At 72.2% G+C, this 227,686-nt stretch carries 207 protein-coding genes and 2 pseudogenes (1 of these 209 running past the window's edge); 81 read left to right on the forward strand and 128 right to left on the reverse strand.

Features of this window, described 5'->3' with window-relative positions; all coding sequences use genetic code 11:
* The 10 genes from ACIHEI_RS04125 to ACIHEI_RS04170 form a co-directional block, all read right to left on the reverse strand.
* Positions 1–501, reverse strand: a 501-nt coding sequence (locus ACIHEI_RS04125) for a hypothetical protein (RefSeq protein ID WP_396605505.1), incomplete at its 3' end; no start/stop codon positions are given.
* Between the two features lie 53 nt (positions 502–554).
* A complete protein-coding gene (locus tag ACIHEI_RS04130; RefSeq protein WP_396605506.1) occupies positions 555–2,498 on the reverse strand; it encodes a hypothetical protein in 1,944 nt (647 codons plus the stop codon).
* Positions 2,499–2,578: 80 nt separating this feature from the next.
* Positions 2,579–3,136 carry a WXG100 family type VII secretion target gene (locus ACIHEI_RS04135; RefSeq protein WP_396605507.1) on the reverse strand — a complete coding sequence of 186 codons (558 nt, stop codon included), beginning with the start codon at positions 3,134–3,136 and terminating at the stop codon, positions 2,579–2,581.
* A 244-nt stretch (positions 3,137–3,380) separates the two neighbouring features.
* A complete protein-coding gene (locus ACIHEI_RS04140; RefSeq protein WP_396605508.1) occupies positions 3,381–6,161 on the reverse strand; it encodes an AfsR/SARP family transcriptional regulator in 2,781 nt (926 codons plus the stop codon).
* Between the two features lie 95 nt (positions 6,162–6,256).
* Positions 6,257–8,407, reverse strand: coding sequence for a PQQ-binding-like beta-propeller repeat protein (locus ACIHEI_RS04145; protein WP_396605509.1), 2,151 nt, complete (start codon positions 8,405–8,407; stop codon positions 6,257–6,259).
* A 52-nt stretch (positions 8,408–8,459) separates the two neighbouring features.
* Complete coding sequence (locus tag ACIHEI_RS04150) at positions 8,460–9,023, reverse strand: GNAT family N-acetyltransferase (protein ID WP_387859276.1); 564 nt, start codon at positions 9,021–9,023, stop codon at positions 8,460–8,462.
* A 246-nt stretch (positions 9,024–9,269) separates the two neighbouring features.
* The gene (locus ACIHEI_RS04155) at positions 9,270–10,163 is read right to left on the reverse strand and encodes a LysR family transcriptional regulator (RefSeq protein WP_396605510.1); all 894 of its coding nucleotides are present in this window, start codon (positions 10,161–10,163) and stop codon (positions 9,270–9,272) included.
* A 17-nt stretch (positions 10,164–10,180) separates the two neighbouring features.
* Positions 10,181–10,828 carry a hypothetical protein gene (locus tag ACIHEI_RS04160; RefSeq protein WP_396605511.1) on the reverse strand — a complete coding sequence of 216 codons (648 nt, stop codon included), beginning with the start codon at positions 10,826–10,828 and terminating at the stop codon, positions 10,181–10,183.
* Positions 10,829–10,980: 152 nt separating this feature from the next.
* A complete protein-coding gene (locus ACIHEI_RS04165; RefSeq protein WP_396605512.1) occupies positions 10,981–11,700 on the reverse strand; it encodes a hypothetical protein in 720 nt (239 codons plus the stop codon).
* Positions 11,697–12,215 carry a sigma-70 family RNA polymerase sigma factor gene (locus tag ACIHEI_RS04170; protein ID WP_396605513.1) on the reverse strand — a complete coding sequence of 173 codons (519 nt, stop codon included), beginning with the start codon at positions 12,213–12,215 and terminating at the stop codon, positions 11,697–11,699. The genes ACIHEI_RS04165 and ACIHEI_RS04170 overlap by 4 nt, the downstream gene beginning before the upstream one ends.
* A 185-nt stretch (positions 12,216–12,400) precedes the next feature.
* Here ACIHEI_RS04170 and ACIHEI_RS04175 point away from each other — a divergent pair, with 185 nt between their 5' ends.
* Positions 12,401–13,408, forward strand: a complete 1,008-nt coding sequence (locus tag ACIHEI_RS04175) for an NADP-dependent oxidoreductase (RefSeq protein ID WP_396605514.1) — start codon at positions 12,401–12,403, stop codon at positions 13,406–13,408.
* 3 nt (positions 13,409–13,411) lie between these two features.
* On the opposite strand, the gene ACIHEI_RS04180 is transcribed toward ACIHEI_RS04175, so the two are convergent.
* The 10 genes from ACIHEI_RS04180 to ACIHEI_RS04225 all read right to left on the reverse strand — a co-directional run bounded on the left by ACIHEI_RS04180 (position 13,412) and on the right by ACIHEI_RS04225 (position 23,542).
* Positions 13,412–15,562 (reverse strand): DEAD/DEAH box helicase, encoded by a 2,151-nt coding sequence (locus ACIHEI_RS04180; protein ID WP_396605865.1) that lies wholly within the window; start codon positions 15,560–15,562, stop codon positions 13,412–13,414.
* A 94-nt stretch (positions 15,563–15,656) separates the two neighbouring features.
* Positions 15,657–15,878 (reverse strand): hypothetical protein, encoded by a 222-nt coding sequence (locus tag ACIHEI_RS04185; protein WP_387635611.1) that lies wholly within the window; start codon positions 15,876–15,878, stop codon positions 15,657–15,659.
* 237 nt (positions 15,879–16,115) lie between these two features.
* Positions 16,116–16,259 (reverse strand): hypothetical protein, encoded by a 144-nt coding sequence (locus tag ACIHEI_RS04190; protein ID WP_392945114.1) that lies wholly within the window; start codon positions 16,257–16,259, stop codon positions 16,116–16,118.
* 53 nt (positions 16,260–16,312) lie between these two features.
* Positions 16,313–18,409 (reverse strand): NAD-dependent DNA ligase LigA, encoded by a 2,097-nt coding sequence (gene ligA / locus ACIHEI_RS04195; RefSeq protein WP_396605515.1) that lies wholly within the window; start codon positions 18,407–18,409, stop codon positions 16,313–16,315.
* A 53-nt stretch (positions 18,410–18,462) separates the two neighbouring features.
* A complete protein-coding gene (locus ACIHEI_RS04200) occupies positions 18,463–19,860 on the reverse strand; it encodes a D-arabinono-1,4-lactone oxidase (protein WP_396605516.1) in 1,398 nt (465 codons plus the stop codon).
* 189 nt (positions 19,861–20,049) lie between these two features.
* Positions 20,050–20,997 carry a hypothetical protein gene (locus ACIHEI_RS04205; RefSeq protein WP_396605517.1) on the reverse strand — a complete coding sequence of 316 codons (948 nt, stop codon included), beginning with the start codon at positions 20,995–20,997 and terminating at the stop codon, positions 20,050–20,052.
* Positions 20,994–21,821, reverse strand: coding sequence for a phytanoyl-CoA dioxygenase family protein (locus ACIHEI_RS04210; RefSeq protein ID WP_396605518.1), 828 nt, complete (start codon positions 21,819–21,821; stop codon positions 20,994–20,996). The genes ACIHEI_RS04205 and ACIHEI_RS04210 overlap by 4 nt, the downstream gene beginning before the upstream one ends.
* Before the next feature lie 2 nt (positions 21,822–21,823).
* Positions 21,824–22,306, reverse strand: a complete 483-nt coding sequence (locus ACIHEI_RS04215; RefSeq protein ID WP_387635624.1) for an HIT family protein — start codon at positions 22,304–22,306, stop codon at positions 21,824–21,826.
* 226 nt (positions 22,307–22,532) lie between these two features.
* The gene (locus tag ACIHEI_RS04220) at positions 22,533–23,024 is read right to left on the reverse strand and encodes an ATP-binding protein (RefSeq protein ID WP_396605519.1); all 492 of its coding nucleotides are present in this window, start codon (positions 23,022–23,024) and stop codon (positions 22,533–22,535) included.
* Positions 23,021–23,542 (reverse strand): hypothetical protein, encoded by a 522-nt coding sequence (locus tag ACIHEI_RS04225; RefSeq protein ID WP_396605520.1) that lies wholly within the window; start codon positions 23,540–23,542, stop codon positions 23,021–23,023. Before ACIHEI_RS04225 ends, ACIHEI_RS04220 begins: the two co-directional genes overlap by 4 nt.
* A 162-nt stretch (positions 23,543–23,704) precedes the next feature.
* On the opposite strand from ACIHEI_RS04225, the gene ACIHEI_RS04230 reads away from it, so the two are divergent.
* From ACIHEI_RS04230 to ACIHEI_RS04240, 3 genes are read left to right on the forward strand one after another with little or no spacing between them, the layout of a single operon-like run.
* Entirely contained in the window at positions 23,705–24,820 is a 1,116-nt protein-coding gene (locus tag ACIHEI_RS04230) for a hypothetical protein (protein ID WP_396605521.1), read from the forward strand.
* On the forward strand, positions 24,817–25,485 hold the full coding sequence (locus ACIHEI_RS04235) for a YdcF family protein (protein ID WP_396605522.1): 669 nt from the start codon (positions 24,817–24,819) through the stop codon (positions 25,483–25,485). Before ACIHEI_RS04230 ends, ACIHEI_RS04235 begins: the two co-directional genes overlap by 4 nt.
* Positions 25,430–26,251: a WbqC family protein gene (locus ACIHEI_RS04240; RefSeq protein WP_396605523.1), complete on the forward strand. Its 822-nt coding sequence runs from the start codon at positions 25,430–25,432 to the stop codon at positions 26,249–26,251. The genes ACIHEI_RS04235 and ACIHEI_RS04240 overlap by 56 nt, the downstream gene beginning before the upstream one ends.
* Positions 26,252–26,438: 187 nt before the next feature.
* Here the strand turns inward: ACIHEI_RS04240 and ACIHEI_RS04245 are convergent, their stop codons facing one another.
* Both ACIHEI_RS04245 and ACIHEI_RS04250 read right to left on the reverse strand, forming a co-directional pair.
* Positions 26,439–26,951: a DinB family protein gene (locus tag ACIHEI_RS04245; RefSeq protein WP_396605524.1), complete on the reverse strand. Its 513-nt coding sequence runs from the start codon at positions 26,949–26,951 to the stop codon at positions 26,439–26,441.
* A gap of 7 nt (positions 26,952–26,958) precedes the next feature.
* Entirely contained in the window at positions 26,959–27,714 is a 756-nt protein-coding gene (locus ACIHEI_RS04250; protein ID WP_396605525.1) for an MBL fold metallo-hydrolase, read from the reverse strand.
* Positions 27,715–27,842: 128 nt separating this feature from the next.
* Between ACIHEI_RS04250 and ACIHEI_RS04255 the strand changes: the two genes are divergently transcribed.
* Positions 27,843–28,442, forward strand: a complete 600-nt coding sequence (locus ACIHEI_RS04255) for a CGNR zinc finger domain-containing protein (RefSeq protein WP_396605526.1) — start codon at positions 27,843–27,845, stop codon at positions 28,440–28,442.
* 75 nt (positions 28,443–28,517) lie between these two features.
* On the opposite strand, the gene ACIHEI_RS04260 is transcribed toward ACIHEI_RS04255, so the two are convergent.
* The gene (locus tag ACIHEI_RS04260; protein ID WP_387635645.1) at positions 28,518–29,954 is read right to left on the reverse strand and encodes a glyceraldehyde-3-phosphate dehydrogenase; all 1,437 of its coding nucleotides are present in this window, start codon (positions 29,952–29,954) and stop codon (positions 28,518–28,520) included.
* Positions 29,955–30,350: 396 nt separating this feature from the next.
* Here ACIHEI_RS04260 and ACIHEI_RS04265 point away from each other — a divergent pair, with 396 nt between their 5' ends.
* The 4 genes from ACIHEI_RS04265 to ACIHEI_RS04280 are packed head-to-tail and all read left to right on the forward strand — an operon-like array spanning position 30,351 to position 33,573.
* Positions 30,351–30,881 (forward strand): EF-hand domain-containing protein, encoded by a 531-nt coding sequence (locus tag ACIHEI_RS04265; protein ID WP_396605527.1) that lies wholly within the window; start codon positions 30,351–30,353, stop codon positions 30,879–30,881.
* A gap of 30 nt (positions 30,882–30,911) precedes the next feature.
* The gene (locus tag ACIHEI_RS04270) at positions 30,912–32,039 is read left to right on the forward strand and encodes an isocitrate/isopropylmalate family dehydrogenase (RefSeq protein ID WP_387635650.1); all 1,128 of its coding nucleotides are present in this window, start codon (positions 30,912–30,914) and stop codon (positions 32,037–32,039) included.
* Positions 32,036–32,683 carry a cysteine hydrolase family protein gene (locus tag ACIHEI_RS04275; protein ID WP_396605528.1) on the forward strand — a complete coding sequence of 216 codons (648 nt, stop codon included), beginning with the start codon at positions 32,036–32,038 and terminating at the stop codon, positions 32,681–32,683. Before ACIHEI_RS04270 ends, ACIHEI_RS04275 begins: the two co-directional genes overlap by 4 nt.
* Positions 32,684–32,685: 2 nt before the next feature.
* Entirely contained in the window at positions 32,686–33,573 is an 888-nt protein-coding gene (locus ACIHEI_RS04280) for an SAM-dependent methyltransferase (RefSeq protein WP_396605529.1), read from the forward strand.
* A 55-nt stretch (positions 33,574–33,628) separates the two neighbouring features.
* Here ACIHEI_RS04280 and ACIHEI_RS04285 read toward each other — a convergent pair whose 3' ends face one another.
* The 6 genes from ACIHEI_RS04285 to ACIHEI_RS04310 form a co-directional block, all read right to left on the reverse strand.
* Positions 33,629–34,762: an FAD-dependent monooxygenase gene (locus tag ACIHEI_RS04285; RefSeq protein ID WP_396605530.1), complete on the reverse strand. Its 1,134-nt coding sequence runs from the start codon at positions 34,760–34,762 to the stop codon at positions 33,629–33,631.
* Positions 34,763–34,825: 63 nt separating this feature from the next.
* Entirely contained in the window at positions 34,826–35,389 is a 564-nt protein-coding gene (locus tag ACIHEI_RS04290; protein ID WP_387635658.1) for an ATP/GTP-binding protein, read from the reverse strand.
* A 1-nt stretch (position 35,390) separates the two neighbouring features.
* Positions 35,391–35,747, reverse strand: coding sequence for a DUF742 domain-containing protein (locus ACIHEI_RS04295; protein WP_387636844.1), 357 nt, complete (start codon positions 35,745–35,747; stop codon positions 35,391–35,393).
* A 44-nt stretch (positions 35,748–35,791) separates the two neighbouring features.
* Complete coding sequence (locus ACIHEI_RS04300; RefSeq protein WP_387635661.1) at positions 35,792–36,229, reverse strand: roadblock/LC7 domain-containing protein; 438 nt, start codon at positions 36,227–36,229, stop codon at positions 35,792–35,794.
* Positions 36,226–38,946 carry a nitrate- and nitrite sensing domain-containing protein gene (locus ACIHEI_RS04305; protein ID WP_396605531.1) on the reverse strand — a complete coding sequence of 907 codons (2,721 nt, stop codon included), beginning with the start codon at positions 38,944–38,946 and terminating at the stop codon, positions 36,226–36,228. Before ACIHEI_RS04305 ends, ACIHEI_RS04300 begins: the two co-directional genes overlap by 4 nt.
* A 649-nt stretch (positions 38,947–39,595) precedes the next feature.
* Positions 39,596–40,585, reverse strand: coding sequence for a hypothetical protein (locus ACIHEI_RS04310; RefSeq protein WP_396605532.1), 990 nt, complete (start codon positions 40,583–40,585; stop codon positions 39,596–39,598).
* A 63-nt stretch (positions 40,586–40,648) separates the two neighbouring features.
* On the opposite strand from ACIHEI_RS04310, the gene ACIHEI_RS04315 reads away from it, so the two are divergent.
* The 4 genes from ACIHEI_RS04315 (at position 40,649) to ACIHEI_RS04330 (ending at position 42,824) form a co-directional block, all read left to right on the forward strand.
* Complete coding sequence (locus ACIHEI_RS04315; protein ID WP_396605533.1) at positions 40,649–41,245, forward strand: TetR/AcrR family transcriptional regulator; 597 nt, start codon at positions 40,649–40,651, stop codon at positions 41,243–41,245.
* Positions 41,242–41,409 (forward strand): hypothetical protein, encoded by a 168-nt coding sequence (locus ACIHEI_RS04320; protein ID WP_396605534.1) that lies wholly within the window; start codon positions 41,242–41,244, stop codon positions 41,407–41,409. Before ACIHEI_RS04315 ends, ACIHEI_RS04320 begins: the two co-directional genes overlap by 4 nt.
* A gap of 97 nt (positions 41,410–41,506) precedes the next feature.
* Positions 41,507–42,256: a PIG-L deacetylase family protein gene (locus tag ACIHEI_RS04325; RefSeq protein ID WP_396605535.1), complete on the forward strand. Its 750-nt coding sequence runs from the start codon at positions 41,507–41,509 to the stop codon at positions 42,254–42,256.
* 55 nt (positions 42,257–42,311) lie between these two features.
* Positions 42,312–42,824, forward strand: a complete 513-nt coding sequence (locus ACIHEI_RS04330) for a GNAT family N-acetyltransferase (RefSeq protein WP_396605536.1) — start codon at positions 42,312–42,314, stop codon at positions 42,822–42,824.
* Positions 42,825–43,049: 225 nt separating this feature from the next.
* On the opposite strand, the gene ACIHEI_RS04335 is transcribed toward ACIHEI_RS04330, so the two are convergent.
* On the reverse strand, positions 43,050–43,454 hold the full coding sequence (locus ACIHEI_RS04335) for a hypothetical protein (RefSeq protein WP_396605537.1): 405 nt from the start codon (positions 43,452–43,454) through the stop codon (positions 43,050–43,052).
* A 339-nt stretch (positions 43,455–43,793) separates the two neighbouring features.
* Between ACIHEI_RS04335 and ACIHEI_RS04340 the strand changes: the two genes are divergently transcribed.
* Together ACIHEI_RS04340 and ACIHEI_RS04345 are read left to right on the forward strand one after the other, a co-directional pair.
* Complete coding sequence (locus tag ACIHEI_RS04340) at positions 43,794–44,723, forward strand: LysR family transcriptional regulator (RefSeq protein WP_396605538.1); 930 nt, start codon at positions 43,794–43,796, stop codon at positions 44,721–44,723.
* A 111-nt stretch (positions 44,724–44,834) separates the two neighbouring features.
* Entirely contained in the window at positions 44,835–47,450 is a 2,616-nt protein-coding gene (locus ACIHEI_RS04345; RefSeq protein ID WP_396605539.1) for a collagenase, read from the forward strand.
* A 108-nt stretch (positions 47,451–47,558) separates the two neighbouring features.
* On the opposite strand, the gene ACIHEI_RS04350 is transcribed toward ACIHEI_RS04345, so the two are convergent.
* Together ACIHEI_RS04350 and ACIHEI_RS04355 are read right to left on the reverse strand one after the other, a co-directional pair.
* Positions 47,559–48,800, reverse strand: coding sequence for a hypothetical protein (locus ACIHEI_RS04350; protein WP_396605540.1), 1,242 nt, complete (start codon positions 48,798–48,800; stop codon positions 47,559–47,561).
* A 233-nt stretch (positions 48,801–49,033) separates the two neighbouring features.
* Complete coding sequence (locus ACIHEI_RS04355; protein ID WP_396605541.1) at positions 49,034–49,618, reverse strand: TetR/AcrR family transcriptional regulator; 585 nt, start codon at positions 49,616–49,618, stop codon at positions 49,034–49,036.
* Positions 49,619–49,754: 136 nt separating this feature from the next.
* Here ACIHEI_RS04355 and ACIHEI_RS04360 point away from each other — a divergent pair, with 136 nt between their 5' ends.
* A complete protein-coding gene (locus ACIHEI_RS04360) occupies positions 49,755–50,795 on the forward strand; it encodes a hypothetical protein (protein WP_396605542.1) in 1,041 nt (346 codons plus the stop codon).
* 67 nt (positions 50,796–50,862) lie between these two features.
* On the opposite strand, the gene ACIHEI_RS04365 is transcribed toward ACIHEI_RS04360, so the two are convergent.
* Both ACIHEI_RS04365 and ACIHEI_RS04370 read right to left on the reverse strand, forming a co-directional pair.
* Positions 50,863–51,639: a MerR family transcriptional regulator gene (locus ACIHEI_RS04365; RefSeq protein ID WP_396605543.1), complete on the reverse strand. Its 777-nt coding sequence runs from the start codon at positions 51,637–51,639 to the stop codon at positions 50,863–50,865.
* Positions 51,636–52,724 (reverse strand): serine hydrolase domain-containing protein, encoded by a 1,089-nt coding sequence (locus ACIHEI_RS04370; protein ID WP_396605544.1) that lies wholly within the window; start codon positions 52,722–52,724, stop codon positions 51,636–51,638. The genes ACIHEI_RS04365 and ACIHEI_RS04370 overlap by 4 nt, the downstream gene beginning before the upstream one ends.
* Positions 52,725–52,903: 179 nt before the next feature.
* On the opposite strand from ACIHEI_RS04370, the gene ACIHEI_RS04375 reads away from it, so the two are divergent.
* Positions 52,904–53,839: a GlxA family transcriptional regulator gene (locus ACIHEI_RS04375; RefSeq protein WP_396605545.1), complete on the forward strand. Its 936-nt coding sequence runs from the start codon at positions 52,904–52,906 to the stop codon at positions 53,837–53,839.
* A 34-nt stretch (positions 53,840–53,873) separates the two neighbouring features.
* Complete coding sequence (locus ACIHEI_RS04380) at positions 53,874–54,506, forward strand: DJ-1/PfpI family protein (RefSeq protein WP_396605546.1); 633 nt, start codon at positions 53,874–53,876, stop codon at positions 54,504–54,506.
* Positions 54,507–54,524: 18 nt separating this feature from the next.
* Here ACIHEI_RS04380 and ACIHEI_RS04385 read toward each other — a convergent pair whose 3' ends face one another.
* Positions 54,525–55,193: a DUF4241 domain-containing protein gene (locus tag ACIHEI_RS04385; RefSeq protein ID WP_396605547.1), complete on the reverse strand. Its 669-nt coding sequence runs from the start codon at positions 55,191–55,193 to the stop codon at positions 54,525–54,527.
* Between the two features lie 285 nt (positions 55,194–55,478).
* Between ACIHEI_RS04385 and ACIHEI_RS04390 the strand changes: the two genes are divergently transcribed.
* The 5 genes from ACIHEI_RS04390 (at position 55,479) to ACIHEI_RS04410 (ending at position 59,102) form a co-directional block, all read left to right on the forward strand.
* A complete protein-coding gene (locus ACIHEI_RS04390) occupies positions 55,479–56,588 on the forward strand; it encodes a hypothetical protein (RefSeq protein WP_396605548.1) in 1,110 nt (369 codons plus the stop codon).
* A 199-nt stretch (positions 56,589–56,787) separates the two neighbouring features.
* Positions 56,788–56,928, forward strand: a complete 141-nt coding sequence (locus ACIHEI_RS04395) for a hypothetical protein (protein ID WP_396605549.1) — start codon at positions 56,788–56,790, stop codon at positions 56,926–56,928.
* Positions 56,925–57,392, forward strand: a complete 468-nt coding sequence (locus ACIHEI_RS04400) for an SsgA family sporulation/cell division regulator (protein WP_396605550.1) — start codon at positions 56,925–56,927, stop codon at positions 57,390–57,392. The genes ACIHEI_RS04395 and ACIHEI_RS04400 overlap by 4 nt, the downstream gene beginning before the upstream one ends.
* A 189-nt stretch (positions 57,393–57,581) precedes the next feature.
* Positions 57,582–58,928 (forward strand): hypothetical protein, encoded by a 1,347-nt coding sequence (locus tag ACIHEI_RS04405; RefSeq protein WP_396605551.1) that lies wholly within the window; start codon positions 57,582–57,584, stop codon positions 58,926–58,928.
* Between the two features lie 48 nt (positions 58,929–58,976).
* Positions 58,977–59,102 (forward strand): hypothetical protein, encoded by a 126-nt coding sequence (locus ACIHEI_RS04410; RefSeq protein ID WP_387635721.1) that lies wholly within the window; start codon positions 58,977–58,979, stop codon positions 59,100–59,102.
* Between the two features lie 161 nt (positions 59,103–59,263).
* Here the strand turns inward: ACIHEI_RS04410 and ACIHEI_RS04415 are convergent, their stop codons facing one another.
* The 4 genes from ACIHEI_RS04415 to ACIHEI_RS04430 all read right to left on the reverse strand — a co-directional run bounded on the left by ACIHEI_RS04415 (position 59,264) and on the right by ACIHEI_RS04430 (position 63,376).
* On the reverse strand, positions 59,264–59,755 hold the full coding sequence (locus tag ACIHEI_RS04415; protein ID WP_387635723.1) for an acyl-CoA thioesterase: 492 nt from the start codon (positions 59,753–59,755) through the stop codon (positions 59,264–59,266).
* A 3-nt stretch (positions 59,756–59,758) separates the two neighbouring features.
* Positions 59,759–60,016 carry a hypothetical protein gene (locus tag ACIHEI_RS04420; RefSeq protein WP_387635726.1) on the reverse strand — a complete coding sequence of 86 codons (258 nt, stop codon included), beginning with the start codon at positions 60,014–60,016 and terminating at the stop codon, positions 59,759–59,761.
* Between the two features lie 324 nt (positions 60,017–60,340).
* Positions 60,341–60,874 carry a GNAT family N-acetyltransferase gene (locus ACIHEI_RS04425; protein WP_396605552.1) on the reverse strand — a complete coding sequence of 178 codons (534 nt, stop codon included), beginning with the start codon at positions 60,872–60,874 and terminating at the stop codon, positions 60,341–60,343.
* Between the two features lie 252 nt (positions 60,875–61,126).
* Positions 61,127–63,376, reverse strand: a complete 2,250-nt coding sequence (locus ACIHEI_RS04430; protein WP_396605553.1) for a hypothetical protein — start codon at positions 63,374–63,376, stop codon at positions 61,127–61,129.
* A 277-nt stretch (positions 63,377–63,653) separates the two neighbouring features.
* On the opposite strand from ACIHEI_RS04430, the gene sigJ reads away from it, so the two are divergent.
* Positions 63,654–64,604: an RNA polymerase sigma factor SigJ gene (sigJ, locus tag ACIHEI_RS04435; protein WP_396605554.1), complete on the forward strand. Its 951-nt coding sequence runs from the start codon at positions 63,654–63,656 to the stop codon at positions 64,602–64,604.
* The gene (locus ACIHEI_RS04440; protein ID WP_396605555.1) at positions 64,601–66,652 is read left to right on the forward strand and encodes an MMPL family transporter; all 2,052 of its coding nucleotides are present in this window, start codon (positions 64,601–64,603) and stop codon (positions 66,650–66,652) included. Before sigJ ends, ACIHEI_RS04440 begins: the two co-directional genes overlap by 4 nt.
* A gap of 244 nt (positions 66,653–66,896) precedes the next feature.
* Here the strand turns inward: ACIHEI_RS04440 and ACIHEI_RS04445 are convergent, their stop codons facing one another.
* The 5 genes from ACIHEI_RS04445 to ACIHEI_RS04465 form a co-directional block, all read right to left on the reverse strand.
* On the reverse strand, positions 66,897–67,163 hold the full coding sequence (locus tag ACIHEI_RS04445) for an ABC-three component system middle component 6 (RefSeq protein WP_396605556.1): 267 nt from the start codon (positions 67,161–67,163) through the stop codon (positions 66,897–66,899).
* Positions 67,160–67,609, reverse strand: a complete 450-nt coding sequence (locus ACIHEI_RS04450; protein WP_396605557.1) for an ABC-three component system protein — start codon at positions 67,607–67,609, stop codon at positions 67,160–67,162. Before ACIHEI_RS04450 ends, ACIHEI_RS04445 begins: the two co-directional genes overlap by 4 nt.
* Before the next feature lie 631 nt (positions 67,610–68,240).
* Positions 68,241–68,471: a DUF397 domain-containing protein gene (locus ACIHEI_RS04455; protein ID WP_396605558.1), complete on the reverse strand. Its 231-nt coding sequence runs from the start codon at positions 68,469–68,471 to the stop codon at positions 68,241–68,243.
* Between the two features lie 209 nt (positions 68,472–68,680).
* Positions 68,681–68,911 carry a DUF397 domain-containing protein gene (locus ACIHEI_RS04460; RefSeq protein ID WP_392945221.1) on the reverse strand — a complete coding sequence of 77 codons (231 nt, stop codon included), beginning with the start codon at positions 68,909–68,911 and terminating at the stop codon, positions 68,681–68,683.
* A 2-nt stretch (positions 68,912–68,913) separates the two neighbouring features.
* Entirely contained in the window at positions 68,914–69,786 is an 873-nt protein-coding gene (locus tag ACIHEI_RS04465; protein ID WP_392945224.1) for a helix-turn-helix domain-containing protein, read from the reverse strand.
* A gap of 227 nt (positions 69,787–70,013) precedes the next feature.
* On the opposite strand from ACIHEI_RS04465, the gene ACIHEI_RS04470 reads away from it, so the two are divergent.
* Both ACIHEI_RS04470 and ACIHEI_RS04475 read left to right on the forward strand, forming a co-directional pair.
* Entirely contained in the window at positions 70,014–70,493 is a 480-nt protein-coding gene (locus tag ACIHEI_RS04470; protein ID WP_392945226.1) for an ATP-binding protein, read from the forward strand.
* A gap of 54 nt (positions 70,494–70,547) precedes the next feature.
* Entirely contained in the window at positions 70,548–71,309 is a 762-nt protein-coding gene (locus tag ACIHEI_RS04475; protein WP_396605559.1) for an alpha/beta fold hydrolase, read from the forward strand.
* A 335-nt stretch (positions 71,310–71,644) separates the two neighbouring features.
* On the opposite strand, the gene ACIHEI_RS04480 is transcribed toward ACIHEI_RS04475, so the two are convergent.
* The 6 genes from ACIHEI_RS04480 to ACIHEI_RS04505 form a co-directional block, all read right to left on the reverse strand.
* A complete protein-coding gene (locus tag ACIHEI_RS04480; protein ID WP_387635764.1) occupies positions 71,645–72,724 on the reverse strand; it encodes an LLM class flavin-dependent oxidoreductase in 1,080 nt (359 codons plus the stop codon).
* A 66-nt stretch (positions 72,725–72,790) separates the two neighbouring features.
* A complete protein-coding gene (locus tag ACIHEI_RS04485; RefSeq protein ID WP_396605560.1) occupies positions 72,791–73,804 on the reverse strand; it encodes an LLM class F420-dependent oxidoreductase in 1,014 nt (337 codons plus the stop codon).
* A 35-nt stretch (positions 73,805–73,839) separates the two neighbouring features.
* On the reverse strand, positions 73,840–75,444 hold the full coding sequence (locus ACIHEI_RS04490; RefSeq protein WP_396605561.1) for an ABC transporter substrate-binding protein: 1,605 nt from the start codon (positions 75,442–75,444) through the stop codon (positions 73,840–73,842).
* Positions 75,441–76,415 carry an ABC transporter ATP-binding protein gene (locus ACIHEI_RS04495; protein WP_396605562.1) on the reverse strand — a complete coding sequence of 325 codons (975 nt, stop codon included), beginning with the start codon at positions 76,413–76,415 and terminating at the stop codon, positions 75,441–75,443. Before ACIHEI_RS04495 ends, ACIHEI_RS04490 begins: the two co-directional genes overlap by 4 nt.
* Positions 76,412–78,112 carry an ATP-binding cassette domain-containing protein gene (locus ACIHEI_RS04500; RefSeq protein ID WP_396605563.1) on the reverse strand — a complete coding sequence of 567 codons (1,701 nt, stop codon included), beginning with the start codon at positions 78,110–78,112 and terminating at the stop codon, positions 76,412–76,414. The genes ACIHEI_RS04495 and ACIHEI_RS04500 overlap by 4 nt, the downstream gene beginning before the upstream one ends.
* A 46-nt stretch (positions 78,113–78,158) precedes the next feature.
* Complete coding sequence (locus ACIHEI_RS04505) at positions 78,159–79,106, reverse strand: ABC transporter permease (protein WP_396605564.1); 948 nt, start codon at positions 79,104–79,106, stop codon at positions 78,159–78,161.
* 567 nt (positions 79,107–79,673) lie between these two features.
* Here ACIHEI_RS04505 and ACIHEI_RS04510 point away from each other — a divergent pair.
* Positions 79,674–80,507 carry a LuxR C-terminal-related transcriptional regulator gene (locus tag ACIHEI_RS04510; protein ID WP_396605565.1) on the forward strand — a complete coding sequence of 278 codons (834 nt, stop codon included), beginning with the start codon at positions 79,674–79,676 and terminating at the stop codon, positions 80,505–80,507.
* 502 nt (positions 80,508–81,009) lie between these two features.
* Here ACIHEI_RS04510 and ACIHEI_RS04515 read toward each other — a convergent pair.
* The gene (locus tag ACIHEI_RS04515) at positions 81,010–83,400 is read right to left on the reverse strand and encodes an FtsX-like permease family protein (protein WP_396605566.1); all 2,391 of its coding nucleotides are present in this window, start codon (positions 83,398–83,400) and stop codon (positions 81,010–81,012) included.
* On the reverse strand, positions 83,397–84,143 hold the full coding sequence (locus ACIHEI_RS04520) for an ABC transporter ATP-binding protein (RefSeq protein WP_396605567.1): 747 nt from the start codon (positions 84,141–84,143) through the stop codon (positions 83,397–83,399). Before ACIHEI_RS04520 ends, ACIHEI_RS04515 begins: the two co-directional genes overlap by 4 nt.
* 278 nt (positions 84,144–84,421) lie before the next feature.
* Here ACIHEI_RS04520 and ACIHEI_RS04525 point away from each other — a divergent pair.
* Positions 84,422–84,649 (forward strand): annotated as a pseudogene (locus tag ACIHEI_RS04525) (peptidase inhibitor family I36 protein); the annotation flags it as partial.
* Between the two features lie 302 nt (positions 84,650–84,951).
* Here the strand turns inward: ACIHEI_RS04525 and ACIHEI_RS04530 are convergent.
* Entirely contained in the window at positions 84,952–85,362 is a 411-nt protein-coding gene (locus ACIHEI_RS04530) for a hypothetical protein (protein WP_396605568.1), read from the reverse strand.
* Between the two features lie 221 nt (positions 85,363–85,583).
* On the opposite strand from ACIHEI_RS04530, the gene ACIHEI_RS04535 reads away from it, so the two are divergent.
* From ACIHEI_RS04535 to galE, 3 genes are all read left to right on the forward strand, one after another.
* Positions 85,584–87,008, forward strand: a complete 1,425-nt coding sequence (locus ACIHEI_RS04535) for an amino acid permease (protein ID WP_387635787.1) — start codon at positions 85,584–85,586, stop codon at positions 87,006–87,008.
* Positions 87,009–87,325: 317 nt separating this feature from the next.
* On the forward strand, positions 87,326–87,799 hold the full coding sequence (locus ACIHEI_RS04540; protein ID WP_396605569.1) for an NUDIX domain-containing protein: 474 nt from the start codon (positions 87,326–87,328) through the stop codon (positions 87,797–87,799).
* An 85-nt stretch (positions 87,800–87,884) separates the two neighbouring features.
* Positions 87,885–88,886: a UDP-glucose 4-epimerase GalE gene (gene galE / locus ACIHEI_RS04545; RefSeq protein WP_396605570.1), complete on the forward strand. Its 1,002-nt coding sequence runs from the start codon at positions 87,885–87,887 to the stop codon at positions 88,884–88,886.
* Here the strand turns inward: galE and ACIHEI_RS04550 are convergent.
* A complete protein-coding gene (locus tag ACIHEI_RS04550) occupies positions 88,870–89,184 on the reverse strand; it encodes a hypothetical protein (protein ID WP_396605571.1) in 315 nt (104 codons plus the stop codon). The genes galE and ACIHEI_RS04550 overlap by 17 nt on opposite strands.
* Before the next feature lie 64 nt (positions 89,185–89,248).
* On the reverse strand, positions 89,249–89,896 hold the full coding sequence (gene def / locus ACIHEI_RS04555) for a peptide deformylase (RefSeq protein ID WP_396605572.1): 648 nt from the start codon (positions 89,894–89,896) through the stop codon (positions 89,249–89,251).
* Positions 89,897–89,964: 68 nt separating this feature from the next.
* Between def and ACIHEI_RS04560 the strand changes: the two genes are divergently transcribed.
* From ACIHEI_RS04560 to ACIHEI_RS04595, 8 genes are all read left to right on the forward strand, one after another.
* Positions 89,965–90,432 carry a helix-turn-helix domain-containing protein gene (locus tag ACIHEI_RS04560; protein WP_396605573.1) on the forward strand — a complete coding sequence of 156 codons (468 nt, stop codon included), beginning with the start codon at positions 89,965–89,967 and terminating at the stop codon, positions 90,430–90,432.
* Positions 90,433–90,555: 123 nt separating this feature from the next.
* On the forward strand, positions 90,556–91,308 hold the full coding sequence (locus ACIHEI_RS04565) for a hypothetical protein (protein WP_396605574.1): 753 nt from the start codon (positions 90,556–90,558) through the stop codon (positions 91,306–91,308).
* Entirely contained in the window at positions 91,308–93,137 is a 1,830-nt protein-coding gene (gene asnB / locus ACIHEI_RS04570; protein ID WP_396605575.1) for an asparagine synthase (glutamine-hydrolyzing), read from the forward strand. The genes ACIHEI_RS04565 and asnB overlap by 1 nt, the downstream gene beginning before the upstream one ends.
* Positions 93,134–93,679: a flavin reductase family protein gene (locus tag ACIHEI_RS04575; protein ID WP_396605576.1), complete on the forward strand. Its 546-nt coding sequence runs from the start codon at positions 93,134–93,136 to the stop codon at positions 93,677–93,679. The genes asnB and ACIHEI_RS04575 overlap by 4 nt, the downstream gene beginning before the upstream one ends.
* Entirely contained in the window at positions 93,676–95,154 is a 1,479-nt protein-coding gene (locus tag ACIHEI_RS04580) for a 4-hydroxyphenylacetate 3-hydroxylase family protein (protein ID WP_396605577.1), read from the forward strand. Before ACIHEI_RS04575 ends, ACIHEI_RS04580 begins: the two co-directional genes overlap by 4 nt.
* Complete coding sequence (locus tag ACIHEI_RS04585) at positions 95,151–96,035, forward strand: class I SAM-dependent methyltransferase (protein ID WP_396605578.1); 885 nt, start codon at positions 95,151–95,153, stop codon at positions 96,033–96,035. The genes ACIHEI_RS04580 and ACIHEI_RS04585 overlap by 4 nt, the downstream gene beginning before the upstream one ends.
* Before the next feature lie 48 nt (positions 96,036–96,083).
* Positions 96,084–96,926: a helix-turn-helix domain-containing protein gene (locus ACIHEI_RS04590; protein WP_392945272.1), complete on the forward strand. Its 843-nt coding sequence runs from the start codon at positions 96,084–96,086 to the stop codon at positions 96,924–96,926.
* 33 nt (positions 96,927–96,959) lie between these two features.
* Entirely contained in the window at positions 96,960–97,169 is a 210-nt protein-coding gene (locus ACIHEI_RS04595) for an arylamine N-acetyltransferase (protein WP_396605579.1), read from the forward strand.
* Positions 97,170–97,192: 23 nt separating this feature from the next.
* On the opposite strand, the gene ACIHEI_RS04600 is transcribed toward ACIHEI_RS04595, so the two are convergent.
* Positions 97,193–98,407: an MFS transporter gene (locus ACIHEI_RS04600; protein ID WP_387635813.1), complete on the reverse strand. Its 1,215-nt coding sequence runs from the start codon at positions 98,405–98,407 to the stop codon at positions 97,193–97,195.
* Positions 98,408–98,612: 205 nt separating this feature from the next.
* On the opposite strand from ACIHEI_RS04600, the gene ACIHEI_RS04605 reads away from it, so the two are divergent.
* The 3 genes from ACIHEI_RS04605 to ACIHEI_RS04615 all read left to right on the forward strand — a co-directional run bounded on the left by ACIHEI_RS04605 (position 98,613) and on the right by ACIHEI_RS04615 (position 101,503).
* Positions 98,613–99,869, forward strand: a complete 1,257-nt coding sequence (locus ACIHEI_RS04605; protein WP_392945278.1) for an aromatic acid exporter family protein — start codon at positions 98,613–98,615, stop codon at positions 99,867–99,869.
* Positions 99,870–100,019: 150 nt separating this feature from the next.
* On the forward strand, positions 100,020–100,838 hold the full coding sequence (locus ACIHEI_RS04610; protein WP_396605580.1) for a hypothetical protein: 819 nt from the start codon (positions 100,020–100,022) through the stop codon (positions 100,836–100,838).
* Complete coding sequence (locus tag ACIHEI_RS04615; RefSeq protein WP_392945282.1) at positions 100,835–101,503, forward strand: class F sortase; 669 nt, start codon at positions 100,835–100,837, stop codon at positions 101,501–101,503. Before ACIHEI_RS04610 ends, ACIHEI_RS04615 begins: the two co-directional genes overlap by 4 nt.
* 1,096 nt (positions 101,504–102,599) lie before the next feature.
* On the opposite strand, the gene ACIHEI_RS04620 is transcribed toward ACIHEI_RS04615, so the two are convergent.
* The 3 genes from ACIHEI_RS04620 to ACIHEI_RS04630 are packed head-to-tail and all read right to left on the reverse strand — an operon-like array spanning position 102,600 to position 105,463.
* Complete coding sequence (locus ACIHEI_RS04620) at positions 102,600–104,159, reverse strand: hypothetical protein (protein WP_396605581.1); 1,560 nt, start codon at positions 104,157–104,159, stop codon at positions 102,600–102,602.
* The gene (locus ACIHEI_RS04625; protein ID WP_396605582.1) at positions 104,156–105,055 is read right to left on the reverse strand and encodes an ABC transporter ATP-binding protein; all 900 of its coding nucleotides are present in this window, start codon (positions 105,053–105,055) and stop codon (positions 104,156–104,158) included. The genes ACIHEI_RS04620 and ACIHEI_RS04625 overlap by 4 nt, the downstream gene beginning before the upstream one ends.
* A gap of 30 nt (positions 105,056–105,085) precedes the next feature.
* On the reverse strand, positions 105,086–105,463 hold the full coding sequence (locus ACIHEI_RS04630; protein ID WP_396605583.1) for a hypothetical protein: 378 nt from the start codon (positions 105,461–105,463) through the stop codon (positions 105,086–105,088).
* A gap of 211 nt (positions 105,464–105,674) precedes the next feature.
* On the opposite strand from ACIHEI_RS04630, the gene ACIHEI_RS04635 reads away from it, so the two are divergent.
* From ACIHEI_RS04635 to ACIHEI_RS04645, 3 genes are all read left to right on the forward strand, one after another.
* A complete protein-coding gene (locus ACIHEI_RS04635) occupies positions 105,675–106,757 on the forward strand; it encodes a PRC and DUF2382 domain-containing protein (protein ID WP_392945292.1) in 1,083 nt (360 codons plus the stop codon).
* Between the two features lie 241 nt (positions 106,758–106,998).
* Complete coding sequence (locus ACIHEI_RS04640; protein WP_396605584.1) at positions 106,999–107,325, forward strand: putative quinol monooxygenase; 327 nt, start codon at positions 106,999–107,001, stop codon at positions 107,323–107,325.
* Between the two features lie 41 nt (positions 107,326–107,366).
* On the forward strand, positions 107,367–107,888 hold the full coding sequence (locus ACIHEI_RS04645; protein WP_392945296.1) for a GNAT family N-acetyltransferase: 522 nt from the start codon (positions 107,367–107,369) through the stop codon (positions 107,886–107,888).
* Between the two features lie 9 nt (positions 107,889–107,897).
* Here ACIHEI_RS04645 and ACIHEI_RS04650 read toward each other — a convergent pair whose 3' ends face one another.
* The 6 genes from ACIHEI_RS04650 to ACIHEI_RS04675 all read right to left on the reverse strand — a co-directional run bounded on the left by ACIHEI_RS04650 (position 107,898) and on the right by ACIHEI_RS04675 (position 115,194).
* Positions 107,898–109,100 (reverse strand): ATP-grasp domain-containing protein, encoded by a 1,203-nt coding sequence (locus tag ACIHEI_RS04650; RefSeq protein WP_396605585.1) that lies wholly within the window; start codon positions 109,098–109,100, stop codon positions 107,898–107,900.
* The gene (locus ACIHEI_RS04655; RefSeq protein ID WP_387635852.1) at positions 109,097–110,299 is read right to left on the reverse strand and encodes an MFS transporter; all 1,203 of its coding nucleotides are present in this window, start codon (positions 110,297–110,299) and stop codon (positions 109,097–109,099) included. The genes ACIHEI_RS04650 and ACIHEI_RS04655 overlap by 4 nt, the downstream gene beginning before the upstream one ends.
* A gap of 147 nt (positions 110,300–110,446) precedes the next feature.
* Positions 110,447–111,097, reverse strand: a complete 651-nt coding sequence (locus tag ACIHEI_RS04660; protein WP_396605586.1) for a hypothetical protein — start codon at positions 111,095–111,097, stop codon at positions 110,447–110,449.
* An 89-nt stretch (positions 111,098–111,186) separates the two neighbouring features.
* Positions 111,187–112,356, reverse strand: coding sequence for an aminotransferase class V-fold PLP-dependent enzyme (locus ACIHEI_RS04665; RefSeq protein ID WP_396605587.1), 1,170 nt, complete (start codon positions 112,354–112,356; stop codon positions 111,187–111,189).
* A 29-nt stretch (positions 112,357–112,385) separates the two neighbouring features.
* On the reverse strand, positions 112,386–113,648 hold the full coding sequence (locus ACIHEI_RS04670; RefSeq protein WP_396605588.1) for a SidA/IucD/PvdA family monooxygenase: 1,263 nt from the start codon (positions 113,646–113,648) through the stop codon (positions 112,386–112,388).
* A 91-nt stretch (positions 113,649–113,739) separates the two neighbouring features.
* Positions 113,740–115,194 (reverse strand): DinB family protein, encoded by a 1,455-nt coding sequence (locus ACIHEI_RS04675; RefSeq protein WP_396605589.1) that lies wholly within the window; start codon positions 115,192–115,194, stop codon positions 113,740–113,742.
* A gap of 514 nt (positions 115,195–115,708) precedes the next feature.
* On the opposite strand from ACIHEI_RS04675, the gene ACIHEI_RS04680 reads away from it, so the two are divergent.
* Together ACIHEI_RS04680 and ACIHEI_RS04685 are read left to right on the forward strand one after the other, a co-directional pair.
* The gene (locus ACIHEI_RS04680; RefSeq protein ID WP_387859151.1) at positions 115,709–117,118 is read left to right on the forward strand and encodes a KamA family radical SAM protein; all 1,410 of its coding nucleotides are present in this window, start codon (positions 115,709–115,711) and stop codon (positions 117,116–117,118) included.
* Entirely contained in the window at positions 117,105–118,028 is a 924-nt protein-coding gene (locus tag ACIHEI_RS04685) for a GNAT family N-acetyltransferase (RefSeq protein WP_396605590.1), read from the forward strand. The genes ACIHEI_RS04680 and ACIHEI_RS04685 overlap by 14 nt, the downstream gene beginning before the upstream one ends.
* A gap of 25 nt (positions 118,029–118,053) precedes the next feature.
* Here ACIHEI_RS04685 and ACIHEI_RS04690 read toward each other — a convergent pair whose 3' ends face one another.
* The 4 genes from ACIHEI_RS04690 to ACIHEI_RS04705 form a co-directional block, all read right to left on the reverse strand.
* A complete protein-coding gene (locus ACIHEI_RS04690) occupies positions 118,054–118,497 on the reverse strand; it encodes a rhodanese-like domain-containing protein (protein ID WP_387859147.1) in 444 nt (147 codons plus the stop codon).
* A gap of 129 nt (positions 118,498–118,626) precedes the next feature.
* Positions 118,627–120,831 (reverse strand): dipeptide ABC transporter ATP-binding protein, encoded by a 2,205-nt coding sequence (locus ACIHEI_RS04695; RefSeq protein ID WP_396605591.1) that lies wholly within the window; start codon positions 120,829–120,831, stop codon positions 118,627–118,629.
* Positions 120,828–121,730 carry an ABC transporter permease gene (locus tag ACIHEI_RS04700; RefSeq protein WP_396605592.1) on the reverse strand — a complete coding sequence of 301 codons (903 nt, stop codon included), beginning with the start codon at positions 121,728–121,730 and terminating at the stop codon, positions 120,828–120,830. Before ACIHEI_RS04700 ends, ACIHEI_RS04695 begins: the two co-directional genes overlap by 4 nt.
* Before the next feature lie 131 nt (positions 121,731–121,861).
* Entirely contained in the window at positions 121,862–122,848 is a 987-nt protein-coding gene (locus ACIHEI_RS04705; protein ID WP_396605593.1) for an ABC transporter permease, read from the reverse strand.
* A 384-nt stretch (positions 122,849–123,232) separates the two neighbouring features.
* Here ACIHEI_RS04705 and ACIHEI_RS04710 point away from each other — a divergent pair, with 384 nt between their 5' ends.
* Complete coding sequence (locus ACIHEI_RS04710) at positions 123,233–124,927, forward strand: ABC transporter family substrate-binding protein (RefSeq protein WP_396605594.1); 1,695 nt, start codon at positions 123,233–123,235, stop codon at positions 124,925–124,927.
* Positions 124,928–124,977: 50 nt separating this feature from the next.
* Here ACIHEI_RS04710 and pip read toward each other — a convergent pair whose 3' ends face one another.
* Positions 124,978–125,949, reverse strand: coding sequence for a prolyl aminopeptidase (pip, locus tag ACIHEI_RS04715; RefSeq protein ID WP_396605595.1), 972 nt, complete (start codon positions 125,947–125,949; stop codon positions 124,978–124,980).
* Between the two features lie 106 nt (positions 125,950–126,055).
* Here pip and ACIHEI_RS04720 point away from each other — a divergent pair, with 106 nt between their 5' ends.
* Complete coding sequence (locus ACIHEI_RS04720) at positions 126,056–126,718, forward strand: SUKH-4 family immunity protein (protein WP_396605596.1); 663 nt, start codon at positions 126,056–126,058, stop codon at positions 126,716–126,718.
* A 4-nt stretch (positions 126,719–126,722) separates the two neighbouring features.
* The gene (locus ACIHEI_RS04725; RefSeq protein ID WP_396605597.1) at positions 126,723–127,115 is read left to right on the forward strand and encodes a helix-turn-helix domain-containing protein; all 393 of its coding nucleotides are present in this window, start codon (positions 126,723–126,725) and stop codon (positions 127,113–127,115) included.
* 164 nt (positions 127,116–127,279) lie between these two features.
* Here the strand turns inward: ACIHEI_RS04725 and ACIHEI_RS04730 are convergent, their stop codons facing one another.
* From ACIHEI_RS04730 to ACIHEI_RS04770, 9 genes are all read right to left on the reverse strand, one after another.
* Positions 127,280–127,882: a ClpP family protease gene (locus ACIHEI_RS04730; RefSeq protein WP_392945324.1), complete on the reverse strand. Its 603-nt coding sequence runs from the start codon at positions 127,880–127,882 to the stop codon at positions 127,280–127,282.
* A 1-nt stretch (position 127,883) separates the two neighbouring features.
* Positions 127,884–128,513, reverse strand: a complete 630-nt coding sequence (locus ACIHEI_RS04735; RefSeq protein ID WP_396605598.1) for a ClpP family protease — start codon at positions 128,511–128,513, stop codon at positions 127,884–127,886.
* A 115-nt stretch (positions 128,514–128,628) separates the two neighbouring features.
* Positions 128,629–129,078 (reverse strand): DUF523 domain-containing protein, encoded by a 450-nt coding sequence (locus ACIHEI_RS04740; RefSeq protein WP_392945328.1) that lies wholly within the window; start codon positions 129,076–129,078, stop codon positions 128,629–128,631.
* A gap of 68 nt (positions 129,079–129,146) precedes the next feature.
* A complete protein-coding gene (locus tag ACIHEI_RS04745) occupies positions 129,147–131,387 on the reverse strand; it encodes a PQQ-binding-like beta-propeller repeat protein (protein ID WP_396605599.1) in 2,241 nt (746 codons plus the stop codon).
* 97 nt (positions 131,388–131,484) lie between these two features.
* Positions 131,485–133,701 carry a protein kinase gene (locus ACIHEI_RS04750; RefSeq protein WP_396605600.1) on the reverse strand — a complete coding sequence of 739 codons (2,217 nt, stop codon included), beginning with the start codon at positions 133,699–133,701 and terminating at the stop codon, positions 131,485–131,487.
* A 111-nt stretch (positions 133,702–133,812) separates the two neighbouring features.
* Positions 133,813–134,493, reverse strand: coding sequence for a response regulator (locus ACIHEI_RS04755; RefSeq protein WP_396605601.1), 681 nt, complete (start codon positions 134,491–134,493; stop codon positions 133,813–133,815).
* A complete protein-coding gene (locus ACIHEI_RS04760; RefSeq protein WP_396605602.1) occupies positions 134,490–135,728 on the reverse strand; it encodes a sensor histidine kinase in 1,239 nt (412 codons plus the stop codon). Before ACIHEI_RS04760 ends, ACIHEI_RS04755 begins: the two co-directional genes overlap by 4 nt.
* A gap of 132 nt (positions 135,729–135,860) precedes the next feature.
* Entirely contained in the window at positions 135,861–136,325 is a 465-nt protein-coding gene (locus ACIHEI_RS04765) for a GNAT family N-acetyltransferase (RefSeq protein WP_396605603.1), read from the reverse strand.
* 140 nt (positions 136,326–136,465) lie between these two features.
* A complete protein-coding gene (locus tag ACIHEI_RS04770; RefSeq protein ID WP_396605604.1) occupies positions 136,466–136,774 on the reverse strand; it encodes a hypothetical protein in 309 nt (102 codons plus the stop codon).
* A gap of 168 nt (positions 136,775–136,942) precedes the next feature.
* Between ACIHEI_RS04770 and ACIHEI_RS04775 the strand changes: the two genes are divergently transcribed.
* On the forward strand, positions 136,943–137,680 hold the full coding sequence (locus ACIHEI_RS04775; protein WP_396605605.1) for a VOC family protein: 738 nt from the start codon (positions 136,943–136,945) through the stop codon (positions 137,678–137,680).
* 152 nt (positions 137,681–137,832) lie between these two features.
* Here the strand turns inward: ACIHEI_RS04775 and ACIHEI_RS04780 are convergent.
* A pseudogene (locus ACIHEI_RS04780) lies at positions 137,833–138,465 on the reverse strand (methyltransferase); the annotation flags it as partial.
* A 162-nt stretch (positions 138,466–138,627) separates the two neighbouring features.
* Between ACIHEI_RS04780 and ACIHEI_RS04785 the strand changes: the two are divergent.
* Positions 138,628–138,846: a transposase family protein gene (locus ACIHEI_RS04785; protein ID WP_396605606.1), complete on the forward strand. Its 219-nt coding sequence runs from the start codon at positions 138,628–138,630 to the stop codon at positions 138,844–138,846.
* A 78-nt stretch (positions 138,847–138,924) separates the two neighbouring features.
* Here ACIHEI_RS04785 and ACIHEI_RS04790 read toward each other — a convergent pair whose 3' ends face one another.
* Positions 138,925–139,131 carry a hypothetical protein gene (locus ACIHEI_RS04790; protein ID WP_396605607.1) on the reverse strand — a complete coding sequence of 69 codons (207 nt, stop codon included), beginning with the start codon at positions 139,129–139,131 and terminating at the stop codon, positions 138,925–138,927.
* 294 nt (positions 139,132–139,425) lie between these two features.
* Here ACIHEI_RS04790 and ACIHEI_RS04795 point away from each other — a divergent pair, with 294 nt between their 5' ends.
* Complete coding sequence (locus ACIHEI_RS04795) at positions 139,426–142,059, forward strand: valine--tRNA ligase (RefSeq protein ID WP_396605608.1); 2,634 nt, start codon at positions 139,426–139,428, stop codon at positions 142,057–142,059.
* A 101-nt stretch (positions 142,060–142,160) separates the two neighbouring features.
* Here ACIHEI_RS04795 and ACIHEI_RS04800 read toward each other — a convergent pair whose 3' ends face one another.
* The 3 genes from ACIHEI_RS04800 to ACIHEI_RS04810 are packed head-to-tail and all read right to left on the reverse strand — an operon-like array spanning position 142,161 to position 145,188.
* A complete protein-coding gene (locus ACIHEI_RS04800; protein WP_396605609.1) occupies positions 142,161–143,087 on the reverse strand; it encodes a glycosyltransferase family 2 protein in 927 nt (308 codons plus the stop codon).
* Entirely contained in the window at positions 143,084–143,800 is a 717-nt protein-coding gene (locus ACIHEI_RS04805) for a class I SAM-dependent methyltransferase (protein ID WP_396605610.1), read from the reverse strand. The genes ACIHEI_RS04800 and ACIHEI_RS04805 overlap by 4 nt, the downstream gene beginning before the upstream one ends.
* 41 nt (positions 143,801–143,841) lie before the next feature.
* Positions 143,842–145,188: a hypothetical protein gene (locus ACIHEI_RS04810; protein ID WP_396605611.1), complete on the reverse strand. Its 1,347-nt coding sequence runs from the start codon at positions 145,186–145,188 to the stop codon at positions 143,842–143,844.
* 432 nt (positions 145,189–145,620) lie between these two features.
* Here ACIHEI_RS04810 and ACIHEI_RS04815 point away from each other — a divergent pair, with 432 nt between their 5' ends.
* Positions 145,621–146,766 (forward strand): multiprotein-bridging factor 1 family protein, encoded by a 1,146-nt coding sequence (locus ACIHEI_RS04815; RefSeq protein WP_396605612.1) that lies wholly within the window; start codon positions 145,621–145,623, stop codon positions 146,764–146,766.
* Positions 146,767–146,787: 21 nt separating this feature from the next.
* Here ACIHEI_RS04815 and ACIHEI_RS04820 read toward each other — a convergent pair whose 3' ends face one another.
* A complete protein-coding gene (locus ACIHEI_RS04820; protein ID WP_396605613.1) occupies positions 146,788–147,342 on the reverse strand; it encodes an NUDIX hydrolase in 555 nt (184 codons plus the stop codon).
* 749 nt (positions 147,343–148,091) lie between these two features.
* Between ACIHEI_RS04820 and ACIHEI_RS04825 the strand changes: the two genes are divergently transcribed.
* From ACIHEI_RS04825 to ACIHEI_RS04840, 4 genes are all read left to right on the forward strand, one after another.
* Positions 148,092–148,676 carry a hypothetical protein gene (locus tag ACIHEI_RS04825; RefSeq protein WP_396605614.1) on the forward strand — a complete coding sequence of 195 codons (585 nt, stop codon included), beginning with the start codon at positions 148,092–148,094 and terminating at the stop codon, positions 148,674–148,676.
* A gap of 145 nt (positions 148,677–148,821) precedes the next feature.
* Positions 148,822–150,318 carry a nitrilase-related carbon-nitrogen hydrolase gene (locus ACIHEI_RS04830; RefSeq protein ID WP_396605615.1) on the forward strand — a complete coding sequence of 499 codons (1,497 nt, stop codon included), beginning with the start codon at positions 148,822–148,824 and terminating at the stop codon, positions 150,316–150,318.
* An 85-nt stretch (positions 150,319–150,403) separates the two neighbouring features.
* Positions 150,404–150,580 (forward strand): hypothetical protein, encoded by a 177-nt coding sequence (locus ACIHEI_RS04835; protein ID WP_396605616.1) that lies wholly within the window; start codon positions 150,404–150,406, stop codon positions 150,578–150,580.
* Positions 150,581–150,792: 212 nt separating this feature from the next.
* Positions 150,793–152,439, forward strand: coding sequence for an MFS transporter (locus tag ACIHEI_RS04840; RefSeq protein WP_396605617.1), 1,647 nt, complete (start codon positions 150,793–150,795; stop codon positions 152,437–152,439).
* A 7-nt stretch (positions 152,440–152,446) separates the two neighbouring features.
* Here ACIHEI_RS04840 and ACIHEI_RS04845 read toward each other — a convergent pair whose 3' ends face one another.
* From ACIHEI_RS04845 to ACIHEI_RS04855, 3 genes are all read right to left on the reverse strand, one after another.
* Positions 152,447–153,169, reverse strand: a complete 723-nt coding sequence (locus ACIHEI_RS04845; RefSeq protein WP_387635922.1) for an alpha/beta fold hydrolase — start codon at positions 153,167–153,169, stop codon at positions 152,447–152,449.
* Positions 153,170–153,287: 118 nt separating this feature from the next.
* Positions 153,288–153,938, reverse strand: coding sequence for a LuxR C-terminal-related transcriptional regulator (locus ACIHEI_RS04850; protein ID WP_387859117.1), 651 nt, complete (start codon positions 153,936–153,938; stop codon positions 153,288–153,290).
* On the reverse strand, positions 153,926–155,167 hold the full coding sequence (locus ACIHEI_RS04855; protein WP_396605618.1) for a histidine kinase: 1,242 nt from the start codon (positions 155,165–155,167) through the stop codon (positions 153,926–153,928). Before ACIHEI_RS04855 ends, ACIHEI_RS04850 begins: the two co-directional genes overlap by 13 nt.
* Before the next feature lie 111 nt (positions 155,168–155,278).
* Here ACIHEI_RS04855 and ACIHEI_RS04860 point away from each other — a divergent pair, with 111 nt between their 5' ends.
* A complete protein-coding gene (locus tag ACIHEI_RS04860; protein ID WP_396605619.1) occupies positions 155,279–156,115 on the forward strand; it encodes a CPBP family intramembrane glutamic endopeptidase in 837 nt (278 codons plus the stop codon).
* A gap of 187 nt (positions 156,116–156,302) precedes the next feature.
* Here ACIHEI_RS04860 and ACIHEI_RS04865 read toward each other — a convergent pair whose 3' ends face one another.
* From ACIHEI_RS04865 to ACIHEI_RS04895, 7 genes are all read right to left on the reverse strand, one after another.
* Positions 156,303–156,836 carry a DUF2087 domain-containing protein gene (locus ACIHEI_RS04865; protein WP_396605620.1) on the reverse strand — a complete coding sequence of 178 codons (534 nt, stop codon included), beginning with the start codon at positions 156,834–156,836 and terminating at the stop codon, positions 156,303–156,305.
* A 113-nt stretch (positions 156,837–156,949) separates the two neighbouring features.
* Positions 156,950–157,876, reverse strand: a complete 927-nt coding sequence (locus ACIHEI_RS04870) for a helix-turn-helix domain-containing protein (protein WP_392945368.1) — start codon at positions 157,874–157,876, stop codon at positions 156,950–156,952.
* Positions 157,877–158,004: 128 nt separating this feature from the next.
* Positions 158,005–160,737 (reverse strand): AAA family ATPase, encoded by a 2,733-nt coding sequence (locus ACIHEI_RS04875; protein ID WP_396605621.1) that lies wholly within the window; start codon positions 160,735–160,737, stop codon positions 158,005–158,007.
* 103 nt (positions 160,738–160,840) lie between these two features.
* Positions 160,841–161,536: a YoaK family protein gene (locus ACIHEI_RS04880; protein ID WP_396605622.1), complete on the reverse strand. Its 696-nt coding sequence runs from the start codon at positions 161,534–161,536 to the stop codon at positions 160,841–160,843.
* A gap of 101 nt (positions 161,537–161,637) precedes the next feature.
* On the reverse strand, positions 161,638–163,536 hold the full coding sequence (locus ACIHEI_RS04885) for an amidohydrolase (protein ID WP_396605623.1): 1,899 nt from the start codon (positions 163,534–163,536) through the stop codon (positions 161,638–161,640).
* A 56-nt stretch (positions 163,537–163,592) separates the two neighbouring features.
* The gene (locus ACIHEI_RS04890; RefSeq protein ID WP_396605866.1) at positions 163,593–164,192 is read right to left on the reverse strand and encodes an FMN reductase; all 600 of its coding nucleotides are present in this window, start codon (positions 164,190–164,192) and stop codon (positions 163,593–163,595) included.
* A 5-nt stretch (positions 164,193–164,197) separates the two neighbouring features.
* Complete coding sequence (locus tag ACIHEI_RS04895) at positions 164,198–165,289, reverse strand: LLM class flavin-dependent oxidoreductase (RefSeq protein ID WP_387635950.1); 1,092 nt, start codon at positions 165,287–165,289, stop codon at positions 164,198–164,200.
* A 300-nt stretch (positions 165,290–165,589) separates the two neighbouring features.
* Between ACIHEI_RS04895 and ACIHEI_RS04900 the strand changes: the two genes are divergently transcribed.
* The 3 genes from ACIHEI_RS04900 to ACIHEI_RS04910 all read left to right on the forward strand — a co-directional run bounded on the left by ACIHEI_RS04900 (position 165,590) and on the right by ACIHEI_RS04910 (position 167,555).
* Positions 165,590–166,252: a hydrolase gene (locus ACIHEI_RS04900; RefSeq protein ID WP_387859102.1), complete on the forward strand. Its 663-nt coding sequence runs from the start codon at positions 165,590–165,592 to the stop codon at positions 166,250–166,252.
* 5 nt (positions 166,253–166,257) lie between these two features.
* Positions 166,258–166,740 (forward strand): DoxX family protein, encoded by a 483-nt coding sequence (locus ACIHEI_RS04905; protein ID WP_387859100.1) that lies wholly within the window; start codon positions 166,258–166,260, stop codon positions 166,738–166,740.
* 107 nt (positions 166,741–166,847) lie between these two features.
* Positions 166,848–167,555 (forward strand): acetate uptake transporter family protein, encoded by a 708-nt coding sequence (locus tag ACIHEI_RS04910; protein ID WP_396605624.1) that lies wholly within the window; start codon positions 166,848–166,850, stop codon positions 167,553–167,555.
* A gap of 139 nt (positions 167,556–167,694) precedes the next feature.
* Here ACIHEI_RS04910 and ACIHEI_RS04915 read toward each other — a convergent pair whose 3' ends face one another.
* Entirely contained in the window at positions 167,695–168,243 is a 549-nt protein-coding gene (locus ACIHEI_RS04915) for a Dps family protein (RefSeq protein WP_387635960.1), read from the reverse strand.
* A gap of 254 nt (positions 168,244–168,497) precedes the next feature.
* Here ACIHEI_RS04915 and ACIHEI_RS04920 point away from each other — a divergent pair, with 254 nt between their 5' ends.
* Positions 168,498–169,334, forward strand: coding sequence for an alpha/beta fold hydrolase (locus tag ACIHEI_RS04920; protein WP_387635963.1), 837 nt, complete (start codon positions 168,498–168,500; stop codon positions 169,332–169,334).
* Between the two features lie 79 nt (positions 169,335–169,413).
* On the opposite strand, the gene ACIHEI_RS04925 is transcribed toward ACIHEI_RS04920, so the two are convergent.
* From ACIHEI_RS04925 to ACIHEI_RS04940, 4 genes are all read right to left on the reverse strand, one after another.
* Positions 169,414–170,130 (reverse strand): alpha/beta fold hydrolase, encoded by a 717-nt coding sequence (locus ACIHEI_RS04925; RefSeq protein ID WP_396605625.1) that lies wholly within the window; start codon positions 170,128–170,130, stop codon positions 169,414–169,416.
* Positions 170,131–170,191: 61 nt separating this feature from the next.
* Positions 170,192–171,031 carry a helix-turn-helix domain-containing protein gene (locus ACIHEI_RS04930; protein WP_392945384.1) on the reverse strand — a complete coding sequence of 280 codons (840 nt, stop codon included), beginning with the start codon at positions 171,029–171,031 and terminating at the stop codon, positions 170,192–170,194.
* A gap of 81 nt (positions 171,032–171,112) precedes the next feature.
* Positions 171,113–171,943 carry an alpha/beta fold hydrolase gene (locus ACIHEI_RS04935; protein ID WP_392945387.1) on the reverse strand — a complete coding sequence of 277 codons (831 nt, stop codon included), beginning with the start codon at positions 171,941–171,943 and terminating at the stop codon, positions 171,113–171,115.
* A 175-nt stretch (positions 171,944–172,118) separates the two neighbouring features.
* Positions 172,119–173,378, reverse strand: coding sequence for a PucR family transcriptional regulator (locus ACIHEI_RS04940; protein WP_396605626.1), 1,260 nt, complete (start codon positions 173,376–173,378; stop codon positions 172,119–172,121).
* A 440-nt stretch (positions 173,379–173,818) separates the two neighbouring features.
* Here ACIHEI_RS04940 and ACIHEI_RS04945 point away from each other — a divergent pair, with 440 nt between their 5' ends.
* On the forward strand, positions 173,819–174,268 hold the full coding sequence (locus ACIHEI_RS04945) for an SsgA family sporulation/cell division regulator (protein WP_392945391.1): 450 nt from the start codon (positions 173,819–173,821) through the stop codon (positions 174,266–174,268).
* 54 nt (positions 174,269–174,322) lie between these two features.
* Here the strand turns inward: ACIHEI_RS04945 and ACIHEI_RS04950 are convergent, their stop codons facing one another.
* Both ACIHEI_RS04950 and ACIHEI_RS04955 read right to left on the reverse strand, forming a co-directional pair.
* Positions 174,323–175,276 (reverse strand): helix-turn-helix domain-containing protein, encoded by a 954-nt coding sequence (locus ACIHEI_RS04950; RefSeq protein WP_396605627.1) that lies wholly within the window; start codon positions 175,274–175,276, stop codon positions 174,323–174,325.
* A 154-nt stretch (positions 175,277–175,430) separates the two neighbouring features.
* Positions 175,431–176,420, reverse strand: coding sequence for a DUF3103 family protein (locus ACIHEI_RS04955; RefSeq protein WP_396605628.1), 990 nt, complete (start codon positions 176,418–176,420; stop codon positions 175,431–175,433).
* 484 nt (positions 176,421–176,904) lie between these two features.
* On the opposite strand from ACIHEI_RS04955, the gene ACIHEI_RS04960 reads away from it, so the two are divergent.
* The gene (locus ACIHEI_RS04960; RefSeq protein WP_396605629.1) at positions 176,905–177,807 is read left to right on the forward strand and encodes a RimK family alpha-L-glutamate ligase; all 903 of its coding nucleotides are present in this window, start codon (positions 176,905–176,907) and stop codon (positions 177,805–177,807) included.
* 2 nt (positions 177,808–177,809) lie between these two features.
* Here ACIHEI_RS04960 and ACIHEI_RS04965 read toward each other — a convergent pair whose 3' ends face one another.
* The 4 genes from ACIHEI_RS04965 to ACIHEI_RS04980 form a co-directional block, all read right to left on the reverse strand.
* Positions 177,810–179,120, reverse strand: a complete 1,311-nt coding sequence (locus ACIHEI_RS04965) for a glutamate-cysteine ligase family protein (protein WP_396605630.1) — start codon at positions 179,118–179,120, stop codon at positions 177,810–177,812.
* Entirely contained in the window at positions 179,120–180,652 is a 1,533-nt protein-coding gene (locus ACIHEI_RS04970) for a flavin monoamine oxidase family protein (protein WP_396605631.1), read from the reverse strand. Before ACIHEI_RS04970 ends, ACIHEI_RS04965 begins: the two co-directional genes overlap by 1 nt.
* Positions 180,653–180,813: 161 nt before the next feature.
* Positions 180,814–182,244, reverse strand: coding sequence for an amino acid permease (locus ACIHEI_RS04975; RefSeq protein ID WP_396605632.1), 1,431 nt, complete (start codon positions 182,242–182,244; stop codon positions 180,814–180,816).
* Positions 182,241–183,017 (reverse strand): gamma-glutamyl-gamma-aminobutyrate hydrolase family protein, encoded by a 777-nt coding sequence (locus ACIHEI_RS04980; protein ID WP_396605633.1) that lies wholly within the window; start codon positions 183,015–183,017, stop codon positions 182,241–182,243. Before ACIHEI_RS04980 ends, ACIHEI_RS04975 begins: the two co-directional genes overlap by 4 nt.
* A gap of 57 nt (positions 183,018–183,074) precedes the next feature.
* On the opposite strand from ACIHEI_RS04980, the gene ACIHEI_RS04985 reads away from it, so the two are divergent.
* Together ACIHEI_RS04985 and ACIHEI_RS04990 are read left to right on the forward strand one after the other, a co-directional pair.
* A complete protein-coding gene (locus tag ACIHEI_RS04985) occupies positions 183,075–183,809 on the forward strand; it encodes a FadR/GntR family transcriptional regulator (RefSeq protein ID WP_387859079.1) in 735 nt (244 codons plus the stop codon).
* Between the two features lie 66 nt (positions 183,810–183,875).
* Positions 183,876–184,208, forward strand: coding sequence for a response regulator transcription factor (locus tag ACIHEI_RS04990; protein ID WP_396605634.1), 333 nt, complete (start codon positions 183,876–183,878; stop codon positions 184,206–184,208).
* Positions 184,209–184,272: 64 nt separating this feature from the next.
* On the opposite strand, the gene ACIHEI_RS04995 is transcribed toward ACIHEI_RS04990, so the two are convergent.
* The 3 genes from ACIHEI_RS04995 to ACIHEI_RS05005 form a co-directional block, all read right to left on the reverse strand.
* A complete protein-coding gene (locus ACIHEI_RS04995) occupies positions 184,273–184,665 on the reverse strand; it encodes a hypothetical protein (protein ID WP_387859077.1) in 393 nt (130 codons plus the stop codon).
* Positions 184,662–184,952: a hypothetical protein gene (locus ACIHEI_RS05000; protein ID WP_396605635.1), complete on the reverse strand. Its 291-nt coding sequence runs from the start codon at positions 184,950–184,952 to the stop codon at positions 184,662–184,664. Before ACIHEI_RS05000 ends, ACIHEI_RS04995 begins: the two co-directional genes overlap by 4 nt.
* Positions 184,953–185,267: 315 nt before the next feature.
* On the reverse strand, positions 185,268–186,521 hold the full coding sequence (locus tag ACIHEI_RS05005; protein ID WP_396605636.1) for a sialidase family protein: 1,254 nt from the start codon (positions 186,519–186,521) through the stop codon (positions 185,268–185,270).
* Positions 186,522–187,087: 566 nt separating this feature from the next.
* Between ACIHEI_RS05005 and ACIHEI_RS05010 the strand changes: the two genes are divergently transcribed.
* From ACIHEI_RS05010 to ACIHEI_RS05025, 4 genes are all read left to right on the forward strand, one after another.
* A complete protein-coding gene (locus ACIHEI_RS05010; RefSeq protein ID WP_396605637.1) occupies positions 187,088–188,884 on the forward strand; it encodes a zinc-ribbon domain-containing protein in 1,797 nt (598 codons plus the stop codon).
* A gap of 115 nt (positions 188,885–188,999) precedes the next feature.
* A complete protein-coding gene (locus ACIHEI_RS05015; protein ID WP_396605638.1) occupies positions 189,000–189,572 on the forward strand; it encodes a MarR family winged helix-turn-helix transcriptional regulator in 573 nt (190 codons plus the stop codon).
* A gap of 222 nt (positions 189,573–189,794) precedes the next feature.
* The gene (locus ACIHEI_RS05020) at positions 189,795–190,658 is read left to right on the forward strand and encodes an SDR family oxidoreductase (RefSeq protein WP_396605639.1); all 864 of its coding nucleotides are present in this window, start codon (positions 189,795–189,797) and stop codon (positions 190,656–190,658) included.
* Positions 190,659–190,754: 96 nt separating this feature from the next.
* Positions 190,755–191,450, forward strand: coding sequence for a type 1 glutamine amidotransferase domain-containing protein (locus tag ACIHEI_RS05025; protein WP_396605640.1), 696 nt, complete (start codon positions 190,755–190,757; stop codon positions 191,448–191,450).
* A gap of 16 nt (positions 191,451–191,466) precedes the next feature.
* On the opposite strand, the gene ACIHEI_RS05030 is transcribed toward ACIHEI_RS05025, so the two are convergent.
* The 10 genes from ACIHEI_RS05030 to ACIHEI_RS05075 form a co-directional block, all read right to left on the reverse strand.
* Entirely contained in the window at positions 191,467–192,192 is a 726-nt protein-coding gene (locus tag ACIHEI_RS05030; protein WP_396605641.1) for a gamma-glutamyl-gamma-aminobutyrate hydrolase family protein, read from the reverse strand.
* Positions 192,189–193,670, reverse strand: coding sequence for an aldehyde dehydrogenase (locus ACIHEI_RS05035; RefSeq protein ID WP_387859059.1), 1,482 nt, complete (start codon positions 193,668–193,670; stop codon positions 192,189–192,191). Before ACIHEI_RS05035 ends, ACIHEI_RS05030 begins: the two co-directional genes overlap by 4 nt.
* Before the next feature lie 61 nt (positions 193,671–193,731).
* Positions 193,732–195,183, reverse strand: coding sequence for an APC family permease (locus ACIHEI_RS05040; protein WP_392950553.1), 1,452 nt, complete (start codon positions 195,181–195,183; stop codon positions 193,732–193,734).
* 135 nt (positions 195,184–195,318) lie between these two features.
* Positions 195,319–195,924 (reverse strand): TetR/AcrR family transcriptional regulator, encoded by a 606-nt coding sequence (locus tag ACIHEI_RS05045; protein ID WP_396605642.1) that lies wholly within the window; start codon positions 195,922–195,924, stop codon positions 195,319–195,321.
* Between the two features lie 28 nt (positions 195,925–195,952).
* Complete coding sequence (locus ACIHEI_RS05050; protein ID WP_387859054.1) at positions 195,953–196,798, reverse strand: fumarylacetoacetate hydrolase family protein; 846 nt, start codon at positions 196,796–196,798, stop codon at positions 195,953–195,955.
* A gap of 13 nt (positions 196,799–196,811) precedes the next feature.
* The gene (locus ACIHEI_RS05055; protein ID WP_396605643.1) at positions 196,812–197,738 is read right to left on the reverse strand and encodes a 3,4-dihydroxyphenylacetate 2,3-dioxygenase; all 927 of its coding nucleotides are present in this window, start codon (positions 197,736–197,738) and stop codon (positions 196,812–196,814) included.
* The gene (locus tag ACIHEI_RS05060) at positions 197,731–199,194 is read right to left on the reverse strand and encodes an aldehyde dehydrogenase (protein WP_396605644.1); all 1,464 of its coding nucleotides are present in this window, start codon (positions 199,192–199,194) and stop codon (positions 197,731–197,733) included. Before ACIHEI_RS05060 ends, ACIHEI_RS05055 begins: the two co-directional genes overlap by 8 nt.
* Before the next feature lie 29 nt (positions 199,195–199,223).
* Positions 199,224–200,036, reverse strand: coding sequence for an acetoacetate decarboxylase family protein (locus ACIHEI_RS05065; protein WP_387636028.1), 813 nt, complete (start codon positions 200,034–200,036; stop codon positions 199,224–199,226).
* 9 nt (positions 200,037–200,045) lie between these two features.
* Complete coding sequence (locus tag ACIHEI_RS05070; RefSeq protein WP_396605867.1) at positions 200,046–201,242, reverse strand: NAD(P)/FAD-dependent oxidoreductase; 1,197 nt, start codon at positions 201,240–201,242, stop codon at positions 200,046–200,048.
* Between the two features lie 19 nt (positions 201,243–201,261).
* A complete protein-coding gene (locus ACIHEI_RS05075) occupies positions 201,262–201,450 on the reverse strand; it encodes a ferredoxin (protein WP_387636030.1) in 189 nt (62 codons plus the stop codon).
* Positions 201,451–201,740: 290 nt separating this feature from the next.
* On the opposite strand from ACIHEI_RS05075, the gene ACIHEI_RS05080 reads away from it, so the two are divergent.
* Positions 201,741–203,096, forward strand: coding sequence for a glutamine synthetase family protein (locus ACIHEI_RS05080; RefSeq protein ID WP_387636032.1), 1,356 nt, complete (start codon positions 201,741–201,743; stop codon positions 203,094–203,096).
* Positions 203,097–203,113: 17 nt separating this feature from the next.
* Positions 203,114–204,400 carry a cytochrome P450 gene (locus ACIHEI_RS05085; RefSeq protein WP_396605645.1) on the forward strand — a complete coding sequence of 429 codons (1,287 nt, stop codon included), beginning with the start codon at positions 203,114–203,116 and terminating at the stop codon, positions 204,398–204,400.
* Positions 204,401–204,491: 91 nt separating this feature from the next.
* Here the strand turns inward: ACIHEI_RS05085 and ACIHEI_RS05090 are convergent, their stop codons facing one another.
* The 4 genes from ACIHEI_RS05090 to ACIHEI_RS05105 form a co-directional block, all read right to left on the reverse strand.
* On the reverse strand, positions 204,492–205,592 hold the full coding sequence (locus ACIHEI_RS05090; RefSeq protein WP_392950537.1) for a Gfo/Idh/MocA family oxidoreductase: 1,101 nt from the start codon (positions 205,590–205,592) through the stop codon (positions 204,492–204,494).
* Between the two features lie 19 nt (positions 205,593–205,611).
* Positions 205,612–206,733 carry a DegT/DnrJ/EryC1/StrS family aminotransferase gene (locus ACIHEI_RS05095; protein ID WP_396605646.1) on the reverse strand — a complete coding sequence of 374 codons (1,122 nt, stop codon included), beginning with the start codon at positions 206,731–206,733 and terminating at the stop codon, positions 205,612–205,614.
* Positions 206,734–206,767: 34 nt separating this feature from the next.
* Entirely contained in the window at positions 206,768–207,988 is a 1,221-nt protein-coding gene (locus tag ACIHEI_RS05100) for a UDP-N-acetylglucosamine 2-epimerase (protein WP_396605647.1), read from the reverse strand.
* 216 nt (positions 207,989–208,204) lie between these two features.
* Entirely contained in the window at positions 208,205–208,936 is a 732-nt protein-coding gene (locus tag ACIHEI_RS05105) for an SDR family NAD(P)-dependent oxidoreductase (protein ID WP_396605648.1), read from the reverse strand.
* Between the two features lie 149 nt (positions 208,937–209,085).
* Here ACIHEI_RS05105 and ACIHEI_RS05110 point away from each other — a divergent pair, with 149 nt between their 5' ends.
* The gene (locus ACIHEI_RS05110; RefSeq protein ID WP_396605649.1) at positions 209,086–210,009 is read left to right on the forward strand and encodes a carbohydrate kinase family protein; all 924 of its coding nucleotides are present in this window, start codon (positions 209,086–209,088) and stop codon (positions 210,007–210,009) included.
* Between the two features lie 91 nt (positions 210,010–210,100).
* Positions 210,101–212,119 (forward strand): HAD-IIB family hydrolase, encoded by a 2,019-nt coding sequence (locus ACIHEI_RS05115; protein ID WP_396605650.1) that lies wholly within the window; start codon positions 210,101–210,103, stop codon positions 212,117–212,119.
* Between the two features lie 14 nt (positions 212,120–212,133).
* On the opposite strand, the gene ACIHEI_RS05120 is transcribed toward ACIHEI_RS05115, so the two are convergent.
* The 3 genes from ACIHEI_RS05120 to ACIHEI_RS05130 form a co-directional block, all read right to left on the reverse strand.
* On the reverse strand, positions 212,134–213,159 hold the full coding sequence (locus tag ACIHEI_RS05120; protein WP_396605651.1) for an alcohol dehydrogenase catalytic domain-containing protein: 1,026 nt from the start codon (positions 213,157–213,159) through the stop codon (positions 212,134–212,136).
* 36 nt (positions 213,160–213,195) lie between these two features.
* Complete coding sequence (locus ACIHEI_RS05125; RefSeq protein ID WP_396605652.1) at positions 213,196–215,037, reverse strand: glycoside hydrolase family 15 protein; 1,842 nt, start codon at positions 215,035–215,037, stop codon at positions 213,196–213,198.
* Positions 215,038–215,194: 157 nt separating this feature from the next.
* On the reverse strand, positions 215,195–215,572 hold the full coding sequence (locus tag ACIHEI_RS05130) for a hypothetical protein (protein ID WP_396605653.1): 378 nt from the start codon (positions 215,570–215,572) through the stop codon (positions 215,195–215,197).
* A gap of 468 nt (positions 215,573–216,040) precedes the next feature.
* On the opposite strand from ACIHEI_RS05130, the gene ACIHEI_RS05135 reads away from it, so the two are divergent.
* From ACIHEI_RS05135 to ACIHEI_RS05155, 5 genes are all read left to right on the forward strand, one after another.
* Positions 216,041–218,746, forward strand: a complete 2,706-nt coding sequence (locus ACIHEI_RS05135) for a glycosyl hydrolase (RefSeq protein ID WP_396605654.1) — start codon at positions 216,041–216,043, stop codon at positions 218,744–218,746.
* Between the two features lie 241 nt (positions 218,747–218,987).
* Complete coding sequence (locus ACIHEI_RS05140) at positions 218,988–219,908, forward strand: ABC transporter ATP-binding protein (protein WP_396605655.1); 921 nt, start codon at positions 218,988–218,990, stop codon at positions 219,906–219,908.
* A 400-nt stretch (positions 219,909–220,308) separates the two neighbouring features.
* On the forward strand, positions 220,309–221,676 hold the full coding sequence (locus ACIHEI_RS05145; RefSeq protein ID WP_396605656.1) for an ABC transporter permease: 1,368 nt from the start codon (positions 220,309–220,311) through the stop codon (positions 221,674–221,676).
* Between the two features lie 2 nt (positions 221,677–221,678).
* Complete coding sequence (locus ACIHEI_RS05150) at positions 221,679–224,417, forward strand: alkaline phosphatase family protein (protein WP_396605657.1); 2,739 nt, start codon at positions 221,679–221,681, stop codon at positions 224,415–224,417.
* Positions 224,418–224,609: 192 nt separating this feature from the next.
* The gene (locus tag ACIHEI_RS05155; RefSeq protein WP_396605658.1) at positions 224,610–225,875 is read left to right on the forward strand and encodes an acyltransferase; all 1,266 of its coding nucleotides are present in this window, start codon (positions 224,610–224,612) and stop codon (positions 225,873–225,875) included.
* A gap of 90 nt (positions 225,876–225,965) precedes the next feature.
* On the opposite strand, the gene ACIHEI_RS05160 is transcribed toward ACIHEI_RS05155, so the two are convergent.
* Both ACIHEI_RS05160 and ACIHEI_RS05165 read right to left on the reverse strand, forming a co-directional pair.
* Positions 225,966–226,370, reverse strand: coding sequence for a hypothetical protein (locus tag ACIHEI_RS05160; RefSeq protein ID WP_392950481.1), 405 nt, complete (start codon positions 226,368–226,370; stop codon positions 225,966–225,968).
* Between the two features lie 109 nt (positions 226,371–226,479).
* Positions 226,480–227,686, reverse strand: the 3' end of a protein-coding gene (locus ACIHEI_RS05165) for an AfsR/SARP family transcriptional regulator (protein ID WP_396605659.1). 1,748 nt of this gene lie beyond the right edge of the window; only the last 1,207 of its 2,955 coding nucleotides appear in the window; its start codon lies beyond the right edge, outside the window — the gene reads right to left on this strand; its stop codon occupies positions 226,480–226,482.

A 227,686-nucleotide genomic window follows, 5' to 3' on the forward strand; every position in this document is an offset into this window, starting at 1 on the left:
CCCCACATGCGCGGCCTCCGTAAACGGCCCACCCCCCTCAATACGCTGCGCAGGCATCACATCCGATTCGAACCGCCCCACATGCGCGGCCTCCGTAAACGGCCCACCCCCGTCGATGCGCTGCGCAGGCATCACATCCGGCTCGAACCGCCCCACATGCGCGGCCTCCGTAAACGGCCCACCCCCCTCAATACGCTGCGCAGGCATCACATCCGATTCGAACCGCCCCACATGCGCGGCCTCCGTGAACGGCCCACCCCCGTCGATGCGCTGCGCAGGCATCACATCCGATTCGAACCGCCCCACATGCGCCGCCCCCGTAAACGGCCCACCCCCCTCAATACGCTGCGCAGGCATCACATCCGGCTCAACCCAGCCCACCCGCGCGGCTTCGCCGAACGTCGGCGCCTCCACGCCGATCCGCTCACCTTCCGGAATGCGCATGGTGTGCGCGGGTTCGACGCCGGGGTCGATCGCGAACCAGGGCACGTCGTTGCTCATGGGGGGTTCCTTAGTGAGTACGGATCAGCGCGGGGGTAGCGGGGCGGCGGCGGTCAGTCCGCGGGGGCGGCCAGGCGGGTGAGTGCGGCGCGCAGGAACGGGCTGGGAACCTGGTAGCCACCCTCCTCCCGGATCGGAGTCGGCTTGGCGGCTGCCGCAGGAGCCGCCGCGCTCACCGGAGTTGCGCGGGTGGCCGACGTGGCCACCGCCTCCGCGGCCTCGCCGTGTCCGCGCCGTGCGGCGACGCTGCGGGCCCGATCCAGGTACTCGGCGTCCCCGCCCGCCTTCGACTCACCGGACGAGCTGGACGACCCGGACGACCCGGACGCCTTCGACTCCCCGCGCGCCTCGGCCGCGATACTCTCCTGAGCCGGCGTCACCGCCTCCCCCGCGACGGGAGTCGCCGCCTCGCCGTCGGCAGTGACGGTGGCACCCAGCAGCACGCCCGCGAGCTGGTTGAGGACGGCCTGCTCGCTGGCGGGGGCCGCCGCGGCTTCGGCGGCTGCCACGGGCTCGGGCTCGGGCGCCGTGAGGACGCCCTCGGCGCGGGCGTCGTCGAGCCAACGGCGGCGGGCGCGCTGCCAGTTGCGGTCGCGGGGGTCGACCTCGCCGGCCTGGCCGAGGATGCCGCTGTCGTGCAGCAGTGCCTCTTCTTCCTCGCCCTCCGGTCCGAACCGGCTGGGGCCGAGGAAGCGGTTGGCGCCCTTCTTCTCGCCCTTGCCGCCCCGTCCGGCGCCGCCCATGCCGCCGCCGTGGGCGCCGCCCGCACCACCGGCGACGGCACCGGCACCGCGCGCACCGGCGCCGGCGCCGGCACCACGTCCACCGGCCGCACCGCCGCCTCGCATGCCGCCACCGCCGGCACCACCGGCGCCCGCGCCGGCCAGCGCGCCGCCGGCCCGGCCCATGGCGCCCATCGCGTTGCCGAAGGCGCTCGCGCCGCCGGCGCCGCCGAAGCCGCCACCGCCGAGCCCGGCGCCGCCGAGTCCGCCGCCGCCCGCGCCGCCGAACGCGGAGAGTCCGCCGCTGCCGACGCCGCCGAGCCCGGAGTGGCCGATGCCGAGGCCGGGGCCGCCGGAGCCGAGGTCGCCGAGGCCGGCCAGGTTGAGCGAGCCCTTCGGGCTGACCGGGAGGGGCGTGAAGGTCGGCGGGTGTCCGCCGCTGGTCAGGTCCGGCACGTGGCCGGGCGGCGGCGGCGAGAACGGCTTCAGGATGCTGGGCGTCTTGGCGCCGCCGTGGCCGCCCGCACCACCACCGCCGCCACCGGCCCCGCCGCCCGCGCCGCCGCCCTTGCCGCCGGCCCCGTCACCCGCACCGTCACCCGCACCGCCGCCGGCACCGCCGCCGCCGATCCCGTCCGGTCCGGCGCCCGCGCTGTCGATGCCGAGGCCCGAGCCGCCTCCGCCGCCCGCGCCGCCTCCGCCGCCGCCACCGCCGTTGAGGGTGCAGGTCTTGCCGATGCCGTTCATGTCGGCGATCTGGTTGGCGTTGTTGCGCAGGATGCCGTCGACCTGGTTGCTGACGCCGCTGACGTACTGGTGGTACAGGCTGGCGGCCTGCTTGACGCCCTCGGAGTTGGCGATGTCGTCGTGCTTGCCCGCCGGGTTCTGCGCCATGTACGTCTTGGCGTAGTCGAGTTCCCGGATCATCTCGTTCTTGGTGTCGATCACCGCCTGGTGCGCGCCGTGCAGGCCGCTGGCGATGTCGGTTCCGGCCTTGACGGTGGTGGCGACGTGCGAGGCGTCGCCGCCCGCGAACTTCTGCAGGTACGACTGGAAGCTGTCGGCGGCGTCGCCGGACATGCAGGACATGGCGCGCTGGGCGGCGTTGGCGATGCCGCGGATGTGCGTGTCCGCGACCTGGTTCCACTTGTCCCAGGCGGCGGCGAGGTCGCCGATCAGGTCCTCATTGCCGTCGGGGAACGAGATGTCCTTGCCGTTCTCGTTCTTCTGCACGGTCTTGAGCACTTCGGCGAGGTCGGCCGGCAGCTCGATCATGGCGGGAAGCTCTCTCGGATGGTGGGTGCGTCGGCGGCTGACACCGGATCAGCCGCCGTGGTGCGGGTGTGCGGTGTGGGTCAGATCAGGTTGCGGCCGCCGCCGACCGGGCCGTGCGGTTCCGGCGGGGGCTTGGGCTTGTTGTAGTCCAGCGACGGCCCGTCCTGGGTGTGGTAACCCCCGTTGTCCGGCGGCGGCACCGGCGCGGGTGCGGGCGCAGGCGTGGGCGCAGGCATGGGCGTGGGCGTGGGGGACGGCGCCACGGCCGGGGTGAGCGGCGCGAGCGGGGTACCGTCGCCGGCGCTGATCCGGCTGAGCGCGGAGGCGTGCTCCTCGTCGTTGGCCTGGTGCCGGGCGGCCATGGTCTGCAGGTTGGTGCCCATCGCGGTGGCGTTGCTGAGCAGCAGCTTGATGCCCGCCAGCACGTCCTTCTGGTGCTTGTTGAAGCCGCCGACCGAAGATCCGCCGCCGGTCAGCGACTTGCCCAGCAGGTCGGTCCCGTACACGGAGTCCTCGACCATGTTGATGTGGGCTTCCAGCTGGGCGAACGGCCCTTGCATTTCCTCCAGCAGCGCTGCGATCGTCTTGGCTGCCGCCTGGACCTCGTCCAGGTCGATGTTCACGCCGTCACCGGCCATCCGTCCCGCCCTCTCCCGATGTCTGCTCCCCGACGGTGCGGGCCGGTAAAAGGGGCGTTGCATGGAGGCCGGGGGCGACCGGGCGAGCGAGGGGCCGTACGCGGTGCCACGGGCAGTCCCGCGCACCCGCGGCTACCGCACGGAATCATCCTTGCGGTAGCCGTTTGCTTTCGGCTTGCGCTTCACTAACGCGCCGGTTTCCGGCGATTCACCAACGCGCCGGTTTCCGGCTCCCACCAGGGGCTTACGACAGCCCCAGCTGCTCTGCTCGCCGCCGGTGCGCGGTGGCGGCGTTGGCCAGTCCGGCGGCGTCCTCGGCGGCGGCGAGCGCGCCGAGCACCTCGGCGGTGGCCTCGTCGTGGCCGATCTGCTCGGCCTCGGCGAGGGCCGCGTTCAGCCGGCTGCGGGCCGCGGCGTGGCGGCCGAGCGCGGACAGCCCCTCGCCGCAGGCGGTGTGCAGCAGGACCCGGCGCGAGGACGGAATCTGATCCGCCGTCAACTCCAGCCCGAACAGCGCCTGTTCGATCGCGTACGCGGGACGGCCGGTGACCAGCAGGTGGCGGGCCAGGTGCTGGAGGGCGAGGGTGACGGTGTGGGTGTGGCCGATGGCGAGGGCGATCTCCAGGGCCTGGGTGAGGTTGTTGCCGGCCGTGGTGGTGTCGCCGAGTTCGGACTGGACGGCGGCCAGGTTGACCAGTGCGACGGCCCGGCCGACCTGGTTGCCGGCCCGGGCGGCGAGTTCGGCGGCCGGGGTCAGGCAGGTGACGGCCTCGGACAGCCGCCGGTTGGAGACCAGCACCCAGCCGAGCATGGCCCGCACCTGGCTCTCGCCGTCCGCGTCGCCGCACTCCAGGGTGGCGTCCAGGGCGTGTTCCAGCTGGGACACCCAGCCGTCCCGCAGACGGCGCAGGATCAGCGGCCACTGGGTGAGGACGAGTCGCCAGACCCGTTCCGGCGAGGCGGTGGCGATCACCTGGGCGAGTGTTTCGCGGTGCGCGCCGAGCCAGCGGATCGCGTCCTCGCCGCTGTCGAACTCCGCGACGGCGCGCGGCCGGTGGCTGCCCACCGGGGGTTCGCAGCAGGGCTTGCTGCCGGGTTCGGCGGCCTGGGCGGCGGCCAGGCCGGTGTACAGGTACTGGTCGGCGAGCCGTTCCCGGGCGAGGCGCTGTTCGGCGGGGTGGGTGCGGCTGCTCAGCTCGCGGGCGTACAGCCAGACCAGGTCGTGCAGGGTGTAGCGGCCGCCGTCGGTCTCGGTGATCAGGTGGGTGGCGGCCAGCTGGTCGAGGGCCTCGGCGGCGGCCGACGGGTCCAGGTCGCCGAGCGCGGCGGCGGTGTGGGCGTCGATCACCGGGCCGGGGTGGAAGCCCAGAGTGCGGAACAACTGGGCGGTGACGGGCGGGAGTTGCTCGTAGGAGATGCGCAGCGCGCTGGCCACGCTGATCTCCTCGGCGGCGAGGTGGCCGAGCCGGCGCTGTTCGTGGCGGAGTTGTTCGGTGATCGCGGCGAGGCCGCGGCGCGGGTCGGCGGCGATCTTGGCGGCGGCGATCCGCAGGGCCAGCGGCAGGCCGTCGCAGAGCCGGGCGAGTTCGCGGGCGGCCTCGGGTTCGGCGGCGATCCGGGCCGGGCCGAGCACCCGGGCGAGCAGCGCCGTGGACTCCTCGGGGCCGAGCACGGCGAGCGGCAGCGGGCGGGCGAGTTCGGCGGCGACCAGGCCGAGCATCCGGTGGCGGCTGGTGACGACGGCGACGGAGTCGGCGCCGGCCGGCAGCAGCGGCCGGACCTGGGCGGTGTCGCGGGCGTTGTCGACCATCACCAGCAGTCGGCGGCCGGTGGTGATCCGCCGGTACAGGGCGGCGCGGGCGGTGGTGCCGGCCGGCAGGTCCTCGCGGGCGACGCCGAGCGCGGCGAGGAATTCGGCGATCACCTCGTCGAGGTCGCGGCCGGGGCGGTCGCTGAAGCCGCCGAGGTCGGCGAAGAGCAGGCCGTCGGGGAAGCGTCCGGCGTTGCGGTGCGCCCAGTGCAGGGCGAGGGCGGTCTTGCCGACCCCGGCCGGTCCGGTGATCAGCGCGATCGCGCCGTCCGGTCCGCTGCGCACCGCGTCGGCGAGGGTGGCGAGTTCGGCGTCGCGGCCGTGGAAGCCGCGCGGGGCGCGCGGCAGCAGGTCGATGGCGGGGAGGTTCTCGATCGCGGGCGGTCCGGCGGGCGAGGGCACCTTCCATTCGACTTCCGCCATTACCACGGGAGTTGACGGAACAATCGGGGCCGGAGCCGGGGGCTCGGTGGGTTCGCCGCGCAGGATCCGCTCGTACGCGGCGTTCAGCGCCCGCCCGGGGTCGACGCCGAGCCGGTCGGCGAGCGATTCGCGGGTGCGGTGGTACCAGTCGAGCGCGTCGCACTGCCGTCCGGCCTTGAACAGCGCCAGCATCAGCGCGGAGACCAGCGATTCGCGCAGCGGGTGGGCGACCGTTTCGGCGCGCAGCAGTTCGGCGGCCCGGGCGGGGTCGCCGAGCCGCTGGTAGTGGTCGGCGAGGGATTCGACGGCGGCGAGCCGGTTCTCCTCCAGGGTCTGCCGCCAGGCCTCCAGCGGGGGGCTGGCGACGGTGCCGGTGAGGGCGGGTCCGCGCCACAGGGCGAGCGCGTGCTCCAGCGCGTCGACCACGTCCACCGAGCGTGCCTCGACCCGGGCGGCGGCCACCAGGGTGTCGAACTGCTCGACGTCCAGGCGTCCTTCGGGCAGGTGCAGGGTGTAGGCGTCGCCGGCGGTGGCGAGTTGGACGCCCTGGCCGGTGGCGCCCTGCTCGGTGAGCAGGGCGCGCAGCCGGGATATGTGGCTCTGCACCACGGTGCGGGCGTTGGCGGGGGGTTCGGCGATCCACAGCGCCTCGGTGAGCTGGGCGACCGAGACCGCCCGGTTGCGGCGCAGCAGCAGCAGGGCGAGCACGCTGCGCCGCTTCTCCGGTCCGAGTCGCAGTTCGCCGCCTTCGGCGTCATCCGCCGAAACGGCCCCGAGCAGCCGGAACTTCACCGCAGTAACCCCCAACTCCCCCCGAGTCGTGTCCGGTGAGGGAGGCTACCGGGTCGTTATCCGGTACACCCAATCAGGGCCGTCCGGACGGACCGTCAGAGGGTCATCGCACCGGCCGGGGTGACGATCCGCAGGCCCGCCTCGTCGAGTTCGATGGCCAGCGGAGTGCCGTCCAGCGCGGCTTCGTTGAGCAGGGTGGCGCTGCTCAGGTGCCACAGCCGCAGGGTGCCGGCGGCGTCTCCGGCGGCGAGCAGCGCCTCGCCGTCGAGCTCGCGGCCGACCACGGCGCGGACGGCCGCGCCGCCGCCGGTCAGCAGGGCGATGCGCTGGCCGCTCTGGACGTCCCAGACCAGCACGTTGCCGTCGGAGGTGCCGGCGATCAGCGTGGGGCGGTCGCCGATCTCGGTGAAGGACAGCACCTCGGCGGGCCGGGTGAGGCCTTCGCAGACCGGTCCGGCGGCGCCGCTGCCGGCGTGCCACATCCGGACCTTGAGGTCCTCGCCGGCGGTGGCGAGGATCGGCTGCCCGCCTGCGACGACGGCGGCCAGCGCGGTGATCGGTCCGTGGCCGGTGGCGAAGCGCCGGCTGTCGTCGCCGGTGGCGGCGGCGCGGACGGCGATCACGCCGTCGCGGCCGGCCGAGGCCAGCAGCGGCTGGTCGCCGGTGGTGAAGGCGAGTCCGGTGACGGCGCCGGCGTGCGGGACGGGCAGCGGGTTGGCGGTGCCGTCGGCGAGGCGGTGGCTGCGGACGGCGCCGGCGGTGGTGCCGCAGACCAGCAGCGGGCCGTCGGGGCCGTCGGCGGTCAGGTCGAGGGTGTGCACGGGGCCGCCGTCGGCCGCCAGGTCGAGGAGCTGGCTGCCCGTCGGGGCGTCCCAGACGAGGAGCGTGCCGTCGCCGAAGCCTGCGGCGAGGACGGGGCGGCCGCCCAGGGCGCCGGTGGCGAGCGCGGTGAGCGGGCTGCCGGGGCGCCCGGCGGGGGCGACGGTGCGGGCGGCGCCGGTGGCGGCGTCCCAGGCGGTGATCCGGCCGGTCTCGTCGCCGGTGAACAGGACGCCGTCGGTGGCGGCCAGCGCGGTGAGCCAGCTGCCGGCGGGCCAGCCGTGCAGCGGGCGGCCGTCGTACACGTCCCAGGTGCGCACGGTGCCGTCGAGGGCGCAGGAGGCGAGTACGGGGCGCTCGTCGAGGGTGGTGAAGGCGAGGCCTGTGACGGTGCCGGTGTGGCCGGCGAGTTCGGCGACCAGCTGGCCGGTGGCGAGGTCCCAGACCCGGACGGTGCGGTCGTGGCCGCCGGTGGCGAGCACGGCCTGGTCGTCGACGGTGAGGACGGCCATCGAGCGGACCTCGCCGCGGTGGCCGACGAGCAGGTGCAGCTGCTCGCCGGTGCCGGCGTCCCAGACCCGCACGGTGCCGTCGGCGGCGGCCGCGGCCAGCAGGTCGATGCCGGCGCAGTGCGCGGCGCGCAGCACGGTGGCGCCGTGGCCGCCGGTGGGCAGGTTGCCGAGGACGCGGCCGTCGTCGGCGCGCACGGCGCGCAGGTCGCCGCCCTGGCCGGCCGAGAACGCCACCGGGATGTCCCGGCAGATCAGCGCGGCCACGGCCTGGGCGCCTTCGCCGCCGGTGGAGCCGTGCACGACCTGGCCGGTGGTGGCGTCCCACACCTGCACCGAGCCGTCGCCGCCGCCGACGGCGAACAGCGAGCGGCCGCCGGCCTCGCCGAGGGCGACGGCGGACGGGGCGAGGCCGGCGTCGGAGTCGGAGCCGCCGAGCGAGGCGGCGTCGTCGAGGGCGGTCAGGCCGAACGAGCCGTCCTCCTCGACCAGGGCGTACGCGGCCCGGCCGCCGACGGTGCCGACGGCGGCGGCGCTGCGGGCGCCGTGCGCGGCCGGGTGGCCGAGGGCGACCGCGCCGGGCAGCGCGGCGGGTTCGCCGGGCTCGCCGAACGCCTGGGCCAGCAGGGTCGCGAACGGGGCGACGGCGGCGGGCACCGGCGCGTCGGTGCCGTCGACCCACTGCCGGTCCTGGCGGCCGTTCAGTCCGGCCACGGTGAGCCGGCGGCCGGCCGTCGGGGCGGCGGCGCCGGGCACCGGCGCGGGGGCCTCGCCGAGCGCGGACAGCACCCGGACGATCAGTGCGGCGTCCACCCGTCCGGTGCGCTCCTGCCCGTCCCGGGTGGCACGGAACCCGTCGGCGGTGATCAGCAGCTCGCCGAGCGCGCTGTCCTCCAGCCGGAGGCTGCTTTCTGACATGTCGTCACTCCTGGTTCAGGTGCGGGGAGTTTCCTGGTGGTGTCCCCGAGGGTCAGCAGAGGTCTTCCGGTACGAGGGTCGCGTACACGGCGTCGTGCAGTCGCTGGGTGCGTGAGCTGCGGAACAGCGCGGGGCGGTAGCCGGCCCGGCGGAAGCCGATCGCGGCGCCCGTCACCTGGCTGGGCATGTTGTCGGCGGCGGCGAACGCGTCGATCCGGCGCAGGCCTAGCCGTTCGAACCCGAACCGGCACACCAGCCGCATCGCGCTCTTCGCGGTGCGCAGCCGGCGGTGTTCGGGCAGCAGCCAGACGGTCATCTCGGCGCTGTCCTGATCCGCGTCGAGGTTCACCAACTCGGCCCAGCCGACGGCTCCTCCGGCTTCCTCGACGGTGAAGTAGGCGGCCCGTCCGGTCTCCCAGAGCATCGGCGGGATCTCGGTCAGCCAGCGCTCGGCGGCGGCCAGGTCCCGGTGCGGGATCACCGCCTGGAGGAATTCGCGCACCAGCGGGTCGTGGGTGCCGCGGTGCACCAGTGCGGCGTCCGCGGGCAGCGGCCTGCGCAGCACCACGTCGCCGTCCGTCAGCGGATCGTCCCGCACCTCGGCGAGCGCTCTCATGGCCACCCCCGTCGCCTCACCGGGCCGCCCGGCAGCTGCCCCGGCGTACCCTCCCCCGCCTATCGACCACGCGTCAAGTCAACCATATTCCACGGTTGTTCCTGCACGTCAGCGGGACGTTAGTGGGACGTGAGCACGCCCCGGCAGACTCATTTGCGGGGTTCGTCACTCCAGTCCCGCCGCCCACCCGGCCCACCTCTCTCCCGGGCCGGGCGCCCCCGCTACGGGCGGCGGGACGCCCCCCTTCTACCGGCGCACCGCGCTCGCGCCCGCGGGCAGTGGGGCGGCGCGCAACTCCCGCACCACCGCCCGCACGGCGGCCGTCCGGGCCAGCTCGGGGGTGGTGACGTAGCCGACCTCCCGGGACGGACGCTCCGCGCCGAGATCGGTGACGGCAAGCCCGTCGGGCAGCCGGTCCAGGGTGAGCATCGGCATGATCGCCATCCCGAGGCCCTGCGCGGCGAGCGACAGCACCACGGTGTCGTCGGAGACGTTGATGGTCGCGGACGGGATCCAGTCCTGCCGGCGCCACCAATCGGCCGTGTACGAGCCGCAGTTCTCGTCCCAGTCGACCAGCGGCAGACTGCGCGGATCCGGATGCCCCTGCTGGTGGGCGAGCGCGTAGCCCTCCCGGTACAGCGGCACCGCGACCAGCCCCCGCGGAATCGCCGCACCCATCGTGGCCAGCGCCAGATCGGCCCGGCCGTCGGCGACCTCACCCGCGGTGCCCCGCCCCAAGTCCCGCACCACCCGCACCTCGGGCTCCAACTCCGGGCAACTGACCGCCAGCCGGGCCAGCACCGCCGGCAGCACCCGCCCCGCCGCACTCCGGAACGCGACGATCCGCACCGGCCCGCGCGGCCCGCCGGGCTCCCCCTGCCGCGCCTCCCCGGGCAGCGCCGCCAACAGCCGCAGAATCCGCCGGGCGTGCCCCACCACCCGCTCCCCCGCCGCCGTCGGCACCGCCCCGCGCCGCCCCCGCTCGAACAGCACCGCCCCCAGCTTCCGCTCGCACCCCCGCACCGCGTGCGACACCGCCGACTGCGTCAGCCCCAGCCGCTCCCCCGCCGCCGTGAACCCACCGCTCTCGGCCACCGCCACCAACACCCGCAGCTCCTGCGGAAGAAGATCCTCTGCCACCTGCGCAGCGTACGGCGTCAGGGCCGTCGCCGACCCACCGCACCGACGCCGTACGCGGCACCCGCCGCGAGGAGCAGCACGGCGGCCGGTATCGCCAGGTTCAGCAACTGCCGGATCCCCGCCGGGTCACTGAACACGTTGACCGCAAAGCCGAGATCGTGCATCACGCCGAGGGCGTCGCGGGTGGCGAAGACGTAGGCCACGCCGCAGAATCCGACCGCGAACGCGAACAGCCCGGCACTGCGCTCGGCCACCGCCAGCGCGAGCAGCACGGGGGCGATCACCAGCAGCGACGTGGCCCCGTTGAACACCATCAGCACCGGTGTCTCCGCCCAGGCCGACGGCGAGCGGAAACCGTGCCAGTCCGCCCAGGTCAGGCCCGTCGTGGCCGCCGCCAGCAGCACCGCGACCAGCACACCCACGACGGCCCGCCGTCCCTCGCCCGCCCGCCGGTACCACCATCCGAGCGCGCAGCTGCCGATCACCAACGCGGCCAGCCAGTACAGCCGGACCCCTCCGGGATGCGCCAGGTCGTAGCTGCCCAGAACCCCCTCCGGCGACGAAACCGCTGCGACACACCCGAACCCCCCTTCCACCTCAGGCAGCTCCGGCCCGCAGAACCGACCCGGCGTCCGATAGAGCGGCAGGGACAGTGCGAGCAGCACCCCGCACACCATCAACGCGAACCAGTACCGCCGTGCCGCAGCCATCCCCGCCACCCCTCCCAGACCCCCACTCGGACAGGCCTTGGACGCACTCGGGCGGGACCCGGTTCCGCGGCGTCCCCCGGCCGCCGGACCGGGGGACGTCTCACGCCTCAACCGGCCAGCGGCGCCCGGGCGACCAGAAGCCGCTCCTTGTTGTCCGTCGACTCACCGATCGGCGAGATCAGCGTCAGCACCACCTCGTAGTCGCCCGGGTGCGCCCAGATCTGCGGCCAGGTCACGGACGGGCACAGTGCGTTCTGCTCGTGCAGCTTCAGGGCGAACGGCTCTCCCGCCCGGACCAGCCACATCTGGCCCCCGAGGGTCCCCTCCGTCTTCGGATCGCCCCGCCCGGTCAGCGTGAACCCGCCGCCGACGACGGCGCCGTTCTTGAGGTACAGCACCTCCAGGGCAGGGCCCGGATTCCCGCCCATGCCCACCATCCGTTCCGAGTTGAGCACGGCGTCAACGGCAGGCCCTGTCTCGTTGCTCACCCGCTGAACGGAACTCACCGACATCTCGAAGCCGTTGATCTTGGATCCCCCGCCCTCGGACTTCAGCGGTCGGCCGCACGTCTGGCCCCACGCGGTGCCGGTCGGCGACGCGGACGCCGCCCCTGCTCCGCCCGCTCCGGGCGAGGCCACCGTCGGCCCCACCGGCCCCATCGTGGTGAAGACGGCGCCCGCCACCGCCAGGACGGCCCCGGCCGTCAGCGCCGAGCGGGTCCGGCGGCGTCGGCGGACCGCCCGCGTGAGCCGTTCGGTGTCCACCTGCAGCGGTCCGGCCAGGTCGGCCGCCTCGGGCAGGCCCCTTCGAAGGTCTTCCGGGTTCATGAGCTCACACCTTCCCCAAGTTCTCGACAAGCGTCCGTAAGTGCCACACCCAGCCGCTCCAGCGCGTCGCTGAGGTGTCGTTTGACCGTTCCTTCGCGGCGCCCGAGCCGCTCCGCGACCGCCGCCACCGGCAGGTCCTCGTAGTACCGGAGCACCACGCAGGCCCGCTGGGTCGGCGACAACGTGCCGAGCGCGACCATCAGTTGGAGCCGGTCCGCGAGCTGTTCGCTGCCGTCCGGGCCGACCGGATCCTCGGCCAGCTGCGGCACCAGCGCGCGGTAGCGCGCTCTGCGCCGGTACAGGTCCAGGTAGCGGTTGAGCATGGTGCGGCGGACGTACCCCTCGATCTCCCCGAGCCGCCAGGCGCGTCGCGGGCGGGCGAACACCCGCACCAGCGCCTCCTGGACCAGGTCCGCCGCCTCTGCCCGGTCTCCCGTCAACAGGAAGCCGTAGCGCTGCAGTTCGGCGCCCCGGGTCGCCACCAACTCGGTGAGTTGATCCGCCCATTCGGCCACGTTCCCCCCTCTCCTCGCCTCTCACCCGTCACCACGAACAGCGGGCGGGTTTCGTTGGGGGGCATCCAGGCATGAACGCCGCTCATGGATCACGGGCTGCCATCAACGCCGGGCTCTGCCACGGCCGCACCGCCCGCCCTAGCGTTTCTCCTCGTCAACCCCGTTCATCTTTTGGAGCGTTCACCATGTCCAGCACCGCCACCCGCCACGCCCGGGCCGTCCACCTGCTCGCCCGTCCGACCGGGCTGCCCACCGCCGACCAGTTCGCCTTCGTGGACGACGAGCTGCCGCCGCTCGCCGAGGGCAGCGCGCTGGTCGAGAACGCCTACCTGTCCGTGGACCCGTACATGCTCGGCATGATGGAGGAGGCCGACGGCGGCAACGAACTGAACGCCCCGATGGAGGGCCGGACGGTGGGCCGCGTGGTGGAGTCCCGCAGCGCCGCGCTCCCCGTCGGCACGGCGGTGCTCCACCGCCACGGCTGGCGCACCCACGCCGTGGTGACCCGCGAGGAGGTGCGCGTCCTGCCCGATCTGCCGGGCGTCCCGCTCAGCGCGTTCCTGAGCGTCCTCGGCGGCACCGGCCTGTCCGCGTACGTCGGCCTCACCCGGATCGCCCACCTGGCCAACGGCGAGGACGTGTTCATCTCCGCGGCGGCCGGCGGCGTCGGCACCGCCGCCGGTCAGCTGGCCCGGCTGCTCGGCGCCCGCCGGGTGATCGGCTCGGCCGGCTCCCCCGCGAAGGTCGCCTTCCTCACCGAACAGCTCGGCTTCGACGCCGCGTTCGACTACCACGACGGCCCGGTCGCCGACCTGCTGACCGCCGCCGCCCCCGACGGCATCGACGTCTACCTCGACAACGTCGGCGGCGACCACCTGTCCGCCGCGATCAACTCGATGCGCGACTTCGGCCGGATCGCCTGGTGCGGCGCGATCGGCCAGTACCTCACCGAACCGCCCGCCGCCCCGCACAACCTGTTCGAACTGGTCGGCCGCAGCATCCGCCTCGAAGGCTTCCTGGTCCGCAACCACATGGACGCCCAGGAGGAGCTGTACGGCCTGCTCGGCCCGCACCTGGCCTCCGGCCGGGTGATCGCGCCGGAGACCGTGCTGGACGGCTTCGACCGCACCGTGGACGCCTTCCTCGGGGTGCTCACCGGCGCGAACACCGGAAAGATGCTGGTCCGGCTGTGACTCCTACTCCGCTGCCGCCAGCCGCAGTTGCTCGTCCTCCACGATCCTCACCGCCAGCGCGCGGTCCGAGACGTCCACCGCCTCGGGGGCCGACTCGGCGAGATCGCTGCGCCGCGCGTAGCTGTCGAACAACTCGGCCTTGCCGCGCAGCCGCTCGACCAGACCGCGGTCCAGGCTGTCGGTGGCGAGCAGCCGGTGCACCCGGACCCGGCGGATCTGACCCATCCGCTGGGCCCGGGCCACCGCCTGGTCCTCCAGCGTCGGCTTGAGCTGCGGTTCGCACAGCACCACCACGTTCGCCGCCTGCAGGTTCAGACCCAGCCCGCCCGCCTGGATCTGGCACAGCAGCACCGCATGGCCGTCCACGGCGGTGAACTCGTCCACCAACTCCTGCCGCGCCTCGGCGGCCATCGCCCCGGAGATCGTGCCGGCGACCACGTCCCCCAGCGCCTCCCCGACCGTGCCCAGCACCTCCCGGAAGTACGAGAACACCACCACCTTGTGCCCGCTCTCGGCCGCCTCCGCCACCAACTCGCGCAACCGCCGCAACTTCGCCGAATGCGCGGGCTCCGCGTACGCGGCCCGCCGCATCGCCATGAAGTTGCCCTCCGCGACGGCCGCGGCGTACGCGGCCCGGTCCGGCCCGGACAGCTCGTCCCACTCGTCCACCCGCACCACGTCCGGCAGTTCGGTCAGCACGTCCTGCTGATTGCGCCGCAGGTACGCGGGCGCGACGGCCCGCCGGAACGCGACCGACCCCGCCACGCCCAGCCCCGTGGGCAGCTCCGCCAGCAACTCCGGCTGAAGATGACCGATCAGGGTGCGGAACTCCTCCACCCGGTTCTCCATCGGCGTGCCCGTCAGGAACAGCACACGCTCCGTCCGCCCCGCCCACTCCGCCACCAGCCGGGTGCGCAGCGCGGCCGGGTTCTTCACGAAGTGCGCCTCGTCCACCACCAGCGCGGCCACCGGATCCTCGGGCAGCGTCCGCAGCGACTCGTACGTGGCCACCAGCACACCCCCCTCCGCCAGCCACTTTCCTCTGGCGTCCTCCCGCTCCGGACCGTGATACCGATAGGCACCCAACCTCGTCCGACTCGCCGTCTCCCGCTGCCAGTTGACCAGCACGGACGCCGGACACACCACCAGGAAGTGCCGCTCCCCCGCCGCCGCCAGATGCGCCAGCACGGCGAGCGCCTGCACGGTCTTCCCCAGACCCATCTCGTCGCCGATCATCACCCGCTTCCGGGCCAGCGCGAACCGCGCCCCGAACGCCTGGTAGCCACGCAACGAGACCGTGCAACCGGCATCGTCCAGCCGCTCCGCCCGCACCAACTCGGCCAGCGCGTCCGGCAGATGACCCTCGGAAGCGCCCCTCTCGACGCCGCCGACCCTGCCCTCCTCCACCAACAGCGCCAGCTCGGCGTAGAACTCCGCGGCCCGGTGCTCGAACTCGACCCAGACCTCCACCTCCCCCGCCCCCGGCCGCAACAGATCGGCCCCCGCCTGCGCGAACCGCAGCGGCACCCCGTCGGCCTCCGCCGCCCCGACCTTCTCCTCCAACAACTCGACCGCCCGCCGCGCCTCCTCCCGCCGCCCGGCCCCGGCCACCAGCCCCCTCACCCACCCGCACGCCGGCCCGGCCGCCCCCAACGGCGCCGCCAGCACCGCCTCCAACTCCCTCGCCTCGTCCGCGGCCCGCCGCGCCCCCGGCCCGGCCACCACCAGCCGGTGCAACGCGATCAGCAACTCCGTGCTGTCCCCGTCCGGCCGCGCCGGATCGATCCGCACCGCCGTGCTCTGCTCCACCGCCTCGGCAATCTGCCGCGCCGCCCCCACCAACTGACTTGCCGTAGACCCCCCGATCCCGGGAATCCGCACCAACTCCTGCGCACTCGCCCCACACACCTGCGCGACCGTCCGGTACCCCGCCCCCGCCAGCACCCCGGTCTGCAACCGCCCCTCCGTCACCTCCTTCAACCGCTCAACCGGTATCCCCTCCAACTCCCCCCGCACCAGCCCCCAAAAAATCCGCCCATGCGCCTCCACCACAGCCCCCACCGCAGCCCCCCACGCCGCCACCACCCCCGCGGCAGCCCCCCGCAACCCCTCGGCCCGCCCCACAACCTCCCTGCTCCGCCGCCCACTTCCCACGAACCCCACGCCTCCTCATGCCCAACCCACCAACCGGGGCAATTCTGGCATCCCGAACCGTCACCCCCAGCTGGCCGGAAACCGTGCGCGGACGTCAGCCACCGAAGACAGTGTCAGGCGGCGTGAAGCCTCTGCCATCCCGCCCCCGACGTGCCGCCTCGGCCTCCCGTGCCAGGACGGCTTCCATTGCAGGGGCCAGAATCGGACGCAGTTCGGCGATCAGTTCAGGTGGTGGTGGCGGCGCGGCCGCCACGCGGCGGTGGATGGCCGCAACTGTTTCCGCGCCGAGGATCTTGAGGCGCTCTTCCCTCATCATTCGGGCTCCCGACTGCGAGTAACTTCCTGACGGACGAGCCTTCCGAGTCAAGCGGTTCAAGAGGCCTCATGTCGGCAAATGACCGAGACTTTTTCGCGTGAAGCCGCATGCCGCCAACTCCTGTTCACAGATGCCTCTGCACCGCTTCACTGAGCCGGTAGGAGGGCCCTCCCTGCTCTGTCAGCCGCCCCTGTGGAGCATCGCGATCAGGTCGCCAGCCATGGCGCGTGTCCCCAACTACCCTGCCAGGCCAAGGTCTTCGGGCCCGCGATCGAGCAGAGCCTGCCGGGCGCACTGCTGCTCGTCCGGGTCCAGCACCTGATGCTCGCCCGGGCCGGCGCGGACGGCGGCAACCGCCGCGTCTCCGACCAGATCCGTCACGTCCGGATCAACGAGCTAGGAACCTGTCCGTTTCGGGCCAATAGATCGACCGCTCACGTCAAATGCCCCGCGAGGCGCTGAGCGAGTTCCTCAGGTGTGATGGTTTCGATGCCCAGAGCCCTGGCCTTGTCGATCTTGCTGCCGGCGTTCTCTCCAGCGACGACGAGATGGGTGCGGGCCGAGACGCTTGAGGACGCGCGCCCCCCTGCCCTGGTGATCAATTCGGTCATCTCAGTGCGGGACCGGTCCGAGAGAGGCCCGGTCATCGCGCCGGTTACCACCACGGTCTTCCCGGCCAGCGGCAGCTCGCTCCCGTTCCGCTGGGAGGTCGACTCGGCTTTGGCATCTGCGGTAGCGGGCGGGACGAAACCAGGCTGGTCCATGTTCACGCCTGCAGCGACGAGCTTGTCGATGAGCGTTGAGAGGTCAGCCAGTTCCGCCACGATCACTGTGGCCTTCTCGCCGCCGATGCCGTCGACTTGCTCCAGGGCGACGGAATCGGCGTCTCGGATGGCCTGCATGGAGCCGAAGTGCGCGGCGATGCGCAGCGACATGGAGCGGCCGGTGCCCAGGACGCCGAGGGCGCAAAAGACCCGATTGAGGGGCTTGGTCTTTGCGGCCTCGATGGCGGCCATGAGGTTGTCGGCGCGCTTGTCTCCCATGCGGTCCAGGGTGAGCAACTGGTCGCGGGTGAGGGTGAACAGGTCGGCGAAGTCCTCGATCGATCCCTGGACGACGAGTTGAACGATGATCTTCTCACCGATGCCGTCGATGTCGAGAGCGTCACGGGCGACGGCATACCGGATCGCCTCTGTCCGGCCGCAGGCGCGTCCCCGCTCACAGCGCCAGCGCTCCTGGCTGCGGTCGATGCTGGAGCCACAGCGCGGGCAGAGTTCGGGGAAGGCGATGGACTGCTCGCTGCCGGTACGGAGGCCGGCGACCGCGCCTTCGACGCGGGGGATGACTTCGCCGGCTCGGTAGACGACGACGTGGTCTCCGAGCATCAGGCCGCGGCGGGCGATGTCGGCCGGGTTGTGCAGGGTCGCGTAGGTGATGGTGGTGCCGGCAACGTCCAGGGGGTCGAGGACGGCGCGCGGGGCGATCACGCCGGTGCGGCCCACGCTCCACTCCACGGCGCGCAGCACAGTGATCTTCTGGGCAGCCGGAAACTTGAAGGCGGTGGCCCAGTACGGGGTACGGGAGCCCATCCCGGCCCGGAACTGGTCGGCGGGGCTGTCGGCCTTGATCACGGCCCCCTCGAGTTCGAAGTCGAGCCCTTCCCGCAGGGCGGCAATCTCCCGTACCCGGTCCATGACCTGGTCCAGGGTCGTGCAGGCCATGGTGGCGACCGGGGTGTCGGCCGTGGTCCCCAGCCCAAGGGCGGCCAGGCGAGCGACGAGCTGGGTGTGGGTGAGCCCGGCGAGGGTGGGATCGCCGGTGTGCTCGGGGTCGGTCAGCGCGGCGTAGGCCAGGAAGGTCTGCCCAATCCGGTAGGCCCGGTCCTTGGCGCGCAGCGAGCCGGAGGAGGCGTTGCGACGGTTGGCGAAAGCCGTGGCGCCGTGCACGGTCCGTAGCGCGTTCGCAGCGGCGAACTGGGCCTCTGTCATGAGGACTTCGCCCCGCACCTCGATCGTGACGGGTTCGGTCAGGGTCATTGGCAGACCGGCGATGTCCCCAATGGCGTGGGACACGTCCTCCCCGGTCGTCCCGTCGCCCCGGGTGACCAGTTGAACCAACTGGCCGTCGCGGTAACGGGCGGCCAAGGCCACACCGTCGAGCTTGGGCTCCACCGCCCAACCTGCCACCGCCGCCCCGCCCAGCCGCCGCTCCAGCGAGACGGCCCATGCCGTCAGCTCCTCGTCCGAGAAGACGTTACCCAGGCTGAGCATCGGGACGTTGTGCTCGACATCTCCAGTGGTCACCCCTGCCGCGACCTGCCGGGACGGGGAGTCGGCAGCGATCTGCCCAGGGTGTGCGTCCTCCCAGGCGGTGATGCCGCGCAGCAGCCGGTCGTATGTCTCGTCGTCCAAGCCCGACTCGCCGGAGCCGTAGTAGGCATTGGCGGCCTTTCGCGCCTGTGCGACGGCTTCAAGGTAGGCAGCCTCGTCGGCAAAGTCGACAGCGGGTGCCGCTGCGGAAGGCTTCGTCATGCTGCCCATTCTGGGGACCGGCACCGACAGTACGGCGGTAGCGCTGGGGCGATTCACTGTTGGCGCCTTGCGGGTGCGACCGGGCAGGGTTCCGTCCGCTCGCTCGGCAGGCCGGAGCCTCCGGATGGCGCCGGTTCATCGGTCCGGGGGCGTGCCGGGGAGAGCCCGAGCGTTCGGTAAAAGGTGTCGTTCTCGAAGCGTCGGCGCGGGTCGAACCTGCGGACGGCGCGGCAGAACTCGGGGAAGCCGTCGGCGTTGGAGGCGGGCAGCAATTCCGGGGTGAAGTACTTGCCCCAGTGCGGCCTTCCGCCCAGCCCGTAGAGCAGGCGCTGGATGTCGTCGAACAGCGGGCGCGCGGCAGCGATCAACCCCTCGGCGGTCATGTAGGACACGAAGCCGAAGTACGTGGCCTGGGCTGCCCGCGCGGGACTCAGGTGGCCGCGGGCAGGGCCGGTAGTGCGCAGGATGACGGGGTAGTGCAGCTTGTACGGGGAGACGTGCAGGAGTTCCTTGAGGCCGGCGTACGCCTTGGGCACGGCGTCCAGCGGGACGGCGATCTCCATGTTCAGCTGCGGGGCCGGGATGCCGTTCTTGAAGATCTCGTGGAACGTCCCCTTGGAGTCGGTCGCGCCGAGGAACTTCTCCAGCGTCTGTGCGGCCGGTGTCGGGCCCTGGCCGTCGCCGATGTCGGCCATCAACTGACGGCGGGTGCGTGCCACGATGCGGTCCAGGTCGGCTGGATCTTGGGCAGCGGAGTCCGTGGGCGTCCAGCTGTCGTCGTGGGTGAGCCAGGTATGCACGACTTGGTGCTCGGTGAACCACCAGCTCTTGGCAGCTACGGATTCGCGGTTCCAGGCGGCGTAGCGCTCGGGCAGGCTGTCCTCGGCGGCGGTGAAACGGGTGCAGAGCCACTTGTTTGCCGGTCGGCCGCGCAGTTCCAGGCCGACGACCACGCCGAGGCACCCGAGGTTGAGGATGGCAGCGTCGAAGTCGGCGTCACTGGGGGTGAGCTGGTGCAGGGTGCCCGTGCCGTCCATGAGCTCGATGGCTGCCACGCAGTCGGAGAAGGTACCGCCGGACAGACCCTGCGCGTGGGTGCCGGTGGCGAGGGCGCCAGCGACCGTCTGCCTCGTGATCACGGGCGGGCAGGCAGCCGGTTCCAGTCCGTGGCTGTCGAACGCCCGCCACACGTCTTCGAGCAGCGTGTCTCCGGTGACGTAGAGGTGCTCGCCCCGCAGCCGACCGGCCCCGCGACCGGGGAGGTCCAGGAGGATGCCGTGAGTCCCGTCCGGGCACCGCAGCTGGGCCGGGTAGGTGAACCTGGACCCGAGGACGCGCACTGTTCCTTCCTCGCGCGTCAGCATCGACTCCAGCTGTTCCAGGGACGTGATGCGCGTCCAGCCGTCGCGGGCGGCGATGGTGACGTTGCCGCCCCAGTTGGTGAGAGTCATAGGAGAAGTCCTCAGTGGTCTCGGTCGGCACCGAGGGGCGGACAGCGTCCGCCGTGTCCCGGTGCCGGGATGCCTCTGCTCGAACTCGCCGTCGTACCCCCGCGGCCGTGGCCGCAGGCGGGAGGCGGCGAAGGTGGTGCGGCGCGGGCCCGCGCGGGGCCCGCGCCGCTTCCCGGTCGCGCCCGCTTCTCAGGCGGGGCCGAACATGTGCTGCGTGGGCGGGTGCGGGTGGGGGCAGGAGGTGAAGGCGGGGCCGAAGCAGCAGGTGTGGGCCTTCGTCCACGTCTCCAGGTCGGTCGTGGGCCGCCCCAGGAGCTGCTCGGCGCTCCCGGTCGCCGGGGCGTCCCCGTCGGAACTGATCCGCTCCCACAGGCCGAGGACCTGCACTGCGGCCTCGCGGCGCATCCCGTACTTGGCCAGGCTGGCCACGAAGTGCTCATCCGTCTGACTCGCGAACGTGATCGGCCGCCCGCAGACCTCGCTGAGGGCCGACGCCCACTGGGCGCAGGTCGCCTGCACGTGGTGGCTCATCAGGGCACCGCTCAGGTTGACCGAGTCGGGAGAGAGGATCTTGCGGCAGAACAGCTCGGCGGCGTCGTCGCAGCTGATGTAGGAGAACGGGCGGTCGACGTCGACGGGGAAGGTGAACGACCCTGCCTCGGCGATCGACTGGCACTGGTAAAGGATGTTCTCCAGGAACATGGGCAGTTGGACGACGTCGAACGCGATCCCGGACTTCTCCAGGAGTGCTTCCAGCGCTGCCGCTTCGTCGGCCATCGTGCACTGCCCTGGGGTGAACTGGACGCCCAGACAGACGATCTCCTTCACGTCGGCCTTCTGCGCAGCCCGCAGGTACATCCCGCCGATGTCGACGCGCCGGTCGATCGGAGGCACCATCAGCAAGGTGTCCGTCCCGGCCAACGCCTCGACCAGCGAGGCGGGTTGTGCCGGTTCCCAGTCCCGGAGCTGCACGTCGATGTCGCTCACGGCGCGTCCGGCGATCCGGGCTTCCGGAATGGCCAGGCGTAGCATCAGCTGCGGTGCGTCGGCGGCAAGTCGGCGCAGCGTGTAGTGGCCGACCTTGAAGAAGTTCCGGGTTGCCCCGAGCACGGTGACGACCTGCGGCGACTTGGTCATCGCGCGCTCCAGCTCTCGGTGCTCGTCGGGTCCTTGTACAGGTCCACTGGGTTGACCGTGTTCGAGTGGTAGCCCAGCAACCGCCGGCTCTCGGCGGAGAGGTGGCCGGCTGCGGTGGCGGGGTCGCAGGGGTGGTCGTACGGGCGCAGCCACGCCTGCCCGAAGCGGATGATGGCGCTGCGTCGCTCCTGGGTCCGGTTGGGCAGTACCGCATGCCACATGGTGTTGCCGAAGACGACCGCGTCGCCGGGTGCCGCGTGGATGCTCAGGGCGCCCTCGGGAAGCGCGCCCCGGGCGAGGGCGTTGTTCGCCGTCTTCCAGTAGGCGTCGTCCTTGTGGTCGGCCGGCCACCGGTGGGAGCCGGGAATGAGCACGAGGTTGCCGCTGTCCTTGGGGCGCGTGTCGGTGAAGAACACCTGGGCCTTGAGGTGCAGCGGTCCGTTGAGCTCGTCGTACGGACGCTCCAGGTAGGACCCGGAGTCGCGGTGCCACGGCTCGTGGGCCTCCTGGTAGATCCCCCGCCGCAGCACCTCGGTGCCCAGGACCTGGAGCGACCCGTTGAGGATCCGATGGGGGACGGACATCAGGGCTCCGCACTCGAAGAGCAGGTGGTACTCGGCGATAGTGTTCGCGGCGTCGCGTACGTGGATCAGGGCCGGGTTCGTGTTGAAGGAGCTGTGCGTCAGGTCGGGGCCGCGATCGTCGGTGAGCCTGCGGACGGCCGTGTCCAGCATGCTGACGACGCGGTCGGGGACGACCCGCTTGAGGAGCACGAAGCCCTGTGCGGTGAACTGGGCGACGGCGTCGTCCGGTGAACTCGTCACGGTTAGCTGCTTTCTGTTTCGGCCTTGGGCGGCAGCGGGTTGTTGAGGGCCGTACGCAGGCGCTGTGCGACCTCGTGCTTGCGAGCCGGATCGGCCAGCCGAGGGAAGACGATGATCGAATCGCCGTCGTAGCGCGGCACGACGTGGACGTGGAAGTGGAAGACGGTCTGGTGAGCGGCCCGGCCGGTGGCGTGGACCAGGTTGATACCAGAGGCGCCGCAGGAGTCCCGCAGGGCGTTCGCCACCTGCTTCGCGGTCGCCATGACGTGCTGAAACAACTTTTCGGGGATGTCGAACAGGTCCTGGAAGTGCTGCTTTGGAACGACGAGGACGTGCCCGTAGGTCGCTGGGAGGTGGTCCAGGAAGCACAAGGTGTCCGGCGTCTCGGCTATGACGTGGGCCTCCGCCTCGCCGCGGCCGATGCCGCAGAAGACGCAGGAGGACTCCGCGTTGCCGACCAGATCTTGTGCCGCGTATCGGGACAACCACCGGGGATCGAAGCTCAAGGACACGATGTAAGTAGCCTTTCTCTGGGGGCGCTGCCTGCGAGCCGGAGTGCCAGGCGGGCATGGCGACATGGCCCGTGGGCGATCGGTGCTCGGGGCGGTGCCCGGATGGTGGGCTGGTCGGCGGCTGATCCTCTGTGGGGGGAACATGTCGAAGAAGTGCCGTCGATCGGCCCGGCTGCGGTGTTCGCCGGGTTACCCCAGCTCAGGTGGAGAAGCGGAAGACGAGGGGGCGGGGCCGCGCGGCCTGGATCCGCTGGCGAAGTTGCTCCGGTTGCGCGGCACTCGGCTGGGCAGCCAGAGTCAGTGTGGCCACGACCCGCTTGCCGTGGTCGGTTGCTTGCGAGGTCCAGCAGCCGGCCGTGAGGTGATCGACGATGAACAGGCCGCGTCCGTGCTCGGCTTCGTCGGCCACGGTCCGGAGTTCGGGGTGGTTGCTGCTTCCGTCGAGCACGTCGAGGGTCAGGGCGTGCTCGCTGCGGCTGGCGTACAGGCCGAGCGTGACGGGCTGGCCACCACCGTAGGTGAACGCGTTGGTGAGCAGTTCACTGACCAGCAGGACCACGTCATCGGCCCGGTCGCCCAGTTCGAAGCCCCATAGGCGCAAGGTGGCGATCACGAGCCTACGAGCGAAGCCCACCGCACCGTCGAACGGTGTGAGCGGCCAAACCGCTCGCAGGACGTCGTCGTTGGTCATGACTCCTCCAGCTGTTGGTCCTCGGCGGTGCCGGTGGGCTGCTCGGGGTCGTCGGCATCGGGCCATGCCTGCCAGTCGCTGTGCTCGTGCCGGGCTCTGACCTCTCGTACACGGTCGCGGCGGCTGCGCTTGGGCATGGGCGGGAAGATCGGGACGGGGCCACGGCCTCGGCTGCGCGGACGGAGCAGAAGGATGCGGATGCCGGCCTCGGTGAGCCCCGTGCTGCGGGCGGTGGCGAGGGTTCGCGGGCCGAGGTGCGAGGCGGCGGGCAGGACCACTCCGTACGTGTCGGGGAGGGCCAGGACATCGAGCAGACCGCTGAAGGCGGCGGAGCGCTCGCCCTGGGCCGGTGCCGTACGCTCGACGAACACGGCGCCGAGCAGCAGCTCGTGCTGGCCGCAGTACTCGGCGAGCGCCGCCGTGAGCGCGCCGTCGCGTCCGGCGGGTGCCTTGACCAGGTGCAGGAACCCGTAGACGACGGGGCTGTTGAGGGAGCGGTGCTCGGTCAGCGGTTCCATGGGCAGACCGTCCTTCACCGTGGGAAACGGGTTGTTAGGGATGCCTTGAGCGTGCCGCCGAACTGGTCCTCGCGGGAATGACCACCTGTTGCACTTTCGCTGCACTTCTGGCCCACCGGCTGCGTCTGCGGTGCTTCGATGTGTGCGAAGGGAGGCAACGACATGGCGACGGTGCACCGTTGGACTGGGCTTGAGGCCGCTGCTCTGCGCGCCGCCTTACGGATGAGCGTTCGGGGCTTCGCCGAGCACCTGGGCGTCGCTCCTCGCACGGTCGCCAAGTGGGAGAAGCACCGCGCCAAGACCGAGCCCTACCCCGACAACCAGGCCATCCTCGACACGGTGCTCACTCGGGCCGAGCCAGCTGTCCACATGCGCTTCGAGGTGCTTCTCTCCGAGGCCGGCCAGGCCACGGGCCATCCGCCTCGGATCACGGCAGCCGGTCCGCGCCTGTGGGAGTACGAGACCTGGGCCGAAGACCTGGAACGCTCCGTCGTGGCGCTCAACCGGCAGAACTTCGGCTTCGCCCACAGCCTGCTCTCCCGTTGGAGCACCCGCTGGCCGGTCGATGAACTGGACGACCGCGGGCTGTACCTGCTCGGCCGCAGCACCGTCCTGGAGGCCGACCTTTACCGCGACCAAGGCGTGCTCATCGGCCCGATGTCCGCGCAGCACGCCTACGCCAAGGCCCGTCAGATCTTCACCCAGCTCGACATTCCGCGCCGAATCGCACAGATCGAACTGTCGCAGGCGGTCGTGGCCGAGATGTCCGGCAAGCTGGACGCCGCAGCCCGCCGCTACGAGGCCCTCGCCCTCGACGAGCGACTCTCGCGCCGCGACCGCGCCCGCGCCCGGCTCTGGGTCGGGACCGCGCTCAGCAAGGACGGCAACCAGGACTTCGCGGCCCGGGTCATGCTCGCCGCAAGTCGCGACTTCGAGGATCTCAGCGAGCCCGAGGACTGGTCCGTCGCCCAACAGAAGCTGGCCCTGGCGTACCGCGGCTCCGGCGACCTGACCCGCGCCCTGCAGTTCATCGACACCGCCCGCGCCACCGGTACGACCGACACCCCGATGCAGCGCGTGCGCCTGGACACCGCGCACGGGCACATCCTGCTCTCCGATCCGGCGACCGTAGATGATGGTCTCCATGTCCTCGACCAAGCGGCGGCAGTGGCGGCTCAGTTCAGCCTCAGCCACCAACTCCGCGCTATCGAAGGCATTAAGACCCTCATTCCGTGGGCTGCCCAGCCCCCGGCCACGGTGACCAGGGAGAGCGCGTGACGTACGACGACAAGCCCGGCCTGACCGACCACCAGCGCGAGGCTGCCCAGCTGATCTGGGACTATCACCAGATGCACCACCAGCTCCGCCCCTGCGACGCGGCCATCGCCCTGGGCAGCCACGACCTGGGCGTGCCCGCCTACAGCGCCGAGTTGTTCCGCGCCGGCCTCTTCCCGATTCTGGTCTTCTCCGGCGGTCCGAACCCCACCGCCCCCGAACGCTTCCCGCGCGGCGAGGCAGTCCACTTCCGCGAGCACGCCGTCGACCTCGGCGTATCGGCCGACGCGATCCTCATCGAGCCGAACGCCACCAACACCGGCCAGAACATCACCCTCTCCCGCCAGGTCATGGCCGAGGCCGGCATCCGCCCGAGCACGCTGATGCTGATCGCCATGCCGTACATGGAACGACGCGCGTACGCCACCACCCGCAAGGTCTGGCCCGAGATCGAGATCGTGTGCGCCTCCCAGCCGATCGACTTCGACGACTACCTCAAGGGCATGGGCGACGAACGCAAGGTCGCCGAGATGCTCGTCGGGGACCTGCAGCGGGTGATCGAGTATCCGAAGCTCGGCTTCGCCGTCGAGCAGGAAGTCCCGGGGGACGTGCATGACGCCTACCAAGCTCTTGTCCGAGACGGCTTCACCAGCCGCCTCCTCAACTGACCCTCCCCCTCGGCCGGGCGGGGTCTGCGCGATCCACCAGCCCAACTTCCTGCCCCGGCTCAGCACCCTGGCCAAGATCTTCGCGGCGAACTACTGGATCGTCCTCGACGACGTCCAGTTCGCCCGCCGCGACTACCAGCACCGCGCCCGCATCGCCCCACTCGACCGCCCCGGCCAGCAGCACTGGCTGAGCCTGGCCACCCATCTCCCCAACGGCCGCGCCACCTTGATCCGCGACGCCCAACTGATCAACCAGCAGCGCAGCCGTGACCAGACCGCACAGGCGATCCGCCACTGCTACCGGCGCAGCCGTCACTGGCGGCACGTCAATGATGTCCTGGAGCGCGTACTTACGGCGTTCGCCAGCTCAGACCGCACCTCGTTCGTGGCGGAGAACTCCACCAGGGTCCTCCTCGACCTACTGGGCTGGCACGGCCGGATCATCCGCAGCAGTCAGCTCCCAGCCCGCCGCGGGCGTTCGCAGCGGCTCGCCAATCTCGCAACAGTCACGGGCGCGACCACGTACCTCTGCGGCCCAGGCGGACTCCGGTACCTCGATCACGGCCCGTTCAACGCTGCCGGCGTGCTGGTCGAACCGTTCCTCACACCTTCCGGGGGTCCTTGGAGCGGCAGCCGCCGAATGTCAGCACTGCACACGCTCGCTGCGCTAGGAACGGTTGGCTTCGCGGAAGCGCTCGCCGAGGCTGCCCGGCGACCGGCAGATCAGGAGCGACGAGGTGGAATTGTTCCCGCCTCTCGCCCCTGACATGCCGGAGCCCGGAGGGCAACATCACCTCGCCCGGTCTCATTCGCAAGACGCTCGGCAGCCGGGATGGTCCCCGGCCGCCGGGGACGGCCTGCCCGCTGTCGTCGGCGGCCGGCCTGCCGCGTTCGCCTGCCGGGTCCAAGTACCCAATGCGGTACGCGACTTGGGCGGCGCCGCCCGGGCCGGGTTACACGCCGGTGGTGCCGTCGATGCGTTCGCGGAGGAGGTCGGCGTGGCCGTTGTGGCGGGCGTACTCCTCGATCATGTGGACGTAGATCCAGCGGAGGCTGACGTCCTGATCCATGAAGCGGCCGGTGTCCGTGAGAGCGCGGGCGGCGCAGAGCTCGCGGGTGCGGGCGATCTCCGCGCGCCAGGTGGCGAGGGCGTCGGCCAGGGTGGCGCCTTCGGCGAGGTCGAAGCCGCCGTCGGGGCCGTCGGGGTCGGCCTCCGGGTCGTAGATGGGCGGGGCCTGTTCCCCGGCGAGGACTCGGCGGAACCAGTTCCGTTCCACCTCTGCCATGTGCTGGACGAGTCCGATCAGGGTGAAGTCGGACGGTGGCACTGATGTGGCGGCCGCCTGCTCGTCGTTCAGGCCCTCGCATTTCATGACGAGTGTCACGCGGTGGAACTCGAGCCAGCTTTCGAGCGTGGTGCGCTCGTCGGCGTTCAGGGGCGGTAGCGGACGTTCGATGGTGGTCATCGGCCGATTATCGCGAGAGGTCGAGGACCTCGGCCAGTCCCGCGGTGGCGAAGGCGGCCACGAGCGCTTCGCGGCCCTCCGTGAAGTGGGCCCAGCTGTCGAAGTGGACGGGGACGACGCGGCGGGCGCCCAGGAGGCGGGCGGCTTCGGCGGCGTGGGTGCTGTCGAGGGTGAGGAGGGCGTTGTCGAACAGGCCGGTGCGGGCCGCGCCGGCGAAGAGGACGGCGGTGTCGACGGGGGCGTAGCGCTGGGCGATCCGTTCGACGACGTCGAGGGAGGCGTTGTCGCCGGAGACGTAGACGACGGGCAGGCCGGGGCCGGTGAGGACGAAGCCGATGACCTCGCCGGTGACGGGCTCGCAGCCGTCGGGGCCGTGCTGGGCGGGGACGGCGGTGATGGTCACGGGAATGCCGTCACGGCCGGTCAACTCGACGCTCTGCCAGGGGGCGAGGCCCTTCGCGGTGCCGCCGAGGCGCTCCGCGCCGCCGCGGGTGGTGAGGGTGAGGGGGACGCCGTCGAGGAACTTGCGGCCGCTGTGGTCGAGGTTGTCGGGGTGTTCGTCGTGGGAGAGCAGGACGGCGTCGATCGGGCCGAGGTCGGCGGGGTCGGCCGTGCCGGGGTGGGTCTTGACCAGGGCGCCGCCGCGCGGGAGCGGGTATTCGCCGGGGGCGTCGAAGGTGGGGTCGGTGAGCAGGCGCAGGCCGCCGTACTCGATGAGCGCGGTGGGGCCTCCGAAGACCTGGACGGCGGGGACAGCAGCCATGACACACCTCACGGGAGAGAGAGCGGTTTACCGTGAGAGGAATCTAACGGCCCATCACGGCAACCCGCAAGCTTTTCCGTGAGAAGGGACGGCGAGAGCACTCCTCACCTGCGGGGAAGGCCTCTACCATGAGGGTCATGAGCCAGCGCACCGACACCAACTCCCCCGCCCCGGGCGCCGAGCAGTACCCGGCGCTGGACTTCGCCAACTCGCTGCTCAGCCTGCCCACCGGCCCGCTCGACCTGCTCGGCTCACCGGAGGCGGCCACCGCCTGGCTGATCGACCACGAGCTCGCCCCGGCCGGCGGCCGGATATACCGGCCCTGCACCGACCGGCTGCATGAACTACGCGCAGCGGTAAGGGAGTTGATCGAAGCCCGCAGCACGGGGCAGCCGGCGCCGGCAAAAGCACTCACCACAATCAACGCCGCCCTCACCACCACCCCGTCCACCGCACTGCTGCACTGGGACCCCGAACGGGGACTGCACCGCGCCCTCCCGCACCCGGCCGACCGGATCGCCGACCACGCGATGGCCCAACTCGCCGCCGACGCCGCCGAGTTGCTCACCGGCCCGGACGCCGATCGGCTGGCGGCCTGCGGCGGCACCCCGTGCAGCAGGTTCTACGTCCGCACCCACGCCTCCCGGCACTGGTGCTCGACCCGCTGCGGCGACCGCGTCCGCGCCGCCCGCGCCTACGCCAAGAAGCGTGCCACGAGCAAGAGTTGACGGGCGGACAAAAAAACGAACCCCGCCCGGCCACGAGGGCCGAACGGGGTCCGCGGACCTACCGGAGCGCGCGCGTCAGACGGCCGACCGGGGGAAGGTCGGGTACTCGACGCCGGAGACGTGCTGGACGACCCGGACGACCTGGCAGGAGTAGCCGAACTCGTTGTCGTACCACAGGTAGAGGATCGCGTTGTCGCCCTCGACCTTGGTCGCGCCCGCGTCCACGATGGAGGCGTGGCGGGAGCCGATGAAGTCGCTGGAGACCGCGTCGGGCGAGTCGATGAAGTCGATCTGCCGCTTCAGCGGGGAGGTCAGCGACACCTCGCGCAGGTGGTCGAGAACGTCCTCGCGGGTGGTCTCGCGGGCCAGCTGCAGGTTGAGGATGGCGATCGAGACGTCCGGCACGGGGACGCGGATCGAGCTGCCGGTGATCTTCGCCTTGAGGTCCGGCAGGGCCTTCGCGACGGCGGAGGCGGCACCGGTCTCGGTGATGACCATGTTGAGCGGCGCGGAACGGCCGCGACGGTCGGCCTTGTGGTAGTTGTCCAGCAGGTTCTGGTCGTTGGTGAACGAGTGGACGGTCTCCACGTGGCCGCGGAGCACGCCGTACTCGTCCTCCATCGCCTTCAGCGGCGGGACGATCGCGTTGGTGGTGCAGGACGCGCAGGAGATGATCTGCTCGTCCGGCTTGATGGTGTCGTGGTTGACGCCGTGCACGATGTTCGGGACGTCACCCTTGCCGGGGGCGGTCAGCACGACCTTGGCGATGCCGGGGCGCAGGTGCTTGGACAGGCCCTCGCGGTCGCGCCAGCGGCCGGTGTTGTCGATCAGGATCGCGTCGTCGATCCCGTAGGCGGTGTAGTCCACCTCGCTGGGGTCGTTCGAGTAGATCACCTGGATCGCGTTGCCGTTGGCGACGATGGTGTTGGTCGCCTCATCCACGGTGATGGTGCCCTGGAACTGGCCGTGGATCGAGTCGCGCCGCAGCAGCGAGGCGCGCTTGACCAGGTCGTCGGCACCGCCGCTGCGGACCACGATGGCGCGCAGTCGCAGGCCGCCGGCCTTCTCGACCAGCAGGCGGGCCAGCAGGCGGCCGATCCGGCCGAAGCCGTACAGGACCACGTCGCGGGGCGCCTGGCGCTCCAGCTTGTTCTCGCCGGTGGCGCCGGCCACGGCCTCGGCGGTGAACTCCTCGACGCTCAGGCCGCGGTCGTCCGCACGGTACGCGGCGGCGAGCAGGCCCAGGTCGATCTGGGACGGGCCGAGATCGAGGGCGGTGAGCGCCTGAAGGAACGGGAAGGTCTCGGTGATCGAGAGCTCCTCGCCGGCTATCTGGCGGGCGAAGCGGTGGGTCTTCAGGATGCTGACCACCGACTTGTTCACCAGGGAGCGGCTGTGCAGCAGGACGGTGACGTCCCGCTCGCGGTGCAGCCTCCCGATGATCGGGATCATCGACTCCGCGAGCTCCTCGCGGTTCTTCCAGTCCGTGAACACGTCGTCGTTGACAGTCACAATTCAACTTTCGAGGGTAGAGCCAGAGCTAGGCGCCCCCATGCTAGCTTCGCCCGGCCCGCGGGCGGGGGGCGGTCCCCCCGCTGACCAGCGGTGGTACGCCGCGAAGGGCCGCCGCGGACGTGATCGCGACCACACCCGCGACACTCTTCGACCGCTCCGGTGCAGCTCGGTACCGAATCTGACGCGATGTCAGCTCTATTTCGGGCCCGACGGGGCGTGACCAAGCTCACCCACGTCGAATTCATCACCCCGGGGGGTGATGTCTCATCATTTTCGGCCACTTGGCACCTGTGGATGGAGGAGAGTGGGAGCCCCGGCCGGGCGGCCGCCCGATGCGGGGGTGCAGGTCCGGCCGTCCGAGGCCGGGCCGCCGTGAGGAAGGGACGGCCGTCAATGCCACACCTGGCCTACCAGCGGGCCGCGCTGGTGTTCACCCTGTTCGACGCCAACGACAACGGGGTGCTCGACGCCGAGGACTTCGACCTGATGACCGAGCGCGTCCTGGCCGTCGCCGGCGACTCGTCGGAGGCCGACCGGCAGGCGCTGGCCGACAGCATCAGCAACTACTGGGAGGTGATGGCCAAGACGCTGGACATCGACGGCAACGGCCTGATCACCCCCACCGAGTTCCGCGGCTTCGTCCTCAATCCGGAGTTGTTCGGCGCCACCGCCGCCGTGTTCGCCGACGCGCTGGCCGCGCTCGGTGACCCGGACGGCGACGGCCTGATCGAACGGCCCCGCTTCCTCGCCCTGATGACCGCGATCGGCTTCGACAAGCCCAATATCGAGGCCCTGTTCGACGCCTTCGGCCCGGATGCCACCGACCGGATCACGGTCCGGGTATGGGCCCAGGGCATTCGCGACTACTACTCGCCCGAGAAGGTCGGCATCGCCGGCGACCGCCTGGTCCCGAATCCGCTCTGACCTCTTCCTCCGTTTTTGAAGGAGCCCGTTTTGACCGCACCGCTCATCGCCCTGGCCGTCGGCCACGGCACCGGCCCGGACCTCGCCTCCGTTTTCGAACGGGTGCTCCGCCGGATCACCCGACTGCACGGTGTGGAGGCCGAGTTGGTGCGGTCACCGCGGCTCTACCACTCGTACCTCTCGCTGCGTGCCGAGTACGCCGACACCGCCGAGATCACCCGGATCACCGCGCAGGACGCCGCGCACTACGAGCAGTTCTGCCGCGAGCAGGCGGCGGCCGGCGTCCGGGCCGTGTTCCGCACCGCGATCAACGCCCAGTCGCTGTACTTGGTGCGCCAGCGCCTCGCCGCCGTCAAGGTCGAGCCGCTGGACGCGGCCGGCGCCCGGCTGCTGCTGGTCCGCGACCAGGCCCAGGGCTTCTACACCGGCGAGAACCAGCACACCCCCGGCAAGGTGGTGCGCACCATGGAGTTCAGCCGCGCCGTCACCGAACAGGTGGTGCGCTACGCGGTCCGCCGGGCCCACGACCTGTGGCCGGAGGGGCCCGCGCGGGTGCAGATGGCCTACAAGTTCCACCTGCTGGACGGCGCGCTGGACGACTGGGCGGCCGACCTGTCCGCCGAACTCGGCATCGAGATCACGCTGTTCCAGCCCGACACGGTCAACCGGAATCTGATCACCAACGGCCCGGAGGACCGCACCGTGCTGGTCGCGGGCAACGAATGGGCCGACATCATGCACGTGGTGCTGCTCGACCGGTACGGCTCGGAGCGGCAGGAGAATCGTTGCACCGAGAACGTGAACCTCCACCCGGAGCTGAACGGCCTCACCGAGTACCAGACGGTGCACGGCTCGGCCGACGCGCTGGCCGGCCTCGACGTGGTCAACCCCGTCGCCACCGTCCGGGCCGCCGCCCGGATCGCCGAACGCCACGCGGACTGTCCGGGCGCCGAGGCCGCCGTCGAGGCGGCGCTGGCCGCCGCCCAGGCCCGCGGGGCCCGCACGCCCGACCTCGGCGGCACCGCCGGCACCACCGAGGTGGTGGACGCGGTGCTGGGCGAGCTCCGGGTGGCGTTAAAGCCCTTCGTGCCCGCCGCCAGGTCCGGCTCGGCACGCGTCGCCGCCTCCTCGGGCACCGATCGGGCGGGCGCCCGGTGAGTACCACCGCCGCAACCACCGCCACACCGACGGCCCTGGTGGTCGTCGACGTACAGAACGACTTCTGCGCCGGCGAGGTCGCCGCCGCCCGCTTCCCCGGGGATCCGGCCCGCCTGGCCCGGGTCGCCGAGCGCACCGCCACCGCCGTCGACCGGGCCCGCGCGCTCGGCGTCGAGGTACTGTTCGTCCGCTTCCTCGGCGACGAAGCCCACCAGGGTCCGGCCTGGCAGCGGCGCGACGCGGCGCTCGGCAAGCGCCCCAAGTGCCTGGAGGGCAGCTGGGGCGCCGAGTTCCACGCCGCCCTGCCCCGGCCCGACGAGGCGGTGTTCACCAAGCTCGCCTGCTTCGACGCCTTCCTCGACCCCGCGTTCGAGCCGTACCTGCGCTCCCGCGGCATCCAGCACCTGGTGCTGGCGGGCGTGTTCACCGACGTGTGCGTCGACTCCACGGCCCGCACCGCCTTCCAGCGCGGCTTCCACCTCACCGTGCTCAGCGACTGCACCGCCTCGCTGCACCTCGCCGACCAGGACATCCTGGATTTCATGGCCAAGGTGTACGGCGCCCGGATCACCGACCTCGCGGACGAACGCCCCTTCGTCCTGCCGGAATTGACCACCGCTACCGCCCGGGCAGGGCAGTCGTGACCATGAGCGCCACCGTTCTGGACGACCCGGGCGTCACCGCCGGCGTCGGCCGCACCGCACTGCTGGTCGCGCACGCCCGCGCGCTGGAGGCCCGCCGGCCCGACGCGCTGGCCGTCGACCAGTTCGCCGAACACTTCGTCCGCGCCGACCCGGGCTGCGCCGACTGGCCGCGGCACCCGGACGAGATCGCCCCGGGCGACCCGCTGTGGGGCCGGCTGGCGAGCTACTTCGCGCTGCGCACCCGGGTGCTGGACGCCCACCTGATGACGGCCGCCCGGGCCGGGGTGCGCCAGGTGGTGCTGCTCGGCGCGGGCCTGGACTCGCGCGCGCACCGCCTGCCCTGGCCGCCCGGCACCACCGTGTGGGAGCTGGACCGGCAGGAGGTGCTGGCCTTCAAGCAGCGGGTGCTGGACGAGCTGGAGGCCGTCCCGTCGGCCTGCCGCCGCACCGTGCCGGTCGACCTGCGCGGCCCGTGGCCGCAGGCGCTGACGGACGCGGGGCTGGATCCGCGGCTGCCGGTCGCCTGGCTCGCCGAAGGGCTGTTCCTGTACCTGCCCGCCGAGGCCGAGCTGCGGGTGGCGGGCACGCTGGACGAGCTCAGCGCGCCGGGCTCCACGCTGGCGTACGAGGTCAAGCTCGGTCTGGAGGCGGCCAAGGTGCGCTCCAGCCCGGTGTACGAGGCCGCCCGGACCAGGATCGGCCTCGATCTGCTGTCGCTGTTCGCACCCGGGCCCCGCCCGGACACCGCGGCGCACCTGCACGCGCTCGGCTGGGCGACCACCGTCCGCACCCCGTTCGACCACGCGGCGGGGCTGGCCCGGGCGCCGCGGCGGGAGCAGAACGACGCGCTGGCCGCCAACCGCTGGATCACCTGCGTCAAGGGGCGTTGACGAACGAACGGGGCCGGGCAGTCGCTGCCCGGCCCCGTCCCCTGCCCGTGGGAAATCAGTACGGCTTGACCAGCACGTGCGCGGCGCCGGGGATGCCGATCTTGAGGAGCTCGTCCTCCTCCGGCGTGGTGGGCGTGCCGGTCTCCTGCTTGAGGATGGCCCGGGACAGCGACTGGACGAACATCGCCCGCGGGCGGCGGCGGTCCTCCCAGGCCTGGAGGGCGGCGGCCACGTCCTCGGTGGCGTCCAGCTCCTGGGCGAGCACCAGGGCGTCCTCGACGGCCATCGCGGCGCCCTGCGCCAGGTGCGGGGTGGAGGCGTGCGCGGCGTCGCCGGCCAGCACCACCCGGCCGACGTGCCAGGGCGCGTCCACGGTGACCTGGGAGATCCGCGAGTAGACGACGGTGGACGGGTCGGTGATCTGCGCGAGCGCCTCGGCGACCGGGCCGGTGAAGTCGGCCAGCCGCTCGGTGAGCTGCTCGTGGGCGCGCTCCGGGTCGGGGCGGAAGTCCTCGGCCTCGGCGAACACCGAACCCAGGTACATCAGCTCGTCGGTGATCGGGGTGAGCAGCGCCTTCGCGGCCAGGTTGCCGGTGCTCATCAGCACGCCCTGCAGGTCGGCCCGCCGGGGCAGGGTGACCCGCCAGTTGGCGAAGCCGGTGTACTCGGGGCGGAAGCGGTCGCCGTACAGGCGGGTGCGCAGCGGGGAGCCGATGCCGTCGAAGCCGGCCACCAGGTCGTAGCGGCCGGTGCTGCCGTCGGACAGCGTGACGTCCACGCCCGCGCCGTCGTCGGCGAGTTCGGTGATGGTGGTGCCGAAGTGGACGCGGGCGCCGGCCTCGGTGGCGGCCCGCCCGAGCACCTGGGCGAGCGCGGGGCGGGGTATGCCGTTGTTGGCGGGGGCCTCGTCCATCCGCGGCTGCGGGATCTTCGCGACGGGCCGGCCGGCCGGGTCGCAGATGGTCAGCACCTCCCATTCGAAGCCGACCGCCAGGCAGTCGTCCAGGATGCCGATCTCGCGCATCACGTGCAGGGCGTTGGAGGGCTGGATGATGCCGACGCCGAGCGCGTCGAACTGCTCGCGGAGCTCGGCGACCTCGACGCTGTGGCCGCGGCGGGCGAGTGCGACAGCGAGTGTGAGTCCGCCGATGCCGCCGCCGTGGACGAGGACACGCAGGGGTGTAGCCATGGTCATCTCCAGTGGGTTCGGGGGTTGGGCGGGAGTGGGCGCTGGGGCCCGGGAAGGAAGGTCTCAGCCGACGGGCAGCGCCATCAAGTGGTCGACCAGGGAGAGCAGCACGTCCCGGCCGAAGTTCCGCTCGCGGACGTCGCCGACCAGCATCGGGACGTGCGGGTCGAGGTCGAGCGCGGCCCGGATCTCCTCGTCGGAGCGGGTGTTGACGCCGTGGAAGCAGTTGATCGAGACCACGAACGGGATGCCCCGGCTCTCGAAGAAGTCGATCGAGGCGAAGCTGCTCTCCAGCCGGCGGGTGTCGGCGATGACCACACCGCCGAGCGCGCCGTTGACCAGGTCGTTCCACATGAACCAGAAACGTTCCTGGCCGGGCGTGCCGAACAGGTACACCACCAGCTCGGGGCTGACGGTGATCCGGCCGAAGTCCAGGGCGACGGTGGTGGTGGTCTTCTGGTCGACGCCGGCCAGGTCGTCCACGCCGACGCTGGCGGTGGTGAGGTACTCCTCGGTGCGCAGCGGAGCGACTTCGCTCACGGCACCCACCAGGGTGGTCTTGCCGACGCCGAAGCCGCCGGCGACCAGGATCTTGACCGCGGCGGCTCCCGCCTGGGTGGTCGTCATCTCACAGTCTCCTCAGTCCCTCACGTACGGCGGCGAGCAGGCCGCGGTCGGCGCCGCCCGAGGCCCGGGCCACCGAAATCGGGGCCCGGGCGGTCAGGAGGCCCTGTTCGACGAGGTCGCCGAGCAGGATCTTGGTCACGGACACCGGCAGGTCGAGGTCGGCGGCGACCTCGGCGACGGCGGCGGGGGTCCGGCACCGGTTGAGGATCAGCCGGTGCTCGGGCTGCAGCCGGCCCGGCCGGACCGGCGCCCCGTGGGCGTCGACCGGCTCGGTCACGGCGGTGAGCAGGGTGATGAGGGTGAAGTCGTCACGCTCGGGCGCGGTGCGGCCGCTGGTGATGGTATACGGGCGGACCATGCTGTCCGCGCCGTCGTCGTGCTCGTCGTCGTCCCAGTAGGGGCTCACCCGCGCTGCCCGCCCCGGGCGGCGAACGCGTCGAAGTCTCCGCGCTGCGGGGTGCTGAGCTTCTGGCCGACCTGCTGGACCAGGTTGTGCATGGCCAGCGACATGACCTCGGCGTCGACGTCCTGGGACGCGACGACGGCGAGGTGGGTGCCCTGGCCGGCGGCGATCACGAACAGCCACAGGTCGGCGAGTTCGACGATCACCTGGTGGACGGTGCCGCCGGTGAACAGCTGGCCGACGCCGCGGGCCAGGCTCTGCTGGCCGGTGGCGATGGCGGCGAGGCGTTCGGCGTCGGGGCGTTCGATGGTGCGGGAGTGGCTGACCACCAGACCGTCGTCGGAGAGCAGGACGGCGAGCCTCGTCCCGGCCACCGAGTCCACCAGGCCGTCCAGCAGCCAGTCGAGGTCCTGGTGGGTGGAGGTTGTGCGCGTCATGACCGGTCTTCTCTCATCGGGATGGTCGGGGTGTTCCAGGTGTCGCCGGGCTCGGGCCGGCCGTCGGGCTGCGGTGTGGTGTCCGCGTGCGACTTGGCGGCTTCGGCCCGCGCCTCTCTGGACCGCCGCTGGAACGCTCCGACCGCCGCCCCGGCCCGTCGGGGGGCCGGTCGGAACAGCGGGTTCTCGTCCCAGCGCGGCGGAGCGGGGGCGGCCGGCGCGGTGGCCGGGTCGATCCGCAGCTCGTCGACCAGGCTGGCCTGGCGGACGCGGCGCGGCAGTGGCGGCTCGGCGCCCGGCAGTGCCGGCGTGAGCGGCACGTACGGGGCGGGCGCGGCCGGGGTGGGCACAGCAGGGGCGGGCACGGCCGGGGCCGGCGGCGCCGGGGCGGGCCGGTACTGCGCGGGCACCCCGTACGGGGCGGGCGTGGCCGGCGCGGGCGGCAGTTCGGCGGGGAAGGGGTGCGCCTGGGCGGCCGGGGCACGGTCCTCGTCCGGCCCGCCGTACAGCTCGTGCTGCGGGAACGGGTCGGCGGCGGCGTACGGTGCCTCGGTCGGCGGGTACGGCGCGTCGATCGGCGTGATCGGCGCGTCGATCGACGTGATCGGCGTGTACGCGGCCTCGATCGGCGGGTAGGGCGCGTCGGCCTGCTGCTGGTAGGGCGCGGCCGGCGGCGTGTACCGGTCGCCGGCCGGTGGGTACGACGACTCCTCGGGAGCCGCGTGCAGCTCCAGCAGCGCGTTCTCCTGGTCGGGCGTCTGCGCGAGCGAGGTCGCGGCGGCCAGCGCCTGGCCGCGGGACCGGGTGGGCAGGCCGCCGGGCTGCGGCGCGGCGACCAGCCTCGGGCGGGCGTCCGGCGCGGGGACGATCAGCTCGTCGGGGACGAGCACCACGACGCGGGTGCCGCCGAACGCGGACTGGCGGAACTCGATCCGCAGGCCGGTCTGGTCGGCGAGCCGGGCGATGACGTAGAAGCCGAGGCGGATGTCGTCGCCGCGGGCCAGCACGTCGGCCTTGGGCGGACGGGTCATCAGCAGGTTGGCTTCGTCGATCTGCTCGTCGTCCATGCCGAGGCCGCGGTCCTCGATCTCGATCGCGACGCCGCGGCTGACCCGGCCGGCCCGGACCTCGACCGGGTTCGGCGGGCGGGAGAAGCTGAGCGCGTTCTCGATCAGTTCGGCGAGCACGTGGGCGACGGCGCCGACGGCGCGTTCGGACACCCAGGGGCTGCCGTCGAGGTCGATGACGACCCGTCGGTAGTCCTGCACCTCGCCCTGGGCGGCGCGCATCACGTCCAGCAGCGGGACGGGCTTGCGCCAGCGCCGGTGCGGCGTGCCGCCGGCCATGATGACCAGGTTCTCCTCGTAGCGGCGCAGGCGCGCGGTGAGGTGGTCGAGGTCGAACAGGCCGTCGAGGATCTCGGGGTCCTCGTGCTTGCGTTCCAACTCGTCGAGCTTCTTCAGCTGCTGACCGATCAGCAGCTGGGTGCGGCGGGCGATGCGCTGCAGCAGCCGCTCGTAGGCGCGGTGCTGTTCGGCCTGGCCGACGGCGGCCTGCAGGGCGCTGGTGCGGGCCAGGTTGAACGCCTCGCCGAGCTTGGCGAGTTCGTCCTCGGTGCGGGACCACGGGTCGCGTTCGATCGCGCGGGCGTGTTCCTCGACGTCGATCTGCTCGCCGTTGCCGAGCCGCTCCACCACCTCGGGCAGGGCGTTCTCGAGGTCCTCGGCCTGCTTCTGGAGTCCGCCGATCCGGCGGCGCAGCGTGCGGGTGAGGCGCCAGCTGGTGAAGGCGACCGCGACGAGGGCGACCAGGCCCGCCAGGGTGGTGAGGCCCAGACGGATCGCCAGGTTGATGGTGATGCCCTTGGCCGTCTCGACGATGGCCGCGGTGCGGTACTCCATCAGTCCGACGAGTTCCGGGTTGACGGCGTCGATGGACTGGCGCCAGGTGTCCTTGTCGGTGTTGAGCGGGATCCGGCCGTTGCGGTCGGGGCCGACGGGCTTCAGCAGGTCCTGCTCGGCGCGGCCCTTGGCGAGCCAGCCGGGGCTGTTGGTGATCTGCTGCCACATGGCGGCCTGGTCGGCCTCCAGGTTGGGCGCGACCTTGGTGCCGAACTGGAAGCTCTGCTCGGAGATGGCCTGCCGGACCTGCTGGTAGTCCTCGACGCTCAGCGAGCCGGTCGGCCAGCCGCGGGCGAGCAGCGCGTCGGCGCGGGAGATCATCTCCTTGCCCCAGAACAGGTCGACGAGCGGCGCGGAGACGGTGGTGATCCGGCCTTCGTCGACGTGGCTGAGGGCGCCGAACAGTCGCAGGTCGACCGCGATCAGGTCGGTGTAGTAGCCGTACACCGTGGCCTGCTGCTGGTCGCTGCCGCTGTCCACCAGGGCGCGCTGCGCGGGCAGCTGGTTGATCGCGGCGCGGGCCTCCCGGACGGCGTCGCGGACTTCCTGCGGCGCGCTGCCGGCGTCGATGCCGGACAGCTTCTGGAAGGTGTTGACGGCCTCGTCGGTCTTGCCGCGCTGGGTGCGCAGCGCGTTGGTGACCCCGGTGTGCCCGGCGAGGACCTCGGCGCTCAGGCGCCGTTCCTCCTGCAGGTTGTAGTACACGATGTTGGACGGCTGGCCGGCCTTCTCCGCGAGCATGCCCTGGGCTGCCAGTCGCTGGAAGGAGTACAGGAGCTGTCCGCTGGTGACCGCCCACAGAGCTGCCAGTGCCACTGCAGGGACGATGGCCAGCACGAGCAGGGTCGCTCGGAGCGACAGCCGGCCCTTGATCCGCCGAGACGCGCGCGTGCGCAGGACATTCTCCTAGGAGACGAGGCCAGTCGTTCAGAACTGGTCGAATCTGATGAGGACTCTGACGGATGGATCTTAGTATCACCGTATAACGACCCAAAAAGCCGAGGCGGTCCCGCGCCCGCGCGGCACCGCCCATGGTGTCCCAACACCCGCTCCGACCAGGCACGATGAACCGCTCAGGGGTCAACGCCCCACCGCACGGCGGCTATTCACCATCGGCCCGCTCCGGCTCGCGCGAACTGCCCGCCCCAGCACCGGAACTGAAGCCCCACCCGGCGCCGGACCGGCCCGGCGAACCATCCGTCAGGGTCGCCGGCCGAGCCGTTCCGGAGTCTAGCGCTCCCTTGACCACTCGAAACATGGACTCTGTCGGAAGTTGTCGGAAACCGCATCTGAACGGTCGGAATCGCCCCGAAGGGTCCGAGAATCGCCCAGAACGATCGATTCCGGTACTCGTTGTCGGGACCTTGACACGGCCTCACCTACCGGCTTGTCGGGTGCCGGCGCCTCGTGTCGCTGGTCCGAGTTCGGCGATCAGCCGGCTCGCAGCGCGGGTCCGAGTTGGCGATCAGCCGGCTCGCAGCGCCGGTCCGAGTTCGGCGATCAGCCGGCGGTAGGTCTCGAACGCGGGCTTGCGGGTGTGGTCGTCGCGCAGCAGGCCGAAACCGTGGAACAGGCTCTCGCCGCGACTGTCGGCGTCCCGCAGCGCGAACAGCGTGTACCCGTCGATGTTCAGCGCCGCCGCCTGCCCGGCCACCGCCCGCACCACCGTCTCCAGCGCCCGGGCCTGCGCCTGCTCCGACCGCCCCGGCCCGGTGGGCCAGCCGTTCTCGCAGATCCGGATCGGCACCGTGGCCGGGATGCCCGCCTTGGGCAGATCGGTGTGCCGGAAACCGTTCAGCACCCAGCCCACCCCGTCCGCCAGGCGCTCCGCAGGGACGGGGCGGAACACGTCCGGGAAGAAGTCCAGCCCCACGTAGTCGAGCGCGTCCAGGAAGCGCCGGTCGGCGAGTTCGCCGAGCGCGTCCCAGAACGGCGCGGCCGGGCCGAACGACGGCACCGCGTTGAAGCCGACCTCGGCGGACAGGCCGAGCTCGCGCACCTCCTCCTTCGCCGCGACCACGCCCGCCACCAGCGCCTCCCGCACCCCCGGAACGCTGCCGTCCAGCACCGGCAGGTCCGCGTTCGGCTCCTCGCAGATCTGCACCGAGCCGAGCCGCGCCCCCAGTTCGCGCACCTGCCCGCGCACGAACCGCTCCCACCCGTCCCGGCTGCCGGTCGGCTCGCGGAACTGCAGCACCAGATCGACCATTCGCGCCCGCTGCCCGCCCAGGTACGCCTCCCAGCCGTCCGGGGTCTGGCCCGGCGCGCTGACGGTGGTCGCGAAGGACCGGTACACCCGGACCAGGAACTCGCCCTCCTCCCCCTGCAGTTCGTCGAGCGCCTCGGCCACCTGCCGCGGGTCGTCCGGGCTGACCGGGTGCACGATCCCCTGCCCGTCGCCGAGCAGCGCCCCCGGGTAGATGCCGAACCTGAACTGCCGCTGCCTGTCGTCCATTTGACCCCCTGGCCGATATTTTTGGTGTGACACCAATTTTTCAGTGACCCTAGCATGGGGTGCATGGGCCTTCGTGAGACCAAGAAGCAGCAGACCCGGACCGCCATCGCGGACGCCGCACTTCCGCTGTTCCTGGAACGCGGCTTCGACCAGGTCACCGTCGCCGAGATCGCCCGGCACGTGGGCGTCTCCACCAACACGGTTTTCAACTACTTCGCCACCAAGGAAGACCTGTTCTTCGACCGGCAGCACGAGGTCGAACAGCAGCTGGCCACCGTCGTCCGCGAACGCCCGCCCGGCACCTGCCCCGTCGCCGCCCTCCGCGACGACCTGCGCACCGCCATCGGCCGTGCCGACCTCACCCCTGACTCCGCCACCTTCCACCGCACCATCGAGGCCAGCCCCGCGCTCCGCGCCCGCGAGCGCGAGATCGCCGACCGCGCCGAGACCGCCCTCGCGGCCGCCCTCCCCCCGTCCCCCACCACCTTCCTCCTGGCCGGCGCCCTCATCGGCGCCCACCGCGCCACCCACCGCGAACTCCGCCACCGCCTCCTGTCCGGCCACCCGCCGCACACCATCGCCACCGACCTCGCGGCAGCCGTCACCACCGCGTTCGACGCGCTGTGCCGCTGCCCGCAGCACCCCTGGGACCCCTCGTGACGCGAACCACTCCCCCGCTCCCGCTCGGCGCCGAGACGCTCTTCCCCGAACTGTCCGCCCACCGCAGCGCCACCACCGCGGTCCGCGTCGGCCGCGACGGCGAACTCAAGGTCTTCACCTGCCCCAACGACCCTGCCCACCCGACCCGCTGGGCCATTCAGTAGCCCAACCCGCTCCCCCGATCGGGCGGTTTCGCCGCCCGACGGGCCGGACACCCTGCGGGGAACGGAACTCCCTCCCGGGCGAAGGCGGTACGGCGAATTGGAACTCCCCAGCGTGCTCGGCGTGTTCGCACACCCGGACGACGAATCCCTCTCCGCCGGCGGCCTGCTCGCCCGCCACGCGGAGGCCGGGGCCCGGACGGCGGTGGTCACCGCGACATGGGCGGAGGGGACCCACCGAATCCCCGAACTGTCGTGTGCGCTGGACGAGTTGGTTGCGGGGCCGCCCAGGCTTCTGGGCTACGCGGACGCGAAGGTCCCGGACTCCGCGCCCGGGCAGGCCCGACTGCTCGACGCCCCACTCGATCAGGCGGTGGCCCAACTGGTCGCCCACCTGCGGGAGTTCCGTCCCGAGTGGGTGGTCACCCACGACGGGTACGGCGGCCTGACGGGCCACCCGGACCACCGGCACACCCACCGCCTCACCGTCCTCGCCGTCCACGCGGCCGCCCTCCCCGGCCTCCACCCCGAACTGGGCGACCCCTGGCCGGTCCGACGACTCCTGCTCGCCACCCACCCGCACAGCGCCGCAAGGGAGTTGGGCGCCCTGTTGTTGCGTCCCGGCCGCACCGCGTACAGCGTCCCGGACGCCACCGTCGAGGCCCTCGACGTCACCGCGTGGCTCCCCCGCAAACTCGCCGCCGTCTTCGCCCACCAGTCGGAGGTCACCCGCGGCGCCCTCCCCGGCCGCCTCGCCGCCGCGACGACGTCCGTCCGCGCCCGGCTGATGCAGACCGAGTGGTACCAGCCGCACCCGCTGCCCAACCTCGCTGCATCCGCTGGAAGTTGATCGACCTCGCCTGCTAGACAGTCGACATGCGGCACCCGTCCGCCGAAGGAGTCCCATGTCAGAGCTGACCGTCCGCCTCGCCACCACCGCCGACCGCCCCACCCTGGAACGCCTCTGGCTGATGTTCAGCCACGACATGTCGGAGTTCAACGGCCAACTGCCCAACCCCGACGGCACCTTCCGCGACGACCGCCTCCACCAGGCCCTCGCCGACCCCGACTGGGCCCCCTACCTCGTCACGACCGCCGACCACACCCCAGCCGCTTTCGCCTTCGTCCGCGGCCTGACCGCCCCCACCCGCGTCCTCAACACCTTCTTCGTGGCCCGCGGCGCCAGGCGATCGGGCATCGGCCTCCGCGCCGTCCAACAAGTCGTCGCCAACCACCCGGGCCCCTGGGAAGTCGCCTTCCAGGACACCAACCCCACCGCCGCCCACTTCTGGCGCCGCACCGCCACCACCATCGCGGGCCCCACCTGGACCGAACACCACCGCCCCGTCCCGAACCGCCCGGACCTGCCGCCGGACACCTGGATCTCCTTCAGCACAACCGCAGAAGCCCCCGCCTGAACCCGAGATCCGCCAGCCCCACCCGGCGCCCGCCGCCAGGCTCCGCGGCACGCCAACCGGCCAGTGCCGCAGCCGGAAAGGTTCACCGGGTCCGGAGCGAATGAGCGCTTTTCCGGCGACCACGTCCCCGGCAAGTTCACCTGACCACCTTCCCCCGGCCCCGCACGCCGGAGGCCCGGCTCGCCGCGTGGTGCGGCGGGGGCCGGGCCTCCGGGTGGCGGGGCGTCAGGGCAGGGCCGGTGCCGAGCAGCCGTGGCGTTCGGCGGAGTGCCGGGTGAACGCGGCGAAAGCGTCCCGTGCCGAGGCGGTCATCGGTTCGAGGCGGTTCGCCAGGTAGACGGCCGTGCCGCCGGGGCACTTCGCGGTCGCCCAGCTGAGGTTTCCGTCGGTCCCCGGCTCGATCGCCCCCTGGTCCAGACCGACTCCGCGCCTGGCCTCGTAGGCGAAGGGAGGGTAGTAGGCGGACAGCCTCAGGCCCACGGTCTTGGGGTCGTCGGGCATCAGGACGGCACAGTCCTCGATCGGTGCGGCGCCGTCGGCCGGGCTCTCGCGCACCTGTCCGGCGACGCCGGCGCAGGTGCCGTTCGCCTTCCCCGGCTGGGCGGTCACGATGTCCGACCGGCCCGGCACCTGCTCGATCTTCCCGCCGAGCGTTGCGCCGCAGCCCCAGATGTCGTTGGCCCGCTGCGCGGTCCGGGCGCCGATCCGGCCCAGCCGGGAGCGTTGCTGTCGTCCACGCCGAGGTCAGCCAAGCGTCCGTCAGCGGGTCGATGATGTTCTTGGCCGGCCCGGCAGAAATGTCGGCCACCGCCACGACGCTCTGCACCACGCTCTGCACCGCCTTGGCACTCCAGGGCGCGAACCGGTCCGGGGCTTGACGTGGCATGGACGAGAAGCGAAGGTGAGCGGCACCATCTGACATGTTGTGTGTGAAATAGTACTGATCCACTCGCACGGGAAGGCCGGGCCATGGACCTGGAGCTGCGGCATCTGCGGGTGCTTTGCGCGATCGCGGATACCGGCAGCGTCGGGCGGGCGGCTGCGGCAATCGGCGCTTCGCAGCCGGCGACGAGTACGCAACTGCGGCGGATCGAGCGGCACTTGGGGGCGATGGTGTTCGAGCGGACGGCGGCCGGCGTGGTGCCGACCACGTTCGGGGCGGAGGTCCTCGCCGCCGCCCGCGAGGTGCTGGCCCGGGTGGACCGGCTGGGGGACGCCGTCGCCGCCAACGGTGAACGGCCGCACCGCGAGTTGCGGGTGGCCACGGGCTGTCCGGCGCTGCTGCCGGGGACGCTGGCCCGGACGCGGCAACTCCGCCCGGAGATACGGTTCTCGCTCACCGCCGGGCCCGACGAGCCGTTCGATCTCGCGCTGGCCCTCGACCATCCCGACTCCGGCCTGCGCCCCACGCCGACGCTCGCCGCGCGCGTTCTCGCCACCGAGCCGGTGTTCGTCGCCCTGCCGGCCGCCCACCCGCTCCGGCACCACGCCGAGCCGGCCCTCGCGGATCTGGCCGGCGAGACCTGGCTGCTGCCCGCCGCCGACGGCACCGCGTGGCCGGTGTTCGTCCGGGCGGCCTGCGAGTCGGCAACGGCGAAGCCCGTGGCGGTCAGCCAACTGCCGTACGGGCAGCGGGAGATACAGGATCTGGTGGCGGCGGGGCTGGGCGCGACCCTGGTCCCCGCCAGTACGCCGCCCGCTGCGGGGGTTCTGATCAAGCCGCTGCTCGGCGCGCCGTTGTGGCTGCGGTACGTGCTGCTGTGGCGCCGGGCCGCCCTCGGTCCGGCGCTCGTCGACACCCTGTTCGGGGCGGCCACCGCCGCGTACCGCGAACTCGCCGCCGGGGCACCGCACTTGCACAGCTGGGCGAGCCGGACCTTCCGCCCGCCCCGCACCTGACGACTCCCGGGGGGAAGGTCAACACCCAAGAACAACCCTCCGGTGTTATGCCGCCGCAGTGCAATGTCATATGACCTGTGACATTGTTCTGGCCCCCGCCCCGGTGCCACGATGCATGCACCCCACCTCAGCTCCCCATCCCCCACAGGAGAAGCAGTGCGCATATCCCTTCCCGCACTGGCGGCCGGCCTGCTGGCCGGTTGTGCCACGGCGGCCACCCTGCTGCCCGCCCCGGCCTTCGCGGCGACCGGCGGACAGTCGAAGGCCGCCGCCCCTGCCGCATCCGCTGCCAAGAGCGACCGCAGCGCCGCCCCCAAGCCGCTCGGCCCGATCGTCGAGGCCGCCCCGGAGACCCACGCCCCGGTCTCGGCCCCGCTGCCCCCGGCGCTGCTCGGACAGGTGGTGATGGGTCAGCCGGCCGGCACCACCGTACAGACCACGCCCCGCCCGGTGAAGAAGGGCGAGAAGCAGAACCAGCCGGCCGGCCTCGCCGCGCAGACCTGCGCGCCCGCCGACTTCGGCAGCCGCTCCGGCGCGGACCTGGTGGCGTTCGTCAAGGGATCGCCCACCAGCTGCATCGGCACGCTATACAACGTGACGGGCAGCGACGCGGGCGCGATCTTCAAGCAGGCCAACATGCTGACCGTCGCGAACGCCTTCAAGGACCTGGCGGCGACGTACGACGGCACCAACAGCGCCAACATCCTCCAGCTGGTGCAGTTCCTGCGGGCCGGCTACTACGTCCAGTCGTACAACTCGGGCGCGGTCGGCAACTACGACTCGACGCTGACCGCTGCCACCAAGGCGGGCCTGGACACGTTCCTCTCCGGGCAGCACTGGCAGGACGTCTCGGACGCCAACGGCATCGTGCTGTACGACGTGCTGGTGCTCACCGACAGCGCCAACGTGCAGGCGAGCTACCTGAACACGTACAAGCAGGTGCTGAACGGCTACAACAACAGCTACAACGCGTACCCGAAGATGGTCAACGCGGTGAACGCGGTGCTGTTCGCCCCGCTGTGGCGCGCCAACTGGAACACTGACTTCGTCAACGCGCTGAACGCCGACACCAGCCTGGTCACGACGCTCGGCAACTTCGCCCTGAACCACAAGGACCTGCTGGGCACCGGCAACTCCTTCCTGGACGTCAACGCGGGCAACGACCTGGCCCGGATGTCCGGCGACAGCACCACCGTCGAGGCCGCGACCCGGCCGCTGATCAAGCAGATCCTCGACTCGACGCCGATCGCCGGCCCGGGCGGCCCGCTGTACGTGCACGCGGCGTTCCAGTCCAACGAGTTCAACCGCGCCCAGTGTTCGACCTTCGGCATCTGCGACCTGCCGAACAAGCTGATCAACGCCGTCCTGCCGAACGTCCTGGTCTGCGACAACAAGACGCTGCGCGCCCAGGCGCTGACGGTCGCCCAGCTCCAGCCCGTGTGCGAGAGCCTGCGCGGCGAGGACGCGTACTTCCACAACCTGGTCAAGGACAACGGCCCGATCCCGGGCCAGTACGGCTCCATCCTGGACCTGCCGGTGTTCGCCAGCGCGGCCGACTACCAGACCTACTCGTGGGCGATCTGGAACAACTCCACCGACAACGGCGGCGTCACCATCATGGATCCCACCGACCCGGCCAACAAGCCGGTGTCGATCATGTACCAGAAGTCGTGGAACGACGACTTCGCGGGCAACGTGTGGAACCTCAACCACGAGTACACCCACTACCTCGACAACATCTACGACATGAAGGGCAACTTCACCACCGAGACGTCCGTCCCGGACATCTGGTGGATCGAAGGCGTCGCCGAGTACGAGTCGTACGGCTACCGGGGTGTGACCGACACCCAGGCGATGACCGAGGCCGCCAAGCACACCTACAAGCTCAGCACGATCTTCCAGAACACCTACTACAACTCCGACTCCACCCGGGTCTACCCGTGGGGCTACCTCGCCGTGCGCTACATGATGGAGAAGCACCCGGCGGACGTCACCAACATGCTCGGCCACTTCCGCACCGGTGACTACCAGGGCGGCTACGCGGTCTACAACGGCCTCGGCACCTCCTACGACGCCGACTTCGACGCCTGGCTGACCCAGTGCGCCGCCGGCGCGTGCTTCGCCACCGGCCCGACCGCGCTGTTCAACCAGTCGGTGAACGGCGCGACGGTCACCCTCACGGACCGCTCGGTGGTCACCAACTCGCCCGCGCAGCTGACCTCCTGGCACTGGACCTTCGGTGACGGCAGCTCCTCCGACGAGCGCAACCCCTCGCACACCTACGCCAAGGCCGGCACCTACACCGTCGCGCTGACCGTCACCGACTCCACCGGCCGCTCCACCGCGACCCCGGCCAGTGTCACCGTCACCACCGGCAGCGGCGGCGGCACCCTGCCGACCTGCACCGACCAGCGCACCGACGCGATGGGCCAGAACTGCCAGCGCACCGGCCGCACCCGCACCGCCGGCAGCGTCGACTACCTGTACGTCTACCTGCCCGCCGGCACCAGCACTCTGAAGATCACCACCACCGGCGGCACCGGCACCGCGTACCTGTACTACAACGACGCCACCTGGGCCTCCCCCAGCGCGTACACCGCCTCCTCCACCACCCCGAACAGCACCAGCCAGACCATCACCGTCACCAACCCCTCGGCCGGCTACCGCTACCTGAGCCTGTACGCGGCGACCGACTTCACCAACGTCACCGTCGCCACGCAGTTCTGACCCCCACACCCCCACCTGCCGACGGGCAGTCACGGCCTCCCTTGCCGCGGCTGCCCGTCAGCGGTTTCCGCGCGCCAGCGGTCTCCGCGCGTCAGTGGTATCCGCGCGTCAGTGGGATCCGCCCGCCAGCCTTCGCGCCGCAGCCGCCCGCACGGCCGGGGACTCCACCGGGCTCGCGCTCAACTCGGCCAGGCGAATGCTCAGTTCGGGCCCGTCCGGTGCATTCTCGACGGCGAAAAGGCGGGCATCCTCCTCGCAGTCCCACAGCGACTCGGTCAGTTCCGCAGCCACCTCGCCGGGCCGGATGGCCGCCAACGCCCTCAGGTACGAGGGGCGTTCGTACGAGTGCGGGGTGTGCGCCCAGAACCGGTGCAGCACAGGCGCGGCCTCGGCGGCGGCCGGACCGAGCCGGGCCAGCCCGTCGGCGACCCAGTGCGAGCCACACCACTCACCCGCCACCCACTGCCGCTCCAACTCCGCCAGCAGCAACGGGAGATCACGCGCGTCGCCGTGCCGGGCCAGGACCCCCAGGCCGAGCCCGGCCAGCCAGGGGCGGGGCGACCGGGCCCACGCGCGGGCGTCCTCGACCGCGGCCACGCCGAGGCGCTCCACCACACGGCCCAGCCGCGGCAGTGCCCGATCTCCCAAGAAGGCGGGCTCCGCGGTGAACAACCCCGGTACCAGCGGCAGGATTTCGGACACGGGTGGGCGATCGGCCAGCGCAAGGACGGCCGCCACCCGCTCCGGCAGCGAACTCCCGCCGTCGGCCAGCAGCGCGAGCAGCCGGGTGTTACTGGCGGCGAGCGAATGCACATGCCGTCCGGGCCCCCGCTGCGGCCTCTCCGGCATCAACTCCCGCCAGCGCAACCAGGGTTCGGAGGCGGGGTAGTCGGGCTCGGCCCCACCGAGACGGCGCACCGCGTCCTCCGCGAGGTCGTCCCACCACGGCACCGGCCAGCGGTCGGCGAGGGTGTCCAGTACGTCCTGCCAGCACTCGCCCTGCCGCACGTACCGGCGCAGCACCTCCCGCGCCGCGACCGATCCGGTCAGCGCGAGGGCGGCGAGAATCTCGTAGGCACGCTCGCGGGCGCCCTGGTCCGCTCCTTCGACCTGCTGTCGCAGCAGGTCGATCGGCAGCGCCAACTCCCCTACGAGCTGGGCGTGGTAGTCGTGCCGGTCGTCGCTGGAGTCGTACCGAGTGTCCCGCCGCAGGCAGTCCAGCAGGGCCGCAGCCCCGGCTTCCCGGTCGTCCTTCGCTCTCAACCACCCCGCGCCCCGCCCGCGTTCGAGCAGGCCGAACAGGGTGTCGGCCGGCGCGTACTGCGCCGGTCCGTCGCTCTCATCCGTCACAGCGTCCGAGGATGCCCACCCAACTCGCCCACCGCGAACGGTTTTCCCACTCGCCTGCCAGGCAGAGACGTTCGGCTCCGCCCTCCGCCCCTCATCCACAACCGGCCCGCACCCCGCTCCCGTTCGAGCAGGCCCCATCACCGCGCACCGGCCGGGGCCGCCGCCCTGCTCTGTCGCGCCGTCCAACTCGCCCACCGCGAAACGGACTTCCGCCCACCTTCCGGCAGGAGCGTTCAGGCCCGTCCCCGGACCAGCGGGAGGAAGACCTCGTCGACGATCTCCACCAGGAGCTCGTCGGGGACGACAGGAACGCCGCGCAGCAGGTATTCGGTGCGCAGCAGGGCCATGGGGGTGGCGGCGACGCGGGGGTGGACGGCGGCGGCCGGGGCTTCACCCCGGGTCGCGGCGTTGGCGAGGACGGTCAGCCAGGCCTCGTCGAGCGGGTCGGGGCGGTCGGGGTCGCGGAGTTGGGCGAGGAGTTCGGGTGTGCCGCCGGCGGCGGCAAGGAGGCCGCGCAGGATCTCGCCGTAGGGGGAGGACCAGGTGCGGTTGGCGCGGCGCAGCAGGTCGAGGGCGTCGTCGCGGAGGCTGCCGGTGTCGGGCGGGCGGGTTTCGGCGGCGGCGAGGCGGCGGTAGGCGGCGATGCCGAGTGCGGTGCGGTGGGGCCAACGCCGGTACAGGGCGTTCTTGTTGGTGCCGGCCCGGCGGGCGACTTCGTCCATGGTGAGTCCGGCCACGCCCTGTTCGAGCAGGAGTTCGCCGGCGGCGGCGAGGATGGCGTCCTCGAGTTCGGCGCCGCGTCGTCTGGTCGCTGTCACCTGCCACCTCCACTCACTGCCTGCTTCGGGTCTCCGTCCGAATGCTATGTCCTTGCCGAAACAAGGTACCGGCCGTACCCAATTCCACGTAAGGTACGAGCCGTACCCTACCTCGCGAGGAGAGGACGGCTTCGCCGTGCGCGTTTTCGGCATCACCTACGACACCGGCTTCCGCGGCACCACCGGAACCACCACCCGGGAGCCCTTCGACCCCGACACCGTGCGCCGCGAAATGCTGGTGATCCGTGAGGAGTTGCACTGCGACGCGGTGCGCATCACCGGCGCCGAACCGGACCGGCTGGAGCTTGCCGCCCGGTACGCCGCCGAGGCCGGACTCGAGGTCTGGTTCTCGCCGTTCACCAACGGGCTCACCCAGCCGCAGCTGTTCGAGCTGCTGGTGGACTGCGCCGAGCGCGCCGAGAAGCTGCGGGCCGGCGGCGCCGAGGTGGTGCTGCTCACCGGATCCGAGATCTCCCTGTTCACGGACGGTTTCCTGCCCGGCGCCGACTACCTCGAACGCGCCGGCGTGCTCGCCGACCAGGCCCGGTTCCGCACCCTGCTGCCCGAGCTGCACCGCGCGCTGAACGCCTTCCTGGCCCGTGTCCTCGGCGCGGCCAGGTCGCGCTTCGGCGGGCGGATCGGCTACGCCTCGCTGCCGTTCGAGGGCATCGACTGGGCCCCGTTCGACGTGGTCGCCACCGACGCGGGCTACCGCGACGCCACCAACGCCGAGTTGCTCGCCCCCGGCCTGCGCGCCCTCACCGGCCAGGGCCGGCCCGCCGCCGTCACCGAGTTCGGCTGCGGCAGCTTCACCGGCGCCGCCGCGCTCGGCGCCCGCGGCGACCGCGCCGTGCTCTTCGACGCGGACGGCCGCGCCGACCGGTTCGCCGAGCCGCTCGCCCGCGACGAGCAGGAGCAGGCCGACTACCTGCTCGACCTGCTCGCCGTTTTCGCGGACTCCGGCCTGGACGCCGCCTTCGTGCAGACCTTCGCCCACTACCACCTGCCCGGCTCCGACGACCCCGACCGGGACTTCGACCGCGCCTCGTTCGGCATCGTCCGCCCGCTCCCGCCCGGTCGCCCGTCCGCCACCCACCCCGGCCTGCCCTGGGAGCCGAAGGCCGCCTTCCACGCCCTCGCCGCCTACGGCCGGGACCGCCAACGCGAACGCCCCTGACGGACCCGCCGTCCCCGAGGCCACCCGTTCTGCCTCGACCCGTCCTGACGCGCCACCGCTTCGCGGTTCACCGCTGCGGCATCGGCACGCCCGCCGCGCGGAGTTTGGCCTCGGTGAGTGCGGTCAGCCGGGCCGCGACCGGCGCCCGGTCCTCGCGGTGGTGGTTGATCAGCCGGTACTGGGCCGAGGCCTTCGCCCAGGCCCGCAGGCTGGCCGGGTCGCCCAGCAGTGCGGGGTTGGCGAGGTAGCGGGCGGCCAGGGCGGTGGCGAGTTCCTCGATCCTCGGATCGTCCGCGTCCCAGGCCTCGGCCTCCCAGCCGAGCTTGGTGAGGCGGACGAACTCGGGGTCGTCCAGGCCGCGTTCGAGCTGGGCGAGGAATCCCTCGAAGCCCTCCGGCACCAACGCCCGGGCCAGCACCAGGGCTTCGCGTTGCGCGGCCACGTAGTCGGGGTCGAGGCCGAGTTCGCGCATCGACTCCAGGACGGAACAGGCGCGGTCGGGCAGCAGGGCGCGATCGCCGTCGGCGAGCCGGTGCAGCGTGTCACGGCGGGTGACCAACTCGTCGATGCGCGCGGCGAGTTGCCTCCCGACGTCGGCGAGCGCGGCGCCGAACTGCGCGGCCTCGGCGGTCAGCATCGGCCCGATCTCGGCCAGCGGCACGCCCGCGGCGGCCAGCGTCCGCACCTGCACCAGTTGCAGCAACTCCCCTGACCCGTACCGTCGGTAGCCGGAGCTGTCCCGTTCCGGCTCCGCGACCAGGCCGAGCTTGTGATAGTGCCGCACCGTCTTGACCGTGATGCCGACGAACGCCGCCGCCTGCCCGATCGTCACTCCGCTCGTCATCGGCCCAGTGTGCCGCAGAACACCCGTTCCACGAGCCGCTGTTGGGCGGCCTGGAAGGCCGGCGCGATCGTGAGGTCGGCGTCGTCCACCCAGGTCAGTCCGGCGGTGAGGGTGGTGCTGCCGTCGGCCGTGGCGTACATCAGCGCCGCCGAGCCCATGGTGGCGCCGTTGTGGTGGAAGACGGTGCCGCTGTCCGTCTGCTGCGCGAACACCCCCAGCCCATAGCCGACGGTCGCCTCCGGCGCGCGCATCTCGGCCAGCAGCCCGGCCGGCAGGAGCCGGCCGCCCATCAGCGCGGAGAAGTACGTGTGCAGGTCCCGGGTGGTCGAGATCAGGTCGCCACCGGCGCCGACCCAGGACGGGTTCTGCCGGGTGACGTCGACGGTCCGCTCCTGCCCTGCGTCCGCATAGTGGTAGTAGCTGTGATTGTGCGGCTCGGGGAGCTCCGGTGAACTGCCCGGAGCGATGGTGCCGGTCATGCCCAGTGGGCTCAGGATCAGCCGCCGCAACTCCTCCGCGAAGGTGCGGCCGGTGACCTTCTCGATCACCAGGCGGGCCAGCACGTAGTTGGTGTTGGAGTAACTCCACCCCTCACCGGGCGTGAACCGCAACGGCTTTGACAGCGACAGTCGCACCAACTCCTCGGGCAGGTACGTCCGGAAGCGGCCGTCCACCCACTCCTTGCCCTGCCAGGGGACGCCGAGCACGATCGTCCCGTCCTCGTAGCGCTCGCCGGTGTGGTTGAAGATCCCGCTGGTGTGCTGCAGCAGCATCCGCACCGTGATCCGCCGGTCGAGTCCGAACCCGGACAGGTGGCGGGCGGCCGGGTCGTCCAGGCCGAGCCGGCCCTCGGCCACCAGCATCAGCGCCAGCGTCGCGACGAAGCTCTTGGTGCTGCTGCCGATCCGGAAGTGCCCGTCGACCAGCGGCGCGGCGCTCCGCCCCAACTCGCGTACGCCGGCGCTGCCGACCCACTCGCCCCGCTCGTCGTTCACCCGGAGCTGGATCCCGAGGAAGCCGGCCTCGACCAGCTCCTCGATCGTCCGCCGAAGCTCCGGACGATCGACAAAACCGTTGCTGGACATACTGGTTGACTCCTTCGCTTCGTGGCACCCAAGTCGGCGCCCCCTGCCGATGCGACGAGCCTCCACCCTGACCCGAGGTCAACCTCAACCGTGACCCGGCTCACAGCCACAACGGGCATGGCAGAAAAGGTGGGGTATCCGTCATTGCTGTCGCCGTAAGCGCTTGCGAGGGTGGGGACATGGCCGATCGCAGCGTGCTCTTCGTGCTCTTCGACGGGGTGCAGAGCCTCGATGTCACCGGCCCACTGGAAGTGCTCTCGGCGGCCGGCTACCGGATCCGCACCGCCTCGCCCGGCGGGCTCCCGGTGCGAACAAGCAGCGGGCTGCGCCTGCTGCCCGACGAGGACCTCGCCCACGCGGCCGCCCCGCACACCCTGATCGCCCCCGGCGGCCCGGGCACCCGGAACCCGACGCCCGAACTCATCGAGCAGATCGGCGAGTTGGCCGACCGAGCAGAGCGCATCGCGTCCGTCTGCACGGGCGCGTTCCTGCTCGCCGAGGCGGGGCTGCTGTCCGGACGGCGGGCCACCACGCACTGGGCGCACAGCGCGGAACTGGCCCGCCGCTTCCCGGACGTCACCGTCGATCCCGACCCGATCCACGTCCGGGACGGGCGGGTGGCCACCTCCGCCGGGGTCACGGCCGGCATCGACCTGGCGCTCGCCCTGGTCGAGGAGGACCTCGGCCGCGAACTCGCCCTCGGCATCGCCCGGCACCTGGTGATGTTCCTGCGACGGCCGGGCGGCCAGGCCCAGTTCTCCACCCAGCTGGCCGCCCAACTCGCCGTCCGGCAGCCGCTGCGCGAGCTGCAGCGCTGGATCACCGAACACCCGGACGCCGACCTGTCCGTCGAGGCCCTGGCCCGCCGCGTCGCGCTGTCGCCGCGCCAGTTCGCCCGGGTGTTCGCCGCCGAGACCGGCACCACCCCCGGCCGCTACGTGGACGGCATACGGCTGGAGATGGCCCGCCGCCGGCTGGAGGACAGCGACGACGGCGTCGAACAGGTCGCCCGCCTCTGCGGCTACCGCAACCCGGAGGCCATGCGCCGCGCCTTCGCCCGCACGCTGTCCGTCAGTCCGATCGACTACCGCCGCCGCTTCCGCCACACACCTTGACGGAGCGTCAATCCATTCGAGAGAGAGGCACCCGATGAAGATCGCCATCCTGCTCTACGACCGCTTCACCGCGCTGGACGCCGTCGGCCCGTACGAGGTCCTGGCCCGGATGCCCGGCGCCGAGGTGGTGTTCACGGCGGCCCGGCGCGGGCCGGTCCGCTCCGACCTGGGCAGCCTCGCGCTCACCGCCGACGCCGCCCTGGACGAAGTCACCTCCGCCGACCTGCTGCTCGTCCCCGGCGGGCCGGGCTCGACGGCGCAGCAGGGGAAGCCCGAGGTGCTGGAGTGGCTGCGGGCCGTCGACGCCACCACCACCTGGACCACCTCGGTCTGCACCGGCTCGCTCCTGCTGGCCGCCGCCGGGCTGCTCACCGGCCGCCGCGCCACCACCCACTGGTTCCTGCCGCAGGCGCTGGCCGCGTTCGGTGCCGAGCCGGTCGAGGAGCGGGTGGTGTTCGACGGCAAGTACGCGACCGCGGCGGGCGTCTCGTCCGGCATCGACCTGGGCCTGCACCTGGCCGGCCGGATCCACGGGGACGCGATCGCGCAGGGCATCCAGCTGCTGATCGAGTACGACCCGCAGCCGCCGTACACCGCGGGCTCCGTCAGGACCGCCCCGCCGGCCGTGGTCGACGCCGTGCGCGCCCAGTTCGGCGCGACCGGCTGATCGGCCCCCGCGGCCCGGTCACCCTTCGGCGGGGCCGCGCCCTGGCTGCGGGACGACGAAGAACTCGCTGACGAATCCGGTGACTTGACCGTCGGCGTCACGGCCCACCCAGGTCGGGTAGTGGCCGTCGCCCCAGCCGGTGGTGAACGCCACCATGGTGTGGCCGCTCGCCGGATCGGTGACGGTGGCTGGGCGGGGGCCAGCGTCGTGGATGGCGTCGACGACCGGGTCGGCGTCCTGCTCGACCAGTTCGCCGATCGGGCCGACGGCGGACGCGTCCAGGAAGCAGCCGCTGCCCGCGTCCACGCCGTACCCGAAGAAGTCGCCCGGGCCGAGCCGTTGTTCGTCCTGGCCCTCGCTCAGCGCCAGCTCCCACCGCACCGCCGGCCGGTCGCCGACCCGCAGCAGGGCGGCGGCGATCCGGGTGTCCGAGGAGCCGGGGCCGTACGCGTTGCGCACCTCGACCACGGCGAGCGTGACGGGGTAGCTGCCCGGCGGCGCGACGGCGAGGAACGGCTCGTTCTCGTCCACCAGTCCGATCACCGGATCGCACGCCACCAGCCGGCCGGTGGGCAGCGCCAGCACCGCTTCGGGCAGCGCGACCACGGTGGCGGTGCGGTCGTGCCCGCAGTCGTACTGGCTGCCCGGAGTGAACAGTCGCGCCACATCGGGGGCCGCAAGGGGCATCAGGGGGCTCGCTCTCGTCGCACTCGTCGCTCAGGGACCGGAAGGCGAACGGGAGTTCCGGAGTGATCATCGGACGAACACCACCCGCGCGCGGCCCCCACGGTAGCGCCCGCCCACCCGGTCCTGAAACGGCCCGGACGGCCGGCTCTGCTGCCCTGCCGGAAGACCTGGCCGCCGCCCGCATGCCCGCCAAGACGTTCGACAATCCGCTGCCCCCCACAGCGGGCCACCGAACCCGTCCGACCGGTGCACGGGCGCCGCGGCCGGTGGGAGATCATTCTCGGTATGACCCCCGCTCTGGTGTTCGGTACCGTCCTGCTGCTCTCGCTGCTGACCCGTCGGCGCTGGAGCGGCGGCACCGTACCGGCACCGGTGCCGGCTCCGGCGCAACCCCCGGTGGCGCCCACGCCCGACGGGTTCGATCCGAGGCAGTACGGGCTGGTGCCGAGCGCGGAGCTGGACCCGGGGCGCGCGGGCCCGCCGCTGGCGCTGCTGCGGCGCAAGGAGCTGGAGGCGCTGGCCGACTCCTGCCTGGCCGGCGGCTGGCGGGCGGCCGCGGCTTACGTGGTGGCGGCCGGGGAGGACTGGGACGAACGGTGGTCCCGGCTGGACTTCCTGACCCGGGTGGCGGCCGAGCGCGACGAGTGGCTCACCGCGTGGCGCGAGTCGGGCACCGAGGCGTGCGCGGCCACCACCGTGTACGCCCGGCTGCTGGTGCAGCGGGCCTGGGAGGCGCGCGGCAGCGCGCTCGCGCACCAGGTGCCGGCCGGACATCTGACCGCCTTCAAGTCGCTGCTGGCCGAGGCGAACACGGCCGCCCGGGAGGCCGCCGCGTTGGACCCGCGCGACCCCGGCCCGTGGGCGGTGCTGGTCACCACGGCCCGCGGCGTTCCGCTGAGCAACCGCCGATTCCGCGCCCTGTGGCAGGAGTTGACGGCACGCGCCCCGCACCACGTGGGCGGGCACTGGCAGGCCATGCAGTACTGGTGCGCCAAGTGGCACGGCAGCGACGCGCAGATGCTGCGCTTCGCCGAACAGGCGGTCCGCACCGCCCCGGCCGGTTCGGTGCTGCCCGGGCTGTACCTCCAGGCGCTGACCGAACTGGAGCAGCGGCACGGCCTGTACGGCCTCCCGGACGCGGGCCGGCTGGGCGAGCTGCTGCCCGCCGTGGCGTCGGCGCTGGACGCCGTTCCGACGCCGCACGATCAACTCCCGCTGCTGCGGCACCTGTTGGCGCACTTCGCGCTGGTCGCCCGGCAACCCGCGCTCGCCCTGGAGCAGTTCCACCTGCTCGGCCCCTGGTGCGGCGCCCACCCCTGGACCTCCACCTCGCACCCCGTCCGCGCCTTCGACCACGCCCGCGCCGTCGCCGCGACCCACGCCCCCGCGGCCTGAACACTCGACCGACGGGCACCCTTGCCGCGCGCCCGCGCCGTCGCCGCGCCCCACACTCCCGCAGCCTGAACACTCGACCGACGGGCACCGTTACCGCCCCCGGGTTCGATCGTTATGCCCGAACGTGAGTGCCGACTCCTTGGCCCCGACGGGCGTTTGTGACGAAACGATTCAGCACGCCCCGATCTATGCCGGGCTGGTGACCCTCTGGCACCAGTCCGGCCGCACCGTGCCCGGCCGCACCGACCAGGAGTGGTCCCGCCTGACCACCCCGCCCCGCTTCGCGACACCCAAGAGCATCACCCCGCCCGAGTCCGACCACCCGAGGGAGACCCGGTGACCCACCAGAACACGCCGAGCACCTGGCTCCGCCGCGCCGACGACCCGGACTGCGTCCAACTCCTGGACGTCACCGTGCGCCCATGCCCCGGACTGCGGGTCTCCGTCCCGGCCCGCCTGCGCTACTACCGGACCGACCCGTACGCGGTGCACCTGGACTGCCACGCCGACCTCGACGAGCCCATCACCTGGCTGTTCGGCCGAGAACTCCTCACCGAGGGCCTGAACGGCCGGGCCGGCCTCGGCGACGTCACGGTCCGCCGCTCCCCCACCGACCCCGGCCGCCTCGCCATCGCCCTCACCACTCCCGGCCACACCGCCGTCCTGCACACCCCCGCCGCCCCGATCCGCGACTTCCTCCGCCGCTCCCACCGCGTCGTCCCGCCGGGAACCGAACACCACCACCTGGACATCACCGCCCTCCTCCGCCACCTCCTCCCCGACCACCCGACCCGCCCGGAGTGAGCCCGGCCTGGGCCCGGCCTGGGCCCGGCGCGCGGGGCGCCGGCACCGAACCGCGTTCCCGCCGCACCGATTTCCGGTTCCGCGCGTTGAACAGGGGGCGTTTCCGCATGCCGGTTCTCGCCGCCGACGCCGACGCCGACCGTTGATCCGGGGGCCGGCCTCTCGGCGGTCCGCCCCTGGGAGTTGTCGATGCCGCACGTCCGTGGACCCAATCTCGCGCTGCGCGCCCGCATGGCGGAAGCGGGCTGGAACGGGCCGGCCCTCGCGGCGGCCCTGCAGAAGGTGGCCCGGGAGAGCGGGTTCGGTGTCGGCTACGACCGGACGACGGTGGCGCACTGGCTGTCGGGCACCCAACCCCGGCATCCGGGGCCGCAGTTGCTGGAGGAGGCGTTCACCCGGCGGCTCGGCCGGCCGGTGTCCCGGGCGGAGCTGGGGCTCCGGCCGGTCGGAGCGGCAGCCGGTGAGGACGGCGATCCGGAACCGGTGGACGCGCTGGCGGGGCTGCGGCGGCTGCACGCCAGGCCGCAGTTCGGGGAGTCCGCGGACGAAACGTTTCAGCCTCCGCTGTTCCGAATCCGCCTGCTGCCCTCGCCCCGCACCTCTCCCCCCGCCGCGCCCACCGCGCCGGCCCCGCCCGTCCCTTCCGCGCCGCTGACCCGATTCGTGCCGGTGCTGCGCCGCTCGGGCCCGGAGCGGGTGGGGGCGCGGCAGGTCGAGGCGGTGCGGGAGATGACGGCGTTCGGGTCTCGGCACTACGACGGGTACGGCGGCGCGATCGCCCGCAGTCCGCTGCTCGGGTACCTGCGCGACCACGTGCTGCCCTGGCTGACCAGTTCCGCGGGCGACCTGCGGCACCGTGAACTCATGGTCGCCGCCTCCCAGTTGGTGCGCCTGATCGGACGGACGTACACCGACGACAACCGGCACGGGGAGGCGCAGCGGCACTACCGGTTCGCGTACCGGCTGGCGGCGGAGGCGCAGGACGGCCAGGCGCAGGCGATGGCGCTGCGTGACCAGAGCACCCAGGCGGGGGCGCTGGGCCACCAGGCGTACGCGTCCCGGCTGGCGGAGGCGGCCGTCGAGCACCTGCCGTCGGACGCGGCGCCGGGGGTGCGGGCCTTCGTGCTGGCGCAGCGGGCGGTGGCGGCGGCCCGGCTGCGGCAGTCCGACGAGGCGCTGCGGGTGCTGGACGCGGCCCAGCAGTGGGCGTCCCGGTCGGTGGCGGAGGGCGGCCCGCACCGGTACCCGGAGCCGGCCCTGCTGTACCAGGCGGCGCAGGTCCACCGGTCGTTGCGGGCCACCGAGTTGTCGCTGTCGTACCTGCGGGCCTCGCTGCGGGCCCGGCCGGCGGGCGAGCACCGCACCATCGGGGTGTCGCTGCTCCAGCTGGCCCACCTGGAGCTGGACGCCGGGAACATCCACCAGGCCCGGCGGGCGTACACGAGCTTCCGCGAGCGGCACGACGCGCTGCGCTCACCGGCCACCGCACTGCAACTCTCCCGCCTGGAGGGCCGGTTCGCCCGCCTGGGTGGTTAGCGCGGGCCGCGGGAACCGCCGCGCGCCGGTGGGGTGATCAATGGGGGCATGAACGATCCCTCGTACTACCCGCTGCTCCGCCCGCCGCCTTCTCCCGCCGAGGCACCCCCGCCCGACGAACGCACCGACGCTCCGCCGGCCGAGGACTCCGCGCCGGTGGCGGCGTCCCGCTGAGACCGGACCGGCTCCGGACCGGCCCCGAACCTGCTCCGGACCGGCCCCGGACCTGCTCCGGGCCGGCCCCGGGTCGGGCGGGTTGCCCGGGGCCGGGGTCGGCCCGCTTCCTCGCGACTTCGTCGTGATCCGGGGCAGAAAGGGTTCTCCCCGGGGGGTTCTCAGGAGGCCCGTCCGCCCATCGCGGGCACCCGGAGGCGGGCGGTGGCCGGGACGGGCACCCGACCGACCGGGGCGACGGTGGAGAGCGGTCCGATGGGGCGGATCCGGTAGCGGTTCAGGTGCCGGCGTTCCGCGTCGCGCAGCGGCCGGCTGCGGCCGGTTCCGGCGTCGGTCGGCACGGTGACCGTCCGGGCCTCGAAGGCCAGCTCGCCGTCGCGGCGCGCCTCGCAGGTGGTGGCGATGGACGCCGTGCCGAGACGTTCCACCCAGATCTGCACGGGCAGCGGGGTCGGGCAGTGATAGAGCGGCGAGCGGTAGTCGATCTCATGGCGGGCGATCATGAAGCCGTCCTCGAACAGCTCCTGGCCCTCGCTCTCGTCGTACAGCAGGCAGTAGACGGCCTCCTGCACGTACTGCAGCACCTTCAAGTTGTTGATGTGTCCGAAGGCGTCCATGTCGCCCCAGCGGGTCCGGCACAGGTAGGTGTACAACGGTCAGCCGTCCATCCGGTGGTCGGTCCCGAAGCCGAGAGTGCGGCGCAGGTAGCCGTAGGCGTAAGGGGAGCGGTGCAGCGCGGCGTCGTCGCCCTGTTCGTAGACCTCGCTCGCGGTGTCCAGGACGGCGAGGCCGAGAATCTTCTCCGTCCGCCGGCAGAGGTGTTCGAGTTCGGTGAGTCGCTGGGATGCGGGCAGGCCCGCGAGGGCCGCGCACACCTTCTCCACCTGATCGACCCCGCCACGGTACTCAGTCATCGGTTCCTCATTTCCTGTCGGACTTGATGTGTGTAGGGCCTCATCCGCCGAGGGGAAGGACAGGCGGATCCGTTGACGCCAAGGTCCTTCCGGTGATCAAACTCGGTCCCCCCGCAGCCGGACATGGTGGGGCTCCCTGTGTTTGGTTGAAGATCGCTGCGTTCCCGGACTCTTTCAACACAGCCCTCCACCGGACCCTGTTTCAGCGGTGGCCGACCTCCCGAACCGTACGTACACCAACCCAGAGGACGTGATCGACACCCGGTAATGATCCAAAACACGCGACGATAGGGTGATCACATGATCAGGTGAAACGTCCTGCCATCAGACGCGCGGGGCCGGCTTCCAGTCGCGGGCGAGCAGGCCGAGCACGGCCTGGTCCAGGAACTCGCCCATCACCCAGGCCGAGGCGCGCAGCGTGCCCTCCCGGACGAAGCCGTTGCGCTCGGCGGCCCGGATCATCGCGTGGTTGTCCGTCAGGGTGTCAACCTGGAGCCGCTGCAGCCCGCGCACCGTGAAGCCGTACTGGCACAGCGCGGCCACCACGTCCGTCCCGTAGCCCTTGCCGCGGGCGGCCGGCAGCAGGCCGAGCCCCAGGTGCGCGGACCGGTTGTGGGCGTCGATGCCCCACAGGTCCGCCACCCCGATCAGCGCGCCGGTCTCCAGCTCGACCGCGGAGAAGTGCACCACGCTCGGGTCGTCCGGCATCTCCGGCGGCTTGCCGTCCACCGGGACGGGCCGCCACGGCCGCCCCTCGGAGCGTGCCGAGAGCAGCACGTCGTTGTGGAGCTCGCGCCGCAGGATCGGCCGGTCTTCGTCGTGCCGGGCCCGTAGCCCGATCTTCTCGCCTCGAAGCATCCAAGCTTCCTATCCGACCAACTGCCTTTCCGACAACCGCTTTTGCTACCGGCCCGAGCCCACTGCGGGCGCGGCCGGCCGAGGGCCTGTCCGGTCGATCTTGTCGGATCAGCGCGCGGCGTCGGGCGCCCGGCTGGGCGTGCCGCCGGAACGTCCTCGTACTGGGTGTACTTGGATGTTTCGGCGGTGCGTCCAGGCGGGATGATCCGGCGTCGCGCGCCCGGCAAGATCGGCCGGACAGGCCCTAGGGTGTCACCCCACCAGCGTGAGGGCGAGGACGGCCTCCGGGAGGGCGGCGATGACCAGGCCGTCGGGGGTGACGGCGAGGGAGTGGATGGGGGCGCCGAGGCGGATGTCGGCGCCGCGGTGGCGTTCGCCCCAGCGGCGCAGGCGGAGCAGGCCGTCGGACCAGGCGGCGGCGAGCAGGAGGCCGGCGGGGGTGGCACCGAGGGCGGTGGCGGTGACGGGGTGGGGGCGCTGGTCGACGGGGGCGGGGAGGGGCGGGCGGCCGGGCATCCAGGTCCAGACGCGGCCGTCCTCGCCGCCGCTGACCACCAGGGTGCCGCCGTCCGCGTCGGTGACGCCGAGCGCGGTGACGGGCCCGTGGTGCAGCGGGGTCTCGGGGCGGTGGGTGAGGCCGGTGGAGAGGGTGGTGTGGCTGGTGCAGCCGTCGGGGTGGCCGAGGACGAGGGCATCGTGGTGGCCGGCGACGGCGGTGCACGGGCCGAGCGTTTCGAGTGTGCCGGGCGGTGCGCCGACCGCGCCGTCCACCACGAGAGAGCTCAGCGTGCCGGAGGCGTCGAGCAGCAGCGCGCCGCCGAACGCGGTGGCGGTGAGGGCGCGCGGGTGGCGTTCGGTCAACGGCTCGCCGGACGACGTGAGTTCGCCGGTCGCGGGGTCGGCCAGGTGCAGCGCGGCGCCGTCGAACACCAGCAGGGAGCCGGTCCGCGGGCCGATGCCGAGCGCGGTCATGCAGGGGCCGGGCGCGGGGCGGTTCCAGACGGTGTGCCAGCGGGCGGCGGCGAGTTCGGCGCAGTGCGCGGCGGAGGCGTCGTCGCGGCCGGTCAGCCAGGCGTGCAGGACGGCGGCCCGGTCGGCGGGGCGGGCGAGTGCGGCCCGGTCGGGCGCGGCGAGCCGCCAGGCCTCGGCGAGCGGGGTGGCGGGGGTGCCGGCGTCCTCGGCGCGTTGGAACGCGGCGGTGACGGTGGCGGGTTCGGCGTACAGCAGCAGGTCGAGTTCGTCGAGCATCGGCGTGGCCGGGTCGGCGGCGGAGGCGTGCCGCAGCAGCAGCGCGAGGCGTTCGGGGTCGCTGGCGGCGAGGTCGGGTCCGCCGTCGTCGCGGACGGGGATGCCGCCGGCCACCTCCCACATCATGGCGCCGTGGTCGACGGGCGGACGGTCGGCGGCGACCCGGTGGGCGACCTCGTCGGGGCGCAGCCGCCAGCGGTCGGCCATCGGCGGCGGGGGCAGCAGGTCGGCGGCGGATTTGACGACCTGTTCGCCGCCCGCGCCGGGGAGGGTGGCCCACAGTTCGGTGCTGAGCGGCCCGTCGGCGGTGGACAGGGCGGTCAGGGCGCCGCGTTCGGCGTCGGGGAGAGCCGTCCACCAGGTGTCGGCGAGGGCGGTGGCGCGTTCGGCGGGCGTCCGGACGGGGTCGAGGACGGCGCCGGGGGTGCGGGCGGCGAGCTGGGCGAGTCCGGGGCTGGGGTGAGTAGTCCCGGGGTCGATCTGGTGGCCGGTCAGGCGGGCGCACCAGTCGGCGTACTTCGCGGGGTCGGTCCACTGGGGCTGGTCGAGGTCGAGGACGGCGGCGCCGGGGGCGGCGGCGGTCAACTCGTCGGCGGCGGGCCCGTGGGCGGCCTCGACGACCAGCAGCAGCCAGGGGACCGACAGCAGCGGGGCGAGCAGTTCGGCGGCGATCCGCTCGGGGGTGCCGGGCAGGTCCGGTCCGCCGGCCCGGTCGAGGTCGGTGACGACGACGGTGCGCGGGGTGCCGTCCTGGAGTGCTTCGAGCAGGTCTGCGGGGGTGCCGGCGGTGAGGCCGAGCAGGTCGGCGAGCCGGGTGGTGGCCGAACGGACCGTCAGCCCCTCGACGTCCAGCAGTGCGTGGACGCGGCGCCCGGGCCGCGGGTGGTCGGCCGGGCAGGCGGCGGCGAGCCAGGTCAGCAGGTGGGTGCGGCCGCTGCCGGACGAGCCGGCCACCCGGCACAGGCGCGGGCCCCGGGTGTCCTCCAGCCAGGACAGCAGGGCGCGCCCGGCGGGCCGGCGTCCGGCGCCGAGCGGGGGCAGGCCGGGCGGCGGCGCGTCGGCGGGGACGGGGTCGGTCAGCGGTCGGCGGTGGCGCGGGTGCGGCCGGTACGCGGCGTCCGGGCCGGGCGGCCAACTGCCCTGCACCGCATGGACGGGGACCCGCCCGGCGGGGTCCGCGCCCTCGTCGAGGGCGTACCGCCAGATGCTGACGCCCTGCTCCTGCGTGCCGTCGTCCACCGCTGTGCCGTTCACTGTTCCGCGCTGTCCTTCGTGTCCGTCCCCGTGCGCCGGCCCCCTCCACGGGGTGGCGTGCACGGCGCGGCTGCTGCGCCCGGCGTGGCCCGTCCCCCGTACATCTCCGGCGCCGGTCAGCCTACTGGAGGTGCGGGTACGTCCGTTCGAACCGCCGGGCCCTCCCTGTGAACTGGCTCACACCGTCCACCGCCATGTCACTTTCGCGGCCCGGCAGCGCTCTCATCCCCGACACGATCAACACGATCAAACGCGATCGGCGGAGAGGACACCCAGGATGACCGGGCACCGGACGGGGCAGGCGGAGCGCGCGGAAGGAACAGCCTCCGAGGACGCCACGCGGGAGTACGCCGAGCATCGCGAGCTGCTGTTCGCCCTCGTCTACAACCTGCTCGGCAGCGTCGCCGACACCGAGGACGTGCTGCAGGACACCTGGCTGGCCTGGGCGGCGCGGCGCGCGGACGGGGCGGCGGGGCCGGTGGAGCACCCGAAGGCGTATCTGGTGCGGGTGGCGGTGAACCGGGCGCTGGCGCAGCAGGCGGCGGTGAGCCGGCGGCGCGAGACGTACGTGGGGCCGTGGCTGCCGGAGCCGCTGGTGGGTCCGTTGGCGGGGCCGGGGGCGCCGGTCGGGGACGGGCAGGCGGCGGTGGAGCGCGCCGAGGCGGTGTCGTTGGCGCTGCTGGTGGTGCTGGAGACGCTGTCGCCGCTGGAGCGCAGCGCGTTCGTGCTGCACGAGGTGTTCGGGTACAGCGGCGCGGAGATCGCCGGGATCCTGGGGCGCAGCCCGGCGGCGGTGCGGCAGTTGACGAAGCGGGCGCGGGAGCACGTGCAGGCCAGGCGGCCCCGGTACGAGCCGGAGCCGGCGGTGCGGCGGCAGGTGACGGAACGTTTCCTTGCGGCGGCGCTCGGCGGGGATCTGGCGGCGCTGCTGGAGTTGCTGTCGCCGGACGTGACGCTGTGGGGCGACGGCGGCGGGAAGGCGCCCGGGGGGCTGCGTCCGCTCACCGGCCGGGCCAAGGTGGCGCGGCTGCTGGCGGCCCTGGCATCGAAGTTCGGCGGTCGTGCGCTGGTGATGGACTGGCGGAGCGTCAATGGCGCGCCCGCGGTGGTGGTTTCGGCGTTCGGCCGGGCGTTCGCGGTGCTGGTGCTGGACCTGGTGCCGGACGGCGACCGGATCTCCGGCATCTACGCGGTGTCCAACCCCGACAAGCTGGGGGGTCTGGCGTGAAGGGGCTTGCCGGATGGCTGACGGTGCCCGCCGGTCGGCGCGGCAAGTGGGTGGTGCTGGCGGCCTGGGCGGTGCTGCTGATGCCGGCCCTGCTGCTGGCGGGGCGGCTCGGTGAGGTGGAGCAGAACGACAACGCGGCGTGGCTGCCGGGTGGGGCGGAGTCCACCGCCGTGGTGCAGCGGGCCGCCGCGCTCGGGGCGGCGGACACCGTCCCGGCGATCGTCCTGTACGACCGCCAGACCGGCATCACATCCGCTGATCTGATCAACGCCCAGGCCGATGCGAGGGCCTTCGCCGCCGTCGAGTCGGTGGTCGGCGCCGTGCAGGGGCCGGTGGCCTCGCCGGACGGGCAGGCGCTGCAGACCGTCGTCCAGCTGCACAAGGGGCAGGACGGCTGGGAGGGCCTCGGGCGCACCGTGGACGCGCTGACCGCGATCGGCACCGCGCACGCCGACGGCCCGGGCTTCCACGTCACCGGGCCCGCCGGGTACGCGTCCGACTCCATCAAGGCGTTCGGCGCGGGCGGCGGCCTGACCACGATCACGGCGGTCGTGGTGGTGCTGATCCTGCTGCTCACCTACCGCAGTCCGTGGCTGCCGCTGCTGTCGCTGCTCACCGTCGGCGGGGCGCTGGCGGTCGCGGAAGCACTGGTGTTCGTGCTCGCCCGGTACGCCGGGCTGGTCGTCAACAAGCAGACCGGGTTCATCCTGGTGGTGCTGGTGTTCGGCGCGGCCACCGACTACGCGCTGCTGCTGATCGCCCGCTACCGCGAGGAACTCGCGCGCCACCGGGACCCGCACGAGGCGATGGCCCGCGCCCTGCGCCGCTGCGCACCCGCCATCACCGCCTCGGCGGCGACCGTCGCGGCCGGGCTCCTGCTGCTCGTCCTGGCCGAGCTCAACTCCACCCGCGGCATGGGGCCGGCCTGCGCGATCGGCGTCCTGGTCGGCTGGCTCGCCATGCTGACGCTGATGCCCGCACTGCTGGTGGCCTGCGGGCGGCGGGCGTTCTGGCCGCGCCGCCCCGAGTACGGCGCCGCCGCGCCCGACGGCGGCCGGGCCTGGACCCGCCTGGGCGACGCCATCGCCCGCCGCCCCCGCACCGTCTGGATCGGCACCGCACTCGCCCTCGGCGCCCTCGCCCTCGGCTGCTTCGCGCTGCGCGCGGACGGCCTCGCCGACACCGAACAGTTCACCGGCCGCCCGCAGACCGCCGCCGGCAAGCAGGTCCAGGCGGCGCACTTCCCGGCCGGCGCGGGCGACCCGCTGTACGTGGTGGCCCGCTCCGACGCCGCCTCCGCCGTCCGCGATGCATTGGCCGGTGTGCCGGGCGTCCAGGCCGTTGGGGAACCCCTCCTCGCCGGCCCTCAAGTCCTGTTGACGGCCGAACTCTCCACCGACCCGTCCAGCCGGGACGCGATGCGCACCGTCTCCCTCGCCCGCACCGCGGTGCACGCCGTACCGGGCGCGGACGCACTCGTCGGCGGCACCACCGCGATCGCCCTCGACACCCGGGACGCGGCCTCCCGCGACGACGCCCTGATCATCCCGGTCGTCCTGCTGACGGTGCTGCTGATCCTCGCCGTCCTGCTCCGCTCGGCCCTCGCCCCGCTGCTGCTGATCGGCACCGTGGTGCTCTCCTTCGGCGCGGCGCTCGGCGTCTCCGCCCTGGTCTTCCGCCACCTGTTCCACTTCGCCGGGACGGACGCCTCGTTCCCGCTCCTCGCCTTCGTCTTCCTGGTCGCCCTCGGCGTCGACTACAACATCTTCCTGGTCACCCGCGCCCGCGAGGACGCCCGCACCCTCGGCACCCGCCGCGCGGCCCGCACCGCCCTCACCGCCACCGGCGGCGTCATCACCTCCGCCGGCCTCGTCCTCGCCGGCACCTTCGCCGCCATGGCGTCCCTCCCCCTGGTCTTCGCCGCCGAACTCGGCTTCACCGTCGCCTTCGGCGTCCTCCTCGACACCCTCCTCGTCCGCTCCGTCCTCGTCACCGCCCTCACCCTCGACACCGGCCCCCGCCTCTGGTGGCCCACCCGCCACCCCTGACCCACCCACCACCGGTCGGCGTCACGATGCACCGCCATCCGCGCCGGCCGGTCTCCGGGGGCTCAGGTACGCCGGTCGAAGCGGAACCCGAACAGCCCGCCTTCGTCGTAGCGGTCCGTCAGCCGCGATCACACTGGACTTGCCCGCACCGTTGCGGCTGTCCGTGGCCCTCGCGTCGGACACGCTGCCCGCGACCAGCAGGTTGAGGCCCGGCCGGAACTCGATCGTCCTGAACCGCCGGTCGTCAGCGCTCAATCGCCTCAGCATCGGCCCTCCTCAAGGTCAGCAGGTCGTCGGTCAGTTCGAGCGCTCCCAGCGCATGCAGAACATCCAGGGCAAGGACGAACCAGCCGAACGAAACCGGCGACGCATGCCCGTGGCCGATCCGCCACTCCCGCAGGCGCGACCAGGTTTGACTGACCGTCAGCGGACGGTCCAGCTGCAGGGCGATCTGGGCCCCGATGGCCAGCAGCGCACGATCCGGCGCAATTCCCTTGGTCGGCGTGATCACCGGGCTTCCCGCTGGATCGGCAGCGCCCCCGACTCCCAGCCCGCGGGCGGGACTTCGAAAATGTCGCACTCCTCGAAGAAGTAGGTCAGCACCACGTCCGCCGCATCCGAACGCTCCCAGGTCGCCCGGGTCCGGCCGAGCACGTAGCCCTGCATCTGCCACAGAATGTCGTCGGGACTGTCCCCGAGTTCGGCGCGCAGCACCCGGCACTGTGCCGCGAAGTCCTCGGCCACTTCGTCGCGTTCGTTGACGTCGAGCAGCCCCTGGCAGTACCGGCCCACCTGGTAGGTGAACGGCCTGGCCCGCCGCAGGATCTCCTGGGACCGGGCGGAGAGCCGGTTGAAGTCGGCCTTACGGGCGCTCGGCAGTGGGATCGGCCCCGGTCCGGCGGTACCGTGCGAACGGTTCTCCGCCAAGTGCCGCAGCAGCGGCTCGATTTCGGCCATTCCGACTCCGTAGGCGACCTCGTGGACCGGAATGCTCTCGCCCAACAGCGTCTCCAGCCGGGGGGTCGGCTCCGCGCTTCATGTTGTGCACGAACACGAAGGTGTCGAACTGACCGAAGCGTTTGGCGAGCGCACCCGCGAGATCCTTGCGGAACTTCGAGCGGATTTGGGCCGCATCCACCGTCTCGGGCGCGTAACACGCGTACAGCCTCCGCCCGCCGAGCCCAAGGCCGTCCGCGCCCAGGTCGCCGACGTTCCCGCACGTCGCCACCGGCACGTAGCCGTCGTCGCAGAGCTCCATCAGCCGGTGGAACAGCTTCTCGAACTCACTCCCCGAACTTGCCTCCAGCATCGCGCGCCACCTGGCCTGCGCGTACTGCCGCTGATGCGGAAAAGCACGGGTTCCCCTCCTCGTCCCGCACGATCCCTGCGGGAACGGCAACGCCCTGATACCCCGGACAGCGTCCGTTGGCCTGGGGAACGATGCCGGACACCTCCCGGCCACCCTCCAACCCGCTGAAAAGTTCACCACTTCGGGGGATCTGACGAACCGTCCAAGACGGCCCCGCTCGGCCGCACCCAGGGTGTGGTGCGTCGAACGGGGCCGTTGACGTCAGTGGGCCAACTGCCGTCAGACCAGGTGGTCGAAGGCGCCGGCCTTCACGCCCTGGACCATGGCCCGGATCTCGTCACGGGTGTAGACGAGAGGCGTCTGCTGCGGCCGCTTGGAGTCACGGACCGCGATGAACGTGCCGACCACGCCGAACTCCACACAGTTGTCGTTGCCCCCGCTGAACGGGGACTTCTCCCAGACGACATCCGAGAAGTCCAGCTCGGCGGGGACGGGCTTGGTGGTGCTCACTCTGACCACTCCTTGGGAATCTCGGCGATCCGGCTGCGGGCCCCGGGTGGGCCGAGGCCCACTCTTCTCCCACTGGGCGCTCGCGCGTGAAAGCACCGAGAAGTTCACTATTTCGAGCGACCTGACGTACCGTCCGAAACGGCCCCGCCCGGCCTCACCTAGGGTGTGGTGCGCCGAACGGGGCCGTGACATCCATGGGCCTACTGGTGTCAGACCAGGTGGTCGAAGGCGCCGGCCTTCACGCCCTGGACCATGGCCCGGATCTCGTCACGGGTGTAGACGAGAGGCGTCTGCTGCGGCCGCTTGGAGTCACGGACGGCGATGAACGCGCCGACCACGCCGAACTCCACGCAGTTGTCGTGGCCGCCGCTGAACGGGGACTTCTCCCAGACGACATCCGAGAAGTCGAGCTCGACAGGGGCGGGCTTGGTGGTGCTCACTCTTACAGCTCCTTGATGATCTTGCTGATCTGGCTGCGGGTCTCGGGTGGGCCGAGGGCACGGGCCCGCAGGTGGTCGAAGACCTCGGTGTAGCGCTCCACATCCTCGGACCCCTCGAAGTACACCGAGTTGGGGCCATTCTCTACCCACACGACATCCGAATTTGTCTCCGGAAAGCCCATGAGCACGAACGATCCGTACAGCCCGGGATGAAATCCGGCCGAGAACGGCAGCAACTGAAGTGTGAGGCCCGGACGGGGCGAGACCTCCAGCAGGTGCTCCAACTGCCCCTTCATCACTGAGCGGTTGCTCGCGATCCGTCGTATGGCGGCTTCATCGATCACCGCCCAGAGCTTCGGCGCGTCCTCGCGTCCCAGCACCTTCTCCTGGCGCTCCATCCGCACCGTCACCAGCGCATCGACCTGCTTGGCCGTCAGATCCACTCGCATCTCGGTGATGACCCGCCGCGCGTAGTCGGCGGTCTGCAGCAGGCCCGGCATCAGCTGCGGTTCGTAGGAGCGGAGGCTGGTGGCGCTGGACTCGAGCGCCAGGTAACCGCCGTACTGCGTGGTGTTGATGACGGCCGAGTACTTCTTCCACCACTGCTGCCGCTGGGCCTGATCCGCGCGGACCAGGTCGAGGATGTCCTCCCGCTCGACCGGGTCAATGACCTGGTAACAGTCCAGCAATGCCTTGACCAACAACGGAGTTGTGCCACGGTCGCCGTTCTCGATCCGGCTCAGCGAGCTCTGGTTGACCTCCACCACCTCGGCCACCTGCGTGAGCGTCAGCTCCCGGACGTCTCTCAACTCCTTGAGCCGGGAGGCGAGCTGACGTCGGTACACGGACTTGGGGGCGGGGTTCCTCTTCGCCATGGGCGCCAGTCTCCACTGCTCCGCAAGCACACAGCAACCGATCGAGGGAAAACCGGCTGGGCATATTGCCCACCGGGCAACCTGGCAGGCATGCTGACTCCCGGTAGCACGGCGCGACCGCCCGGTCACGCCTCGTGGCACACGCCGCTGCCTTCCTTGCGCCGACCGAGGGGCGCCTCAACTCGCCCTCACGGTCGGCGGTTTGCTCAGCCGCACGGGAGCCCGCCATGCGCGAACACCGCGCCCCAGCACCGCCCGAACCCGACTCCGCCACCCGCGGCTTCTACCTCTCGCCGCGCCCCGACGGGTTCGTCCTGCACATGAACGCCAGCGCCGAACACCTGGTCGAGATGCGGGCCCGGGTCTTCAAGACGGTCACCTCGGCCGGCGCCGCCGAGGAAGTCGCCGAGGCCGCCCGCCTGGTGGCCAGCGAACTCGTCGGCAACGCGGTACGGCTGTGCGGCCCGCACGCGCCGGTGATCGTCCGACTGGCCGACGCCGGCCACGAGTTCGTCGTCCAGGTCCACGACCCCGAACCCGCCGTCCTGCCGACCCGTTCCGCCGAGCCACCCGACAACTCGCGCACGGGCACCGGCCGCGGCCTGTGGATCCTCGACGCGCTCGCCCCCGGCTGGACGGTCACCCCCACCCCGCTCGGCAAGCAGATCACCTGCACCCTGCCCCGCGACCGCACCACCGCGGCGTGAGGCCCCCGGGAATTCCGATGCGCGGCAGGCGACTTGCTCCGCACAATGACCGCCATGACATGGGACGGACTGATCCAACTCGGCGACGGGGACGTATGGGCCGCGGACAGCGGGGGTGACGGGCCGCCCCTGGTACTGCTGCACCCCGGGGTCGGCGACTCGCCGATCTGGGACGGGCTGCTGCCCGAACTCACCGCGCGCCACCGGGTGATCCGCTACGACGTGCGCGGCTACGGGCGCTCGCCGCAGCCCACCACCGCGTACTCGCCCCTGGCAGACCTGCACGCCGTCCTGGACCACTTCGGGCTCGACCGGGTCCGGCTCCGCCTGGTCGGCTGCAGCATGGGTGGCGGGACGGCACTCGGGTTCGCCCTCCAACAGCCCGAGCGGGTCGAGTCGTTGGTGCTGCTCTGCCCCGGCGTGCCCGGCTACCCGTGGCCGGACGAACCCGAACTCGACGCCGAATACGACCGGCTGGTGGCCGCGGACGACCTGGACGGCCTGACCGCCTACGGCCTGCGCGAGTGGGCGGCGTCCGGCGCCGACGAGGCCGCAAGCTCCCAGCTCCGCTCCGCGGCCCGGGCCTGGCCCGGCGAGGACATCCACCAACAGGCCGACCCCCCGGTCTTCGACCGCCTCACCGAACTGACCGCAATACCCGCCACCGTCCTCATCGGCGACCTCGACCGCCCCGCCGTCATCGACTGCGCCGAACAGACCGCCACCCGCCTCACCTGCGCCCTCATCCGCCTCCCCGACGTCGACCACCTCCCACCCCTCCGGGCCCCCGACGCGGTCCTCCGCCTGATCAACTGACCGAACCGCCAGCACAACAACCCCACGACCCGACACCCGCCCCGCCTCCCGGCCGCCTCCGCAGGCCGCCGAAGCGTGTCGCAGCGGTGGCGGCCAACCGGCGACGAAGCCCCTCGCCCCCACCGCCAGCCGCAGGCCCCCGTCTCTCCCCGAAACCGCCCCCGCCGGCCGCAGGCCGCGTCTCACCACGCCCGCCGCACCGACAGCGGGTTCCGCAGATGGGTGACCAGCTCGCGGCGAAGGGCGCGGTCAAGCCTTCTCCCCCGACCCACCACTCCGCCGGCCGCAGGCCACCACTCGTCCCCACCCCCACCTCGCCGGCCGCAGGCCGCGTCTCACCACGCCCGCCGCACCGACAGCGGGTTCCGCAGGTGGGTGACCAGCTCGCGGCGGAGGGCGCGGTCGCGCGCCGTCTCGGTGGGGAGGTCGAGTTGGACGATGTCGACGCCGGCCGCACGGAGGAGGTGGATGCGGGTGGCGACGGTCGCGGGGGAGCCGGTGTAGGCGTTGGTGAGGTTGCGGCGGATGTAGGAGGCGACCTGGTCCGCACCGGCACCTTCGCGGCCGCGTTCGCGGTCGCGGTCGAGCGCGACGGCGTCGAGGTGCCGGGCGGCGTCGGGGCCGGCGGTGAGCCGTATCGCGTCGCGGCGGAGTCGGCGGAGGTGCTGCTGTGCGGCGGTGTCGGTCTCGGCGAGGACGACGGTGACGTGCCGCCAGATGCGCAGGGTGCGGCCGTGGCGGGCGGCGGCGGCGCGGGCTTCGGCGATCCGCAGTCGGGTGTCGGGTAGCGGGAGCGGGGGGACGGCGTACACCTGCGCGTACTTCGCGGCGAGTTCGACGCCCTGCGGCGAGGAGCCGCCGAAGGAGATCAACTCGCTGCCGGGGGCGGGCCGCAGGCCGGGTCTGGCGGCGCGCAGGGTGTAGTACTCGCCGTGGTGGTCGAGGTCGGTCTCGGTGGCGAGGTAGCGGGTGAAGACCGACAGGTACTCCTCGGCGCGCCGGTACCGTTCGGCCTTGGGAAGGGTGTCGCCGTCCCGGGCGACGTCCGCGTCGCTGGAGCCGATGATCACGTGGGCGCTGATCCGTCCGCCGGAGAGCCGATCGAGCGTGGCGAGTGAACGTGCGGCCACGGTGGGCGAGTTGGTGCCGATGCGGTGCGCGGCGGCGATCCGCAGGCGGCTGGTGGCGGCGAGCGCCCAGCCGGCCACCAGCCAGGGGTCGGGCCAGGAGGAGGACTGGACGACGAGTGCGCTGTCCAGCCCGTCCTCCTCCAACTCCCGTGCGGTGCGGCTGATGTGGGCGGGGTCGGCGGTGCGTTCGCGCGGATCGGGTGCCCAGCGCAGGGCCTGCCGTTCGGCGGGGGTGTCGCCGAGGACGGGGGCGGCGCGGACGCCTCCGCGCAGTTCGAGTTCCATGGGGTTCCTCCACGAGGGGTGGCGGGCGGGCCGCCCAACTGCGGCCCGCCCCAGAACAGTTAGCGGTCACCTTGCGGCGGGCCCGAGCCGGGCGAGGGTGTCGAGCAGCCGGGTGCGGCTGGCGAACACCTCGGGCGGCAGCGAGACGTACAGCTGGATGGCGGTGACGCCGGGCTGCTGGTAGCGCAGGATCTGTTCGCGGCACTCCTCGGGCGAGCCGCTGATGAACAGCGCGTCGACGACCTCGTCGGGCAGGGCGCGCTGCGCTCCCTCGTGGTCGCCGTCGGCCCAGCGCTTGTGCGTCTCGGCGAGCAACTCCCCGTTGCCGAGCCACTGGTGGAACTTGCGGTAGGGCTCGCGGTTGAGGATCCAGGCGAGGAACGGCCGGCTGGCGCGGTGCGCGTACGCGGTGTCCTCGGTGGGGCAGACGAACACCTTGACGACGAGTTCCTTGCCGGGCGGCTGCGGCCCGACGGTGTCGAGCACCTTCGGCAGGTCGTGGGCGCCGAGCAGGTTGGTGATCGCACCGTCGCCTTCGGTGAAGCCGAGCCGCAGCATGCCGGGCCGCAGCGCGCCGAGGATGACCTTGACCGGTTCGGTGGGCGGGTGGGGCAGGCGGTAGCCGGTGATGGAGAAGGTGTCGAACTCTCCGGCGACGTGTTCTCCGCGCAGCGCGGCGGTCAGGAACCGCAGCACGTCGCGGGTGCGCTTGAAGGGCTCGTCGAACGGAATGCCGTTGATGTCGGTGACGTGCGCGGGCACGGACGCCCCGATGCCCAACAGGACTCGCCCTGGCGCGAGTTGGGCGAGCGTGGCGGCGGTCTGGGCGAGCACGGCCGGCCCGCGGGTGTGGACGGGGACGATGCCGGTGGCGATCCGCAGGTGCGGCGACCAGGCGGCGGTGGCGGCGAGCGGGGTGAACGCGTCGGTGCCGCCGCCCTCCGCGCTCCACACGTCGCCGTAGCCGAGCTCCGGCAGCCGCTCGACCAGGAAGCGGTGGCGGTCGATGGTGAGTCCGGGCAGCGGCAGGGTGATGCCCCAGGCGGGCGCCGCCCGGTGGTGCGGGAGGGAATTGGTCACGAACTTGCCTTTCTCATAGCCGAACTGATGAGGAGTCACTTAGCGACCCGAACCGTGGTGAGGTCGAGGAACCAGGACTGCGGCTGGACGAGTCCGCGGACGGTGGGGGCGAGGGCGCGCGGGTTGCGGTCGTTGACCACGAACAGCCACGGCGCGTCCTCGGTGACCTGCCGCAGCGCGCTGCGGTAGTCGGCCTGGCGGGCGGCCTGCTCGGGGTTGGCGGCGGCGCTCGCGAGCAGGCCGTCGACCTTCGGGTTGGTGTAATGCCCGGTCCAGAAGGGGCTGTTGGAGCCGATGAACAGTGGCAGCAGCGCCTCGGACTGGAACAGCGTGGTGGACTGGGCGATGGCGTCGGAGCCGAGCGCGACCTGCCCCTTGGCCTCGGCGCCGATCAGGGTGGTCCAGTCGGTGGTGCGGATCTCCACCTTGATGCCGACGGCGGCGAGGTCGCGCTGAAGTGCCTCGGTGATCGGCACGGGCAGCAGGTTGCCGGAGCCGCCGGTGGGCACCGTCACGGAGGTGCTGAACCCGTTCGGATAGCCCGCCTCGGCGAGCAACTGCCGCGCCCTGGCCGGGTCGTGGGAGTACCGGTCGCCGGCCGGGTCGTAGGCGGCGGTGGCCCGGGGCGCGGCCTGGTAGGCCGGGTCGGCGGTGCCGTGCAGCAGCTTGTCCGCGACGGCCTGCCGGTCGATGGAGTAGTTCGCCGCCTGCCGGACCCGCACGTCCGCCCACGGCCCCTTGGTGGTGTCGAGGATCCAGTACCAGAGGTGGTCGTAGCTGTTGGTGAGGATCTGCGCGCCGGTGGCCTTCAGGCTGTCCAGGTCGTCGGGGTTCGGGTACTCGATCCAGTTGACACCGCCCGAGCGCAGCGCGGCAGTTCGGGCCGCCGCGTCGGGCAGCGCCTTGATGATCAGCCGGTCGAGTTTCGGGGCGCCGCGCCAGTACGTCCGGTTGGCGGCGAGCTCGACCTGCTGTCCCTCGGTCTGCGAGACGAACCCGAACGGGCCGGTGCCGACCGGGTGTTGGGCGAAGTCGGTGCTGCCGCTCTTGCGGACGGCGGTGGGGCTGGCGATCAGTACGTGCGCCAGGTCCTCGGGGAAGTGCCCGTTGGGTGCGGTGGTGACCAGCTCGATGTGCGCGTCGTCGGTCTTGCGGTAGGAGGCGATGTCGCCCGCGTACTCCATGGCGGCGGCGCCGAGCGCATCGGTGTACTCCGGGCTGGACTTGTCCAGGTAGCGGTGCAGGTTGAACAGCACCGCGTCGGCGTCGAACGGCGTGCCGTCCTGGAACGTGACGCCCTTGCGCAGGGTGAACGTCCAGGTCAGCCCGTCCGGCGCAACCTGCCAGGACTCGGCGAGCGCGCCCGTCACCTGCGGCGGCCGGTCGGTGTCCTTCAACAGCTCGTAGCGGGTGAGCCCTTCGTAGATCTGGAAGCTCAGCAGTCGCTTGCCCTCGAACCCGGCGCCACCGATCACGGTGTCCAGGTTCGGCAGCTTCCCGGTCGCCCCGATCACCAGCGTGCCCCCGCCGGCCTCTCCCCCGGCCCCGGCCTCCGCACCGGCGCAACCGGCCGTCGCCAGCAGGACGGTGGCGGCCGCCAGCGCGGCGGCTCTGGAACGGATGCGGACGTACTTGCTCATGACGGTCCTTCGCTGGGTTCGGTGGTACGGGTGCATCGGTCGTCGGCGCGGCGCGGGCCGGCCAGCCCCACGTGCGGGCCGACCAGCCCCACGTGCGGGCCGACCAGCCCCACGTGCGGGCCGACCAGCCCCACGTGCGGGCCGACCAGCCCCACGTGCGGGCCAACCAGCTCCACATGCGGGCCGGCCAGCTCCACGTGCGGCCCTGAGGCGGCCAACAGGGCTTTGGTGTACGGGTGTTGGGGGTCGGTCCAGAGCGTGTCGGTGGGTCCCTGTTCGACCACCCGGCCGGCCCGCAGCACCAGGGTGCGGTGCGCGAACCGGGCGACGGCCGAGAGGTCGTGCGAGACGAACAGATAGGCGGTGCCGGTGCGTTCGCGCAGCTCGGTCAGCAGCTCCAACAGCCGCCGCTGGGTGGACGGATCGAGCGCGGAGGTCGGCTCGTCGCACACCACCAGGGCCGGCCCGGTCGCCAACGCCCGTGCCACCGCGACGCGTTGCAGCTGTCCGCCGGACAGTTCACGCGGGAACCGCCGGGCCAGCTCCGGAGCGAGACCCACCTGCCGGAACAACTCCCCGACCCGCTCGGCCCGTTGACGCCGGGGCACCCCGTGCGCCCGCAACGCGAACCCGACCGCCTCACCGGCCCGCAACGCCGGATTCAGCGACCCGCGCGGATGCTGCGGCACGAACTGCAGCCTCCCCCGCACCGCCAGATCCGCCCGCGCCCGCAACCGCGACGGATCCCGTCCCTCGAACGCCACCGCCCCACCGTCCGGCCGCAGCAGCCCCAACGCGAGCCGTGCCACCGTCGACTTCCCCGACCCCGACTCCCCCACCAGCCCGACGGCCTCCCCCGCCCGCACCTCCAGACTCACCCCGCTGACGGCAGCCCGGCCCTCCCAGCTCTTGGAGACGGCATCCAGCCGGAGCAGGGGTGCGTCCGCGCTGCTCGACCCCACGACGGTCATCGAAGCGATCCTTCCGAGTCGGCCGGGACGAGGAGCGTCCCGGCGGGGCCGGTGGCGGTCAGGCGACCGTGGTGGAGAACAGCGACGGTGCCGCCGATCCGGGCAGCAGCGGAGAGGTCGTGGGTGACCAGCAGCAGGGCGAGGCCCCGCTCGGTGCGCAGAGCAGTGAAGAGGTCGAGGATGTGGGCCCGGACCAGGGCGTCCAGGGCGGTGGTCGGCTCGTCCGCGATCAGCAACTCGGGCCCGCACGCCACCGCGAGAGCGATCGCCGCACGCTGCCGCAACCCGCCGGACAGCTCGTGCGGGTACGCGGCGGCGGCCCGCTCCGGGTCCGGCAACCCGGCGGCGGCGAGCACCGGAAGAGCGGCCGCGCGGGCCGCCTTCCGCCCGTCCGCCAGGCCGTGCCGGCGCAGCACCTCCACGAGCTGCGCGCCGATCCGGCGCAGCGGGTCGAGGGTCGCGGACGGATCCTGCGGGACGTAGCCGATCCGCCGCCCCCGGATGCGCGACAACTCCCGTTCCGGCAGCCCGAGAAGCTCGGCATCGCCGAGCCGCACCGACCCCCGCACGGCCGCACCGCGACCGGGCAGCCCCAGAACGGTCCGCGCCACCGTGGTCTTCCCGCTCCCGGACTCCCCGAGCAACACCAGTGCCTGCCCGGCCGGGAGCGTGAGACTCACCCCGTCCACGGCCCGCACCCCACCGGGGTACTCGACCGTCAGGTCCTCGATCGTCAGCACGCCAGACGGTGCACGACCAGGGAGAGCACCAGCAGGGGCGCTGGGGGTACCCCCAGCGAAGCGAGGGGGCGGAACTGCGCGAAGAGGAACGCGTCCACCAGCCAGATCGCGACGCGGGACAGTCAGTTGCACTTGATCGCGACCTTGCGGACGGGCCTGCGCTTGTCGCGCAGTTCCCCGCGCCCCCGGTTTCGCACCCTCCCCCGCGCGCGCTCTGAGCGTCTCGCCTAGGGTGTTGAACAGCACCGAGACCGCCAGGATCACCAGCGCGGGAATGGCCGCGAGCCAGGGGTGGGTGAAGATCGCCGGGCGCAGCTCGTCAAGCATCGCGCCCCACTCGGGGGTCGGCGGAGCGACCCCCAGGCCGAGGAACGACAGGCCGGCGGCGTAAACGATCGCGAGGCCGACCAGCGAGGTCGCATAGACGAGCACCACGGGCGCGACCACCGGCAGCACTTGGCGCAGGACCAGCGCGGTCCAGGTCGCACCACTGACCCTCGCCGCCTCCAGGTACTCCGCGGCCCGGATCCGCCGCGTCTCGGTGAACGCGACCCGCGCGACAGCCGGTGTCAGCACCACCGACAGCGCCAGCACCGTCGCGCTCAAGCCGGGTGTGAGCAGCGACGCGACGGCGATCGCCAGCAGCACGCCGGGAAACGCGTACAGCACATCCAGCGTGCGCAACAGAGCCTGCTCGGTCACCCGCCCGCCGAGCCCGGCGGCGATGCCGAGCAGCGCACCGGCCACCCCGGCCACCGCGACGGGCAGCAGTCCGGCCGTCAGCGAGGGCCGAGCCGCCCACAGCAGCCTGCTCAGCAGGTCCCGCCCTTGCGCGTCCGTACCCAACAGGTGCCCTGCGCTGCCGGGGTCGAGCAGCCGGTCGGCGAGCTGCCCGGCGGCGGGATCGGCGGGCGCGAGCAGCGGCGCGGCGACGGCCAGCAGGACAGGCAGCAGCACGCCTACGCCCAACGCAACAACAGGAAGTCGATTTGTCGTCATGTCATCAGCCCCGCACCCGGGGATCGATCGCGGCGTGCGCGGCGTCCACCAGCAGGTTGATGCCGACGAAGGCCGCGCCGACGATCAGCACCCCGCCCTGGATCAGCGGCAGGTCGCGGGCCGTGAGCGCGTCGTAGAGCAGGCGGCCGAGGCCGGGCCAGGCGAACAGGGTCTCCACGAAGACCACTCCCTCCAGCAGGTAGGCCAGTTGCAGGCCGCCGATGGTCAGCAGCGCGGGCGAGGCGTTGTGCGCGCAGTGGCGCAGTACGGCGGCGCGGCCGAGGCCGCGGGCGCGCAGGCCGTCGGCGAGGTCGCCGTCGAGGACGGCGGAGAGTGCGGCGCGGTGGACGCGTGCGGTGAGGCCGAGCGGGACGAGGGCGGCGGCGGTCGCGGGCAGCAGCAGGTGGCGGAGCAGGTCGCCGGGCCCGCCGCCGGAGCCGAACGCGTCGTGGGTGCCGCCGGCCGGGAGCAGTTGCCAGTGGACGGCGAACACCGCGATCAGCAGCAGCGCGAGCGAGTACTGGGGGGCGGAGACGGCGAGCGTGGAGGCGGCGCTGCACAGGCGCCCCCACGGGCCGCGCGGGCGCAGCGCGCCAAGGGTGCCGAGCAGGACGCCGCCGGCGAGGACGAGGGCGAAGGCGGCGGCGGTGAGGGTGAGGGTCTGGCCGAGGGCGGGCAGCAGCAGTGCGGTGACGGGGCGTTGGGTGGACGTCGAGGTGCCGAGGTCGCCGGTGAGGGCGTGGCCGAGCCAGTCGAGGTAGCGGACGGGCAGGGGCCGGTCGAGTCCGATCCGCTCCGCCAGCGCCTGCCGGGCCTCGGCGGGTGCGCCGGGGCCGAGGAACGCGGTGACGGGGTCGCCGGGGACGAGAGCGACGGTGGCGAACACGACGGCGCTCACCCCCAGCAGCGTGGGCACGGCGAGCAGCAGCCGGCGCAGCAGGAATCCGCTCACGGGGTGCTCGGGTCAAAAACGACGGTGGCGGGCATCGGGCTGCGGTTCCTCCGGTTCGGCGACGGGGCGCGAGGCACCGGAGGCTGTCCTGGTGCTTGCGGCGCGGCCCGTCGGGTTGTCCACGAGGGTTGCGAACAGTGCGCGTGGGCAGCCAGCCAGGCGTTCATGCCGGTACCGGTGGTCATAGGACCGGCGGGACGGGGTATCGCGCTAGGGTCGCCCCTGGGGCTGCGGATCGTCCTTGACCGCCCGTTCGCGGCGTACATACGATTTCCGGCATGGCATATCGGCGGACCGACTTCACCCTCTGGGGGATCGGCGGCTCGTGGCACCGCAGGTGCTTCGACGAGACGTGTCGCCCCGGCACGGCACGCCGCCCCCTGGCCTGACCGGGCCCTGGGCGCCGCCCGTCCTCCGCCGGGATCCGCGCCGCACGCCGTCGTCCGGCCGCCGTCGCCGATCCCCACGTCCCGTGCCGGGGCCCCGCGCCCCGGCCCGCCACCTTCGAGGGGACCGATCCGCCATGCACCCGTACCCCGTCACGCCCTCCCGCCGCCGGGAGGTGCCGTGCCCGCGCTGACCCGCGGCTCCACTCGCACCCTGCGCCCGCCCACCCGGCGCGGCACGCGGTCGCTGGACGCCCTGCACACCGAGATCGACAACCCGCTCGACCTGCTGGCGGGCCATCAACTACTCACCGACGCAGCTCCCGCCTGCGCCTGCGGCCACCCGCTCTGCCCGTCCGGCGGCGCCCACCGGCCGGCCGCCACCCGGATCTTCCTGATCGAACGCCACCCGGTGGTCAGCGCCGGACTGCGCAGCCTCCTCGCGCCCGACCCGGAACTCGCCGTGATCGGCACCGCGACCGACGCCGCGCACGCGGTCGCCGCCGTCCACCGGGCCCGGCCCGACCTGATCCTGCTCGGACGAGGGCCCGGCCTGGACGCCGACCTCGCCGCCGTCGCCGCACTGCGCCGGCCCGAGGGCGCACCCGACGCCCGCGTCCTGCTACTGCGCCGCGCCGCGACCACCACCGAGGCCAGCCGCATCCTGATGGCCGGCGGCAGCGGCTGCTTCCCCCTCGACCTGCCGCCCGACCGGATCATCGACGCCGTCCACCTCGCCGCCGCGGGCGCGACCCTCTTCCTCCCCGCCCCCACTCCCCTGCGCCCACACCCCGCCCCCGCCGAACGCCCCCTCGACCAGGCCGGCCTGACCGACCGCGAACGCCAGGTCCTCACCCAACTCGCCCTCGGCCTCAGCAACGCCGAGATCGCCCGCCGCCTCACCCTCGCCGAAGCCACCGTCAAGAAACACCTCACCCACGCCATGCGAAAAACCGGCCAGTCCGACCGCCTCCGCGCCGCGCTCTACGCCGTCCGGCACGGCCTCACCGGCTGAGCGCCCGCCCGGCCGCGCCCCCGGTCAGTAGCAGACGTGCGACGGCGTGTTCTTGCCGCCGCACAAACTTGAAGCGTCCGGTGGAGATGCTGTGGGTGGCCGGGTCCAGGGTCAGGGTGAGGGGGCCGGCGGGCATCCAGTTTGGGCCGTTGGTCTCGGTCACCGTGCCGGTCGCGGTGATGCCGTCGACAGCGGTGAGGTGGCCGACGACGCGGTAGCCGTCAATGATCTCATCGCCGGACCAGGTGTCGCAGGGCGGCGAGGAGGAGGCGCAGTCGCGGTAGAGGCGGCCGAAGGCCTCGAAGGTGCCGTCCTGGTGGACGGTGAACCCGGCGGCCGTGCGCGATCCACTCGCCGGCGAACAGCGCGACGTCCGGCGGGGGTTGGGTCGAGGGGATGCTCGGCGGAACCGGACCGGTGGGAACGGGACCGACCGGGGCCCGGTCGGAGGTGCAGCCGGTCACCAGCGTGAGGCGAGGCCGGACGGGTACGGCTGCGCCCGTCACTCCCCTCTCGTGCCGGCCGCCGCGCCGCGGGTGGCACGGGCCGTGCAGCCAGCGGCGGTGGTGAGGGTGACGGCTGCGCAGAGGGCGGCGGTGGCCAGCAGTTCGGGCCAGGCAACCGCGATTGACGGGTCGGCCAACAGGGCGGTCAGCGCGGCGTGTTGGGTCACGGCGGTGAGCGCGGTGGCGGCCGCCGCAAGCAAGGTACCGGCCAGAACGGCGATCGCCGCCTCGGCGGCCACCACCGCCACGATCTGGCGGCGCACCGCCCCCGCGAGTCCGAGCAGGGCGAACTCGCGGTGGCGTCCGGTCACGGCCATCGCGAGCGTGCCGGCGACCGAGATCAGCGAGTACGCCAGTGCGATGCCGAGGACCACCACGGCCGCGTTGTCGGCCTGTTCGGCGGCCTTCGTGTGCGCGGCCGCCAATACGGCCTGCCGGGTGGTCAACCGCGCACCCGTCCCCGCCAACGCCCGCTCGACCGACGGGCGTTGGGACTCGCCCAGCCCGTCCAGATACAGCAGGGTGGGCGCCACTGCCCCGGTCACCGACGCCGACAGGTACGCGTCGTCGCCACCGAGCCCGCGCGCCACCACCGCCGCGACCACCACCGGAACGCGGGCGCCCGTCGGCAGCAGGGCAACCAGGCGGTCGCCCACGGCAATGCCGTCGGACTCGGCCGCGTGCTCGTCGATCACCAGGAAGTCGTCCGGCAGCGCCGCCACCGACCCGTCCCGCACCGGCGGCGTGAACGTCCGGCCGAACGCCGCCGCCGGGACGGCCTGCACCCGCAGCGAGTCGAGCTGCTCGCCCGCCGGCGTCCCGATCTTGACGTTCAGCGAGGTCACGGGCGTGACCCGGACACCGGGCACGGCGGCCAGCCGCTCCGTCAGACCCGTCGCGCCGGGCGGCGCCAGCACCACGTCCGTCGCCCGCACCTCCTGGCGCTGGCGGGCCAGGACGGCGGCGTCCGCGGACTGCTGCACCGTCAGCAGGGTGCCGACCAGCCCGACCGCGATCACGATCGGCGCCACCGTCGCGGCGGTGCGCCGCCGTTCGGTCAGCACGTTCTCGCGCACCAGCATCGGGCCCGCCTTCGTGGAACGCCGCATCGGCCAGGTCAACAGCCGTACCAGCGGCGGCAGAAGCACCGGCGCGAGCAGCGCGAACGCACCGACGTACAGCACCGGGACGGCCTGGTACTTGCGGACGTTGGCCGCCAGGTACGGCTCGGAACGGGCGACGACCGCGCCCGCGACCACCGCCCCGACCAGCAGCGCACCGCCCATCAGCAGCCGCACCGGGACCCGGCCCCGCCGCTCCACCGCGCTCTCCCGCAGCGCCTCGGCGGGGCGGACCACCGACACCCGCAGCAGCGTCGCCGCCGAACCGGCCAGCGCGGCAACCACTCCCAGCACGAACGCGACCAGCAGCGGCAGCGGGTGCACGGGCACGGTGAACCAGGACGGGGCGACGTCGTGCCGCAGCATCCATCCGCGCAGCGGGCCGACGGCGAGCGGCGCGAGCGCGCAGCCGAGCAGCGCGGCGGCCGTGCCGATCAGGGCGGCCTCGCCGAGCACCAGCCGCCGCACCTGCCGGGGCGCGGCGCCGACCAGGCGCAGCAGGGCGAGTTCGCGGCGGCGCTGCTCCGTGGCGAACGCGAAGGTCGCGACGACCACGAACACGGCCACGCAGACGGCCAGTCCGGTGGTGCTGCCCGCCATCGCCTGCGCGTTGGCCAGCGCCTGCGCGCCCCCGGTGTCGTCGGGGTCGAGCCCGGTCCGGTCCTGGCCGGCCAGGACGACGGCCCGTTCGCCGACTATGGCCCGCAGTTGATCGGGCGTCATGTCCGAGACCAGCGCGTTGATGCCCGGCGACAGCCGCTGCGCCTCGGCGTCGGTGAAGAACGCGGCCCGCTCGAACCAGCGCCCCTCGGTGACGCCCACCACCCGGTAGCGTCCGACTCCCAACTCCACCTGCCGGCCGATCAGTTGTGCGTCCGCGCCGGTCAGCACCGCCTCGTCGGCCGCCTGCGGCGGGCGTCCGGCGCGCAGATGGTAGTCGGCGTACGCGGCCGAGGACCAGGGGTGTCCGGTGGCGTCGCCGTCGAATCGGACCGGGAAGCTGCGGTCGGCGACGGCACCGGCCAACTGCCCGACCAGCTCAGGCGGAAGGACCGCCGGAGCCTTCATCGGCCGCCCCGCGAACCCGGCGGGGGCGACGACCGTCCCCGCGTCCCGGAAGCGCTGCGGCCCGGGGTGCGGGGTGCCGAAGGTCGCGGTGAGGACCAGCGCCATGGTCCCGATCATCGTCGTACCGAGCGCGAGCGCGACGAACGCGCCGAGGAAGCTCGTCCAGCGCCCCTTCAACGTGGCTGCCGCGAGCCTCAACACGCCTGCTCCTCCGGCTCCAGCGCGGCCATCCGCAGCGCGACGGCCTCCGCCGTCGGCTCGTGCAGCTCGCCGACCACCCGGCCGTCCGCGAGAAACAGCACCCGCTGGGCGTACGAGGCGGCCACCGGGTCGTGCGTCACCATGACCACCGTCCGGCGGTGCCGCTCCACCACCTCGCGCAGCAACGCCAGCACCGCCCGCGCCGAACGCGAGTCCAGGGCGCCGGTCGGCTCGTCCGCGAAGATCACCTTCGGCCCGGCGGCCAACGCCCGTGCGATCGCGACCCGTTGCTGCTGACCGCCCGACAACTCGGCGGGACGATGGTTGCCCCGCTCCGCGAGCCCGACCTCCGCCAGCCGCCGGTCGATCTCCGCCGAATCAATGGGCCGCCCGGCCAACCGCAGTGGCAGCTCCACATTCTGACGGGCCGTCAGCACGGGTACCAGGTTGAACGACTGGAACACGAACCCGAGTTGCTCCCGCCGCAGTTCGGTCAGCGCCCGCTCCGACATCCGGTGCACGGGCGCGCCGTCCAGCAGCACCTCCCCCGCGTCCACCGGCTCCAGCCCGGCAGCGCACAGCAGCAGCGTCGACTTCCCCGACCCCGACGGCCCCATCACCGCCGTAAAACTCCCCGCCGCGAACCCGGCATCCACCCCGTCCAGCGCCCGCACCACCCCCTCCCCCCGCCGGTACGCCCGCCGCACCCCGGCCAGCCGCACCACTTGCTCCCCCGCCACACCATCACTGTTCACCACCCAGACGCTAGGCGCCCGCCCATCCCCCGCACCTCCGGGAAGCCCCCTGATCCCGACCCTGATCTGTCCCCGACCTGCGACGGAACGCAGGGCTTCATTCGATCGGGTCGTTCCGGTCCGTCGTCCGCGCCGCAGGCCCGGGACGGCCGTTACCGTCTGCTCGTTCGTCCACCATCCCTTTGCTCACCCCAAGGATGCTCATGAGCATGTCAGTTGCCGGACGCCTGGCGGCGGTGGTCGCCGCACTCTAAATTTCCGTCCTGCCGGGGCTCACCGCGCCGGCCCACGCCGCCGAGGAGGACTGCCCCAAGGACAAGTTCTGCTTCTGGTCCGAGACGGACTACTCGGGCACGTTCCGGGCGGCCGATCCCAAGCCGGGCGGGTGCGCCAAGGGCGGAAAAGTCACCTGGCCCGACGGGACCAGGTCGAGGGTCGAGTCGCTCTACGACAACACCAGGTTCCAGTTCGAAACCTACGGGAACGAGGACTGCTCCGGAGCCCCCGTCGCCATCCACCCGCCCGGCTTCTCGGCGGCGAGCATCGGATCCGACGTGAAGTCGTTCCGGGTGTCCCCGGTCTGCGAGAAGGGGGGGGTGTGCTTCTACTCGGGCGCGGACTTCACCGGTGACGTCGTACAGAACTCCGACTGGAATCTCGGATTCTGCACCAGCAGCGGCATCCCCGCGCGGAGCGTCTACAGCATGACCGGGTACACCGTCTCCCTGTTCGACACGAACGGCTCGTGCCAGAACGCCCGCGCGGTGGACCTGCCCGCCTACACCCCCAGGAGCTACGACGACACCTCCTCCGAACGCCGCGGGCTCCCCGCCCGGGCACGACGATCCGGCACCACGCGCGTATGCACTACCGTCGCTTCACCTCCGACCACGGCCGGCGGCCCCAGCACCGCGCGCCAGAGGTAGCCGGGCCAGGCCAGCCACCGCTCGACGGCCGGCGGCAGCACGCACCCGCCGACCAGGGCGCCGACCGCGAGCAGGGGCAGCAGGACGGCGAGCACCGTATCGGCCCGGCGACACCAGCCGTCCGGTGCGGAGACGTCGCACACCGGGCGCCGCCACAGGTACCAGTGTGCCAGGGCCGGCAGGGCGAGGGCGGCGATGAGGCCGAGCACCACGGAGGCGATCATCGCGCCGCCGGCATGTACGGCCCGTTGACGACTCCCCGCGCCGGGCTCCGACATCTCCCGGGCGTCTTTCGCTGCGTCAGATCTGAGCTTTTCCGGACCCCATTCCACCCAGGCTGACCTTGTCCTTTATGTCCGGCAATCAAACATTTACCGGAACGTTGTTCATATTTGCGGAGGGAGAAGTTAGGTTGCACCGCAATGCGCGGATCCGTCCCCCCACCCTCCGGCGTACGTGCCGAGGGGCAGGCCGCGCTGGAAAGGCACAGGCGCCCTTGATGAATGTGGAAACCACCACCCCCGCTGTCTCGCCCCCCGGCGGCGGCTCCACCCCACCCCCGGCCGACGGTCACCTGAAGGCGGGACTCAAGAACCGCCACCTGTCGATGATCGCGATCGGCGGCGTGATCGGCGCCGGCCTGTTCGTCGGCTCCGGCGCGGGCATCGCGACCACCGGCCCCGGCATCCTGCTCTCGTACACGCTCGCCGGCGCGCTGGTCGTCCTGGTGATGCGGATGCTCGGCGAGATGGCGGCGGCCGACCCGCAGAGCGGCTCGTTCTCGGCCTACGCGGACCGGGCGCTCGGCCGGTGGGCCGGGTTCAGCATCGGCTGGCTGTACTGGTTCTTCTGGGTCGTGGTGCTCGCCGTGGAGGCCACCGCCGGCGCGAAGATCCTCAACAACTGGATGCCAGGTGTGCCGCAGTGGGCGTTCGCACTGATCGTGATGGTGGTACTGACCGCGACCAACCTGTTCTCGGTCGCCTCCTACGGCGAGTTCGAGTTCTGGTTCGCCGGGATCAAGGTGGTGGCGATCGCCGCCTTCCTGGTGATCGGCACGCTGGCCGCGTTCGGGCTGCTGCCCGGCACCCACGCGGTCGGGATGACGAACCTGACCGGCCACGGCGGCTTCCTGCCGCACGGCGTGGGGGCGGTGTTCACCGGCATGCTCACAGTCGTCTTCGCCTTCATGGGCAGCGAGATCGTCACCCTGGCGGCCGGCGAGTCGGAGGACCCGCAGAAAGCGGTCCGCAAGGCGACCAACAGCGTGATCTGGCGGATCGGGATCTTCTACCTGGGCTCGATCCTGCTGGTGGTGACCCTGCTTCCGTGGGACTCCGCCTCGATCAAGGGCAGCCCGTACGTGGCCGTGCTGGAGCACATAGGGATCCCGGGCGCCGCCCAGGTGATGGACGTGATCGTGCTGACCGCCGTGCTGTCCTGCCTCAACTCCGGGATGTACACCGCCTCCCGGATGGCCTTCTCGCTCGGCCGGCGCGGGGACGCACCCCGGGCGTTCGCCTCGGTGACCAAGCGCGGGGTGCCGCGGGTCGCGATCCTCTCCTCGGTGGTCTTCGGCTTCGTCGCCGTCTTCTTCAACTACACCTCCCCCAACACCGTCTTCGCCTTCCTGCTGAACTCCTCGGGTGCGGTGGCGCTCTTCGTCTGGCTGGTGATCTGTTTCTCGCAGCTGCGGATGCGGCGGATCATCGAGCGCGAGACCCCCGAGCGCCTGACCGTGCGGATGTGGCTGTACCCGTACCTGACCTGGGCCGCCATCGGCATGATCGGGTTCGTGGTGGTGTACATGTTCACGGACGCCGACGGGCGGAAGCAGATGTACTTCTCGCTGGTCGCCGCAGCGATCGTGCTGGTGGCGTCGGCCGTGGTGGGCCGCCGGCGACGGACGGCGGCGGCTGCCTGAGCCACCGCCCCGCCCGGGGAACCCCGGGCCCGGAAGCCGTTGCGGAGGCTTCCGGGCCCGGTGGCGTTCCGGTACCCGCTCGTGACGGGCCGGACATCGGGACAGCCTGTTCGTGCTGGTCCGGCGTGTGCTCTGCCACCCCGGATGCGCTGGGCGCCCTGGCGCTTCCTCGCATCCGCCGTGAGCGTGATGCGTGGCCTGGCCTGCAGCGTGGCGATCCGGAACTTCGGCTGAAGACGCCCACCGGCGCGTGCCCCGTCGGCCGCCCCTGGCCGTGCGAACCGCGTCACCCCGCCGGGACGACTACGGTCGTCACCGTGACCGACTCCGAGCCCCAAGAGATCGTCGCCCGGCCGCGCACCGCCGCCGGGGTGCTGTTCTCCGACCCCGCCGGCCAGCTCCTGCTGGTGAAGCCCACGTACAAGGACGGCTGGGAGATCCCCGGAGGCTACCTGCGGGCGGGCGAGACCCCGAGCGCGGGCGCGGCCCGGGAGGTGACGGAGGAGCTGGGCATCGCCCCGCCGATCGGCCGGCTGCTGGTCGCCGACTGGGCGCCGCACCCGGCCGAGGGCGACAAGTTGCTGTTCGTCTTCGACGGCGGGATCCTCCCCGACGCCGAGCGCGACGCCATCAGGGTAGACCAACTCGAGGTCAGCGCCTACGAGTTCCACCCTCCGGCCCACCTCGACGCGCTGCTGATCCCCCGGCTCGCCCGCCGCGTGCACGCCGCCGTCGCCGCCCGGGCACAGGGCGCGACGGCCTACCTGGAACACGGGGTGCCGCAACCGTAGGACGATGGGTGTGCGTCCTACGGCTGAAGGGCTACAGTCGACGCCTCCGGCCACGGCCGGCGGCCCCGAACCTCAGCGAGGACCCGTGAAGTACCTGATCGCCGGCGGTGCCGGCTTCATCGGATCCACCATCGCCAACGCCCTCGCAGACGGCGGCCACACCCCGGTCGTCCTCGACAATCTCGTCACGGGCCGCCGCGAGTTCGCCGCCGGATTCCCGTTCTACGAGGGCGACATCGCCGACGGCGCGCTGCTCGACCGGGTCTTCGCCGAGCACCCGGACATCCGGGCCGTCGTCCACTGCGCGGCGCTGATCGTGGTTCCGGACTCGGTCGCCGATCCGCTCGGCTACTACCGCGAGAACGTCGCCAAGACCATCGCGTTCGCCGAGCACCTCACCCGCAACGGTTGCGAACGGCTGCTGTTCTCGTCCTCCGCCTCCCTCTACCGGGCCGACCCGGCCAACGACTGGGCGGTGGACGAGGATTCGCCGCTGGAGACGCTCAGCCCGTACGCCCGCACCAAGCAGCTGGTCGAGACCTTCCTCGCGGACATCGCCACGGCCGGGCCCCTCCGTGTCGTCTCGCTGCGGTACTTCAACCCGATCGGCGCCGACCCCGAACTCCGCACCGGCCTCCAGATCCGCCGACCCACCCACGCGCTGGGCAAGTTGCTCGACGTTCAGGCGGCGGGCGAGAAGTTCCCCCTCACCGGCACCGACTGGCCCACCCGTGACGGCTCCGGCATCCGGGACTACGTCCACGTCCGCGATCTCGCCGAGGCGCACTGCTCCGCCCTCGACCGCTTCGACACCGTGACCGCCGAACTCCCGTACCAGGTCGTCAATCTGGGGACCGGCACGGGCACCACCGTCCGCGAACTCATCGCCGCCTACGAGCAGGTCACCGGCGAAACGGTACCCGTCCAGGAGACCGGCCCCCGGCCGGGGGACGCCGCTGGCGCCTACACGCGCAGCAGCCGGGCGCGCGAACTCCTCGGCTGGAGCCCGCGGTTCACCCTCGCGGACGGCATCCTGGACTCGCTGCGCTGGCGCGAGGTCCGCGACAGCGTCATCGGCGCGGACTGATCGGCCCCACGGCCAGGAGGGCGAGGAAGGCGTCCAGGGTCGAGCGCTTGGCGTCCGGGACCATGAAATAGCGGAAGCGGCCATCCGGAGCAACTACCCTCACGGCCGGCCAGTTGAGCAGCTCGAACCTGGCGCGCAGGTAGCTGCGGCCCGTCGCCACCGCCTCGGCGCCCTCCGGCGTGATCATCACGAGGCAGGTGGTGCCGTCGTCGAACTCGGTGCACATCAGCGGGATTCCGCCCATGGCCGCGAGGCGGTGCAGGGACCGCGGGTAGCTCAACTCGCGGTCGGGGCTCACCGGCAACATGCTCTGACGACTCGACATTTGGCCACGCTAGGGCCTCAACTCCCGGGTGCGACAGCTATTTTCCTAGGCGCACCGCGTTCGCCTCGCGCCGGGCGAAGACCTCGGCCTGCCGGTCGGCCATCTCGCGGAGCGCGGACTTGCGGGCGCGGGCCGGAAGGCGGTCAAGGTAGAGGCGGCCGTGGAGGTGGTCGGTCTCGTGCTGGAGGCAGCGGGCGAAGTAGCCGTGGCCTTCGATGGTGAGAGGGCGGCCGTGGAGGTCGAAGCCGTGGGCGATGGTGTGGTCGGGGCGGGCGAGTTCGCGGTGGGGGCCGGGGACGGAGAGGCAGCCTTCGGGTTCCTCGATCAGGCGGCGGTGGGTGGCGGGCGGCTCCTCCAGGACGGGGTTGGCGAGGTGGCCGACGTGGCGGACGCCCCAGTCGTCGGTGATGTCCCAGATGAAGAGCTGGAGGTCGACACCGACCTGGTTGGCGGCCAGGCCGGCACCCTCGGCGATGTGGTTGGTGGCGAACATGTCGTCGACGAGGCGGGCGAGTTCGGGGGTGCCGAAGTCGGCGACGGGGCGGCAGCGGCGGTGCAGGACGGGCTCTCCGACCACGGTGATCCGGCGGACCGCGCCGCGTTCGGTCTCGGGGGCGAGCGACGGGTAGGTGTCGACGGGTTCGCCCTGGACGCGGACCCGGCGGTCCTGTGGGGTGTCGGCCATGGGGGTACCTCAGCTCAGCTGTGTCTGACGGATTGCCATTTCCTTTGCAAAGTAGCACGCTTTGCAAAGTGACCGATGAGATCAGCGAGACCTCCCACCCCCTGCCGCCCGGCGTCCGCAGGCCCCTGCCCGACCACCCCGTCCGAATCGCCCTGCTGGACCTGCTGGCCGAGGCCGCCACCGTGACCTCCACCGAGGCAGCAGCGCGGCTCGGGCTCAGTTCGGGCCTTTGCTCGTTCCACCTGCGGCAGTTGGCCCGCTACGGCCTGGTCGAGGAAGTCCCGCAGGGTGGCCGCGCCCGGCCGTGGCGCCTGCGCTGGGAGACCGACGCCACCCCCGCACCGCACCCCGTCCACCCGCCGGAGGAAGCCGCCGAACCGTTCACCGCCGTGCTGCACCTGACGCCCGCCGAGGCCGACGAACTCCAGCACGCCGTACGGAAGTTGCTCACGAACTACGCCGACCGCGAGCACCGCCCCCGGGGCGCCCGGCCGTACGCCGCAGCAGCCAGGATCGTCCCGCTGCCGCCCGGCTGAGCACCGCGCGGAGGGCGACGAAGGTCGCCCCCGGGGGATCCGTTCGGGGCTTCTGGGGGCCGGTCGGTGCTGCCTAGCGTGGCTCGCAGGACAGAGCCTCGCGAGGTCGGAGGGAGAGCACCGATGGGCGTCGTACCCGAGCGCAGAACGGGGCCGGACAGGGTCGCACTCCTGCCGGGCACGGACAAGGACAAGGAGCAGGCGGGGGCAGAGAGTTGGCGCTCGCCGTACCGGTCGATGCCGGATGCCGAGCGCTCCGCGCTGTGGCGGCGCAGGCTGCACGAGGCGGAGGCGGGGCTGACCAGGTACCTGGTGAGTCTCGGCGATCAGCCGCAGCTCGCGGAGTGGTTCGCGTTGCAGGGCGAGATCTTCGCCGATCTGCCGGACGGGGCCGCGCCGTCCGCGCAGTGGCAGCGGTTGTTCTTCCGCGGGCAGGCGCTGATGGAGCGTTTCCTGGTGCGGCACTACGGCGAGCAGGTGCTGGCGGCGTGGGCGGCGTCCAACGCGGAGGTGCACCGCACCGTCGAGCCGGACCACGGCCGGGGCGCGGCGGATCCGATCCACCGGATCGCCCGGCAGGCCGAACTGTACGGCTCCGACTACGAGTTCGACGACGCCGCGCCGCCCGGCCCGCGGCAGGCCGCGCTGACCATCACGCACTGCGCGATCTGGGACTACCGCGAGCAGGCCCGCCGCAGCGGGGTGACGATCACGCTCGCCTCGCCGTGCACGTACTGCACGCACGCGCTGTCGGCGAACGTCCGCGCCAAGGGCTTCCGCCCGTCGCACCGCCTGCTCTCGGGGCCGACCGGCCACGGTTGCCACTGGGAGGCGCGCGCCGAAGAAGAGGCCGACGAGACGACGGGGGCGTCCTGATGTGCGGAGTGACGGGCTGGCTGGACTGGGCGGAGGATCTGCGGCTGCGCGCCGGGACGGTCCGCCGGATGACGGAGACCCTGGCCTGCCGGGGTCCGGACGCCGACGGGGTGTGGCTGTCGCGGCACGCGGCGCTCGGCCACACCCGGCTGGCGGTGATCGACCTGGCGGGCGGGCTGCAGCCGTTCGCGGACGGCGAGCCGGTCCGCGCGGTGCTGGCGTACAACGGCGAGCTGTACAACCACCGTGAGTTGCGCGCCGAGTTGGAGGCGCACGGGCACGTGTTCCGGACCCGCTCGGACACCGAAGTGGTGCTCCGCGCGCACCTCCAGTGGGGGCACCGGGCGCCGGCCCGGTTCAACGGGATCTTCGGGTACGCGCTGTGGGACGCCCTGCGCGAGGAACTCCTGCTGGTGCGCGACCACTTGGGCATCAAGCCGCTGTACTGGCACCGGCACGCGAACGGCGTACTGTTCGGCTCCGAGCCGAAGGCGGTGCTCGCGAACCCCTTGCTGCCGGCCGAGTTGGACGCATCCGGCATCGCGGAGCTGTTCGCGCTGCCGGCCGCGCCGACCCCTGGGCACGGGCTGTTCCGGGGGCTGCGGGAGGTCCGGCCCGGACACCTGGTGGTGGCCAGCCGTCAGCGAGTCAGCGAACTCCCGTACTGGCAGCTGGAGTCGGCCCCGCACGGGGACGACGAGCGGACCACCCGGGCCACCGTGCGGGCGCTGCTCGCGGACGCGGTGGAGCGGCAGCTGGTCAGCGACGTCCCGCTGTGCACGCTGCTGTCCGGCGGCGTCGACTCCTCGGCGATCACCGCACTCGCGGCGGCCGCCCGGGAGCGCGACGGGCACGACAAGATCACCAGCTTCTCGGTGGACTTCCCCGGCAGCGCCGACCGCGCCCCCGACGCCTGGCGCACCGGCCAGGACGCCCCGTTCGTGCAGGCCGCCGCCGCGCACATCGGCACCGTGCACACCAGCGTGCTGATCCCCGACGACGACCTGCTGGACGCCCGCGACGCGGTGCTGCGGGCCCGCGACCGGCCCGGCTGGGGCGAGATGGACGCCTCGCTGCACCTGCTGTTCCGCGAGGTGCGCCGCCGCTCCACGGTCGCACTGTCCGGCGAGGCCGCGGACGAAGTCTTCGGCGGCTACCCGTACTTCCACGACGCCCCGGCGCTCGCCTCCGGAACCTTCCCGTGGCTGCACGGCCGCACCACCCCGGCCGCGCTGCTGCGCCCGGAGGTGCGCGCCGAGGTCCGGCCGGCCGAGTACACCGAGGCCGCGTACCGGGGCAGCCTCGCCTCGGTGCCCCGGCTGGACGGGGAGGACCCGGCGGCGGCGAAGGTGCGGGAGACCTTCCACCTGGCGCTGACCCGCTGGCTGCCGCCGCTGCTGGACCGGGTGGACCGGGTGTCGATGTCCGTCGGCCTAGAGGTGCGGGTGCCGTTCTGCGACCACCGGTTGGTGGAGTATCTGTGGAACGTGCCATGGGAGTTGAAGTCCCCGGGTGGTCGCCCCAAGGGCCTGCTGCGGGACGCGGTGCGCGACCTGCTGCCGCCGCAGGTGGCGGACCGTCCGAAGTCCGGCTACCCGTCCACCCCGGCGGTGCGCTACACCGAGGTGCTGACCGCCCGCGCCCACGAGCTGCTGGCCGACCCGGCCGCGCCGGTGTTCGACCTGGTGGACCGCGCGCTGGTGCGCCGCCACCTCGCCGAGGGCCGGCCGCTGCCGAGCCCGCGCACCGCGCCGAACCCGGTCGGCGGCCTGGACCACCTGGTGCAAGTCGACGAATGGCTGCGCGCCTACCGGGTCGGCCTGTGGTGAGCGCGCCGGCCCGCGCGGCGCTCACGGAGGCCGCGTTCCGTTCGGCCGCCCGGCACTGGCCGACCGGCGTCGCCGTGCTCACCGTCCGCTGGGCGGGCGTCGAGTACGCGAAGACCGTCTCCTCCTTCAGCACCCTCTCGCTCGACCCGCCGCTGATCGGCGTCGCCGTCTCCCACCGCAGCCCGCTGACGGCCGCGGTGCGCGCGGCCGGGCGCTTCGCCGTCACCGTGCTGGGCGAGCAACAGGCCGCGCTGGCCCGCCGGTTCGCCACCCCGGGCGCGGGCCGGGCGGTCGGGCACTTCACCGACCTGACCGTCCTCGCCGACCCGGTCGACGCCCCCGTCCCGGCCGGCGCGCCCGCCTGGTTCGACGCCCGGCTGCACGCCGAACTCCCGGTCGGTGACCACCTGTTGCTGGTCGGCGAGGCCCTCGCGGTCGGCGAAGGCACCGACCGACCGCTGCTGCACCACGCCGCCCGCTATCGGCGGCTCGGCCCAGAACTTCCCCGAAATGACCTTCCAGCGCAAGGAGTTGACGCATGACCCAGTCACCCCCGGAGCCGCGCGGCCTGCTCACCGGCGCCCGCTACCTGGCCGAACTCGACGACGGCCGCGAGCTGTACCTGGACGGGCAGCGCGTCGCCAATCCGGCCACCCACCCGGCGTTCCGACCGGCCGCCGAAGAACTGGCCCGCCTGCTCGACCTGCAACACCGGCCCGAACACCGCGAGTTGCTCACCTTCAAGGACCCGGACACCGGCCTGCGGCTGGCCCGCGCCTACCAACCGCCCACCAGCCTCGAGGAGTTGCGCGTCCAGCGCCGCAGCGCCGAGTTCTGGCACGCCGAGGCGCTCGGCCAGCAGGGCCGTTCCCCCGCCTTCATGGCCTCGATCGCCGTCGGCGTGCACGACTTCCGCCACCAACTGGCCTCCGCCGACCCCCGGTTCGGTGCCAACGCCGAGGCCTGGTACCGGCATTGCGCACAGAACGACCTGGTGCTCTCGCACGCGCTCGGCGACCCGCAGATCGACCGGTCGGCCGGCCCGCTGGACGATCCCGACCTGGCGCTGCGCGTCCTCTCGGAGAACGAGCAGGGCATCGTGGTGCGCGGCGCCAAGCAGCTCACCACACTCGCACCGCTCGCGCACGAGGTGCTGGTGTACCTGTCGGCGTCCTTCACCCAGGGCCGCGCCGAGCAGTTCGTGGTGTGGTTCGCACTGCCGCTGAACACCCCCGGCCTGATCACCCTGGCCCGCGAACCGCTCGGCACCGCCCCGTGGGGTCACGGCCACCCGCTCGGCGCCCGCTACGACGAGCAGGACGCGATGCTGTTCTTCGACGACGTCCTCGTGCCGTGGGACCGGGTGTTCCTGCTCCGCGACGCCGACCTGGCCCGCCGCGGCCTGGCCCGGATCAACGCCTGGAGCGCGTACGTCGGCCACATCCGCTACCGGGAGCGCCTGCGCACCCTGCTGGCCACCGCCACGCTCCTCGCCGAGTCGATCGGCGTCAGCCAGTTCCGCAACATCCAGGAGGACTTGGGCCGCCTCGCCGGGTACGCCGAACTCACCGAGTACTTCCTCGACGCCGCCGAGAACCGCGGCGCGCTCACCGACGCCGGCCTGTTCGCCCCCGGCGACACCTTCGCCTCCCGGGTCTGGTCCGCCGAAGTCGCGGGCCACGCCGTCGAGATCGTCCGCAAGATCGGCGCCTCCGGCCTGCTCATGCAGCCCTCCCCCGGCGACCTGGCCAACCCGCGGCTGCGCCCGCACCTGGACCGCTACATGCGCGGACGGGACATCGGCGTCGAGGACAAGTCCCGCCTGTTCAGGCTGGCTTGGGAGCTCACCGGGGACGGCTTCGGCCAGCGCCAGGACCTGTACGAGTACGTCCACCGCGGCGACCTCGCCCGCAACCGCATCACCGTCTTCCACCGCTACGACCAGTCCGCGACCAGGGCCCGGCTGCTCGCCCTGCTCAGCGACCCCACCACCGATGCCCAGGAGGCCCGCGCGTGAGCCCGTCCGCCGTCGAGATCCAGGCCCGCACCCTCGCCGGGTACGCCGACGCCAGCCGACTGCGCCAAGTCCAGGACCGCGACTGGGTGTTGGACCGAATCACCGGCACCCCCGAGACACTGATCGACCTGGGCAGCGGCATCGGCCAACTGCTCGCCACCGCCCTGGAACGCTTCCCCTCGCTCCGCCTCGCCGTCGGCCTGGAACGCTCCGAACACCGGATCGCCGAAGCCACCGAACGCCTCGCCCCGTACGGAAGTCGGGCCGTCCTGCACACCACCGACCTCACCGCACCCGAGCAACTCCCGTACCGCGCCCAGGTGATCACCCAGACCTCGGTGCTGCACTGGCTGTACCCGGACGAGGACCGGACCTTCGCCTGGGTCGCCGCCCACCTCGCCCCCGGCGGACGCTTCCTGCTCACCACCTACCACCCCGCCCGCGACGCCCACGGCCTGGGCGGCGAGGACGAGTTGGTCCGCGAAGCACTCACCGCACTCGGCACCCCCGCCGCCGACGTCCCCGCGCTGCTCGCCGCGCACGGCGTCCTGCCGATCGCCACCCGCACCCGCACCGTCGACGACCTGCACACCGTCCTCGCCCCGCACCTGCGCGTCGCCGGCCACGCCGAACGCGACGCCGTCGTCACCGTCGACTCCGCCGCGCAGTACGAGCACTTCCACGCCGCGACCTTCGGCGACTACTACGCCCGGGTCCTGCCCGCGGAGCGTCACGCCGACTTCTACCGGGCCGTCGGGGCCGCCGCCTGGCGCCGCCAGAACGCGCACGGGCATGTCAGCCACATGCCGGTCCGCCTCTGGGAGTTGACGGCACATGAGGAGTTTGTTTCAGGAACCGGAAACCGCCCGTCACGCACCTAATGTGGGTGCCCCGACGACCCCGGAACCACCCGCGACGAGGAGCCACCCGTGTCCACCCCCGCCGTCAGTCAGGAGCTCGGCGCCTTCCTGCGCGCCCACCGCGAACGCCTGCAACCCGCCGACGTCGGACTCACCGCCACCGCGCGGCGCCGCACCCCCGGGCTGCGCCGCGAAGAGGTCGCCTCGCTGTCCGGCGTCGGCCTCGCCTGGTACACCTGGCTCGAACAGGGCCGCGTCACCGCCTCCCGGCAGGTCCTGGAGGCGGTGGCGCGCGCCCTGCGCCTGGACGCGGCGGGCCTGCGCCACGCGATGCGACTGGCCGGCTACCACGAGCCCGCCCCCACCGAACTCGCCGCCGAACGGCTCGCCGACGCGGTCCGCCCCGTCCTCGACTCCTGGCCCGCCAGCCCCGCCGCGCTGCTCGACCGGCACTTCGACCTGCTCGCCTGGAACGCGGCCTGGACGGCCCTGTGGGGCTCCCCCGAGAAGGTCGACGCCGACCGCCGCAACCTGATGTGGCTGATGGCCGCCGACCGCCACCTGCGCAGCGTCCTGCACGACTGGGAACCCCTCGCCATGAACGTCTTCCAGCACTTCCGCGCCCAGGCCGGCCCCGCGATCGCCGACCCCCGCACCGACCAGCTCTACCGCCGCCTCGAAGCCGACGCCCCCGACCTGCGCCACTGGTGGGGCTGCCACACCGTCGCCGAACTCACTGCCCGCGAGGTGGTGGTCTCACCCCCCGCGAGCGGCGCTGTGCACCTCACCCTCAGCTCCTTCCACCCGGTGGACGACCCGTCGGCGCTGGTGCTTCTGTTCACGCCGCGGACCTCGACCGACTTTGCGCGGATGACGGACCTGATCGAGCGTCCGCTCCGGGCAACCGCGTAGCAAGGCCGGCGCAGGTCGTAGGACCAAGAGCCGATGGCGACCACCTCGCCCCGGTCCCACTTCACCTGCACGCCGACCTGCTCGGTCATCACCGCCGACGACGGCCGCGCCACCCTCAGCGGCAACCGCCTGATCACCACCGCCCCCACCGGGCAACGCACCGAACAGCTCCGCACCGACGACGAGGCCCGCACCGCCTACCGCACCCACTTCGGGATCACCCTGGACGTGCTCCCGAAGTGAGCCCCGGTCAGCGGCCCTCGCGCTCACCCCCTCGGCCGCAGGCTCCGCGTCACCAGCCAGGCCCCGCCCGCCGCGAGCAGCGCCAGCGCGACGCCCACGATCACCGACCCGTGCGCGACGCTGCCGAAGGCGCCGATCGCCCAGGCCCCCACGCCCGTGCCGGCGTACATCGTGGAGGTCAGCCAGGCGCTGGACGTCGCCCGGTGGGCGGGGGCGACGGTGCCGGCCAGGGTCTGCTGGTCCGTCACGAAGCCGCCGGAGGCGACGAACCACAGCAGCACGCCCAGCAGCGAAAGCACCAACCCCGGCCCGGCGACAGCAAGCGCGATGCCGGCGGCGAGCAGCAGGGCCCAGAGCGGGAGCAGCGGCAGGTCGGTGCGGCCAGCCGCGCGGGCCTTGTCGCCGAGGCGGCCGCCGAGCAGGGAGCCGGCCACGCTGCCGGCGCCGACCAGGATGCCGACCAGGCCGAGGGCCTGGACGGAGAGGTCGAAGCGTTCGCCGAGGACGGCGCCGAGGAAGGTGTAGGCGCCGAGGTTGGCGGCGTTGAAGGCGGTGTTGACCAGCAGGGCGCGGCGCAGGGCGGGGTCGCGCCAGGCCGCCAGCACCGCGAGGATCGTGCCAGTGCCCGCAGCAGCCGCTCGTGGCGCGACCTGGCGGAGCAGCAGCGGGACGGCCGCGGCCGTGCCCGCGGCGAGGGCCCAGAACGCGGCGCGCCAGCCGGCCGCGCCGGCCAGCAGTCCGCCGAGGGGGACGCCGATGACCTGGCCGGTGGAGAAAAGCGCCATGCCGAGGCCGAGGGCGCGGCCGCGCACCGCGTCGGGGGCGGTTTCGGCGATGTGGGCCCAGATCGCGGGTCCGGCGGCCGCGGCGGCGAGTCCGGCGAGGGCGCGGGAGAGCACCAGCAGGGTGAGGTCGGTGGAGAGTGCGGCGGCGGCGTTGGAGAGGAGGAACAGCGCGGTGCCGGCCAGCAGGGTGCGCCGTCGTCCGAACCGGTCGCTGGCCAGGCCGAGGAACGGCGCGCAGACGGCGTAGACCAGGACGTACGCGGTGACGGTGGACGCGGCGGCGGCCTCGCTGACGTGGATCGATCCGGCGATGGTCGGCAGCAGCGGGGAGACCAGGAAGGTCTCCGTCCCGAACAGGAACAGCAGCGCGAACACGCCGGCGTACCGCCATCGCCGGAAGGCCGGCGCGGCCACCGTCGTCGCGGTCTGGGGAAGATCGGACACGTCGCTCACGGCGACCACCACCTTGTCGGCGGCGCGCGGCGCGTCCTCGGACCGCGGACGCCGTCGGCCGCGCGCAGGGGGTAGAGAGGTCCGATGCGGCCATCCTGGGCAGCGGCCGGATGCGCAACCAGACAGGCGTTGGTCCTGTGACCGCCGCTCACACGCTGACGGAGTGTTCGCGTGTGCGCGGCGGCCGATGGGATAGAAGGGCCGCATGCGTGTTGTTCCGGAGTCAGTGGCGGCGGTGGTGCGTCGCGGTGCCAGGGATCCGTTCGTCGTGCAGACGGTGCGGGCCACGGTGGCGGCGACGCTGGCGTACGTGGTGGCGACCTGGCTGAGCCGGGAGCCGGTGCCGTTGACGGCGCCGCTGACGGCGCTGCTGGTGGTGCAGGTGACGGTGTACTCGACGCTGAAGACCAGTGTGCGGCGGGTCAATTCGGTGGTGGTCGGGGTGCTGATCGCGATCGGTTTCTCCACCGTGGTGGGCCTGTCGTGGTGGAGCCTGGGGCTGATCATCCTGGCGTCGCTGACGGTGGGGCGGTTCGTGCGGGTGGACGAGTTCGTCCAGGAGGTGGCGATCAGCGCGATGCTGATCCTGGGCGTCTCGCAGGTCACCACGCAGGCGTGGGACCGGGTGCTGGAGACGCTGATCGGCGCGGCCGTCGGGCTGCTGTTCAACGTGGTGTTCGCGCCGCCGGTGTGGGTGGACACGGCCGGGGAGAAGATCGAGGACCTGGCCCGCCGGGCCCGTCACCTGCTGCTGGACCTCGCGGAGGAGCTGGGCCGCCCGGTGCCGGTGGAGCGGGCCGCCGCGCGGCTGCACGAGGCGCGGGCGCTGGACCAGGCGATCGCCGAGGTGGACGGCGCGCTGCGGCAGGCCGAGGACAGTCTGCGGCTGAACCCGCGGATCAGCGAGGGCCTGCTGTCGCGGCTGGTGCTGCGCACCGGCCTGGACACGCTGGAGATCTGCGTGGTGGTGATCCGGGTGATCGCCCGTTCGCTGACCGACCTGGCCAAGCGCCGCGCGGCCGGCGAGCGGCTGTTCCCGCCGGACGTCGCGGTGGCGATGGAGGAGCTGTTCGCACACATCGGCGGGGCGCTGGTGAGCTTCGCGGTGCTGGTCACCACCCAGGTCAGCCGGAACGCGGAGGAGGCCGAGCAGCGGCTGACCGCCGAACTGGCCGCCGCCTGGGCCTGCCGGGAGAACGTCGCCCAACTGCTGCTGCACCGCGTCCAGGCGGACCCGCAGGCCTGGCAGTTGCACGGCTCCCTGCTCGCCGAGGTGGACCGGATCCTGGACGAGCTGGACCTGGAGCACCGCTCCCGCCGCCTGATGGAGGAGCTCGACCGGGCCTCGGTCGCGACCCGTGCGCGCTTCACCCGCTTCGCGGGCATCCGCCGCCTGGCCCGCGGCGAACGCCTGCGCCCCCGCCGCTCCCGCCGCCGCGAGCCGGACCGGCAGGCGGCCTGACGGCCCGTCGGAGCGGGGGCACTCGACCGTTGGTGCGAAACGTCGTACCGGACCGGAGTGTTGTCGCGGCGGGGCGCCGAAGGCCCGGTGACCCTCGTGGGGTGTCGGCGCGGTGCCGGCAAAACCCCCGTCCACCCTCTGGAGTGCTCCATGGCCTCAACCCTGGCCGGGCGGCGCCTGCTCGCCCTGCGTGCCGGTGTCCTCGCCGGTGCCGCCGCGCTGCCGCTGGCCGCGCCCGCGGTGCCGGCGTTCGCCGCGCCCGGCGACCACGGCGACGTGAAGATCCACAGTACCGGCGTTCCGTTCAACGATCCCCGGGACGAGTCGAAGGTCTGCAAGTTCTACCTGGACGCCTTCAACTTCGACACCGTGCAGCTGATCTCCTGGGAGATCGACCAGCAGCAGCCGGCCGGCACCAGGACGCTGTCCGGCACGATCGTGCTGGCCGGCGGCACCGGCCACACCACCAACCTCTCGGTGCCGGACGGCAGTTACAAGCTCTCCTGGAGCTTCGTCGGCCAGACCGGGCCGACCAAGCAGAAGACGTTCACGGTCGACTGCGCGTCCGGCGACCCGTCCTCCCCGCCGCCCAACGAGCCCGCCAGCCAGCCCGGCAACCAGCAGGGAGGCCAGCCCGGGAACCAGCAGGGTAACCAGCAGGGAGGCCAGCCCGGGAACCAGCAGGGTAACCAGCAGGGAGGCCAGCAGGGCAACCAACAGAGCGTTCAGACTGGCAGTCAGCAGAGCAACCAGCAGAGCGGTCAGACCGGCAGTCAGCAGGGCGACCAGCAGGGCGCGCACCCGGCCATGCCGCCCAAGCACCAGGGAGACATGCCCAAGGGCGGGATCGCGGCCGGTGTCGGCGGCGCCTCGCAGGACCTGAACCCGGCGGAGATCGCCGTCGGCGGCTCACTGCTCCTCGGAGCCGGATGGCTGGCGGCCCGCCGGCTGCGCCGCTCCCGCCGTTGACGGCACGTCGGCGGACTCCCCGCCGCCGCCCGGTCCGTGGCGCCGACCCGCTGGTGGTCGGCGCCACGGCCGTGGCGTTGCTGTTCGGCACCATGCTGGTGCGCGACGGCCTGTCCGGCGCCCAGCCGCCCCTGCCCGCCGGGGCTGCGGCCGGCCCGTCGCACGACGGCGCGTCCGCACCGGACTCCCCAGCGCTGGACCCGTCCGCGCCGCGCCGCCTTCGCATCCCGTCGATCTCCGTGGACGCCACGTTCACCGACCTCGGCCTGGACGCCAAGGGCGCGCTGGAGACCCCGCCCGCCGAGCGGGCGAACCTGGTCGGCTGGTACCGGGACGGCGCCGCGCCCGGCGAGGACGGCACCGCCGTGGTGGTCGGCCACGTGGACGACAAGCACGGCCCGGGCGTGCTCTACCGGCTCGGACTGCTGCGACCCGGCCTGGCCGTCGCCGTCACCCGGGCGGACCGGAAGGTCGTCACCTTCACCATCGACCAGGTGCGTTCCTACCCGAAGACCGCCTTCCCGTCCGACGAGGTCTACGCGGCGACCGGCCGGGCCGAGCTGCGGATCATCACCTGTGGCGGCCACTACGACCACAAGAACGGCTACGACTCCAACACCGTGGTGTTCGCGCACCTGACGTCCAGCAGCCCGGCGCCCGCGTGACCCGCCGGGGGCCCGACGTTCGACGTCCGTCGCTGTCACGCGAGCCGGGGCCGGCGGTGGCCGGGCGGCTGCGAGCAGCCTCTGCCGACACGCCGGAGGCCGAGCGAAGCAGGCCCCGGCCGACCGACGGTCGGCGCCCGTCGCTGCGCAGGGCCACGCCGCGAGGAACCCGCTGCCACTGACGTCCCGGGGCCGGCGGCGGCCGGGCGGCTGCGAGCAACCTCTGCCGACACGCCGGAGGCCGAACGAAGCAGGCCCCGGCCGACCGACGGTCGGCGCCCGTCGCTGCGCAGGGCCACGCCGCGAGGAACCCGCTGCCACTGACGTCCCGGGGCCCGCGCTCGAGCCGCGCGGGCCGGGGCCGGCGGCGGCCGGGCGGCTGCGAGCAACCTCTGCCGACACGCCGGAGGCCGAACGAAGCAGGCCCCCGGCCGACCGACGGTCGACGCCCGTCGCTGCGCGGGGCCACGCCGCACGGGCCGCGCCTCGCGCGACCCGTCGCCACCCCACCCGCCGGAACCGATGTTTGACGTCACGTCGTACCGAAGGCGGGCTTGCGCCGCCCGACGGGACAACCGGCGCCGGGTCCGGCGTTCCGCCCCCGACCCGCCAAGGTCTAGCGTTTGACGTCACGCCGTACCGAAGGCGGGCTTGCCGCCCGACGAACGACGAGCGCCGGGTCCGGCGTTCCGCCCCCGACCCGCCAGGGCCTGGCGTTTGACGTCACGCCGCACCGAAGGCGGGCTTGCGCCGCCCGACGAAACGACCAGCGCCGGGTCCGGCGTTCCGCCCCCGACCCGCCAGGGCCTGGCGTTTGACGTCACGTCGCACCGGAGACGGGCTTGCCGCCCGACGAAACGACCAGCGCCGGGTCCGGCGTTCCGCCCCCGACCCGCCAGGGCCTGGCGTTTGACGTCACGCCGTACCGAAGGCGGGCTTGCGCCGCCCGACGGAACGACCGGCGCCGGGACCGGCGTTCCACCCCTGACCCACCAGGGCCTAGCGTTTGACGTCACGCCGCACCGAAGGCGGGCTTGCGCCGCCCGACGAAACGACCAGCGCCGGGACCGGCGTTCCGCCCCCGACCCGCCAGGGCCTAGCGTTTGACGTCACGCCGTACCGCGCCGGTCAGGAACGCCGCGCCGAGCAGGGCCGCCGCGAGGGCCGCGACCAGCAGCGGGTTCGGTCCTGCCGGGTGGCCGGCGTCGCGGACGGCGCCCATGAAGTCGACCGGGGCGACGTGGTTGATCAGCAGGTACCAGAGCGGCAGGTACAGGGCCTGGAACGGGCGGTGGCTGCGGGCCACCGTGCCGAGCCCGAGGGCCAGCGCCGGGACGAACAGCGCGCCCGCCAGCCAGTGCACCGCGCCGGTGGCGTCGCCCGCGGCGAGCATCCGCAGCAGCGGACCGAGGCCGGCGGCCGCCGCCAGCAGCACGCCCGATGCCCATTCGGCCAGCAGGCGCAGGCGGGGCGCGGGGTGCGCGCCGAGCAGTTCCTCCAGGCCGTTCTCCACCTGCTGGGTGCCCAGCCGGGACCAGATCAGCACCGGCCACAGCCACAGCGCGGGCAGCAGCAGCCCGGTGGCCATCGGCAGCGGCACGGCGAGCGCGGCCGCGCCGGCCGCGCCGGTGACGGCCCACCAGGTCCACGGCACGCCCTGCACCAGGATCCGGGTCTGCCCGGCCAGCAGTCGCCCGAACGCCCAGGCCCGGACCGGCGCCGCGGTGGGCAGCGCCCCGAACGGCGCGGGTGCGGCCACCGCCGGTTCGTCGGCCACCGGTGCCGAGGACGTACGGCCGGGGTTGCGGGCCGGGTCGAAGCGGCCGAACCACAGCGCGGGCAGCACCGCCAGCACGGCCGCGCACAGGACGATCACCGGGCGGGTCGCCAGAAAGCCGCCGGTGAACTGGGCGCCGTCCCAGACGAAGGTGTGCAGCGGCTGCGGTACCTGGGTCAGGCCGAGGCTGAACTCGCCCTCCCCGACGGCGAGTTGCTGCCGGTTCAGGGCGTCGGTGAGGGACTGCGTCAGCTGCTGCACGCCGATCCCGCCGAGCGGGGCGTTCGCCGACTGCCCGCCGATCGCGAGCACCAGCGACAGCACGAACCAGACCACGTTGCCGAAGCCGCCCCGCAGGAGCGGCACCGTTTCGAACAGCACGGCGGCCGCGGCGGTCAGCGCGATCAGCGGCAGGGCGATCACGGCGAACGGGCCGAACAGGGCGAGCGGGTCGACGGCGCGGTCCTCACCGCGGACGAGTTGCAGGACCAGCGCGGTGCCGGCCAGCACACCGAGCATCGAGCCGAGCACCAGCAGGTTGGCGAGGAACTTCGCGGCCAGGTAGCCGGCGGTGCGCAGCGGGGTGGCGGCGAGGATCTCGCCGACCCGGCCGGCGGCATCCCGGGCGATGCCGCCGCGGACCACCCAGAACCCGCCGACCGTCAGCCACAGGGCGCCGGCCAGCGCGGTCGCGGTGCCGACCCAGGCGCTGTTGTAGACGCCCCGGTTGCCGCCGACGTCGAGGATCACCCAGTGGCTGTCGGCGGCGGGCACCGCGAGGTAGCCGAGCGCGACGGCACCGAGCAGCGTCACCGCGTACACGGGCCGGCGCACCCGGTCGCGGAAGTCTCCGGCGGCGAGCCGGGCCAGCGCGCTCATCGCAGGGCCTCCGGCCGGGCGGGCGCGCCGTGCACGGCGGCCAGGTACACGTCCTCCAGGTCGGGCATCGCGGGCACGGCGTCCGGGGTGGGCGGGTAGCCGGCCAGGACGCGCAGGCGGACGCCGTCGGTGGTGCGCACCGTGCGGCCGACCTGGTGGCGGGCCTGTACGGCGGGCACCTCGGAGGGTGCGACCACCGCCTCCCAGACCTGCCCGTCGAGTTCGCGCAGCAGTTGGTCGGGGGTGCCGCGGCGCAGCAGTCGGCCTTGGGCGAGGACGGCGAGGTCGGCGGCGGATGCTTCGACGTCGGAGACGATGTGGGTGGACAGCAGCACGATCCGGTCGGCGGCGAGTTCGCCGAGCAGGTTGCGCAGCCGTACCCGTTCCTCGGGGTCGAGTCCGGCGGTCGGCTCGTCGACCACCAGCACCCGGGGGTCGGCGAGCAGGGCCTGGGCGATGCCGACCCGGCGCAGCATGCCGCCGGAGTAGCCGCGCAGCGGGCGGCGGACGGCCTCGGTCAGGTTGACCAGTTCGATCAGCTGGTCGATCCGGGTGCGGGCGGAGCGTGCGGACAGGCCCTTGGCGGCGGCCAGGTAGCCGAGGAACTCGCGCGCCGTCAGATTGGGGTAGACGCCGAAGTCCTGTGGCAGGTAGCCGAGTTCGCGGCGCACCCGGTCCGGCTGGGCGAGTGCGTCGACGCCCCGGTAGCGGTAGTGGCCGCGGGTGGGGCGGGTGACGGTGGCCAGGATCCGCATCAGCGAGGACTTGCCGGCGCCGTTCGGGCCGAGCAGGCCGGTGAGTCCGGGGCGCAGGGTCAGCGTGATGCTGTCCAGGGCGCGTTTGCCGCCGCGGTACTCCTTGCCGATGCCGGCGAGTTCGATGGTCAGGTCGGTCATGGGTGGGTCTCCGTGGTTCGCGGGGCGCTGTCAGCCCTTGAGGTCGGTGGGCTTGCCGTCGCGGGTGACGGCGACGTTGCGGGGCACCTCGACGCGGAACCTGGCTTCGCAGTCGGCCAGTCCGGTGCAGCCGGCGTGCAGGTCGAGGGTGCCGTCCTCCAGCGTCCAGCTGAGCTTCTTGCTGCCGACCTGGGCGCCGGTGTCGAACCAGCGGGTGACCTTGACATCGGTGCGGTCGGCGGGGATCAGGTCGGTGGGGTTGCCGTGCGCCTTGACGTTCAGGGTGGTGCCGGTGAACTCGAAGGCGTGTTCCTCGGGCTTGGCCTCGGAGGCGTCGGCGCAGGCGGTCAGCGGCAGCAGGGCGGCCACCGCGAGAGCGAGCAGGAGAGTCTTCGGACGTCGGTTCACCGGTTCCTCCGGGCGGTTCGGTCGGGTACGGTGCCGAGCCTCGCCGATCCGGGTGCGGCCGCCATCTGCCGTTCGGCAGATATCCGCGGCCTTCCGGCATTCGTGCGTCACCGTTCGCGTCCGGCGTGTTGCGGACCGTACTGCCGGGGTTTGGACTCGCGCCGTTGGACCATCCGCCCTGACGCTGGATATGTGAAGGAGGCGTGAATTCATGATCACCGAAGAACAGATCCGCTCCGTCCTGCACCACCCCGTGCACGACGCCGACGGCAACAGAATCGGCACCGCGGACCACCTTTTCCTCGACGACGCCACCGGTCGGCCGGAGTGGGTCAGCATCAAGACCGGGCGGTTCGGGTCCAACCAGTCCTTCGTGCCGATCCGCGACGCCGAGATGGTCGGGGACCACCTCCAGGTCCCGTACGGCAAGGACAAGGTCAAGGACGCCCCGAACGTGGACGTCGACCGCGGCGGCCACCTGTCCGAGCAGGAGGAGCGCCGGCTGTTCAGCCACTACGGCATCGAGTGGGACGACGCCTGGAAGGCCGCCAACGAGCCCGGCGAGGGCGGCTGGGCTCACCGGGACAGCGGGAGCGCGGCCACCACGGGCAGGTCCGAGCGGACCCGCACGGACGAGACCACGACGGCGGCGACCAGGCCGACCATGCCGAGCGCCGGCCGGGAGTCCCCCACCCGCGCCTCCGACATGTCCGGCACCCGGGTCACCGCCACCACCGGGACGGGCACCACCGGCGCCGCGGCCACGGGCGTGGCGGCGACCGGGGGCAGGGCCGACGCCCGGACCACCGAGGCCCGGACGGCGCGGGACGAGACGATGGCCCGGTCCGAGGAGCGGATGCGCGGCCCGGCGGGGCGGGACGACGTGATGACCCGCTCCGAGGAGCGGCTGCACGTCGGCGTCGAGCGGTACGAGACCGGACGCGCCCGACTGCGCAAGTACGTCGTCACCGAGGAGGAGCGGCAGACCGTGCCGATCCGGCACGAGGAGGTCCGGATCGAGCGCGAGCCGATCACCGAGGCGAACCGGACCGCGGCGATGTCCCGCGAACCGATCGCCGAGGCCGAGTACGACGTCGTCCTGCACGCGGAGCGCCCGATCGTGCACACCGAGGCCGTGCCGGTCGAGCGGGTGCGGCTGGTGACCGAGGAGCGCGTCGAGCAGCAGACCGTCACCGGTGAGGTCCGCAAGGAACGCATCGAAGCCGAACTGCCCGACGAGACGGCGACCCGGCGGATGTCCGGCGAGGACAAGGGCGGCCGGGCCGGCCTCTGAGGGGTCGCTCCGGGGCCGCGAGCGACCGGCCTGAACGGTCGCTCGCGCCCCGGGCGGGTCAGTAGGACACGCTGTGCCACCAGCAGGCACAGCCCGTAGACACCCGCCGACACCGTCCACGTCCACCCTGGGGTTGACCCCGGTGCGCGTGTGACACCGCAGGTGGGGGATCGTTGGAGTTCGCACGAACGATTTTCCGGGGCCCGTGCCCGGAGTCCGAAAACGAACGAAGGAGACCCTCATGATCTTCATCGCGGTGAAGTTCACCGTCCGCCCCGAGCAGAGCGACAAGTGGCTGGACCTGGTCGCCGACTTCACGACCGCCACCCGCAACGAGCCCGGCAACCTGTTCTTCGAGTGGTCGCGCAGCGTCGAGAACCCGCACCAGTTCGTCCTGCTCGAGGCCTTCGCCGACGACGAGGCCGGCTCGCAGCACGTCAACTCCGCGCACTTCAAGGACGCCATGGACAGGATGTCCGGCGCGGTCGCCACCATCCCCGAGATCGTCAACATGAAGGTCCCCGGCAACGGCTGGTCCCAGATGGCCGAGGTGCAGCCGCGCGGCTGACCACCCGGTCCGCATCGGGCGCCGTCGGTATGATCCGGACGATGAGGATTCGCGCCGGGGGCGCCCGGGACGCCGGCGAGATCGCCCGGCTCCACACGTCGAGCTGGCAGCACGCGTACGCGGCACTGATGCCCGCCGAATACCTGGCCGGGCCGCTGGCCGCCGAGCAACTCGCGCTCTGGGAACGGAGATTGAGCGGCGAAGACGGCCACTTGGCGCTGGCGGAGGACGGGCCGGTGCTCGCCGGTTTCGCCTACCTGGTGCCGGAGCCGGACGGCCGGGTCCTGCTCGACAACCTGCACGTCCGGGCCGGACTGATCGGCTCCGGGGTCGGACACCGCCTGCTCACCCACGTCTTCGGCCGAATGCTGCACCGGCACCCGGGCCAGAGCCTCTACCTGGAGGTACTGGCCGACAACACCCGGGCCATCGCCTTCTACGAACGCCACGGCGGCACGCCCGTCGCCCACCGCGAGGTGGACTTCCCCGGCTTCCGGCTCCCCGGCTACGAGTACGCCTGGCCCGCCCCGGCGATCGCCGAACGGGCGGCCGGGGCGGGCTGAGGGCCGGCCTCAGACGGTGCGGATCCGGTAGGCGCGGGTCAGGGCGGCCACGTGTTCGGCGACCTCCGTCTCGGTGGGGGCGTTCAGCAGGACGAAGCCGGTCTGGGTGGCGGAGTGCATGGCGCCGGTCTCGAGCTCGCCGATTCGGGCGCGGATCTCGACGTGGGTGACGCCGGGGAGGGCGCGGAGTTCGGCCTCGGTGGACAGTTCGACGATGGTGCCCTGGGGGCGGGGCAGGAAGTAGACGGCGGAGCAGCCGTCCATGGTGTGGGCCTCGACGGCCGGGGATTCGCCGAGGGCGGTTTCGATCAGGACGTGCCACGGGTCGATGCCGTGGTGGTGGGCGACCAGGTCGGCGATGCCGCCGCCGCCCGGGCGGCAGGAGACCTCGCCGATCAGGAAGCCGGTGGAGGTCTGGAACACCTCGAGGTGGGTGACGCCGCCGGTGAGGCCGAGGGCGGCGACGGCCGCGTCGTGCAGGTCGCGGATCTCCTTGGCGACGGGGTCGTCGACGGGCACCGTGTAGGAGCCGACCAGGTCGCCGACGGCCTGGAGCAGCGGGGTGAAGTACTTGGCGACGGAGGCGAACCGGACCTCGCCGTCCACCACCATGCCGTCGCAGTGGTATTCGGTGGCGATGTCGACGAACTCCTCGGCGATCATGGGGTAGGGCGAGGTGCGCAGCGACAACGTCCGTTCGGAGGTGGCCAGTTCGGCGAGGTGTTCGGCGCTGTGGACGGCGAAGATGTCCTCGCTGCCGCCGCCGAGGGCGGGCTTGACCACGACGGGCCAGCCGAGTTCGCGGGCGGCTTCGGCGGCGTCGTCGAACGAGCCGAGCAGCCGGAACCGGGCGACGGGCAGGCCGGCGGCGTGCAGGCGCTGCTTCATCACGTACTTGTTGGAGAAGGCGTTGGCGGTCTCGTAGCCGACGCCGGGGATGCCGAAGTAGGAGCGGACGTACCCGGCGGCCTGCAGGCTGTACTCGGACGGCGAGACCACGTGCTCGAAGGCGTTGCGGCGGCGGATCTCCAGTGCGGCGAGCCGGACCTGGGTGAGGTCCTCGACGTTGTCGACGTAGGTGACGTCGGTGTCCTCGCGGTAGAAGCCGCGGTAGTTGGGGCTGGTGATGACGGACAGCCGGAGGTCGGTGCGGTCCTGGAGCCGGCGGGCCGCGACGTCGCCGCTGGTGTTGACGAGGAGAACCCTCTTCACTGTGCGATCCTCTCTTCGATGACGGGCGTCAAAGTCGGTTCGGGCGGCCCGGGTTGGCGCATCGTCGTCCAGAGCAGGAAGGCGGCGCCGACGGCGAGGGTGACGGGGGCGAACACCAGGGCGGAGCTGCCGAGCGAGATCGTGAGGCCGAGTACCAGCGAGGACGCCGGGACGGCTCCGGTGACGAAGGTGCGGATCACCGCGTTGACGCGGCCGGACAGGTGGTCGGGGATGGCCTGCTGCCGGTAGCCCATGACGGCGGCGTTGATGCCGCCCTCGCCGAGGCAGAGCACCGCGAACCCGCCGACCATCACGACCGGCCACGGGGTGAGCAGGCCGAGGGTGCCGATGCCGCACACGCCGAGGCAGATCGCGAGTTGGCGTTTGCGGTCGTCGCCGATCAGCACCCGCGGGGCGAGCCAGGCGCCGATCGCGGCGGCCACCGCGGCGATCGACATGGCGATGCCGAGGGTGCGCGCCGACCATTCCCAGTCGCTGCGGCCCACGGTGATCAGTGTCGATTCGAGGGCGCCGGCGCCGACGTTGTACAGCGCGGTGACGAGTGTCAGCCGGCGCAGGTCGGCGCGCGAGCGGAAGAACGCGACGCCCTCGCGGAGCATGGCGACCAGCGAGGACTCGGTGGGCTCCTGCCGGGCGTAGGGCATGCCGAGGGTGGTGAGCGCCGTCAACAGGAAGGTGACGGCGTCGAGTTCGAGCGCCCAGGTGGAGCCGAGGCCGGCGATGATCAGGCCGGCCAGCGCGGGGCCGACGAAGCGGGCGGCCAGCAGCAGGGCGGTGAACTGGGCGGACGCGCGGTCGAGCCGCTCGGCGGGCACCAGCAGCGGGATCAGGCCGTAGTCGCCGGCCACGTCGGAGACCACGTTGGCCAGGCCGATCACGAACAGCGCCAGGAACACCGCCCAGGTCAGCGAGTGCCACAGCGCCAGCGGGATGGCGGCGACCGCGAGGCCCTGGACGACCTCGCCGAGGGCGAACAGCACCCGCCGGTCGTAGCGGTCGATGAACGGGCCGAGCAGCGGCGCCAGCAGATACGGGAGGTTCTGCGCGGCGACGCTCAGCACCGCGAGCAGCGGGGAGCCGGTGGACTGGAGCAGCGCCAGCGGGACGGCGACGTAGAGGAAGGTGTTCCCCATCGTCGAGACCGCGGAGGCGCCGGTGAGGAGCCAGAACGATTTCACCGGGCGGACCGCCCGGTGGGTGTGACGGAGCGTTCGAAGAGGCCGGCCGGGGGCATCCGCGAATCCCTTCTCGTGCGGTGGCCGGGCGCTGCCGCGAGTGGCGGGCGCCCGGCCGGGGATGGGGCGTGGTGTCTGGGCGCGTCGCGGTCAGCCGGCCTCCCGGCGGGCGAGGCCCTGGGCGGCGGCGGCGCGCAGCAGCGCCGCGACCGTGCGGGCGCGGACGGCGACGGGGCGGGTCGGGCCGGGGGCCGGGCGGGTGGCGGCGCGCAGCAGCCGGGTGTCCACGCAGAGGATCTCGGCGAGCAGCCGCAGTCCGGCGTCGGGCTCCGCCAGCCGGGCGGGCACGGGTGGCTCGAACTCCTCGGCCAGTTCCCGCAGTTCGTCCGGCCCGTACTGCTCGGGGTTGCCCAGCAGGGCGAGCCAGCCGAGGTACAGCGCGCGGTGGTCGCCGGCCGCCAGGCCCGCCCGGACACCGGCCAGCCGCTCCAGCGGGTGGTCGGCCCTGGCGCCGCGGCCGGCGAAGTCTGTACGGAACGCGACCAGGCAGTGTTCGCCGACCGTCCACGCCTCGGCGCCGTACTGCTGGGCGAGGTCCGGCGGGACGCCGCCCCCGGGCAGCCGGAAGATCACCTCCCGGGTGCCCCAGGGCGAGGCGGCGAGGTGGATGTCGAAGTGCCGTTCCATCAGCCGCCTGGGGTCGGTGCGGAACACCCCGATCGCGGTGCTGGTGAGCAGCGAGGCCGCCGCCGGGCCTTCGCCGGAGCGGGTGTCGTCGACGGTGAAGAACCGGTACGTCATGCCTTGCTGCCTGGCCTCGGTGCGGGTGCGCGTGCGGTCGCCGGGTGGTGCGCCAGGTGGTGCGCCGGTGCCGCGGTCGGTTCCTGGTGTCACAGCTGCGCGACGCCGTCGAGCAGGCGGCCGATTTCGGCGTCGGTGTTGTAGTAGTGCACGGAGGCGCGGACCACCTCGGTGGGCTTCTCCGGGTGGGTGTCGAACTTGGCGGCGGACGGCCGGGAGAGCAGGGTGACCACTCCGGCGGCGCGCAGGCCGTCCACCAGGTGCTGGGTGTCGCGGCCGTCCTTGGTGAAGGTGACGAGGCCGCTGCGGACCTGCCCGCGGTCGTGCACCCGGACGCCGTCGAGGGCGGAGAGCCCGGCGCGCAGCTGTTCGGCGAGGGTGTCGATGCGTTCGCGGATCGGACCGATGCCGAGCTCGAGGGCCTCGTCCACGGCCGCGCCGAGGCCGAGCAGGTCGGCGACGCCGCGTTCCCAGCTCTCGAAGCGGCGGGCGTCGGGGCGGATCAGGTAGCTGTCGGGGCCGGTCCAGGTGGCGGCGCGCAGGTCGAGCACCGGCGGCTCCAGGGTGGTGACCACCTCGCGGTCGACGTACAGGAAGCCGGTGCCGCGCGGGCCGCGCAGGTACTTGCGGCCGGCGGCGGACAGCAGGTGGCAGCCGATCTCCCGTACATCGAGCGGGAGTTGGCCGGCTGACTGGCAGGCGTCCAGCAGGTAGAGCGCGCCGGCCCGGCGGGCCAGTGCGCCGATCTCGGCGGCGGGCTGGACCAGGCCGTTGTAGGTCGGCACGTGGTTGACGGCGACCAGCCGGACGCCGCCCTGGTCGAGCATCCCGGCGAGCGCGTCGAGGTCGACCTGGCCGTGCTTGTCGTCGGGGATCGGTTCGACGGAGACGCCGAAGCGCTGCTTGGCCTGCAGGTACCCCAGGCCGTTGGACGGGTATTCGCTGCGCGAGGTGAGGATGCGGTCGCCGGGGCGGAACGCGATGGAGTAGAACGCCATGTCCCAGGCCCGGGTGGCGCTGTCCACCAGGGCGATCTCCTCGGGCCGGGCGTTCAGCAGCCGGGCCACCGAGGTGTACACCGCCTCGACCCGGTCGTCCTCCTGCTCGGCCGCGGCGTAGCCGCCGAGGCGGCTCTCCAGCGTCAGGTGGTCGATGACGGTGTTGGTGACGTGTTCGGTGCGCAGCGCGGCGCCCGCGTTGTCGAAGAAGGCGGTTTCGGTGCAACCGGGCGTCCGTGCCCGCAGGTGCGTGATGTCCATGGTGCCAACTCCCTTTCGGGCGGGGGTGGTCAGACCCCTTCGTCCTGAAGGTCGGCGACGATGTCGCCGGCCCGGTTCGCCATGGTGCTGAGCAGCGAGTCGGCGATCCCGTGGGTGGCTTCGTTGACACCCTGCAGGTAGAGGCGGGCGTGGTCGCCCTCCGCCGTGCGGACCCGGTAGCGGCGCTGCACCGTGAGTTCGGGCAGCCCCAGCGCTTCTCCTACCCCACGTACGGCGGCGGGCATGCCTGGTTCGTAGCCGGTGCCCAGCAGGACGCGGTCGCAGGCGAGTTCGGTGTTCTCGCCGGTGAGCCGGTCGTGCAGGGTCAGGACCACGCCGTCCTGGTCGGCGGTGGCCGCGACCACTTCGGTGGCGGTGAGGATGCGCAGTCCGTCCTTGCCCTCCAGCCGGGCGCGGTACTGCTGGTGGTAGAGGCTGTCGAGCAGCTCGGGGGTGACGCCCGCGTAGTTGCTGCGGGTCATCTCGGCGAGCACCAGGGCGCGGGCCGGCTCGTCGAGGTCGTGGAACTCGCGGGACGCGGCGGGCGAGTAGAAGCGGCTGGTGAACTTGGAGGTGACGTACGGGGTGAGGGCGAGGCCGCGGACCACCAGCACCGGGGTGCAGCCCGGCAGGTCGTCCCGGACGGCCTGCACCATTTCGACGGCGCTCTGCGCGCCGCCGATCACCGCGATCCGCTGCGGGACGTCGCGCGGCAGGGCGGCGATCCGCTCGGAGTAGACGCTGCTGTGCACCACGCGTTCGGCGGGCAGGTCGCGGAACACCTCGGGGATCCGCGGGTCGCGGCCGCCGGCCAGCACCAGGTGCCGGGCCCGCACGGTGCTGCCGTCGGCGAACGCCACGTCCCAGCGCCGCAGGGCGCCCTGCGGGTCGCGGACGGGGTCGATGCGGACGGCGCGGCGGTGGTGGTGGACGGCGACGTGCTCCAGGCCCTCGGCGACCCAGCGCAGGTAGTCGGAGATCTCGCTGCGGTAGGGCGTGAACGAGCCGAGGCTCATGAAGTCGTCCAGCCGGCCGCTCTGGTGCAGGTAGTTGACGAAGGTGTAGCGGGAGCGCGGGTTGCGCAGGGTGGCGAGGTCCTTGAGGAAGGAGACCTGGCTCTGCGCCCAGGGGATGAGCAGGCCGCTCTGCCACACGGTGTGACTGTTCTGCTCGACCAGCAGGGTGCGGCGGGCGAGGTCGGGGGCGAGTTCCTCGAGGGCGACGGCCAGCGCCAGGTTGGCCGGGCCGGCCCCGATGCCGAGGATCTCCACGTCAACGTCTGCCACGGTCACGGTTGTCGGTCCTTCCTCGGTGACGGCACGGTCGGGGGGCCGGCCCCGCGCCCGGCGGGGGCGCGGAACCGGCCCTGGGTGGTGCGAGAGGTCAGGAGACCTGGCCGAGCAGGCGCGCCGCTTCGTCGGCCCGCTCGTTGATGGTGGCCGCGAGGGTGGCGACCCGGTCGGCCATGAAGCCGTCGGCGCCGATCAGCGCGGCCTCGGCGGTGCCCAGGCCGCTGAACAGCCGGGACGCGAAGCGGTGGTTGGCGGTGTGCCGGTGGCCGGCCGCGTCGAGGATCTTGTCGATCGAGACGGCGTGGTCACGCGGGTGCCAGATGTACCGCTTGAGGCGGAACCGCAGCTCGACCGGGCCGAGCTCCCACCAGGCGGAGCGGATGCCGAGCTCCTTCTCGGTGATCTCCGAGTAGTCCTGCGTGTTGCGCAGGTGCAGGCGCTCGTAGAGCGCGAGCAGCTCGTGCAGGCTCTCGTGGCTGCCGAGCGGCTCGCCGTGCTCGGCGACGGTGTCGGTGGCCGGCACCACCTCCGGCGGCAGGCCGTTGCGGCCGCGGTCCAGCGCGTGCAGGATCTGCGGCCGGTAGGCCCACCACTCGGCCATCACCACGTGGGCGAGGTTTTCGCGGATGGAGCGCTCGGAGCGCAGCGGGGTGGTGTCGAGCAGCGCGTCCGGGACGCCGACGAACAGCGACTGGAACTCGCGGTAGGCGAAGCGGTGCTGGCCGAGCAGCCGGTGGGTGTCGTTGAACTCCGGCCCGTTCTTGGCGCGTTCGCGCTCGGCGACGACCGCGAAGTCGCACAGCTCCTGGTATGCCTGCAGGACGACCTCGCGCAGGCAGTCGGAGTACCACTGCCAGTCGCCGGGGCCGGGCTTGCCGATCCAGTCCTTCATCAGGACGCTGTCGGGCAGCACCGCGACGGTCTGCGCGAAGCGCTCGACGGCGGCCGCCAGCGGCGAGGTGGTGACCTGGCTGTGGCGGGACCAGGAGGTCTCGATGGTGCCGCCGCTCTGCGCGACCTTGCGCCAGCGGGCGGCCTCCTCGACGGTGACCTTGTCCTGCGGGAAGCGGGCGGTGGCCTCGTCGAACAGCCGGATCGCCTCGCCGTACTTCTGCTTGCGCAGCGCGGCCTTGGCCCGGCCGACCAGCAGCTGGGCCTTGAAGCTGTCGGCGGTCAGGTGTCCCGGGGTGTCGTGGAACACCGTCTGGTAGCCGACCGACAGGCGGGTGCGGCGCGGGGCGCCGTTCCACTCGTGGTAGCGGGTCTGGTCCGGCGCGAGCAGCTGCACGGTCGGCGACCAGATGAAGATGTGGTTGTTGATGATGTCGGTGCTGGCCCGGTCCGGGTCGGTGGTGACCACCCGGACGGGGAGCGTGTACTCCATGATGTCCCGGGCGATTTCCGGGTCGGAGTAAATGCTGCGGTCATGATTTCCGCAGCCGGAACAGTCGGGTGAGTGGAGGTCCAGGAGGACCGGCTTGTCCTCGATCTCGGAGCGCTTGAGAAGCGTCTGGAAGTCGTGCTGGTCTGCCCACTTAACTGCCAACGTAGGACCCAATCCTTGCGCTTTTGGCGGAAGTGGCTGGAGGGCAGCGGTTTCATGCCATGGCTCCCCCTGCCACGATCATGAACCTACCCCGCTCGGCGTGTCCACTGTCAAGCGTTCAAAGGTAATATTGTTGCGTTGATGTTGCACCCAGTAAACTGACCTGCGGTTTTTACCGAATCCCTACCGGGCAAAAACGGACACTCCCGACCGATCGGTCGGTAGCCGCCCCAGGCGGCCCAACAGTGAAAGCTCCGCCCATACCGGAACAGTGCTGCGAAGGTCCTTGATCGGCACCCCGACCTGGGTTAGAACAGTTGCCGGGTGTGTGCCGGGGCGACGGCACCGAGCGGCCGGCCCGGCGCCGCGATCACCCTCCACAGGCGTTCCGACACTCCTTTCCGCAGTCTTCTCTGTTTTTCTCCTCACTCGACCCGGCATGGCCGGAGGCGTATTCCTGCGACCTTTTCCGTCGCAGGACCATGGCCCCGGGACGACTGAAAGCGGGGGCGGTATGACGATCCATCTCAATGCAGGCCCATCGACCAACAACCCGGCGACAACACCCGTCCAGCCGTATTCCTACCGATTCCGCGAGCCGGTCGAGCCGGAATGGAGGAGATTCCCCGGCTGGTCGCAGGTCACCGCCGACGAATGGGATTCCGCGCAGTGGCAACGCGCCAACTGCGTCAAAAGCGCGCGCCAACTGGGCGCCGTCCTCGGACCCGGAATCGGCGATTCCTTTCTCGCCGACCTGGTGCGCGACCAGCAGCAGCGCGCCACCATGTCGATGCTGGTCACCCCGCAGCTGCTGAACACGATGGTGCCGCACCTCGCGCCCGGCGAGGCCGGCTTCCTGGACGCGCTGTACGCCGACCCGGTGCGGCGCTACATGATCCCGGTGTTCTCCGACCGCGACCCGCGCTGGCCCTCCCACCCGTTCGCCACCCGGGACTCGCTGCACGAGAGCGAGATGTGGGCCGTCGAAGGATTGACGCACCGCTACCCCACCAAGGTGCTGGCCGAGCTGGTACCCACCTGCCCGCAGTACTGCGGCCACTGCACCCGGATGGACCTGGTCGGCAACCCGACCCCGCAGTTCACCAAGCACCGCTTCGACCTGCGCCCCGCCGACCGGCTCGGCAGGATGCTGGAATTCCTGCGCACCCACCCCAGCATCCGCGACGTGGTGGTCTCCGGCGGCGACCTCGCCAACCTGCCCTGGCCGCGCCTGGAGTCCTTCCTCACCGCGCTGCTCGACATCCCCAACATCCGCGACATCCGGCTCGCCACCAAGGGCCTGGTCGGCCTCCCCCAGCACTGGCTGCAGAAGGAGGTCCTGGACGGCCTCGCCACGGTCTGCGCCCGCGCCCGCCGGCAGGGCGTGCAGATCGCCGTGCACACCCACGCCAACGCCGCCCAGTCGGTGACGACTTCGGTCGCCCGCGCCACCACCGCGCTGTTCGAGGCCGGGGTGCGCGACGTCCGCAACCAGGGCGTGCTGATGCGCGGCGTCAACGACTCGGTGGAGGCGCTGCTCGACCTCAGCTTCGGGCTGCTCGACGGCGCCGGCATCATGCCGTACTACTTCTACCTCTGCGACATGATCCCCAACAGCGAGCACTGGCGGGTCGCCCTCTGGGAGGCGCAGGCACTCCAGCGCGGCATGATGGGCTACCTCCCCGGCTTCGCCACCCCGCGGATCGTCTGCGACGTCCCGTTCGTCGGCAAGCGCTGGGTCGACCAGGTCGACTCCTACGACCGCCAACGCGGCATCTCCTACTGGACGAAGAACTACCTCACCCCGCTGGAAGCCGCCGACCCGGCGGCCGGCGGCCGCGCCCACCCCTACTACGACCCGATCCCGAGCCTTCCGCCGGAGGGCCAGGAGTGGTGGAAGAAGACGCCGCATGAAGCTCATTGACGAGCACGGACTGTCCGTCGCCCTGATCGACCCCGACGAACTCGACGCCCGGCCCTGGACATCGAGCGATCGCCACATCGACGTGGTCCGGATGCTCCGGCCGCCCGCCGACCGGATCGACGCCCTGCAGGCGGCCGGCTTCGTGGTCAAGCCCGAGATGCTGACCTGGCTCGCCGAACTCGGCCCCGACGAGGACCACTTCCTGGCCCGGCTGGAGGCCAACCCCCGCCGCGACATCCTGCGCGCCCGCCGCCGCGCCGCCGTCCTGCGCGAGGAGGTCCAGGACCAGGTCGACGCCGACACCCTGGACCGCTTCCTCGCCCTCTACGAGCAGCGGGTCTCCCAGATGCAGTTCGGCGTGCCGTACGCCAAGCGCCATCGGGAGGCCGTGCTGCACGGCCCACAGAAGTACTTCGGGGTGTTCGCCTTCGAGGGCGAGGAACTGGTCGGCGGCTGTCTGGTCGCCGAGTGCCCGGACGTCTCGGCGATCCGGGTCCGGTTCTCCGCCGTCACCGAGTACTGGCGCCGGGAGGCGAGCCTGTCGCGCGCCCTCTACTTCACCGCGATGCGCACCGCCCGGGCCAAGGGCCTCCGTTACGCCACCCTCGGCGACGAGCCCAACCTGTACGGGCACCTCACCCAGGTCGGGCTGTTCGCCTTCAAGGTGAAGATGGGCTTCCGGGCGGTGCCCTCGCAGGACTTCGGCGACCCGACCGGCTGCGACGAGGCCGACCTGGTACTGAATTTCTCCGCCCTGAACGACCCCGGCCTGATTCTCGGATATCCGCCCGAACTGCCCGCCGACGACCGCCGGCTGCGCGCCTATTTCCTCACCGAGGACATTTCCCGGGCGGCGAAATTCCGGGCCGATTTCCTGGAAGGCGTGGAGCCCCGCACACCTTCCCGGTGAACGAGGCTCCAGAATTAATTGCGGTTCAGCTGTCCGACGGGTTCCCGGACTCCACCGGGAACCCGTCGCGCTTCCAGTACTCGAAGCCGCCGATCATCTCCTTGACCTTGAACCCGAGCACCGCGAGCTTCGCCGCGCCCTTCGTCCCGGCGTTGCAGTCCGGCCCGAACCCGTAGGTCACGTAGGTGACTTCGCGGTCCAGGCCGGTCACGTGCTCCGGCCCGAGGTCCCGGTGCGGCAGGTTCAGCGCGCCCGGGATGTGCGCCTCCCGGTAGGACTCGGCACTGCGGGTGTCCACCACCCGGACGCCCGGCACCTTGTGCGAAATGTCGTGCTCCACGTCCGACGGGTCGCACTCGGAGGCGAGTTTCGCCAGGAAATAGGTGGTCGAGAGGTAGTTCGTTGCCGGAACCCCGTTCACCTTGCTGTCGGCCGTGAGGAACTGGAAGAGCTCGTGCCGGTCGGACACGGGAACACCCCTTTTCAACGAAATGGCGTCGGTGTCGAACAGCCTATGATCCGGGCCCCGAGTGCCGCAAGCATTCGCTAAAACCGAATCCGGTAATGCGGCCACGAATATGCGGGGGCCGGCGGCCCGTCAGGCGCCGTCCGGGAAGTGGCAGGCGGCCGCGTGGTCCACGCCGGGGGCGGCGGGGACGGCGACCGGCTGCTCGGTGGCGCAGCGGGTGCGCTGCTCGGGGGCGAGCGCGGCGTGGACGGGGCAGCGGGCGCGGAACGGGCAGCCGAGGTGGCGTTCGGCGGGCGACGGCGGGTCGCCGGCCAGCAGCAGCCGGGGGCGGGCGCGTTCGGCGGCCGGGTCGGGCAGCGGGACGGCGGCGAGCAGGGCGCGGGTGTAGGGGTGGCGGGGCGCGGCGAAGACCCGCTCCACGGTGCCGGTCTCCACCGTGCGGCCGAGGTACATGACGCTGACCCGGTCGGCCAAGTGCCGCACCACGGACAGGTCGTGGGAGACGAACAGGTAGGCGAGGCCGAGTTCGGCCTTCAGCTGCTGGAGCAGGTTGAGCACCCCGGCCTGCACGGAGACGTCGAGCGCGGAGACCGGCTCGTCGAGGACCAGCAGGTCGGGGCGGACGGCGAGGGCGCGGGCGATGGAGATCCGCTGGCGCTGGCCGCCAGAGAACTCGTGCGGGTAGCGGTCGGCGTGTGCCGGGTCCAGGCCGACCTGGCGCAGCAGTTCGGGGATCCGGCGGCGAGCGTCCCCGGCGGGGGTGCGCTGGGCGAGCAGCGGTTCGGCGATCACGTCACCGACCGGCATCCGCGGGTCGAGGGAGGCCGCCGGGTCCTGGAAGACGATCTGGACGCGGGAGCGCAGCCGGTGCGCGGCGGCCCGGTCGAGCTGGGCGGTGTCCTGGCCGAGCAGCTCGATCCGCCCGCCCTGCGGGGCGGCCAGCTTGAGGACCTCGTACAGGGTGGTGGACTTGCCGGAGCCGGACTCGCCGACCAGGCCGAGGGTTTCGCCGCGCCGGATGTCGAGGTCGACGCCGTCCACGGCGAAGGTCTCGCCGATCCGGCGGCGCAGCAGGCTGCCGCGGTAGCGCGGGAAGCTTCGGGTGAGGCCGGTGACGGCCAGCACGCTCTCGCGCTCCTCGCGCGGCCGGGCCTCGGCGGCGGGCACCGCGGGGACGGGGTAGACCTCGGCGGGGGCGGGCCGGGTGGCGGCGAGATGCGCTGCGCGCACGCACGCGGCCAAGTGCGCGCCGAAGTCGGCAGGTTGCGGCTCGGATGCCACCCGGCCGTCGTCGGCCGGTGCCGGTTCGGCGGCCGGTGCCGGTTCGGCGGCCTCACGGCCATCGGCACCGGCAGCTTGCGTCTCGGCAGCCGGGTGCGCGCTGCCACCGGCCGGACGTCCGCCGGCCAAGTGGCCTGTGTCGTCGACGAGTTGCGGTTCGGCGGTGCAGCAGCGGTCCTCGACCAGCGGGCAGCGGTCGGCGAACGGGCAGCCGGCGCCGCGCAGTTCACCGGCGGCGGGCGGGCGGCCGGGGATCGGCACCAGTGGTCCGCCGCGACCGTCGAGGCGGGGGACGGCGCCGATCAGGCCGAGCGTGTAGGGGTGGCGTGGTGCGGTGAACAGCTCGTCCACGGGGGCGGTTTCGACGATCCGTCCGGCGTACATGACGGCGACCCGGTCGGCGCTGCCCGCGATCACGCCCAGGTCGTGGCTGACCAGGACGAGGGCGGCGCCGGTCTCCCGCTGAGCGGTGCGCAGCACGTCCAGCACCTGGGCCTGAATGGTGACGTCGAGGGCGGTGGTGGGTTCGTCGGCGAGCAGGATGTCCGGGTCGTTGGCGACCGCCATGGCGATCATCGCGCGCTGCCGCATGCCGCCGGAGAACTCGTGCGGGAAGGCGTCCAGGGCGCGGGCCGGATCGGGGATGCCGACCAGGTCGAGCAGGTCGGCGGCCCGCTTGCGGGCGGCGGCCTTGCCGACGGCCTGATGCACCCTGACCGCCTCGGCGATCTGGTCGCCGATCCGGTAGACCGGGGTGAACGCGGACAGCGGGTCCTGGAAGACCATGGCGATCCGCCGGCCGCGAATCTCCGCCAGCCGCCGGGCGGGCAGGCCGACCAGTTCGCGGCCGTCGAGCCGGACCGATCCGCCGATCCGGGCGGTGCCCGGCAGCAGGCCGAGCACGGCGAGCGCGGTGACGGACTTGCCGGAGCCGGACTCGCCGACCAGGCCGAGAGTCTCCCCGCGACGCAGGTCGAGATCGACGCCGCGGACCGCCGGGTGGTCCCCGAAGTCGACGGTGAGGTTGCGGACGGCGAGCAGCGGGGTGGTCAAGGGGTGCTCCGGCGCGAGGGGATGGCGGTCTTTCGGTTCTTTCGGCCCTGTGCACGGCGGGAGGGCCTGCGTCCGGCCGCGGCGGTGGGGTCGAGGGCGTCGCGCAGGCCGTCGCCGACCAGGTTGACGGCGAGCACGAACAGCACCAGCAGGCCGGCCGCGAAGTAGAACAGCCAGGGGAAGACGGGGGCGTCAGCGGCGCCGGCCGCCAGCAGGGTGCCGAGCGAGACGTCGGGCGGACGCACACCGAACCCGAAGTAGGAGAGCGCGGCCTCGCTCATCACGGCGCCGCCGACGGTGATCGTGGCGTCGATGATCAGGAACGAGGAGACGTTCGGCAGGATGTGCCGCCAGATGATCCGGAACGGCCCGACGCCCATGAACCGGGCGGCGACCACGAATTCGCGCTCCCGCAGGGACCGCGTCATCGAACGGATCACCCGGGCGGTGATCATCCAGTTGAAGACCGCGAGCAGCAGCACGAACGCGATCCAGCCGCTGCCGCGCAGTCGGGGCGAGATCACCGCGATCACCAGGAACGCCGGGAAGATCAGCATCAGATCGACCAGGAACGTCAGCAGCCGGTCCGTCCAGCCGCCGAAGTACCCCGCGCAGGCGCCGACGAGCGAGGCCAGGCCGGTGGAGAGCACAGCCACCAGCAGGCCGATCACCAGCGACTTCTGGAGCCCGCGGACGGTCTGCGCGAACACGTCCTGGCCGAGACCGTTGGTGCCGAACCAGTGCTGTGGGGACGGGGGTTGGCGCAGCGCGGTGTAGTCGGGGGTGGCGTAGTCCCAGGGGGTGAGGTACGGCCCGAGGAAGGCCAGCAGGAAGAGCAGCACCATGACCACCAGGCCGAGAACCGCTCCGCGGGAGGCTGCGAGCCGGGCTGCTGCCAACCGGAGCCGCCCACGCGGGGTAACCGGCTGCGCAGCGTCGCTCTCACGTGCAAGCCATTGTCCGGCGTCGCGATCTTGCGGTTGAGCGCCTTCCGCTTCGCGCAGTTCCGCCCCCTCGCTTCGCATCCCGCTCATGCCGCCCTCACTCGGGGGTCGAGCGCAGCGTGCAGCGCGTCGGCGAGGAAGCCGGCGGCGAGGACGACGACGGCGGCGAAGAGGTTGACGGCGACGACGGAGTTGACGTCCTGTTCGTTGACGGCCTGGATGAACCACTCGCCCATGCCGTGCCAGCCGAAGATGGTTTCGGTGAAGGCGGCGCCGGTGAACAGGCCGAGGAAGGCGTAGGCGAACATCGTGGTCATCGGGATGATCGCGGTGCGCAGGCCGTGCTTGAGCAGGGCGCGGGTGCGGGTGAGTCCCTTGGCTTCGGCGGTGCGCAGGTAGTCGGCGCCGAGGACGTCGAGCATGGTGGAGCGCTGGTAGCGGCTGTAGGTGGCGAGGCCGCCGAGGGCGAGCGAGAGGGTGGGCAGCAGCAGGTGCAGGCCCCAGTCGGCGAGGTGGGTGCCGAGGCTGCCGGAGAGGTTGGGTGTCTCGTAGCCGGTGAACGGGATGACGTCGTGGCCGGCCGCGTTCTTGGCGGCGATGGCGCCGTTCTTGAGCAGCAGGGCGAGCAGGAACACCGGGGTGGAGAGCAGCACGAAGGACAGCACGGTGAGTGCCCGGTCGGAGAGCCGGTACTGCCGGACCGCGCTCCATGCGCCGGCGGCCACGCCGAGCAGCATGCCGAGGACGCTGCCGACGAGCAGCAGCCGCAGTGAGACCCAGATCCGGCGGCCGAACTCGTCGTTGACGGAGGTGTCGTGGATGGTGCGGCCGAGGTCGGCGTGCAGCAGGACGCCGTCCGCCCAGGTGGCGAAGCGTTCGACCACGGGGGTGTGGTCGTTGAGGTTGAGCGCGGTCAGCTGCCGGTCGACGGAGGCGGCGGAGGGGCGCGGTTGCTTGGCCTCGAAGTAGGCGCGCGGGCCGAGCGCGGTGCCGGTCAGCGCGTAGGCCAGGAACACCGCGGCGGTCAGCAGGACGACGTAGTAGCCGAGCCGCCTGGCCAGGTAGCCCGTCACGGCGCACCTCCGGCCTGGTTCGCACACCTGCTGAACATGGTCATTTGCCTTCGCTAGTACGGACTTTGGCGCACATTCGCGCAGCAGTTGTACGCCACGCGCGACCGGCCCGTCCAGGGTCGATCGTGTCGGCGGTTCGCCCGTTCCGGCGAACCCGCTGGTCACAGCTGATCAGACGGGTACGGACGGGGTGTTGCGGCGGTGTTTCACTCCGTTTCGTTTCGATCAGTTCCGCGCATCACCCTGGTGGGGGCGGCTGATGGGCTGTTACGTTCGGCCCGCCGGCATCGAGTTGGCTGCCCACGATCAAGCATCGCCACACCTGACGACGCCCGAAGACTCGCCAAAACCCTCAAGACCCTCCGAGACCCGAGGACTCCGCCGATGGACACATCGCCCGCCACCCGCCGAATCGGCCGCGCCGTCGCCGCCGCCCTCGCCGCGCTCCTGGCCGCGAGCGCCTGCAGCAGCCAGAGCGGCTCGGGGGGCGACGTCGCCAAGACCGTGGCACCGACCGTGGACGCCGAGGACAACAACCCGCAGCCGCTGGAGAACGTCAGAGACGGCGGCGAGCTGCGCGAACCTCTCCAGCAGTGGATCACCCAGTGGAACCCGTACCAGGTCGACGGCAACTACGGCGACGCGGTGGAGATCATGGGCTACGTGGAGGCCAAGCTCTTCCGCTCCGACGCCAAGGGCGTCTACCACCCCGTCCCCGAGTACCTGGTCTCCGCGCAGGTCACCTCCACCGCGCCGCAGGTGGTGACGTACAAGCTCAACCCGAAGGCGGTCTGGTCCGACGGAACGGCTCTGAGCTACAAGGACTTCGAGGCGGTCTGGAAGGCCTCCAACGGCAAGGACCAGGCGTACAACCTGGCCGACTCCTCCGGCTACGAGCAGATCTCCGGCGTCGAGCAGGGTGCCGACGCGAGCGAGGTCAAGGTGACCTTCTCGCAGCCGTACGCCGACTGGCAGAGCCTGTTCAGCCCGCTGCTGCCCGCCTCCGGGCTCTCCACCCCGCAGGCCTTCAACGAGGGCTGGATCGAGAAGGTCCCGGTCTTCGGCGGCCCGTTCGTGCTCGCCAACGCCGACAAGACCGCGCAGACCATCACGCTGACGCCCAACCCCCGCTGGTGGGGCCCTAAGCCGAAGCTCGACCGGATCACCTTCCGGGTCCTCGACGCCGCCGCGATCACCCAGGCCTACCTCAACAACGAGATCGACTTCGCGTCCGCGGGCGCCGCCGCCTCCTACGGCCAGCTCAAGGACGCCAAGGACTCGGTGATCCGGACCGGCACCCCGTGGGACGAGGTGCACATCTCCTTCGGCGGCAACGGTGTGCTCGCCGACCAGAAGGTCCGTCAGGCGCTCGGCAAGGCACTGGACCGCACCGCGCTGATCAAGGTCGCCAACAAGGGCGTCCCGGTGGAGTTCAAGCCGCTCGACAACCACCTGTTCATGACCAACCAGAACGGGTACAAGGCCAACGCCGGCGACTGGGTGACGTACGACCCGACGACCGCCAAGAAGTGGCTGGACGAGGCGGGTTGGAAGGACTCCGGCGGCACCCGCAGCAAGGACGGACAGCCGTTGGAGCTCCACTACGTGCTGAACGACGCCTCCAACCAGGCCCAGATCGACCTGGCGGCCGCCACCCAGAACATGCTCCAGCAGGTCGGCGTCAAGGTCACCGTCGACAAGGTGCCCAGCAAGGAGTACTTCTCCAAGTACATCGACCAGGGCAAGTTCGACCTGGCCAGCTGGCGCAACACGGGCTCCTTCCCGCTCTCCAAGACGGTGCCGATCTACCGTGCCCCGCAGGGCGACAACGTGTTCGGCAACTACTCCAAGCTGAGCACCCCCGAGATCGACAACCTGCTGCGCACCGCCGCAGCCACCCTCGACCCCGCGAAGGCCGACGAGCTCTACAACCAGGCCGACGTGAAGATCTGGGAGCTCGCCCACACCGTCGAGCTCTACCAGCGCCCCAGCATCGTCGCCGTCCGCAAGGGCCTGGCCAACTACGGCGCCGGCAGCCTCGCCGACACCGTGATCACCTCGGTCGGCTGGCAGAAGTAGCACCGCCGATGCCCCGCCATGCCCTGCATGGCGGGGCATCAACGCGCCTGCTACCTGCGGTGCTTGAAGTCCTCCAGCGCCTGCCGGACGGTCGCGGCCATGTCCTGGCTCCCCACGTGCCCGGAGTCGTCGAAGATGTGCAGCTTCGCGTCCGGCCAGGCCTTCGCCAGCTCCCACGCGGTCTGCACTGGGCAGCCCATGTCGTACCGGCCGTGCACCAGCACGCCCGGTATGCCCGCCAACTTGTGGGCGTCCCGCAGCAGTTGGTCCTCCTCCAGCCAGGCGCCGTTGCTGAAGAAGTGCGAGCAGATCCGGACGAAGGCGATCCGGTCGTCCATCTCGCGGTTGCTGTACATCCCGGGGATGCCGTTCGGCTCGCCCTCGATGACCGCGTCCTCCCACGCCAGCCACTCGTTGGCGGCCTTCTCCCGCACCGCCCGGTCCGGGTGCTCCATCAGCCGCGCGTACGCCGCCAGCAACTGGTAGACGTCACCGCCCCGTTCGCCCTCCGGGACGCCGTCCCGGAACCGGTCCCACGCCTCGGGCCGGAACCCGCCGACGCCCCGGTACAGCCAGTCGGTCTCGGCCCGGCGGGTGGTGGTGACCGCCTGGAGGACGATCTCACTGACCCGCTCCGGGTGCTGCTGCGCGTACGCCAGGATCAGCGTCGATCCCCAGGACGCGCCGTCCAGCAACCACCGCTCCACACCGAGGTGTTCGCGCAGCCGCTCGATGTCGTCGATCAGGTGCTGGGTGGTGTTCAGCGCCATGTCCGCCGCCGGATCACTGGCGTGCGGCGTACTGAGCCCGCAGTTGCGCTGGTCGTACCGGATCACCCGGTAGGACTCCGGGTCCCACGCCCGGGTCGGCCGCTTCGGGAACCCCGCGCCGGGCCCGCCGTGCACGTACAGCGCGGGCTTGCCCTCAGGGTTGCCGAGCTGCTCGTAGTAGATGCGGTTGCCGTCTCCGATGTCCAGGAAACCGGTGTCGTAGGGGTTCATCGGCTCATATAGATCAACCATGGGTGCTCGTCCGTCCGCTCCGCAGTCCGACCTGCATACAACGCCAACTAAACTGCCCGTCGGACCATTTGGCCAACCCGAGGCCCCGGCGGAAGTGCGGAGTTCCATGAGCCCCTTGATCGACCGGAAGACGATGGAGTCGGTCTTCGGCGCCGAGGAACTGGTCACTCCGGCCGACCACCTGCTCGACGGCATCACGCACCGGGCGACCCGGGAGTTCCTGGGCGAGATCGGACTGCCGGACCGGATGGGCTGGTTCGAGACCGACCAGCTGATGGTCGACGGCGACCTGCGGATCGGCGGCGAGGCCTGGCAGCGCGTCGCCGGCCGGTACCCGAGCTGCCCGTTCGACATGTCGGTCTGGCTGACCCTCGGCAGCATCCGGCTCGACGACGTGATGGTCGACGTGACCACCGGCGTCGTCTACTGCATCCCGGAGGGTGGCACTCCGCACCTGCTCAACAGCACGGTCGACGCCCTCGCCTTCTTCCTGCACGCCCTGGAGGAGGAACGGCCGGCCTACGACCCCGACGCCGGTACGGACGAGCTCGACCCCGCGGGCGCCGAGGCAAGGCTGCTGCGAACGATGCGCCGGGTCGATCCCCGCGCGATGGAGAATCCCGGGTCCTGCTGGTTCACCGTCCTGCACTACGTCAGCTACCTCCTGGGCGAACCGCACTGTACATCCGTCAACTGCCGCTCCGCTTCCGCACTTCACCCACAGCAGAACGCCGCTCCCTTCCGCTCGCGCGCGGGATGTCTACGCTGATGGGGTGAGCACTCAAGGCCAGAACGAAGCCCGCGTCATCCCGCTGCGCCCGCAGGGCGGGGCGGTCAAGCAGCCGGCGGCAGTCAGGCAGCCGCCCGCGGTGAAGGAGCCGCTGTGGCGTGATGTGGTCGGTGGTGTGCTGCGGCGTGAACGGCTCGCCCAGCAGCGGACGTTGAAGGACGTCTCGGAGGCGGCGCGGATCTCCATGCCGTACCTGTCGGAGCTGGAGCGCGGCCGCAAGGAGGCCTCCTCGGAGGTGCTCGCGGCCGCCGCGCGCGCTCTCGGGCTGGGGCTCGGCGATCTGCTGTCGCTCGCCCAGGACGACCTGGTCCGCTACTCTCAGATCCGCCGCGCCGCGCCCGCCGCGCCGTACAACGGGCTCTGCCTGGCCGCCTGAACAACGGCCGCTGCGGCGGCAGTTGGCCGCCCGAGCAACGCCGGTCGGCACGGCGGCAGTTAACCGCCTGAGCAACGCCGGTCGGCGCGGCGGCGGTTGGCCGCCCGATCAACGCCGGCCGGCACGGCGGCGGTTGGCCGCCGCACCGGCCGGTTCTCGGTGCGTCAGGCCAGGACCAGGCGCCGGTTCAGCACCTCGTCGGCCAGGCCGTAGGCGACGGCCTCCTCGGCGGTGAACACCTTGTCGCGGTCCATGTCCGCGCGCAGCGTCGCCGGGTCGTGGTGGGTGTGCCGGGCGAGTACCTCCTCGACCTGCGAGCGGATCCGCAGCAGTTCCTTCGCCGCCAGGCTCAGGTCCGAGACCGTCCCCTGCCGCCCGCCGCTGGCCGGCTGGCCGAGCAGCACCCGCGAGTGCTGGAGCACGAACCGCCGCCCGGGGTCGCCGCCCGCCAGCAGGACCGCCGCCGTGGACGCCGCCTGGCCGACGCAGAACGTCGAGATCGGCGACTGCACGAAGGTCATGGTGTCGTAGATCGCCATCAGTGAAGTGAACGATCCGCCGGGCGAGTTGAGGTAGATCGCGATCTCCTCCCCCGGGCTCGCCGACTCCAGGTGCAGCAGCTGCGCGATCACCACGTTGGCGACGCCGTCGTCGATCTCGGTGCCGAGGAAGATGATCCGCTCGTTCAGCAGCCGACTGAACACGTCGTAGGACCGCTCGCCCTGAGCCGTCTTCTCGATGACGTAGGGAACCGTGTACGAGCCCATGTCACAACCCCATCCGTCGACGGTTCGCGGCCGGACGGATGTCCGCCAGCGACTCCACCACCTGGTCCACCATCCCGTACTCCCGGGCCTGTTCGGCCGTGAACCAGCGGTCGCGGTCGCCGTCCCGGGCGATGGTGTCCTCGCTCTGGCCGGTGTGCGCGGCCGTGATCCGCTCGATCGCCTTCTTGGTGTACTCGAGGTTCTCCGCCTGGATCTCGATGTCCGAGGCTGTGCCGCCGATGCCCGCCGACGGCTGGTGCATCATGATCCGCGCGTTCGGCAGCGCGAACCGCTTGCCGGCGGCGCCCACCGTCAGCAGGAACTGCCCCATGCTGGCGGCGAAACCCATCGCCAGCGTCGAGACGTCGTTCGGGATCAGCCGCATGGTGTCGTAGATCGCCAGGCCCGCCGTCACCGACCCGCCCGGGCTGTTGATGTACAGGCTGATGTCGGTGCGCGGGTCCTCCGCGGAGAGCAGCAGCAGCTGCGCGCACACCCGGTTCGCCGACACCTCGTCGACCTGGGTGCCGAGCAGGACGATCCGCTGCGCGAGGAGCTGCGCCGCGAGGTGGTCGTCGAAGCGACTGGGCGGCGTGTCGCCGTCCTCCGCACGGGGTGGGAACGGACTCATCGGGGTTTCCTCCTCGGGGCCGGAGCGCGTCTTCCACTCCACTGTTCACCCCGAACGACCCCTCGCAGACGCTTCTCTGCCCGCCGCAGATTCGCCACGGGCAGAGCGCCCCGACTCAGACCCCGGGCGCCGGCCGGACAGTGATCCCGTTGCGCTCCAGCAGCGCCGCCGTCACGCCGTCGCCCGGCACCAGCGCGCCCGCGAACGAGCCGTCGTAGACCTTGCCCCGGCCGCACGACGGGCTCCGCGGCATCAGCACCGCCTCCGTGCACCCCGCCCGCTGCGCCGCGACCAGCGCCAGCTCGGCCCCCGCCACGAACTCCGCCGTCACGTCCCGCCCGCCGTCGTCCACCACCCGCGCCGTCCCGTCCAGCACGTCGTGCCCGTCACCCCCGACCAGCTCCGCCGGCCGCCGCGGCGTCTCCAGCCCGCCCGCCACCTCCGGGCAGAACGCCACTGCCCGCCGCCCGTCCAACGCCTCCGCGAGCGCCTCCGACGCCTTGTCCCGCCCGTCGAACCGACACGGCACCCCACGCAGACAAGCACTCACCAAAATCGCATCCACCCGCCCAGGCTACCGGGCCACACACCCGCCCGATCCTGCCCCTGACCAGCCGGAAGCCGAAGGAGCCGTCAGGCCTTGCCGGTGGCCGCGACCGCCGTGAGGCCCTGTTCGGTGGGGCCGTAGACGCGGCCGCCTCCGGCCCAGAGGGGGACGGTGAGGGCGAGGTTGGAGGCTTGGAAGGTGTAGGTCCAGCGGGCGGTGCCGGTGGTGGGGTCGAGGGCCCAGACCTTGCCGTGGAGCCAGAGGTAGAGGGTGTCGTCGGCGAACTGGGCGCCGAGGTTGGTGATCATGGGGCCGGCGGGGAGGGTGCCGGCCCAGCGGACGGTGCCGTCGGTCGCGTTCAGCGCCTGGACCCTGAGGCTGAGGGTCTTGTAGTCGATGCCTGCGGCGAAGACGGTCGAGCCGTCGGCGTTGGCCACCACCGCCTGGTAGGTCATGGTGGCGTCGCTCTTCCAGGCCACCGTCCCGTCGGCCGGGTTGATGGCGTAGACCCGGTCGGCGAGGTAGAGCAGGTGGCCGCCGGCGGAGCTGTGCGGGCCGTCGGTGAACGGCTGGAGGAGGGCTCCCGAGTCCGGGGTGGTACCGGGCGTGGGCTGGTGCCAGACGGAGTTGCCGGCGTCCTGCGTGTCGAGGCCCTGCAGGGTGAACTTGCCGCTGGCCATGTCGTTCATCTCCCACAGCAGGCGGGTGCCGGTGGTGGGGACGGCGAGGCGGCCGGTGCTGAGGCCGACGTTCGGGAACCGCTGCTCCCAGCGGGTGTCGTGGGTGGCGGTGTCCACGGCCCACAGGAACATCTGCTGGCCGGGGCTTCCGGTGGCGGATCCGGTGACCTGGACGTAGACGGCGCCGTCCAGCACGCCGCAGACCGCGCCGACGGTGGCGGTCACCGACGCATTGGTGAATGTCCAGGAGACTTCGCCGGTGGCCAGGTCGATCGCCCTGAGGGAGGTGCGGAGGCCGAAGGTACCGGCGGATTTCGGCTCCCAAGTGAGGTAGTAGCCCTTGCCGTTGGCGGCGGCGACCTGGCCGATCACCGGGGTCGGCATGATGCTGTTGGCGGCGGCCTTCGGCTCCCAGCGGGGTTTGCCGTCACGGTCGAAGCCGCGGATGGCCTTGGCGTCGACGGTGAGGATGCTGTCGCCGTCCCCGACGACCTGGGCGATCGGGTCGGACACGGGCACCGTCCACAGCGCGGTGGCGATGGTGGTGGTGTCGAGCGGGCGGTCCGGGTCGGTGAGCTTGCGCGTCGGTGCCGAACTGCCGTGCGTGGCGGGTGACTTGTCGGACCCGAACGTCAGGTACGCCGCAGTCCCGCCGCCCGCCAGCGCGATCGCTCCGCCGGCCAGCCCGTACAGCAGGGTCCGCCGCGCGGGTTGCTTCAACTCGGGCTCGGGGGGCGGCAGTTCCATCGTGGGCAGGAGCGGTGGGGGCAGCGTCGGCGTGAGGACGGCCGCCGAGCGTTCGACGGCGGCGACCAGCGCGGGGTGCAGCCAGGTGCCGGGGGGCTGGGGTTCGAGCCGCTGGGAGTCGACGAGTTGGCGGGGTGTGGGCCGGTCGGCCGGGTCCTTGGCGAGGCAGGCGGCGACCAGCAGGCGCAGCCCGGTGGGGACGCCGCTGAGGTCGGGCTCCTCGGCGGCGACCCGGCGGACCACCTCGATGGGCTGGCCCCCGCCGAACGGGCCCGCGCCGGTGGCGGCGTGCACCAGGGTCGAGCCGAGCGAGAAGACGTCGGCGGCGGGGCCGATCGGCCGGGCGAGGGCCTGTTCGGGCGACAGGTAGGAGGGGGTGCCGAGGATGGCGCCCTCGGCGGTGAGCACGCTGTCGTCGGCGGCGCGGGCGATGCCGAAGTCGATGACGTGCGGGCCGTCGAGGGCGAGCAGCACGTTGCTGGGCTTGATGTCGCGGTGGACGAGTCCGGCGGCGTGGATCGCGGCGAGTTCCTCGGCGATGCCGGCGGCGAGGATGCGCAGCACCGGTTCGGGGAACGGCCCGACCAGCCGGACCGCCTCGTCGAGCGGGATGCCGGGGATGTACGCGGTGGCGAGCCAGGGCAGCGGCGCGTCCGGGTCGGCGTCCACGACGGGGGCGGTGAACGCGGAGGACGCGGTGCGGGCGGCCGAGACCTCGCGCCGGAAGCGGGCCCGGAACCGCTGGTCGTCGGCGAGTTCGGGCCGGATCAGCTTGATCGCGACGGTGCGGCCGCCGGCCGACCGGCCGAGGTAGACGGCGCCCATGCCGCCCGCGCCGAGCCGGCCGAGCAGCAGGTAGGGGCCGACCTGTGCGGGGTCGGTCGGGGACAGCGGGTGCATCGTCAACTCGCTTTCACGGGAAGGGCGGTGAGGAAGGAGGGGCTCGCGGCGGCCAGACACCGGCGCCCGGCCCGGCCGAGGTCCGGCTGCGTGGTCGTCAACTCATCTTCGCGGGAAGGGCGGTGAGGATCGACGGGCTCCCGGCGGCGACGCACAGCCGTCCCGCGCCGGCCGTCCAGGTCAGGGTCGCGGCGTCGGTGCCCTGGTATCCGGAGTACTTCCAGCGGGCCTTGCCGGTGTCGGGATCGAGGGCCCAGATCACCGCGTCGGGGCCGATCCGGTAGAGGGTGTCGTCGGCGTGGAGCAGGTCGGCGCCGAACCTGCCGGTGCCGGTGCCGGGGCCGTCGGGCGGGAGCGGGGTCTTCCAGCGCGGGGTGCCGCTCTTCAGGTCGAGGGCGCCGACGGAGAAGCCGCTGTCGGTGTCGGTCCACAGGCAGTGCAGCAGGTTGTCGTCGGGGCCGTGCGCGAAGGCGCTGCCGTGCAGGCGGGGGGTGGCGATGCCGGGGGCTGACCAGGCGGGTTTGCCGGTGGCGGGGTCGAGGGCGGTGACGGCGCCTTTGTTGTCGGGGGTGAGGAACCAGCCGCCGCCTGCGGCGATGCCGAAGGACTGGAGGCCGGCCTGCCAGGCGACGTTCCCCGAGCCGTCGAGTGCCTTGAGGCGGTCGGCGGAGGAGACCAACACCTGGTCGCCCCCGGCCAGCAGGACGCCTTCCAGCAGCAGGGATTCCTCGCCGTGGAACCAGGCGGTGCGCCGCCCGGCCAGGTCGATCGCCCACACGTTGCTGCCCCCTTGGTGCCGGCCCTGGCCCAGCCCGAGCACGTACGCGGTGCCGCCGCGGATCCCGGCGAGGCGGTTCGCCGAGACCGCCTCCGGCTGGTCGAGCGCCACCTTCCCGTCGGACTTGCCGTCGGCCGGGTCGATGGCGAGCAGGACGGCCGTGATGCGGCTGCCGACGCCTGTGCCACCCATGCCGGCCATGCCGCCCGTGCCGGCCAGTTGGATGCGGTGGCCGTCGAAGGCGGCGACGGGTTGCGGCTGGGCCGCGTCGATGGCGAAGGTGACGGCCACCGTGGTGTCGTCCAGGGTCCACTTCGGCTTGCCGTCGCCGCCGACCGCCCAGATCTTCCTGGGCGTGATGCCGACCACCGCCCCGTCCAGTGACAGCAGTTGGACGCACGGCAAGGTGACCTCGCGGTTCTGCCAGAGCGGGACGGCCTCCGGGACGTCCACGCTCGGCCGGACCGGCGGGGCGGCGTGCTTGTCGGACGAGACGCCGCGGTCGCGGTTGATCAGCGCGAACGCGGTTCCGGCCCCGCCGGCGGCGAGGACGGCGCCGCCGAGGCCGAGCAGCGTGCGGCGGCCGATCCGGCGCGCGGGCGGTGGCTGGTCGGACGGCTCAGGGGCGGGCGGGGGCATCGGCGGTGGTGCGGGCGGCGCGGTGAGCACGGCGCGGACGGCGCGCACCTCGGTGGCGACGGCGGGTGGCAGCCAGCCGTCCGGGTCGGTGGGGTGCCCGGACTGGGCGACGTGGGCGACGAGTTGGCGGGGCGTCGGCCGGTGCGCGGGGGTCTTGGCGAGGCAGGCGGTGACCAACGGGCGCAGTTCGGCGGGTAGTTCGCCGAGGTCGGGTTCGGTGTTGACGATCCGGAACAGCACGGCCGCGCCGGCGCCCTCGCCGAACAGGTTCCGGCCGAGGGCCGCGTACGCCAGGGTGGAGCCGAGCGAGAACACGTCGCCGGCGGGCGTGAGCGGCTCGCCGAGGGCCTGTTCGGGGGACATGTACGGCGCGGAGCCGATGACGGAGCCGGTGGTGGTCAGCCCGCCGGCGTCGGCGGCCCGGGAGATGCCGAAGTCGATGACGTGCGGCCCGTCGAGGGCGAGCAGCACGTTGCCGGGCTTCAGGTCGCGGTGGATCAGCCCGGCGCGGTGCACCTCGCCGAGCGCCTCGGCGAGCCCGGCGGCCAGTGTGCGGACGGTGGCGACGGGCAGCGGGCCGTGCCGTTCGACGACCTGCCGCAGCGACAGTCCGGGGACGAAGGCGGTGGCCATCCACGGCAGCGCGGCCTCGGTGTCGGCGTCCACCACGGCCGCGGTGAACGCGCCGGAGACCCGCCGCGCGGCGGCCACCTCCTGCCGGAAGCGCTGCCGGAACTCGGTGTCCTCGGCGAGCTCCGGCCGAACCACCTTGACGGCGACGGCCCGCCCGCCGGCCGACCGCCCCAGGTACACCGCACCCATGCCGCCGGCCCCGAGTCGGCCCACCAGCGTGTACGGCCCGACCTGCCGCGGATCCATCCCGTCGAGTGGCTGCACCTGCCCTTCCCTTCCCCCGTCGGGTGCGCGGGACGAACCATACGGTCTGCGGGCCGGGTGCGGCAGCCGCTCACACCGAATCCTCACCTGGGCTGCTGCGCTGACGCTCCGTCAGCTCAGTCCCGCCTTGTGGGCGAAGAGCGCGGCCTGAACGCGGTTCTCCAGTCCGAGGCGGCCGAGGATCCGGTTGACGCGGCTCTTCACGTTCGCCTCGCTCAGGCCGAGCGCGTCACCGATCCGGGCGTTGGACAGGCCGCGGGCGACCAGCACCAGCACCTGGAGCTCCCGTTCGGTGAGCAGCTCGACGGACGGAGTTTTTACCAACGCATCGTCAAGTGTTGGCAATAGGGCGGGCGGCAGCGCGGTGAGGGTGTCGATCAGGCGGCGGGTGACGCTCGGCGCGAGCACGGACTCGCCCGCGGCGGTGGCCCGGATCGCCCGGGCCAGCTGTTCGGGGGCGCTGTTCTTCAGCAGGAAGCCGTGCGCGCCGGCCCGCAGCGCCTCGTGCACGTACTCGTCCAGGTCGAAGGTGGTGAGCAGCAGGACCCGCGGCGCCGGCTCCGGGCCGGGCCACTCGGTGGTGATCCGGCGGGTGGCCTCGATGCCGGTGGTGCCGGGCATCCGGATGTCCATCAGCACGACGTCGGGCCGCAGTTCGACGGCGAGCGCGAACGCCCGCCCCCCGTCGGCGGCTTCGCCGACCACCGTCAGCCCCTCGCGCCGGTCGATGACCAGCCGCAGCGCCGTCCGGACGATCTCCTGGTCGTCGACGACCAGCACCCGTACGCTCACGCCTCCACCACCCGCGCATCCAGTGTGGCGCGCAGCCGCCACCCGCCGTCGGCCCGCGGCCCGGCGTCCAGGGTGCCGTCGAAGGCCGCCGCCCGCTCCCGCATGCCGATCAGCCCTCGCCCGCTGCCGGGGACCGGCCGGTGGCCGGGGGCAGGCGGGTGATCGGGGACCAGCTGGCGGCCGGGGGCGGGCGGGTCGTTCTCGACCTCGATCAGCAGCTGCCCGGCGTCGGCGCGGACGGCGACCCGGACGTCCACCGGGCCGGCGTGCTTGAGCACGTTGGTCAGCGCCTCCTGGACGATCCGGTACCCGGAGACCTCGAGCCCCGCGAACTGCACGCCGGTTTCCGGGAGTTGCACGGTGACGGCGACCCGGCAGCCGGCCGCGCGGGCGGCGTCGGCGAGCCGGTCGAGGTGGGCGAGGGACGGCTCCGGGGCGAGGTCGCGCTCGCGGGTGGACAGCAGGCCGAGGATGCGCCGCATCTCGATCAGCGCGGTGTCGGCGGTCCGGCCGATCAGGCCGACGCCTTGGACGGCGAGCACCGGATCGTCCGTCAGCACGTCCTCGGCGGCCCGGGCCTGCACCGCGATCGCGCTGACATGATGCGCGACCACATCGTGCAGGTCACGGGCGATCCGGGCCCGCTCACCGGCCACCGCCTGCCGGGCGTTGAGCTCCTGCTCGGCCCGCAGCCGCCGGTTGAGTTCACGCAGCCGATCCGCGTCGGCACCGATCCGGCGCCGACCGGAGCCGAGGATCCAGGCGAGCGCGAAGAAGAACACGAACGTGGTGGTGCTGATCGGCTCCAACGACCCGGGCTGCGGCACCTGCCAGTGCCCGGTCATCGCGTCCCCCACCGTAACGGCCCCCAGGCACAGGGCAGTTGCGAGCAGGGCGGCCCGGCGCGGGGCGTAGCGGGCCACGGCGTACACGCCGAGCATCAGCAGGTACGGGCCGGGGATCTTCCCCGGTATCGGGTCGAGCACTTGGAACAGCAGGTACAGGGCGGTCATCGCCGCGAGCACGGCGTGCGGCCACCGCCGCCGCCACACCAGCGGAACGGTCTGCGCGGCCCACAGCGCCACACCCCAACCACCGGGCGCAGGCGTGTGGTTCAGCACGGTGACCGCGTCGAACAGGGTCAATCCACCGCCGAGCGCGACATCCGTCAGTCGCGGCCGGTCGGCGATCCATCGGGGTGCGGCGCGCAGGGCCGTCGTCGTCCAGGTAGCCATCGGTCCGCCAGGCTAGACGAGCACCGGCGCGGTGCGGATCCTCCCCCGGGTGCGCATCGATAGTTGCGCGGACACGGCCGGCGGCACGCGCCGCAGGCACAGCCGGCGGCACACGACGATCCGCGCGTGGGTTCAGCCCAGTTCCAGCACGCCCACCGTCTGACCTCCGCTGGTCTCTCCGGTCGGGCGGAACCCGAGTGCCAGGTAGAAGCCCATCGGGCCGTCCGCTCCGGGATGCCAGGTCGTCGTCAGGCGGGTGCCTCCCCGGCGCCGGATCTCGTCGGCGACGGCCCGCACCGCGAAACGCCCCACGCCTCGTCCCTGCTCACCGGCCGCAATGTTGAGACGCCAGAGTCCGGAACGGAAGTCGGTGCCCTTGCCGGTCCAGTCGATGTCGAAGAAGGCCATCAGGAACCCGACGGCCTCGCCGTCGTCGCAGATGAGCCGGGGCCATGCGACGCCCGGGTGCAGGTACGCCTCGGCGAGCGACTTCACCACGGGGTCCACCAGCTGTTCCTGATCGGGCCGGACCCGCAGGCCGATGGCGCGCTCGAAGTTGTCAGGGGTGATCTCTTGCAGGTGCAGCGAAGTCGGCATGTCCGCACTCCAAGCAGGTACGGCGAGCGAGTTTCGGATCGTGCCGGCCCCGATCGGCCGACAGTCGGGCGGATGCCGGGGCGCCCGCCCGGCCCGACTGCTGGCCTCCCCCGGTCCGTGGCGCCGCCGGTGTCCCGGTGTCAGCCCCGGCTGATGATGACCACGGCGATCGGCAGGGCGACCGCTCCCGAGACCGCGAGAGCGCCTCCGATGAACCTCAGCACGCCCACGGGTTGCCGGGCGGCTCGTTGTTGCGACAGCGGGCGCGGCGCAAGCCCCTGCACCATGTGGTCCTTGAAACGGGTCGACCACTTCTTGGTGGCCAGGGCTCCGCCCATGGCCATGGCCACGACGCTCCAGATGAGCAGGAACACGCCGCCGCCGGAGCCCGCCTGAGCTGCCAATGAGGTCATGAAATGATCACGTACCGCCGGGATTCGAACGGTCAACAACGGTTCCCGGAGGGGGCATGATTGCCCCGCCGCCAGCTGCGCCGCGCCACCGGCATTGCACTTCCAGGTTCAGTGGTGCGCTCACGGAGCAGCGAAAGACCCGCGACGCGCGCGCCTGCAGAACCGCGCTGGCCAGGGCCGGTGCTGGCTCCTAGGATCCGCCGCATGGCAACACGACTCGTGCAGATCAACATGAAGGCCCAGGACGACGCCGCGCTCGGCCGGTTCTGGGCGGAGGCACTCGGCTGGGGTGTCGACAGCGAGGGACCAGGCGTCACCAACCTCGAACCCGTCGGTTTCGCCTACCCCGACCCCGCGGCCGTCTGCATCGACATCGTCGCCCGCCCGGAACCCAAGACGGTGAAGAACCGGGTACACATCGATCTGGCCACCACCTCGACCGCCCACCAGGCGGAGCTGGTCGAGCGCCTGAAGGCTCTCGGAGCGACCCTCGCCGACGTCGGTCAGGGCGACGTCCCCTGGACGGTCATGGCCGACCCGGAAGGCAACGAGTTCTGCGTCCTGGAGCCCCGCCCGGTCTACCAGGGCACCGGGCCGATCGCCGCAGTGGTGGTCGACTGCGCCGACCCGCGCGAGATGGCCCGGTTCTGGGGCCAGGCGATGGACTGGACGCTGCACGAGGTCACCGACGACCACGCGACATTGCGATCCGCCCAAGGCGTCGGCCCCTACCTGGAGTTCATCCGCACACCCGACACCAAGACCGTCTGGAACCGCGTCCACCTCGACGTCCGCCCCTACCCCGGCGACGACCCGGCAGCAGAAGCCGACCGCCTGCGCGCCCTGGGCGCCACCGACCCCGATTTCGACCGGTCCGCCATCCACTGGACCGTCCTGGCCGACCCGGAAGGCAACGAGTTCTGCCTCCTCAGCCCTCGCTGACCTCGAGCACCCGGCGCCGCCGGTGTCGGCCACGGGGGACAGTCGGCCCCGCGCGCCTGGGACCGGCAGCCCATCCGTCCGGACACCCACGCTCAACGAACGCGTGCGGAACGGCACGACGCACGCGAACCGGCCCACACCGCCCGCGTGCGTCAGATCGGCAGGTCCCACCCGGGGCCGTCCTCGGCGCCGAGCCACACGCGCTGGCCGGCGGCCGAAACCGTGATTCCGAACCGTTCCTGGTGGGGCGAGTTGGCGGCCTGCCAGGCTTCGACGGCAGTCTCCACCTGATCCCACAATCGGAGCGGCCCGCGCTGAACCACGGTCCACCCCCCGTCAGGGTTGGGCATGGTCCGGGCCTGCGATCCGGTGGCCACGTCCGAGAGGATCTGTTGCTCACCAGCCCCCATGCGTTCGGCCGAGGGAGCCGCGAGTTGGGCGACCCAACCGCCGGTCCACGTGCTGATGATCTCGGGGTTGATCCGGGTCGGTCGTTCGTCCCCGGGCAGTAGCTCGAGACTCTGTCGGGGTGGCCGGTCATGCGGTCGGGCAATCATGAAGCTGACGTATCCGGGCAGAAACCGGCCCGTGGCCTCACCGGGGCCGGTCACGGTCAGCAGGGCGAGGCCGAACGCGAATGACCAGCCGGAGAGGGTGACCAGGATTCGACCGCCGGGCTTCACCTGGTAGAGCCACGGTTGGGGGAGGTGGCGGACTGAACAGGTGGCAATCAGCCGGTCGTACTCGCCCCCCTCCGGGTCACCGAGCAGCCCGTCACCAATGAGCCGATTCCAACCTGAAGCTGCAGGTCACGGAGCTGGCGTGGGTCGGGGGTGGGGTACTCAGGCTGGTCGGAGTCGTGATCAGTAGCAGGTGATCGTCTGCCGGGACTCGGGGCCCTGACCGACCTCGGCTTCGTCGACCTGGACGACGACCCCGACGACCCCGTGATCGTCACCGGCCGCAGGGCCGCCCGCGGCAGGCCCCTCACGAAGGCGCAGAAGGAAGCGAACCGCCTGGTCCGCCGCGAACGCGCGGCCACCGAGCACGGCTTCGCCGACCTGAAGAACTGGCGCGTCCTGACCAAGCTCCGCATGAACGCCCGGCACGCGACAGCCCTGCTACGAGCCCTGCTCGTGCTGACGAACGCCGAAATTTCCCGCTGACGGACGATCACCAGCCCGAGCACCCCACCCCCGACCCACACCAGCCCCCGCGACCTGCAACTTCAGGTTGAAACCGACTCACTGCTGATGATCACGGGCACTGGTGCTGAGCGGCTGCAGCACACCGTCAGTGCTCTCGGCGAGGAGCTCCTCGATCGCGACCCGCTCGCTCGGCCCGTACGGCAGTGCATCGAGCACCTGCTGGACGAGCTTCGGGTGACGCTCGTGGAAGACACCCCAAGCGAAGGATCCGGGGACATCGCTGCGGATCACGGGTGCAGTCATCACGGTCGGCTCGTCCCTCTGATCGACATTCTCAGCTGACAGTTGTCCAGCATGGGCGTGGACCGCTCTGCCCTTGCTGGCAGGAGAGACGGTAGTGGGCTTCCGCCCAGTGCAGTAGTGGCGATCCGTTCCCGCAGGTCCCGGACGTCGGAGAGGCTGCCGTGCCGATGAGCGACCCGGGCGAGCTCCCCTCCCCACCCCCTCCGTGCGGTCACTCCTGCGTCTCGGTGACAACCCGGTCGCCCCAGGAAAGTCGGGCGAGGGCAGAGGTGCCACGGGCCTAGAATGACCGTCGTGACCGACAACACTCCACAGCGCCCCGAGAACGGGCCGACGCCTACCCATGAGCTGCCGACCCAGTACGCGCCGGCCGAGGTAGAGGTAGCGCTGTACGAGCGTTGGGTAGAGCGCGGGTACTTCGAGGCCGACGCGAAGAGCGAGAAGCCGGCGTACACGATCGTCATCCCGCCGCCGAACGTCACCGGCTCGCTTCACCTGGGCCATGCCTTCGAGCACACGCTGATCGACGCCCTCACCCGCCGCAAGCGCATGCAGGGCTACGAGACGTTGTGGCAGCCCGGCATGGACCACGCAGGTATCGCCACCCAGAACGTCGTCGAGCGTGAGCTCGCGAAGGAGGGCAAGTCCCGTCACGACCTGGGCCGTGAAGCCTTCGTCGAGCGCGTGTGGGAGTGGAAGGCCGAGTCCGGCGGGCAGATCGCCGGCCAGATGCGGCGCCTCGGCGAGGGGCTGGCGTGGAGCCGGGACCGCTTCACGATGGACGAGGGCCTTTCCCGGGCCGTCCAGACCGTCTTCAAGAAGATGTTCGATGACGGGCTGATCTACCGCGCCGAGCGCATCATCAACTGGTGCCCCCGCTGTCTGACGGCCATCTCCGACATCGAGGTCGACTACCAGGACGACGACGGCGAACTCGTCTCCATGACCTACGGCGAGGGCAAGGACACCATCGTCGTCGCCACCACTCGCGCGGAGACGATGCTCGGCGACACCGCCGTCGCCGTTCACCCCGACGACGAGCGCTACGCCCACCTGATCGGGAAGCAGATCAAGCTGCCGTTGACCGACCGGAGCATTCCGGTCGTCGCCGACACGCATGTCGACCCGGAGTTCGGCACCGGCGCCGTCAAGGTGACCCCGGCGCACGACCCAAATGACTTCGCCATCGGCCAGCGCCACAACCTCGAATCCATCGAGGTTCTCGACGAGCGCGGCATCATCACCGTCCACGGCCCCTTCCAGGGCCTGGACCGTTTCGAGGCGCGCTCCGCAATCGTCGCCGCCCTGCGCGCCGAGGGCCGGATCGTCGCCGAGAAGCGCCCCTACGTCCACTCCGTCGGCCACTGCTCACGCTGCAAGACGACGCTGGAACCCCGCCTTTCGATGCAGTGGTGGGTCAAGGTCGAAACGCTCGCCAAGGCGGCCGGCGACGCGGTCCGTGACGGTCGGGTCGACATCCATCCGGCCGACATGTCGCAGCGGTACTTCGACTGGGTCGACAACCTCAACGACTGGTGCATCTCGCGTCAGCTGTGGTGGGGCCACCGCATCCCGGTCTGGCACGGCCCGAACGGCGAACTGGTCTGCGTCGGCCCCGACGACGAGCCGCCCACGGGTGAGGGCTGGACGCAGGACACCGACGTCCTCGACACGTGGTTCTCGTCCGGCCTGTGGCCGTTCTCCACCCTCGGCTGGCCCGAGCAGACGCCGGATCTGGAGAAGTTCTACCCGAACTCCGTCCTGGTCACCGGCTACGACCTGATGTTCTTCTGGGTCGCCCGGATGATGATGTTCGCTCTCTACGCGATGGACGGCCAGCCGCCGTTCCGCACGATCGCGTTCCACGGCATGGTCCGGGACGAGTTCGGCAAGAAGATGTCGAAGTCGTTCGGTAACACGGTCAACCCGCTGGACTGGATGGACAAGTACGGCTCCGACGCCCTGCGCTTCACCCTGGCCAAGGGCGCCAACCCGGGGGTCGACGTCCCGATCGGCGAGGACTGGGTCCAGGCGTCCCGCAACTTCGCCAACAAGATCTGGAACGCGACACGCTTCGCGCTCATGAACGGCGCCACGGTCGAGGGTGAACTCCCGCCTGCAGAGAAGCTCTCGGCGACCGACCGCTGGATCCTTTCGCGGCTGAACAAGGTCGTCACCGAGGCGGATGCGTACTACGACGACTACCAGTTCGCCAAGCTCGCGGACGCCCTGTACCACTTCGCGTGGGACGAGGTCTTCGACTGGTACGTCGAGCTGTCGAAGACGACGTTCTTCGAGGGCGGCGAACTGGCCAAGGTCTCGGCCCGCGTGCTCGGCGAGGTCCTCGACGTCACCCTGCGGTTGCTGCACCCGATCGTCCCGTTCGTCACGGAAACCCTGTGGACCACGCTGACGGGCCGTGAGTCGGTCGTCGTCGCCGAGTGGCCGAAGGACTCCGGGTTCCGCGACGAGGCCGCGGAGCAGGAGATCGAGCTGGTCCAGCAGGTCGTCACCGAGGTCCGCCGCTTCCGCTCCGACCAGGGCCTCCAGCCCGCCCAGAAGGTCCCGGCTCGTCTGGAGCTCGACGGCACGGCGCTGGCCCCGCACGAGGCGGCCATCCGTCAGGTGCTCCGCCTCCAGCCGGAGGGTGAGGGCTTCGCCGCCACCGCCTCCCTGCCGGTGGTCGGCGCCACGGTCTCGCTCGACCTGTCGGGCACCATCGACGTGGCGGCCGAGCGCAAGCGACTGAGCAAGGACCTGACCGCCGCCGAGAAGGAGAAGCAGCAGGCCGAGTCCAAGCTCGGGAACGAGGCGTTCATCGCCAAGGCCCCCGACGACGTCGTGGACAAGATCAAGGGCCGCCTCGCCAAGGCCGAGGCGGACATCGCTCGGCTTCAGGCCCAACTGGCCAAGCTGCCGCCGCAGTAGGCGCCGGAACACGCCCGGAGGGGGCCCAGACCATGCGGTCTGGGCCCCCTCCGGGCTATTCGGCCTCGGGCGCCTCTACAGCAGGCTCCCGATGGCGACTCCTACGGAATTCCCAGCGCCTCGTACGGGCTCGACAGAGAGAACTCACGCTGCTCCGCGACGATCTGAGCCTGGTGGAGATCGAAGTTCGCCATGTGCAGGAGGTCGTCGAGGCGTGTCGGCTTCTGACCCAGCAGGTCGCGGGCGATCTCGGCAGCCCCGTCGTTCCGGTCCAGGCGGTCCCGGAAGAAGTCCAGGTTCTTCTCCACGACGAGGAGAGTCATGTCGAGCTCCGAGACCGTCGCGTCGGACACTCGCTCGACCCGTGAGTGCACTCGGTACTCGTAGAAGGGCCCGGCGACGCATTGGATGGTGTTGCCCACCCCTCGCCTGTGCCGGCTTGCCAGCAGGTTGACCGCGAAGGCCCAGTCTCCCCACTTGAGCACCTTCGGGTCGTACAGCCCGCATTCGAGAGCGTCGGCCCGTCGGCAGAGTATCGACGTCGGGACGTGGTGCTTACGCACCACCAGGTCTTCGCGGCACGGGTACGAGGAGATGGTGAACCCCTCGAAGGCACCGATCATCCACGACATGGTGTGTACGAAGGCCGTATCGGCATCAGCCTCGAGGATCTCCGCCGCCCGGTCCGGATAGGACCCTTCCTTCAGGAGGTACGGGTCGGTGGCCAGCCTGTCGTCGGCGTCCACCTGCATCACGTACTCCATCCGCGCGGCTGCCACGCCGGTGTTCCTGGCTACGTGGTGCCCTTGGCGCTGGGCGAGCCGGATGAGGCGCACGCCGGACATCCCGGCGCAGGCGTCGATGGCCTTCAGGGTCGACGCGTCGTCCGACCCATCGTCCACGATCACTACCTCGTACGGGCGTCGAAGCGGCTGCTCGAGAACAGACTCCACGGTCTCGATGAGGTAGTCGCCCGCGTTGTGGCAGGGGACAACGAAGCTGATACCTCCAGAATCCGCGATGGTCATGCTGTCTCCCTTCCGCTCATGGCCGCGGTGCCGACTGGAGCCGGGAACCTGCGCGATGCTACGACGGTCGCGCGAGTCGCTTCGAAGTAGCTGCGCCCCGAGCGCGTGTCCTGCTCGGTGTGGTCGTCCCAGCGCACGGTGACGTCCCAGCCGTCGTAGATTCGCTCCAGCGCGCGGCCGAGGGTGTCCGGCGTGTACCGGGCCTCGCCCTCGATGTGGATCTGCCCGCCATGGGCGTCCGTCCGGGAGATCGCGGTGAAGATCTCCAGGTAGTGCAGGTTGACCGATCGGGAGCTGCGGACGGCCCCGGTAAGCAGACGTTCGACGTCGTGCTGTGACAGGTAGTGCAGGACGTCCTTCGCTACGAGCAGGCCGAAGTCCTCCTGAACCACGTATTGCTCGAGAAGGGACTCCACCACGGTGACCCGCTCCGCCAGGTCCTCGTGCGCCAGGAGCCGGTGAAGCAGCGACTCGGCCGGCGCCTGGTCCACCGCGATGACAGTGAACCCGGCCTCGGCCAGGGCGATGGTGTACGCCCCGGCGCCGTACCCGAGGTCCAGAGCGCGACGCGGAGTGTCCGCGGGGAGGGATGCCAGAAGGGCGAGGAAGCGTGCCGGAACGGGAGCGCACAGCTTCTCGCTGGTGCTCCGGCCGTTCCGTAACGCTTCTGCGTAGAAGGCGCGAAGCGACGCCTTCGAGTGCTGTACAGACAAGGGGCACCACCTGAGGTTGAGGGACGAGCGAGGACAAGCGCCTAGAACTCGGCGATCTCGACGGCCCGGCCGGGCGTGAGCAGAGAGGAGGCCAACGCCTCGGTGACCTTCATCGGCAGCAGGTGTGCCGAGAGCGAGCTCCTGTTCTCGGTCCCCTGCAGCCAGTTCTCCATGAGTTGCCTGTTGCTGTCGCTGTGGAACAACCCGTCGAACGTGTTGACCGACGTGTACCGCTCATTCGGCAGCAGAGAAGCGTTCGCTCGCGTAGTCAGCCGAGCGAAGGCGTCGATCTTGTCCGCGTTCTGCCCACGGGGCACGTCGTAGCAGTGGACGTGTGCGGAGTAGAGGGTCGACAGCTGAGCTTCGAGGTCGACGCTCGAAGTGCGCCCGTTCTTGTTGTAGACGTCGTCCGGGAGGTCCTGCCAGCTGCGGATGGACGGCGTCGTCTGCTCGAAGGACAGCGTCCCGACGGTCAGTGTCCGATCGGACGCGACATCGACCAGCCGGAACGTGGCGGTGATGTCCGTCTCGCCGAAGGAGCGCGCCGCGGTCTCGGCGTACGACCAGCGCGGGCTCCCGTCCTCGAAGCGGCTGGCGGTCGGATTCGGGATCCGGAGGTGCTGGTCGGTCGGGAAGGCGCCGAACGAGCTGAATTCGAGCTTGAAGCGGCGGTCCGGAAACACGAGCTTGTTGAGGGACAGGCACTGGACGGCGAGATCGATGTAGTGGTACGCGCCGTGCATCACCATCCCGTAGCCGTACCGGTAGGGGTGATCGTCCCGCGACTCGTACTCGTGCTGGAGGTTCCACACCCCGCCGGCGGCACGCAGGTGGAATGACGTGACGGGGGCCTGCCATTCCTGAACCCGCTCCTCGAGCGAGCGCAGCAACTCCCCGTTGTAGATGCGGTGGTACCGGCTCAGCGTCATCACGGAGTGGTTGGCGCCGGTACGACCGGCCTGGGCGATTAGCTCCTGCATGACCTCGGTGATCCGGGCCGGCGCGAACCGGCCGTTCACCAACGGAGCCAAGACCGGCTTCTCCACCAGCGAATCTATGCCGTTCTCGACGCAGTAGCGCAGATAGGCTTCGTGCGCCCGCACCTCGGTCGCGATGTACACCTTCATCGGCAGCTCAGGCAGGCGAAGCTGCCCGATCGCGGCCCCAATCAGTTCGGGCTGCCTCTGCAGCGCGGTGGCGCCGCTGCCCGCCTCGGGAAGGTAGACGACCTCGCGGGGCTTCAGGTCGACTCCGTGGATGCGTTCCTCGATCGTCGACCGTTCCGATTCCAGGTCGATGATGGAGTACGAGTCGACATAGCCGGCCTCGATCGCGTCGCTGATGCAACGCAGGTACTTGTTCGCGACGATCTCGTCGAAGCCGACCACTACGAGGTTGGACCGAGGTGCAGCGGGGCGGGCCTCGCGAACGGCAGATCGCCCCATTGGCTCCTCGACAGAGCGGAGGACCGGGTGCCGGGGGCCCAGGGGCGCTGTCACCTGAGACGTTCGAGAGTCGGTTCTCATCCGGATTGCTCCCATTCGTGCTGTCACTGCTCGGGGCCGTTCCGAAGCAGACGGGATGTTGCCGAACACGCATCGGTGGCGTTGGTGAGTGATCTCCAACGTGCCGCCGCCTGAGGGGATCCGGACGAACTTTGGACCGGCGAGCAGCTCATTGATTAGCGTGGGAACAATGGAAGTTGACTGAGCGCCAGGCTGGTAGCCAACCGTCCCTAACGTCTGCGAGTTAACCCTCTCTGACCTGCGGCGACACGGCCAGGACGCATCAGCTGGCACGATCAAGGGGTGGGCCGAGGAGTGTCAGCTCAGTTGCGGCAGGCTCGGAAGGAGCGGGGCTGGTCGCAGGAGCGGCTTGTCCACGAGATGGAGCGGCACGCCCGTCAGCATCTCCTCGACATCGCCTCGACAGCGAGCCTGCGCGTCTACGTCTCGGAGTGGGAGAACGGTCGCCGACCGATCGACCCTATGTACGCCTCAGTGCTTCGCGCGCTGCTCGGGCTCACCGACCGAGAACTTCTCGGCAGCGGCGCGACAGGTGGCCAACCACCGACCGTTGACGGCTACGACGAACTGGTCGGCCGCATCGAAGCGGCGCACAGCCTCAGCCTCGGCATGGTGGACACCTTCATGGCCCAGACCGAGCTCCTGCGCACGGTGGACCGCCAGATGGGCGCTGCCGCGCTGGTGGACCAGATGCAGGCACACCTGACAGCCCTGGAAGATTCGCTGACCTTCGCCGTGTTGCCGGCCACCAGGGAGCCCATCGCTCGGGCACTCGCCGGGGCAGCCACACTGGCGGCGTGGCAGGCACTCGACGTCGGTGCCACGGAACGAGCCTGGCGCCACTACGAACTGGGCAAGAGAGCCGCCGCCGAGGCGAAGGAACCGATGTACCTGGCGCACGCCATGGCCGAGCAGGCGTATGTGCTGTCGGCTGCCGGAAAGAGTGATCTCGCCGTACAGCTCGTCCAGGAAGCGCACCGCTCCGTCGGCAGCAACGCCTCCCCTCGGCTGGCTGCATGGCTGCACGCTGCCGAAGCCGAACTCCTCGCTCAGGCCGGCCAGACGGAAGCCTGCCGCCGGTCCCTGGACCTGGCAGCGGCCACTCTCCCCGCCGGAAGTTCAGACCGAGACCCAGACATGTTGAGCATCTTCCTCAACGACGGCCACCTGGCCCGGTGGCGGGGTAACGTCCTCGCCCGCCTGGGCGACGACGCCGCGATGAGCGACCTGTACGACGCGCTCGGCAAAATGGACGCAACCTTCACGCGAGCGACGGCCGGCCTGCACTGCGATCTCGCCCAGGCCCACCTCGCCCGAGAGGAACAGAACGAGGCCATGAACCACCTACGTCAGGCGCGGCTCCTGGCCAACCGCACGGGGTCAGCCCGCCAACGCGCCCGAATCGACCAACTGGTCGGAAAGTTCGAAGCATCGCGATGAGGGTGACTCGCTCCCCAGCTGTCACTGCCTACGGGAAGCCAGGACATGCAGGAGCGCCACCAAGGTTCCCGAACCCATGAGCTTCCCCTCCGCCATGAGCATCGGGATCTCGGACATCGGCACCCACGCGACGTGGCCGGTCTCCTCACCGTCATCGGGCGCGCCCACGAGTGTCGCCCCCTGACCGACGAACACTTCGTGCGGCGAGTCCACCATGCCGATCATCGGCTGGAACGTAACCACGTGGTCGAGGCGATCCGGTCGCCAGCCGGTCTCCTCCTCGACCTCGCGCAGAGCTGCCCCCAGACCGTCCTCCCCGGGATCGACGATGCCACCGGGAAGCTCCCAGCCCCAGGACTGCGGCACGAATCGGTACCGCCAGAGCATCAACACGCGGTCATCGGCATCCAGCACCGCGGCTATGGCCACGCGCTTCAACCGCACGACGTGATGCTCGAAGCGCGTCACACCGGGCGGCTCAACGTCCACGAGCGCCAGTTGCACCCATGGGTTGTCATAAACGACGCGGTCACCGTAGATCTTCCACGGCTCGAGCCCATCGGCCTGAGTGCTCATCAGCAATCACATCCTGGGAAGGCGGCAGTGGGCATAGTTGACCACACCTGTCGAGTGGGCGGCACACGTCGAGCGCATCTGAACCAGCCTCGTCCGTGGGTGATCGCCAGAGTGCGCAGGGCGTCATCGGGGAACCGCCTACACAGGCGTAGGAGACACGATCGGCCATGGCACCACAGAGGCCCGAACGACACCAGTCCAGCTGGAGCCCAACACCACCGCTGAAGCGATACCGCACCGCAGAGCTGGGGAATGTTCTCCCCAGCGATCTGGCTGCCCTGGCGCACACGCACTGCCCGGACATCGTGCGGGTACGCAACTGCTCCTGGACGCGACCGGCTCCGCGGTCTACTGCGTGATCAGTAGCGACGGCAGGGCGTTCTACGCAAAGCAGCATCACACCTCACTGCTCCACCAGCGCGAGGTCCACGCCTACCGGCATTGAGTCGGTTTCAACCTGAAATTGCAGGTCGCGGGGCTGGTGTGGGTCGGGGGTGGGATGCTCGGGCTGGTGATCGTCCGTCAGCGGGAAATTTCGGCGTTCGTCAGCACGAGCAGGGCTCGCAGCAGGGCTGTCGCGTGCCGGGCGTTCATGCGGAGCTTGGTCAGGACGCGCCAGCGCAACTCTGCACATTGACCTCAACCAGCAAGGCGCAGCAGCGGCGAGACTGCGAACGGCGGCGACCCTGGCGCGGCATGCCGGAAATTCAGAAATTCAGGCTTGGTGCTTTGAAACTGACGCTTGGCGGGTGCTCACCAACGGCGACTACTCCGAGGCAGCAGCCCTTAGCGAGACCGCTCAACAGTTGGCGCCTGCCGGAAGTTCGGTTGAAATCCAGTCCCTTGCACAGCAGGGGCGAGCATTTGCGCGATTGGGCTATCCGACCGAAACCTATGCCGCAATAGACCGAGTACAAGCGCTTTCCACCGCGATGGGTACTCCAAATCAGCCGGAACATCATTTCCAATATGACCCAGCCAAGTCACTCGCCTATGCGGCGACCACGCTCGCATGGCTCGGCGATCCGGCAGCCGAAGCATATGCGCGAGAAGTGATTTCGCGGCTCTCGCCCTCGGAGGACATTCGAAAATGGCCTCGCCGGATGGCATCGGCCAATATCGACCTGGCGCTCTCCCTGGTGGCCACTAATCGATTGGATGAGGCATGTGATTCGGCACAGCACGCCATGCTGTCTGGCCGAGTAGCGCCATCCAACCATTGGCGCGCCCTCGAAGTCGTCAGAGCAGTAGAAGCGCGCAGAATTTCCGATGCGCGGGACCTCCGAGAAGTCTACGAAGGAATGCGCCTACAGATAGAGCCGGCGGGCGATTAACAGCGCGAACACAAAAATAGCCCCACCCTGACCCCTCAATTCGGGGGTCCTCCGCAGGGTGTGCATCGATAGTTGCGCGGCGGCCCGCAGTCTCGCCGTTCGGGCCGAGGTGCCGGGGTGGGTCGGGCGCCTAGCGTCGTTTTCCATGACCTCCAACTCCTCTGAAATATCCGTTCGTTCGTGGTGGCGCAGCCGCTCCGCCCTGCTTCTGTCCGGTACTGCGGCAATGCTGTTCGCGGTCGGTGGGCGGTGGGACGTTGCCGCGCTGGCCTGGGTGTTTCCGGTGTTGTTGCTGGCGTTCTCGCGGCGGTCCGGGGTGTGGTGGGGGGCGTTGTGGATGTGGCTGGCGCATGTCGGGGCGGCGGTGTTCTGGGTGTGGGAGTCGGCGATCGGGTTCAATCCGGTGGTGGTGGCGGGGGCGGCGGGGTTGGCGGCGATTCAGACGGTGCCGTTCGTGGCGGACCGGCTGCTGATCGGGCGGTTGCGGCCGTGGCAGGCGGCGTTGGTGTTTCCGGCCGGGTTGGCGGCGGGCGAGTTCCTGATCACGGTGTTGTCGCCGTTCGGCACGGCGTACGGTTCGCTGGCGGTCACGCAGTACGACAACTTGCCGTTGTTGCAGGTGGTTTCGGTGACCGGCCCGTACGGGGTCGGCTTCCTGGTCGGGTGGTTCGCGTCCACCGTCCTGCGGGTCCGTCGGTGGCCGTCGTGGCGCAGTGGTGTGGTGTGCGGGTCGGTGCTGGTGGCGGTGCTGCTGGCGGGTGGCGCGCGGCTGGCGACCGACCCGGTGGGCGGGGCGACGGTGCGGGTGGCGGGGGTGAGTCCGAGCCGGGCGGTGACGGAGGCCCAGCAGGCCGCGCTCGAGCAACTCGCGGGCGAGAACGTTCAGTTCAGGGAAGCGCCCGCGTCTGAAACAACGCCGATCACGGACGCCGTCGAGAGCGACCTGCTGGCCTCGACCCGCCGGGAGGCCGCTGCGGGCGCGAAGATCGTGGTCTGGCCCGAGGAGGCCGTCCGGACGCAGGAGGCGCACGCGGACGCGGTGATCGCCGCCGCACAGGACGCGGCCCGGCAGTCGGGCGTCTACCTGGAGTTCGGGCTGCGGGTGGACAGCACGGCCGGCTCCGCCCACGACCAGGACGAGGCGCTGCTGATCGACCCCAACGGCGCGGTGCTGTGGACGTATCAGAAGGCGCACCCCATCCCGGGCTCCGAGCGGTTCGCGCCGGGTGACGGCCGGGTGCCGGTCGCCGACACCCCGTACGGGCGGATCGCCGATGTGATCTGCTACGACGCCGACTATCCGGCGCTGATGCGGGTCCGCGCGGATCTGATGCTGGTGCCCTCGCACGACTGGCGGGAGTACGGCGGCGCGCACACGAAGAAGGCCGCGCTGCGGGCGGTCGAGAACGGCTATGCCCTGGTCCGCCAGGACGAGTCGGGCGTCTCGACCGCGTTCGACAGCCGGGGCCGCGTCCTGGCCACGGCCGACTGGTTCAGCTCCGATCAGCAGACGGTGGTCGCCCAGCTCCCTGTCCACGGCGCGACCACCGTGTACGCCCGGATCGGCGACACCTTCGCCTGGCTCTGCCTGGCCGCCGTCGCCGCCCTGGCCGTCACCGCGTTGACCCGCCGTCGCGCCTGAAGCGACCACTCCGGCGGGGTGTGCGTACGGACGGCCCGGCAGAGAGCGGGCCTGGCGACGCGACGGGGGAAGCGTGGGAGAGGCAGTGACGGTTCCGGGCACCGCGGCGGCGCTGCGCAGCCCGGATCTCGCCCGACCGAGCCCCGGCGGGCCGCAGTTGCTCCGGTCGCCGGCTCCGGGCCGGGTGCTGGTGGAGGGCGACCGGGTGGTGGTGGCGGCCACCGCGCGCGGCCTGGGCCTGCTGGGCTCGCCGGTCGCCTGAACAGCGGCTGTGCGCTGAACAGCGGCTGTGTGGTCTCGGACCACCGCCGGACCACACAGCGGCTGCGCGCTGAGCAGCGGCTGTGCGGTCTCGGACCACCGCCGGACCACACAGCGGCTGTGCGCTGAACAGCGGCTGTGCGGTCTCGGACCACCGCCGGGGCACGCAGCGGACAGCCGGACGCGAGCACCCGAACTAGCCTCGGCGGCTCCATGGGCCGCCCCGAGCCGGGCGCGCCCGCCACCCGACGAGCCGAGGGCCTGGTGCAGATGAGACGCAGTACGAGCGAGGAGTCCGCCTGGGCGCCGTTCGGGGAGAAGGTTTTCCGCGCCCTCTGGATCGCCCAGTTCGTCTCGAACGTGGGCGGCTGGATGCAGACCGTCGGCGCGCAGTGGCTGCTGGTCGGGCACGGCGCGGGGCTGGTGTCGCTGGTGCAGGTCGCGTCGGGCCTGCCGGTGCTGCTGCTCGCGCTGCCGGCCGGCGCCCTCGCGGACCTGGTGGACCGCCGCCGGCTGCTGCTGGTGGGCCAGGCGGCGATGGCGGCGGTCGCCACCGTCCTTGCGGTGTTGGCGCTGCTGGGGGTGCTCGGGCCGTGGCAGTTGCTGCTGCTGACCTTCCTGCTCGGCTGCCTCTCCGCACTGAACGGCCCGGCCTGGCAGGCGGTGCAGCCCAGTCTGGTGCCGCGTGAGCAGTTGCGGCAGGCGTCGGCGCTGGGCGCGGTGAACATGAACGTGGCCCGCGCGGTCGGCCCCGCGCTGGGCGGCCTGCTGGTCGCGGCGGCCGGCGTGGGCTGGACGTTCGCCCTCAACGCGCTGTCGTTCCTGGGCATTCTGCTGGTCCTGCTGCGGCGCTTCCCGGACGAGCAGGCGCCCGTCCGCGAGCGGCAGCGCGAGCAGGCGCTGGCGGCGCTGCGGGCCGGCGGGCGGTACGTCCGGCGGGCGCCGGGGGTGCGGCGGATCCTGCTGCGCTGCGCACTGTTCGTGCCCGGCGCGGCGGCGCTGTGGGCGCTCCTGCCGGTGGTGGCGGTGCAGCGCCTCGGCCTCGGCTCGTCCGGGTACGGCCTGCTGCTGGCGGCCGTCGGGGTGGGTGCGGTGGCGGGTGCGGGTGTGCTGCCGCAGCTGAGTGCCCGGCTGCGCGGCAACGGTGTGCTGGCGCTGTCGGGGCTGCTGACGGCGGGTGCGCTGCTGGTGGTGGCGCTGGCCGGGAACACCGTGCTGGTGAGCCTGGCGCTGGTGTGGGCGGGCGCGGCCTGGATCTGGGGTCTGTCCACCCTGAGCGCCGCCCTGCAACTGGAGTTGCCGAACTGGGTGCGGGCCCGCGCGGTCGCCTTCTACCTGCTGGTCTTCCAGGGCGGCAACGCGCTGGGCGCCCTGGTGTGGGGCCAACTAGCCCAGTACGCGGGCCTGTTGGTCGCGCTGACCGTCCCGGCCGCGCTGTTGGCCCTGGGCGCCCTCTCCCTGCGTCAACTCCCGCTGCTGGACGCCGAGGTGGACCCGTCGCTGTCCGACAGCTGGCCGGAGCCGCGGCTGACGGTCGAGCCCGCCGCGGCCGACGGGCCGGTGCTGGTCTCCGTCGAGTACCGGGTGGCGGACGGCGGCGCGGAGGCGTTCGTCCGGGCGATGGACGAGGTCGAGGCGTCCCGGCGGCGAACGGGCGCGGTCAGCTGGGGCCTGTACCAGGACGGGGCCGAACCCACCAAGTTCGTCGAGGTGTTCACGGTGGCCTCCTGGGCGGAGCACTGCGCGCAGCACCACGAACGCTGGACCGGCGTCGACCACGCCTTCGAACGCACCGCCCGGGCGCTGGTGACGGGCGAGCCGGTGGTGACCCACGCCATCACCGCCCGGGCGGCGCTGTGACGCACGGTCAGCCGGTGACGGACCGGACGGCCTCGCGGATCACCTCGGCGACCTGCGCGGGCTGCGAGAGCATCATCAGGTGCGAGGTGTCGAGCTCGACGGTGGTCATCCCGGCCCGCCGGTAGCCGAACCGTTCGACCTCCGGGTTGATGGTCCGGTCGGCGGCGGCGACGATCCCCCAGGACGGCTTGGTCCGCCACGCCGCGTTCGGCGCACTCTCGCCGAACGCGGCGGCGGCCAGCGGCCGTTGGGAGACGGCGAGCACCCGGGCCAGCGCCGGGTCCACGTCCGCGGCGAAGATCTCCGGCAGCCGGTCCACCTGCACCGAGACATCGGTGCCCTCGCCGCCGCCGTCCAGCGGGAACGGCGTGTACACCAGCGCCTCGGCCAGCTCGGAGGCCGGGAAACGTCCCTGCAGCTCACCCAGGCTCTCGCCCTCCTCCAGCGCGTAACCCGCGAGGTACACCAGCGCCTTGACGTTCTCCTCGGCCCCCGCGACGGTGATCACCGCGCCACCGTAGGAGTGCCCGACCAGTACCACCGGCCCCGGGATCTGCCGCACCACGGACGCCAGGTAGGCGGCGTCCCCGGTCAGGCTGCGGTTGGGCCCGGCGGGTGCCACCACGTTCAGGCCGTCGGCGAGCAGTTCGGGGATCAGCCGGGCGAAGCTGGAGGCGTCCGCGAAGGCGCCGTGCACCAGCACGACGGTAGGGGTGGTGTTCTCGGTCATGACGAAGTCCTCGGAATCGGTTGGCAGTTGACGTCCCCCGCAGGGGAAGGCCCCAGGTTAGGAATCCGCGCCCGCCGCGCTTGTTCCGCCAGCGCACGCCGTCCGGCCCAGCCACGCCCTACCCCGGCCGCCGGGGGGCGCCGAGGTAGGTGAGGACGGCGAGGACGCGGCGGTCTCCGCTGTCCTCCGGCGGGAGGTCCAGCTTCCCGAAGACGTTCCCGACGTGCTTGTGCACGGCCCGCTCGGTGACCACCAGGCGGTCGGCGATCTCCGAGTTCCCGTACCCCTGGGCCATCATCGCGAGCACCTCGCGTTCGCGTTCGGTGAGCCGGGACAGCGGGTTGCCGTGTGTCGCGAACAGTTGCCGGACGACGTCCGGGTCCAGCGCGGTGCCGCCCGCCGCCACCCGGTGCAGCGCCTCCAGGAAGTCGTCCACCCGGGCGACCCGGTCCTTGAGCAGGTAGCCGACGCCGGTGCCGTCGGCGAGCAACTCCCGGGCGTAGGTGTCCTCGACGTACTGGGAGAGCACCAGGATCGGCAGACCGGGCACCTGTTCCCTGGCCCGCAGCGCGGCCCTGATGCCCTCGTCGGTGAAGCTCGGCGGGAGGCGGACGTCCACCACGGCCACGTCCGGCCGGTGGGCGACGGCGGCCGCGACGAAGGACTCGCCGTCCCCGACCGTGCCGATCACCTCGTTGCCGAGGGCCCCCAGCAGCGCGGAAAGCCCTTGCGCGAGCAGCGCGTTGTCCTCGGCGATCAGGATGCGCACGGGCACTCCACGGTGATCACGGTCGGTCCGCCGGGCGGGCTCTGCACCCGCAGCGCGCCATCCACCGCCTCCACCCGCTGCCGCATCCCGCGCAGCCCGGTGCCGCCACCCTCGGCGGCCCCGCCCCGGCCGTCGTCGACGACCTCCGCGCGGACGGCCGCGCGCGTTCTGGTCAGGGTGACCGACACGGACTCGGCCCGGCTGTGCTTGGCCGCGTTGGTGAGCGCCTCGGTGACGGCGAAGTACACGGCGACCTCGATCCGCGCCGGTACGTCGCCGAGTTCGCCCACGTCGAGGGTGGCGGGGACGGCGCAGCGGGCGGCCACCGCCGCGACCGCGCCGGCCAGGCCCCGGTCGGCGAGGATCGGCGGGTAGACGGAGCGCAGCACGTCGCGAAGTTCGGCCATCGCCTCCTCCGCACCCTCCCGCGCCCTGGTCAGCAGCGGGCCCACCGCCGCCGGGTCGATGCCGAACGTCCGTTCCGCCAGCCCGAGTTGCATGGCCAGGTTCACCAGCCGGGCCTGGGTGCCGTCGTGCAGGTCGCGCTCGATCCGGCGCAGCTCGCTGCCGTGCGCGTCGATCGCGCCGGTACGCGTCCGGTCCAGCGTCGCCACCCGTTCGGCGAGGGCCTCGGCCGCCGAGGGGGCGAGCAGCCACCGGCTCACGGACGCCGCCGCCCCCGCCACCAGCGGCGGGCCGAACAGCGCCAGCAGCACGGCCAGCAGGAACTGCGGCACGCCGACATAGATCGCGGATCCCCAACTGTCGATCGGAGCATCCAGAATCAGCCTGATCGGCTCCTCCGCCGGGAACAGCCACCACAGCCCGGCCAGCACCAACACCGCCACCGGAAACAGGAACAGCGCCACCCCGAGCAGCCCGAGCACCGTCCCGGCCACCATCGTCCCGGGTGCCCAGCGCAGATCCCGGCCGGTCGCCGGATCCGACAGCATCACCATGAGCCGCCGCCGCCCGTGCACCCCGGCCCTCGCCACCGGCGCCACCCACCGCCCCAGCCGGTCGCGCTCGACGTCGGCCAGCCGGCGCAGCAGCCGCAACTCGTACGGCAGGACCAGCAGACCCAGCCCGACCAGGCACAGCACGGACGAGTAGACCAGCACGGGCACCAGCACGATCAGCGCCAGCCCGCAGCCGAAGCTGGCCGCGCAGTACCCGGCGGCCCGCGCCGAACGACCGGCCACCGCAAGCGTTTTCGACAACTTGTTCACGGCGGCCAGTCTTCCCGTCCGGCCCTCCCGGCACAGTGGTGCCTGCTACACCATCGATCGACGAGCCTGCACGATCGCCCCGGCCACCACTCGGTTCGTAGCGTCCCCTCCATGAAACCGACCCCACCCTCCGGCCTCCTTCCCTTTCTCGCCATCAGCTTCGCCGGGGCATGGCTCGCCATGGTCCCGCTCTGGCTCGACGGCCTCCGCCGGACGAACGCCGCACAGGGCACGCCACCGCTCGCGGCGCTGTGCATGATCCTCATGATGCTGGTCCCGGCCCTGACCGCCTTCGGCCTCACCGCCCGCCACCACGGCCCGCGCGCGGCCGCGCGAATCCTCGGACTCGCCCGGGCCACCCCCTGGCGCCACGAACTCCGCTCCGTGGCAGTCGCGTTGACGATCCCCCTCGGCCTCACCGCCGCCGGCCTGACCCTGTCGACCCTCGCGGGCTGGTACTCCCCCGCCCACCTGCCCGGCCCCGCCACCCTCGCCCCGCTCGCGCTGAGCGCCCTGGTGTCCGTCCCCCTGTACTTCGGCGAGGAACTCGGCTGGCAGGGCTACCTGTTGCCCCGCCTGCTCCGTTACGGCCGAACGCGCGGCCTGCTGATCGGCGGCGCGATCTGGGGCGCCTGGCACGTCCCGATGACCGCCCTCGGCGGCAGCTACCCCGGCCACTCCGTCCTGCTCGGCATACCCGCCGCCGTAGTGACCGCCATGCTGCTCGGCACCGTGATCGCCACCGTCCGCCTCGCCACCGGCTCGGTCTGGGCGGCCGTCGCCACGCACATCTCCCTCAACGAGTTCGCCCTCCCCCTGACCCACGAGGTCTCCGCCCGCCTCGTCGACCCCCTGCTCGCCGGCCCGCTGAGCATCACGACCTGGCCCGCAACCACCCTGGCGGTGCTGGGAGCCTGGCTGGCCCACCGCCGTCGCACGGAGGCATAGACCGCAGCATGCCAAGACCCCGCCGCCCGGCTGGGCAGTGGGGTCTCCGGGCCGGTCGGTACGGGCTCGGACTTCGCCGAAGCGCCCGGCGGCTGCGGCGGCCACGAAGGCGCCCCACGCTTCACTGGGAAGCCCAGGACCGGCTGGTCCGAGCCGAACCGAGCAGCCCCGGGCGGGACGTGTGCCCTCAGCCGGCGGTCAGCCGGTAGCGGCCGGACTCGCGGGTCAGCAGGCCGGCGTCGACGAGGGCGCGCCGCAGCGAGACGGCGTCCAGGGGGCCGTCCTCGCACCAGGGTTGGAGGCGGGTGGTGACCGTTCGCTCGTCGTACTCGTCGCCGGGCGCGAAGGTGGTCGCGGCGAGGTGTCCGAGGACAGCGCGGCGGGCTTCGGGGTCCTCCTCGGGGAGGTCGACCAGGGTGCCGCCGCGGATGTGGCCGCGCAGCCTCGGGTCGGGCTGGTCACTGGCCGCCTCGTCGGCGAGGCGGCGGGTGGCGGTGTCCGCGGCGGCGGTGAGGGCGTCCTCGTTGAGGGCGACGGTGCCGCGGCCCTGGACGAGCAGGCCGGCCCGGACGAGTCGGCCGATGGCCGGGGCGGCGTCGGGGGCGGTGAGGGCCGAGGCGGTGAGGATCTCGGTGGAGGTCGTCGCGCCCAGGGCGACCGCCGCGAACACCCGGCGCTGGATCGGGTCGGCGAGCTGGATGGCGAGTTGGTCGGGTGTCATGCGGGGAACGCGTCCTCTCCGGAGCTGCGTGGTCCCGGCCGGAAACAACGGCCGCAACTCACCGTACCCGCAGCCGAGTTCGACGCCGAACCGATTAATGTCGCCCCGGCCGGTCAGCCCCCGGTGCGCTGGGCGCGCCACTCCCGGGGCGAGACGCCGAAGGCCGTCCGGAAGGCGCGGCTGAAGTGCGCGGGGCTGACGAACCCCCAGCGCTGCGCGACCGCCGCCACCGGCGGGCCGGGCCGGGAGAGTTCCCGGGCGGAGGCGTCCAGCCGGGACCGCAGGATGAGCCGGCTCACCGTCACGCCCTCGCCCTCGAACAGTCGGTGAAGGTAGCGCAGCGAGATGTGGTGGGCCCGGGCGATCGTCTCCGGCGACAGGCCGGGGTCGCCGAGGTTGCGCGCGATGTGTTCCCGGATCCGCCGGACCAGCTGCCCGTTGGAGGAGCGGGCGTCGTCGGTGGCCCGCGTCGCGGACAGTTGGGCGACCATCGTGCCCACCAGGTCGGCGACGCTGCCGGCCAGCCGGTCGGCGACCGGCGTGGTGTAGGAGGGCGCGGAGTCGCCCAGCGTCCGCAGGAACGGCAGCAGCACCGACCCGAACCCGTCGTCGGCGGTCACCGGGGTGCCCGTCACCTGGCGCAGTTCGCTCTCGGGGACGCCGAGCAGCCGTCGCGGCAGGTGGAACAGGTGGGCGCGGGACGGCTTCGGGTACTCGATGACGTACGCCCGCGCGGTGTCGTACAGGACGAACTCGCCCTGGCCCAGCACCGTCCGCTGCCCGTCCTGGGTGATCATGCACTCGCCGGCCAGTTGCAGCCCGATGCCGACCATCGGCTCCTGCCCGCCCCAGGCGTACCGGCCCGCGAGGCGGGGCGGCAGCGCCACGGCCGTCTCCAGCGTCGCGACCCGCAGGTAGCCGAGCCGGGACAGCATCGCCCGCTCGCCCGGCGACGCCCCCGCGAACGCCGGGTCCGTCGCGGCCGGCGGCCACGGCCACGTCGCGCCGGGCACGCACCCGTTCGCCATCCACCCTGTCATCCGACTTCCTCCTTCCACCGAGGTCCTGCTGCGAGCCTGCTCCGCGACCCGAGCGACGGCTTAAGTCATCTGACTGACCGAGTGTGCCTGTGCGCTGTGAGCCCGGTCTCTGTGCACGGAGAGAACAGTCAGCGCTGGTCGAGCGCGTGGGCCAGCGCGGCCCGTGAGGTGATGCCGAGCTTCGGGAAGACCTTGTACAGGTGCGTCCCGACGGTGCGCGGCGACAGTTGCAGCTGGCAACCGATCGCCTTGTTGGTCAGGCCGGTCGCGGCCAGCCGGGCGATCCGCAGCTCCTGCCAGGTCAGCTCGGTCGCGTCCCCGGGCGGCGCGCCGGCGGGCACCGCCACCGGGTCGCCCGCGGCCCGCAGTTCGTCCTCGCACCAGCGGGCCCAGGGCAGCGCCCGCAGGCGGCCGAAGTCGAGGTGCGCGGCGCGCAGCGCCTCCCGGGCGCCGGGCCGGTGGCGGCGGCGCAGCCACGCGCCGTGCGCGAGCCGCAGCCGGGCCAGGTCGAACACCCACTGCTCGGCGCCGGGGACGGCGAACGCCGCCCGGTAGGCGTCCTCGGCCTGCTCGTCGTCGGCGGCCAGCGCGGTGGCGGCGGCGAACAGCAAGGCGTGCCGGTCGGAGATCGCCGCGGTGCCGGCCGCGCGCGCCGCCGCGAGGTGCGCCAGCGCCTCGTCGCGGCGGCCGGTGAGCACCGCGGCGGCGACCAGGTCGAAGACCAGCGCGTGCCGCCAGGGCGGACCGGCGACCGGCTGCCCGGGCGTGGCGAGTTCGCGCAGGTGCAGGTACGCCTCGTCGGGGCGGCGGTGGGCGAACGCGACCAGGGCCCGCAGGTGGGTCAGCCGGTCCAGCACGTACCGCATCCGGGCCCGGGTGGCGATCGGCCGGATCGCGTCGTCGATCTCCCGCAGGCCGGCCTCGTCGCCGCGTCCGGCCAGGAAGTGCGCGAGGAACTGGCGGAACATCAACGCGTTGGTGTGGTAGCCGAGTTCGTCGGCGATCTCGGCCTCGCGCCGGCACAGCGCCGCCTGGTCCCAGCGGCCGAGCAGGAAGTCCTGGTGGGCCTTGGCCTTGGCGACCGAGCCGTGGGTGGCGTACCCGTGCTGCCCGGCGAAGCGCTGCCACACCTCGCCCTCGGCGGAGTCGAGCGCGCAGGCCGTCCACAGCAGCAGCCAGGCGACGCCGGCCTCCCTCTCGGCGGGCAGGTCGCGGGCCAACGCGAGCAGGGTGTCGGCGGTGCCCGGGCCGGGGTCGGTCCAGGCCTTCAGGCAGAGCCGGCCCGCCTCGGAGACCTGTGCGCGGTGCCGTCGCAGTGCCCGCCAGGCCCACGGGTCGTCGGTGTACGCGGCGGCCAGCAGCAGCTTGAACCAGATCTGTTCGAGCAGCCCGCCGAAGGTGTCGGCGCCGGGCGCGGTCAGCGCGTCGAGGGCGGCGGGCAGCAGCGCGGCGGAGGACTCGAAGTCGACGTGGTGGCTCTGGTCGGCGTAGACCACCGCGTACGCGAGCAACGGGGCGATGTCGGCGGGCACCGTGCTGACGGTCAACTCCCGTACCAGCGCGGCGGTGTGCCGCAGCTGCCCGCCGCGGGCGGCCATCACGGCGGCCCAGCCGGTGCGGCGGGCGCGGTCGTGGGAGTCGGTGCTGAGCACGGCGGCGCGTTCCAGCAGCAGCGCGCCCTCCGCGTCGCCGCCGCGCGCGGCGAGGTCGTGACCGGCCGTCTCCAGGCGGCGTGCGAGGGCGTCGTCGGGCAGCAGTGCGGCGGCGGCCTCGTGGGCGAGGCGGCGCGGGTCGTCGGGGGCGAGCGCCTCGGCGAGGTCGCGGTGGGCCTGGCGGCGGGCGGCGTCGGAGGCGGCGGAGACCACGGCGGTGCGGGCCAGCGGGTGCCGGAACACCAGCTCCCCGCTCTCGGCGAGCCGGGCGATGCCGGCCGCGTCGAGCCGGGCCAGCGCCTCGTCGAGGGTCCGGCCGTCGTCGGCCCGCAGCCAGCCGCCGCGGACGAGAGCGCCGGATCCGGGGCCGCTGGCGAGCGCCGCGAGCAGCAGCAGGCGGGTGGCCTCGGGCGGCAGTTCGCCGAGCCGTTCGGCGAAGATCCGTTCCAGTCTGCCGCCGAGCGGCAGCAGCTCGGGCAGCGGGGCGACGCCGCGCTGCTGGGCGGCGGCCAGCTGCCCGGGCAGCTCGACCAGGGCGAGCGGGTTGCCGGCCGCCTCGGCGAGCACCCGCTCGCGGGTGGTGGTGGCGAGTTCGGGCCGGCAGCTGTCCAGCAGTGCGGCGGCGTCGGCGGGCGGGAGCGCGCCGAGGTCGACGGCCTCGGCGGACCAGATCCGCGTGGAGCGGCCGCCGGGGCGGCTGCCGGTCGCGATCACCACCGGCAGTCGGGCGGCGCGGCGCTGCAGGAAGGCGAAGACGGCGGCACTGGAGGAGTCGAGCCAGTGCAGGTCGTCGAGGACCAGCAGCACGGGGGCGGTGCGGGCCGCCTCGTCCAGCAGGGTCAGGGCGGCGGCGCCGACGGCGAAGCCGCTCGGGGTGCCGGAGCGGACGCCGAACGCGCTCTCCAGGGATTCCCGCTGGTGGCCGGTGAGGGCCTCCGAGTGCTGGAGCAGCGACCAGAACACCTGGTGCAGGGCGCCGAACGCGTAGTCGGTCTCGGCCTCGGTGCCGACGGCGCGCAGCACGGTGAAGCCGCGTTCGCGGGCCTTGCGCTCCACCCAGGCCAGCAGGGTGCTCTTGCCGACCCCGGCGACGCCGCGCAGCAGCACGGTGGAGCCGCTCCCGCCGTCCTCGGCCTGGACCAGTGCCGCCGTCAGCAGTTCGGTCTCCCGCTGCCGGCCGATCAGGCCGGGAAGCCGCCCGCCGTCCACCGTTCCTCATTCCATCGCCAGTCGCCCCGCGCCCCAGGCTATCCCCACCCCTCCCGGCCTCGGAACGGCACCCCTGACCTGCGGCGATCACCCCTGATGTGGCTCACTCCCGGTAGAGCAGCGCGGTGACGCCCGCCAGGGCCGCGCCCGCCACCAGGGCCCAGGCGAGCTGGCCGTGCAGGACCAGGACGGCGCCGGGGATCGCGCCGGCCAGCATGGTGGCGACGGACAGGATGCGGCGGCGCTGGCGCGGGGCGGTGCCGCCGGCGAGGCGGGAGTCGGCGGCCAGGCCGGTCAGGGTGAGGGTGAGCACGGTGGTGGTGAGGTCGGGCACGCCGAGGGCGCGGACGGTGCCGTTGCGGATGCCCATCGCGACCGCGCCGAGCGTGATCACCGCGTACCGGGCGGCGGAGCCCTCGACGGTCCAGGCGAACGCCACGGCGGCGGCCGCGCCGTGCAGTGCGACCTCCAGGGCCAGCGCGGTGCGCAGCCGGCCGGTCGATCGTCCGGTGGTGAACCGGCCGGCCAGGACGGCGCCGAGCAGGAACGCGCCGAGCGAGGTCACCGAGGCGGCGACGGAGAAGCCGGGTGCGCCGGCCAGTGCGAACGCGATGACGACCACGTTGCCGGTCATGTTGGCGGTGAAGACGTGGCCGAGGCCGAGGTAGCTGACGGCGTCGATCAGTCCGCTGGCCATGGTGAGCCCGAACAGGGCCAGCGCCAGCGGGTGGCGGTCGGTGATCTGCGGTGTGGGTGGTGCGGGCGGTGTGGGCGGTGCGGACGGTGTGGGGGTGGACACGGTGGCGCCTCCTGGGGCGGGATGCGGGCGGGATGCGGGCGGGATGCGGGCGGGGGCACCGCCGCAGCATGCGCGGCGATGCCCCCGGAGGGAAGTGGGCGTCAGAAGAAGCAGGGGTCCTGCGGCAGCACCGGCTGCCCGGAGGCGGGGAGGGCGCGGCCGCGGGCCACCCGCCAGGCGTACTGCTCGTCGGAGGACGCGGCGGCCTCCAGCACCCGGTCGGCCTGCTGGGCGCCGGCCAGGCCGGGCGCGGGGCTGGCCTGGTAGCCGCCGAAGCGGGCGACGGGGCTCCACTCGGGGCTGATGGCGGGCAGGTCGGCGGTCAGGCCCTCGTGCTCGGCGACGGCGTGCACGATCTTGCCGCCGACGACGGTGAGCACGGACTCGATGTGCGCGATGTCGGCCTCTTCGACCGTGAAGTAGTCGGCGCTGAGCACCGCCAGGTCGGCGTAGCTGCCGACGGCGAGGCGGCCCTTGACGTCCTGCTCGCCGGTGAGGCGGGCGCCGCCGAGGGTGAACAGCTCCAGGGCCTGGGCGCGGTCGAGGCGGTTGTGCTCGGCGGCGAGGCGGCGGCCGGAGAGGGCGCGGCCGGAGACCAGCCAGTGCAGCGCGACCCACGGGTTGTAGGAGGAGACCCGGGTGGCGTCGGTGCCGCCGGCCACGGTCAGGCCGCGGTCCAGGATGGCGCGCAGCGGCGGGGCCTCGGCGGCCTTGGCGGCGCCGTAGCGGTTGACGAACGCCTCGCCCTGGAAGGACAGCCGGTTCTGCACGGAGATCGAGCCGCCGAGCTTGGCGATCCGGTCCAGGCTCTCGCCGCTGACGGTTTCGGCGTGGTCGAACAGCCAGCGGTTGCCCTGCGGGAACAGGCCTTCGGCGGCGAGCTTCTCGAAGACGGCGAGGTCGCGGCGGATCGTCTCGTCGTAGGTGGCGTGCAGCCGGAAGCCCCAGCCGTTCTCCATCAGCATCCGGACGGCCTTCTCGAACTCGCTCTCGTACGCGCCGAGTTGCGGTCGCGGTTCGGTGAAGTTCTCGAAGTCGGCGGCGGCCCAGGTGAGGTTCTCGCCGGCGCCGTTGAGGCGCAGCCACTCGTCGCCCTCGCCGGGGCGGACGGTGTCGATCCAGCGCTTGAGGTCGTCGAGTTCCTGTCCGGCGGTCTGCGGGAACAGGTGGTAGGCGATGCGCAGGGTGAGCTCGCCGCGGCGGGCGAGTTCCATGACGGTGCCGTAGTTCTCGGGGAACGCCTGGAAGCCGCCGGCGGCGTCGATCGCGGAGGTCAGGCCGAAGCGGTTGAGCTCGCGCAGGAAGTGCTTGGTGGAGTCGAGCTTGTCGGCCTCGTCGAGCATCGGCGCCTTGGCGAGGGTGGAGTACAGCAGCAGCGCGCCGGGCGCGGCGATCAGCAGGCCGGTGGGCTCGCCGTCGTGGCCGCGGACGATCTGGCCGCCGGCCGGGTCGGGGGTGTCCCGGGTGAAGCCGGCGGCGCGCAGCGCGGCCTTGTTGAGCAGCGCCGACTGGTAGAGGTGCAGCACGAAGACGGGGGTGTCGGGGGCTGCGGCGTTCAGCTCCGCCAGGGTGGGCAGCCGGCGCTCGACGAACTGGTCGGCGGACCAGCCGCCGACCACGCGCACCCACTGGCCGGCGGGGGTGCGTTCGGCCTGCTCGCGCAGCATGGCGAGGGCCTGCCGGAGCGAGCGGACGCCGTCCCAGCGCAGTTCCATCACGTAGTTGAGGCCGCCGCGGATGACGTGCAGGTGCGCGTCGTTGAGGCCGGGGACGACCCGGCGGCCGAGCGCGTCGACCACCCGGGTGCCGGGGCCGACCAGCGGGACGATGTCGGCGTCCTCGCCGACCGCCCGGATCACGCCGTCGCGGATCGCGACCGCGGTGGCCTGCGGGCGGCGCGGGTCGTTGGTGAACACCTTGGCGTTGCGGACGACCAGGTCGGCGGGCTGTTCGGGGGCGGGGGTGCCGGGGCGTATTCCGGCGACGGGCATGGTGGACATGGCGGGTCCCTTCCGGGCGGTGCGGGGGGCGGTGCGCGTGGTGGCGCGGGTGACGGTCAGTGGAAGCCGAGGACGGGGGCGGTCGGGCTCGAGCCGTCGGCAGGGCGAATGCCGCCGAGAGTCACCAGTGCGGCGAGTTCCTGCCCGGCGCGTTCGATCCGGCTGGGCAGGGTGTCGGTGTGCGAGTCGCCGGTGCCGCCCCAGTCCTCGGAGGCCGCGAAGACGGCGGTCGGGGCGACCAGGGCGCGCTGGTAGGCGAACAGCGGGCGCAGCGCGTGGTCGAGGGCCAGCGAGTGCCGGGCGGTGCCGCCGGTCGCGCCGACCAGGACCGGCTTTCCGGCCAGCGCGCCGGGGTCGAGCAGGTCGAAGAAGGACTTGAACAGGCCGCTGAAGGACGCCGAGAAGACCGGCGAGACGGCGATCAGCGCGTCGGCGCCGCTCACCTCTTCCAGCGCGGTGCCGAGCGCGGGCGCCGGCCAGCCGGTGACCAGGTGGTTGGAGATCGGGCCGGCCAGCGGTCGCAGCTCGTGCAGCTGGACGTTGACTTCGCGTCCGCTCGCGGCGAGCGCGGCGGTGGTGGCCTCGGCGAGGCGGTCGGCGAGCAGCCGGGTGGAGGAGGGGACGCTGAGTCCGCCGGAGACCACGGCCAGGTTCACGGTGCTCACTTGGCGGCCTCGGTCTGCTGTCCGGCCGCGACCAGCGAGGCGTGGGTGGGGGCGTCCGGCACGCCGGCGGGGCGGTTCTTCGCGAACTCCTTGCGCAGCACGGGGACGACCTCTTCGCCGAGGATGTCGAGCTGCTCGAGGACGGTCTTCAGCGGCAGGCCGGCGTGGTCCATCAGGAACAGCTGGCGCTGGTAGTCGCCGACCGCGTCGCGGAAGGAGAGGGTGCGCTCGATGACCTGCTGCGGGCTGCCGACGGTCAGCGGGGTGGCCTCGGTGAACTCCTCCAGCGACGGGCCGTGGCCGTAGACGGGGGCGTTGTCGAAGTAGGGGCGGAACTCGCGCACCGCGTCCTGCGAGTTCTTGCGCATGAAGACCTGGCCGCCGAGGCCGACGATGGCCTGCTCGGGGGTGCCGTGGCCGTGGTGGGCGAACCGGGTGCGGTACAGCTGGATCATCCGGCGGGTGTGTTCCTGCGGCCAGAAGATGTTGTTGTGGAAGAAGCCGTCGCCGTAGTAGGCGGCCTGCTCGGCGATCTCGGGGCTGCGGATCGAGCCGTGCCAGACGAACGGCGCGGTGCCGTCGAGCGGGCGCGGGGTGGCGGTGAAGCCCTGCAGCGGGGTGCGGAAGCGGCCCTCCCAGTCGACCACGTCCTCGCGCCAGAGGCGGCGCAGCAGCGCGTAGTTCTCGGTGGCGAGCGCGATGCCCTGGCGGATGTCCTGGCCGAACCACGGGTAGACCGGGCCGGTGTTGCCGCGACCGAGCATCAGGTCGACGCGGCCGTCCGCGACGTGCTGGAGCATCGCGTAGTCCTCGGCGATCTTCACCGGGTCGTTGGTGGTGATCAGCGTGGTCGCGGTGGAGAGGATCAGCTTCTCGGTCTTCGCGGCGATCCAGCCGAGCATGGTGGTCGGCGAGGACGGCACGAACGGCGGGTTGTGGTGCTCGCCGGTGGCGAAGACGTCGAGGCCGACCTCTTCGGCCTTGAGCGCGATCGCCAGGATCGCCTTGATCCGCTCCCCTTCGGTGGGCATCCGCCCGTTGGTCGGATCGACCGTCACATCGCCGACGCTGAATATCCCGAACTGCACGGGGTGGTACCGCCTTTCACAAGCTGTGCACGGCCGGATCGGGCCGCGCCTCGACCGTAGGCACCGAACGGGCGGCCGATCGCCTTTCCAGCGCATGACCAATTGCCCCAAAGTGCACTGAAGTTGCAGCCCACGAACGGTGTGCGTTGTCGGAACAGCGCCGGGCGCGCAGCGGGCAGAACCCGGCGCCGAACGGGGATTAGCTTGGTTGACGTGGCACCCCGGCAAAACCGGTTGAGTGCCGGCTGAGCGTCTGACGCTCCGTCAATTCTCTCGATTTTCAAAGAAGAAGGAACCATCATGGTCGACTTCGCCAACGTCAAGGCTGCCCCCAGCCCGGACCTGCTCACCCCCGAGAACTCGATGATGCTGTTCGTCGACCACCAGCCGCAGATGTTCTTCGGCACCGGTTCCGGCGACCGCACCTCGATCATCAACTCGACCGTGGGTCTGGCCAAGGCCGCGAAGATCTTCGACGTGCCGGTGGTCCTGTCGACCGTCGCCGCCGAGTCCTTCTCCGGCCCGATCCTGCCGCAGCTCAAGGCGGTCTTCCCGGACCAGGAAGTCATCGACCGCACCACGATGAACGCGTGGGAGGACGAGGCCCTGGTCGAGGCCGTCAAGGCCACCGGCCGTAAGAAGATCATCCTGTCGGGTCTGTGGACCGAGGTCTGCCTGGTCCTGCCGGCGCTCTCCGCGCTGGGCCAGGGCTACGAGGTCTACGTCGTGGCGGACGCCTCCGGTGGCGTCAGCCCGCTGGCCCACGAGCACGCCCTGCAGCGGATGACCGCCGCCGGCGCCGTGCCCGTCACCTGGGTGCAGGTGCTGCTCGAGCTCCAGCGCGACTGGGCCCGCTCGGAGACCTACGTCGCCGTCACCGACCTGGTCAAGGAGCACGGCGGCGCCTACGGCATGGGCGTCTTCTACGCCCAGTCGATGATCAACCCGCACGCCGCGGGCTGACCGTCATGAACACCGGTCTCCTCCTGCTCCGCCTGGTCGTCGGCCTGCTGATCGCCGGGCACGGCGTCCAGAAGGTCAGCTACCACCTGGGCGGCAGCGGACTGGCGGGCGGTACCGCCGAATTCCGGGGTGATGGCTTCCGGGGCGGGATGCTCACCGCCCTGGCTGCCGGCGGTACCCAGATCGGCGCCGGGCTGATGCTCGCGGTCGGTCTTCTCACCCCGCTCGCGGGCGCGGGCGTCATGGGCGTCATGACCGTCGCCCTGACGGTCAAGTGGCCGCACGGCCTGTGGGTCCAGCACGACGGGTACGAATTCCCGCTCGTACTGATCGTCACGGCCGCCGCACTCACCGCCACCGGCCCCGGCCAGTGGTCGGTGGACGGCGCGCTCGGCCTGGCCGACTGGCCCCTGTGGTGCCTCGCGCCGGCGCTGGTCGCCGGTGTCGGTGGCGGTCTGGTCACCCGGTTCGTCCTGCACCGCAAGTAGGGCAGCACCGCAGAAGGGCTCGGGCCCCTGGACGCACTCGCTCCAGGGGCCCGAGCCCTTCTGCACACCATCAACTCCCCACATCCCCAAGGCAAGGAACAGAACAGATGACGGCAGCGACGATGGAAGAGCACCAGCAGGCGGACACAGCGCCCCGGCCGGAGCTGCACACCATGACCCGGATCCACCTGCGGCCGATCGCCTCGCCGATGCCGCTCGGATTCTTCGCCGTGGCGATCGCCTCGGCGGTCACCAGCAGCCTGCAGCTCGGCCTGATCGACGGCGCGTACCGGCAGGCCGTGGCGCTCACCGTGTTCTCCGCCTTCCTGCTCCAACTGGTGGTCGCCATCCTGGCGTTCGGCGCCCGGGACGTGATCGCGGCGACCCTGATGGGCGTCTTCGCCGGGGCCTGGCTGTCCTTCGGCCTGGTCACCGCGTTCGACGCGCCCGGCGCCCGGCACGTGATGGGCGTGCTGAACCTGACGTTCACCGTGTTCGCCGCCCTGATGGCCTCGGTGGCCCGGCCGAAGAAGGCCCTGTGGGCGGTCCTGCTGGTCGCCACCCCGCGCTACTTCGTGGCCGGCCTGGGCGGCGTCACCGGCTTCGAGTGGCTGACCCACATCGCCGGCGTGCTCGGCGTCCTGCTCGCGCTGGTCGCGACGTACGCCGCGTACGCCCTGATGGTGGAGGAACTGCGCGGCCGCGACGTCCTGCCGATCGGCCGCAGCGGCCCCGTCAAGCACGCCATGACCGCCGAACTCGCCGATCAGCTGCACGGCTTGGAGCGCCAGGCCGGCATCCGCCGCACGCTCTGACCGACCGCACGGGCAACAAAGAGGGGCCGTCCGAGGACGGCCCCTCTTGCTGACCGAACGCACAGGCCACAAAAAAGGGGGCCGTCCGAGGACGGCCCCTTTTGGTGTGTGCCTACAGCTCCGGCCTACAGCTCCGGGCCTACAGCTCCGGCGTGGCGACCAGGTGCTCCGCGAGGAACCACACCTGGGTCTCGCCGCCGCGGATGATCTGCGACACCAGCAGGTCCTGGGTGCCGTCGTCGCCGAGCTCGGCGGTGCGGTTGGCGGCGTCCCGGGCGTCGGTGATGACGCGCTCGTGGGCGTCCAGCAGCCGCGAGAGCATCGAGCGGACGTCCTCGAGGCCGTCCGGCGGGCGGGGCACGCTGGTGAACTCGGCGGCGTGCCGCAGGTCGCCGACCGCGACGCCACCGAGGGTCTGCACCCGCTCGGCGAGCGCGTCGATCAGCTCCAGCTGCTCCTGGGCGTGCTTGTCGAACAGCAGGTGCAGCTGGTAGGCCGTCGGGCCGCGCATGCCCCAGTGGTACTTCTTGTACAGCCCGTACAGGAACTGGCTGTCCGCGAGGATGCGGTTGAGGCGCTGCGCCGAGTACAGGCGGGCGTCGTGCGACAGCGCGATCGGCAGCTGCGTGACGGTGCCGAACTCCTGGACGGCGGGGCCGCTCTGGTGCAGGCGGGGCTGGCTGGACATGGTGCTCCTGGTGATCTCGGGGTCGGGCGGCACCAGCGTAGGAACAGCCGGACCCCCGTCCTGTCCTGACCGCGCACGATCCGCAGCCGGTGAGCGCACGGGCGGTACCAGTTGACGGCAGGTCAGCAGGAAGGCGCTCTGGGACGACCGCGTGTGCTCTCCCAGACGATCGACCGCCTCCCACCGCTCCTACCGTGTGACTCGTCAACAGCCCGCCAGCCGGGCCGACCGCCCCGTAACGAAAGTGAAGTGCCATGCCGTTCATCACCGTTGGCCAGGAGAACACCACCCCGATCGAGGTCTACTACGAGGACCACGGCACCGGCCAGACGGTCGTCCTGATCCACGGCTTCCCGCTCAACGGCCACTCCTGGGAGCTCCAGGAGGCCGCGCTGCTCGACGCCGGCTACCGGGTCATCACCTACGACCGCCGCGGCTTCGGCCAGTCCTCGCAGACCACCACCGGCTTCGACTACGACACCTTCGCGGCCGACCTGAACACCGTCCTGGAGACCCTGGACGTGCGCGACGCCGTCCTGGTCGGCTTCTCGATGGGCACCGGCGAGGTCGCCCGCTACGTGTCGACCTACGGCACCGAGCGGATCGCCAAGGTCGCCTTCCTGGCCTCGCTCGAGCCGTGCCTGCTGCTGACCGAGGACAACCCGGAGGGCGCGGCCCCGAAGGAGTTCTTCGACGGCATCATCGCCGCGGTGAAGGCCGACCGCTACGCCTACTACACCGACTTCTTCGAGAACTTCTACAACCTGGACGAGAACCTCGGCTCCCGGATCAGCGAGGAGGCCGTCCGCAACAGCTGGAACGCCGCCGCCTCCGGTGGCGCGTTCGCGGCCTCGGCCGCGCCGGCCACCTGGTACACCGACTTCCGCGCCGACCTGCCGAAGATCGACGTCCCGACGCTGATCCTGCACGGCACCGGCGACCGCATCCTGCCGATCGAGAACACCGCCCGCCCGTTCCACCGCGCGGTGCCCACCGCCGACTACGTGGAGATCGAGGGCGCGCCGCACGGCCTGCTCTGGACCCACGCCGCGGAGGTCAACTCCGCGCTGCTGGCCTTCCTGGCCAAGTAAGTCCGCACCGGACGTGACAGCCTCGCGCCCGGCATCCGCTCTCCGCGGATGCCGGGCGCGAACCATTCCCGGCGCGGCGTCAAATGCCGCGCGCCGCTTCGTGGATGAGCTCGGCGACGGCGCTCGGCCTGGAGACGGCCACGGCGTGCGAGGCCTCGGCCAGTTCCGTCACCCGGGCGCCGGCGCGTTCGGCGGTGAAGCGCTGCACCTCCGGCGGCAGCGCCTGGTCGGCGCCCGTCACCAGCGCCCACGAGGGCAGCTCGCGCCACGCCGTGACGGTCGGAGCGTCGCTGAACACCCGCTCGGCGACCGGGCGTTGGAGCGCGGCGAGAGCCTGCGCCAGCTCCGGGTCGAGGTCGGCGGCGACCAGCGACCGGTAGCACTCCCGGGGCACGGTCAGTTCGGTCGCCTGCCCCGCGCCGAGTGTGTGGACGGCGGAGCGCAGCAGGTGGGCCCCGCCCTGCCCGGGGGCGTGGCGGGCCACCAGGCCGTCGTAGCTCTCCCCCACGTCGGGCAGGTACGCGGCGATGTAGACCAGCGCGGCCACATTGGGCGCCGCCCCGGCCTCGGTGATCACCGCCCCGCCGTAGGCGTGGCCGACCAGCACCACGGGGCCGTCGATGCCCGCGAGCAGCGAGCCCAAATAGGCGGCGTCGTGGGCGAGTCCGCGCAGCGGGTTGGCGACGGCGAACACGGTCAGGCCGCGGCGGTGGAGTTCGGCGACGACGCCGACCCAGGTGGCGGCGTCGGAGCAGCCGTCGTGGACGAGCACGACGGTGGGCCGGGTGGCGGACATAGCGGCCTTTCGGGAGGCTGCCCGCAGCCGGGCGGGACTGCGGGCGCGGGGGGTGGATCGGTCAGGCGGGGTGGACACCGTCGGCGCGGGCGGCGGCGTAGGCCTGCCACTGGCGGGGCGAGACGCCGTAGGTCTCGCGGAACGCGCGGGAGAAGTGCGAGTGGCTGACGAAGCCCCAGCGGTGCGCGACGGCGGAGACGCTGGTCTGGCGGCGCGCGGGGCGCTCCAGTTCGCGGCGGCAGGCGTCCAAGCGACGGTGCCGCACCCACTGGCCGACCGTCGTGCCGTCCTGCTGGAAGAGCTTGTGCAGGTAGCGCACCGATATGTGCTGCGAGCGGGCGATCGACTCGGGCGACAGGTCCGGGTCGGCGAGGTTCTCCTCGATGTGCTCGCGCAGCCGCGCGAGCATCTCGCCCGCGCCGGACGCCTGTTCGGCGCTCTCGCGCTCCAGCAGCTCGGTCACCAGGATGGCGACGATGTCGGACACGCTGCGCGCCAGGTGGTTGCCGGGCCGGGCCCGGTGGGCCTGGGACTGGCCGGCCAGGGTGTGCAGGAACTGCGAGGCGAGCGCGCCGACGCCCGCGTCGCCGCGCGCCAGCAGTCCGCCGGTGCGCCGCACGTCGGCCTGCCGGACGCCCAGGTAGAAGCACGGCACGCGGAACCGCAGCATCCGGCACTCGGCGTCGCGCAGCAGGCCCACCGGGTGCGGGGTGGCGCCGATCAGCAGGTCGCCGGGGGCGAGCACGGTGCAGTGTTCGCCCTGCCGCAGCGAGGCCGCGCCCTGCACGTGCAGGGCGACGTACAGGCAGTCCAGGGGATCGGCGCCGGGCGGCGGCGAGAGGACGTCGATGACGCCGGCGTAGAGCGCCTGGTCGAGCAGCGAGCAGTCGTTTTCGGGCATGGGTGAGGAACCCGAGGGGATCACGGGAGTCTCCGACCGGTTGTGGGCGGTGGTGCGAATTACTTGGGACAGGAGCCAGATCTAGGAGAGGAACTTCTCCACGACGGCGTTGAACGCGTCGGGGTTCTCCAGGAACGGGAAGTGCGAGCTCGCCACGGACTTCGGGAACACGTGCAGCCGCGCTCCGGGGATCCGTTCGGCGATGTAGCGCTGCGAGGCGGGGTCGACGTGGCTGCCCTCGCAGCCGAGCACCAGTGCCGGTACGTCGATCCGGCCGAGCACGTCGCGCCAGTCCTGGGCGCAGTTGTCGAACAGCAGCGGGACGCCCGCGTACGCGGGGGTGGCACGGATCTCGTCCAGGACGAAGGCCAGCACACCGGGGTCGGTGTCGCCGCTGAACATCGACCGGACGAAGCCCTCGCGGACCTGCGCGCCGTCCGGCCCGGCCAGCGCGGCGCACAGTTCCAGCAGCCCGGCCACGTCGAAGACGGCGCCGGACTCGCGCTGTTCGGCGGGCGTCGTCCAGGGCACGGCGGCGACGGCGGCGGGCTGGTCGACCAGCACCAGGCGGCGGATCCGCCCGGTGCCGTACTGGTCGGCGAAGCTCCACCACACCGAGGCGCCCATCGACCAGCCCAGCGCGTCGAACGCGTCCAGGCCGAGGTGGTCGGCCAGTTCGCGGACGTCGTTTGCCAGCCGGGCGATCCGGTAGCCGTGGTGGGGCTTCTCCGAGCGGCCGTGACCGCGGAGGTCCACCGTCACCACCCGCCGGCCCGGGGCCAGTCCGGCGAGCTGGTGACGGAACATCTCCTGGGTCTGCCCCCAGCCATGGAGCATGACCAGCGGGACGCCGTCGCCGCCGCTGTCGCGGTAGCTCAGGCGCACTCCGTCCTTGGTGATCATTTCGTTCATGGTGTCGGTGTCCGGTCCGTTCGGGTCGGCTGTGGATGCGGGAAACGTCCAGGTCCGAAGGAGTGGGCCCGGTGGCAGCTCGTGATGTCGATTCTGGTCGGGGTGGCAGGGCGCTGACCACCGACCGACGTAGGGATTGCCTGCCGAACCTTTCTCCCTCTGTAGGACCGGCGGCTCATCGGTCTGTAGCAACGGCCGGGTCGGTCCGGCTGCCGATCAGTTCCAGCAGCCGCAGACCCGTGTGCAGCACCAGGCGGTGCGCACCGTTGTCCAGGTCCAGGCCGGTGATCTCCTGGATCTGCCGCAGGCGGTAGTACAGCGAGGTGCGGTGGACCTCCAGGGTCTCCGCGGTCCGGGGCACCGAGCCGGCGTTCTCCAGGAAGCAGCGCAGCGTCTCCTCCAACTTGGCGTTGGCGCCGCCGTCCAGGAGTTTCCGCAGCGGTTTCGGCAGCAGCGAACTGTTCAGCGCGTCCTCGGGCAGCTGGAGCAGCACGGTGTACTCGCCGAGCCGTTCCCAGTCGGCGATGCCTTCCAGCCGGGGCAGCCGGCGGGCCGCGCGGAGCGCCACCCGGGCCTGGTCGTGGGAGATCCACGCCTCGGCGAGCGCGCCGCGGCGGCCGCCGACGCCGATCACGACGGCCGTGCCCGGGTCCAGGAAGGTCTTCAACGAGCGTGCCACGGTGCGGCATTGGAAATCCAGGTCGTCCTCGGTCGGCTCGCGCTCGAAGACCTGCACCAGCACCGCCCGGTCGCCTTCGACGGCGAGCAGCCCGAGCGCCGCCCTGGTCCGGCGGAACGGGTCGAGGGCGGCGCACAGCGCCACCTCGACCCGGCCGGGGGCGTCGCGCTGCCGGGAGACGGCCACGGTGGTCACCACCGTGTGCGGTCCCTCCGGGAGCAGGCCGTCCTCGACCAGCCGCCGGTGGGCCGCGCAGCGCTGCTCGGAGTCGTGGCCGACCAGCCGGGACACCAGCTGGCGGCTCTCCTCCTCGTCGAGGTCCGAGGCCAGGCGCTGGGCGTACATCTCGGCGGCCAGCGCGCGGGCGGTCCGGTCGATGGCGGCGATCTGTTCGCCGGTCAGCGCGGCGTCCGTGATCACCACCATCAGGATGCCCAGCAGGTAACCGCGTTCGCGGATCGGTACGCAGTAGCGCGGCCGCAGCCCCAGGTCGTCCCGGGCGGGCAGCACGCCCGGCCGGGTCCACTGGACGACGCCCTGCGACAGCACATAGCGGATGGCCTCGTCGTCCGCGATGCCCTGAAGCAGGGTGCGCACCCGCACACCGTCCTCGTCGCCGAAGTGCCGGCTGGTGCAGATCATCCGCACCAGCGGGTCGTCCAGGACGACGGAACGGCCGAGTTCTTCGGCCAGCCCGTCGACCAGGGCCTGGAGCGCCTCGCCGCCAGGACGAGCGCGCTGGATCAACATCGTCATGATCAAGCCTCCCGCCGCATTCATACAAGAAGCGAAACGTGATAGCCAAACGTTCAACAAAGCGCGAAAACGGCCCCGCCGACGGGTCCGCGACGCCCTCCCGAAACCCGCCTCAATCACCCGAACTCCCCCGCACATCAGACAAGTTGGCCAAGGCCCCCACCAGCGCCCGACCCCGCCGCACCGGACGGCCCCCGCCCCGGCGGCGGGCGAACGGTGCACGGATCGTCACGTCGCCGTGCATCGCCGGAACATCCGCCCGATCGGCGCCCACGTAACCTGCCGGGAGGCTCCACCTCCCCCCCCTGGCCGCCGGCAGCTCCCAGGACCGGGGCGAGAGCACCGCACCGCCGTCGGCCGCCACGCCACCGACCGGCCGCACCTTCACCGCGCGCACACCGGACGGCCCCGCCCGTCCCCACCGGATTCAGGAGAACTTCATGTCCGCCCCCCACCCGCTGTCCGACCCGCAGCCGGAGGCCATCAGCACCGACCTCGCGCTCGACGCCCAGATCGTCCTCGGCGAGCACCAGTCCATCGCCGTACCCGTCCGCCTCGGCTACTGCGCCGACGACCCGTACGCCGTCGCCCTGGAGTTCCTCGGCCAGGCCTCCGAGGCGGGCGTCTGGCAGTTCTCCCGCGACCTGCTCTGGGAAGGCCTGCAGAAGCCCACCGGCCTCGGCGACGTCCGCATCTGGCCGCCCTGCCCGTGCCACGGCCGCACCGAGCTGCGGATCATGCTCCAGGGCGACGACGGCAGCGTGCTGCTCGACCTGCCGGCCCGCCAGATCCGCCGCTGGCTGCGCCGCGACACCTTCTCCCTCGTCCCGCCCGGCACCGAGGGCACCCGGATCGACTGGGACACCGAACTGCACACCCTGACCGGCTGAGCCCCCAAACCCGATGCCCGGGCCGCACCGCGCGGCCCCCATCGCCCGGGGCCGTCAGCCCTCCGACCGGCCGAGCAGCTGCCACTCGCGCGGCGCCATCCCGTAGAACGCCCGGAACGCCCGGCTGAAATGACTGGAGTTGACGAACCCCCAGCGCCGGGCGATCCCCGCCACACCTGCCTGCTCGGCCATCGGCCGGCGCAGGTCCCGGCCGCACCGCTCCAGGCGCTGCGCCCGGATCCACGCCCCGACGGTCGCCCCCTCCTGCTGGAACAGCTTGTGCAGGAACCGCACCGACACGTGGTTGGCCTCCGCGATGCCGGACGGCGACAGGTCCGGGTCCCCGAGGTTGCGCAGGATGTGGTCCTTGATCCGCGCCAGCGAGGCGGCGGCATGCGCCTGCGGGGGCCGCTCGCGCCCGCACCGGTCCTCGACCACCAGCGACAGCAGGTCGAGCGCGGTCGCCGCGGCCCGCCGCCCGACCGCCTCGTCCAGTGCCGGCGCCTCGCGGGCCATCCCCGCCAGATAGGTCGCCACCAGGGCCGCGCTGCCCTCGGGGGCGAACGCGGTCGCGGTCAGCGCGCGCAGATGCCGCTCCTCGACGTCGAGCGCGGCGCGCGGGAAGTGGAAGGACGTGAACACGAAGTCCTCGGCCACCCGCTTGCGGAAGGTGCGGGACGCGTCGGTGATCGAGAACGACCCGGGCCGGATCAGCGTCTCCCGCCCGTCCTGCTCCTTGAGCGCGGTGCCGCTCTGCTGGAGGGTCAGGATCAGTGCGGCGGACTCGTCCCGCTCGATCATCCGCCGGGTGCGGGTCGCCGCCTGCGGCGCGGCCCGCACCTGGAGGATCCGCATCGGGCCGAGCCGGTGACTGGAGATCGTCCCCGGCGCCGGCTCGTCCTCCAGGAACTCCACGGCCATCGGCACGTACGCGGTGGCCACCGCCGCGCGCCACATCTCCGCGTGCTCGGCGGCGGACAGCGGCCCGGTGGGGAGCTCGGCGGACACGGGAACTTCCTCTCGTTCGACGCCGGCCCGTCGGGAACCGGCCCCGAAATCACACCATCTCCAGACACTCCATCCCAATTCGGGGTCCTTCAACGCCGGAGCGCCGACGGAAGCAGTGCCTCCCGCCGGCGCCCGGCTCACACCCGTCGGCCGGTCAGAGTGCGGACACCCAGTACCGGTCGAAGGTCATCGTCCCGTTGCCCGAGGCACCGGTGCGGGTACCGGTCGTGGTGGTGGCCAGGGTGTACCAGGACTCGACGTAGTCCGGGTCGTCGGTCCACCAGGACGACGGCATCGCGTCGATGAGAGCGTTGACCAGCGGGATGTACGCGCCCTGGTCGGTGATCGTCAGCAGCACCGCCGCCAGCGCCTTGGCCAGCGAGGAGTAGTTGGTGTTGCCGTCGTCCTCCATCATCACGACGTCGGCCAGGTTGTACTTGTACAGCGACCAGTTCACCAGGATCTGGTTCGGGTAGTACGTCTTGTTCGCGTCGTCCAGGTACGGCATGGTCACGGTGTCGACCCGCACCTTGCCGTCCAGGCCGAAGCCCGTCACCAGGTCGAAGATCTCCGCGGCGCCCTTGAACCAGGGCTCCTTCACGTCCTTGACGGTGACGGCGGTGACCCGGGTGGTCCAGAAACCGGTGGCAGCTGCGGCGGCCGGCGCACTCACCGGCGCCTGCAGACCGGCCGCGGCCAGCTCCTGCTGCAGCACCTTCATCCCGGCCTCGGTGGCCTTGTCGGTGTCCACGTCCACCAGGATCACCGGACGGTCCGGGGCGTGGTCCGCCGCCAGGTTGTACGTCTTGCCGGCGCTGTCGTACGCGACCACCACGGTGGCGTTGTCGTCCGACGGCGAGGAAGCCACCAGCGGCTCCATCCCGTCGACGGCCGCACCGACCAGCCGCGCCTGGAGCAGCGGGCCGACCTCCGCGCCGAGACCCTTCGCGTCCGCGACCTGCCGGTCCGCCTTCGCGATGTGCGCACCGAACCCGTTCGCACCGGCCGTCGCCGACCCGGCCGTCAGCCCGCGCAGGCCCACCGCCTTGCCCTGGGCGAGCGCACCGGAGACCTGGCGCTGCCAGGCCTTGTCACCGAGCGACAGCGCGAGCGACCGCGCCGCACCGTCCTCGATGCCGTCCACGGCCGAAACACGCGTCGCATGCCGCTGGGGGGCGGGGGCCGCGGACGCCAGGCCCGGAGCTGCAGTGACGGCGAGACCGGTCAACGTCAGACCGGTCAACACCGCACGGAACCGCCGTGCAGAGTGCAGGGAGAACATGGGGGAGCCTCCACCTGTGGTGACCGCCCGGGATCCCGGGCAAGCCATGGACGCCGAACCCGGGTCGGTCCGACGTGATGGTTCCTGGAGCGGCACCATGGTGGGGTATCAGGCGTCTACGCGAATAGACCTCGTGCGACCGTCCAGTACGGACCGGTCATGAAGTGTCCGTAATGTCTGTCCCAAATCGTGACCGTGTCTGCTCAAAATCTCCCACCAGCGGTCGGCGACGCCGTCCCCCGCGCCCCGGTTTCTCGCTCCCGCCTGCGTTTCGCCCCCCGCCGGGACAGGTTCTGCACGGATGATGGGGGCGCCCGTTCAACCGCTGATCCGAGGAGACCGCCCCGTGGCCCAAGAGCCCTTTCCCGAGGCCGAGTTGTGGCTGCTGCTCGGCCGCGCCGTCCAGGACTCCCCGGTGGCGAAGCGGCTGGGCCGGGATTTCGCCGAGGCGTTCGGTTCGCGGTTCGCGGTCGTGTCGACCGACAGCCTGCTGCTGGGCGTGACGGGTGGGAAGCTGAGCCTGTACGACTTGACGGGGCGTCCGGTGACTCCGCCCCGGGTGGCTGTGGTGCGGCTGGCGATGACCTCGCTGAGCAGTGACCGGGAGATCACCCTGCTGCGTCAACTCCAGGCGATGGGGACCGAGTTGATCAACCCACCCGACGCCGTCCTGACCTGCGTCAACAAGTTCTGGCAGCTCCAGCGGCTCGCCGAGGCCGGCCTGCCCGTACCGGACACCCGTACCTACACCGACACCCGGCCGGACCGGGCGCTGGTCGGGATCCCGGAGCCGTGCGTGGTGAAGGCGGTGCGCGGCAGTGGCGGCCACCAGGTGTTCCTGGCGCGGGACGCCGCGATGGTGGCGGACGTCCAGGGCTGTCTGCGCCCGGACGTGCCGTTCCTGTTCCAGCGCTACGTCGAGCACTCGCACGGCCGCGACCTGCGGGTGATCGTGGTGGACGGCCGGCCGGTGGCCGTCGGGTTGCGAACCGCCTCCAACGGCCTGATGCAGTCGAACGTTTCGCTCGGCGGCACCGTCGAGCCGTGCCCGGGCCGCTACCCGGTGGCGGAGCAACTCGCGGTGCGGGCCGCCGAGGAGGTCGGTCTGGTGCTGGCCGGCGTCGATCTGCTCTTCGAGGAGGACGGCACCTTCACCGTGTGCGAGGTGAACGCCAACGTCCGCTGGGGCGCGCGGGTCACCCAGGTGACCGAAGCCCTGATCGCCGCCTGCGCGGAGAGGTTGACGTAGCGTCAGATTCGGTAGGTGGCGACATACCGCGCCGGGTCGCCGTCCCAGCGCGCCAGGGTCTGTGCGGCGAAGGTCCGGCCGGTGGCGACGATCTCGTCCAGCGGGTCGAGGTAGCCGGGCACGTGCGGAGGTTCGAGTCCGGCGGCGACCCGGGCGTCGAGGCCGGCCCGGGCGAGGCGGAGCAGTTCGGCGGCGAGGGGGCGGACGGGCGTGTCGCCGAGGCGGGTGTCGAGGCCGTGGACGGGGAGTCGGTTGCGGGCGGCGCGGTGTTCGGCGGCGCTGTGGTGGCCGGTCAACTCCCAGGCGGCGTCGCAGGATTGGCGGTGGTAGGTGAGGCCGGTCCAGAGCGCGGGCAGGGCGGCGAGGTGGGGGTGGGGCGGGCCGTCGGCGCCGCGCAGTTCGAGGGTGTGGCGGACGCGGGTGTCTGTCCAGAGCTGGTCGAGGTGGGCGGCCCAGCGCCGGGGGGCGTCGTCGAGGCCGTGGCGGAGCAGGTCGGCGAAGGTGCCGTCGGGGGCGCGGTGGTAGTGGCCGTCGCGGGTGCGGTAGTGGATCAGCGGGATGCCGAGCGCCCAGTCGACGATGTCGTCGGCGGCAACGTCGGGCCGCAGCGCGGGTGGCAGCAGGCCGGCCCGGCGCGGGTCCATTCGCAGCCAGGCCCAGGAGCGGTGGGACAGCAGTCCGCACGGACGGCCTTCGTGGAGTGGCGAGTTGACGAGCAGGGCGGAGATCACGGGGGCGACGGCGGTCTGCATCCGCAGTTTCCGGGTGAAGTCGTCGGGGCCGAGGAAGTCGAGGGTGGCCTGGGTGGAGAGCGACAGTCCCATCACGTACGGGGCGCGGGCCCCGCCGGGGCCGAGGTCGGCGAAGTACTGGCGCATCAGGGCGCCGCGGGACATCGGTACCCATTCGACGTCGGCGAGCCGGCCGAAGGGCAGGTTGCCGCCGGGGACGAGGGCCAGGCCGAAGCCGGCGGCGAGGTCGGCGAGCCGGGCCAGCGCGGCGCGGACTTCGTCCATGGTCTTGCCGACGCCGGGGCCTGGGGTGGAGGAGTACTCGATCTGCCCGCCGTGTTCGAGCGTGACGGTGCTGCCGTCGGGCAGCCGGACGCCCGTCAGGCAGTCGCCGTCCAACTCCGGTTCGCCGCCCCAGTGCTGGAGCACCGCCTCCAGCAGAGTCCGCACTCCGCGCGGGCCGGAGTAGCGGGCGCCGATGCCGGTGGCGGGGTCGAGCAGGCCGCACTCGACCTCGACGCCGACCTGCTCGGTGGCGCCGGCGGGCGGCGTCAGCGGGGCGAGCAGCTGCGCCCGGTCCATCACGGGGCGCTCACCGGGGCCGGCGTGCGGGCCTCCCGGGCGTGGTCGAGCAGGGCGACGACGGCGCCGAGCGCGGACTGTGCGGCGCCCTGGCACCAGGCGTGCGCGCCGGACAGGTGCTCGCCGGCGAAGAAGATCCGCGGCCGGTTCGCGGGGTGCGGCGCGCCGAGCACCGACAGGTAGCGGGTGTGTTCGCCGGGGGTGAGGTGGGCGAACGCGCCGCCGCCCATGCCGGTCTGGACGTCCCAGTTGCAGTGCACGATGTCGTCGACGTCGTGCGTGATGCCGGGGTGCAGTTTCTCCAGGCACTCCAGCACCAGCGCCTCCCGGTCGGCCTGTTCGAGCGCGGCGAACCGGCGCGCGTTGGCCCCCCACAGGTAGGCGCCGAGCAGCGCGGCGGGTTCGGCGGAGCGCAGCCGGTCGAGGGCGCCCCAGCGGGGGGTGCCGGAGCCGTTGACGCCGCCGTCGGTGCGCACCGCGTTGTCGGACGGGTACCAGCACTGCTGGATGGGCAGGTCGGTGAAGCTGCCGCCGCCGTGGATGCCGTCCTCGATCTCCCAGCGGCGGCGGGTCACGTGCAGCACGGTCTTGGCGCTGGACGCGTAGCTGATGCCGCGCACCGCGTGGCGCTGGGCGTGCGGCAGGCCGGGGGTGACGGTGATCTGGTCGAGCGCGGGGGCGGGGATGCAGCAGACCACGAAGTCGGCGCGGTCGTCGATCCGGCTGCCGATCCGCCGCCCGCGCACCTGTACGCCGTCGGCGCGCAGCGTGAGTTCGTCGATCCGGGTGGACAGCCGCAGGGTGCCGGGACGCAGCGAGCGGACGAAGGCGTGCGCCAGGGAGTCCATGCCGTCGATGAGTTCGACCTGGCCGCGGTGGAACAGGCCGAAGTAGTCGACGAGGACTTCCAGCAGCGAGGACTGCTCGTAGTGGGCGAGGCCGCTGGCGTGGCCGAACAGGTCCCAGGCGTCCTGCGAGAGGTGCTGGTGGACGAACTGCCACAGCGAGAGCGAGGCGGCTCGCTCCAGGGCCGGGTCGTCCCAGCGGCCGTCCAGTGCGCGGCGCTGCTGTTCGACGGTGAGGGCCCGCCAGACGGGGGCGAGGACGCGTTCCAGCAGGGCGGACGGGGCGTGGCGTTCCTCGGGGCGGAGAGCGAAGGCGGGGAACAGCGAGGCGACTTCGCGGACCCGGACCCGGCTGCCGCGCAGGTGGTAGTAGGCCTGCGGGTTGGTGTTGACGAAGGGCCGGGTGGCCAGCCGGAACCGTTCCACGTAGTGCAGGACGCAGTGGTGGTTGGCGGGGATCCGCATCGCGCCGAGGTCGGCGTGCGTGCCGTCCCAGAACCGGTGGGTGCGGATCCGCCCGCCGGGCCGGTTGCCGCGTTCGTACACCGTCACGTCGAATCCGCGCCGCTGGAGCTCGTACGCGCACACCAGGCCGGCGATGCCGGCGCCGATCACGACCACTCGGCCGCCGGGTCCGGCGGTCGGTGTCAGCAGGGCGCGGGGGAACGCAAAACTGGTGTCGAACATCGGGACCCCTTCGGTGCGCGATACCGCGCGGCGCCCCGTCCTGCCCTGCTCGCACCCTCCCGTGCCCGGACGTCGCCGCGTCTTCGGAACACGCTGCCACCGGCCCGGCCGGTTCGCATCCGCACCGCCGGCCGGCCCCCCACCGGCCGCCGGTCAGGCCCTTACTTCAGGGAGGGTTCCTGCTTGCGCTGGAGCCAGTAGCCCGCGAGCGACACGACCACGGTGAGGGCCAGGGCCAGCAGGGCGTCCACCCGGGACTCGGCGAGGACGATCATCACCGCGTACAGGCCGAGCAGGGCGAGCAGGACGGCCCAGGTGAGGCCGGGGAACAGCCAGACGGCGGTGCCCTCGGCGGGGCGGCGGCCGTCGGCGCGGTCGTGGCGGCCGAGCACCAGGTGGGCGGCGGCGATGCCGATCCAGGTGACGTAGACGGTGTCGCCGGTGATGTCGACGAGTCGACTGAAGGCGTCCGTGGGGTGGACCACCTCGAGCACCAGGCAGGCCGCCGCGAGCGCGGAGGTGAACAGGATCGCGGTGTGCGGGGCGCCGCGGCGGGAGATCCGGGCGAACAGCGACGGCGCGTCCTTGTCGCGGGCCAGCGCGAACAGCATCCGGGAGCTCGCGTAGACCTGCGAGTTCATGGTGGAGAGCATCGCCGCGAACAGCACCACGTTCAGCACGGTGGACGCGCCCGGCATGCCGAGGTGGTCCAGGGTGGCGGCGAACGGGCTGTCGCCGACGGCGGCGCTGTTCCACGGGAGCAGCAGCACCACGACGGACAGCGAGCCGAGGTAGAACACGGTGACCCGCCACATGATGGTGCGGGTGCTCTTGCGGATCGCGGCGGCGGCGTCCTCGGCCTCACCGGCGGCGATCGTGACGATCTCGGTGCCGGAGAAGGAGAACATCGCGCCGGAGGTGGCGATGACGATCCCGCTGAAGCCCATCGGCAGGAACCCGCCCTGGCCGAGCAGGTTGTCGGTGCCGGGGGCGGGCGTGCCGGGCAGCAGGCCGGACACGGCGACCAGGCCGACGCCGATGAACAGGGCGATCACGGCGACCTTCACCCAGACCACCCAGAACTCCATCTCGCCGTAGGCGCGGACGGAGCCGAGGTTGACGGCGGTCACCACGACCAGCATCAGCACGGCGATCAGCCAGACCGGCATGGCGGGGATCCAGCCGTGCACGATCTTCCCGGCGGCGATCGACTCGATGCACATGCCGAGCGGCCAGCCGACCCAGTAGATCCAGCCGCTGGCGAAGCCGGCCCAGCGGCCGAACGCCAGGCGGCCGTACACCGCGAAGGCGCCGGTGTCGGGGCGGGTCACCGACATCTCGGCGAGCATCCGCATCACCACGATGACGATGCCGGCGGTCAGCGCGTAGGAGATCAGCACGCCCGGGCCGGCCTGCTGGATGCTCACGCCGGAGCCGACGAACAGCCCGGCGCCGACCGCGCCGCCGATGCTGATCATGGTCATGTGGCGGCTGAGCAGGCTCCGCGACAGCTGCGCCCCGCCGGCCGCGACGGCCGTGTCGTGGGCGTCCTCGAGGAGCTGCGCCTCGGTGTTCTCTCTTACCTCGCTCACGACCGCAGCTCCACTCCGTGCCGGGCCTCCACCTGGTTCAGCAGCGCGCGGAACAGCGGCAGCCGCAGCTCCTCCACGGGCTCCAGCGCCTCCGGGTGCCACTGGACGCCGACCGTCCAGGCCGCGTCCGCGTCGCCGGTCAGCTCGACGGCCTCCACGCAGCCGTCGTCGGCCCGGGCCGAGACCGTCAGGCCCTCGCCGACCCGGTCCACCGCCTGGTGGTGCCCGGACGCGATGTCGATCCGGTCGCGGCCGAACGCCTCGGCGACCGCGCTGCCCGCCTCCAGCGAGACCTCGTGGGTGGCCCACTCGACCCCGGCCTGCGGGTTGTGCGTGACGTCGGTCGGCGCCATGTCCACGTGCAGGGTGCCGCCGCGGACGATGTTGAGCAGCTGCATGCCGCGGCAGATGCCGAGCATCGGGCGGCCGTTGTCGAGCGCGTACCGCAGCACGGCCTCGTCCAGCCGGTCCTGCACGGGGTTGACGTCGTACAGCGCCGGGTGGTTCGCGTCCTCGCCGTACAGCGCCGGGTCGACGTCCCCGCCGCCGGGCACCACGAAGCCGGCGCACTCGGCCAGTTCGGCGCCCGACGGGTTGCCCTCGGCGTCCGGCTGGAGCAGGACCGGGCGCGCGCCGGCGGCCCGGATCAGGTCCACGACCTGCTCGAAGATCGCGTTGGCCTCGCCGATGCGCACGTCGGCGCCAGGAGCGTCGCCGTCGCTGAGACGGACGGGTATCCCGATGAGGGGTTCCGGGTGATCGGTGACGCTCATAAGCTCTCCATGAACAGCAGCTTGCGGATGAGATCCGAAATCTAGAAGATAGATTTCATGGATGGCAAGGGGTGGACCCAACACATCGAGCCGGTGCGTGCCGCAGGGGCGGCCGAGGCCATCGCGCGACGGCTCGGCGAGCTGATCGGCGCACGCATCCTGGTCGGCGGTGACCGCCTACCACCCGAGAAGACCCTGGCCGAACTGTTCGGCGTCGCCGTGATGACCGTCCGGCACTCGATGGCGGTCCTCCGCGAGGACGGCCTGATCGAAACCCGCCGCGGCCGCGGCGCCGGCACCTTCGTCGTCCCCGACATCCTCACCCGGATCGGCGAACTGACCGCCCTCCACCCCTACACCCGCGCCGACATCGAAGAACTGACGGCCTGGCGGATCGCCATCTCCGGCGAAGCCTCCGCCCGCGCCGCACTACGCGCCTCCGACGCCGGCCTGGCCCGGATGCGCGAACTCGAGGACGCCGCCGACGCCGTCGTCGCCGACTCCGAGGCCTACCGCACCGCCGACGCCGGCCTGCACCTGTACATCGCCGAACTCTCCGGCTCCAGGCGCCTGCTGGAAGCCGAACAGGGCATCCAACACGAACTGACCCGCCTCCTCGCCGGCCACCCCGGCGGCACCGAGTCCCGCAGCACCCCCTCCCAACGCCACCGCGCCCTCGCCGCCGCCATCGAGGCCCGCGACCCGTCCCGCGCCCGCAAACAGTTCACCATCCACGCGGAGGCCACCGCGGACCTCTGTCTCCCCTTCGTCCAGGAACCGACCGAGTCCTGACCTCCCGCCGCGTTCAGGAGCCGGCCGAGCAGTGCCGGGCGGGCGTCCGGCATTTCCTGACGAGCTGTGGCACGAGTTCGCCCGCCACTACCTGGCCCGCGAAAAGCACACCACCACCGGCGACGCGTACCCGCGCGCACTCTCGCCGACCCCGCCGCACTCGGCGCCCGCCTGATCGGCCAGGTCCGCCGCCCCGCGCCCACCGCGCTCTCCGCCCGCGAACTGGAAATCCTCGGACTGATCGCCAAGGGCACCACCAACCGCGAGGCCGCCCGACAGCTCTTCATCAGCGAGGCCACCGTCAAGACGCACCTGCTCCACCTGTACGCCAAGCTCCACGCCACCGATCGCGCCTCCGCCGTGGCCGCAGGCTTCTCCCAGGGGTACCTGACGCCTTGACATGCCAACTCCCCCGACGGCGCCGGGGCGACCGTCGCCGGAGCCGGCACAGGAGCCGCAGCGCCTACGGCTCCAGCCGGGGATCGTCGATGTCGACGGTGACAACCCCGGGCGGGTAGAGCTCCGGGTCGGCCGTCAGGATCAGGTGCTGCTGCGGGCGCGCCGGGGTGGGCAGACTCGCGGCGATCGCGTGCGCCAGGCCCTGGCTCCCGTAGCCGTCACGGACCATCGTCGCCACCAGCACGGCGGTACTCGCGTCGAGCGGCTCGAACTCCAAGGAGGGCAACGCCAGGACCGCGCGAGCGGCACCCTCGTCCTTGATCTCGGCCTCGACCAGGCACAGCACCGGCACCACCAGATGCCGGAACGGGCTGTGCAGAGCGGCATCCACCACCCGGTGCAGGCGCGGGTGACCGGCGGCCAGCGCGGCCAGGGCGCTGGAATCCAGAATGATCACGCGCTGCGCCTCGGGGTGACCTTGGCACGGGCGTCCTCCGCGGCGATGCCATAGACCCGCTGCAGCAGGTCCGGCCCCTGGTCCAGCTCCGCGTCGGTCAGGGTCATCCCGAAGTGCTCCCGGAGTAGCCGGCGGCCCTCGGCCACGCGCTCGGCGATCTGCTCCACAGTGGGCTGCTGCTCCACCAGCAGCGCCACCTGGGCGCCGATCGTGGTACCGCGGGCCGCCGCGAGAGCGGCCAGCCGGTCACGCGTATCAGGGGAAACCTTGATCGTCGCATCAGCCATACCACGAGCGTACACCGCTGGTGTACCAGCGGTGTACCGCAAGGGATCGGCGTCCTAGGGTCTGTCCGGTCGATCTTGTCGGATCAGCGCGCGGCTCCCCCAGCCCTTGCGGGCTGGGAGGTGCCCCCATTTCGCGCCCGGCTGGGAGTGCCGGCGAACCGTCCTCGTACTGGGTGTACTTGGGCGGTTTGCCGGTGCTTCCGTGGGGGCACCTCCCAGCCCCCCTTGGGGCTGGGGGTGGGGGCACCTCCCAGCCGCCAGGCTGGGGGCGGATGATCCGGCGTCGGGCGCCCGGCAAGATCGGCCGGACAGACCCTAGAAGCCCAGCGGCGTGTACGTGGACATCGTCTGCGCGAACGCCTGCCCGTTGGCGGGTGCGGCGGCGACCGGGAAGGTGGTGACCACGCTGCCGTTGGCGGGTGCGATGCCGAGGTACTCGCCCAGCATGCGGCCCTGGTTGGTGTCGGGCATGCGGGTGAGGGGCATGGCGTCGGCGAGTGGGGTGGTGCGTTTCTTCCAGGAGCGGCCGCCGTCGGTGGAGGAGAGGTACTTGACGGAGACGGCGCCGTTCCAGAGGTCGTTGTAGACGATGGCGAAGCGGCCGGGGTTGAGCGGGTCGGCCGTGATCGACGGGGCGAACTGGTTGCTGGCGGCGCACAGGGCGGTGTCGGGGCAGGTGTCGATCTCGGTGACCGTCCAGTTCTGGCCGTCCGTCGAGGTGGCCTGGACGAGGTTGTTCCAGGCGCAGCCGGTCGCAGTGCGGCAGCCGTGCCAGACGGCGTTGATGCGGCCGGTGCTGTCGGTGTCGGCGGAGACCACGGAGACGTCGCGCAGGCCCGGGACGTCGTACTGGCTGCCGCTGCTGATCGGTACCGGGCTGGTCCAGGCGGTGCCGCCGCCGGTCATCGTGAAGGAGCTGACGCGGCCGGCCAGCCCGTACAGGACGACCAGGGTGCCGTCCGGGCGGACCACCGGGAAGCTTCCGTTGGCGGACGGTCGGGGGCCGTTGAGCGGCGTCCAACTCAGGCCGCCGTCAACGGACTTGGCGAGTTCGACCTGGTAGCCGGCGAGCTTGGTGACGGTCAGGTAGCAGGTGCCGTAGGAGGGGCTGGAGGCCCAGTTGTCGCAGGCGATCCACTCCTTGTCCCAGGCGCCGCCGTCGTTGCCGATCGCCCAGGTGGGGGCGGACCAGTGACCGCCGGCGTCGGTGGAGCGGTTGACCATGATGCCGCGGCCGTCGCCCCCGTCGAAGACCAGGCTGCCGACCATCCAGGTGTCGTGCCGGGCGCTGTACGCCACCACCGGGTCGCTGGCGCGTTCGTGGGTGCCGCCGGCGGCGACGGTGAGGCCGGGCAGGGCGCTGGACGTCCAGTTGAGTCCGCCGTCGCGGGAGGCGGCGAAGCCGGTGTTGGTCGAGCCGCCGCTGTAGCCCCGGCCGACCTGGTAGGCGCTGACGACGGTGCCGCCCCAGCCGAAGCTGTCCGCCTCGACGGCGGCCGAGGCTGGGTGTCGGCGTTGCTGTAGGGGTCCGTGCCGACGGTGTAGAGGCCGGCGGTGAAGGTGCGGCACCCCAGGGACGTCTCGGCTGCCCGGCGCGGTGCGCCGCCGTAGACGTTGACAGCGGCAAGGCAGATGGTCTGCGGGCCCGCCGGGGCGGCCGGCAGCGTCTGCGAGAAGCCGTGGGCGCCGACGTCGGGGCGGTAGGTGCTGGCGGTGAACGTCTGAACCAGCGTGCCGTTGCGGCGAACCCTGACCTGCACCGGTCCGGCCGTGTCGGGGTCGGCGGCCCAACCCGCCACCACGACGCCACCGTTGGCGCCGTACATCGCGTCGAGCCAGCCCTCGGCGGCCCGGTCGGGCTCCGGCGGGTCCGGCTGCTCGAAGCAGATCGGCGGCGGATCGGGCTGGTCGCAGAACGGCGACGCCTGCGCGCGGCCCGGTGCGACGAGAACGGATGCGACGGCGGCGACGCCGGTCAGCAGCAGAGCCACCGACCGGCCCGCGGCCAGGAATCGTCTGGACAACTTGACCCCCCGGGTTTCCAGTTGCGGTACCCCAGAGAGTGGCAAGCGCGAGTAAATGCTCCGTCAACACCGAATAGGCGTCCGGAACCGCCTCTGTGGGAAGATCCGCAGGTGAGTGCCATATCGACGCCCAGTAAGCCGGTCCAGCTGTGCGCGGCCCCCGGCTGTTCGCAGCCCACCGCGTACCGCACCCGCTCCCGCGACGCCTGGTGCGACGACCACATCACCGAAATCCTGCGCACCGGCGGCCTGGAGCCGCTCGAGCCCTTCGCGAAGCCGACGGCCTGGCGGCTGACCAGGTGCCTCAACTGCGGCTGCGAGGCGCACTACCGCCTCGAGTACACGCTGGAGAAGAACAAGGAGGGCGAGGCCACCTGCCGGGCCTGCTACTGGCGGCAGTGGGCGCTGGACGTCCGCCGCAACCAGGGCCCGTACGCCGACCTGACGCCCGTTCCGGTCGAGCAGGCGCGCGCCCACGCCGAGCAGCACGGCTACGAGCACCTGGCCGCGCTGACCGAACCGTCGCTGGAGGGCGACCCGCACCACGTCCGCTGCCGGTACTGCGGGCGGCAGGCCGCCGAGCGGATGGGCGACATCGCGTTCGGCTGCCGGTGCGGGACCAACCCGAGCCGGGCCCGGCAGACTTCGAACGCGCCGGGCGAGAAGAAGCGGGACCTGCTCAAGGACTCGGGGCTGCCCGTGCTCGACTGGTGGGACCACGAGGCCAATGACGCCGCGCAGTGGGAGACCGTCACCGTCACCGCCGTACGCGAGGTGGCCTGGCACTGTCCCGACTGCGACCTGCGGTTCCGGGCCCGGGTCAGCGACATGCTGCACAGCCGGCGGTGCCCGGCATGCGAGCCGAAGCGCCGGGCCGAACGGGACGCCGAGCTGGCCCGGCTGAAGGTGACACCGGTCGCCGACATACCCGAGCTCCTCGAAGCGTGGGCCGACGAGGAGGACCCGCGCACGGTGTACGTCGCCGGCGACCACTGGCTGCGCCGCTTCCGCTGCCCGCAGGGCCACCACCCACGAGTGACCCCGCTGCGGTACCTGGAGTCGGGCTGCCCGTCCTGCCGGAGCCTGAAGACCGCCGCCGCCCGCAAGCAGGCCGAGGCCCTCGCGGCGGCCCCGTTCCGGCTGAGCCCGGAGCTCGCCGGCCAGTGGCACCCGACCCGCAACGGCCGCACCAGCCTGGCCAAGATCTCGCCCAAGTCGCGCCGCACCGTCTGGTGGCAGGACCCGGTCTGCGGCCACGAGTGGCAGGACACGCCCGAGCAGCGCGAAAAGGGACATCGACTGCGCTGCCCCGAGTGCCGCACCATCCTCGACTCGCTGGCCTTCCACTTCCCGGACCTCGCCGCCGAGTGGTCCCCCGCCAACCCGCTCTCCGCCTGGCAGGTCCGCCCGACCGCGCAGACCGTGTTCGTCCCCGTCTGGACCTGCCCCGGCGGGCACACCTGGCAGGCGCCGCTCGCCTCCCGCACCAACGGCAGCGGCTGCCCGGAGTGCCGCGAGCACGGCAAGTCGCAGGTGGAGCTGAGCCACCACGCGGCCGCGGAGCGGGCGTTCGGCGCGGCCGCCTCCGGCCGGACGGTGCGCCACCCCGCGTTCGTCCGCCGTGCCCTGTGGTCCGTCGACATCACGGTCGACCTCCCCGACGGCCGCACCCTCGCCATCGAGTACGACGGCGCCTACTGGCACGCCGACAAGACCGCCCTCGACACCGAAAAGTCCCGCGACCTGCTCGCCGCCGGCCACCTGGTCGCCCGTCTCCGCGAACACCCGCTCCCACCGCTGCCGGTCGACCACCCGGGCTACGCCGAGTTCACCGTCCACTCGAGTGCCCCGCGCCCGGACGAGGTCATCGAGCGGGTGAAGAACTGGGCTGCTAACGCGGGGAGTTGAGACCTCCTAGAGCGGACGGGGCCGGGCCGCATTCCGCGCGCCCGTACAATGCGACACCGAACTGCCGCGGGTCGGCCCGCGGCTTGCGACGACGAAACGGACGGAGGGAGCACCCGTGCCCAGCCAACGGTCCATCAACGAGGCGGAGCGGCTCGTCGGGGCGAAGCTCGGCGGCATCCCCGTCCGGGCGGAGCGGATGGCGGCGGTGGCCAACATCTACCGGGCCGCGTCCGCGGTGCGGCAGCACCTGGAGAACTCGGTGCTGCGCGGCTCGGACCTGACCTGGACCGCGTTCGTGGTGCTCTGGGTGGTGTGGGTGTGGGGCGAGTCCGAGACGCGGCGGGTGGCCGAGGAAGCGGGCATCTCCAAGGGCACGCTGACGGGGGTGTCCCGCACCCTGGAGTCGCGCGGCCTGCTGCGGCGCGTCGACCACCCCACCGACGGCAGGCTGGTGCTGCTCGCGCTCACCGCGGAGGGCGAGGAGTTCATGCGCGAGGTGTTCCCGGCGTTCAACGAGGAAGAGTCCTTCGTCACCGCGCAGTTGAGCGACGAGGAGTGCCACAGCCTGGCCAACGGGCTGCGCCGGGTGGTGCTCCAGGTCGAGGAGCACGGCGAGGACCGGCGCCGGTCGCTGCTGAACGGCGAGGAGCCGGCCCCGCGCCGCAGCGGCCGGCGTCCTCGCGGCTAGTGTCCGGTGTCCTCGCACTGTCGAAGGACTCGCAGTTCGGTGCGCCCACCGCTATGGGCTCGTGAGCATCGTTCTCCCGCGGGCCATTGGAACCCGATCGGCCCACTTGGGTTTGCCGGCCCCGGCAGAATGGGTCGATCATAATCGTGCAAACTCGGGCCAGAACGCTTCGCTTTCCCCGAGAGGGGCGGAGCCGATCACGCGCGAGAGGGAGTATTCGTCATGGCGAATACAGCACTCAGGAAAGTCCTTGTCACGGGGGCCGGCACCGGTTTCGGGTTGGAAGCCGCCATGCGCCTGGCCGAGAAAGGGTTCGACGTGATCGCCGGGGTGGAGATCTACGCCCAGGTGCAGACACTGAAATGGCAGGCGGTCGAGCGCGGGGTGGAGCTTCAGGTGGAGAAGCTCGACGTCACGAACGACGGTGACCGCCGCAAGGCCCTCAAGTGGGGTGTGGAAGTCCTCGTCAACAACGCCGGCGTCGGCGAAGGCGGCTCCACGGTCGACATCCCCGAATCGAACATTCGTCACCAGTTCGAAGTCAATGTCACCGGGCCCCTTCTCCTCACCCAGGGGATCGCCAAGCAGATGGTCAAGCGCGGGGCGGGCCGCATCGTCTGGGTTTCTTCGAGGGAAGGCCTGAACGTCAACCCGTTCACCGGCATCTACTCCGCCTCCAAGCACGCAGTCGAGGCGATCGCCGAGACCATGGCCTACGAGCTGCAGGAACACAATGTCGAAGTCGCCACGGTCAATCCCGGGCCTTTCTTGACCGGCTTCAACGACCGCATGTTCCAGACCTGGGAGAGCTGGGAGGACGACCCGTCGCAGCGACTTTTCGACTACTCCGAGCTGTCCTTCCCTCGCGCGCAGTTCGACCCGGAAGCGGTCTGTGCGACGTTGACGGCTGTCGCTGCCGGCGAGGTCGACAGTTACCGGAATCTGGAGCCGAAGTCGATGCTTGAAGAGACCAGGCAGCTTCAGGAGGTTCCGTGGAATCGCAAGACCACGGACGGCCTCGGGACCCGGCACCCGTCCATCCAGCATTCCTACGAGATGCGACCGGAAACTCCTTTCACCCAGTGACCCCGATTCCCGGCCGGCCGTAAGCAGTCCTGCGGGATCGCGGCCTGAACCGATTTCCCGGTATCAGATTCCTCCAACATTCAAAGGTGTTCTCCCATGGCCAGAATTCTTTTCGTGATGACCGGAGCAAGCTACTGGACGCTCAAGAACGGCCACCGGCATCCGACCGGGTACTGGGCCGAGGAGTTCACGAGTCCGTACAGCGTGTTCACCGGGGCCGGCCACGAGGTCACCGTCGCCACCCCGGGCGGTGCCGTACCCGTCTGCGACACGATGAGCCTGCGGCCCCGCTTCACCGGGGGAGAAGAGGCATCCGTCGAGCAGGAAGGCATCATCGAGGAGGCCGAGCAGCTCCGCCACGCCGTCCCGATCAAGGACGTGGACCTCCGTGACTACGACGCGGTCTACTACCCGGGCGGCCACGGCCCCATGGAGGACCTGTGGCGCGATGCCGATTCCGGGCTGCTGCTGAGGAGGGCCCTCGCGTCCGGCAAGCCGCTCGGCCTCGTCTGCCATGCCCCGGCGGCGCTGCTCGCCACCCGGGACGAGAAGGGTGACACGCCGTTCGCCGACTACCGCGTCACCGGCTTCACGAACGACGAGGAGGCGGGCGTCGGGTTCGCCGACAAGGCCGAGTGGCTCATGGAGGACGAGGTCAGAAAGCTTCCCACGGACTACTCCCGCGGCCCGATGTGGGAGTCGTACACGGTGGTCGACCGCAACCTGTACACCGGACAGAATCCGGCGTCCTCCGGCCCGCTGGCCACGCTCATGCTCAAGAACCTCTCGTAGGGCGGGACCACTCGCGTCACCGGGACCCCGCCGCCTCCCGCACCAGCGCATCGAAGATCGACTGCTGGATCAGGTCTTGGTGCGCGGTGTCCTCCGGGTGCCACTGCACGGCCACCAACCAGCCGTCGTGGTCGGCGAGTTCGAGCGCCTCGACGGTTCCGTCGGCGGCCCGGGCGGAGACGGTCAGGCCCTCCCCCGGCTTGTCCACGTGCTGGTGGTGGTAGCAGGACGCCTCCACGACGTCCGCGCCGGTGGTCGAAAGAAGCGCGGTGTCGGGCGTGAGCGCGACGGGGTGGCGCAGGTGGCGGTGTTCGTGGTCGGGGCCGCCCATGTCCTGGTGCAGGGTGCCGCCGAGCGCGGTATTGACCACCTGGAGTCCGCGGCAGATCGCCAGCACCGGCAGCCTCAAGTCGATGGCGGCCCGGGCGAGTTCGAGGTCGAAGGCGTCCTGTTCGTCGTCCACGTCGTACACGGCCTCGTGCACGTCGGCGCAGCCGTAGCGGTGCGGCGCGAGGTCCCCGCCGCCGGGCAGCAGCAGCCCGTCGAAGCGCTCGAGCCGCTCCCGCACCTCGGCGGGGTCGGCGATGCCGCCGGGCGCGTGCGGGTGCAGGGTGGCGGGTTCGCCGCCGGCCCGCCAGACGGCCTCGATCAGGGCGCGGGCGTTGACCTCGGCGGCGTACCGCAGCGCGGAGGTGGACGCGGCGAAGCGGGCGGGTATCGCGATCAGCGGGCGGTGGCTCACAACTGGATCCAGGTGGTCTTGAGTTCGGTGTACTTCTCCAGCGCGTGCGCGGACTTGTCGCGCCCGTTGCCGGACTGCTTCATGCCGCCGAAGGGCACGGTGAGGTCGCCCTCCTCGTAGCAGTTGACCCAGACGGTGCCGGCCTTGAGGCTGCGGGAGACCAGGTGGGCGGTGGACAGGTCGGAGGTCCACAGGCCGGCCGCGAGGCCGTACTCGGTGGCGTTGGCGAGGGCGACGGCCTCGTCGAGGTCGTCGAAGGCGAGGACGGAGAGGACGGGGCCGAAGACCTCCTCGCGGGCGAGGCGGCTGCCGGGGGCGACCTGGTCGAAGACGGTCGGCTCCAGGTACGAGCCGCCGGAGGAGGCCAGGGTGCGGGCGCCGCCCGCACGGAGCCGGGCGCCGTCCGCGAGCGCGGTGCCGACGTGGTCGAGCACCCGGCCGAGGTGGCTCTCGCCGACCAGGGCGCCCATCTCGGTGGCGGGGTCGAGCGGGTCGCCGACCCGCAGCGCGCGGGCGCGGGCCACCACGGCCTCGGTGACCTGTTCGGCGATCGAGCGGTGCACCAGCAGCCGGGAGGGCGCGGTGCACATCTCGCCCTGGTTGAAGAAGATGCCCCAGGCGGCGGTGGCGGCGGCCCGGTCGAGGTCGGGGGCGTCGGGGAGGATGATGTTGGGCGACTTGCCGCCGAGTTCCAGCCAGACCCGCTTGAGGTTGGAGTCGGCGGAGTAGTGCAGGAATTGGCGGCCGACGGCGGTGGAGCCGGTGAAGGCGAGCACGTCGACGTCCGCGTGCAGGCCGAGGGCCCGGCCGGCCACCGGGCCGTTGCCGGCGACGATGTTGAGCACGCCCGGCGGCAGTCCGGCCTCCAGGCCGATCCGGCCGAGCAGCAGCGCGGACAGCGGCGAGTTCTCGGAGGGCTTGAGCACCACGGTGCAGCCGGCGGCCAGGGCGGGGGCGATCTTCCAACCGGCCAGCGTGAGCGGGAAGTTCCAGGGGACGACGGCGCCGACCACACCGGCGGGCTCGCGGGTGACGAGCGCCAGGGCGTCGGACGCGGTGTGCGGGGCCTCGTCGGTGAGCTTGTCGGCGAGTCCGCCGTACCAGCGGAAGGTGTTGATGGCGGCGCGCAGTTCGATGTCGTGCGCGTCGGTGACGGGCTTGCCCATCTCCAGGCTGACGGTGAGCGCGAGTTCGACCCGGTGCTGTTCCAGCAGGTCGGCGAAGCGCAGCAGCACCCGTCCGCGCTCGGTCGGGGAGAGCCGGGGCCAGGGGCCGCGGTCGAAGGCCCGGCGGGCGGCGGCGACGGCCGCGTCCACCTCGGCCTCACCGGCGTCGGCGACCTGGGCGAGCACCCGGCCGTCGCGGGGCGACACCACGGCGAACGTCCCGCCGCCGCCGGCCTCGTCGGCGCCGTCGATCAGGTGCGTGGTGACGGGGCGCAGTGCCTCGGCCCGGCGCAGCCAGTCCTCGTGGGTCATGCGGTCCTCCAGGAGCGGGGGCGCGCACCCGACAACTGCCGGGTGCGCGCCGCAGGTTGAATCAGGTGAGTGAACGCCGTTGCCGGATCCGCTGGTTGACCACCCCGGCCGCGAGTACGACGGGCACCGACAGCACCAGCCAGAGGGCGGTGCTCAGTTGGCCGCCGATCAGGGTGGTGAAGTTGGCGAGGATCAGCCAGATGGCGCCGGCGATGCCGAGTGCGCCCAGCACGGGGGCGATCAGGGTGTTCCACAGCCGGGTGTCGACCTGCTTGCGGCGGAAGAACACCACCACGGAGACCGAGGTCAGCAGGTAGAGCAGCATCATGGCGAGGACGGCGAGGCCGCTGAACCAGGAGAACAGGGTGAGCACCGGGTCCTGCCCGGCGATCGCGAACGGCACCACCAGCAGCGCGGCGATGGCGGTCTGCACCCGGCCGGCGATGGCGGGGGCGTGCTTTCCGTTCAACCGGCAGAGTGCGGCGGGGAGTTGGCCGTCGCGGCCGAGGCAGAACAGGTAGCGGCTGGCGGAGTTGTGGAAGGTGAGGACGCCGGCGAACAGCGAGGTGGCGAGCAGCACCGGCAGCACGCCGTTCACCCAGCCGCCGAACAGGTCGGCGATGGGCGCGAACACGAACCCGGCGGAGTCGCCGGCGGCGAGCGCCTGGTTGGCGGCCTCGGGGGCCTTGGAGGCGCCGTGCGCGGAGATCAGCGACCAGGAGGTGAGAGCGAAGAATCCGGTGACCACCAGCACCGAGAGGTAGGTGGCGCGCGGCACGGTCTTCTTGGGCTCGCGGGCCTCCTCGCCGTAGATGGCGGTGGCCTCGAAGCCGAACATGGACGCCAGGGCGAACATCACGGCGATGCCGGGCGCGCCCTGGAGAGCAGCCGACGGGGAGAAGCTCTCGGCCAGTCCGAGCCCTTCGGGGCCGCCGCCCTTGAACAGCGTGACCAGGCTGAACACCAGCAGGATGCTGAACTCGGCGAGCACGAACGCGGCGAGCACCTTGGCGCCCATCTCGATGCCCGCGGCGCCGAGTGCCTGCACCACGGCCATGGTGACCAGGGTGTAGACCCACCAGGGCAGGTCGACCGAGGTGTGGTCGGCGACCAGCGAGCTGACGATGGAGCCGTACAGACCGTACATGCCGGCCTGGATGACGCAGTAGGAGAACAGCGCGACACTCGCGCCGCCCGCGCCGGCGGTCCGGCCGAGGCCGGTGCCGATATAGGTGTAGAAGGCGCCGGCGTCCACGACGTGCCGCCCCATCGCGATGAAGCCGACGGAGAACAGCAGGACCACGGCGCCGGCCACCACGTAGGCGGCGGGGGTGCCGGAGCCGTTGCCGATGGCGACGGAGATCGGGGCGGCGCCGGCGATGCCGGTCAGCGGCGCCTGGCCGGACAGGACGAAGAAGAGGATGCCCAGGACGCCCAGGGCGTTGGGCTTGAGGGTGGCACTGGTGGGGGCGTGCCGCACGGTCCGTTCACGGGAAGCCGTCTGACTGTCCACACGGATCACCTGCCAGATCGAAGTGGGGGGAATCGTTTCAGGTCAAACGAGTTGCCTCATCGTGGAGGCAGGCGATCCGTTTGGCAAGGGTTTCGCACCGCTCCCGCGGTAACGGTTTGAAGCAGGCCGCGCAGGTCAGCGGTCCGCCAAGCCCTCCAGCAGGGCGCGGAGTTCGGACAGCGCGTCCTCGGTGGCCGCCCGCTCGCCGAACACCAGCTGATGCAGCACCAGGCCCTCCAGCGCGGCGAACACCAGCCGGGACAGGCCGGGGCTCACCGGCTCGGGCAGCAGGCGGCCCAGCTCGCGCCGGCTGGCCTCGAAGTACTCCTCGTACAGCCCGCGCAGGTGCGCCAGCAGCTCCGGACGGCGGCGCGCCTCCAGCATCAACTCGTACTGGAACACCTGGAGTTCGGGCCCGGCCTCGACCATGTCGGCCAGGCCGGTGGCGAACTCCGCGGGGCTCTCCGCGCCGGCCTCCAGGGCGCTGCTGCTGATCGAGGAGCGGACGGCGTGCGCCACCGCCTCCTCGATCAGCGCGTCGCGCGAGCCGAAGTGGTGCACGACCAGGCCGTGGGTGACCCCGGCCTCCTCCGCGACGGCCCGGTAGGTGAGGTTGCGCAAGCCCCCTCGGGCCACCACCCGCACCGCCGCCTCCAGCAGCGCGGTGCGGCCCATCCCGTAGTTCTTCACGCGCTTGCGGGTGGAGGGCTTCGCGGAAGGCAGCTGGTCGGGGTCGTTCATGGCCGTGACCCTACCGGGAGGCACCGGTTCAGCGCTTCGGAGGCCGGATGCCGCGGAACTCCCAGTCCCCGCCCAGCGCGGTGGACAGCACCTCCTCCGACTCGGTGGGCTGCGCGCCCACGTCGGTGCGGATCGCCGTCGGGCCGGTGACGATGTGGTTGGTCAGCTTGCCGAGGCCCTCGACCTCCACCTCGACGACGTCACCCGGCTGCACGGGGCGGGAGTTGGCGGGGGTGCCGGAGAGCAGCACGTCGCCGGGGTACAGGGTGATGGTGCGGGCGATGTCGGCGACCAGGTAGTGCATGTCCCAGGTCATCTCGTCGGTGGAGCCGTCCTGCACCACCTCGCCGTTGACGTAGGTGCGCAGCTTCTTCCCGCGGAAGTCCCAGTCGGTGACCAGGCCGGGGCCGAGCGGGCACAGCGTGTCGGCGCCCTTGACGCGCAGCATCGAGCCGGCGTCGGTGTCCCGGAAGTCGTGCAGGCCGTAGTCGTTGGCGACGGTGTAGCCCGCGATGTAGTCACCCGCCTCCTCGGGGGAGATGTTGCGCGCGGTCTTCCCGATGACGATGGCCACCTCGCCCTCGTAGTTGAGCCACTTGCAGCCCTCGGGGCGGACGATGGCGCCGCCGTGCGAGTTCAGCGAGGAGGTGGGCTTGTGGAAGTAGGTGGGGGTGTCGGTCAGGTTGATCTGGAACTCGTCCACCCGGCTGCGGTGGTTGAGGTGGACGGCGATCACCTTGGACGGCACCACGGGCGGCAGGTGGTGGGCGTCGGCGATGGCGACCCGGCGGCCGTCACCGGCGACCAGCTCGTCGCCGTCGCGGACGGTCTCGACGACGGCGCCGTCGAGGAGGATGCGGCGGTACTCGGGCACGGTGGGGCCTTTCTCAGACGAGGCTGTGGGGATTGCGCGGGGCGGGCAGGCCGGTGCCGGTCCAGCCGTCCTCGGGGCGGTCGAACCAGAGGTGGACCTGGCCGGTGCCGATGGAGTTCTCGTACTCGCCGTACTGGCGGGCCTTCGCGGTGCACGCCCGCTCGCCGAGGGCGCCGGCCATCATCAGGTAGTGGGCGAACCGGGCCTCGGGCTTGTAGGTGGCGAACTCGTCCATGGTGTCGAGCACTTGGTCGTGCCGCCCTTCCTTGAACCATTCGATCCGCTGCTCGTCGGCGGCCCGCGCCTCGGGGGTGAAGATGTGCGAGGGGTCGCTGGACTCGTGCCTCCGGAGCTCGCGCAGCGGCCAGAAGGTGTGCGACAGCGCGCCGGAGGCGATCACGATCACCCGGCGGCCGGGGGTGGCGGCGATGCCGTCGGCCAGCGCGCGGCCGAGGCGCAGGTGGTCCTCCGCGTCGCCGGTCTGGCAGACGCCGATGGTCACCCAGCGCTTGTCGGGCAGGCCCTCGCCGAGGTACTTCCACAGGTTGACGGTGGCGTAGAAGATCGGCAGGTACGGGTCGTCGATCGGGGTGATCCAGGTGCCGTGCTTGTCGGCGAACTTCCCGATGTTGTGGGCGAGTTCGGGGTCGCCGGGGTAGTCGTAGGGCATCCGGCACATGCCGCGCGGCAGTTCCTCGGAGGTGAACAGACCGGCCCGGCGCTGCTGCGCGGTGACCACGAATTCGACGGTGGTCGCCCAGTGCGAGTCGAGCACCACGACGGTGTCGTAGTCGTCGCGCCCGAACACCTCCTCGCGCAGTTGCTTCAGGCCGGTGACGAGGGTGATCTCCTTGCCCTCGTTCAGCTCCCGCCGGATCTCCTCGGGGAGCACGACGGTGGGGACGTGGGCCAGCAGGCCGGCCCCGACGATCTCACCCATGGTCCTTCCAACCCTTCGGCGCGGTGACGGTGTTCTTGACGTCGCAGTAGAAGTCGAAGCTCCAGGTGCCGCCCTCCCGGCCGACGCCGGAGTGCCGGGAGCCGCCGAACGGGGCCTGCAGGTCGCGGACGAAGAAGCAGTTGACCCAGACGGTGCCCGCGACCAGCTGCCCGGTGACCCGCGCGGCGCGCTCCTGGTCGCCGGTGGCGAGGGTGGCGGCCAGGCCGAACCGGGTGTCGTTGGCGAGCTGGACGGCCTCCGCCTCGTCGCGGAAGGTCTGGAGCGTCAGGACGGGGCCGAACACCTCCTCCTGGACGATCTCCGAGTCCTGTGCGACGTCGGTGAGCAGGGTCGGCGCGTAGAACTGTCCGGCCAGGCGCTCGCCGCCGATGACGGCGCGGGCGCCGGCCTCGATGGCGCGCCGCACGAAGCCGTCGATCTTCTCCAGCTGGCGGATGTGGATGTTCGGGCCGATGTCGGTCGGCAGCTCGCGCGGGTCGCCCTGGCGCAGCTCGGCGGCCTTCTCGGCGAAGCGGCGGGTGAACTCCTCGGCGACGGACTCCTCGACCAGCAGCCGGGTGGCGGCCAGGCAGACCTGTCCGGCGTTGTCGTACTGCTCGACGGCGAGGTCGACGGCGAGGTCGAGGTCGGCGTCGGCGAACACCAAGAGCGGTGACTTGCCGCCGAGTTCGAGGCTGAGCGGGGTGAGGTTGGCGGCGGCGGACGCGGCGATGTGCTTGGCGGTCGGCACCGAGCCGGTGAAGCTGATCCGGCGCACGTCGGGGTGCGAGGTCAGCGCGTCGCCGATCTCCGAACCGAGGCCCTGCACCACGTTGAACACGCCGGCCGGCAGCCCGGCCTCGGCGGCGATGTCGGCGAGCAGCGAGGCCGTCATCGGCGTCCACTCGGCGGGCTTGAGGACGACCGTGTTGCCGGCCGCCAGCGCGGGGGCGATCTTCCAGGTCGCGAGCATCAGCGGCGCGTTCCACGGCGTGATCAGCACGCAGGGGCCGGCCGGGTCCCAGCTGACGTGGTTGGTGTGGCCGCGGGTGTCGAAGTCCTCGTGGCCGAGGGTCAGCAGCCAGTCGGCGAAGAACCGGAAGTTGTGCGCGACCCGGGGCATCACGCCGCGCCGGTGCGAGCGCAGCAGGGCGCCGTTGTCGGCGGTCTCGACGACGGCCAGGTCCTCCAGCCGCCGCTCGACGCCGTCGGCGATGGCGTGCAGCAGGCGGGCGCGCTCCTCGCGGGAGGTGGCGGCCCAGGCGGGGAAGGCGGCCTTGGCGGCGGCGACGGCCGCCTCGGCCTCGGTGGCGGTGCCGCGGGCGATCTCGCCGAGGACGGTGCCGTCGATCGGCGAGTGGTCGGTGAAGGTCGCGGCGGAGGCGACGCGTTCGCCGCCGATCCAGTGCCGGGTGTCGACGGTGACCCCGGCGACGGTGGTGAGGTGTCCGCTCATTGCGTCAATTTCCTTGCTGGGCACGGGAGTTACTCGGCGGCGACGGTGGTGGTGTTGGAGGCCAGCAGCCGGCCGCCGTCCCAGACCACGCCGACCTGGCGGTAGTAGGCGGCGATGGGCTCGCGGATCTCCAGCCGGGCGAGCTCCTCGGTGGGCGACTCGAACAGGTCCAGGTCGAAGTCGCCGACCCAGGCCGGTCCGGCTTCGAAGGAGGCGGCGCCGGAGGCGACCAGCTCGTCCAGGGCGAGGCCCTGGCCCTTCTCGATCGAGGGCAGCCAGCGGTGGTGGGCCATCGGGTGGCCGTTGACGAACCCGTTGGTCTCGGACGGCTCGCGCAGCGTCACCACGGCCTGGGCCAGGCGGCGGTCGGCGGCGGCGAGGGTGGCGCCGAACCGGGCGCCGGCCTCGATCCGCGGCGCGGGGCCGTAGGGGTGCGGGCGGGTCTGGTGGATCGAGCCGAGCTTCTTCGGGTAGCCCTGGTGCAGGCCGCGGGCGATCGCGAAGTCCTTGTCGACCCAGATGTACACGCAGCGCGAGTACGTCTGCCCCTGGAACTTGCAGCGGACGACCGCGAAGGCTTCCTTGTACTGGGCGAGCACCGGGTCGAGCAGTTCCCGGCCGGAGGCGGAGCAGGACTGCCAGTCGGCCCAGATCAGCGCGACCGCGCCGGGGTCCTCGTCGGCGAGTTCCAGCGGCTCGGGCAGCAGTTCGCGCACCCGCTCCGGGTCGGTGCGGTACTCGATGGTGAGCAGGTCGCCGGAGTAGCGCCACGGCGGCGAGGGGATCAGCGACGAGGAGCCCGTCGCGGTCTTGGGGTGGAAGTATCCACGGACATCGGCCACTTGGGTTCCTTACGCGGTGGGGGCGGGCTGCTTGAGCAGCTCGGCGCGGTAGCGGGCGGCGGCGGCCGCGGCCTGCTGGCCGCCGAGGGCGACGACGCCGACCAGGCGTTCGCCGTGGTGGTAGCCGACCAGGACGTCCCCGTCCGGGTCGCCGTCCAGGACGCGCACGTCCTCGCGGCCGAGGGCGGGGGCGCCGAAGGACTGGAGGCGGAAGTCGTGCTGGTCGCTCCAGAAGGTCGGCAGCGGCGCGAACGGGTCGAGGCCGTGCTCGGTGCCGGTGAGGTGCGCGAGGAGCACCTTGGCGGCGTGCTTGGCGGTGTCGGTGGGGATCGACCAGTGCTCGACGCGGCGCGGCAGGCCGTCGTAGCGGGCGTTGGGGAAGCGGGCGACGTCGCCGACGGCGACCACCTCCGGCCGGCCGCCGACCCGCAGGTGCCGGTCGGTGAGCACGCCGTCGGTGAGGTCGAGTCCGTTGCCGTCGAGCCACTCGGTGTTGGCCACCGAGCCGACCGACTCCACCACCACGTCGGCGGGCAGCACCCGGCCGTCGGCGAGCGCCACGCCGGTGACGTGCTCCTCGCCCTCGAAGCCGGTCACGCCGCAGCCGAGTGCGAAGCGGACGCCGCGCTGTTCGTGCCGGCGCTTCAGCGCGCCGCCGAGCAGTTCGCCGAGCGGTCCGGCCATCGGCAGCGGCAGCGGGTCGACCACGGTGACCTCGGCGGCGCCGAGCGCCACGGCGGTGGCGGCGACCTCGCAGCCGATGAAGCCGGCGCCGACCACCACCACCCGCGCGCCGGGGGCGGTCAGTGCGGCGCGCAGCTCCTGGGCGTCGTCCAGGGTGCGGACGGTGTGCCGCCCGGCGGTGGGGCCGGGGCAGCGCAGGCGGCGCGAGCGCATGCCGGTGGCGGCGACCAGTGCGGCGTACGACAGGCTCTCGCCGTCGGAGAGTTCGACGATCTGCCGGGCGAGGTCGGCGCGGACCACCGAGGTCCCGAGGCGCCACTCGACGTCGGCGACGGCGGCCCGGGGGCGGAAGGCGAGCGACTCGAAGGTGGCCTTGCCGGCCAGCACTTCCTTGGACAGCGGGGGCCGGTTGTACGGCGCGTGGGGCTCGTCCCCGACGAGGGTGATCGGGCCGGTCCAGCCGGCGGCGCGCAGCTGTTCGGCGGTGCGCAGGCCGGCCATGGAGGCGCCGGCCACCACGATGGGTGCGGCGTTCACCGGCTCAGCCTTCGATCCGGATGGCCTGCAGCGGGCAGACGTCGGCGGCTTCCTCGACGTCGGCGCGCAGCGCCTCGTCGGGGTCGGCGACGTACGCGAGACGGCCGGCTTCGTCGAAGGAGAAGACGTCGGGGGCGGCGAAGACGCACTGGCCGTGGTCCTGGCACTTGTTCATGTCGACGACGACCTGCATGGCCGGTCCTCCTGGGGGTGGGTGGGGCTGAGGGGGCGCCGGAAAGTCATTTGGCGTCAAACAACATAGGAAGCAGCCAGCCCCGGGTCAATAGCTATACGGATGGATAAATTTATGTGCCGGACCCCTTGCGGGCCGGTGACCTGCGTCTCTACGGTTGGCCACCAACAGCGAGCGGTTCCTGCGCCCAACCGCAGTCCGAACCTGCCGCTCCCCTCCCCCCAGCACCGCGAGCGCCCGTACCCCGCGCGTCCTGGGCGGCGCCCCACACTTCCCCACAGGAGACACCGGTGAGCGCATCCGACACCCCGCCCGTCCGCCACCACCAGGAGCGGCTGGCCGCCCAGGGCATCGACGTGGTCCGGGTGACCTATCCCGACCTGATCGGCACCGAACGGGCCCGGGACGTGCTGCTGGACCACCTGCCCTCGGCCTGCGACCACGGCCTGGCGTTCTGCCGCGCCGTCTACCACACCAGCCCGCAGGGCGACGTCGTCGCCGTCCCCGGCGGCCTGGACGCGGGCCTGCCCGACATCTGCGTGCGCCCCGACCTCGACACCCTCACCCCGCTGCCGTGGGAGCCCGGCGTCGCCACCTGTCTCGGCGACGTCACCGACCCCGCCACCGGACGCCCCGCCCCCGAGTCGCCCCGCGACCTGCTGCGCGCCGTCGTCGAACGGGCCCGCGAGTACGGCCTGCACCCGATCGTCGGCCCCGAGCTCGAGTACTTCCTGTGCGACCCGGCCCCCGACACCGCCCGCGGCTGGCGCCGCTACAGCGACGCCTCCGGCGTCGTCTACACCGCGGGCCTGCGCGCCGACGGCGACAACCACCTGCTGCGCACCCTGCGCCGGCTGCGCGAGCTGAACATCGGCGTCACCAGCGGGAACCACGAGTTCGACGGCTCGCAGTTCGAGATCAACCTGACCCACTCGGACGCCATGTCGGCCGCCGACCGGGCCTTCCGCTTCAAGTCCGCCATCAAGGAACTGGCCCGCACCGAAGGCCGGTTGGCCACCTTCATGGCCAAGCCGTTCATGGGCGCCGGCGGCTCCGGCTTCCACCTGCACCTGTCCTGCACGGACGACGAGGGCGGCAACCTGTTCGACGACCCGTCCGCCCCGTACGGGCTGAGCACCACCGCCCGCCACGCGGTCGCGGGCATCCTCGCGCACGCCCCCGCGCTCGCCGCGCTGTCCAACCCGACGATCAACTCCTACAAGCGCTTCGGCCCCGACACCCTCGCCCCGTGGCTGATCGACTGGGGCCTCGACAACCGCAGCGCCATGGTCCGCATCCCCCCGGAGCGCGGCGGCGGCTCCCGCTTCGAACTGCGCCTCGGCGACGCCAGCGCCAACCCCTACCTGCTGATCGCCGGCACCCTCGCGGCCGCGCTGCTCGGCGTGATCGCCGGCGACGAGCCGCCTGCCCCGCTGGAGGGCTACGGCTACGACCCCGCCAAGTCCCCGGTCCTGCCGCAGTCCCTGCCCGACGCGCTCGACGCGCTGGAGGCCGACACCGCGCTGACCGAGGTGCTCGGTAAGGACTTCACCACCGCCTACCTCTCGTACAAGCGCGACGAGGTCGCCCGCTTCCATCGGCACGTCACCGACTGGGAGTTCACCGAGTACGCCTACCACCTGTAAGCCGAGGAGCGATTCCCATGACCACCGCTGCCGTTTCCGGTGCCGTGCCCGAGCCGATGCCGCTGGACCAGGTGAACCTGGCCGATCTCGACAACTTCACCGACGGTGTCACCCCGTACCGGATGTTCCACACCCTGCGCCACCAGGACCCGGTGCACTGGCAGGAGGAGGAAGCGCCCAACTCCGGCTTCTGGGCGCTCACCAAGCACGCCGACATCGCCCGCGTCGACCGCGACGCCGAGACCTTCACCTCCGCCCGGTTCGTCAACCTGGAGGAGGTCGACGACGACCAGATCAAGAAGCGCGCCTCCATCCTGGAGCTCGACGGCGTCCGCCACCGCGCCCTGCGCAGCCTGCTCCAGCGCCAGTTCGGCGCGAGCGTCATCAACAGCTACGCCGACTTCCTGCGCGGCCTGACCGCCACCACGCTGGACGCCGCGCTCGCCAAGGGCACCTTCGACTTCGTCAAGGAGGTCTCCGCCGACTTCCCGATCAACGTCCTGGCCCGGCTGCTGGACGTCCCGCCGGAGGACAACCAGCAGCTCATCGACTGGGGCAACCGGATCATCGGCAACACCGACCCCGACTACGCCGACGTCCTGCTGCACAGCGCGGAGAGCGAGAAGTACCGCGACCTGCCGTTCCGCTCCCCCGCCTCGCTCGAGGTGTTCGCCTACGGCCGCGAACTCGCCGCGCAGCGCCGCGGCGGCAACGGCACCGACCTGATCTCCCGCCTGGTCAACGAGACCCCGAAGGACGGCGTACCGCTGACCGCGCAGGACTTCGACAACTACTTCCTGCTGCTGGTCGTGGCCGGCAACGAGACCACCCGGCACACCATCAGCCACTCCATGCTGGCGCTGCTCCAGCACCCCGAGCAGCTCGCCCGCCTCCAGGAAGACCCCTCGCTGATCCCCGCCGCGGTCGAGGAGTTCCTGCGCTGGGCCTCCCCCGTCTACCACTTCCGCCGCACCGCGACGCGCGACGTCGAGCTCGGCGGCAAGAACATCAAGGAGGGCGACAAGGTCGTCATGTGGTTCGCCTCCGGCAACCGCGACGAGGAAGTCTTCGGCAACCCCTACGACTTCGACGTCACCCGCCAGGACAACGACCACATCACCTTCGGCAAGGGCAGCCCCCACCTCTGCCTGGGCAACCTGCTCGCCCGCACCGAGATCCGCATCATGTTCGAGGAGCTGATCCCGCGCCTGGCCTCCATCGAGCTGGCCGGCGACGTTCCCCGGGTCCGCTCCAACTTCGTCAACGGCATCAAGAAGCTCCCGGTCTCGGTGACCCTCGCCTGACCTTCCGCCGGCCGCGCCAAGGCCGCTCCGGCCGTCCGGGGCTTCTCCTCGTCCCGAACGGCCAGGGCGGGCCTGAACGCGACAGCGGGCGCTACACCTTGACGGTCGTCCACGTCCCCGGCTCGGCCCGGCGGTAGGCCTCGAAGAGCTGGAGGATGTGGAACGCCTGGTCCAGCGAACCGAGTTCGGGGGACGTGCCGTTCAGCACGCAGTCGCAGAAGTACCTGATCTCGTCGACGTAACCCAGGAAGAACAGGTTCTTGTTGTACAGCTGCCCGTACGAGTACTCGGGCTCCCAGTGCAGCGGCGCGTCCTCCGTCGGCACCAGGTAAGACCCGGTGCGGCCGTACGCACGGGGCGGCGTCGGCCGGTAGTAGGTGACCGAATTGCCGTTCTCCACCACCACGTTGGCGTTGTGGCCGATCACCTCTACCCGGCTGGACGGGCTGCTGGGCGACTCCCCCGCCGTCAGGTGCAGCGTGCCGATCGCGCCCGACTCGAACCGCATCACGGTGACGCTGGCGCCGGTGCGCTCCTCCCACTCGTGGCTGATCCGGTCCAGCGGGCCCATCAGGTGCAGCAGCACGGCGGCCGGATGAAAGATGCAGTCGAGGAACCAGTTCATCTCCACCAGGCTGTCGCGCCGTTCGAACGCCGGCATCGACAGCGGGTAGCGGACGGAGATCGACGACGGCCCGCCGAACTCGGCCCCGGAGACGATCTCCTTCACCCGGGTCATGGCCGGCGAGAACACCGTCTTCATTCCGGTCACCACCACCCGGCCGGCCTGCCGCGCCGCCTCCTGGAGCAGCCCCACCTCCGCGCTCGACGTCGCGGTGGGCTTCTCCATCCACACGTGCGCGCCCGCCGCCAGGCAGTCGAGCGCCAGATCGACCGCCTGGAGCCGCCCGTCCTTGTCGTACGCCGTCACGATGAACACCGCGTCCGGCCGCTCCCGCTCCAGCATCTCCCGGTGGTCGGTGTAGCTGTGGGCGGCGCCGAAGATCCGCGCGTACTTCGCCGCCCGGTCGCCGTCGAGATCGCAGATCGCCCGCAGGTCGACCGGCGCGTACTGGAACGACGGGTAGACGTTCCGGTACGAGTGCCCGCCCGCGCCGATGAAGGCGCAGCGGATCGGGTTCTCGTACTCGAACTGGTAGCGGACGTGCCCGTCGAAGTCCGTTGTGGTCATGGTCTCCTCCGCCTGTAGCTCAGCCCGCGAGCAGCGCTTCGCGGGTGCTGGTCACGACGTGGGCGATCTCCTCGTCGGTGAGGTAGGGGTGGATCGGCAACGAGATCACCTCGGCGGCGTGCTTCTTCGCCCGGCCGTCGCCGACCACCCGGTGCGGGTGCCGCTCCAGGAACGGCAGCGTGTGCAGCGCGTACGGGTAGTGCACCAGCGTCTCGACGCCGGAGGCCCGCAGGGCTGCGGCCAGTTCGTCCCGCTTCGGGGTGCGCAGCACGTACTTGTGGAAGATGTTCTCGCGCAGCGAGCCGTGCTCCGGCAGGCCGCACCCGAGGTCGCCGAACCCCGCCGAGTAGGTCGAGGCGGTAGCACGGCGTTGCTTCAGCCACCTTTCCTCCTGGGCGAGTTTCACCGCGAGGACGGCGGCGGTCAGCGAGGACATCTGCGAGTTGTGCCCCAGCCGCACCACATGCCGCTTCTCGGCGTCCGCGAACCCCCAGTGCCTGAGCTGCTCGACGCTCTCGGCCACCGCCGGATCGTCCGTCAGCACCACCCCGCCGGTGCCCGGCGCGGGAATGACCTTCATCGCGTCGAAACTGTGGCAACTGGCCAGCCCCAGCGTGCCGCTGCGCCGCCCGTTCACCTCGGCGCCCAGCGACTGCGCGGCGTCCTCGACCAGCGCCAGGCCGTGCGCCCGCGCGAACTTCTCCACCGGGTCGGGCGCGGCCATCCGCCCGTACAGCTGCACGACCACCAGCGCCTTGCTGCGCGGCCCGACAGCCTCCTCTGCCAGGTCGAGGTCGATGGTGCCCTCGTCGGTCACGTCGACGAACACCGGTGTGGCGCCGGTCCGGACGATCGCGTGCAGGGTCGCGACGAACGAGACGTCACCGAGCAGCACCTCGTCGCCGGGCCCGATTCCGGCCGCCACCAGGGCGAAGTACACGGCGTCGGTGCCCGAGTTGACCACGCGCGCGTGGCGGCGGCCGGAGAGCTCCGCCAGCGACTGCTCCAGGCGCGGCACGGACTCTCCGTTCATCACCTGCCCGGAGCGGAACACCTTCTCGATCGCCGCCATCATCTCCTGACCGATGTCGTCGAATTCGCGATCGGCTCCGGTGAACGGCACATGCAGAACTCTGCTCATGGCTCGGTCTCCTGGGGTTCTCGGTGTTTCCGGCTCAGCGCCCGGAACGCGCCCGGGTGCGGGCCCGCGACTGCCGCGACTCGCGCAACTCCCGCGACTGCCGCGACTCCCGCGGCGTCCGGCTGCCCAGGCGCTCCGCGCGCGGGTGGACGCCGCGGTGCGGCAGCGCGGGCAGGATGCCGTCGAGGGCGGTGGCGATGCGGTCGCTGACCCGGGAGTCCCAGCGTTCCGGCCGCCGGGTGGGCCGGCCGGCGGCCCGCGCGAGGATGTCCCGGGTGGGCAGGTGCAGCCAGCTGTCCGCGAAGTGCGTGCTTCCGACGGCCCGGGTGACTTCGCGGGCACTGCCGGGCACCGTGGCCAGGCAGGCGACCTGCGCGGCGGCGGCCTCCTCCTGGACGCCGTCGGAGTCCGTCACCACGAACGCGCAGTTGCGCAGCAGCGCCCCGAAGGCCAGGTACGGCTGCGGCGGCAGCACCCGTTCGCTCAGGCTGCGGTCGAGCAGGCCGTTCTCGGCCAGGTGCCCCGCGGCCCGGGGGTGCAGCGGGAGGACGGGCGTCAGGCCGTGCGCGGCCAGGTCGCGCAACACGTCCAGCACCGGCTTGGGGTGGCTGAGCGCGGCCGGCTTGTGCAGCGTGGCCAGCACGTACGTGCCCGGGGTGAGGCCGAGCCGGTTCAGGGTCGCCGCGTCCCGGTCGGGGTCGTGGTGGGCGAGGTGGCACTCCGCCATGGGGTTGCCGACGAAGTGCACGGACCCGCCCGGTATGCCCTCGCCGTGCAGCGCGTCCACGGCCTCGGCGGTGGTGGCCAGGTGGTGGTCGGTGCAGGCGGTGACGATGCGGCGGTTGGCCTCCTCGGGGGTGCGGTCGGGCGAGCGCAGGCCCGCCTCCAGGTGGATCACCGGAGTGCCCCGGCGGGCGGCGACCAGCGCGGCGGCGACGGTGGAGTTCACGTCGCCGACCACCACCACGGCCTCCGCCGGGTGCTCGTCGAGGTCGCGCTCGACCAGGGCGCACAGCCGGCCGATCTGCTCGGCGTCACTGGCGGCGTCGCCGCAGCGCAGCCACCGGTCCACGTGCAGGTCGAGCTCGTCGCAGAGTCCCTGCCCGAGGCGTGGGTCGAAGTGCTGGCCGGTGTGCACGTACGTCCAGGCAGCGCTTGGCGTGCGCATCTTGCCGACCGCCTGCTGAAGCGTCCAGACCTTGGGCGTGTTGGGGCGGGCGCCCAGGTACACGGTGATCGTCGGGCCGGTGTCCATGTCTCCCACCTGCCTCCCTGGCAGCTGTCGCAAGGCTGTTCGCCGAGCTACGAGGAGCCTAGGTTCGGCCGGGGCGGGCCGGTCCGGCGCTTGGGCCAGGTGGCCCAAGGGGGCGGTGCCCGGCCGTCGGACCGGCCTTCGCGGTGCTTCCGCGGGCCCGACGGCGCCCCCGCCGCTGGGCCCGCCGCCACTCGTTCGAGTGACACCGCTTGCGCGCTACTTACCGGCCAGGCCGTACCCGCCGTCGACCACCAGGGTCTGGCCGGTGATGTGCCGCGCGGCGTCCGAGGCCAGGAACGCCACCGCCGACGCCACCTCGTCCGGCTCCGCGGGACGGCCGAGCAGATTGCCCCGGGCCTGCCGCCAGGTCCCCTCGTCCCAGGTCGCGACCATGTCGGTGACGGTGAACCCCGGCGCCACCGCGTTGACCCGCACCGCCGGAGCGAAACGCTTGGCCAGCGAAACCGTCAGGTTGCCCAGGGCGGCCTTCGCCATCGAGTAGAAGACCGTGCGGTCGCTGGCCAGGCCGTCAACACCCCGGATCGAGGACACCAGCACCACCGCCCCGCCGCCCTGCGCGGCCATCTTCGGCAGCACCTCCTGGAGCACCCCCACCGCGCCCCACACGTTCACGGCGAACGCCTCCGCGAGATCCGCGCGCGACGCGTCCTCGAACGGCACCACCCGGTTCACGCCCGCGCTGTACACCACCACCCGCGGCAGCCCGTGCTCCGCCACCAGATCCGCCACGCCCCGGCGCACCACCGCCCCGTCCGCCAGATCGAACGCCGCCGTCGGCGCCCCCAGCTCACTCCCCAGCTCTGCCAGCGCCGCACTCGGCGCCCGACCGTGCAGCACCACCCGATGCCCCTGCGCGCTCAACGCCCGCGCGGTCGACGCACCGATCCCCCGGGACGACCCGAGCACCAGCGCCATGCACTCCGCCATGTCCACTCCTCCCTCTGCTTTCGGCTACACGGCGATGCTGCCGCGCTGCGTGCCGCCTGTACGGGGACCCGCCCGTGGGCGGACGAAGACGCCCCGATCGGCGGCCGAAACCCACCCGTCCGCTCCCCGGCCACCCGTATGCTCCTCCGATGGAGAGCGACAGCAGCTGTGAAGTCCTGGTCGCAGGGCCCTACTTCGCGGATCTGGTGTTCCACGGCCTGCCACGCCCGGTCCAACCGGGCGGCGAGGTGTTCGCCGACGGCTTCGCCCTGGTCCCCGGCGGCGCGTACACCCTCGCCATGGCGGTCCACCGGCTCGGCCGCACGGCGGTGTGGAGCGTCGACTTCGGGACGGACGTCTTCAGCGCCGAGGTCCTGGCGGCGGCCCGCGCGGAGGGCCTGGACGAACGCGCCTTCCGCCACCACCCGTCCCCCGTACGGAGCTTGACCGTCGCACTCTCCGGCCCGGACGACCGGGCCATGGTCAGCTACCAGGACCGGGTGACCCCGGCGCCGCTCGTCCCGCTGCTGCGCCGGCACCGTCCTGCCGTCCTGATGCTCCCCCAACTCCACTGGGACTCACCGACATTGACCGCCCTGGAGGTCGCCCGACAGCTCGGCACGCTGGTGGTACAGGACTGCCACGACGTCCCGGCCTCCCTGACGGACCCGGCGGTGCGCCGCATCCTCGCCGAGGTCGACGTCTTCACCCCGAACGCCGCCGAGGCCCTCCACCTCACCGGCGCCACCGACCTCGACGACGCGATCACCGAACTCGCCGCCCTGGTACCGACCTTGGTGGTCAAGCGCGGCGCGGACGGTGCCGTCGCGCTCCGGTCCGGCAAGCGCTACGACGCCCCCGCCGTACCGGTGCGCGCCGTCGACACCACCGCGGCCGGCGACTGCTTCAACGCGGGCCTCGTCCACGGCCTGCTGTCCGGCCACGACCTCCCCACCTGCCTGACCATCGCCACCACCTGCGGCACCGCCGCCGTCACCGCCCCGGGCTCCAGTGCGGCCCTGCACGCGGCCGACCTCGAAAACCGGCCGGAACGGCTCCCCCGAGCCCAATAGGGTGCACAACTACGATGCGGATCACCGAGTTGCCCCGGTGTCCCGAAGTGACCTCTTCACCACATCCGGCCGTCGTGTTAGCGTCCGTCGGATGTCGAGGATTCTGGTCACGGACCTGGACGGCACCCTGCTCGGCGGCGAAGCCGACGACCGGCTCCGGCTGCGCGAAGCACTCGCCCGCCACCCCGAAGTGACGGTGGTCTTCGCCACCGGCCGCGGCCCGGACTCGGTCCGCGACGTCCTGCGCGACCCCCTCGTCCCGCGCCCGCGCTGGATCGTCGCCGATGTCGGCGCCACCGTCCTCGACGGCACCGACTTCTCCCCCGTCGAACCCTTGCAGGGGCAGCTGCGCACCGGCTGGCCGGGATCGCACCGGGTACGCGCCGCGCTGAGTGCCTTCCCCGCACTCCAGTACCAGAGCGAGGTACCGCAGGACGGCCGCTGCTCGTACTACCTGACGCCGGACCGGCTCACCGGCGAACTCCTGTCAGCCGTCGAGGAGTTGGGGCTGGCCTGGGTCTACTCCGGGGACCGGTACTTCGACGTCCTGCCACCGGAGGCGTCCAAGGGCGGGGCGGTCCGGGCGCTGGCCGAGAAGCTGAACTGGCCCGCCGAGTCGATCCTGGTGGCCGGGGACTCGCTCAACGACCTGTCGCTGTTCCGGCTCGGCACCCACGGGGTGATCGTGGGCGGCGCCGAAGCCGCGCTCGACGCGGCGGTCGGCGACGACCCGCTGGTGCACCGGCCCGACCGGCCGGGCGCGGCGGGCATTCTGGCGGCCCTCCGGACCCTCGGCTGGGTGACTCCCTCCTCGCCGCCGCGCCGCCAAGCGCTCGTCGTCGGCTACCACCGCCCGCCCCCGCAGGACCGGCCGCCGGCCAGCCCCAACGGCATCCTGCCCACCCTGAGCAGCGCCTTCGCCGACGGCTTACCGGGCATCTGGGTCGCTGCCGCGTCGGCTCCGTCACCACCCCCCGATCAGCCTTTCCTGGTCTCGCTGAGCCCCGAACAGTGGAGCGGCTTCGTCCACCGGGCGTGCAAGGAGATCCTCTGGCCGGTCCTGATGTCCGAACCGGAACGCTCCGTCTTCGACCCTCACGCCTGGGCCGTCTACCGCGCCGTCAACGCCCGCTTCGCCGAGCACATCACTGCTCTGGCCGCACCCGGTGCGACGGTCTGGCTGCACGACTACAACCTCTGGCTGGTCCCCGGGTTCCTCCGCGCCGCCCGCCCCGACCTGCGCATCGGGCTGTTCCACCACACGCCGTTCCCGTCGCCCGAGGTGTTCGCCACCCTTCCGGTCGCCGCCGAACTGCGCGCCTCCCTCACCCGCCTCGACTGGGCCGGCTTCCACACCGCCGGCTTCGCGTCCCGCTTCCGCCGCACCCTTCCTTCCCCACCGCGCACCGGCGTCCACCCGCTGGGCGTCGACCGCCCCGCCATCGAGGCACTCGCCCGCACCCGCACCCCCGCGCCCCGCCCGCCGACCGGCCAACTGGTGCTGTCCGTCGAACGGCTCGACTACGCCAAGGCCCCCGTCCAGAAGGTCGACGCGCTCGACCGCCTGCTCGCCACCCGCCCCGAGCTCCGGGGCCGACTGACCTTCCGCCTGATCTGCGCACCGCCCGAACCGGGCATCACCGCCCACGACACCACCCGCACCCAGCTCGAACACCGCATCGCCGAGGTGAACGCCCGCTGGCAGCACGGCAGTTGGCAGCCCATCGACTACCACCCGCACAGCCTCCCGTTCGCCGAGGTGGTGGACGAGTACCTGGCGGCGGACGTCTTCTGGGTGACGTCGCTCCAGGACGGAATGAACCTGACGGCCAAGGAGTTCATCGCCGCCCACGCCGCCCTCCCCCGCCCGGGCGTCCTGGTCCTCTCCCACCACGCGGGCGCCGCCGAGGAGTTCGGCCCCGCCGCCCTCCTCACCGACCCACGCTCCCCCGAGGACCTGGTCACCCAACTGGCCCACGCCCTCACCACCACCCCCACCGACCGCCGCACCCGCATGACGGCCCTCTCCGGCCTCCTCGGCCACGACCGCCCGGTGGACTGGGCCCACCGCGTCATCGACGCCATCCGGCAGGCCCCGCACCGCACTTGAGCCCCTCGGCGCTGTCAGGCGGTGGTGAGGACCATCCGGAAGCGGGCGCGGCCGTCGAGCATCTTCTGGTAGGCCTGTTCGGCCTGGTCGAGAGGGACGGTCTCGGTCATGGGGCGGATGTTGTGCAGGAGGCTGAACTCCATGGTGTCCTGCACGTCCTGGGCGGTGCCGGAGGGGTGGCCGCGGATGATGCGGCCGGCCATCAGGAGTTGGGCGGGGGTGATGCCGAGGGGGGCGGTGTCGGCGCCGATGACGACGAGTTCGCCGCGGGGGGCGAGGCCGTCGGCGGTGGCGGTCATGGCTTCGGCGTTGGCGGCGGTGGCGAGGACGACTCTGGCGCCGCCGAGGGCTTGGAGGGCGGTGGCGACGGGGGTGTCGGAGGTGCTGTCGAGGTAGTGGTGGGCGCCGAGCTGTTCGGCGAAGGCGGCTTTCTCGTGGCCGCGGGCGATCGCCACGGTCTCGAAGCCCATCGCGGCGGCGTACTGCACGCCGAGGTGTCCGAGACCGCCGAGGCCGAGTACGGCGACCAGGTCGCCGGCCCGGGCGGAGCTGCGTCGCATGCCGTTGAAGACCGTCACGCCCGCGCAGGACATGGGTGCGGCGTCGGCCGCGTCGAGCTTCGCGGGGATCCGGGCCAGGGCGTCGACGGGGGCGATCACCTTCTCGGCGAATCCGCCGTCGTACGCCCAGCCGGGGACCTTGAGGTTGGGGCAGACGATGAAGTCTCCCTCCCGGCACTGCCGGCAGTGGCCGCAGCTGCCGCCGAACCAGCCGACCGCCACCCGGTCCCCGACCTGCCAGCCGAAGATGTCGGCGCCCGCTCCCAACTCCTCGATCCGGCCCGCGATTTCGTGGCCGGGGACTTCGGGGAAGGACACGCCCGGCAGCACGCCGCTCAGGAAGAGCGCGTCGCTGTGGCAGACCCCGCACGCTTCGACGGCGATGCGAACGTGGCCCGGGCCCGGCGGTGGCACCGCGCGTTCGGCCGGCTCCAGCGGGCCGTTGGGGGCGGTGGCCTGCATGACGCGGTAGGTGCCCATGTCAGCACTCCTAAAAGAGGGGGTCCTCGGAGTCGGTCAGCCGAGCGCGCGGTCCAGGTTGAAGGCGGCGCTGATCAGCGAGAGGTGGGTGAACGCCTGTGGGAAGTTGCCGAGTTGCTCCCCGGTGCGGCCGATCTCCTCGGCGAACAGGCCGACGTGGTTGGCGTAGGTGAGCATCTTCTCGAACGCCAGCCGGGCCTCCTCCAGCCGGCCGGCCCGGGCCAGTGCCTCGACGTACCAGAACGAGCAGATCGAGAAGGTGCCTTCGGCGCCGCGCAGGCCGTCGGGGCTGGACTCCGGGTCGTAGCGGTACACCAGGGAGTCGGAGACCAGGTCGGCGGTGAGCGCGTCCAGGGTGGACAGCCACTTGGGGTCGGTGGGTGAGATGAACTTGGCCATCGGCATCATCAGCAGCGACGCGTCGAGGACCTTGTCGTCCAGGCCCTGGACGAACGCGCCGCGCTCGGCGGACCAGCCGCGGGTCATGATCTGCCGGTAGATCGCGTCGCGGGACCGTTGCCAGCGCGCCAGGTCGGCGGGCAGGCCGCGCCGGTTGGCCATCCGGATCGCCCGTTCGAGGGCGACCCAGCACATCAGCCGCGAGTACACGAATTCACGCCGGCCGCCCCGGGTCTCCCAGACGCCCTCGTCGGGCTGGTCCCAGTGGTCGCAGAGCCAGTCCACCACGGCGCCGACCTCGTCCCAGTGCGCGCTGCTGATCGGCTGACCCCACTTGTCGTACAGGTAGACGGAGTCGATCAGCGCGCCGTAGATGTCCAGCTGGAGCTGCCCGGTGGCCGCGTTCCCGACCCGGACCGGCGCGGAGCCCGAGTAGCCTTCCAGGTGCGACAGTTCCTGCTCGGGCAGGTCGCTGCGGCCGTCGATGCCGTACATGATCTGGAGCGGGCCGCTCTCCCGGGTGCCGCGCATGATGCCGTACTCGGAGATGAAGCCCATGAACGCCTCGGCCTCCGAGCTGAAGCCCAGCCGGAGCATGGCGTAGATACAGAACGCGGCGTCGCGGACCCAGACGTAGCGGTAGTCCCAGTTGCGTTCGCCGCCGATCTGCTCGGGCAGGCTGGTGGTCGGGGCTGCGATGATCGCGCCGGTGGGCGCGTAGGTGAGCAGTTTCAGCAGCAGCGCCGAGCGGTGCACCATCTCCCGCCACCGGCCGTGGTAGCGCGAGCGGGACAGCCAGTGGCGCCAGAACCGGACGGTGGCCTCGAACTGCTGCTCGGCCTCCCGGTTGGGGCAGGCGCGCGGGCCGATCTCCTCGCTGACCCGGTCGAGGACGAACACCGCGGACTCGCCCTCCAGTAGCTTGAAGTGCGCCCACACGTCCCGCCCGTCGGTCTCGACCGGCACGGTGGCGGTCAGCGCGATGTCCAGATCGGGCGAGCGGAACACCGCGTGGCCGGCCTCGAGCTCGACGGTGTGCTCCTGCGTCCCGTAGCCGAACCGCGGCGCGACCTTCGCCCGGAACGGCAGCGTGCCGCGGACGGAGATCACCCGCCGGATCAGCCGGTGCCGGTCCGCCTCGCGGGACTCGTCCACCACGGGCATGAAGTCCTGGATCTCCGCCACCCCGTCGGCCGCGAAGAACCGCGTGATCAGGACGTTGGTGTCGGGGAAGTAGAACTGCCGGGTGCGGGCCGGCGTGTCCGCGGCCAGTTCGAAGCGGCCGCCGCGGTCCGCGTCCAGCACGGACGCGAACATGCTCGGGGCGTCGAAGCGCGGACAGCAGTACCAGTCGATGGTGCCGTCCGTCGCCACCAGCGCGGCGGTGCGCAGGTCGCCGATCAGTCCGTGTTCGGAGATCGGCAGGTACCGGTCACCGCCGAGGTCTCCGAATCCGCCAGTACTGCCTGGCCGTCCCATGCGGTCTCCTCACCTGAATGGTGCGGGGCATCGAGCCGAACCTTCCAGTTCATGCTAGATCGCATGCCGCCGGAGCGCCGAAGCGGACCGTGGACCGCAGAACGCCGGTGCCCGGCGTCCGCCCGGGTGAGCGGGGCCGGGCACCGGCGTGCCGAGGTCACTGCCGGTCGTCGTCCTCGCGGTGGACGCGGCCGAAGCGGTCGGGGTCGATGGACCAGATGCCGCGGCCGTGGGTGGCGGCGTAGAGCCGGCCGTCGGGGCCGGTCCTGAGCTGCATCACCGTGGTGGTGGGCAGGCCGTCGCCGATCACCTTCCAGTTCTTCTCGCCGGGCGCGCGGTAGAACGCGGCCAGGTCGGTGCCGAGCGCGAGGCCGCCGTTCGGCAGCAGGCGCAGCGAGTTGGTCGGGACGTCGGGCAGGTTCGCCGAGACGTCCGTCCAGGTGGCGCCGCCGTCAAGGCTGTCGAAGACGTGGCCGTAGCCCGCGCCGGGACCCTCGCTCCACGCCCGGGAGAAGCCGCTGAACGCGACCAGCACGTGCTTCGCGTTCGCCGGGTCGATGGCACGGGAATTGACGGAGCATCAGGACCTAAGTCATCAGGAACCAAGAGTGCCAGCCGTGCGGGGGCACGGCGGGCGGGGGGTGCCGGTTCGGGAAAGCGGGAACCGACCGGGGGAGGGCTGGGTCAGTCCTGCGACTGCACCGGGGTGAGCGCCCCCTGATCGCAGCGCCGGACCACCCGCGACCCGCCCCGCGCGGGCCCCCCCGGCGCAGGGGTTCGGGCTCCGTGGCCGAAACCGGCGCGATCCGATCGGGGCGCCGCGCGCTCCCCCGGGGCGGGAACCCGCACACCCCCGGCCGGCGGGCACCGGTTCAACTCCCGCGCACCGTACGATTTTTAGCCACTCATTACCTCCAGCACCTTCCCACCGCCCAGCCGAGCCGCGAAGCTTCGCTCTGCGTACACGCACCCCCACCCGTCCGGGAAGGACACCATCGTGCCCATGAGGCAACGCCGACGGCTGCTGCTGCCCGCCGTCGCCCTGACCGCGCTCGGCCTGACCACCTCGCAGGCGCTCGCGGCACCGGCTCCGACCAAGGAGCTCCCGCGTCAGGCACAGCAACTCGCCAAGGGCGGCAAGCAGCATGCCGCGAAGGTGCAGGGCAAGGTCACCGGCCGGTCCGCGTTCGCGGCGGCCGAGGCCGGCGGGGACGACGGCGCGGACGAGGCGGAGAACTCCGCCGAGGGCGTCGCCCAGTACACCGAGGCCCGCACCGCCCCGGGCGTCATCGCCCCGGGTGCGTACGGCGCGGCCTGGGCGCAGCTCCAGTCGCTGCCGCACACCGACGGTTCCTGGAACCACGTCACCAACAAGCCGTACAACTCGGACGACCCGCGCTACCGCGACATCAACTCCAACTCCAGTGGCGGTTCGGGGTACGTGACGGGCCGGATCACCGGCATCGCCGCCGACGACGACGGCTACGTGTACGCGGGCGGCGCCAACGGCGGCGTGTTCCGCTCCCGCACGGGCGGCGGCAACTGGGAGCCGATCGCCGACAAGCTGCCCACGCTGTCGACCGGCACGCTGGACCTCGACGAGCGCGGGCGGCTCTGGTACGCCACCGGCGAGTCCAACACCGGCGCCACCTCGTACGTGGGTACCGGCGTGTACCTGCTCGCCGACCCGCAGCACGGCCGGTTCGAGCCCCGCAACCGGGTCGGTGGCCCCGAGCTGGAGTCGACCGTCATCCACGCGCTGCGCTTCGGCGGCGGCAAGGTGTGGGCGGCCACCAGCCGCGGTGTGTGGAGCCACTCCAGCACCGACCTGTCCGGCCCGTGGAAGCTGGAGTTCGCGCCCAACCCGGACTACCTGCCGGGCGGTTCGAAGGCCAAGGACCCGGCCGCGCCGTACAAGAACATCGCCAACGACATCGCGATCGACCCCCGGGACCCGTCCAAGGTCGTCCTGGCGATCGGCTGGCGCGGCGGCGACACCTACAACGGCTTCTACAGCAAGGCCGCGGACGGCAGTTGGCAGCGCGTCGGTTCGCTCGGCGAGCTGCCGACGGACGCGGCGAACGTCGGCAACGTGACCTTCGCGCGTTCGGCGGACGGCTCGCGCTACTACGCGATCGACCAGTCGCCGCTGCTCACCAGCACCGACCCGGACTCCGGCCTCAAGGGCATCTACGTCTCCAAGTCCGGTTCCCCGTACGGCCCGTGGACCCAGATCGCGGACAAGGACAAGCTCAAGGACTCCGGTTCGGCGTTGCAGGACGAGGGCTACCAGCCGGGCATCCAGTCCTGGTACAACCAGTTCCTCCAGGTCGACCCGGTCGACCCCGACCACGTGTACGCGGGTCTGGAGGAGGTGCTGGAGACCAAGAACGGCGGCGCCAGCTGGACCGTCCCCGGCCCGTACTGGAACTTCCCGTTCTCCTGCTGGAGCATCGACCCGAGCAAGCAGACCGGTGACTGCTCGCCGACCACCCACTCCGACCAGCACGCCGTCGCCATCGGCTCGTACCACGGCAAGCCCAGCGTGTACGTCGGCAACGACGGCGGCGTCTACAGCCGCCCGGTCGCCGGCGCGGCCGACGCCTCCGGGCACGCCACGGACTGGAAGTCGCTGGCGGACGGCACCATCGACACCCTCCAGTACTACTCGGTCGGCATCGGCAAGGACCCGGCGGACCGCTCCGGCAAGGGCGTCATCGTCTCCGGCGGCCTCCAGGACAACGGCGAGTCCATCCTGCGCGCGGGCGACAAGGTGATGGGCTCCAACTTCGGCGGCGACGGCGCCGACACCCTGGTCGACCCGAACAACGGCTGCAACATCGCCGAGGAGTACGTCTACCTCGACATGTGGGTCACCCAGAACTGCGCCGTCAACAACGGCGCCGCCCTGGACGACCCGAGCAAGGCCACCTCCTACGAGGTCGCCCCGCCCGACAAGAAGCTCGGCGGCGCCGGCGCCCGCTTCATCGCGCCGATCACCAGCGACCCGAAGAACGGCGACACCTGGATCGCCGGCGGCCGGCACGTCTGGGTGCAGAACAAGGGCTACGCGATCCGCAGCGGCAGCGAGTGGAGCAACGCCTACGACCTGGGCGCCGGGCACCTCGCCACCGCCGTGGCCACCGTCGACGGCACCGTGTACGCGGGCTGGTGCGGCCCCTGCAACAACCAGGGCTTCAGCCGCGGCATAGCGGTCGGCAAGACCGACGGCACCGGCTGGCACCAGCTGAACCTGCCGGTCGACGGCACCCTGCCGAACCGTTACATCAGCTCCTTCGGGGTGGACCAGAAGGACGCCCAGCACGTCTTCGTCGCCTTCAACGGCTTCTCCCGGACCTGGACCGAGGGCCCCGGCGCGGGCATCGGCCACCTCTTCGAGACCCGTGACGGCGGCGCCACCTGGACCGACGTCTCGGCCAACCTGCCCGACGTCCCGGCCACCTCGGTGAAGATCCTGCCGGACGGCGCGCTGGTGCTCGGCACCGACCTCGCCGCGTTCTACCGCGCCCCCGACGAGAAGAACTGGAAGGTACTCGGCAAGGGCCTGCCCACCACCTCGGTCCAGCAGCTCAAGACCGGCCCGGACGGGCGCCTGTACGCCGCCACCTTCGGACGCGGCATCTGGTCGATCGACCCGCGCTCGCTGAGCGACGACGACAACCAGGGCGACGACAACAACCAGCACTGACCCCCGCACCACCGCTGCCCGGCCCGCTCACCCGAGCGGGCCGGGCAGCCGCGTTCCGTCGACTCCTCAGCCACCCGGCCGATAAGTAGGAGGATTACCGCACTCGTCAGCCCATCCGGTGACGGGACATCAACTGCGCTGCACAATCTCCGCCTTCCGTTCTACGAACGTTCAGAGGCCGGGCCCTGATCGCGTCGCGTCAAGTGCTTAGGGTCTCCAACGGTTTCGGAGGAAGGCACTCATGGACACACTGCTCGCGGTCCGGGCCCGGGAGATCACCAAGCGCTTCGGTGACGTGATCGCCCTCGACGGCGTCGACCTCGATGTGATGCAGGGGCAGATCCACGGCCTGGTGGGGCCGAACGGCGCCGGGAAGACGACGCTGCTCGGGCTGCTGCTGGGACTGGCCGTCGCCGACGGGGGCCGGCTGGAGATCCTGCGGACGCCGGTCGGGCGGGCGCTCGCCGCACCGGACGGGGTGGCCGGGTTCGTGGACGGGCCCGGCCTCTACCCCGCCCTGACCGCCCGGCAGAACCTCACCGCACTGGCCGCGCTCCAGGGCCGGGCCGCGAGCGTCGAGGAGGAACTCGACCAGGTCGGCCTCACCGACGTCGCCGACGACCGGGTGAACGGCTTCTCACTCGGCATGCGCCAGCGCCTCGGCCTCGCCGCCGCCCTGCTCACCCGGCCCCGGCTGCTGGTCCTGGACGAGCCGTCCAACGGCCTCGACCCGGCCGGCAAGCGCCAGGTGCACGGCGTACTGCGGCGGCTCGCGGCGGACGGCTGCGCCGTCGTGCTCTCCAGCCACCGCATGGATGACCTGGAGGCCCTGTGCTCCGAGGTCACCGTCCTCGCCACCGGACGGGTGGTGTTCTCCGGCCCGCTGACCGAACTGGCCGCCCGGAACCGCGAACTCGACCACCGGCTGCTCACCTCCGACCCGACAGCAGCCCGCCGCGTCGCCGCCGAAACGGCGGGCGTCCGCCTCACCGACGACACCACCGACCGCCTCGTGATCCGCGCGGCCGTACCCGCGCTGGACGCCCTGGTGACACGACTCGTCCAGGCCGGCATCGCCGTGCGCGAGCTCGCGCCGGTGGTGTCGCCACTGGAAGCCGCCTTCCTCGCCCTCACCGACCAGCCGCAGGCGGACGCCCGATGACCACCACCCACCGCCTCGAACTGCTCGCCTACCGGCCCGCCCCGCCGCTCGAAGCCGCCTTCCCCGCCCTCACCAACCAGCCGCAGGCGGACGCCCAATGACCACCACCCACCGCCTCGAACTGCTCGCCTACCGGCCCGCCCCGCCGCTCGAAGCCGCCTACCCCGCCCTCACCAACCAGCCGCAGGCGGACACCCGATGACCACCACCCACCGCCTCGAACTACTCGCCTACCGGCCCGCCCCAGCACTCGAAGCCGCCTTCCCCGCCCTCACCAACCAGCCGCAGGCGGACACCCGATGACCACCACCCACCGCCTCGAACTGCTCGCCTACCGACCCACCCCGGCGCTCGAAGCCGCCTTCCCCGCCCTCACCAACCAGCCGCAGGCGGACACCCGATGACCACCACCCGCACGCCCGCCACCGCCACCACCCCCGCCGCCACCCGCGTGCCGGTGTCCCGCGCCTTCCGCTTCGAGCTGGTCAAGCTGCTCGCGCAGTGGCGCATCCGCGTGCTGCTGCTCGCCTGCTGGCTGGCCCCGGCGGCCTTCGTCGCCGCCGTGAGCCAACAGAGCACGCTCCCCACCGACACGCTGTTCGGCCGCTGGATGCACGCCACGGGCTGGGCGGGGCCGCTGGTGACGCTCGGGTTCGCGGGGAGTTGGGCACTGCCGCTGCTGACCTCGGTGGTCGCCGGTGACGTGTTCGCCGCCGAGGACCGGCTCGGCACCTGGCGCCACCTGCTGGTCGCGGTCCGCTCACCGCGCCGGATCTTCGCCGCGAAGGCGCTGGCCGCGCTCACCGTGCTGGTGCTGCTGGTGACGGGTCTGGCGGTGTCCGCCTCGGCCGGCGGCCTGCTGGCGGTCGGCCACCATCCGCTGGTGGGCCTCGACGGCCACCTGCTGTCGCCGGGCGACGCCGCGCTGAAGGTCCTGCTGGCCTGGCTGTGCGCGCTCGCGCCGACGCTGGCGCTGGCCGGGATCGGCCTGCTCGGTTCGGTCGCCCTGGGCCGCTCCCCGATGGGGCTGCTGCTGCCCGCGCTGGTGGCGCTGGCGATGCAGCTCGCCCAGCTGATGCCGCTGCCGGTCGGTGTGCGGCTCGCCCTGCCCGGTTACGCGTTCGTCTCCTGGAACGGCCTGTTCACGGGCCCGGTGCAGCTCGGCCCGCTGCTGATCGGCGTCGCGGTCTCCCTGGTGTGGGCGGTGGCCGCCACGCTGCTTGCCCGACTGCTGTTCCTGCGGCGCGACTTCACCAACCCGGTGCACGACGGCTCCGGCCGCCGCGCGCTCGCCCTCGGCGGGCTGCCGCTGGCCGCCCTGCTCGCCGCCACGATCGGCGTCCTGACCCCGGCACTCGGGGCGACGGGCTCCGGCATCGAGCAGGACAAGGTGCAGCGCTCGGTCGCCACGGCCTTCGCGCACCTGTACCGCCTGCAGACCGCCGAGCTCAACCGCCCGGACGTCACCGAGGCGCAGTTGCAGGTCACGGCGGCGTGCGACAAGGGCAGCACCGGGGTCGAGCCCGAGGGCGCGGGCAACGACTGGCGCTGCGTCGTGTCCTGGCACCTCCCGGGCGTCGAGGCCACCGGGACGGCCGTCTACCAGCTCGACATCGCCCCCGACGGGAGGTTCGTCGCCGACGGCGACGGGCCGAAGGAAGTGAACGGCTACTTCCTGGTACGCACCTCCACCGGTGACGCGCCGAACCCGCTCTGGCAGTTCGACGGCAACGTCGAGCTGCTTCCGGCACCTTCGAAGGGACAGTAACGATGCAGGTCACACGTCGTCGTGTGAAGGACACCCCGAGCACGTCCGGCCGCCGGACCAGCCGCCGGACGCTGGTCACGGCCGCCGCCACGGCCGTGGTCGTCGCGGCCGGCGCCGGTGTCGGCTGGGCCAAGTCGGACACCTTCGGCACCAACCGGGTCGGCCAGGTCTACGACCAGGGCGCGCTGGTCTCCAGCAACCAGTACCTCGCCCCCTACGGCGAGCGGCTGGTCATCAACAACGGCAAGATCATGTCGTCCACGGTGAGCCCGGACGGCACCCACCTGGCGGCCTCGGTCACCGACGGCGGCGCGGCGCTGGCGATCGTGGACGTGCGGAACTGGAAGGTGCAGCAGCTGATCGGCAGCGGCGCCTCGTCCACCCCGAAGATCAGCAGCAACAACGTGGGCCAGGAAGGCCCGACGTACTCCCCGGGCGGCAAGCAGCTGTGGCTCGGCCAGCCCGACGGGTATACCCGGTTCGACGTGAACCCGGACGGCAGCGTCACCAACCCGGTCGTCGTCAAGATCGCCAAGACCGGCTCGCAGCGCGCGCTGGTGGCCGGCCTGGTGTTCTCGGCGGACGACGCGACCGCGTACGCGGCGGTCAACGGCCAGAACCGGGTGGTGGCGATCGACACCGCGAGCGGCACCGTCAAGCAGAGCTGGGCCGTCGGCAACGCCCCGCGCGGCCTGGTCCAGGCCGGCGGCAAGCTGTACGTCAGCAACGAGGGCGGCCGCCCGGCGCAGCCCGGCGAAAACACCGTCAACTCGTACGGCACCCAGGTGCCCGCCGACCCGAACACCGCCGCCACCACCTCCGGCACGGTCAGCGTGATCGACCTGGCGAACCCGTCCGCCGTCCCGGCGAGCATCGACGTCGGCCTGCACCCGACCGCCGTGTACGCCAAGAACGGCGCGGTGTTCGTCACCAACACCGCCGGCAACAGCGTCTCGGTGATCGACACCCGGAACGACAAGGTCGTCCAGACCATCGCCACCCGGCCCTGGTCCGAGGCCTCGATCGGCTACGAGCCCAACGCGGTGACCCTCACCGACGACGGCCACCTGCTGGTGACCCTCGGCCGGGCCAACGCGGTAGCCGTCTACCGGTACAGCGGCCCGCAGGAGCCCGCCAGTTACGTCGGCCTGCTGCCGACGGACTACTTCCCCTCCGAGATCTCCTCGTCCGGCAACCAGATCCTGGTCTCCAACACCCGCGGCATCGACGCCCGCCGGGTGGACGGCGCGCACGGCACCCACGACACCACCTCCAGCGTGGTGCGGTTCGCCCTGCCCAGCGACAAGGAGATCCGGAAGCAGACCGGCAAGGTCTTCGCGCAGAACAACTGGACCAACAACGCGGCCAAGCTCGCCACCGGCGACAAGGCCAAGGCCGTGCCCGTCCCCAACAGGATCGGCGACCCGTCGACGATCAAGCACGTCTTCCTGATCGTCAAGGAGAACCGCACCTACGACCAGCTCTTCGGCGACCTGCCGCAGGGCAACGGCGACCCGTCGCTGGCCCAGTTCGGCCAGAACGTGACGCCCAACCAGCACGCACTCGCCCAGCAGTTCGGCCTGTACGACAACACGTACGACATCGGCACCAACTCCGCCGAGGGCCACAACTGGCTGATGCAGGCGGACAACCCGGAGTACACCGAGTCCTCGGCCGGCGAGTACATCCGCAGCTACGACACCGAGGACGACGCCCTCGGCCACCAGGCCAGCGGCACCCTGTGGAGCGGCGCCCAGGCGTCCGGCAAGAGCGTGCGGGACTTCGGCGAGTTCCACCAGTTCCTCACCAAGCCGGCCGACGCGACCTGGCAGAACCTGTACTGCGACGCCAAGACCATGCAGACCACCGGCAACCCCTCGGCGTACAAGCTGAACTCGTCCTCGCCGATCCCCTCGCTGAACAGCGTCTCGGTGCCCGGCTTCCCGATGTTCGACACCAGCGTTCCCGACATCTACCGCGCGCAGATCTGGCAGCAGGACTTCGAGAAGAACGGTCCCGCCAACCTCAACATGCTCTGGCTCTCCAGCGACCACACCGGCGGCCCCGCCAACGGCGCCGCCCAGGTCGCGGACAACGACCTCGCGGTCGGCCAGATCGTCGACAGGATCACCCACAGCCAGTACTGGAAGGACTCGGCGATCTTCGTCGTCGAGGACGACTCCCAGGCCGGCCTCGACCACGTCGACGGCCACCGCGCCCCCATCCAGATCATCAGCCCCTACGCCCAGCGCGGCGTCGTCGACAGCCACTACTACTCGCAGATCAACATGATCCGCACCATCGAACAGATCCTCGGCATCAAGCCGATGAACCAGAAGGACACCGCGGCCACCCCCATGACCTCGGCCTTCACCAGCACCCCCGACCTCACCCCCTTCAACGTCCAGCCCAACCGCACCTCCCTCACCAACGGCCTCGCCACCGCCCCCTCCTGCGGCCTCGACGTCCCCGCCACCCAGAACCCGGCCGCCGCCCGCGCCGCGACCGGCACCGTCCCCGCCGACCGGGCGGACCTCGTGCAGAAGTGGTCCGACTGGAAGCAGCAGCAACACCTCACCGGCACCGGCGCCGCCCCCGACCGCGCCAACCCGTCCCAGATGAACCACCTCACCTGGTACGAGGCCCACGACTGGACGACCCCGTACCCCGGCGAACAAGCGCTGCTCGCTCCGGCGGACGTCCCGGGCGCGACCTTGCCTTCGGCGGAGCTCGACGGCTGAGCGGGTGGGTGCGGGGAACTGCGCGGCAAGCGCAAACCCTGTCCGTGAGGTCGCGATCACGTGCAAGTCATTGCACTGCTTCGCGATCTCGCGGTCGGGTGCGTTCCCCTTCGCGCAGTTCCCCGCGCCCCCGGTATCGCGCCGGATAATGAGGTGTACGGGCCAAGACCTCCCGGATCCGGCGCGAACCCCATGCCCCACCACCCCGCCGACCACAACCACTACGCGGATCTCCTGCGGGTAGCAGCCATCTGCGCCGTCGTGCTGGGCCACTGGCTGCTGACCGACCTCACCTACCGCGCCGGGCGGGTGACCGGCCACGACGCCCTGGCGTATGTCGGGTGGGGGCGCTGGGTCACCCTCCTCTTCCAGGTGATGCCGGTCGTCTTCCTGGTCGGCGGCTACGCCAACGCCGCCTCCTGGACGGCGCACCGCGAGGAGTCCTGGGCGGGCTGGGTGCACCGCCGCGCGCTACGGCTGCTGTGGCCGACGGCGGTGTACGTCGGCGTGATGGCCCTCGCCGCCGCCGCGGCCTGGGCGGGTGGAGCGGACGCGGGCGAACTCGCGCAGGCCGGCTGGTACTTGGCGCTGCACCTGTGGTTCCTCCCGGTCTACCTGCTGCTGATCGTCCTGACCCCGGCGCTGCACGCCGCGCACACCCGCTGGGGGTTCGCCGTACCTGCTGCCATGGCGACCGCCGCCGCGCTGGTGGATCTCGCGATCCTGGGTCCGCGGCTGCCGGTGGTCGGGTTCGCCAACTACGTGCTGGTGTGGGGCGCCATGCACCAGTGGGGGTTCGCCTGGCACGACGGCAGCCTCACCCGGGGACACCGCCCGCTCGGGCTGGCGCTCGCGGGGGCGCTTCTCCTCACCGGCCTGCTGATCTGGGGCCCGTTCCCGGTGGACATGGTCGGCGCGGGCCTGCACGCCGGCAACACCACGCCGCCGTCGATCGCCCTGCTCGCTTTCGCCGCCGCCCAGTGCGGCCTCCTGCTGGCGGCCGAGCCCGCCGCGCAACGTTTCCTGGCCACCCCGGCGCGACGGGACGAGGTCACCCGCCTCAACCGGGCGGCGATGACGGTCTACCTGTGGCATCCCGTCCCGGTGGTGCTGGTCGCCGTCACCCTCTACCCGGCCGGTCTCGTCCCGCAGCCGGGCGTCGGCTCCTGGCAGTGGTTCGCTCTGCGCCCGGCCTGGTTCGCCGTCCTGACCGTGCTCCTCGTCGCCCTGGTCGCCGTCCTGCAACGGGCCCAGCGCCCCCTGCTCGGCCTCACCGGCAGCACCGGGCGATCCCCAGCCCTGCTCCTCGGCGGCCTCGCCGCCGCTCTCCCCGCCCTGGCCTGGCTGGCCGTCAACGGCTTCGCCCCGTCCGGTCACCCGCCCGTCCTCGCCCTCGCGGCCTTCGCCTGCGGCTTCGCCCTGGTCCTGCGCTCCGGCCGCCGCCCTGCCCGGTCCTGAACGGCTCCGCCCCACCGCCGAAGGGGGTGGCGGTGGGGCGGAGTGGCGTCCGGGGGGAGGAAGCGTCGGGTCAGATCTTCAGGGGCGTGCTCAGAAGTGCAGGTCGGGGCTGGTCTGGTAGGTGTAGCCGCTGCCGGGCTGCCAGTAGAAGCGGGCCTCGGCCTTGTAGTCGTGGCCGGCGGTCGGGTTGGAGAGGGCCCAGGTGAAGGTGAACTGGCCGGCGCGGCAGGGGAACGAGGTGTTGATCGCCTGGGTGTTGGTGGTGTAGTCCCAGATGATGACCTGCTCGGTGCAGTTGTTGCTGGCGAAGTTGGTGGTCACCGAGGTGTTGACCTGGGTCCACCCGTCACTGATGCAGACCTTCTGGTAGTCCGGCCCGGCGCAGCCGCCGCCGACGGACGCGGATGCGGACCCGGCGCCCGTCAGTGCGATACCGCCGGCCATCGCCATCGTCGCCAGGGCCAGCGTCGCCTTGCGAAGTCCCTTGATGGACATGTGCGTCCCCTCTCTCGGACGGCCCGGCCGGGGTGACCGGGCACGTGGGAGAGATTCGTCGGCCGCGATGGACATCCGATGAGCATGGGCATGACCACCAGGCCGGGCTTCACCGCAAAAAGCCCAGCAGCTCCTCGACCTCCGCCGCGTCGCCCGCCAGCTCCAGCTGCCGGTAGTGGCCCAGCGCCTGCTGGAGGCAGATCCGGGCCCGGTCGGTGTGGCCCAGCCGGGTCAGCGCCTCGCCGAGGGCGCGCAGCAGCCCGCCCTCCAGCAGGCCGCCGACCTGCCGGGCCTTCGGCAGTGCCTCCTCGGCGGCCCGGACGGTGGCCCGGTCGCGGCCGGCCGCCAGGTGGATGCGGGTGATCAGGCTGCCGGTGGCCGCCTCGAAGGCCAGCATGCCGAAGGAGCGGAAGCGCTCCACCACGTGTTCGGCCTGCTCCAGCGCGGGGCCGAGGTCGCCGCACAGGTGCAGTACCCGGGCCAGGTAGTACCGGCCGATGGACTCGGGGATCGAGACCTGGCGGCCAGTCAGTTCGACGCACCGTTCGGCGGCGGCGCGGGCCTGGTCGAGGCGTCCGCACTGGGCGTGGTTGAAGGCCAGTTCGCCGAGCACGAGCCCTTCGCCGCTCTCGTCGCCCTGCCGGTGGAAGAGCTCCGCCGCCTCTTCCAGGCAGAGCACCGCCTGCTCGAAGTCCCGCAGCGCGCGGGCGTTCGCGCCGAGCAGTTTCAGCGTGTCGGCGCGCAGCCGCAGCCGGTCCGGGCCGTCGCACAACGCCAGGCAGCCGCGCAGCTCCTCGCCCGCCTCCGCGTAGGAGTTGGCGTGCCAGAGCATGCCGCCGCGCACCGAGCGGGCCAGGGCCTCGGCGTCCCGTTCGCCGCGGGCCATGGCGGCGGCGGCGACCTGCCCGGCCAGGTCGGCGACGGTGGTCACGTAGCCGCGGCCGAACAGGACCGAGCTCATCTTGTCGAGCAGGTCCACGGTCCGGGCCAGCGACAACCCGTCGTCGCGGCAGGCCCGTTGGATCACCGCGCGGTGCAGCGCGGTCCGCTCGCGCATCCAGGCGGTGGCCTCCTCGATGCTGGCGAAGCCGTGGCCGTCGGGGTCGCGGTGCGCCGCGTTCTCGGCGTTGCGGGCGCTCGCCACGCAGAAGTCGAGGAGCCGGGCGAACGCGGCCGTCACCGCCGCCGGGGTGTCCCCGCCGCGCTGCCGGGCGAACACCTTCAGCAGGTCGTGGAAGCCGTACCGGTCGGCGGCGGGCGACTGGAGCAGGTTGAGGTCGACCAGCGCGTCCAGCAGTTCGCGGGTCTCGGCGGGG

The organism is Kitasatospora sp. NPDC051984 (assembly GCF_044593455.1).
GTDB lineage: Bacteria > Actinomycetota > Actinomycetes > Streptomycetales > Streptomycetaceae > Kitasatospora.

What these genes read in the sequence shown, in the direction of transcription:
- ACIHEI_RS04130 (WP_396605506.1), bottom strand. Translation starts at nt 2,498, where the DNA reads ATGATCGAGCTGCCGGCCGACCTCGCCGAAGTGCTCAAGACCGTGCAG.
- ACIHEI_RS04135 (WP_396605507.1), bottom strand. Translation starts at nt 3,136, where the DNA reads ATGGCCGGTGACGGCGTGAACATCGACCTGGACGAGGTCCAGGCGGCA.
- ACIHEI_RS04145 (WP_396605509.1), bottom strand. Translation starts at nt 8,407, where the DNA reads ATGTCAGAAAGCAGCCTCCGGCTGGAGGACAGCGCGCTCGGCGAGCTG.
- ACIHEI_RS04150 (WP_387859276.1), bottom strand. Translation starts at nt 9,023, where the DNA reads ATGAGAGCGCTCGCCGAGGTGCGGGACGATCCGCTGACGGACGGCGAC.
- ACIHEI_RS04165 (WP_396605512.1), bottom strand. Translation starts at nt 11,700, where the DNA reads ATGAACCCGGAAGACCTTCGAAGGGGCCTGCCCGAGGCGGCCGACCTG.
- ACIHEI_RS04175 (WP_396605514.1), top strand. Translation starts at nt 12,401, where the DNA reads ATGTCCAGCACCGCCACCCGCCACGCCCGGGCCGTCCACCTGCTCGCC.
- ACIHEI_RS04185 (WP_387635611.1), bottom strand. Translation starts at nt 15,878, where the DNA reads ATGATGAGGGAAGAGCGCCTCAAGATCCTCGGCGCGGAAACAGTTGCG.
- ligA (WP_396605515.1), bottom strand. Translation starts at nt 18,409, where the DNA reads ATGACGAAGCCTTCCGCAGCGGCACCCGCTGTCGACTTTGCCGACGAG.
- ACIHEI_RS04200 (WP_396605516.1), bottom strand. Translation starts at nt 19,860, where the DNA reads ATGACTCTCACCAACTGGGGCGGCAACGTCACCATCGCCGCCCGCGAC.
- ACIHEI_RS04205 (WP_396605517.1), bottom strand. Translation starts at nt 20,997, where the DNA reads ATGACCAAGTCGCCGCAGGTCGTCACCGTGCTCGGGGCAACCCGGAAC.
- ACIHEI_RS04220 (WP_396605519.1), bottom strand. Translation starts at nt 23,024, where the DNA reads ATGACCAACGACGACGTCCTGCGAGCGGTTTGGCCGCTCACACCGTTC.
- ACIHEI_RS04225 (WP_396605520.1), bottom strand. Translation starts at nt 23,542, where the DNA reads ATGGAACCGCTGACCGAGCACCGCTCCCTCAACAGCCCCGTCGTCTAC.
- ACIHEI_RS04230 (WP_396605521.1), top strand. Translation starts at nt 23,705, where the DNA reads ATGGCGACGGTGCACCGTTGGACTGGGCTTGAGGCCGCTGCTCTGCGC.
- ACIHEI_RS04240 (WP_396605523.1), top strand. Translation starts at nt 25,430, where the DNA reads ATGACGCCTACCAAGCTCTTGTCCGAGACGGCTTCACCAGCCGCCTCC.
- ACIHEI_RS04245 (WP_396605524.1), bottom strand. Translation starts at nt 26,951, where the DNA reads ATGACCACCATCGAACGTCCGCTACCGCCCCTGAACGCCGACGAGCGC.
- ACIHEI_RS04250 (WP_396605525.1), bottom strand. Translation starts at nt 27,714, where the DNA reads ATGGCTGCTGTCCCCGCCGTCCAGGTCTTCGGAGGCCCCACCGCGCTC.
- ACIHEI_RS04255 (WP_396605526.1), top strand. Translation starts at nt 27,843, where the DNA reads ATGAGGGTCATGAGCCAGCGCACCGACACCAACTCCCCCGCCCCGGGC.
- ACIHEI_RS04265 (WP_396605527.1), top strand. Translation starts at nt 30,351, where the DNA reads ATGCCACACCTGGCCTACCAGCGGGCCGCGCTGGTGTTCACCCTGTTC.
- ACIHEI_RS04280 (WP_396605529.1), top strand. Translation starts at nt 32,686, where the DNA reads ATGAGCGCCACCGTTCTGGACGACCCGGGCGTCACCGCCGGCGTCGGC.
- ACIHEI_RS04285 (WP_396605530.1), bottom strand. Translation starts at nt 34,762, where the DNA reads ATGGCTACACCCCTGCGTGTCCTCGTCCACGGCGGCGGCATCGGCGGA.
- ACIHEI_RS04290 (WP_387635658.1), bottom strand. Translation starts at nt 35,389, where the DNA reads ATGACGACCACCCAGGCGGGAGCCGCCGCGGTCAAGATCCTGGTCGCC.
- ACIHEI_RS04295 (WP_387636844.1), bottom strand. Translation starts at nt 35,747, where the DNA reads ATGGTCCGCCCGTATACCATCACCAGCGGCCGCACCGCGCCCGAGCGT.
- ACIHEI_RS04300 (WP_387635661.1), bottom strand. Translation starts at nt 36,229, where the DNA reads ATGACGCGCACAACCTCCACCCACCAGGACCTCGACTGGCTGCTGGAC.
- ACIHEI_RS04310 (WP_396605532.1), bottom strand. Translation starts at nt 40,585, where the DNA reads ATGGACGACAGGCAGCGGCAGTTCAGGTTCGGCATCTACCCGGGGGCG.
- ACIHEI_RS04315 (WP_396605533.1), top strand. Translation starts at nt 40,649, where the DNA reads ATGGGCCTTCGTGAGACCAAGAAGCAGCAGACCCGGACCGCCATCGCG.
- ACIHEI_RS04330 (WP_396605536.1), top strand. Translation starts at nt 42,312, where the DNA reads ATGTCAGAGCTGACCGTCCGCCTCGCCACCACCGCCGACCGCCCCACC.
- ACIHEI_RS04340 (WP_396605538.1), top strand. Translation starts at nt 43,794, where the DNA reads ATGGACCTGGAGCTGCGGCATCTGCGGGTGCTTTGCGCGATCGCGGAT.
- ACIHEI_RS04345 (WP_396605539.1), top strand. Translation starts at nt 44,835, where the DNA reads ATGCATGCACCCCACCTCAGCTCCCCATCCCCCACAGGAGAAGCAGTG.
- ACIHEI_RS04365 (WP_396605543.1), bottom strand. Translation starts at nt 51,639, where the DNA reads ATGACGAGCGGAGTGACGATCGGGCAGGCGGCGGCGTTCGTCGGCATC.
- ACIHEI_RS04370 (WP_396605544.1), bottom strand. Translation starts at nt 52,724, where the DNA reads ATGTCCAGCAACGGTTTTGTCGATCGTCCGGAGCTTCGGCGGACGATC.
- ACIHEI_RS04375 (WP_396605545.1), top strand. Translation starts at nt 52,904, where the DNA reads ATGGCCGATCGCAGCGTGCTCTTCGTGCTCTTCGACGGGGTGCAGAGC.
- ACIHEI_RS04380 (WP_396605546.1), top strand. Translation starts at nt 53,874, where the DNA reads ATGAAGATCGCCATCCTGCTCTACGACCGCTTCACCGCGCTGGACGCC.
- ACIHEI_RS04385 (WP_396605547.1), bottom strand. Translation starts at nt 55,193, where the DNA reads ATGCCCCTTGCGGCCCCCGATGTGGCGCGACTGTTCACTCCGGGCAGC.
- ACIHEI_RS04390 (WP_396605548.1), top strand. Translation starts at nt 55,479, where the DNA reads ATGACCCCCGCTCTGGTGTTCGGTACCGTCCTGCTGCTCTCGCTGCTG.
- ACIHEI_RS04405 (WP_396605551.1), top strand. Translation starts at nt 57,582, where the DNA reads ATGCCGCACGTCCGTGGACCCAATCTCGCGCTGCGCGCCCGCATGGCG.
- ACIHEI_RS04410 (WP_387635721.1), top strand. Translation starts at nt 58,977, where the DNA reads ATGAACGATCCCTCGTACTACCCGCTGCTCCGCCCGCCGCCTTCTCCC.
- ACIHEI_RS04420 (WP_387635726.1), bottom strand. Translation starts at nt 60,016, where the DNA reads ATGACTGAGTACCGTGGCGGGGTCGATCAGGTGGAGAAGGTGTGCGCG.
- ACIHEI_RS04425 (WP_396605552.1), bottom strand. Translation starts at nt 60,874, where the DNA reads ATGCTTCGAGGCGAGAAGATCGGGCTACGGGCCCGGCACGACGAAGAC.
- sigJ (WP_396605554.1), top strand. Translation starts at nt 63,654, where the DNA reads ATGACCGGGCACCGGACGGGGCAGGCGGAGCGCGCGGAAGGAACAGCC.
- ACIHEI_RS04450 (WP_396605557.1), bottom strand. Translation starts at nt 67,609, where the DNA reads ATGGCCGAAATCGAGCCGCTGCTGCGGCACTTGGCGGAGAACCGTTCG.
- ACIHEI_RS04465 (WP_392945224.1), bottom strand. Translation starts at nt 69,786, where the DNA reads ATGGCGAAGAGGAACCCCGCCCCCAAGTCCGTGTACCGACGTCAGCTC.
- ACIHEI_RS04470 (WP_392945226.1), top strand. Translation starts at nt 70,014, where the DNA reads ATGCGCGAACACCGCGCCCCAGCACCGCCCGAACCCGACTCCGCCACC.
- ACIHEI_RS04475 (WP_396605559.1), top strand. Translation starts at nt 70,548, where the DNA reads ATGACATGGGACGGACTGATCCAACTCGGCGACGGGGACGTATGGGCC.
- ACIHEI_RS04480 (WP_387635764.1), bottom strand. Translation starts at nt 72,724, where the DNA reads ATGGAACTCGAACTGCGCGGAGGCGTCCGCGCCGCCCCCGTCCTCGGC.
- ACIHEI_RS04490 (WP_396605561.1), bottom strand. Translation starts at nt 75,444, where the DNA reads ATGAGCAAGTACGTCCGCATCCGTTCCAGAGCCGCCGCGCTGGCGGCC.
- ACIHEI_RS04495 (WP_396605562.1), bottom strand. Translation starts at nt 76,415, where the DNA reads ATGACCGTCGTGGGGTCGAGCAGCGCGGACGCACCCCTGCTCCGGCTG.
- ACIHEI_RS04530 (WP_396605568.1), bottom strand. Translation starts at nt 85,362, where the DNA reads ATGTCGGAGCCCGGCGCGGGGAGTCGTCAACGGGCCGTACATGCCGGC.
- ACIHEI_RS04535 (WP_387635787.1), top strand. Translation starts at nt 85,584, where the DNA reads ATGAATGTGGAAACCACCACCCCCGCTGTCTCGCCCCCCGGCGGCGGC.
- def (WP_396605572.1), bottom strand. Translation starts at nt 89,896, where the DNA reads ATGGCCGACACCCCACAGGACCGCCGGGTCCGCGTCCAGGGCGAACCC.
- ACIHEI_RS04565 (WP_396605574.1), top strand. Translation starts at nt 90,556, where the DNA reads ATGGGCGTCGTACCCGAGCGCAGAACGGGGCCGGACAGGGTCGCACTC.
- asnB (WP_396605575.1), top strand. Translation starts at nt 91,308, where the DNA reads ATGTGCGGAGTGACGGGCTGGCTGGACTGGGCGGAGGATCTGCGGCTG.
- ACIHEI_RS04580 (WP_396605577.1), top strand. Translation starts at nt 93,676, where the DNA reads ATGACCCAGTCACCCCCGGAGCCGCGCGGCCTGCTCACCGGCGCCCGC.
- ACIHEI_RS04595 (WP_396605579.1), top strand. Translation starts at nt 96,960, where the DNA reads ATGGCGACCACCTCGCCCCGGTCCCACTTCACCTGCACGCCGACCTGC.
- ACIHEI_RS04605 (WP_392945278.1), top strand. Translation starts at nt 98,613, where the DNA reads ATGCGTGTTGTTCCGGAGTCAGTGGCGGCGGTGGTGCGTCGCGGTGCC.
- ACIHEI_RS04610 (WP_396605580.1), top strand. Translation starts at nt 100,020, where the DNA reads ATGGCCTCAACCCTGGCCGGGCGGCGCCTGCTCGCCCTGCGTGCCGGT.
- ACIHEI_RS04620 (WP_396605581.1), bottom strand. Translation starts at nt 104,159, where the DNA reads ATGAGCGCGCTGGCCCGGCTCGCCGCCGGAGACTTCCGCGACCGGGTG.
- ACIHEI_RS04625 (WP_396605582.1), bottom strand. Translation starts at nt 105,055, where the DNA reads ATGACCGACCTGACCATCGAACTCGCCGGCATCGGCAAGGAGTACCGC.
- ACIHEI_RS04635 (WP_392945292.1), top strand. Translation starts at nt 105,675, where the DNA reads ATGATCACCGAAGAACAGATCCGCTCCGTCCTGCACCACCCCGTGCAC.
- ACIHEI_RS04640 (WP_396605584.1), top strand. Translation starts at nt 106,999, where the DNA reads ATGATCTTCATCGCGGTGAAGTTCACCGTCCGCCCCGAGCAGAGCGAC.
- ACIHEI_RS04645 (WP_392945296.1), top strand. Translation starts at nt 107,367, where the DNA reads ATGAGGATTCGCGCCGGGGGCGCCCGGGACGCCGGCGAGATCGCCCGG.
- ACIHEI_RS04660 (WP_396605586.1), bottom strand. Translation starts at nt 111,097, where the DNA reads ATGACGTACCGGTTCTTCACCGTCGACGACACCCGCTCCGGCGAAGGC.
- ACIHEI_RS04665 (WP_396605587.1), bottom strand. Translation starts at nt 112,356, where the DNA reads ATGGACATCACGCACCTGCGGGCACGGACGCCCGGTTGCACCGAAACC.
- ACIHEI_RS04680 (WP_387859151.1), top strand. Translation starts at nt 115,709, where the DNA reads ATGACGATCCATCTCAATGCAGGCCCATCGACCAACAACCCGGCGACA.
- ACIHEI_RS04685 (WP_396605590.1), top strand. Translation starts at nt 117,105, where the DNA reads ATGAAGCTCATTGACGAGCACGGACTGTCCGTCGCCCTGATCGACCCC.
- ACIHEI_RS04710 (WP_396605594.1), top strand. Translation starts at nt 123,233, where the DNA reads ATGGACACATCGCCCGCCACCCGCCGAATCGGCCGCGCCGTCGCCGCC.
- pip (WP_396605595.1), bottom strand. Translation starts at nt 125,949, where the DNA reads ATGGTTGATCTATATGAGCCGATGAACCCCTACGACACCGGTTTCCTG.
- ACIHEI_RS04720 (WP_396605596.1), top strand. Translation starts at nt 126,056, where the DNA reads ATGAGCCCCTTGATCGACCGGAAGACGATGGAGTCGGTCTTCGGCGCC.
- ACIHEI_RS04730 (WP_392945324.1), bottom strand. Translation starts at nt 127,882, where the DNA reads ATGGGCTCGTACACGGTTCCCTACGTCATCGAGAAGACGGCTCAGGGC.
- ACIHEI_RS04735 (WP_396605598.1), bottom strand. Translation starts at nt 128,513, where the DNA reads ATGAGTCCGTTCCCACCCCGTGCGGAGGACGGCGACACGCCGCCCAGT.
- ACIHEI_RS04745 (WP_396605599.1), bottom strand. Translation starts at nt 131,387, where the DNA reads ATGCACCCGCTGTCCCCGACCGACCCCGCACAGGTCGGCCCCTACCTG.
- ACIHEI_RS04760 (WP_396605602.1), bottom strand. Translation starts at nt 135,728, where the DNA reads ATGGCTACCTGGACGACGACGGCCCTGCGCGCCGCACCCCGATGGATC.
- ACIHEI_RS04765 (WP_396605603.1), bottom strand. Translation starts at nt 136,325, where the DNA reads ATGCCGACTTCGCTGCACCTGCAAGAGATCACCCCTGACAACTTCGAG.
- ACIHEI_RS04775 (WP_396605605.1), top strand. Translation starts at nt 136,943, where the DNA reads ATGGCAACACGACTCGTGCAGATCAACATGAAGGCCCAGGACGACGCC.
- ACIHEI_RS04790 (WP_396605607.1), bottom strand. Translation starts at nt 139,131, where the DNA reads ATGACTGCACCCGTGATCCGCAGCGATGTCCCCGGATCCTTCGCTTGG.
- ACIHEI_RS04800 (WP_396605609.1), bottom strand. Translation starts at nt 143,087, where the DNA reads ATGACCATCGCGGATTCTGGAGGTATCAGCTTCGTTGTCCCCTGCCAC.
- ACIHEI_RS04820 (WP_396605613.1), bottom strand. Translation starts at nt 147,342, where the DNA reads ATGAGCACTCAGGCCGATGGGCTCGAGCCGTGGAAGATCTACGGTGAC.
- ACIHEI_RS04830 (WP_396605615.1), top strand. Translation starts at nt 148,822, where the DNA reads ATGACCTCCAACTCCTCTGAAATATCCGTTCGTTCGTGGTGGCGCAGC.
- ACIHEI_RS04840 (WP_396605617.1), top strand. Translation starts at nt 150,793, where the DNA reads ATGGGCCGCCCCGAGCCGGGCGCGCCCGCCACCCGACGAGCCGAGGGC.
- ACIHEI_RS04845 (WP_387635922.1), bottom strand. Translation starts at nt 153,169, where the DNA reads ATGACCGAGAACACCACCCCTACCGTCGTGCTGGTGCACGGCGCCTTC.
- ACIHEI_RS04860 (WP_396605619.1), top strand. Translation starts at nt 155,279, where the DNA reads ATGAAACCGACCCCACCCTCCGGCCTCCTTCCCTTTCTCGCCATCAGC.
- ACIHEI_RS04865 (WP_396605620.1), bottom strand. Translation starts at nt 156,836, where the DNA reads ATGACACCCGACCAACTCGCCATCCAGCTCGCCGACCCGATCCAGCGC.
- ACIHEI_RS04870 (WP_392945368.1), bottom strand. Translation starts at nt 157,876, where the DNA reads ATGACAGGGTGGATGGCGAACGGGTGCGTGCCCGGCGCGACGTGGCCG.
- ACIHEI_RS04885 (WP_396605623.1), bottom strand. Translation starts at nt 163,536, where the DNA reads ATGTCCACCATGCCCGTCGCCGGAATACGCCCCGGCACCCCCGCCCCC.
- ACIHEI_RS04900 (WP_387859102.1), top strand. Translation starts at nt 165,590, where the DNA reads ATGGTCGACTTCGCCAACGTCAAGGCTGCCCCCAGCCCGGACCTGCTC.
- ACIHEI_RS04905 (WP_387859100.1), top strand. Translation starts at nt 166,258, where the DNA reads ATGAACACCGGTCTCCTCCTGCTCCGCCTGGTCGTCGGCCTGCTGATC.
- ACIHEI_RS04910 (WP_396605624.1), top strand. Translation starts at nt 166,848, where the DNA reads ATGACGGCAGCGACGATGGAAGAGCACCAGCAGGCGGACACAGCGCCC.
- ACIHEI_RS04915 (WP_387635960.1), bottom strand. Translation starts at nt 168,243, where the DNA reads ATGTCCAGCCAGCCCCGCCTGCACCAGAGCGGCCCCGCCGTCCAGGAG.
- ACIHEI_RS04920 (WP_387635963.1), top strand. Translation starts at nt 168,498, where the DNA reads ATGCCGTTCATCACCGTTGGCCAGGAGAACACCACCCCGATCGAGGTC.
- ACIHEI_RS04925 (WP_396605625.1), bottom strand. Translation starts at nt 170,130, where the DNA reads ATGTCCGCCACCCGGCCCACCGTCGTGCTCGTCCACGACGGCTGCTCC.
- ACIHEI_RS04930 (WP_392945384.1), bottom strand. Translation starts at nt 171,031, where the DNA reads ATGCCCGAAAACGACTGCTCGCTGCTCGACCAGGCGCTCTACGCCGGC.
- ACIHEI_RS04935 (WP_392945387.1), bottom strand. Translation starts at nt 171,943, where the DNA reads ATGAACGAAATGATCACCAAGGACGGAGTGCGCCTGAGCTACCGCGAC.
- ACIHEI_RS04940 (WP_396605626.1), bottom strand. Translation starts at nt 173,378, where the DNA reads ATGACGATGTTGATCCAGCGCGCTCGTCCTGGCGGCGAGGCGCTCCAG.
- ACIHEI_RS04945 (WP_392945391.1), top strand. Translation starts at nt 173,819, where the DNA reads ATGTCCGCCCCCCACCCGCTGTCCGACCCGCAGCCGGAGGCCATCAGC.
- ACIHEI_RS04965 (WP_396605630.1), bottom strand. Translation starts at nt 179,120, where the DNA reads ATGGACCGGGCGCAGCTGCTCGCCCCGCTGACGCCGCCCGCCGGCGCC.
- ACIHEI_RS04970 (WP_396605631.1), bottom strand. Translation starts at nt 180,652, where the DNA reads ATGTTCGACACCAGTTTTGCGTTCCCCCGCGCCCTGCTGACACCGACC.
- ACIHEI_RS04980 (WP_396605633.1), bottom strand. Translation starts at nt 183,017, where the DNA reads ATGAGCGTCACCGATCACCCGGAACCCCTCATCGGGATACCCGTCCGT.
- ACIHEI_RS04985 (WP_387859079.1), top strand. Translation starts at nt 183,075, where the DNA reads ATGGATGGCAAGGGGTGGACCCAACACATCGAGCCGGTGCGTGCCGCA.
- ACIHEI_RS05000 (WP_396605635.1), bottom strand. Translation starts at nt 184,952, where the DNA reads ATGGCTGATGCGACGATCAAGGTTTCCCCTGATACGCGTGACCGGCTG.
- ACIHEI_RS05020 (WP_396605639.1), top strand. Translation starts at nt 189,795, where the DNA reads ATGGCGAATACAGCACTCAGGAAAGTCCTTGTCACGGGGGCCGGCACC.
- ACIHEI_RS05025 (WP_396605640.1), top strand. Translation starts at nt 190,755, where the DNA reads ATGGCCAGAATTCTTTTCGTGATGACCGGAGCAAGCTACTGGACGCTC.
- ACIHEI_RS05035 (WP_387859059.1), bottom strand. Translation starts at nt 193,670, where the DNA reads ATGACCCACGAGGACTGGCTGCGCCGGGCCGAGGCACTGCGCCCCGTC.
- ACIHEI_RS05045 (WP_396605642.1), bottom strand. Translation starts at nt 195,924, where the DNA reads ATGAACGACCCCGACCAGCTGCCTTCCGCGAAGCCCTCCACCCGCAAG.
- ACIHEI_RS05055 (WP_396605643.1), bottom strand. Translation starts at nt 197,738, where the DNA reads ATGGGTGAGATCGTCGGGGCCGGCCTGCTGGCCCACGTCCCCACCGTC.
- ACIHEI_RS05060 (WP_396605644.1), bottom strand. Translation starts at nt 199,194, where the DNA reads ATGAGCGGACACCTCACCACCGTCGCCGGGGTCACCGTCGACACCCGG.
- ACIHEI_RS05075 (WP_387636030.1), bottom strand. Translation starts at nt 201,450, where the DNA reads ATGCAGGTCGTCGTCGACATGAACAAGTGCCAGGACCACGGCCAGTGC.
- ACIHEI_RS05085 (WP_396605645.1), top strand. Translation starts at nt 203,114, where the DNA reads ATGACCACCGCTGCCGTTTCCGGTGCCGTGCCCGAGCCGATGCCGCTG.
- ACIHEI_RS05090 (WP_392950537.1), bottom strand. Translation starts at nt 205,592, where the DNA reads ATGACCACAACGGACTTCGACGGGCACGTCCGCTACCAGTTCGAGTAC.
- ACIHEI_RS05095 (WP_396605646.1), bottom strand. Translation starts at nt 206,733, where the DNA reads ATGAGCAGAGTTCTGCATGTGCCGTTCACCGGAGCCGATCGCGAATTC.
- ACIHEI_RS05100 (WP_396605647.1), bottom strand. Translation starts at nt 207,988, where the DNA reads ATGGACACCGGCCCGACGATCACCGTGTACCTGGGCGCCCGCCCCAAC.
- ACIHEI_RS05105 (WP_396605648.1), bottom strand. Translation starts at nt 208,936, where the DNA reads ATGGCGGAGTGCATGGCGCTGGTGCTCGGGTCGTCCCGGGGGATCGGT.
- ACIHEI_RS05110 (WP_396605649.1), top strand. Translation starts at nt 209,086, where the DNA reads ATGGAGAGCGACAGCAGCTGTGAAGTCCTGGTCGCAGGGCCCTACTTC.
- ACIHEI_RS05115 (WP_396605650.1), top strand. Translation starts at nt 210,101, where the DNA reads ATGTCGAGGATTCTGGTCACGGACCTGGACGGCACCCTGCTCGGCGGC.
- ACIHEI_RS05120 (WP_396605651.1), bottom strand. Translation starts at nt 213,159, where the DNA reads ATGGGCACCTACCGCGTCATGCAGGCCACCGCCCCCAACGGCCCGCTG.
- ACIHEI_RS05125 (WP_396605652.1), bottom strand. Translation starts at nt 215,037, where the DNA reads ATGGGACGGCCAGGCAGTACTGGCGGATTCGGAGACCTCGGCGGTGAC.
- ACIHEI_RS05135 (WP_396605654.1), top strand. Translation starts at nt 216,041, where the DNA reads ATGAGGCAACGCCGACGGCTGCTGCTGCCCGCCGTCGCCCTGACCGCG.
- ACIHEI_RS05140 (WP_396605655.1), top strand. Translation starts at nt 218,988, where the DNA reads ATGGACACACTGCTCGCGGTCCGGGCCCGGGAGATCACCAAGCGCTTC.
- ACIHEI_RS05145 (WP_396605656.1), top strand. Translation starts at nt 220,309, where the DNA reads ATGACCACCACCCGCACGCCCGCCACCGCCACCACCCCCGCCGCCACC.
- ACIHEI_RS05150 (WP_396605657.1), top strand. Translation starts at nt 221,679, where the DNA reads ATGCAGGTCACACGTCGTCGTGTGAAGGACACCCCGAGCACGTCCGGC.
- ACIHEI_RS05155 (WP_396605658.1), top strand. Translation starts at nt 224,610, where the DNA reads ATGCCCCACCACCCCGCCGACCACAACCACTACGCGGATCTCCTGCGG.
- ACIHEI_RS05160 (WP_392950481.1), bottom strand. Translation starts at nt 226,370, where the DNA reads ATGTCCATCAAGGGACTTCGCAAGGCGACGCTGGCCCTGGCGACGATG.